211 protein-coding genes, 4 tRNA genes, 7 pseudogenes and 1 other annotated feature (2 of these 223 cut by a window edge) are annotated in these 224,608 nt (G+C 73.4%); of the genes and pseudogenes, 89 read left to right on the top strand and 133 right to left on the bottom strand.

The annotated features are described in order from the left end of the window. The 5 genes and pseudogenes from tnpA to RQM47_RS11175 form a co-directional block, all read left to right on the top strand. Nucleotides 1–227 (top strand): annotated as a pseudogene (tnpA, locus tag RQM47_RS11195) (IS200/IS605 family transposase) (it extends 198 nt beyond the left edge of the window). Between the two features lie 135 nt (nt 228–362). Then, the gene (locus RQM47_RS11190; RefSeq protein ID WP_311662913.1) at nt 363–902 is read left to right on the top strand and encodes a DUF488 domain-containing protein; all 540 of its coding nucleotides are present in this window, start codon (nt 363–365) and stop codon (nt 900–902) included. A 185-nt stretch (nt 903–1,087) separates the two neighbouring features. Then, complete coding sequence (locus RQM47_RS11185) at nt 1,088–2,275, top strand: IS256 family transposase (RefSeq protein ID WP_311662912.1); 1,188 nt, start codon at nt 1,088–1,090, stop codon at nt 2,273–2,275. Further along, nucleotides 2,272–2,859 (top strand): hypothetical protein, encoded by a 588-nt coding sequence (locus tag RQM47_RS11180; protein WP_314008981.1) that lies wholly within the window; start codon nt 2,272–2,274, stop codon nt 2,857–2,859. Before RQM47_RS11185 ends, RQM47_RS11180 begins: the two co-directional genes overlap by 4 nt. Nucleotides 2,860–2,907: 48 nt before the next feature. Further along, nucleotides 2,908–3,432, top strand: coding sequence for a hypothetical protein (locus tag RQM47_RS11175; RefSeq protein WP_311662910.1), 525 nt, complete (start codon nt 2,908–2,910; stop codon nt 3,430–3,432). 38 nt (nt 3,433–3,470) lie between these two features. Here RQM47_RS11175 and RQM47_RS11170 read toward each other — a convergent pair whose 3' ends face one another. Continuing rightward, nucleotides 3,471–4,115 carry a helix-turn-helix transcriptional regulator gene (locus RQM47_RS11170; protein ID WP_311662909.1) on the bottom strand — a complete coding sequence of 215 codons (645 nt, stop codon included), beginning with the start codon at nt 4,113–4,115 and terminating at the stop codon, nt 3,471–3,473. 62 nt (nt 4,116–4,177) lie between these two features. Here RQM47_RS11170 and RQM47_RS11165 point away from each other — a divergent pair, with 62 nt between their 5' ends. After that, nucleotides 4,178–4,912, top strand: a complete 735-nt coding sequence (locus RQM47_RS11165; protein ID WP_311662908.1) for a sulfite exporter TauE/SafE family protein — start codon at nt 4,178–4,180, stop codon at nt 4,910–4,912. Here the strand turns inward: RQM47_RS11165 and RQM47_RS11160 are convergent. The 12 genes and pseudogenes from RQM47_RS11160 to RQM47_RS11105 all read right to left on the bottom strand — a co-directional run. Further along, nucleotides 4,909–5,367, bottom strand: a complete 459-nt coding sequence (locus tag RQM47_RS11160; RefSeq protein ID WP_349256303.1) for a molybdenum cofactor biosynthesis protein MoaE — start codon at nt 5,365–5,367, stop codon at nt 4,909–4,911. The genes RQM47_RS11165 and RQM47_RS11160 overlap by 4 nt on opposite strands. A gap of 10 nt (nt 5,368–5,377) precedes the next feature. Next, nucleotides 5,378–5,617, bottom strand: a complete 240-nt coding sequence (locus tag RQM47_RS11155) for a MoaD/ThiS family protein (RefSeq protein ID WP_311662906.1) — start codon at nt 5,615–5,617, stop codon at nt 5,378–5,380. Between the two features lie 11 nt (nt 5,618–5,628). After that, complete coding sequence (gene mobB, locus RQM47_RS11150) at nt 5,629–6,738, bottom strand: molybdopterin-guanine dinucleotide biosynthesis protein B (RefSeq protein ID WP_311662905.1); 1,110 nt, start codon at nt 6,736–6,738, stop codon at nt 5,629–5,631. 4 nt (nt 6,739–6,742) lie between these two features. Further along, on the bottom strand, nt 6,743–7,693 hold the full coding sequence (moaA, locus tag RQM47_RS11145; RefSeq protein ID WP_311662904.1) for a GTP 3',8-cyclase MoaA: 951 nt from the start codon (nt 7,691–7,693) through the stop codon (nt 6,743–6,745). A 2-nt stretch (nt 7,694–7,695) separates the two neighbouring features. Next, nucleotides 7,696–8,874 (bottom strand): molybdopterin molybdotransferase MoeA, encoded by a 1,179-nt coding sequence (locus RQM47_RS11140; RefSeq protein WP_311662903.1) that lies wholly within the window; start codon nt 8,872–8,874, stop codon nt 7,696–7,698. Next, complete coding sequence (locus tag RQM47_RS11135) at nt 8,871–10,085, bottom strand: MFS transporter (protein WP_311662902.1); 1,215 nt, start codon at nt 10,083–10,085, stop codon at nt 8,871–8,873. Before RQM47_RS11135 ends, RQM47_RS11140 begins: the two co-directional genes overlap by 4 nt. Continuing rightward, nucleotides 10,082–10,357: a DUF6755 family protein gene (locus RQM47_RS11130; protein WP_311662901.1), complete on the bottom strand. Its 276-nt coding sequence runs from the start codon at nt 10,355–10,357 to the stop codon at nt 10,082–10,084. Before RQM47_RS11130 ends, RQM47_RS11135 begins: the two co-directional genes overlap by 4 nt. After that, nucleotides 10,354–10,962, bottom strand: coding sequence for a Rieske (2Fe-2S) protein (locus RQM47_RS11125; protein WP_311662900.1), 609 nt, complete (start codon nt 10,960–10,962; stop codon nt 10,354–10,356). Before RQM47_RS11125 ends, RQM47_RS11130 begins: the two co-directional genes overlap by 4 nt. Further along, on the bottom strand, nt 10,959–11,657 hold the full coding sequence (locus RQM47_RS11120) for a 4Fe-4S dicluster domain-containing protein (protein WP_311662899.1): 699 nt from the start codon (nt 11,655–11,657) through the stop codon (nt 10,959–10,961). Before RQM47_RS11120 ends, RQM47_RS11125 begins: the two co-directional genes overlap by 4 nt. 29 nt (nt 11,658–11,686) lie before the next feature. Beyond that, the gene (locus RQM47_RS11115; protein ID WP_311662898.1) at nt 11,687–13,963 is read right to left on the bottom strand and encodes a molybdopterin oxidoreductase family protein; all 2,277 of its coding nucleotides are present in this window, start codon (nt 13,961–13,963) and stop codon (nt 11,687–11,689) included. Nucleotides 13,964–13,976: 13 nt separating this feature from the next. Continuing rightward, nucleotides 13,977–15,170 carry a hypothetical protein gene (locus tag RQM47_RS11110; RefSeq protein WP_311662897.1) on the bottom strand — a complete coding sequence of 398 codons (1,194 nt, stop codon included), beginning with the start codon at nt 15,168–15,170 and terminating at the stop codon, nt 13,977–13,979. 343 nt (nt 15,171–15,513) lie between these two features. Continuing rightward, nucleotides 15,514–16,395 (bottom strand): annotated as a pseudogene (locus tag RQM47_RS11105) (transposase); the annotation flags it as partial. Nucleotides 16,396–16,410: 15 nt separating this feature from the next. On the opposite strand from RQM47_RS11105, the gene RQM47_RS11100 reads away from it, so the two are divergent. The 3 genes from RQM47_RS11100 to RQM47_RS11090 are packed head-to-tail and all read left to right on the top strand — an operon-like array spanning nt 16,411 to nt 16,992. Then, complete coding sequence (locus RQM47_RS11100; RefSeq protein WP_311662896.1) at nt 16,411–16,560, top strand: hypothetical protein; 150 nt, start codon at nt 16,411–16,413, stop codon at nt 16,558–16,560. Between the two features lie 45 nt (nt 16,561–16,605). Further along, the gene (locus RQM47_RS11095) at nt 16,606–16,743 is read left to right on the top strand and encodes a hypothetical protein (protein ID WP_311662895.1); all 138 of its coding nucleotides are present in this window, start codon (nt 16,606–16,608) and stop codon (nt 16,741–16,743) included. Between the two features lie 33 nt (nt 16,744–16,776). Next, on the top strand, nt 16,777–16,992 hold the full coding sequence (locus RQM47_RS11090) for a hypothetical protein (RefSeq protein WP_314008978.1): 216 nt from the start codon (nt 16,777–16,779) through the stop codon (nt 16,990–16,992). On the opposite strand, the gene RQM47_RS11085 is transcribed toward RQM47_RS11090, so the two are convergent. Then, entirely contained in the window at nt 16,993–18,621 is a 1,629-nt protein-coding gene (locus tag RQM47_RS11085; protein WP_311665192.1) for an ISL3 family transposase, read from the bottom strand. It abuts the gene before it with no gap. 119 nt (nt 18,622–18,740) lie between these two features. Here RQM47_RS11085 and RQM47_RS11080 point away from each other — a divergent pair, with 119 nt between their 5' ends. Further along, nucleotides 18,741–19,232 carry a hypothetical protein gene (locus RQM47_RS11080; protein ID WP_314008976.1) on the top strand — a complete coding sequence of 164 codons (492 nt, stop codon included), beginning with the start codon at nt 18,741–18,743 and terminating at the stop codon, nt 19,230–19,232. 132 nt (nt 19,233–19,364) lie between these two features. Here the strand turns inward: RQM47_RS11080 and RQM47_RS11075 are convergent, their stop codons facing one another. Then, entirely contained in the window at nt 19,365–20,174 is an 810-nt protein-coding gene (locus RQM47_RS11075; RefSeq protein WP_314008974.1) for a glucose 1-dehydrogenase, read from the bottom strand. 203 nt (nt 20,175–20,377) lie between these two features. On the opposite strand from RQM47_RS11075, the gene RQM47_RS11070 reads away from it, so the two are divergent. Both RQM47_RS11070 and RQM47_RS11065 read left to right on the top strand, forming a co-directional pair. Then, a complete protein-coding gene (locus tag RQM47_RS11070) occupies nt 20,378–20,776 on the top strand; it encodes a hypothetical protein (RefSeq protein ID WP_314008972.1) in 399 nt (132 codons plus the stop codon). A 25-nt stretch (nt 20,777–20,801) separates the two neighbouring features. After that, the gene (locus RQM47_RS11065; protein ID WP_311666070.1) at nt 20,802–21,533 is read left to right on the top strand and encodes a flavodoxin family protein; all 732 of its coding nucleotides are present in this window, start codon (nt 20,802–20,804) and stop codon (nt 21,531–21,533) included. A gap of 662 nt (nt 21,534–22,195) precedes the next feature. Here RQM47_RS11065 and RQM47_RS11060 read toward each other — a convergent pair. From RQM47_RS11060 to RQM47_RS11010, 11 genes are all read right to left on the bottom strand, one after another. Continuing rightward, complete coding sequence (locus RQM47_RS11060; RefSeq protein WP_311664725.1) at nt 22,196–22,648, bottom strand: DUF2147 domain-containing protein; 453 nt, start codon at nt 22,646–22,648, stop codon at nt 22,196–22,198. A 429-nt stretch (nt 22,649–23,077) separates the two neighbouring features. Then, complete coding sequence (locus tag RQM47_RS11055; protein WP_311664727.1) at nt 23,078–23,689, bottom strand: nucleotidyltransferase family protein; 612 nt, start codon at nt 23,687–23,689, stop codon at nt 23,078–23,080. Beyond that, nucleotides 23,686–24,195 carry a nucleoside-triphosphatase gene (locus tag RQM47_RS11050; protein WP_311664729.1) on the bottom strand — a complete coding sequence of 170 codons (510 nt, stop codon included), beginning with the start codon at nt 24,193–24,195 and terminating at the stop codon, nt 23,686–23,688. Before RQM47_RS11050 ends, RQM47_RS11055 begins: the two co-directional genes overlap by 4 nt. Beyond that, nucleotides 24,192–25,364, bottom strand: coding sequence for a hypothetical protein (locus RQM47_RS11045; RefSeq protein WP_311664731.1), 1,173 nt, complete (start codon nt 25,362–25,364; stop codon nt 24,192–24,194). The genes RQM47_RS11050 and RQM47_RS11045 overlap by 4 nt, the downstream gene beginning before the upstream one ends. Further along, nucleotides 25,361–26,593, bottom strand: a complete 1,233-nt coding sequence (locus tag RQM47_RS11040) for an XdhC family protein (protein ID WP_311664733.1) — start codon at nt 26,591–26,593, stop codon at nt 25,361–25,363. Before RQM47_RS11040 ends, RQM47_RS11045 begins: the two co-directional genes overlap by 4 nt. Further along, nucleotides 26,583–28,958, bottom strand: coding sequence for a xanthine dehydrogenase family protein molybdopterin-binding subunit (locus RQM47_RS11035; protein WP_311664735.1), 2,376 nt, complete (start codon nt 28,956–28,958; stop codon nt 26,583–26,585). Before RQM47_RS11035 ends, RQM47_RS11040 begins: the two co-directional genes overlap by 11 nt. Further along, the gene (locus RQM47_RS11030; protein WP_311664737.1) at nt 28,955–29,968 is read right to left on the bottom strand and encodes a xanthine dehydrogenase family protein subunit M; all 1,014 of its coding nucleotides are present in this window, start codon (nt 29,966–29,968) and stop codon (nt 28,955–28,957) included. The genes RQM47_RS11035 and RQM47_RS11030 overlap by 4 nt, the downstream gene beginning before the upstream one ends. Continuing rightward, complete coding sequence (locus RQM47_RS11025; RefSeq protein ID WP_311664738.1) at nt 29,965–30,516, bottom strand: (2Fe-2S)-binding protein; 552 nt, start codon at nt 30,514–30,516, stop codon at nt 29,965–29,967. The genes RQM47_RS11030 and RQM47_RS11025 overlap by 4 nt, the downstream gene beginning before the upstream one ends. A 433-nt stretch (nt 30,517–30,949) precedes the next feature. Continuing rightward, nucleotides 30,950–31,099: a hypothetical protein gene (locus RQM47_RS11020; protein ID WP_311664741.1), complete on the bottom strand. Its 150-nt coding sequence runs from the start codon at nt 31,097–31,099 to the stop codon at nt 30,950–30,952. A gap of 113 nt (nt 31,100–31,212) precedes the next feature. After that, the gene (locus tag RQM47_RS11015; RefSeq protein WP_311664743.1) at nt 31,213–32,622 is read right to left on the bottom strand and encodes an NAD(P)/FAD-dependent oxidoreductase; all 1,410 of its coding nucleotides are present in this window, start codon (nt 32,620–32,622) and stop codon (nt 31,213–31,215) included. Nucleotides 32,623–32,695: 73 nt separating this feature from the next. Beyond that, a complete protein-coding gene (locus RQM47_RS11010; RefSeq protein ID WP_314008969.1) occupies nt 32,696–33,127 on the bottom strand; it encodes a hypothetical protein in 432 nt (143 codons plus the stop codon). 166 nt (nt 33,128–33,293) lie between these two features. Here RQM47_RS11010 and RQM47_RS11005 point away from each other — a divergent pair. The 8 genes and pseudogenes from RQM47_RS11005 to RQM47_RS10970 all read left to right on the top strand — a co-directional run. After that, nucleotides 33,294–33,755, top strand: a pseudogene (locus RQM47_RS11005) (DUF5996 family protein); the annotation flags it as partial. 97 nt (nt 33,756–33,852) lie between these two features. Further along, nucleotides 33,853–34,794: a VOC family protein gene (locus RQM47_RS11000; RefSeq protein ID WP_311664749.1), complete on the top strand. Its 942-nt coding sequence runs from the start codon at nt 33,853–33,855 to the stop codon at nt 34,792–34,794. Nucleotides 34,795–34,978: 184 nt separating this feature from the next. Continuing rightward, complete coding sequence (locus RQM47_RS10995) at nt 34,979–35,947, top strand: ring-cleaving dioxygenase (RefSeq protein ID WP_311664751.1); 969 nt, start codon at nt 34,979–34,981, stop codon at nt 35,945–35,947. A gap of 71 nt (nt 35,948–36,018) precedes the next feature. Beyond that, nucleotides 36,019–37,485 carry an aldehyde dehydrogenase family protein gene (locus RQM47_RS10990; RefSeq protein ID WP_311664753.1) on the top strand — a complete coding sequence of 489 codons (1,467 nt, stop codon included), beginning with the start codon at nt 36,019–36,021 and terminating at the stop codon, nt 37,483–37,485. Next, entirely contained in the window at nt 37,478–38,125 is a 648-nt protein-coding gene (locus tag RQM47_RS10985) for an antibiotic biosynthesis monooxygenase (protein WP_311664755.1), read from the top strand. The genes RQM47_RS10990 and RQM47_RS10985 overlap by 8 nt, the downstream gene beginning before the upstream one ends. Before the next feature lie 76 nt (nt 38,126–38,201). Then, nucleotides 38,202–38,684, top strand: a complete 483-nt coding sequence (locus tag RQM47_RS10980; RefSeq protein ID WP_311664757.1) for a redoxin domain-containing protein — start codon at nt 38,202–38,204, stop codon at nt 38,682–38,684. Between the two features lie 243 nt (nt 38,685–38,927). Further along, on the top strand, nt 38,928–39,917 hold the full coding sequence (gene pta / locus RQM47_RS10975) for a phosphate acetyltransferase (protein WP_311664759.1): 990 nt from the start codon (nt 38,928–38,930) through the stop codon (nt 39,915–39,917). A 12-nt stretch (nt 39,918–39,929) separates the two neighbouring features. Then, nucleotides 39,930–40,775, top strand: coding sequence for a nitrilase-related carbon-nitrogen hydrolase (locus RQM47_RS10970; RefSeq protein WP_311664761.1), 846 nt, complete (start codon nt 39,930–39,932; stop codon nt 40,773–40,775). A 30-nt stretch (nt 40,776–40,805) separates the two neighbouring features. Here RQM47_RS10970 and RQM47_RS10965 read toward each other — a convergent pair whose 3' ends face one another. The 5 genes from RQM47_RS10965 to RQM47_RS10945 all read right to left on the bottom strand — a co-directional run bounded on the left by RQM47_RS10965 (nt 40,806) and on the right by RQM47_RS10945 (nt 44,859). Further along, nucleotides 40,806–41,294: an RES family NAD+ phosphorylase gene (locus RQM47_RS10965; RefSeq protein ID WP_311664762.1), complete on the bottom strand. Its 489-nt coding sequence runs from the start codon at nt 41,292–41,294 to the stop codon at nt 40,806–40,808. Continuing rightward, entirely contained in the window at nt 41,294–41,749 is a 456-nt protein-coding gene (locus RQM47_RS10960; protein WP_311664764.1) for an antitoxin Xre-like helix-turn-helix domain-containing protein, read from the bottom strand. The genes RQM47_RS10965 and RQM47_RS10960 overlap by 1 nt, the downstream gene beginning before the upstream one ends. A 180-nt stretch (nt 41,750–41,929) precedes the next feature. Continuing rightward, nucleotides 41,930–42,883, bottom strand: coding sequence for a phosphoribosylaminoimidazolesuccinocarboxamide synthase (locus RQM47_RS10955; RefSeq protein ID WP_311664766.1), 954 nt, complete (start codon nt 42,881–42,883; stop codon nt 41,930–41,932). Beyond that, a complete protein-coding gene (locus RQM47_RS10950; protein ID WP_311664768.1) occupies nt 42,883–43,920 on the bottom strand; it encodes a LacI family DNA-binding transcriptional regulator in 1,038 nt (345 codons plus the stop codon). The genes RQM47_RS10955 and RQM47_RS10950 overlap by 1 nt, the downstream gene beginning before the upstream one ends. 51 nt (nt 43,921–43,971) lie before the next feature. Then, complete coding sequence (locus RQM47_RS10945; protein WP_311664770.1) at nt 43,972–44,859, bottom strand: bifunctional hydroxymethylpyrimidine kinase/phosphomethylpyrimidine kinase; 888 nt, start codon at nt 44,857–44,859, stop codon at nt 43,972–43,974. Nucleotides 44,860–45,264: 405 nt separating this feature from the next. Here RQM47_RS10945 and RQM47_RS10940 point away from each other — a divergent pair, with 405 nt between their 5' ends. The 5 genes from RQM47_RS10940 (at nt 45,265) to miaA (ending at nt 50,255) form a co-directional block, all read left to right on the top strand. Beyond that, the gene (locus RQM47_RS10940) at nt 45,265–45,567 is read left to right on the top strand and encodes a hypothetical protein (protein WP_311664772.1); all 303 of its coding nucleotides are present in this window, start codon (nt 45,265–45,267) and stop codon (nt 45,565–45,567) included. A 128-nt stretch (nt 45,568–45,695) separates the two neighbouring features. Then, nucleotides 45,696–46,652 (top strand): tyrosine-type recombinase/integrase, encoded by a 957-nt coding sequence (locus tag RQM47_RS10935; RefSeq protein ID WP_311664774.1) that lies wholly within the window; start codon nt 45,696–45,698, stop codon nt 46,650–46,652. A gap of 6 nt (nt 46,653–46,658) precedes the next feature. Next, nucleotides 46,659–48,182: an NAD(P)/FAD-dependent oxidoreductase gene (locus RQM47_RS10930; protein ID WP_314008966.1), complete on the top strand. Its 1,524-nt coding sequence runs from the start codon at nt 46,659–46,661 to the stop codon at nt 48,180–48,182. A gap of 7 nt (nt 48,183–48,189) precedes the next feature. Further along, entirely contained in the window at nt 48,190–49,296 is a 1,107-nt protein-coding gene (gene moeB / locus RQM47_RS10925; RefSeq protein ID WP_314008964.1) for a molybdopterin-synthase adenylyltransferase MoeB, read from the top strand. Between the two features lie 26 nt (nt 49,297–49,322). Beyond that, complete coding sequence (miaA, locus tag RQM47_RS10920) at nt 49,323–50,255, top strand: tRNA (adenosine(37)-N6)-dimethylallyltransferase MiaA (RefSeq protein WP_314008962.1); 933 nt, start codon at nt 49,323–49,325, stop codon at nt 50,253–50,255. On the opposite strand, the gene RQM47_RS10915 is transcribed toward miaA, so the two are convergent. The 14 genes from RQM47_RS10915 to rpsO all read right to left on the bottom strand — a co-directional run bounded on the left by RQM47_RS10915 (nt 50,210) and on the right by rpsO (nt 66,770). Beyond that, nucleotides 50,210–52,042 carry a class I SAM-dependent methyltransferase gene (locus RQM47_RS10915; RefSeq protein ID WP_311664782.1) on the bottom strand — a complete coding sequence of 611 codons (1,833 nt, stop codon included), beginning with the start codon at nt 52,040–52,042 and terminating at the stop codon, nt 50,210–50,212. The two genes, miaA and RQM47_RS10915, sit on opposite strands and share 46 nt — an antisense overlap. Next, complete coding sequence (locus RQM47_RS10910; protein ID WP_314008960.1) at nt 52,039–52,428, bottom strand: ATP-binding protein; 390 nt, start codon at nt 52,426–52,428, stop codon at nt 52,039–52,041. The genes RQM47_RS10915 and RQM47_RS10910 overlap by 4 nt, the downstream gene beginning before the upstream one ends. Then, complete coding sequence (locus tag RQM47_RS10905; RefSeq protein ID WP_311664786.1) at nt 52,406–53,290, bottom strand: glycosyltransferase family 2 protein; 885 nt, start codon at nt 53,288–53,290, stop codon at nt 52,406–52,408. Before RQM47_RS10905 ends, RQM47_RS10910 begins: the two co-directional genes overlap by 23 nt. Beyond that, nucleotides 53,287–54,507, bottom strand: coding sequence for a glycosyltransferase family 4 protein (locus tag RQM47_RS10900; protein ID WP_314008958.1), 1,221 nt, complete (start codon nt 54,505–54,507; stop codon nt 53,287–53,289). The genes RQM47_RS10905 and RQM47_RS10900 overlap by 4 nt, the downstream gene beginning before the upstream one ends. A 162-nt stretch (nt 54,508–54,669) precedes the next feature. Then, entirely contained in the window at nt 54,670–55,857 is a 1,188-nt protein-coding gene (locus RQM47_RS10895; protein ID WP_314008956.1) for an aminopeptidase P family protein, read from the bottom strand. Then, nucleotides 55,854–57,320 (bottom strand): IMP dehydrogenase, encoded by a 1,467-nt coding sequence (guaB, locus tag RQM47_RS10890; RefSeq protein ID WP_311664792.1) that lies wholly within the window; start codon nt 57,318–57,320, stop codon nt 55,854–55,856. Before guaB ends, RQM47_RS10895 begins: the two co-directional genes overlap by 4 nt. A 108-nt stretch (nt 57,321–57,428) precedes the next feature. Then, nucleotides 57,429–58,298 carry a pseudouridine synthase gene (locus RQM47_RS10885; RefSeq protein WP_311664794.1) on the bottom strand — a complete coding sequence of 290 codons (870 nt, stop codon included), beginning with the start codon at nt 58,296–58,298 and terminating at the stop codon, nt 57,429–57,431. 6 nt (nt 58,299–58,304) lie between these two features. Continuing rightward, entirely contained in the window at nt 58,305–59,105 is an 801-nt protein-coding gene (scpB, locus tag RQM47_RS10880) for an SMC-Scp complex subunit ScpB (RefSeq protein WP_311664796.1), read from the bottom strand. A 42-nt stretch (nt 59,106–59,147) separates the two neighbouring features. Beyond that, entirely contained in the window at nt 59,148–59,957 is an 810-nt protein-coding gene (locus RQM47_RS10875; protein ID WP_311664798.1) for a segregation and condensation protein A, read from the bottom strand. Nucleotides 59,958–60,133: 176 nt separating this feature from the next. Then, the gene (locus RQM47_RS10870) at nt 60,134–61,165 is read right to left on the bottom strand and encodes an NADP-dependent oxidoreductase (protein ID WP_311664800.1); all 1,032 of its coding nucleotides are present in this window, start codon (nt 61,163–61,165) and stop codon (nt 60,134–60,136) included. Nucleotides 61,166–61,321: 156 nt separating this feature from the next. Beyond that, a complete protein-coding gene (locus RQM47_RS10865; RefSeq protein WP_311664802.1) occupies nt 61,322–62,182 on the bottom strand; it encodes a 3-hydroxyacyl-CoA dehydrogenase in 861 nt (286 codons plus the stop codon). A gap of 312 nt (nt 62,183–62,494) precedes the next feature. After that, on the bottom strand, nt 62,495–63,592 hold the full coding sequence (locus RQM47_RS10860; RefSeq protein WP_311666078.1) for an ISAs1 family transposase: 1,098 nt from the start codon (nt 63,590–63,592) through the stop codon (nt 62,495–62,497). A 392-nt stretch (nt 63,593–63,984) separates the two neighbouring features. After that, nucleotides 63,985–66,234 carry a polyribonucleotide nucleotidyltransferase gene (gene pnp / locus RQM47_RS10855; RefSeq protein ID WP_311665600.1) on the bottom strand — a complete coding sequence of 750 codons (2,250 nt, stop codon included), beginning with the start codon at nt 66,232–66,234 and terminating at the stop codon, nt 63,985–63,987. A 269-nt stretch (nt 66,235–66,503) separates the two neighbouring features. Next, nucleotides 66,504–66,770 carry a 30S ribosomal protein S15 gene (gene rpsO, locus RQM47_RS10850; protein WP_311665598.1) on the bottom strand — a complete coding sequence of 89 codons (267 nt, stop codon included), beginning with the start codon at nt 66,768–66,770 and terminating at the stop codon, nt 66,504–66,506. Between the two features lie 249 nt (nt 66,771–67,019). Here rpsO and RQM47_RS10845 point away from each other — a divergent pair, with 249 nt between their 5' ends. Beyond that, complete coding sequence (locus RQM47_RS10845) at nt 67,020–67,442, top strand: hypothetical protein (RefSeq protein WP_311665596.1); 423 nt, start codon at nt 67,020–67,022, stop codon at nt 67,440–67,442. A gap of 49 nt (nt 67,443–67,491) precedes the next feature. Here RQM47_RS10845 and RQM47_RS10840 read toward each other — a convergent pair whose 3' ends face one another. After that, the gene (locus RQM47_RS10840) at nt 67,492–68,301 is read right to left on the bottom strand and encodes a TatD family hydrolase (protein ID WP_311665594.1); all 810 of its coding nucleotides are present in this window, start codon (nt 68,299–68,301) and stop codon (nt 67,492–67,494) included. Between the two features lie 246 nt (nt 68,302–68,547). On the opposite strand from RQM47_RS10840, the gene RQM47_RS10835 reads away from it, so the two are divergent. The 4 genes from RQM47_RS10835 to RQM47_RS10820 all read left to right on the top strand — a co-directional run bounded on the left by RQM47_RS10835 (nt 68,548) and on the right by RQM47_RS10820 (nt 72,674). Then, nucleotides 68,548–69,441 (top strand): diacylglycerol/lipid kinase family protein, encoded by an 894-nt coding sequence (locus RQM47_RS10835; RefSeq protein ID WP_311665592.1) that lies wholly within the window; start codon nt 68,548–68,550, stop codon nt 69,439–69,441. A 116-nt stretch (nt 69,442–69,557) separates the two neighbouring features. After that, the gene (cls, locus tag RQM47_RS10830; RefSeq protein ID WP_311665590.1) at nt 69,558–71,024 is read left to right on the top strand and encodes a cardiolipin synthase; all 1,467 of its coding nucleotides are present in this window, start codon (nt 69,558–69,560) and stop codon (nt 71,022–71,024) included. Between the two features lie 186 nt (nt 71,025–71,210). Continuing rightward, on the top strand, nt 71,211–71,990 hold the full coding sequence (locus tag RQM47_RS10825) for a hypothetical protein (RefSeq protein ID WP_314008954.1): 780 nt from the start codon (nt 71,211–71,213) through the stop codon (nt 71,988–71,990). A gap of 69 nt (nt 71,991–72,059) precedes the next feature. Then, on the top strand, nt 72,060–72,674 hold the full coding sequence (locus RQM47_RS10820) for a TlpA disulfide reductase family protein (protein WP_314008952.1): 615 nt from the start codon (nt 72,060–72,062) through the stop codon (nt 72,672–72,674). On the opposite strand, the gene RQM47_RS10815 is transcribed toward RQM47_RS10820, so the two are convergent. From RQM47_RS10815 to msrA, 6 genes are all read right to left on the bottom strand, one after another. Next, a complete protein-coding gene (locus RQM47_RS10815) occupies nt 72,671–72,937 on the bottom strand; it encodes a DUF202 domain-containing protein (protein ID WP_311665584.1) in 267 nt (88 codons plus the stop codon). The two genes, RQM47_RS10820 and RQM47_RS10815, sit on opposite strands and share 4 nt — an antisense overlap. Then, a complete protein-coding gene (gene trxA, locus RQM47_RS10810) occupies nt 72,937–73,257 on the bottom strand; it encodes a thioredoxin (RefSeq protein WP_311665582.1) in 321 nt (106 codons plus the stop codon). Before trxA ends, RQM47_RS10815 begins: the two co-directional genes overlap by 1 nt. 9 nt (nt 73,258–73,266) lie before the next feature. Next, complete coding sequence (locus RQM47_RS10805) at nt 73,267–73,716, bottom strand: rhodanese-like domain-containing protein (RefSeq protein ID WP_314008949.1); 450 nt, start codon at nt 73,714–73,716, stop codon at nt 73,267–73,269. 3 nt (nt 73,717–73,719) lie between these two features. Further along, the gene (locus RQM47_RS10800; RefSeq protein ID WP_314008947.1) at nt 73,720–73,965 is read right to left on the bottom strand and encodes a YgaP-like transmembrane domain; all 246 of its coding nucleotides are present in this window, start codon (nt 73,963–73,965) and stop codon (nt 73,720–73,722) included. A gap of 287 nt (nt 73,966–74,252) precedes the next feature. Continuing rightward, nucleotides 74,253–74,324: transfer RNA gene (locus tag RQM47_RS10795), tRNA-Asn, on the bottom strand. Between the two features lie 235 nt (nt 74,325–74,559). Next, nucleotides 74,560–75,099 carry a peptide-methionine (S)-S-oxide reductase MsrA gene (gene msrA, locus RQM47_RS10790; RefSeq protein WP_311665576.1) on the bottom strand — a complete coding sequence of 180 codons (540 nt, stop codon included), beginning with the start codon at nt 75,097–75,099 and terminating at the stop codon, nt 74,560–74,562. A gap of 137 nt (nt 75,100–75,236) precedes the next feature. Between msrA and RQM47_RS10785 the strand changes: the two genes are divergently transcribed. Next, the gene (locus tag RQM47_RS10785) at nt 75,237–76,007 is read left to right on the top strand and encodes a type 1 glutamine amidotransferase (RefSeq protein ID WP_311665574.1); all 771 of its coding nucleotides are present in this window, start codon (nt 75,237–75,239) and stop codon (nt 76,005–76,007) included. Here RQM47_RS10785 and RQM47_RS10780 read toward each other — a convergent pair. The 17 genes from RQM47_RS10780 to RQM47_RS10700 form a co-directional block, all read right to left on the bottom strand. Beyond that, entirely contained in the window at nt 76,004–76,423 is a 420-nt protein-coding gene (locus RQM47_RS10780) for a hypothetical protein (RefSeq protein WP_311665572.1), read from the bottom strand. The two genes, RQM47_RS10785 and RQM47_RS10780, sit on opposite strands and share 4 nt — an antisense overlap. After that, a complete protein-coding gene (locus tag RQM47_RS10775; protein ID WP_311665571.1) occupies nt 76,420–77,469 on the bottom strand; it encodes a YheT family hydrolase in 1,050 nt (349 codons plus the stop codon). The genes RQM47_RS10780 and RQM47_RS10775 overlap by 4 nt, the downstream gene beginning before the upstream one ends. A 13-nt stretch (nt 77,470–77,482) precedes the next feature. Beyond that, complete coding sequence (locus tag RQM47_RS10770) at nt 77,483–78,217, bottom strand: hypothetical protein (RefSeq protein WP_311665569.1); 735 nt, start codon at nt 78,215–78,217, stop codon at nt 77,483–77,485. Nucleotides 78,218–78,508: 291 nt separating this feature from the next. Next, nucleotides 78,509–78,582 (bottom strand) — tRNA-Arg (locus tag RQM47_RS10765). A gap of 127 nt (nt 78,583–78,709) precedes the next feature. Further along, on the bottom strand, nt 78,710–79,531 hold the full coding sequence (gene thiD / locus RQM47_RS10760) for a bifunctional hydroxymethylpyrimidine kinase/phosphomethylpyrimidine kinase (RefSeq protein ID WP_311665567.1): 822 nt from the start codon (nt 79,529–79,531) through the stop codon (nt 78,710–78,712). Nucleotides 79,532–79,547: 16 nt separating this feature from the next. Then, entirely contained in the window at nt 79,548–80,024 is a 477-nt protein-coding gene (locus tag RQM47_RS10755) for a PTS sugar transporter subunit IIA (protein ID WP_311665565.1), read from the bottom strand. Between the two features lie 385 nt (nt 80,025–80,409). Continuing rightward, nucleotides 80,410–81,513 (bottom strand): RluA family pseudouridine synthase, encoded by a 1,104-nt coding sequence (locus tag RQM47_RS10750; protein WP_311665562.1) that lies wholly within the window; start codon nt 81,511–81,513, stop codon nt 80,410–80,412. Beyond that, nucleotides 81,510–82,667 (bottom strand): aminotransferase class V-fold PLP-dependent enzyme, encoded by a 1,158-nt coding sequence (locus RQM47_RS10745; RefSeq protein ID WP_311665559.1) that lies wholly within the window; start codon nt 82,665–82,667, stop codon nt 81,510–81,512. Before RQM47_RS10745 ends, RQM47_RS10750 begins: the two co-directional genes overlap by 4 nt. Nucleotides 82,668–83,185: 518 nt before the next feature. Beyond that, a complete protein-coding gene (locus tag RQM47_RS10740) occupies nt 83,186–84,310 on the bottom strand; it encodes an endonuclease/exonuclease/phosphatase family protein (RefSeq protein ID WP_314008945.1) in 1,125 nt (374 codons plus the stop codon). A 138-nt stretch (nt 84,311–84,448) separates the two neighbouring features. After that, the gene (gene dprA / locus RQM47_RS10735) at nt 84,449–85,609 is read right to left on the bottom strand and encodes a DNA-processing protein DprA (protein ID WP_314008943.1); all 1,161 of its coding nucleotides are present in this window, start codon (nt 85,607–85,609) and stop codon (nt 84,449–84,451) included. A 210-nt stretch (nt 85,610–85,819) separates the two neighbouring features. After that, a complete protein-coding gene (locus tag RQM47_RS10730) occupies nt 85,820–87,058 on the bottom strand; it encodes a patatin-like phospholipase family protein (protein ID WP_314008941.1) in 1,239 nt (412 codons plus the stop codon). Nucleotides 87,059–87,234: 176 nt separating this feature from the next. Then, nucleotides 87,235–87,945 (bottom strand): phasin family protein, encoded by a 711-nt coding sequence (locus RQM47_RS10725; RefSeq protein WP_314008939.1) that lies wholly within the window; start codon nt 87,943–87,945, stop codon nt 87,235–87,237. A 44-nt stretch (nt 87,946–87,989) separates the two neighbouring features. Next, nucleotides 87,990–88,439, bottom strand: coding sequence for a polyhydroxyalkanoate synthesis regulator DNA-binding domain-containing protein (locus RQM47_RS10720; RefSeq protein ID WP_314008937.1), 450 nt, complete (start codon nt 88,437–88,439; stop codon nt 87,990–87,992). A gap of 499 nt (nt 88,440–88,938) precedes the next feature. Further along, a complete protein-coding gene (locus tag RQM47_RS10715; protein ID WP_314008935.1) occupies nt 88,939–89,757 on the bottom strand; it encodes a phosphatidate cytidylyltransferase in 819 nt (272 codons plus the stop codon). Between the two features lie 7 nt (nt 89,758–89,764). Then, nucleotides 89,765–90,175 carry a putative signal transducing protein gene (locus RQM47_RS10710; RefSeq protein WP_311664360.1) on the bottom strand — a complete coding sequence of 137 codons (411 nt, stop codon included), beginning with the start codon at nt 90,173–90,175 and terminating at the stop codon, nt 89,765–89,767. After that, nucleotides 90,172–91,245, bottom strand: coding sequence for a CPBP family intramembrane glutamic endopeptidase (locus RQM47_RS10705; RefSeq protein WP_314008933.1), 1,074 nt, complete (start codon nt 91,243–91,245; stop codon nt 90,172–90,174). Before RQM47_RS10705 ends, RQM47_RS10710 begins: the two co-directional genes overlap by 4 nt. A gap of 225 nt (nt 91,246–91,470) precedes the next feature. Continuing rightward, entirely contained in the window at nt 91,471–92,826 is a 1,356-nt protein-coding gene (locus tag RQM47_RS10700) for a DUF512 domain-containing protein (protein ID WP_311664358.1), read from the bottom strand. Nucleotides 92,827–93,147: 321 nt separating this feature from the next. On the opposite strand from RQM47_RS10700, the gene RQM47_RS10695 reads away from it, so the two are divergent. The 4 genes from RQM47_RS10695 to RQM47_RS10680 all read left to right on the top strand — a co-directional run bounded on the left by RQM47_RS10695 (nt 93,148) and on the right by RQM47_RS10680 (nt 97,071). After that, a complete protein-coding gene (locus RQM47_RS10695) occupies nt 93,148–95,412 on the top strand; it encodes a glycosyltransferase (RefSeq protein ID WP_311664357.1) in 2,265 nt (754 codons plus the stop codon). 55 nt (nt 95,413–95,467) lie between these two features. Continuing rightward, nucleotides 95,468–96,586 carry a family 43 glycosylhydrolase gene (locus RQM47_RS10690; RefSeq protein ID WP_311664356.1) on the top strand — a complete coding sequence of 373 codons (1,119 nt, stop codon included), beginning with the start codon at nt 95,468–95,470 and terminating at the stop codon, nt 96,584–96,586. A gap of 144 nt (nt 96,587–96,730) precedes the next feature. Continuing rightward, nucleotides 96,731–96,916 (top strand): hypothetical protein, encoded by a 186-nt coding sequence (locus tag RQM47_RS10685; protein ID WP_311664355.1) that lies wholly within the window; start codon nt 96,731–96,733, stop codon nt 96,914–96,916. 81 nt (nt 96,917–96,997) lie between these two features. Next, nucleotides 96,998–97,071, top strand: a tRNA-Arg gene (locus tag RQM47_RS10680). A 181-nt stretch (nt 97,072–97,252) separates the two neighbouring features. On the opposite strand, the gene RQM47_RS10675 is transcribed toward RQM47_RS10680, so the two are convergent. The 5 genes from RQM47_RS10675 to RQM47_RS10655 form a co-directional block, all read right to left on the bottom strand. Continuing rightward, on the bottom strand, nt 97,253–97,792 hold the full coding sequence (locus RQM47_RS10675; protein WP_311664354.1) for an HdeD family acid-resistance protein: 540 nt from the start codon (nt 97,790–97,792) through the stop codon (nt 97,253–97,255). A 269-nt stretch (nt 97,793–98,061) separates the two neighbouring features. Further along, nucleotides 98,062–99,735 carry an NAD(P)/FAD-dependent oxidoreductase gene (locus tag RQM47_RS10670; protein WP_314008931.1) on the bottom strand — a complete coding sequence of 558 codons (1,674 nt, stop codon included), beginning with the start codon at nt 99,733–99,735 and terminating at the stop codon, nt 98,062–98,064. A 353-nt stretch (nt 99,736–100,088) separates the two neighbouring features. Next, nucleotides 100,089–100,382, bottom strand: coding sequence for a hypothetical protein (locus RQM47_RS10665; protein ID WP_314008929.1), 294 nt, complete (start codon nt 100,380–100,382; stop codon nt 100,089–100,091). Then, entirely contained in the window at nt 100,382–100,720 is a 339-nt protein-coding gene (locus RQM47_RS10660) for a hypothetical protein (protein WP_314008927.1), read from the bottom strand. Before RQM47_RS10660 ends, RQM47_RS10665 begins: the two co-directional genes overlap by 1 nt. A 66-nt stretch (nt 100,721–100,786) precedes the next feature. Continuing rightward, nucleotides 100,787–102,100, bottom strand: a complete 1,314-nt coding sequence (locus RQM47_RS10655) for an acyl-CoA dehydrogenase family protein (RefSeq protein WP_314008925.1) — start codon at nt 102,098–102,100, stop codon at nt 100,787–100,789. A gap of 94 nt (nt 102,101–102,194) precedes the next feature. Between RQM47_RS10655 and RQM47_RS10650 the strand changes: the two genes are divergently transcribed. After that, entirely contained in the window at nt 102,195–102,704 is a 510-nt protein-coding gene (locus RQM47_RS10650) for a hypothetical protein (protein ID WP_311664344.1), read from the top strand. A gap of 367 nt (nt 102,705–103,071) precedes the next feature. Here RQM47_RS10650 and RQM47_RS10645 read toward each other — a convergent pair whose 3' ends face one another. The 6 genes from RQM47_RS10645 to RQM47_RS10620 all read right to left on the bottom strand — a co-directional run bounded on the left by RQM47_RS10645 (nt 103,072) and on the right by RQM47_RS10620 (nt 111,629). After that, nucleotides 103,072–103,989, bottom strand: a complete 918-nt coding sequence (locus RQM47_RS10645) for a hypothetical protein (RefSeq protein WP_314008923.1) — start codon at nt 103,987–103,989, stop codon at nt 103,072–103,074. Nucleotides 103,990–104,027: 38 nt separating this feature from the next. Further along, a complete protein-coding gene (locus tag RQM47_RS10640; RefSeq protein WP_314008921.1) occupies nt 104,028–104,729 on the bottom strand; it encodes an HmuY family protein in 702 nt (233 codons plus the stop codon). An 18-nt stretch (nt 104,730–104,747) separates the two neighbouring features. Further along, nucleotides 104,748–107,060 (bottom strand): TonB-dependent receptor, encoded by a 2,313-nt coding sequence (locus RQM47_RS10635; protein WP_311664339.1) that lies wholly within the window; start codon nt 107,058–107,060, stop codon nt 104,748–104,750. 274 nt (nt 107,061–107,334) lie between these two features. Continuing rightward, a complete protein-coding gene (locus tag RQM47_RS10630) occupies nt 107,335–107,988 on the bottom strand; it encodes a hypothetical protein (RefSeq protein ID WP_311664337.1) in 654 nt (217 codons plus the stop codon). A gap of 125 nt (nt 107,989–108,113) precedes the next feature. Further along, nucleotides 108,114–109,274: a DNA double-strand break repair nuclease NurA gene (locus RQM47_RS10625; RefSeq protein WP_311664335.1), complete on the bottom strand. Its 1,161-nt coding sequence runs from the start codon at nt 109,272–109,274 to the stop codon at nt 108,114–108,116. A 291-nt stretch (nt 109,275–109,565) separates the two neighbouring features. Then, the gene (locus tag RQM47_RS10620) at nt 109,566–111,629 is read right to left on the bottom strand and encodes an acyl-CoA dehydrogenase family protein (RefSeq protein WP_311664333.1); all 2,064 of its coding nucleotides are present in this window, start codon (nt 111,627–111,629) and stop codon (nt 109,566–109,568) included. A 291-nt stretch (nt 111,630–111,920) separates the two neighbouring features. Between RQM47_RS10620 and pyrF the strand changes: the two genes are divergently transcribed. The 7 genes and pseudogenes from pyrF (at nt 111,921) to RQM47_RS10585 (ending at nt 116,860) form a co-directional block, all read left to right on the top strand. Then, complete coding sequence (gene pyrF / locus RQM47_RS10615) at nt 111,921–112,754, top strand: orotidine-5'-phosphate decarboxylase (protein WP_314008919.1); 834 nt, start codon at nt 111,921–111,923, stop codon at nt 112,752–112,754. Nucleotides 112,755–112,896: 142 nt separating this feature from the next. Beyond that, a pseudogene (yiaA, locus tag RQM47_RS17450) lies at nt 112,897–113,398 on the top strand (inner membrane protein YiaA). 382 nt (nt 113,399–113,780) lie between these two features. Continuing rightward, complete coding sequence (locus tag RQM47_RS10605) at nt 113,781–114,287, top strand: sigma-70 family RNA polymerase sigma factor (protein ID WP_311664329.1); 507 nt, start codon at nt 113,781–113,783, stop codon at nt 114,285–114,287. Then, nucleotides 114,284–115,126, top strand: a complete 843-nt coding sequence (locus RQM47_RS10600) for a zf-HC2 domain-containing protein (RefSeq protein WP_314008917.1) — start codon at nt 114,284–114,286, stop codon at nt 115,124–115,126. Before RQM47_RS10605 ends, RQM47_RS10600 begins: the two co-directional genes overlap by 4 nt. Nucleotides 115,127–115,133: 7 nt before the next feature. Next, nucleotides 115,134–115,706 carry a DUF4252 domain-containing protein gene (locus RQM47_RS10595; protein WP_314008915.1) on the top strand — a complete coding sequence of 191 codons (573 nt, stop codon included), beginning with the start codon at nt 115,134–115,136 and terminating at the stop codon, nt 115,704–115,706. Continuing rightward, the gene (locus RQM47_RS10590; protein WP_314008913.1) at nt 115,696–116,355 is read left to right on the top strand and encodes a hypothetical protein; all 660 of its coding nucleotides are present in this window, start codon (nt 115,696–115,698) and stop codon (nt 116,353–116,355) included. The genes RQM47_RS10595 and RQM47_RS10590 overlap by 11 nt, the downstream gene beginning before the upstream one ends. A gap of 28 nt (nt 116,356–116,383) precedes the next feature. After that, a complete protein-coding gene (locus tag RQM47_RS10585) occupies nt 116,384–116,860 on the top strand; it encodes a hypothetical protein (RefSeq protein ID WP_314008911.1) in 477 nt (158 codons plus the stop codon). Between the two features lie 153 nt (nt 116,861–117,013). Here the strand turns inward: RQM47_RS10585 and RQM47_RS10580 are convergent, their stop codons facing one another. The 3 genes from RQM47_RS10580 to RQM47_RS10570 all read right to left on the bottom strand — a co-directional run bounded on the left by RQM47_RS10580 (nt 117,014) and on the right by RQM47_RS10570 (nt 120,564). Beyond that, nucleotides 117,014–119,014 carry a dehydrogenase E1 component subunit alpha/beta gene (locus RQM47_RS10580; RefSeq protein ID WP_314008909.1) on the bottom strand — a complete coding sequence of 667 codons (2,001 nt, stop codon included), beginning with the start codon at nt 119,012–119,014 and terminating at the stop codon, nt 117,014–117,016. Nucleotides 119,015–119,297: 283 nt separating this feature from the next. Beyond that, nucleotides 119,298–119,993 (bottom strand): OmpA family protein, encoded by a 696-nt coding sequence (locus RQM47_RS10575; RefSeq protein WP_314008907.1) that lies wholly within the window; start codon nt 119,991–119,993, stop codon nt 119,298–119,300. 154 nt (nt 119,994–120,147) lie between these two features. Continuing rightward, on the bottom strand, nt 120,148–120,564 hold the full coding sequence (locus tag RQM47_RS10570; RefSeq protein WP_311664315.1) for a DUF4398 domain-containing protein: 417 nt from the start codon (nt 120,562–120,564) through the stop codon (nt 120,148–120,150). Nucleotides 120,565–120,740: 176 nt separating this feature from the next. On the opposite strand from RQM47_RS10570, the gene RQM47_RS10565 reads away from it, so the two are divergent. The 5 genes from RQM47_RS10565 (at nt 120,741) to RQM47_RS10545 (ending at nt 123,711) form a co-directional block, all read left to right on the top strand. Beyond that, nucleotides 120,741–121,094: a helix-turn-helix domain-containing protein gene (locus RQM47_RS10565; RefSeq protein ID WP_311666090.1), complete on the top strand. Its 354-nt coding sequence runs from the start codon at nt 120,741–120,743 to the stop codon at nt 121,092–121,094. Further along, entirely contained in the window at nt 121,091–121,687 is a 597-nt protein-coding gene (locus tag RQM47_RS10560) for a transposase (protein WP_311666088.1), read from the top strand. Before RQM47_RS10565 ends, RQM47_RS10560 begins: the two co-directional genes overlap by 4 nt. Nucleotides 121,688–121,865: 178 nt before the next feature. Next, a complete protein-coding gene (locus tag RQM47_RS10555) occupies nt 121,866–122,339 on the top strand; it encodes a DUF2243 domain-containing protein (protein WP_314008905.1) in 474 nt (157 codons plus the stop codon). Between the two features lie 2 nt (nt 122,340–122,341). Beyond that, nucleotides 122,342–123,169 carry a cytochrome c oxidase assembly protein gene (locus RQM47_RS10550; protein ID WP_311664311.1) on the top strand — a complete coding sequence of 276 codons (828 nt, stop codon included), beginning with the start codon at nt 122,342–122,344 and terminating at the stop codon, nt 123,167–123,169. Continuing rightward, on the top strand, nt 123,169–123,711 hold the full coding sequence (locus RQM47_RS10545; protein WP_311664309.1) for a hypothetical protein: 543 nt from the start codon (nt 123,169–123,171) through the stop codon (nt 123,709–123,711). Before RQM47_RS10550 ends, RQM47_RS10545 begins: the two co-directional genes overlap by 1 nt. Before the next feature lie 126 nt (nt 123,712–123,837). Here RQM47_RS10545 and RQM47_RS10540 read toward each other — a convergent pair whose 3' ends face one another. Next, complete coding sequence (locus tag RQM47_RS10540; RefSeq protein ID WP_314008903.1) at nt 123,838–125,325, bottom strand: sugar transferase; 1,488 nt, start codon at nt 125,323–125,325, stop codon at nt 123,838–123,840. Nucleotides 125,326–125,454: 129 nt separating this feature from the next. Between RQM47_RS10540 and RQM47_RS10535 the strand changes: the two genes are divergently transcribed. Together RQM47_RS10535 and RQM47_RS10530 are read left to right on the top strand one after the other, a co-directional pair. Next, nucleotides 125,455–127,197, top strand: coding sequence for a capsule assembly Wzi family protein (locus tag RQM47_RS10535; RefSeq protein WP_314008901.1), 1,743 nt, complete (start codon nt 125,455–125,457; stop codon nt 127,195–127,197). A 427-nt stretch (nt 127,198–127,624) separates the two neighbouring features. Further along, nucleotides 127,625–128,677 (top strand): DUF2156 domain-containing protein, encoded by a 1,053-nt coding sequence (locus RQM47_RS10530; protein ID WP_314008899.1) that lies wholly within the window; start codon nt 127,625–127,627, stop codon nt 128,675–128,677. Nucleotides 128,678–128,882: 205 nt separating this feature from the next. Here the strand turns inward: RQM47_RS10530 and RQM47_RS10525 are convergent, their stop codons facing one another. From RQM47_RS10525 to RQM47_RS10510, 4 genes are all read right to left on the bottom strand, one after another. After that, nucleotides 128,883–129,647 (bottom strand): hypothetical protein, encoded by a 765-nt coding sequence (locus RQM47_RS10525; protein WP_314008897.1) that lies wholly within the window; start codon nt 129,645–129,647, stop codon nt 128,883–128,885. A 100-nt stretch (nt 129,648–129,747) separates the two neighbouring features. Further along, nucleotides 129,748–130,836, bottom strand: coding sequence for a PorV/PorQ family protein (locus RQM47_RS10520; RefSeq protein ID WP_314008895.1), 1,089 nt, complete (start codon nt 130,834–130,836; stop codon nt 129,748–129,750). Between the two features lie 297 nt (nt 130,837–131,133). Beyond that, a complete protein-coding gene (locus tag RQM47_RS10515) occupies nt 131,134–131,712 on the bottom strand; it encodes a DinB family protein (protein ID WP_314008893.1) in 579 nt (192 codons plus the stop codon). 173 nt (nt 131,713–131,885) lie between these two features. Further along, on the bottom strand, nt 131,886–133,289 hold the full coding sequence (locus RQM47_RS10510; RefSeq protein WP_314008891.1) for a transcription antitermination factor NusB: 1,404 nt from the start codon (nt 133,287–133,289) through the stop codon (nt 131,886–131,888). Nucleotides 133,290–133,550: 261 nt separating this feature from the next. On the opposite strand from RQM47_RS10510, the gene RQM47_RS10505 reads away from it, so the two are divergent. Further along, nucleotides 133,551–134,438 carry a flagellin gene (locus RQM47_RS10505; protein WP_314008889.1) on the top strand — a complete coding sequence of 296 codons (888 nt, stop codon included), beginning with the start codon at nt 133,551–133,553 and terminating at the stop codon, nt 134,436–134,438. Between the two features lie 303 nt (nt 134,439–134,741). Next, the gene (locus RQM47_RS10500; protein WP_314008887.1) at nt 134,742–135,635 is read left to right on the top strand and encodes a flagellin; all 894 of its coding nucleotides are present in this window, start codon (nt 134,742–134,744) and stop codon (nt 135,633–135,635) included. A 136-nt stretch (nt 135,636–135,771) separates the two neighbouring features. Here the strand turns inward: RQM47_RS10500 and RQM47_RS10495 are convergent, their stop codons facing one another. The 4 genes from RQM47_RS10495 to RQM47_RS10480 form a co-directional block, all read right to left on the bottom strand. Further along, nucleotides 135,772–136,449 carry a nitroreductase family protein gene (locus RQM47_RS10495; RefSeq protein ID WP_314008885.1) on the bottom strand — a complete coding sequence of 226 codons (678 nt, stop codon included), beginning with the start codon at nt 136,447–136,449 and terminating at the stop codon, nt 135,772–135,774. After that, nucleotides 136,449–137,147 (bottom strand): SIMPL domain-containing protein, encoded by a 699-nt coding sequence (locus tag RQM47_RS10490; protein ID WP_314008883.1) that lies wholly within the window; start codon nt 137,145–137,147, stop codon nt 136,449–136,451. The genes RQM47_RS10495 and RQM47_RS10490 overlap by 1 nt, the downstream gene beginning before the upstream one ends. A 268-nt stretch (nt 137,148–137,415) precedes the next feature. Next, nucleotides 137,416–138,924, bottom strand: a complete 1,509-nt coding sequence (locus RQM47_RS10485) for an asparagine--tRNA ligase (RefSeq protein WP_314008881.1) — start codon at nt 138,922–138,924, stop codon at nt 137,416–137,418. Next, a complete protein-coding gene (locus tag RQM47_RS10480; RefSeq protein ID WP_311663829.1) occupies nt 138,921–139,043 on the bottom strand; it encodes a hypothetical protein in 123 nt (40 codons plus the stop codon). The genes RQM47_RS10485 and RQM47_RS10480 overlap by 4 nt, the downstream gene beginning before the upstream one ends. A 437-nt stretch (nt 139,044–139,480) precedes the next feature. Between RQM47_RS10480 and pckA the strand changes: the two genes are divergently transcribed. Both pckA and RQM47_RS10470 read left to right on the top strand, forming a co-directional pair. Continuing rightward, entirely contained in the window at nt 139,481–141,106 is a 1,626-nt protein-coding gene (pckA, locus tag RQM47_RS10475; protein ID WP_311663827.1) for a phosphoenolpyruvate carboxykinase (ATP), read from the top strand. Nucleotides 141,107–141,200: 94 nt separating this feature from the next. After that, entirely contained in the window at nt 141,201–141,584 is a 384-nt protein-coding gene (locus tag RQM47_RS10470) for a hypothetical protein (protein ID WP_311663825.1), read from the top strand. Here RQM47_RS10470 and RQM47_RS10465 read toward each other — a convergent pair. The 5 genes from RQM47_RS10465 to pdhA form a co-directional block, all read right to left on the bottom strand. Further along, nucleotides 141,581–142,885, bottom strand: a complete 1,305-nt coding sequence (locus tag RQM47_RS10465) for a DUF3667 domain-containing protein (protein ID WP_311663823.1) — start codon at nt 142,883–142,885, stop codon at nt 141,581–141,583. The two genes, RQM47_RS10470 and RQM47_RS10465, sit on opposite strands and share 4 nt — an antisense overlap. 52 nt (nt 142,886–142,937) lie before the next feature. Beyond that, complete coding sequence (locus RQM47_RS10460; protein WP_349256320.1) at nt 142,938–143,768, bottom strand: metallophosphoesterase; 831 nt, start codon at nt 143,766–143,768, stop codon at nt 142,938–142,940. Between the two features lie 185 nt (nt 143,769–143,953). Then, nucleotides 143,954–145,510, bottom strand: coding sequence for a pyruvate dehydrogenase complex dihydrolipoamide acetyltransferase (locus RQM47_RS10455; protein WP_311663821.1), 1,557 nt, complete (start codon nt 145,508–145,510; stop codon nt 143,954–143,956). Nucleotides 145,511–145,603: 93 nt separating this feature from the next. After that, on the bottom strand, nt 145,604–146,761 hold the full coding sequence (locus RQM47_RS10450; RefSeq protein WP_311663819.1) for a pyruvate dehydrogenase complex E1 component subunit beta: 1,158 nt from the start codon (nt 146,759–146,761) through the stop codon (nt 145,604–145,606). Further along, entirely contained in the window at nt 146,679–147,839 is a 1,161-nt protein-coding gene (pdhA, locus tag RQM47_RS10445) for a pyruvate dehydrogenase (acetyl-transferring) E1 component subunit alpha (protein WP_314008879.1), read from the bottom strand. Before pdhA ends, RQM47_RS10450 begins: the two co-directional genes overlap by 83 nt. 255 nt (nt 147,840–148,094) lie before the next feature. On the opposite strand from pdhA, the gene RQM47_RS10440 reads away from it, so the two are divergent. From RQM47_RS10440 to RQM47_RS10430, 3 genes are all read left to right on the top strand, one after another. Further along, nucleotides 148,095–148,889 carry a polyprenol monophosphomannose synthase gene (locus RQM47_RS10440; protein WP_314008877.1) on the top strand — a complete coding sequence of 265 codons (795 nt, stop codon included), beginning with the start codon at nt 148,095–148,097 and terminating at the stop codon, nt 148,887–148,889. 271 nt (nt 148,890–149,160) lie between these two features. Further along, a complete protein-coding gene (gene icd, locus RQM47_RS10435) occupies nt 149,161–150,417 on the top strand; it encodes an NADP-dependent isocitrate dehydrogenase (RefSeq protein WP_314008875.1) in 1,257 nt (418 codons plus the stop codon). Nucleotides 150,418–150,570: 153 nt separating this feature from the next. Beyond that, nucleotides 150,571–151,119, top strand: coding sequence for an outer membrane beta-barrel protein (locus RQM47_RS10430; protein WP_311663811.1), 549 nt, complete (start codon nt 150,571–150,573; stop codon nt 151,117–151,119). A gap of 37 nt (nt 151,120–151,156) precedes the next feature. On the opposite strand, the gene RQM47_RS10425 is transcribed toward RQM47_RS10430, so the two are convergent. Next, the gene (locus RQM47_RS10425; RefSeq protein WP_311663809.1) at nt 151,157–152,104 is read right to left on the bottom strand and encodes a DsbA family protein; all 948 of its coding nucleotides are present in this window, start codon (nt 152,102–152,104) and stop codon (nt 151,157–151,159) included. Between the two features lie 181 nt (nt 152,105–152,285). Here RQM47_RS10425 and RQM47_RS10420 point away from each other — a divergent pair, with 181 nt between their 5' ends. After that, the gene (locus RQM47_RS10420) at nt 152,286–153,884 is read left to right on the top strand and encodes a glycoside hydrolase family 10 protein (protein ID WP_314008873.1); all 1,599 of its coding nucleotides are present in this window, start codon (nt 152,286–152,288) and stop codon (nt 153,882–153,884) included. A 36-nt stretch (nt 153,885–153,920) separates the two neighbouring features. Here RQM47_RS10420 and RQM47_RS10415 read toward each other — a convergent pair whose 3' ends face one another. Next, nucleotides 153,921–155,060 carry a porin gene (locus RQM47_RS10415; RefSeq protein WP_314008871.1) on the bottom strand — a complete coding sequence of 380 codons (1,140 nt, stop codon included), beginning with the start codon at nt 155,058–155,060 and terminating at the stop codon, nt 153,921–153,923. A 164-nt stretch (nt 155,061–155,224) separates the two neighbouring features. Between RQM47_RS10415 and RQM47_RS10410 the strand changes: the two genes are divergently transcribed. After that, a complete protein-coding gene (locus tag RQM47_RS10410) occupies nt 155,225–157,306 on the top strand; it encodes a hypothetical protein (RefSeq protein ID WP_314008869.1) in 2,082 nt (693 codons plus the stop codon). Nucleotides 157,307–157,383: 77 nt separating this feature from the next. Here the strand turns inward: RQM47_RS10410 and RQM47_RS10405 are convergent, their stop codons facing one another. The 3 genes and pseudogenes from RQM47_RS10405 to RQM47_RS10395 form a co-directional block, all read right to left on the bottom strand. Beyond that, complete coding sequence (locus RQM47_RS10405; RefSeq protein ID WP_314008867.1) at nt 157,384–157,896, bottom strand: DUF5683 domain-containing protein; 513 nt, start codon at nt 157,894–157,896, stop codon at nt 157,384–157,386. Nucleotides 157,897–158,112: 216 nt separating this feature from the next. Beyond that, nucleotides 158,113–159,072 (bottom strand): ParB/RepB/Spo0J family partition protein, encoded by a 960-nt coding sequence (locus tag RQM47_RS10400; RefSeq protein WP_314008866.1) that lies wholly within the window; start codon nt 159,070–159,072, stop codon nt 158,113–158,115. Nucleotides 159,073–159,493: 421 nt separating this feature from the next. Continuing rightward, a pseudogene (locus RQM47_RS10395) lies at nt 159,494–160,268 on the bottom strand (ParA family protein); the annotation flags it as partial. Between the two features lie 216 nt (nt 160,269–160,484). On the opposite strand from RQM47_RS10395, the gene RQM47_RS10390 reads away from it, so the two are divergent. From RQM47_RS10390 to RQM47_RS10340, 11 genes are all read left to right on the top strand, one after another. Further along, entirely contained in the window at nt 160,485–160,679 is a 195-nt protein-coding gene (locus RQM47_RS10390) for a hypothetical protein (RefSeq protein ID WP_314008862.1), read from the top strand. A gap of 87 nt (nt 160,680–160,766) precedes the next feature. Continuing rightward, complete coding sequence (locus tag RQM47_RS10385; protein WP_314008861.1) at nt 160,767–160,988, top strand: DUF433 domain-containing protein; 222 nt, start codon at nt 160,767–160,769, stop codon at nt 160,986–160,988. Then, a complete protein-coding gene (locus tag RQM47_RS10380) occupies nt 160,981–161,175 on the top strand; it encodes a hypothetical protein (RefSeq protein WP_314008859.1) in 195 nt (64 codons plus the stop codon). The genes RQM47_RS10385 and RQM47_RS10380 overlap by 8 nt, the downstream gene beginning before the upstream one ends. Nucleotides 161,176–161,187: 12 nt before the next feature. Continuing rightward, entirely contained in the window at nt 161,188–161,340 is a 153-nt protein-coding gene (locus RQM47_RS10375) for a hypothetical protein (RefSeq protein WP_314008857.1), read from the top strand. 26 nt (nt 161,341–161,366) lie between these two features. After that, complete coding sequence (locus RQM47_RS10370) at nt 161,367–163,481, top strand: ATP-dependent helicase (RefSeq protein ID WP_314008856.1); 2,115 nt, start codon at nt 161,367–161,369, stop codon at nt 163,479–163,481. Between the two features lie 80 nt (nt 163,482–163,561). After that, nucleotides 163,562–163,927 (top strand): nucleotidyltransferase domain-containing protein, encoded by a 366-nt coding sequence (locus RQM47_RS10365; RefSeq protein WP_311663793.1) that lies wholly within the window; start codon nt 163,562–163,564, stop codon nt 163,925–163,927. Next, nucleotides 163,914–164,327 carry a HEPN domain-containing protein gene (locus RQM47_RS10360; RefSeq protein ID WP_314008854.1) on the top strand — a complete coding sequence of 138 codons (414 nt, stop codon included), beginning with the start codon at nt 163,914–163,916 and terminating at the stop codon, nt 164,325–164,327. Before RQM47_RS10365 ends, RQM47_RS10360 begins: the two co-directional genes overlap by 14 nt. 150 nt (nt 164,328–164,477) lie before the next feature. Continuing rightward, the gene (locus RQM47_RS10355) at nt 164,478–164,948 is read left to right on the top strand and encodes a GNAT family N-acetyltransferase (RefSeq protein ID WP_314008852.1); all 471 of its coding nucleotides are present in this window, start codon (nt 164,478–164,480) and stop codon (nt 164,946–164,948) included. A gap of 234 nt (nt 164,949–165,182) precedes the next feature. After that, nucleotides 165,183–166,406, top strand: coding sequence for an ABC transporter permease (locus RQM47_RS10350; protein ID WP_314008850.1), 1,224 nt, complete (start codon nt 165,183–165,185; stop codon nt 166,404–166,406). A gap of 145 nt (nt 166,407–166,551) precedes the next feature. Continuing rightward, on the top strand, nt 166,552–167,766 hold the full coding sequence (locus tag RQM47_RS10345; RefSeq protein WP_311663786.1) for an ABC transporter permease: 1,215 nt from the start codon (nt 166,552–166,554) through the stop codon (nt 167,764–167,766). 164 nt (nt 167,767–167,930) lie between these two features. Next, nucleotides 167,931–168,734 (top strand): DUF922 domain-containing protein, encoded by an 804-nt coding sequence (locus tag RQM47_RS10340; RefSeq protein ID WP_311663784.1) that lies wholly within the window; start codon nt 167,931–167,933, stop codon nt 168,732–168,734. A 78-nt stretch (nt 168,735–168,812) separates the two neighbouring features. On the opposite strand, the gene RQM47_RS10335 is transcribed toward RQM47_RS10340, so the two are convergent. The 4 genes from RQM47_RS10335 to RQM47_RS10320 all read right to left on the bottom strand — a co-directional run bounded on the left by RQM47_RS10335 (nt 168,813) and on the right by RQM47_RS10320 (nt 173,830). Further along, nucleotides 168,813–169,385: a hypothetical protein gene (locus RQM47_RS10335; protein WP_311663783.1), complete on the bottom strand. Its 573-nt coding sequence runs from the start codon at nt 169,383–169,385 to the stop codon at nt 168,813–168,815. A gap of 45 nt (nt 169,386–169,430) precedes the next feature. Next, the gene (locus RQM47_RS10330; RefSeq protein ID WP_311663782.1) at nt 169,431–169,661 is read right to left on the bottom strand and encodes a hypothetical protein; all 231 of its coding nucleotides are present in this window, start codon (nt 169,659–169,661) and stop codon (nt 169,431–169,433) included. Nucleotides 169,662–169,788: 127 nt separating this feature from the next. Continuing rightward, nucleotides 169,789–172,155 carry an acyl-CoA dehydrogenase gene (locus RQM47_RS10325; protein ID WP_311663781.1) on the bottom strand — a complete coding sequence of 789 codons (2,367 nt, stop codon included), beginning with the start codon at nt 172,153–172,155 and terminating at the stop codon, nt 169,789–169,791. A gap of 529 nt (nt 172,156–172,684) precedes the next feature. Continuing rightward, on the bottom strand, nt 172,685–173,830 hold the full coding sequence (locus RQM47_RS10320) for a M23 family metallopeptidase (protein ID WP_311663779.1): 1,146 nt from the start codon (nt 173,828–173,830) through the stop codon (nt 172,685–172,687). A gap of 153 nt (nt 173,831–173,983) precedes the next feature. Between RQM47_RS10320 and RQM47_RS10315 the strand changes: the two genes are divergently transcribed. Both RQM47_RS10315 and RQM47_RS10310 read left to right on the top strand, forming a co-directional pair. After that, on the top strand, nt 173,984–174,529 hold the full coding sequence (locus RQM47_RS10315) for a hypothetical protein (protein ID WP_311663778.1): 546 nt from the start codon (nt 173,984–173,986) through the stop codon (nt 174,527–174,529). 110 nt (nt 174,530–174,639) lie between these two features. Then, nucleotides 174,640–174,945: a hypothetical protein gene (locus RQM47_RS10310; protein ID WP_314008848.1), complete on the top strand. Its 306-nt coding sequence runs from the start codon at nt 174,640–174,642 to the stop codon at nt 174,943–174,945. Here the strand turns inward: RQM47_RS10310 and RQM47_RS10305 are convergent. The 3 genes from RQM47_RS10305 to RQM47_RS10295 form a co-directional block, all read right to left on the bottom strand. Continuing rightward, nucleotides 174,899–176,131 (bottom strand): glutathionylspermidine synthase family protein, encoded by a 1,233-nt coding sequence (locus RQM47_RS10305; protein WP_311663777.1) that lies wholly within the window; start codon nt 176,129–176,131, stop codon nt 174,899–174,901. The genes RQM47_RS10310 and RQM47_RS10305 overlap by 47 nt on opposite strands. Continuing rightward, nucleotides 176,128–176,787, bottom strand: coding sequence for a hypothetical protein (locus tag RQM47_RS10300; protein WP_311663776.1), 660 nt, complete (start codon nt 176,785–176,787; stop codon nt 176,128–176,130). The genes RQM47_RS10305 and RQM47_RS10300 overlap by 4 nt, the downstream gene beginning before the upstream one ends. A 135-nt stretch (nt 176,788–176,922) precedes the next feature. After that, entirely contained in the window at nt 176,923–178,992 is a 2,070-nt protein-coding gene (locus tag RQM47_RS10295; protein ID WP_311663774.1) for a S46 family peptidase, read from the bottom strand. Nucleotides 178,993–179,095: 103 nt separating this feature from the next. Here RQM47_RS10295 and RQM47_RS10290 point away from each other — a divergent pair. Continuing rightward, nucleotides 179,096–179,530, top strand: a pseudogene (locus tag RQM47_RS10290) (lysozyme); the annotation flags it as partial. Nucleotides 179,531–179,636: 106 nt separating this feature from the next. Here RQM47_RS10290 and RQM47_RS10285 read toward each other — a convergent pair. The 4 genes from RQM47_RS10285 to alaS form a co-directional block, all read right to left on the bottom strand. Further along, nucleotides 179,637–179,873, bottom strand: a complete 237-nt coding sequence (locus tag RQM47_RS10285; protein WP_311663772.1) for a toxin-antitoxin system HicB family antitoxin — start codon at nt 179,871–179,873, stop codon at nt 179,637–179,639. Beyond that, the gene (locus RQM47_RS10280) at nt 179,870–180,298 is read right to left on the bottom strand and encodes a putative toxin-antitoxin system toxin component, PIN family (RefSeq protein WP_314008846.1); all 429 of its coding nucleotides are present in this window, start codon (nt 180,296–180,298) and stop codon (nt 179,870–179,872) included. Before RQM47_RS10280 ends, RQM47_RS10285 begins: the two co-directional genes overlap by 4 nt. 88 nt (nt 180,299–180,386) lie before the next feature. Then, nucleotides 180,387–180,473 (bottom strand) — tRNA-Ser (locus RQM47_RS10275). Between the two features lie 198 nt (nt 180,474–180,671). Then, nucleotides 180,672–183,668, bottom strand: coding sequence for an alanine--tRNA ligase (gene alaS / locus RQM47_RS10270; RefSeq protein WP_314008844.1), 2,997 nt, complete (start codon nt 183,666–183,668; stop codon nt 180,672–180,674). A gap of 248 nt (nt 183,669–183,916) precedes the next feature. On the opposite strand from alaS, the gene RQM47_RS10265 reads away from it, so the two are divergent. Together RQM47_RS10265 and RQM47_RS10260 are read left to right on the top strand one after the other, a co-directional pair. Continuing rightward, nucleotides 183,917–184,426 (top strand): hypothetical protein, encoded by a 510-nt coding sequence (locus tag RQM47_RS10265; protein ID WP_314008842.1) that lies wholly within the window; start codon nt 183,917–183,919, stop codon nt 184,424–184,426. Between the two features lie 67 nt (nt 184,427–184,493). Further along, nucleotides 184,494–185,639 (top strand): mechanosensitive ion channel family protein, encoded by a 1,146-nt coding sequence (locus RQM47_RS10260; RefSeq protein ID WP_314008840.1) that lies wholly within the window; start codon nt 184,494–184,496, stop codon nt 185,637–185,639. A 367-nt stretch (nt 185,640–186,006) separates the two neighbouring features. Here RQM47_RS10260 and aroC read toward each other — a convergent pair whose 3' ends face one another. Further along, the gene (gene aroC / locus RQM47_RS10255) at nt 186,007–187,221 is read right to left on the bottom strand and encodes a chorismate synthase (RefSeq protein WP_314008838.1); all 1,215 of its coding nucleotides are present in this window, start codon (nt 187,219–187,221) and stop codon (nt 186,007–186,009) included. A 183-nt stretch (nt 187,222–187,404) separates the two neighbouring features. Here aroC and RQM47_RS10250 point away from each other — a divergent pair, with 183 nt between their 5' ends. From RQM47_RS10250 to RQM47_RS10230, 5 genes are all read left to right on the top strand, one after another. Beyond that, complete coding sequence (locus RQM47_RS10250) at nt 187,405–189,957, top strand: M14 family metallopeptidase (RefSeq protein WP_314008836.1); 2,553 nt, start codon at nt 187,405–187,407, stop codon at nt 189,955–189,957. A gap of 45 nt (nt 189,958–190,002) precedes the next feature. Further along, nucleotides 190,003–191,340, top strand: coding sequence for a TlpA disulfide reductase family protein (locus tag RQM47_RS10245; RefSeq protein ID WP_311663760.1), 1,338 nt, complete (start codon nt 190,003–190,005; stop codon nt 191,338–191,340). A gap of 11 nt (nt 191,341–191,351) precedes the next feature. Next, a complete protein-coding gene (locus tag RQM47_RS10240; RefSeq protein ID WP_311663758.1) occupies nt 191,352–191,870 on the top strand; it encodes a VOC family protein in 519 nt (172 codons plus the stop codon). A 52-nt stretch (nt 191,871–191,922) separates the two neighbouring features. Further along, nucleotides 191,923–192,825 carry an endonuclease/exonuclease/phosphatase family protein gene (locus tag RQM47_RS10235; RefSeq protein WP_311663756.1) on the top strand — a complete coding sequence of 301 codons (903 nt, stop codon included), beginning with the start codon at nt 191,923–191,925 and terminating at the stop codon, nt 192,823–192,825. Nucleotides 192,826–192,940: 115 nt separating this feature from the next. After that, nucleotides 192,941–193,261, top strand: coding sequence for a DUF2007 domain-containing protein (locus tag RQM47_RS10230; RefSeq protein ID WP_311663754.1), 321 nt, complete (start codon nt 192,941–192,943; stop codon nt 193,259–193,261). Here the strand turns inward: RQM47_RS10230 and RQM47_RS10225 are convergent. Further along, nucleotides 193,258–193,872, bottom strand: coding sequence for a GNAT family N-acetyltransferase (locus RQM47_RS10225; RefSeq protein ID WP_311663752.1), 615 nt, complete (start codon nt 193,870–193,872; stop codon nt 193,258–193,260). The genes RQM47_RS10230 and RQM47_RS10225 overlap by 4 nt on opposite strands. Before the next feature lie 120 nt (nt 193,873–193,992). On the opposite strand from RQM47_RS10225, the gene RQM47_RS10220 reads away from it, so the two are divergent. Next, nucleotides 193,993–196,080: a prolyl oligopeptidase family serine peptidase gene (locus RQM47_RS10220; protein WP_314008834.1), complete on the top strand. Its 2,088-nt coding sequence runs from the start codon at nt 193,993–193,995 to the stop codon at nt 196,078–196,080. 597 nt (nt 196,081–196,677) lie between these two features. Then, the gene (locus RQM47_RS10215; protein WP_311663748.1) at nt 196,678–198,972 is read left to right on the top strand and encodes a glutamine--tRNA ligase/YqeY domain fusion protein; all 2,295 of its coding nucleotides are present in this window, start codon (nt 196,678–196,680) and stop codon (nt 198,970–198,972) included. A 194-nt stretch (nt 198,973–199,166) separates the two neighbouring features. On the opposite strand, the gene RQM47_RS17445 is transcribed toward RQM47_RS10215, so the two are convergent. Continuing rightward, entirely contained in the window at nt 199,167–199,595 is a 429-nt protein-coding gene (locus tag RQM47_RS17445) for a DUF4411 family protein (RefSeq protein ID WP_409945975.1), read from the bottom strand. Between RQM47_RS17445 and RQM47_RS10210 the strand changes: the two genes are divergently transcribed. Together RQM47_RS10210 and RQM47_RS10205 are read left to right on the top strand one after the other, a co-directional pair. Then, a complete protein-coding gene (locus RQM47_RS10210; RefSeq protein ID WP_311666090.1) occupies nt 199,485–199,838 on the top strand; it encodes a helix-turn-helix domain-containing protein in 354 nt (117 codons plus the stop codon). The two genes, RQM47_RS17445 and RQM47_RS10210, sit on opposite strands and share 111 nt — an antisense overlap. Then, nucleotides 199,835–200,431, top strand: a complete 597-nt coding sequence (locus RQM47_RS10205) for a transposase (protein WP_311666088.1) — start codon at nt 199,835–199,837, stop codon at nt 200,429–200,431. Before RQM47_RS10210 ends, RQM47_RS10205 begins: the two co-directional genes overlap by 4 nt. Before the next feature lie 122 nt (nt 200,432–200,553). On the opposite strand, the gene RQM47_RS10200 is transcribed toward RQM47_RS10205, so the two are convergent. Further along, a protein-coding gene (locus RQM47_RS10200) for an IS3 family transposase (protein WP_409945781.1) occupies nt 200,554–201,785 on the bottom strand; the annotation gives its coding sequence in 2 pieces (ribosomal slippage) (nt 200,554–201,503 and nt 201,503–201,785; 1,233 coding nt in all). After that, nucleotides 201,391–201,507, bottom strand: a sequence feature (AL1L pseudoknot). Its footprint overlaps the gene before it by 117 nt. A gap of 364 nt (nt 201,786–202,149) precedes the next feature. Between RQM47_RS10200 and RQM47_RS10195 the strand changes: the two genes are divergently transcribed. Beyond that, entirely contained in the window at nt 202,150–202,491 is a 342-nt protein-coding gene (locus RQM47_RS10195) for a hypothetical protein (protein WP_311665997.1), read from the top strand. A 26-nt stretch (nt 202,492–202,517) separates the two neighbouring features. Here RQM47_RS10195 and gltX read toward each other — a convergent pair whose 3' ends face one another. The 3 genes from gltX to RQM47_RS10180 form a co-directional block, all read right to left on the bottom strand. Beyond that, the gene (gene gltX / locus RQM47_RS10190) at nt 202,518–203,987 is read right to left on the bottom strand and encodes a glutamate--tRNA ligase (protein WP_311665999.1); all 1,470 of its coding nucleotides are present in this window, start codon (nt 203,985–203,987) and stop codon (nt 202,518–202,520) included. A gap of 387 nt (nt 203,988–204,374) precedes the next feature. Next, on the bottom strand, nt 204,375–204,881 hold the full coding sequence (locus RQM47_RS10185; RefSeq protein WP_311666002.1) for an anti-sigma factor family protein: 507 nt from the start codon (nt 204,879–204,881) through the stop codon (nt 204,375–204,377). Next, nucleotides 204,878–205,474, bottom strand: coding sequence for an RNA polymerase sigma factor (locus tag RQM47_RS10180; protein ID WP_311666004.1), 597 nt, complete (start codon nt 205,472–205,474; stop codon nt 204,878–204,880). The genes RQM47_RS10185 and RQM47_RS10180 overlap by 4 nt, the downstream gene beginning before the upstream one ends. Before the next feature lie 598 nt (nt 205,475–206,072). Between RQM47_RS10180 and RQM47_RS10175 the strand changes: the two genes are divergently transcribed. The 3 genes from RQM47_RS10175 (at nt 206,073) to RQM47_RS10165 (ending at nt 210,000) form a co-directional block, all read left to right on the top strand. Beyond that, nucleotides 206,073–206,207 (top strand): hypothetical protein, encoded by a 135-nt coding sequence (locus RQM47_RS10175; protein ID WP_311664519.1) that lies wholly within the window; start codon nt 206,073–206,075, stop codon nt 206,205–206,207. A gap of 232 nt (nt 206,208–206,439) precedes the next feature. Further along, nucleotides 206,440–208,494 carry a peptidylprolyl isomerase gene (locus RQM47_RS10170; RefSeq protein ID WP_314008829.1) on the top strand — a complete coding sequence of 685 codons (2,055 nt, stop codon included), beginning with the start codon at nt 206,440–206,442 and terminating at the stop codon, nt 208,492–208,494. Between the two features lie 159 nt (nt 208,495–208,653). After that, a complete protein-coding gene (locus RQM47_RS10165; protein ID WP_314008826.1) occupies nt 208,654–210,000 on the top strand; it encodes a peptidylprolyl isomerase in 1,347 nt (448 codons plus the stop codon). A gap of 588 nt (nt 210,001–210,588) precedes the next feature. Here the strand turns inward: RQM47_RS10165 and RQM47_RS10160 are convergent. From RQM47_RS10160 to RQM47_RS10115, 10 genes and pseudogenes are all read right to left on the bottom strand, one after another. Then, nucleotides 210,589–213,495: pseudogene (locus tag RQM47_RS10160) on the bottom strand (AAA family ATPase); the annotation flags it as partial. Nucleotides 213,496–213,955: 460 nt separating this feature from the next. After that, nucleotides 213,956–214,537 carry a CvpA family protein gene (locus tag RQM47_RS10155; RefSeq protein WP_311664511.1) on the bottom strand — a complete coding sequence of 194 codons (582 nt, stop codon included), beginning with the start codon at nt 214,535–214,537 and terminating at the stop codon, nt 213,956–213,958. Nucleotides 214,538–214,540: 3 nt separating this feature from the next. Beyond that, nucleotides 214,541–214,984 (bottom strand): GatB/YqeY domain-containing protein, encoded by a 444-nt coding sequence (locus tag RQM47_RS10150; RefSeq protein WP_311664509.1) that lies wholly within the window; start codon nt 214,982–214,984, stop codon nt 214,541–214,543. 214 nt (nt 214,985–215,198) lie between these two features. Further along, on the bottom strand, nt 215,199–216,239 hold the full coding sequence (locus tag RQM47_RS10145; RefSeq protein WP_311664507.1) for a bifunctional phosphoglucose/phosphomannose isomerase: 1,041 nt from the start codon (nt 216,237–216,239) through the stop codon (nt 215,199–215,201). 62 nt (nt 216,240–216,301) lie between these two features. Then, nucleotides 216,302–218,266, bottom strand: coding sequence for a phosphoenolpyruvate--protein phosphotransferase (gene ptsP, locus RQM47_RS10140; RefSeq protein WP_311664505.1), 1,965 nt, complete (start codon nt 218,264–218,266; stop codon nt 216,302–216,304). Then, a complete protein-coding gene (locus tag RQM47_RS10135; RefSeq protein WP_311664503.1) occupies nt 218,263–218,532 on the bottom strand; it encodes an HPr family phosphocarrier protein in 270 nt (89 codons plus the stop codon). The genes ptsP and RQM47_RS10135 overlap by 4 nt, the downstream gene beginning before the upstream one ends. A 118-nt stretch (nt 218,533–218,650) precedes the next feature. Then, a complete protein-coding gene (locus RQM47_RS10130; protein ID WP_311664501.1) occupies nt 218,651–219,631 on the bottom strand; it encodes a polyprenyl synthetase family protein in 981 nt (326 codons plus the stop codon). A gap of 129 nt (nt 219,632–219,760) precedes the next feature. Then, nucleotides 219,761–220,411, bottom strand: a complete 651-nt coding sequence (locus RQM47_RS10125) for an adenylate kinase (RefSeq protein ID WP_311664499.1) — start codon at nt 220,409–220,411, stop codon at nt 219,761–219,763. 106 nt (nt 220,412–220,517) lie between these two features. Beyond that, nucleotides 220,518–221,165 carry a hypothetical protein gene (locus RQM47_RS10120; RefSeq protein WP_311664497.1) on the bottom strand — a complete coding sequence of 216 codons (648 nt, stop codon included), beginning with the start codon at nt 221,163–221,165 and terminating at the stop codon, nt 220,518–220,520. A 44-nt stretch (nt 221,166–221,209) separates the two neighbouring features. Continuing rightward, on the bottom strand, nt 221,210–221,908 hold the full coding sequence (locus RQM47_RS10115) for a phage holin family protein (RefSeq protein WP_311664495.1): 699 nt from the start codon (nt 221,906–221,908) through the stop codon (nt 221,210–221,212). A gap of 127 nt (nt 221,909–222,035) precedes the next feature. Between RQM47_RS10115 and RQM47_RS10110 the strand changes: the two genes are divergently transcribed. Beyond that, nucleotides 222,036–222,305 (top strand): NifU N-terminal domain-containing protein, encoded by a 270-nt coding sequence (locus RQM47_RS10110; RefSeq protein WP_311664493.1) that lies wholly within the window; start codon nt 222,036–222,038, stop codon nt 222,303–222,305. A 424-nt stretch (nt 222,306–222,729) separates the two neighbouring features. Here RQM47_RS10110 and RQM47_RS10105 read toward each other — a convergent pair whose 3' ends face one another. The 3 genes from RQM47_RS10105 to RQM47_RS10095 form a co-directional block, all read right to left on the bottom strand. Continuing rightward, nucleotides 222,730–223,914, bottom strand: coding sequence for a ribonuclease D (locus RQM47_RS10105; protein WP_311664491.1), 1,185 nt, complete (start codon nt 223,912–223,914; stop codon nt 222,730–222,732). Further along, a complete protein-coding gene (locus RQM47_RS10100; protein WP_311664489.1) occupies nt 223,911–224,513 on the bottom strand; it encodes a redoxin domain-containing protein in 603 nt (200 codons plus the stop codon). The genes RQM47_RS10105 and RQM47_RS10100 overlap by 4 nt, the downstream gene beginning before the upstream one ends. Nucleotides 224,514–224,581: 68 nt before the next feature. Further along, nucleotides 224,582–224,608 carry the 3' end of a TlpA disulfide reductase family protein gene (locus RQM47_RS10095; protein WP_311664487.1) on the bottom strand. Its footprint extends 540 nt past the window's final position, so only the last 27 of its 567 coding nucleotides appear in the window; the start codon falls outside the window, past its right edge; its stop codon occupies nt 224,582–224,584.

The raw sequence follows: 224,608 nt of genomic DNA, 5'->3' as shown, positions 1-224,608 counted from the left end.
TACCCGGCCAAGCTCTCGGTCAGCGACCTCGTCCGCAAGGTCAAGGGGCGGAGCGCTCGGAAGCTGGTCCGGGAGTACCCGAGCGTGCGGCGCCGGTACGGCGGCGGGTTCTGGGGGATCGGCTACGGGGCGTGGAGCACCGGACGGACGCGATGGTCGACGAGTACCTGGAGCATCACCGGCACAGCGAGGGTCCGAACGGGACGGAGAATTTCATTCTGGAGTGACGCGCTTCCAGCGTGCATCTTCCCGTCGGCTTCAGCCGAGGCCCCGGCTTTCAGCCGGAATCCAACCTATGGGCTTTCAGCCCATAGTGGTTCAGTCGCCATGCGTCCCGGCCTCTCCGCTGTTTCTCTCTCGGCATGACATCCGACCAACGCATTTGGACCGTCGGCCACTCGAACCGCGACCTGGAGGACTTCCTCGACCTCCTCGAAGGCGCCGGCATCGAGCGGATCGCCGACGTCCGCCGCTTTCCCGGCTCGCGCCGCCAGCCGCACTTCGGCGGGGACGCGCTGCGCGAGGCGCTGGACGGACGTGGGATCGCGTACGTGCACGTCCCCGCCCTGGGCGGCCGGCGAGGCAAACCGACCGAAGGCTCGCCCAACACGGGCTGGCGCGTCGCCTCGTTCGGCGCCTACGCCGACTACATGGCGGAGGACGCGTTTGAGAAAGGGCTGGCCGAACTGGAGGCCGCCGCCCTGGAGCGCCGCACGGCCATGATGTGCTCCGAGGCCGTCCCCTGGCGCTGCCACCGCCGTCTGGTCGCCGATGCGCTCCTGGTGCGGGGCTGGGAGGTCCTCGACGTGATGGCCCCGGGCCGCGTCTCGCCGCACGCGCTGACCAGCTTTGCCCGCGTCTGCGATGGCGCGCTGACGTACCCGCCGGAGGACGCCGGATGATTCAGTCGTCCGCGCCTCGTGTCCAGTCCGTTGGCCTCGCCCCCCCGCCGCCAACGGTCGCCAGCAAGACGCTGCGGTGGGCGTGGCACGTCGCCCTCGCCGTGTTGGCGGGCTCGACGGGTGTCCTGTTCCGTCTGGCGGCGGCGGTAGCGTAGCGAATCTTGTGGGTTCAGCCATCCCAACCGATGATGACCCCCGACGACCGGACCAACGAGGCCACCGCCTCCCTCGAAGACCGCGTCCGCGACGCCATCAAGGGTGTGCTCGAACAAGTCATGGAGGAGGAGATGACGGCCCAACTCCAGGCCAAGCACCGCGAGCGGACCGAGCGCCGGCGCGGCGAGCGCAACGGCCACTACGGCCGCGCGCTCACCACGACCGCCGGGCACATCGAGCAGATCCGCGTGCCCCGAGCCCGCGAGATGCCGTTCCTGACGGAGGTGTTCGAGCGGTACCGGCGGATGACGGGCTCGCTGGAGGAGGCCGTGCTGGAGATGTACCTCCAGGGCGTCTCGACGCGAAAGGTCGAGCAGATCACCGGGAAGCTCTCCGGCACACGGATCTCGAAGGACGCGGTCAGTAGGATCGTCGCCCGCTTCGGCGAGGTGTTCTCGGAGTGGCGGGGCCGCCAGCTCGACCGCGAGCGCTCGTACCCGTACGTCTACCTCGACGCGACCTACCTCAAAGCGCGCTGGGCCGGCGCCGTCCGTGACGTCGCGCTGCTGGTGGCCGTCGGCGTCAACGACCAGGGCTACCGGGAGGTGCTCGCCGTTGAGGCGGCGGCCGGCGAGCGGACCGAGACGTGGCGGGGGATGCTCCAGGGCCTCGTCGAGCGCGGACTGCGCGGCGTCAAGCTCGTGACCTCCGACGACCACGAGTCGATCAAGTCGGCCGTGAAGGTGGAACTGCCGGGCGCGGCGTGGCAACGGTGCGTGGTCCACTTCGAGCGCAACGTCCTCGCCCACGTGCCCCAGGCCGAGGCGGAAGCGGTCGCGGCAGACCTCAAAGTCGTCTTCAAAGCCGCGCGCCGGGAGACGGCTGAGTCGCTGGCGGCCAGCTTCGCCGAGCGCTACGGCGAGCTCTACCCCAAGGCGGTCGCGTCGCTGAGCCGCGGGCTCGACGAGGCCCTGACCTACACGGCGTTCCCGTCGTCGCACCACCGGCTCATCCGCACGACGAACGGCTTGGAACGCGTCTTCCGGGAGGTCAAGCGCCGGACGCGGGTCGTCGGCGTCTTCCCGAACGAGCAGAGCGCTGAGACGCTGGCGACGGCGGTGCTCCTACGGGTCTCCGAGGACTGGGCCGAGCGCAAGTATCTCGACATGGACCCACTGCACGCCCTTTTTCACGAACCCACAAGATTCGCTACTTGACCGCGGCGGCGACGGGCGACACGTTCGGCCTCGACCCGATGAACGTCCGCCACGCGCACTCGCACCTGCATGTACTTCGGGTGGGCCACGCCGGCGCTGTTCGCGCTCGTCGTCCGGCGGCTGCCCGCCTGGATGGGCGGGTGACGCCGCGCGCCGGTCCCGTCGGCGCTGCTACGTTCGCGCTGGCGCTCCTGGCGTACCCGGCCTTCCTGCTGTTCGGGTACGCTCCGGCCGAAGTCGGCGGCTCCCGGCTCCCGCTCGGAGTCATGGCAGCGGAGCTCAACGTGCTCGCGTGGTACGTGTTCGTCGCGTTCTACCGCCCCGCCCGTCGGGGTGCGCCGCCGTCGCCAGTCCTGCGGCTGTTCGACCTCGCGGTGTTCTTCCTCGTCCTGGCCACGCTCGGCGCGTGGGGGCTCCCGGTGCTCCAGGCGACCGGCGTGGGCGGGGCGGCGCTCAAGACGGCGCTGACGCACCTCTTCCTCGATGCCTTCTCGGAGGGGTGGTTCGTGTTCGGCGTGCTGGGACTCGCCGCCGCTGAAGCCGGGGGCACGGTCGGCAGGGCGGGGCGGAACGCTCTGGGATAGGGCGCGGCCGCGGCGGCGGCGCGCGTCCCGTTCACGTTCGCGCTCGGGATGCCCGCGTCCCTCGTGCCGCCGCTATTCGGCGCGCTCGCCCGCGTCGGCGGCGCGCTTGTGGGCGCCGGACTCGTCGTGGCGGCGCTCGCGCTGGCGCCGCGCGTGCGGGGACTGTGGCGCGTCGCGCTCGGACTCCTCGTGCTGAAAGCGCTCGGCCAGCTCGTCGTGGCCGTCGGAGTGGGGGCGGGGTGGGCCGCGGTGCCGGCGTTCCGGATCGTCTGCCTCCACCTCATGCTGCTCGGCTTCGTGACGCTTGGGCTCGTTGCCGCCGCCCGCGCGGTGTGGGGAGCTGAGGCCACGCGTGGACGCTGGGCGCTGGCGGCCGCCGTCGGCGTGCTGCTGGCGTCCTTGGTGTTGCTGACGCCGCTGTGGCCGTCGGCGTGGGGCGGGGCGTGGGTAGTCTGGGCCGTGGCGGGGTGCGCCGCCGGACCCGTCCTGGTCGCGGCCGGAATGGCCGCGCTCGGTGGCGCGGGCGGTGGCCGAGGCGCTGCTAGCTTGGACCTCCCTCGCCCCCGGTCCTGATGCGCGCCCTCATTTTCTCGCACGCAGATCTCGAAGCGCTACGCCTCAGGCGGCTCGGCGAACTCGTACGTACAGGCGGCGAACCCGTCCGGGATATACGTCACACGCTCGATGGGGTCGTCAAAGAGCCGCTCGTAGAAGGCGGCCTCGAGCCGGCACGGCAGCCGCGTCCGCTTGACGGCCTCGGGGAACGGGCAGTTGCACTCGCGGATCGTGACGCTCCCGTTCCGGCGGATCTCGGGCATGAACCCCTGCTCGCGCAGGACATCGCCGAGCGCCGCCAGCCGGCCGGCATCGTCGCCCGCGGGAACCTGACGGAGGCGGGCCTGGACGTCGCGGAGCCGCTCGTCCCAGTAGCGCTCGAAAAAGTCGCGCACCATGTCGTCTTCGCCGCGGTCCAGGAGGTAGTCGAGCAGGCGGCCCAAGAGGAGCCCGTCGCGCGAGGGGAACAGCGTCTCGGCGCTGGGGTCGAGCGCGTAGCGCAGCGACGGGCGTCCGCGCGGCTGGCGCTGCGTCGACCGGACGACGAGCCCGTCGCGCTCCAGCCCACCGAGGTGCTGGCGGAGCGTGGGCCGCGTCAAGCCCGTGGCCGCCTGGGCGTCGTCGAGCGAGACCTCGCCGCGACGCTTCATCAGGAGCAGCAGCTCGCCTTTCGTGCCGGCGGGGAAGTGGGGGACGGGCATATCGCGGGAAGGTACAGGTTCGGAGTCCTAGACTCCGAAACGGCCGCCCCCCGACGCTTCTGATGGAGCCCACCGCGTTCCTGGTGCTGGTCGGGCTCGTGTTCGTGGCCGCGACGCTCTACGCCTCCGTCGGACACGGTGGGGCGTCGGGGTACCTCGCGGCGATGGCGCTCGTCGGCGTGGCGCCCGAGGCCATGCGCCCGTCGGCGCTCGCGCTCAACGTGTTGGTAGCCGGCATCGGAACGGTCGCCTTCGTTCGAGCCGGGCGGTTCTCATGGGGCCGCCTGTGGCCGTTCGCGCTGCTCTCGGTCCCCGCCGCGTTCGTCGGCGGGACCGTCGAGCTGCCGCCGGGGCTGTACCGGCCGGTCGTCGGCGCGGTCTTGCTCTACTCGGCGTTCCGTCTCGCGCGCCCGTCGCCGCCGGCGGGAGACACGCGCCCGCTCCCGGTGCCCGTCGCGCTGGGGTGCGGCGCGGCGATCGGCCTGCTCTCCGGTCTGGTCGGCGTGGGCGGCGGCATCTTCCTGAGCCCGCTCCTGGTGCTCGCCCGGTGGGCGGACGTGCGGACGGCGTCGGGCATCGCGGCGGCGTTCATCCTGGTCAACTCGCTCGCGGGCCTGCTCGGGCAGGCGACGCAGGGCGCGACGCTGCCGACGTTTCTTCCGGTGTTAGCCGTCGCCGCCGTCGTCGGAGGCGCCATCGGAGCGTGGCTGGGAAGCCGTCGGCTCCCGGCGCGCGTCGTGCGCCGCACGCTGGCCATCGTGCTCGTCGTGGCAGGGCTGAAGATGATCCTGAGCTAGCGGGGCGGCCCCTCGCTCTCGTCCGGTGCGGGCGACGTCGGTCCGGGAGCGCCCGTCAGGCCGTCCACCCAGCCGGCGGCGCCGTCGGCGTAGTGTTCACGCTTCCAGATGGGGACGCGCGCTTTGACCTCGTCGATCACGTAGCGACACGCCTCGAAGGCCGGCCCGCGGTGCGCGGCCGAGACGCCGACCCAGACGGCGAGCTCGCCGATGGCGAGCCGCCCCGTGCGGTGGACGGCGCGGACGGCCTCGACGTCAAACCGCTCGGCAGCCTCGGCCAAGACGTTCTCGCCCTCCGAGACCGCCAGCACGGTGTAGGCCTCGTACTCGAGCGCGGTCACGGCCCGACCGCCGTTGTGGTCGCGGACCCAGCCCTCGAAGGCGACGAACGCGCCCGCGGCGTCGGCCGCGAGGGCTCGGCGAAGCTCGGCGGGGTCGATGGGTTCGGTGGCGATCTCAAACACGTCAGCCCCCCGACGACGGGGCCAGAAAGACGACGTGGTCCCCGTCGCTGAGCGGGAGGTCCCACGTCGTGATCCGGTCGTTCACGGCGACGCGGAGCGCGACCAGCGGGTGGGTCGTCTCCAGCCCCAACTCGGCGTAGAGGTCGCGCGGCGTGGCCGCCCCCGTCGTCACGGTCTCGTCGGAGCACCCGCGGGCCTGGCTGAAGGCGGCGAAGTGGAGGAGGTCGATGCGTTTCTTCATGGGTCAGTTCTTCATGGGTCAGTCAGGGCGGAGCGGGCGGCCTCGAAATCGGCTGGCGTGTTGGCGTTGTCGAGTGCGCGCGAGTCGTCCAGGTCGAGGAGGCAGGGGCGGGACTCGCGCAAGACGCGGCGCGGGCAGGCTATCCCGATGGAGGCCGCCTGCAAGAGCCGCTGGCGGGCGCGGGGCTCCCATACGGTGCAGAGCGGCTCGGGGAGCCCGTCGTGCGCGCTCCGGTAGGCCGTGGCGATGCGGAGCCGGTCGCGCCCGGTGGCGAGCGCCGCCAGCGTGGGCGCGTCGAGGAACGGGAGGTCGCACGCGGCTACGAGCCACGCCGCCCCGGGCTCGGCCTCCATGGCCGTTAGGATCCCGGCGGCCGGCCCCCACGACGGGAACTGGTCGGGGAGCGTGGGGAGGCCCAACGCTTCGGTTGTCTGACCGGGCCGGACCGACAGGAAAACGCGCTCGCACACGTCGCCCAGGAGCCGGGCCGTGCGCGCGGCCTGCGGCTCGCCCTGGTACTCGATGGCCCACTTCGGGCGGCCCATTCGCCGGCTCTGGCCGCCGACCAGGACGAGCCCGTAGAGCGGCGACTCAGCCCGCCCGCGAACGTGCCCTTCGACGAGGTCCGCGACGCCGTCCACGTCGTCGCGGTGGAGGAAGGGGACGCCGAGGCCGGGGGGCGCGCTGTCCGGCCCGACGACGGCGAGCACGTTCGAAAAAACGCCGTCGCGGTGCTCGCGTTCGGCGCGGCCGTCGGCGTCGAGGACGAGCAGCTTAGGGAGGTCGGACCGCTTGAAGCCCTCGGCGACCACGAAGTCGGCATCGATGAAGGCCGATGCCCGCTCGACGGCCGAGTACGGGAGCGTGCTGATTCGGGCGAAGTGGTGCGGGTCGTTGATCATCACGCCCGCCGCACCGGCCTCAGTCGCCCGGCGGGTGTCCTTGCCCGGCGTGTCGATGGCGAACCGGTGCACGTCGTGCTTCACGAACCCGACGCGGTAGCGGTCACGCCAGCGCTCCAAAAGCCGGCACGCGAGCGTCGTCTTGCCCGACCCCGAGTAGCCGCACAGGGCGACTTCGAAGGGGTGGAAGGTGAAGCGGGGACGCTGGCCGTGTCTCATGTTGTCACCCGCCGATCTCGTGCATGGGTTGGGCGATCTCTTCAATCCGGCCCGTCGGCTTCATCGCCATCACGTCGGTCAGGACGGCGGCGTAGTGCTCGGGCGGGACGCCCCGGAGGTCGCGCCCGTCCTCGGACATGAGGCACGCCCGGAGGTGGCCCCGGGCCGTGAGGCGGAGCCGGGAGCACGTCGCGCAGAACGGGCGGCTCTCCGACGCGATAAAGCCGACCTCGGCGCCGTCGTCGGTGCGAAACGAGAACGCCGTCGCGTCGGGCTCGGCGCCGACGGGGACGAGCGCGTGCCGCTGGCGGAGCCGGTCGATGATCTCGCCGGCCGAGACGAACAGGCGGTCGTGCTCCCCCCGCTGCGGCCCGATCTTCATGTATTCGAGAAAGCGGACGGGAATGCCGTGCCGGGCCGAGAACGCGAGGAAGTCCTCGACCTCGTCGTCGTTGGCGCCGCGGATCAGGACGCAGTTGACCTTGACGGGGAAGCCCGCCGCTTTCGCCTCCAACAGCGCGCCGACGACGCGGTCGAAGAACGGCGTTCGGGTGATGGCCTCGAACCGCTCGGCGCGCAGGCTGTCGAGGCTCACGTTGACGTGGCGGCAACCGACGGCGTCTAGAAGCGGGAGGTGTTCGGCCAAGCGGTGCCCGTTCGTCGTCAGGCCGTACTTCTGGAGCGGCAGCGCGCCGACGCCCTCGGCGATCTCCTGAAACTCGCGCCGCGAGAACGGCTCCCCGCCCGTGAGCCGGACCTGGGTGACGCCCTCGCCGACGAGCCCGGCGACCATCGCCACGAGCTCGTCGGGCGGCACGAGCGTGGCGCTGGGCTGGAACCGCACTGACAGCGGCATGCAGTACGTGCACCGGAAGTTGCACACGTCGGTCAGCTGCACGCGGAGCTTCCGGATGCGGCGGCCGTGGGGATCGGTGAGGACGGGGAGCAGCTCCATGCTTAGAGGGGGCTCCATGGAATGAAGGGGACGGAACCCGGCTCCTGTACGCCGGCCGCCACCTCGGCGATTCCATCGCTGGCGACGAGCGAGAGGACGTCGCCGGACCCGTTCGATGGGGCGGGGTGGGCGTCGAGCCCGTCGCGGCGGACGGGCACGAAGTGCGTAAAGTCGTTCTTTCGCCGCGGCAACGCAGTCAGCCGGAGCCGCGGGCGGGGCGGGGCGGGGCGGCCGGCGGCGGCGTCCAGGAACGGGACCACGTAGCGCACCAGCCCGACGAGCGCCGAGACCGGGTTGCCCGGGAGCCCGAACACGGGCGTCCCGTCCTCGGCGACGCCGAACCACAGCGGTTTGCCGGGCTTCTGGCGGACCTTGTGGAACACCTCGCGCACGCCGAGCGACGCCAGCACGCCGGGCACCAAGTCGAACCGGCCGGCCGAGACGCCGCCGGTGAGCACGAGCATGTCCGACGTGCGGAGCGCCCCCTCGAAGACGGTGCGGAGCCGCGCCTCGTCGTCGGGCGCGTGGGCAAGCGCGACGTCGGGGACGCCGTGGAGCGCGAGCGCGGCCCGGAGCGCCGGCCCGTTCGACTGGCGGATCTGGTGGGGGAGGGGCGTCTCGGCCACGGCGACGACCTCGTCGCCCGTCGTGACGACGGCGACGCGCGGCACGGCCGACACCCTGACCGTCGCCGCGCCGAGCGACGCGAGGGCTGTGACGTGGCCCGGTCCGATTCGGACGCCCGGCCCGAGCACGGGCTCGCCCGCGCGGCGGTCGTCGCCCCGCCCGTGGATGTTCTGGCCCGGCGTGACGGCGACGCCCTCTCGGAGCGAGGCCCAGCCGTCTTCCAAGACTAGGTCCTCGTAGCGGACGACGGTGTCGGCGCCCTCGGCGAGGGCCGCGCCCGTCATAATCTCGACGCAGTCGCCGGCCTCGGACAGCGTGTGGGGCGGCTCGCCCGCCGCCTGGGTGCTCGCGACGCGGAAGCGCCGCCGGTCCAGGTCCGCCGACGCCAGGGCGACGCCGTCCATCGTGACGCGGTCGAATGGAGGCACGTCGCGGTCGGCTACGACGGCCTCACGGAGTACGCGGCCCGCCGCCTCCGCCAGCGGTACGGCGATGGCGGGCAGCGCGCGAACGTGCTCGGACAAGAGGGCGTCCGCTTCGGCAACTGTGATCATGACGCGTCCGACAAGCGAACCTCGCGGAGCCGCCACGCGGCGTAGATGGCGCCGGCGAAGGCCACGTCCGATAGGAGCATGAGGCCGATGGCGTACGAACCCGTCGCCTGGAACACGAGTCCCATGATGATCGGCGGGAGGAAGCCGCCCAGCCCGCCGGCCGCGCCGACGAGCCCGGTGATGCTCCCGACCTGACTCGGCGGCGAGCGCCGTCCGACGAGCGCGAACACGGCCCCGTTGCCAGCGCCGAGCGCCGCCGCGATCGCCAGGAATCCGACCGTCGCCGTCACGATGCCGGGCTCGAACGCTGTCACGACGGCGCCCAGGCCGATCGTGATGAGTGAGACGAGCAGCACCGGCACGCCGCCGAACCGGTCCGACAGCGCCCCGCCGATGGGCCGCGTCACGGTGGCGAGCACGATGAACCCGGCCGCGCGCAAGGCCGCGTCTGCCACCTCCAACCCGTAGGCATCGACGAGGAAGGTGGGGAGGTAGGCGCCGAAGGCGACGAAGCCGCCGAACGTGACGGCGTAGAGGAACGCGAGGTCGCGGGCGACGGGAAGCTTGAACGCTTCGACGAAGCGCGCGGTCATAGACCCCGCCGAGGGCGTCCGTCCCGGCGCGTCGCGGCCGAGGAGGAAGAACACGGCGGCCGTCGCCGCCAGCGCCACGGCGACGACCCAGAACGCGGCGGGCCGGCCCATGCTCTCCGCAATCGAGGGCGAGAGAAAGCCCGAAACGGCCGTGCCCACGTTGCCCGCGCCGTAGATGCCGAGCGCCAGTCCACGCCGCGCGGGCGGCGTCCACGCGTTCACGAACGGGATGCCGACAGCGAACGAGGCGCCGCCGAGCCCGAGGAACAACCCACCCACCAGGAGCGACGAGTAGGCGTCCGCCACCGACAGGAACACGACCGGCAGGATGGTGAGCGCCGTCACGGCCGTGAACATCACGCGCCCGCCCAGGCGGTCGGTGAGCGCGCCGATAGGGATGCGCGCCAGCGACCCGATCAGCGCCGGGACGGCGACCAGCAGCGAGACCTGGAACGGTGTGAGCGACAAGAGCTCGCGGTAGGTCGGCGCGAGCGGCCCGAGCAGGTTCCAGGCCCAGAAGTTGACTGCCAGCGCGAGCGTCGCCAGCGCGAGGGCGAGCGTGGCGCCTGGCTGGCGGTCGTCCTCGGCGAGTGGAGCGGGGGAAGCGTCGGGCGTCATCCGTCGAGGCGGTAGAGGTACCACAGGAGGCCAGCGTTGAGGCCGAGGCAGACGAGGCTGGCGAGGGCGGCCGGCACGGCGACGCCGTGGTCGCCGCCCAGCATGGCGTTCATCGACGCCGTGAGCAGCCAGAGCTGGAGGATCACGATGAGGACCACGATGGCGAGGATGCCGTTGACGATCGTCATCCGCTGGGCGCGCGAGAACCGGGCGCCCTGGGCCGTCGTCCGGCCGGACGCGGTGTGTTCGGGGGGCGGGGTGGGGGTGCTCATGCTGCTCCCCCCTCGACGCCGGTCGCGTAGACGGTCCCGCCGCGCACCTCGACGGTGACGCGCGGGAGCGGGCGCCGGGGCGGCCCGGCCGTCGGGCGGCCGCTCTCGAGGTCGAACCACCCGTTGTGGCACGGGCAGTGGAGCGCGAGCCCGCCGCCGTCCGGCGAGACCGCGACGGCGCCGTGGCCCTCGCCCTTGGCGGCCGGAACGACCGGGCACATGAGGTGCGTGCAGGCCTGGTCGTAGGCCACGAACGAGGCCGCGCCCGTCCGCACCAAGAGGCGCGGCGTGCTGCCCTCGGGGTAGCGGAACGTCTTGCCCTCGCCGACCGCCAGCTCGTCGACGCGCGCGACGGCCACCCCGCCCACGCGCGGCACGCGCCTCCGGCCGATGCTCTTGGCCACGATGTAGCCCTGGCCGACGACGAACGCCACGCTCGTCAGCACGATGAACTTGACGAGGTCGCGGCGGCCGACGTACTCGTCCTGCGGCCAGTCGATGGGGAAGTCGCGGCGCCACTTGGGCTGGGCGTCGAGCGGCCGGCCGTCGGGCGCTTTCGTCCGGCGCTCCGGGTCGAGCGGCGTCTGGGGGGCGTGGGGAGTCATGCCTGGGCGGGGCGGTCGGAGAGGGGGGCGCTCGGGCGGGGTGGGCTGTCGTCGGCGAGCAGGTCGAGGTACATGTCGCCGCCGAACACGTCGTCGAGCAGGTCGTGGCTGACCGTCGGCTCGTGCATGGCGGCGGCCACGTCGACCCAGTCGATGCCGTCGGCGGGGACCATCAGGTTCACCTTCGTCGTGATCGTCTGGGCGCCGAACTGGAAGGTGTTGACGGGGCGGGCGTTCGGGCGGAGCCGGGCCATCTCCTCGCGCGTCCCGAAGGCGAGCGCCTGGCTGGGGCAGACCGAGGCGCACATGGGCTTGAGGCCGACCGAGGTCCGGTCGTAGCACATGTTGCACTTCATCATGAGCTGCGCCTCGGTGTCCATCTTGGGCACGCCGAAGGGGCAGGCCAGCACGCAGTTGTTGCACGCGATGCACCGCGGCTTGCGCGCCGAGTGGACCACGCCGTCCTCGGTCCGCTTGATGGCGTCGGCGGGGCAGACCTCGGCGCACGTCGGCGAGTCGCAGTGCATGCAGACCACGGGCGCCGTTTGGGTCGAGCGAGCGCGGTCGACGAAGTCGAGCTGGATCATCGACTGGCCCTTGTGGGTGTCGCACTCGGCGCACGCCTGGACGCACGCCTGGCACCCGATGCAGCGGGCGGGGTCGATAAAGAACTCCAGGGTCTCGGGGACGGGCACGGGTCGGCGGGGCTACGGGCGGGGCGGCGTTACTGCTGCGGCTGGAGCTTCTCCTCGTACTCGGGCGGGGCCTCGGCCCGCGTCACGCGGACGGCGCACACCTTGTACTCGGGGATCTTGGAGATCGGGTCCTGGGCCGAGATCGTGAGCTGGTTCGCGCTCTTCCGCCCCGCCCAGTGGTACGGGATGAAGACGGTGTCGGGCCGGATCGTCTTGACGACCTGGGCGCGGAGCGTGCAGTTGCCGCGGCGGCTCTCGGCCGTCGCCCAGTCGCCGTCGGCGATGCCGAGCTGGGCCGCGAGGTGCGGGTGCATCTCGATGCGGGGCTCGGGGTAGTGGTCAATGAGCGGGCCGATCCGCCGCGTCTGAGTGCCCGACAAGAACTGGCTCACCACGCGGCCCGTCGTCAGGATCACGGGGTACTCGTCGTCGACGTCCTCGGTCGGGCCGACGTACTCGGTCACGTTGAACCGGGCCTTCCCGTCGGGGAAGTAGAACGGGCCGGCCCCCTGGGCGATCGGGTTCCACGAGTCCGGTTCGAACAGGCGGACCGTCCCCTGCGGGCCGGGCTCGGGCACGCCCTCGGGCGTCTCGGACGGGCACGGCCAGAACACGCCGTAGTTGTCCTCGACGCGCTCCCAGGTGATCCCGGAGTAATCGTTGGTGTAGCCCTTCGACGCCACGCGCAGCTCCTCGAACATCTCGCGCGGGTTTGCGAACGTGAGACCCCTCTCGCGGCCGAGCGCCTTGGCGATGTCCTGAATGATCCGCCAGTCCTGGCGGGCGTCACCGGGTGGCTGGACGGCCGGGTTGATCTTGATGACGCGGCCCTCGAGTTGAGTCACCGTCCCCTCATCCTCCTCCTGGAGCGAGCCCGGCAGCACGACGTCGGCGTAGCGGGCCGTCTCGTTGAGGAAAAAGTCGATGGCGACGTAGAAGTCCAGCTTCTCCAGCGCCTCGCGGACGTAGTTGTTGTCGGGAAGCGAGACGACCGGGTTGAAGCAGACCGACAGGAGCCCCTTGATCTCGCCTCGGTGGATCTTCCGGATGATCTCGTACGCGTCGACGCCGGGCTGGGGGAGCTCGTCGGGCTCGATGCCCCAGACGCCCGCCACGTACTCGCGGTGCTCGGGGTTGCCCAGGTCGCGCCCGCCGGGGAGCTGGTCGCACTTCTGGCCGTGCTCGCGCCCGCCCTGCCCGTTGGCCTGGCCCGTGATCGTCCCGTAGCCGCAGTGCTCGCGCCCGATGCGCCCCGAGGCAAGCACGATGTTGATCGCGCTCATCACGTTCTGGACGCCGCGGCTGTGGTGCTCGATGCCGCGGGCGTGCATGAGGAAGCTCGTCGACGCCTGCCCCCACCACTCGGCCGCCTGGCGGATCGACTTTTCGGCGACGCCCGTGACCTCGGCCGTCCGCTGCGGCGTCCAGGCGTGGACCTCCTCGGCGACGGCGTCGAACCCGACCGTGTGCTGCTCGACAAACTCGTGGTCGATCCAGTCGTTCTCGATCATGAGGTGCAAGACCCCGTTGAAGAGCGCCGTGTCGCGGCCCGGCTTGACGGGCAGGAACAGGTCGCACGTCCGTGCGATGGGCGTGATGCGCGGGTCGGCCACGATCACCTTCGCCCCGTGCTCGCGGGCCTGCCAGACGTAATTCGTCGTGATCGGCGCGCACTCGGCTACGTTCGCCCCGCTGATCCAGACGACGTCGGCGCCTAGGATGTCGCTCCACGGGTTCGCCGCGCGGTCGACCCCGAACGACTTCTTGTTGCCGGCCGCCGCGCTCACCATGCAGAGCCGGCCGTTGTAGTCGATGTTCGACGTCTTGAGCGCCATGTGGGCGAACTTGCCCATGAGGTACGTCTTCTCCGTCGTCAGGCTCGCGCCGGACAGGATGCTAAAGGCGTCCTTACCGTGCTCGGCCTGGATCCGGTCGATCTCGGCGGCCACGCGCCCGATGGCTTCCTCGTAGGCCATCGCGGAGAACCCGCTCGGCGCGCTCGCGTCCCGCTTGTAGGCGTGGAGGAGCCGGTCGGGGTGGCTCTGCTGGAGGTAGCGCTTGATCCCCTTCGGGCACATCATGCCCTTGTTGAACGGGAAGTCGTACCACGGCTCGACTCCGACGACCGTGTCGTCCTTGACCTTGAGCTGCATCCCGCACTGCTGGCCGCAGAAGCAGCAGTGCGTCTTGACGTAGCGGTCGGGCTCAACGCCGGTGTCGACGCGCATGTCGCGAGCGTACTGGAGGTACGGGCCGAACTCGCGGATGGCGTCGAGGTCGAGGCTGGGCGTGGGGGTCGTGGGCATGGTGGGTCGGCCTCTAGGGGTGGAAGTTGGCGGCGTCCTCGGGACCCAGCGGCCCCTCGCCCGGGCCGGGGTTGGCGTAGACCGGCATCGGGAGCGGGCCGGCCGTCCGCGGCAGCGTCTCGCCGCCCCGCCGGCCCTGCCAGGCGAGCGCCTGGGCGGTCACGAACGAGGCGCGGCGGCACGGCGGGCAGATCCACTGATAGTGATCGACCTCGGCGCCGGCCGCGCCGTCACCCGAGGGGGCGATCTCGTAGCGGTAGCCAAGCTGGCGCTCGACCTCGATAAGGTCCTCAACGTGCATCCGCGACGAGAAGGCGTGCCCGCACCGGCGGCAGTGGGCCGGCTCGCCACCCCGCCCGGCGTCCTTGTAGAACCCGACGCCGAGCTGGGCCGGTCGCTGGAACACGTGGAAGAACTTCCCGAACGGAAGCCACAGGAAGGTCCCGATGACCGTGATGGCGTGCAGGATGGCGATAAAGCCGTACGCGTACCCGCTCATCCAGGTGTAGCTGGCCGTCAGCATCAGGCCCGTCACGCTGACCGCGAACAGCAGGACCAGCGGCATAAAGTCCTCGGCGTAGCGCTGGACCGCGGCCGCGCCTTCCTCGCGCATCCGCCGCCGCATTGCCAGCATCACGCCGGCGATGACCAGAAACGACGACCACACGAGCCCGTGGAACAGGAAGAAGCCGACGATCGAACCGTGCGGGAATCGGAACGCCGGGAAGCCGAACACGACGGCCTCGTAGAGCGCGAGGTCGCCGGGGACCGGCCGGAAGTAGAGCCACCCGAACACGAGCGGGAACGTGATCGCGACCGCGATCAAGCAGCCCCACATGATGAGCAGGTGCGTCACGCCCCGGAGCGTGCCGCGCTTGAAGATGAACCGGTTGGCGAGCACCTCCGACCCTACGCGCTTCGCCCCCACGCCCAGGTTGCGCCCCAAGCGGTTCGGCCGGAAAAAGGCCTGCCACCCGCGCCGCCAGTAGGCGCCCGTCGGCGGGCGCCGGAGCCACATCGCGTAGCGGTACGTCAGCCCGAAGGTGGCGAAGAGGACGGCGAACGTGTACCCGACGAGCGCGGCGTCGAAGTGCTCCAGGTTCCGGGAGCCGACCACGATGAGGACGGCGAGCACCGCCGTCACGCCGAGCGCCCACCCCGTCGCGCGGAGGGTGTCGGGAGAGACCGGGCGTCGAGCGAGAGCCATAGGTGGGGCGGGCGCCTTAGGAGGGGCGGGTGTGGGGGGCGCAGTATAAGCCGTTAAAGAAGGCAAACACCTTTTATTGAGCTACGGGGTCGGCTAAAGAGGCTGGTCGACCGTCGCGAGTCTTGGGGAGGAGGGGGCGGCTCTGATGGCGCTGGGGCTCCGCCTCCAAAGGGCGGCGGAGATCTCGGAAATGCCGGCGGGGGTTGTCGAGGAGGCCCTGGGGTGGACCCCGGTGACCCCGATGTCGCATGACCCGGGAGGCCTGTCACGTAGCCCCAAGTGGAGTGACCCCGGCTCGTTTCTTCCGCACTTTGAGACTGGTGGCGAATCCGGTTTCGACGCTTTAGGCCGTGCTCGGCGCCAAGCAGAGCTGCGCAAACGCTGACGGCCGCGTCTCCGCCTTCACCTCGCCGGCCAGCCACCGCAGCCGCCGCACCACGTTCATCGCCGTCACCGTCATCAGGTGCTGGAGGTGCGTCTTCGCCAGCCCGACGTACCGCGACCGCCGGAGCCCGTGCGACCGCGTCCCCTGCGCGATCGTCCCTTCCACGCCGGCCCGGCGGGCGTATTCGGCGGCGAACTCGGCCGTCCGCTCTCTCTGGCGACCCGCCTGGAGCGCCTCGTGCTCGGCGCGGTGCCGGACGGTCACCGTCCGGCGCGGTGGCAACGACCGCGTACACCGAACCGGACTGGGGCAGACGCCGCAGTCGGCCGCGGCGAACTTGATCTTGACGACCTCGTTCTTCCGGCGGTCGACGGCCGGCGTCCAGTTCGAGCTGGTCTTCCCCTCCGGGCACGTGGCCTGCTCGCGGTCCCAGTCGAAGTCGCGAGCGGCGAAGCCCGCTCCCTCCTTGAGCTGCCACTGGTTGTCTCCACGGGTCGGACCGATGAGGTCGATGCCGTAGCGCTCCCTGGCCTCGACCAGGAGCGGGGCGTTTACGAAGCCGGTGTCGGCGATGTGCATCGCGGGGAGGAGGTCACGCTCTTCGAGCGACGCGTGGATCGAGGACGTCACGGAGTCGTCGGAGGCCGAGGCCGCCGTGGTGGCCACGGCCGTGATGAGGTTGGGCCGCTCGTCGTCGCAGGTCTCGGTCAGGTGGACCTTGTAGCCCGTCCAGCGCGTCGTCCGCTTCTTCGCGTAGCGAGCGTCGGGGTCGTACGGCGAGCCGACAAAGAGGGCGGTCGGGGGTATCTCGCCGCTCTCGCGCCACCGGACGCGGACCCCGGCTTCAACGACTACATGCGGCACCTCCTGGAGCGGCTCCAGCGCTTCGCCGACGCCGCCAGCCCAGCCGAGCGCGACCGAGCCGTGATGGTCTTCGTCGCCAGCGCCCGCTACGAGTGGACGTTCTGGGATCAGGCGTGGACGCAGCAAACGTGGCCTGTGTAGGAGCCCGTCTAAACACCCCGTCTCGCACTTCCCCTTACCCCCACCATGAACGCAGCTGTTGTCGAATCGTTCGAACGTCCCCCCCAGTACCGCACCTTCGAGGAGCCGGTCGCTCAATCGGGCGAGGTTCTCGTCTCGGTGCGGGCGGCGACGCTAAGCTCGCTCGTGCGCGTACAGGCGTAGGGCACGCACTACTCGGCCGGGACGCCGCCGTTCGTGCCCAGCGTCGACGGTGTCGGCAGGCTGGACGACGGGCGGCGGGTGTACTTCGCTTTTCCCCAGCCGCCCGTCGGCGCGATGGCGGAACGGGTCGCAGTAAAGCGAACGTACCTCGCGACGGTGCCGGACAACCTTGATGACGTCGCGGCGGCGGCGCTCGCCAACCCCGGCTGGAGTGAACCCGCTTTGGTGGCTCTCCCGCACTTTGTGTGATCACGCCGAGCACAGGACGCGCTTGCGGAGCAGGTCGAAGCCGGCCCGGCCGTACATCTGGCGCTTGAGCATCTTCAGCCGGTTGATCTGACCCTCCGCCTGACCGCTGCTCCACGGCTCGTCCAGCGCGGCGCGGACGGCGGCGTAGTCCCGACGCAAGCCGTCCGAGAAGGTCGCCAGCGCGGAGATCCCGCTCGTGCGGCTCGCCTCCAGCCAGCCGTCGAGGTCGTCCGGCCGCTTCTCGCGCACCATCCGGTTGTACAAGCGCGCGAGATCGTGGAGACGTGCGACCTCCGTGTCCTGTCGGACGTGGGCGAGCACGGCCGTCTCCGATGCGTCGAGCGCTTCAGGGTCGCGGACGAGCAGCCAGGCCAGCTTCCGCGTCGACGGCAGACGTCCGCGGCGCGGTGCGCTCTCGACCGGCTCGCGGAGCCCCGTCAGGTACTTGCGGGGCGTTCGGGGGTGGGGCTCGGTCCGGCGGCCCTGCGCCCAGCGCGAGACCGGGCGCGATGACCTGGAGTAGCCGAGCGCTCCGATCTCGCGGTAGAGCACGAGCGCGCTCCGCTCGCCCTCCGCCCACCGCGCGTTGAGGTGCTCCTGATAGGGCGCCAGGACGCTCGGCGGCACCGAGTGGCGTCCGCGCTCAGGGAACGCGTCGGCGGCGAGGTACTTGGCTACGGTCTTGCGGTCGATCCGGAGCGCGTGGGCGATCTGGAGCGCGTTGAGGCCGTCCTCGGCGTGGAGCCGTCGGACCTCGACGTATCGGGCGTGGTGCCGGTCGCGACTGGCGGCCGACGCCGCCCGCTCGGCGGCCGTCCGTCGTCCAGGCTGGTACTCCGATGCCGGAAGGCTCTCTACTCCTGGAAGCGTCCTCAGCCGCCCGCGGACGCTCGTCAGGTGCCGGACGAGCACCTGGCGGAGATTGTGCAGCAGGTGCCACCGGTCCGCGACCTGGGCCGCGTCGGGCGCCCCCTCAGAGACCGCACGGGCGTACTCGGTCGAGCGGTCGCGTGCGACGACCTCGACGCCGGGGTGATCGCGGAGCCACGCCGAGACAGCCGTCGACGTCCGGTCTGGTAGCAAATCGACAGGACGGCGCGTCTCCAGGTCGATGAGGATCGTGCCCCACGAGCGGCCCTTGCGCCATGCCCAGTCGTCGAGGCCGAGCACGCGGGGCGTCTCGGCCTCGGGCACCGGGTGCCGGTGGAGGAGCCGGAGGACGGTGTCGGGGCTCGTCGGCATCCGCAGGTCACGGAGCAGCCGTGCGCCCGGCTCGGCCCCCGTCGCGAGTCCGGTGCGGACCTGCGACGCGGCCAGGCGGTCCGTCCGCCGGGCGTGGCGGGCGACGAGATCGGGGAACGGCTCGGCGAACGTCCGTCGCGGACAGGCCTCGCTCAGGCAGCGGAACCGTCGGACTCGGAGGCGCAGCCCGACGGCTCGGTCGCTGACGGGCAGGTCCGCCGGCGAGCGGGTGTAGAGGCCGTGGACGCGCCGCGAGCGGTGGCCGCACCCCGGGCAGACGGCGCTGCGGGCCTTGCTGCTCGCGTCGACGGTGAGGTCAGACGGGTCGGCCTGGACGGCGTCGAGGCGGCAGCCGGGGATGCGGAACGGGACGACGGAGGCGGCCATGCAGAGGCGGGCGGGTGAGCCTGCCCGAACGATCCCGTCGGAGCGCGACGCCGTCCGCGATCACACAAAGTGCGGGAGAGCCACCAAAGCCCAAAGCGGGTTCACTCCACGCGCGGCACTTGGGCGCGGGACGCATTGTCGCAACGAGCCGGAGCCCTGGGAGCGCCGACGAACTGCTCGCATCGGGCGCCGACTCGTTCGTCGCGACCGGCGATCAGGACGGACTCGCCGACCGGTTCCAGCGCGAGATCGAGGCGGGCGTGGACATCGTCCTGGACTATGTGTGGGGCGCATCGGCGGAGGCCTTCATGGAGGCGGCGACGGGGCACGGCTCCGGCCAAGCCGCGCGGCGGATCCGGTTCGTCAACATCGGATCGCTCGGGGGGGCTGAGATCACGCTGCCCGCGGCGGCGGTGCGGAGCAGCGGGCTCGAACTGATCGGGAGCGGCCTGGGCAGCGTGTCCCACGAGTCTCTCGTTCGCTCGGTCGCGGGCGTGCTGGAGGCGGCGGGTCCGGCCGGGCTCCAGGTCGAGGTGGACGCCGTGCCGCTGGCGGAGGTCGAGCGCGCGTGGGACTCGGGCACCGACGCGAGAACCGTCTTCACGATCTGAGCGGCCGCGCGATGGTGTCCAGCGGAGGGGCGTCCAGCTCTGTAGCACGGACGCCGTTCGTCACCGCCCGACGGGCGCCGCCAGCAGCCCGGTTCAGCAGCGGGGAAACTCGGGGAGCTAGAGTCCGCGCGCCTACTCGCCCGGCACGAACGTCTGGTTCGCTGCGATCGGGAACGGGTCACCAGCCGACCAGCCTCCGTCGATCACGAACTCAGAACCCGTCGAGTAACTCGCGTCTGTGGAGGCTACGAACAGGACGAGCCGGGTGACCTCCTCCGGTTGGGCCATCCGCGGCAATGCGAGCTTGAGGTCGAGTCCTGCGTCTTCTGCGGAGAGGCCGCCCAGGATCGGCGTCTCGATGTAGCCGGGGTGGACCGAGTTGACCCGGATGTTCTCGCGTCCCAACTCGAACGCAGCCGTCTTGGTGAGCCCACGTACAGCGAATTTGCTGGCTGAGTACGCGTTGGCAAGGGGCGTACCCTCAAGCCCGGCAAACGATGAGATGTTGACGATGGACCCGCCGCCGGCCTTCCGCATCGACGGCACGGCGGCTCGGATGCCGTAGAACACGCCGTCGAGGTTGACGGCCATCACCTTACGCCACTCCTCGGGGTCAGTATCGGCGACGGTCGTCGGCGGGCCTCCAATCCCCGCGTTGTTGATGAGAACGCCGACCGGCCCGAACGCCTCCTCGGCGGTCGCCACCGCCGCATCCCACTGGTCGGGCTCTGTGACGTCGAGCGAGACGTAGCGGACGCGGTCGCCGAGTTCTCCGGCGAGCGCCTGCCCCTCGTCCTCGAGAATGTCGGCGACGACGACGTTGGCGCCTTCGGCGTGGAAGCCGCGGGCGTGCTCAGCGCCCATTCCTCTGGCGCCGCCGGTGATGAGAACGGTGGTGTCGTTGAATCGCTGGCTTATGTCTACGGGGGGGGGTATCTGCACGCCGATACCACCCCGAGCCGCTACGGTTCTGTGCCGCTCGCCACCGCGCGGGTAGCCCCCTCAAGCATGGAGCGGATCGACCTAGACGGCGCACTCGGCGAGCGGCTCCCGCTCGCCGCCCTAACGCCTCTCGCCAACGGAGCCGTAGAAGGAACTGGCCTCTCCTAGCAGGGGTCAAGTGGGCCCGCACACCACGAAGCCCCATGGACAAGAGACAAGTCAAAAAAGTCGCTCGGCTCCTGCTCGGCGGCGGGCTCGTCTTCGCCGGTACGAGCCACCTCACGGTCTCGCGCAAAGAGTTTCGAGCGCAGGTCCCGAACTGGGTGCCGCTCCCGATAGACACGACGGTCGTCGCCTCCGGCATCGCTGAGATCGCTCTCGGGGGCGCGCTCATCGCGACCGGCGAACAACATAGGGCGACGGTGGGGAAGGTCGCGGCGGGGTTCTTCACGGCTGTCTTCCCCGGCAACGTCTCGCAGTTCGTGAACCGCCGGGACGCCTTCGGCTTGGACACGGACGCGAAACGGTTTACGCGGCTGTTCTTCCAGCCCGCCCTCGTCTACTGGGCACTCAAGAGCACAGAGAGCGAGAGATCCTCTTAGGATGATGATTCACCCAAACACCCTCATGTCCAGTCCTCCGCCCGCCGACTACGCCGACCTCCGCGCGCTCGTCGTCAACTGCACGCTCAAGCCGTCGCCCGCCCGCTCGCACACCGACCTCCTGCTCCAGGTCCCCATCGGCATCTGGGAAGACCAGGGCGTCACCGTCGAGGCTGTCCGCGCCGTCGACCTCGACCTCGCGCCGGGCGTTCAGCCCGACATGACCGAGCACGGGGCCGACCGCGACGACTGGCCGGCGCTCTACGACAAAGTCGAGGCCGCCGACATCTTGCTCGTCGGCACGCCGATCTGGCTCGGCGAACGGTCGTCGGTGGCCTCGCGGCTCATCGAGCGGCTCTACGCCATGAGCGGGATGCTCAACGAGAAAGGCCAGTACGTCTACTACGGCAAGGTCGCAGGGTGTGTCGTGACCGGCAACGAGGACGGGGTCAAGCACGTCGCGCAGGGCGTGCTCTACGGCTTGCAACACCTCGGCTACACCATCCCGCCCCAGACCGACGCCGGATGGATCGGCGAGATCGGGCCGGGACCGAGTTACGGCGACGAGCGCGACGACGGCTCGCGGGTCGGCCTCGACAACGACTTTACGCGCCGCAACACGACGTTCATGGCGTGGAACGTGCTCCACCTCGCGCGGCTGTTGAAGGACGCCGGCGGGGTCCCGGCCTACGGCAACCAGGAGCGCGCGTGGGCCGACGGGGCGCGCTTCGGCTACGAGACCCCGGAGGACCGCTGACGCCCACGGCCCGCGGGCTGGCGGCCTGGTTCGCCGCCGACCACGGGACACCGCTGGCCCCATCTCGTCCAGGCCCGCCGCGTGCTCTACAGACCTCCGGCTCCGGTTTCCTGGCGAGCCGGACCGGGTCCGTTTCCTTCTGAGAGGCTGTTTGGTACGGGAGGAGTCCCCCTCCCAGCTGCGCCGGCCTCACGGTTGTCCAGGAGGAGAACGTCCCTGCCGACATCGACGGCCGCCCCGCCCGGCGACCGCGGCTCGACGAGGCAGTCCGGCCGCGGTCCCAGCCCCGCGCACTCTGTGCCGTCCTCGACGCTTCGATGGGGCGGGGTGGGTGAGGCAGAGCGGACGAGACTTGAGAAACTGTTTGGTAGTGGTTCTCCTTCCTCTACCGGCAAAGGGCGGGGTGGGGGACGGACGTCGGAGCGGCCGCCTTCCCGACCTCCCCCCGCTGGGGAGAGGGGACTCGGAGCCGGGCACCAAACCGTCTCTGAGACGCACCGCTTTGACCGCCCCGCCCCGCCCCGCTGGACGCGCTTGGCACCGACCCCGGCGTCGGCTTGCCGTTCGCAGTAGGTCGAGGTCCGAGCTCTCGTTAGAATCCGTGTCGCCGCCCGGAGTCGGAAGGTCGCCGTCAGCTTGCACGCGGGCCGTGCCTGACACCTCTACTGCGCGCGCCGCCAGGTTTGCGTGCGACCGAGAGCGCGGACGCCGACGTACCCGCGGACGCGGAGCTCGTCGCGGCCGTCGAGCTTCAAGATGCCCTTGTACCGCTTGGCGTTCGTCGGGTCGGTGATGCGCCCGCCGGAGAACTCTCCGCCGTCCCACTCCATGCCCTCGATGAGCGGAACGGTGCGGAGATCTGCCCCCTCGAACTCCCCAATGCACTCGCCGCAGAGGTACTGGGGCTGCGGAGACTCCTCCGTCGGCAGGATGCGAACGATCCGCCCGCGGAGCACGCCGCTGGACTCGGTGAGACGGACGACGGACTGGGGCTCGTCGCCGTCGTACGTCGTCCAGTCGCCGAGGTAAGCGCGCGCTCCGGGGGGCAGCGACTGCGCCGAGACGGTTGGGGCGACGAGGAACGCTGCGAGGACGAGGAGGACTGTTCGGAGCATGAGACGAAGAGTGGTGGACGTCGACGCTAGCTACAAGCCGCGCGCCAGACGTTCCATCGGGCCGTAGAGATTCCCGAACCACGTCTTTCTACTCCGGCTGTCCTCCCATCTGGACGCCTTTGGTCACCACACGCCTCTCGGGCGACAAGTCCTCAAGCGGGAGTCGCGGTGGCGGCATCCGCTTTCAGGCAGTTTGCTCACATGCGATCGAGCACGTGTAGCGAACCGGGAAGGTCAGGTGAGACGAGGACTGAGCGTCGTCCCTACTCCTGGATCTTTGAGTTCGTGCGCCCTCCTCCGCCCCGCCCGAGCGGCCTCTACGACGTCCTCTCTCCCGCTGGCAGGAGACATCGCGCAGCGTCGGCGCAGCCAGGGGGCGGGGTGGCGCATCGACCGTGAGATCTGGTATTGGGGCTCCGGCGGTCGTCTCTACAGAGCCCGCACGCGCCGTCGGAGCGTGGCGAGTGCATGGGGCGTGTCGGCGTCCATCGTCACCCCCTCGTCGCCGGTGTCGACTCGGACGAGGCTCGCGGTGTGCTCGATCAGGACGGCGCGGGCGCCGTCGTCGCCGCGTAGGCGCAGGAGGTCGGGGACGAACGCCTTGGAGAACACGACCGGGTGGCCGGGCTGCCCTCGCCAGATCGGGCGCACGATGGCGGGCGCCGGGGACTGGCGCCAGACCTCGGCAAGCCGCACGAGCGTTGCGGTTTGGACGAGCGGCACGTCGCCAAGCAGGACCACTACTCCGTCGAGGTCCGGGTCGAGGTCGGCGACGGCGACGCGCATCGACGCGCCCATGCCGTCCCGCCAGCGCGCGTTGTGGACCGTTCGAACGCTCCGCGCCTGCGCGACGGCGCTGACGGCACTGCGGTCGTATCCGCCCACCACGACGGCGTCTGCGAACATCGCGTCGGTCGCGAGGTCGAGGACGTGGTCCAGGACGGGCCGGCCGGCGAGGTCCGCGAGCAGCTTGTTCTCACGCCCCATCCGCGACGAGCGGCCGGCGGCGAGCACGACGGCCCCCAGGCGGCGCGCGCTCACAGGGCGGTCTGGGCGGGGTGGAGCCTCGGTCCGCCTGGGAGCCGGTCCCCCAAGCGCACGACGTCCGCGTCACTCAGCCCGAGGTCGGCGACGGCGCGGTCCAGGAGCGTCTCGCGGACAACCAGGAGCAAGCGCGGGCTGCCTGGCTGGCGCGCGCGCGCGATGGCCGGCCCGACGGCGTCGGCCAGTCCTTCGCCCCGGAGCTCCAGCGGGCCGACCTCGTCGACTACGAGCCAACTCCCGGCGCTGTCGGCGCTGTCGACGCGGGCACGCGCCCAGGCGAACGTGGCGGCAGAGAACGCGAACCGGCCGACACGCACAACCTCGTCACCCGGCTCTGCTTCGAGCGGTCGCGTCTCGCCCGACGCTAGAGACAGCACGTGCCGTCGGCCGTTGATCACTGGTTGCAGCACGCCAGCGGCGCCCGGTATAGCACCGTTGGCGAAGACGCGGCGCAGGGCAGTGGTTTTGCCCGTCTGGATGGGGCCGGTGAGGACGACGATCATGGGGCATCGGGTCTCTCCCCGCGGCGCTCCCCGCTGGTGAGGGCGGCGGCCGAGACGAGAACCGCGAAGGCGAGCGGGCGTGCTCCGCCGCGGCCCCGCGTCTTGCGCCACGCGAGCCCCGCGATGGCGCGGAGCTCGGGGATCTGTTCGGCCGCGCGTGCCACGTCGGCGCCGCGCCGGGACCGACCAGCGAGCCGGTGGACGAGCCGAAGCGCGAGCGGCGCCACAACGGTCGTCCACAAGGCGAGCAGCACGGCCGCGCGCACGACGGCCACAGCCGCGTCGGCTGCGGGCCGTGCGCTCCCCTCGGTCAGCCCGAGCGCGGCGTAGGCGGCCAAAAGGAGGGCCGCCAGACCGAGGCGGCGGATCGGTGGCCGGGCGTACCACGGCCGCGGCGTGCGCGCCGCGCGTGCCGTCCGCTCATCGGAGCGGTCCCGCCCCGCCCGTGCGAGGGCCACCGCGCTGGGCCGCTGAGCGGCTCGGAACGCCCGCTTGGGGACGCGCGCCGCCAGCACGCCGACCACCCCGCCCACCACGAGGTGAACGCCGATGTAGACCGACACGAGCCACACGCTCCCCGACCCCGCCCCGCCCAGGTCGGCGCCTACGACCGCGCCGAGCTGACGGGTTGCCAGGTCCACGAGCGCGTCGACGGCGTCCCAGAAGGCGGCCCCGAACAGGATCGTCATCACCAAGACTCGCTGGACGGCCGACTCAGCGAGCGCGACGACGCCCAGCACGAGCGGCCCCAGCCGTCGGCCCAACGTCGGCAGGGCGAGCGTGGCAAGTCCACCCTGGAACGCGACTGCGAGGTACGCGCCGACGGGGCTGTGCGGGCTCGCCGCCGCTTTCACGCCGAGCACGACGGCCGTCGCCCCGAGCAGCGTCCGGCGCACGGAGCGGCCGTCACGCCGCGCCGCCTCGGCAATCAGCGCCAGCAGCACAACGGCGCTCGACCCGACCAGTAGGCCGGTCAGCGGCAGGCGCAGTGCGTGGAGCGCACCGCCGAGCCCGACCTCGACGAGCCCCCACAACGCCGTTAGCCGTGCGACAGCGTGTGATCCTCCGGCTCGGTGCCCGTCGGGCGTATCCGTACGGTGCGCCTCGTCGCTGGCCGTCATGGGCGCGAGCTCCGGCGGCGCGCCGTCGGCGAGGGAGGGGGGCGTCACAGGAGAGACGCTCGCGGCCGATCCGAGTTGGTGGTGAGCCGCGAGTCCGCCTCTGTCCGGATCTTGGACGTCCAGGTCTTGGAGTGGCTCAGGATCTCGGCGCACGTTGCGAGCGCAATCTCCTCGGGCGTCTCGGCGCCAATGTCGAGGCCGACGGGCGACGAGAGCCGGCCGGCCGTGAGCGTCACGCCCGCCTCGGCCAGGTCCGCGACCAGACGCGCTGTACGCTCCCGAGAGCCAAGGAGCCCGAGGTAGGGGACAGCAGCGGCGCTGAGCGCCCCGACCAAGGCCCGGTCGCGCTCGAAGTTGTGCGTCAGCACCACGACCGCCGTCCGGTCGTCCAGGTGCCCCGCGAGGTCGGACGGCTCTGGGACGGCTAGCGCACGGTCTGCCTCGGGGATCGCAGCGGCGACCTCGGGCGCAGAGCTCGCGCCGACGGCGACGGTCTCCCAGCCCAGCAGCGCCGCCTGCCGGACCAGGGCGCGGGCGTCGGGGCCTGTCCCGGCCACGGCAACGCAGACCGGCGGCCGGACGACCTCGATGCGAACCACGACCTCGCCCGCGTCGCTGGGTACCGCAACCGTCCGACTGGCGCCCGCCGCGAGCGCGCCGACGGCCTCAGCCATGAGCGCCGCACGCAGCGCGGAGTCTTGGACTGTGCCGTCGACGTCGCCGTCGGCGCGGGCGAACAGGTGGCGGCCGAGGTGTACCTCTGGCCCCCCGGTGACGAGCGCCAGCGCCCCGGTCCGGCGCGACCGGAGGGCGTGCGCGACGGCGTCGAGCGGTCCGGCGTGGCCCGGGCGAACGGGTTGGACGAGGACCGTGACAGTCCCGCCGCAGCCGATCCCGAACGCGGCGCGGTCGCCGTCACCCAGGCGCGACGTGAGCGCGACCGTGCGCGGCCGGCCCGTGCGGACGGCGTCGAGCGCGTGCCACGCGACCTCGCCCTCCAGGCAGCCGCCCGAGATCGAGCCCAGGGTTTGGGGCCGAGGGACCTGCGCCCAGGTGTGCAGCGCGTCCGTGACGGACGCGAAGTCGGTCACCGGGTCCGGCACCACGAGCAGGCGCGCACCCTCGCGGCGGAACGCCGAGCCCTCCACGCCGACGACCGACGCGACGGCGAACGGACGCCTGTCGGCCCGCAGCGCGGCGTAGTCGGCTAGGAGCGCGCGCAGGCTGTTCGGCGCCGAATGGCCGGCCGGCCCAGCGTCCAGGCCCTCAGACGGCATGGAGCACCTTGTCCAGCGTCGCCGGCAGGCTTAGGACGCGGACGCCCGTCGCGTGGGTGATGGCGTTGATAACGGCCGAGGACGTGCCGACGGTCGCGATCTCGCCCACACCGCGCGCGCCGAGCGGGTTGAGTTCGTAGTCCGGCTCGCCGACAAAGTGGGCCTCGATCTCGGGCGCGTCGCGGTTGGTGAGCGCGTGGTACTCGGCCAGCGTGTCGTTGGCGTAGCGGTGGAAGTTCGGGTCGAGGATCGCCTCCTCCATCAGCGCCATCCCGATGCCCATTACCACGCCGCCGATGGTCTGGGACGCCGCCGTGGTCGGGTTGATGACCTTGCCCACGTCGTTGACCGCCACCACCTTCTCGACGCGCGGCTCGCCCGTCCTCGCGTCCACGCGGACGCGCGCGAACACGCAGCCGTACGAGTGGAAAACGTAGTCCGACGGCATCAGCATCTGGAGCTTGTTCGGCCCCGACGCCGCCGTGGCCTCGACGGGCTCACCGTGCCGCCGGACGGCGTCCATCAGCGTCTCGCGCCCACCCGGCCCGATCAGCTCGCCGTGCTCCAGGCGAACGTCGTTCGCGCTGGCGCCCGCCAGCGGCGAGGCGTCGTCGTCGATGGCCAGTTCGATGACGGCCTGGACCGCGGCCTGGCACGCGGCCCTGACGGCGGGGCCGACCGAAGCCATCGTCATGGAGCCGCCGTGGACGGGCGCGTGCGGGAAGTCGGAGTCGCCGAGCGCGAACCGGACCTTGTCGAGTGGCAGGCCCAGCGTGTCGGCGGCCACCATCGTCATCGAGACGTAGGTGCCCGGCCCCATGTCGGAGGCGGCCGTGTGGACCTGGGCCGTCCCATCAGGCAAGAGCCGCGCCGACGCCGACGCCTTGATCCGGTTGGCCGGGTAGAACGTCGACGACACGCCCAGCCCGACCCAGTCGTCGCCGTCGCGCATCGAGCGCGGGGCGAGCGGGCGGTCGGCCCAGCCGATCTTCTCGGCGCCCAGGTCGTAGGCCTCGGCGAGGTGCTTGGACGAGAACGGCGTGCCCTGGACGTCGTGCGTCGCGTTGTTGCGGCGGCGTAGCTCCAGCGGGTCCATCCCCATCTCAGCGGCCAGCGCGTCCATCGTCACCTCCAGCGCGTGCGCGCCCGAGCACTCGCCCGGCGCCCGCATCGAGGTCGGCGTCTGGACGTTCAAGGGCACCAGCCTATAGGTCGTGCGCAGGTTGGGCGTGGCGTAGGCCATCCGCGTGGTGTTGAGCAGGTTCATCGTGTACTCCTCGTACACCGACGTCTCCTGCCAGCCCTCGTGGATCACGCTCTGCAAGCGCCCGTCGGCGTCGGCCCCCAGCCGGACGCGCTGGAGGTTGTGCGGCCGGTGGCCGACCGACGTGAACATCTCGGCCCGCGTCAGCACCAAGCGGACCGGCCGGTCTAGCTCGCGCGCCGCCATCGCCGTCAGGAACGTGTGCGGCCATGTCCGCAGGCCCGAGCCGAAGCCGCCGCCGGTAAACGGCGTAATCACCCGGACGCTCGACTCCCGAATGCCCAGCACGCTCTCGACGGCGTCCTTGGCCGTGTTGAGCGCGTCGACTTTAAGGTCAATCTCCTCCTGGCGGATGCCGAACGCGAGCGCCAGCTTGTGGCGCGCGTTGTCGACCCATTGGGTTTTGTCGTGGACTGTGAGCTTGTTGCCCTCCCACCACGCAATCGTCGCGTGCGGCTCGATGGGGTGGTTGACGAGGGTCTTGATCTCGATGTCCAGGTCGACGGTGTGCGCGGCGGCCTCGAACGCGGCGTCCGGATCGCCCACCGTCACGTCGGACGGGCGGCCCGTCATCGTGCTGTTCTCGGCCGGCTTCTTCGGCGCCGAGACGCGCGGCGTGTCCTGCTCCTCGTCCGCTTCGGGCCGCTGGCGGGCGGCGTGGAGATTGGTGTCGGCTGGCGCCTCGTCGACCGTGACGCGAACCAACGTCGCCGCGTGCTCCGCCTGCTCCAGCGTCTCCGCCACGACCACGGCCACGGTCTGGCCGCTGAAAAAGATCTGGTCGGTCTGGAGCGGACGCAGCGGATCGCCCACCTGGGGCTGCACCTGGGGCCGCATGACGGGCTCCTCGTACGGAAGCTCAGGCGCGTTGAGGTGCGTGAACACCCGGACGACGCCCGGCGCCGCCTCTGCCTGCTCCGTGTCGATGGACGCGATCCGGCCGCTGGCGGCCATCGTGGTCACCAAGACGCCGTGCGCCAGCTCCGGCCCGAAGTCTTTGGAGAACTCGGCGGCGTACGTCGCCTGTCCCGAGACCTTGAGCGGCCCGGTGACGCGGCGCGTGGCCTGGCCGATGATGGGAGTGGTCTGGGTCGTGGTCATCGGGCATCACCGGATGCGCGCTGCGCGCGTGCGAGCGCCTTGCCTAGGGCGACGGCGACGGTGCGCGGGGCGAGAGGAATCTTGAAGTCGTTGTGGCCGTAGCCGGTCGCGTCGGCGACGATGGCTTCGCCCGCTTGGCGGAACGCGTCGTCAGTGGCAGGGCCGCCGCGGAGCAGGTCCTCGGCGTCGAACGCGCGCCACGGCTTGTGCGCCACCCCGCCCAGCGCCAGCCGCACGTCCTCGACCTGGCCGTCGGCGCCAAGCGCCAGCCCAGCGGCGACGGAGACGAGCGCGAAGGCGTAGCTCTGGCGGTCGCGGACCTTGACGTAGACCGACTGGCGGCTCGCGTCGGACGGCGGCGGAAGCGTAACGGCCGTGATGATCTCGTCGGCCGCGAGCACCGTCTCGACGTCGGGCGTGTCGCCGGGCAAGAGGTGGAAGTCGACGAGGGGGACCTGGCGCTGGCCGCCCCGCCCCTCGATCTCGACCGTGGCGTCGAGCGCTGCCAACGCCACGCACATATCCGACGGGTGCGTGGCGATGCACGCGTCGCTCTCGCCCAGGATGGCGTGGATGCGGTTGAAACCGTCTTTGGCCGGGCAGCCCGAGCCGGGCTCGCGCTTGTTGCACGGGTAGCCGGGCTCGGTGAAATAGTAGCAGCGCGTCCGCTGGAGCAGGTTGCCGCCGGTCGTGGCCCGGTTGCGCAGCTGCTGCGAGGCGCCGGCGAGCGTCGCCTCCGACACCATCCGGTAGTCGCGGCGGACGCGGTCGTGCGCCGCCAGCGCTGTGTTCGACACCAGCGCGCCGATGCGCAACCCGCCGTCGTCCGTCTCGGCGATCTCCCCCAACGGCAGGTCCTGCACGTCGACGAGGTGGTCGGGCGTCTCGACGCCCTTCCGCATCAGGTCCACCAGGTTGGTGCCGCCGCCCAGCGGCGTCGCGCCGGGCTCGGCCAGCAGCGCGAGCGCGTCGGCGACGGAGGCGGGTTTGTGGTAGGTAAAGGGCGTCATGCGGAAGCGGGCGGGGTGGTCTGGGCCGCGTGGCGGAGCGCGGCGCGGATGCCGGGGTAGGCGCCGCAGCGGCAGATGTTGCCGCTCATGCGCTCGGACAGCTCCTCGTCGGACAAATGGGCGGCGGAGTCGGGCGACAGGTCCACGTCTACGACGCTCGGCTGGCCGGTGGCGGCCTCTGCCAGCAGCGCGACGCCGGAGACGATCTGGCCCGGCGTGCAGTAGCCGCATTGGAACCCGTCGTGCTCGATAAACGCGTCCTGCAGCGGGTGGAGGTGGCCGGGCATCCCGATGCCCTCCACCGTCGTCACCTCCTGGCCGTCGCAGGTCACCGCCAGCACCAGGCACGCGTTGACGCGCTCGCCGTCGAGGAGCACGGTGCAGGCGCCGCACGCGCCCTGGTTGCAGCCCTTTTTGGAGCCGTTGAGGTCGAGCCCCAAGCGCAACGTGTCGAGCAGGCTGGCGCGCGGGTCTACGGAGAGGTCTCGGGACTCGCCGTTGATGGTGATCGCAACGTCTACAAGAGGCGAGTCAGAGGGGGCAGGCATGGGCGTATGTACGAAAGGATGTGCGCGCCTGTCGGGCGTACGATGGCCGAGTGCGGCGCAGGCGCCGTAGGAGCACACTACTGAGACGTCCGAATGGATCGGCTCGCGGTCTGGAAGCTAGCCTAGGGGCTGACGCATAACCGAAGGGGTTTCCCGTAGGTGCGTGAGAGTGAGCACCTGCGACGGCTTGTACCAGGTCGCTGACTTTCTACCTCATGCTCCAACGCCTTCAGAGGAGTTCCCCTCCTAGACACCGCGAAGCGACGGCGCAGTCAGGAGGGGCCAGGGGTGGTGGATGGGCGGGGCGGGGCGGCTCGGGTGAGGCACAAACCTTCAGAGCTGGTGTTACGCCGACCAGAGCGAGCTGCAGTCCCAAGCCTCGGGGATCACGCGGAGGTTCGGGAGGTGGGGGACGTGCAGAGTGCGATCGTCATCAAGCGCGGGGCCGGCACGGCGCGCCAACCGTAGCGACGGAGCGGACGCTGGGGGTCTGGGCCGCGGCGAGCAGTACGGCCGCCCCGCCCATGAACCGCGCGGCGGCGAGGTCGGCCACGTTCGACGAGACGTGGGTGTCGAAGGTCACCGTTAGACTGGCCCAGCCTGGAAAAGTCGAACCGGAGCACGGCTAGGGCCGCGGTCGTTGTCGAAGCGAAGCGTGCGGGAGCGCATAGGATAGGGGGGAGGGTGGAGGGCCGGTTACGGTTGCGCTTCGGCGGGCGGTGCGTCGACGGCGCGCTGGAGGAGGCCCGCCACGCGCTCGCGGTTGAGCACCAATCGCGCCGAGCGGTCGTAGGTGAAGTAGTTGTAGACCCAGTTGACGTAGACGTTGGCCCGGTTTCGGAAGCCGATCAGCAGGGCCAGGTGGAGCCAGGCCCAGGCTTGCCACGCCACGTAGCCGGTCAGCTTGATCCCGCCGGGCACCTCAGCCACGGCGGCACCACGCCCGATGGTCGCCATGTTCCCTTTGTCGGTGTAGCGGAACGGCTTGGCGTCCGGCGCCTCGCCGCGCGCCTCGGCGGCCAGCCGCCGCGCCACGTACCGAGCCTGCTGCTGGGCGACCGGCGCGAGCTGGGGCAGCGGCTCTACGCCGGCCGCGACGTCGCCGACGGCGTAGACGCCCGTGTGACCGGGCACCGACAGGTCCGGCTCGACGGCGATCCGCCCGCCGCGGCCTTGCTCCACGCCCAGCGTCGCCGCCAGCCCAGCCGCCTGGACGCCCGCCGCCCACAGCACGGTCTGGGCCGGGACGCGCTCCCCGTCGATGATCGCCGCCGTCGCCTGCCCGCCCGCGCCCTCGACGCGCTCGACGGCGGCGCCCAGCCGGACCTCGACGCCGCGCTTGCGGATCTGGTCGAGCGCGTACTGACGGAGGTCGCGGTCGTAGACCGAGAGGACGCTGTCCCCGGCCTCGGCCAGGATCACGCGCGCGCGCGACAAGTCGAGCTCGGGGAAGTCCTGCTGGAGCACCATGTCGAACAGCTCCACGAGCGCCACCGACATCTCGACGCCCGTCGGCCCGCCGCCGACGAGGACGAACGTGAGCGCGCCGCGGTCGATCTCGTCCGGGTCGAGCGTGGCCCGCTCGAACCGGCGGATGGTGTGGCTCCGCAGCGCGACGGCGTCTTCCAAGTGTTTGAGGCCGAAGGCGAACTCCTCCACGCCGGGCACGCCGAACGACGCCGTCTCGGCGCCGGCCGCGATGACCAAGCGGTCGAACGGGATCGGCTCGCCCTGGGCCGTCTGGAGCTCACGCCGCTCCCAGTCCACGCCGGTCGCCCGGGCCATCCGGAACCGGGCATTCGCCTGGCCCTGGAGGACGCCGCGGACCGAGTGCGCGATCTCCTCGGGCTCCAGCGCCGCCGTCGCCACTTGGTACAGGAGCGGCTGGAAGAGGTGGTAGTTGTTGCGGTCGACGAGCGTGAGTTCGACGGGCTCGCCGTCGAGCTCCTGGGCCAGGCGGAGCCCGGCGAACCCGGCGCCGACGCAGACGACGCGCAACGGCCGTCCGCCGGGCGGTGGTGACGGGTGGCGGCGCCAGCGGCGCAGGGCGGCGGTGCCCAGGCCGAGGGCGCCGGCGGCGAGGAGAGCAGTCCGGGTGCGAGGCATACAGACGATGGGTTGGGGGAGGCGGAGGTGTATGTCGGGCGGCCGTCGGCGTTCAGCATCGCTCTGCTGGCTGTTAGGCTTCGGCCGCGAGCGCGCCGGCCGCGAGCGCGCCGGCCGCGAGCGTGACGAACACGGACCGGCGCGGACCCGCCGACAGCTGCCGCGTCTTGTGGCCGTGGCCGTCGACGTCCTCCACCAGCAGGACTTCGCCTGGCCCGAACCTCCGTACGTCAGGCGACCCGACCGGCTGGCCGTCGGCGTCGCGCTCGGTGCAGGCGATCTCAATCTCGCCGTCGAGCAGCAGGATCAGTTGACGGGCCGGGGCGGGGTGGTAATCCCAGTCGTAGTCGTCGTCGGTCTCGCGGAACTGGGCCGTCCCGGCGTCGGCGGCGTCGCTCATCCGGCCGATGACGCCCTGGTCGGTCAGGGGCACGTCGGCCGTGACGAACCGGGTGCCGCCGGCGGCGGTGGAGACGATGCGGGTGAGGCGGAAGACGTCGGGCATACGGAGGCAGAAAGAGGGGAGGGCAACATGGACGCCTTAGGTCGGCGCCGAGACCCGCTCTGCGACTAAACCGAACGGGCGAACACGATTTTGGGAGCATCGACCACGGCTGACAAGGCACCCGTGCCGTTCTTCCTGCATGATCACCGTCGCACATCCGCCCGACGACACGGAGCACGCGGCCTACGACGCCGACGCGGCGCAGCGCCACTGGCGCGTGCTCGTCCAGGCCCACCGCGTGTTCACCGACTTCCGCGCCCGCTTCCTGGGCAAGGTGAGCCCGGTCCACTTCTTCTGGGGCGCCTTCGACCTCGCCGTCACGCGGTTCTCCGGCCGCGAGGCGCCGACGCACCCCGGCGGCGTCCCCAACTGCGCCGACTGGGTGATGGAGGAGGCGTACTCGCGCGAGCTCTCGAGCGCCGGCTTCTGGGCGGGCGCGGGCCTGGGCGGGGCGGCGTACTTCCACGACGACCTGGGCGAGTTCGTGCTGCCGTACGAGGCGGTGCGGACGGCGGACGACCCGGAGGCGGTGCTCCTGGCGTTCCTGCAGAGCACGTACGAGGCCGCCGCCGACCTAGCAGACTGGGACCAGGCGGGGCTGGAGCGCGAGTCGGCCCCTCCGGCCTGACGGCCCGCGCGACCACGCGGCCCCTACGTCCCCACCCCGCCCGGCCTCTACTGCCCGTCCCCGCCCCGCCCCTACCGCTCACCCTCCGTTCTCTGCCATGTCCTTCCGCACGCCCGGCCTCCACCACGTCACCGCCACGACAGACGGCGACCAGGAGGACCTCGACTTTTTCGCCGGCACGCTCGGCCTCTCGCTCATCAAGCAGACCGTCAACTTCGACGACCACGACGTCTACCACTTCTACTACGCTGACGCCGCCGGCACGCCTGGCAGCGTCATGACGACGTTCCCCTACGGCCGCCGCGACGTGCGCCAGGGCCAGGACGGGGTTGGAATCACGAGCCTGGTGGCGTTCTCGGCACCGGTCGGATCGCAGACGTTTTGGGAGCAGCGGTTCGCCGAGCGTGGCGTCGCCACCGAGTCCGCCGAGGTGATGGGACGCCCGGCGCTTCGGATCAGTGACCCGTCCGGCCTGCCGCTGGCGGTCGCGTTCGGCGAGGACGACCGCGCCGGCGCGCCGGGCCTGGACGCCGAGGTGGCGCTCCGCGGCGTGCTGGGCGTGCAGCTCCGCGTCCGCCAGGCCGCGCCGGTCGCTGCGTTCCTGGCCGACAGCTTTGGGATGGAGGTGACGCAGACCGAGACGGGCCATCTCGCCCAGGCCGAGGGCGGCGGCCCGGGGCAGATGGTCGAGCTCGTCGAGGACGCCTCGGCGCCGGAGGCGAAGAACGGTCTGGGCACGGTCCACCACGTCGCCTTCCGAGCGCGGACGGACGCCGAGCGCGACGCGCTCCACGACCGCCTAGCGGCCGAGGGCGTGAAGGTGACGGAGACGAGGGACCGCTCCTACTTCCGGTCGATCTACTTCCGCGACCGCGAGCGGACCGGCGGCGTGCTGTTCGAGGTCGCCACGGACGGCCCCGGCTTCGACCTGGACGAGCCCGCCGGCGCACTCGGCCGCGAGCTCCGCCTGCCGCCGGGCGTGGACGACGAACAGGCGGTGCGCGAGGGCCTGCCCGACGTCGCCGTCCCGACCCCGTAGACACGACCGCACGCGCTCCCCGAATGCGGCTCGCCGTCCTGATGATCGTTCAGTTCGACTCGGAGCGCGACGCCACGACGCCCTGCCGGTTCGACTGACAGGGTCCTGCACACTCTCACCGTCGTCGACGCGTCCATCTGCAGGTCCAGAGGACGTAACCCACGTAACTCAGCCATACGAACCCATGGAACCCCACGCACACAAGCCTGCCACCCACGGCCTCCACCACGTCACCGTCATCGCCGGAGACGCTCAGGAAAACGTGGACTTCTACACCGGCACGATGGGGATGCGCCTGGTCAAGAAGAGCATCAACCAGGACGCCCCGGACGTCTACCACCTCTTCTACGCCGACGCCGTGGGCACGCCCGGCACCGACCTCACCTTCTTCCCCATCCCGACCGCCAGCCGCGCGAGCGCCGGCCCGGGCCAGGTCGTCGAGGTCCCGCTCGCCGTGCCCACCGGCAGCCTGGACTTCTGGCAGGAGCGGCTGGGCGAGCACGGCGTGACGACGGGCGAGGTCGAGACGCGGTTTGGCGAGCGGGCGCTCCCGTTCGAGGACCCGCACGGCTTGCGGCTGGCGCTCGTCGAGACCGACGACGAGCGCCCGTTCGTGCCGTGGGGGCAGAGCCCGGTTCCGGCCGAGCACCAGGTGCGCGGCCTGCACGCCGTGCGGATCTGGGAGCGTGGGACGGAGCCCACCGAGACGCTCCTGACGGCGGTGATGGGGATGGAGAAGGTCGGCGAGGACGGCGACTGGCACCGCTATGCGGCGCCGGGCGGCGGCTCGGGCACGTACGCCGACGTGAAGGTGGTCGCCGACGCCGCACCCGGGCGGGGTGGTGCCGGGGGCGTCCACCACGTCGCCTGGCGGATGCACGACGACGACCAGGAAGACGTGCTCCGGAGCTACATCGAGCGGGTCGGCCTGCGCCCGTCCCCGCCCATCAACCGCTTCTGGTTCCGGTCCGTCTACTTCCACGAGCCGGGCGGGGTGCTCTTCGAGCTCGCGACCGATGGCCCCGGCTTCGCTCGCGACGAGGACCCCGAGCACCTCGGCGAGACGCTCGTTCTTCCGCCGTGGCTGGAAGCGCAGCGGGAGCAGATCGAGGCCGGCCTTCCCGTCCTGGACACGCCCCACGTCGGCACCTGAGCCCGCGCCGTCTGACGTCCTGCTCCGTCGCGGCACTTCGACCCTACCTCCTTACCACAGCCTACGCTCTCATGTCATCCTCCGACACCCACGCTCGCCACTGGATCGGTGGCGAGTGGGTCGACTCCGAGACCCACACCGACAGCATCGACCCGGCCACCTACGACGTGATCGGCACGTACGCCGACGGCGGCGAAGCCGAGGCGCAAGCCTGCACCGCCGCCGCCAAGCGCGCCTTCACCGAGACCGACTGGTCCACCAACCGCCAACTCCGCGCTCAAGCGCTCAACGAGATGGCGGACCGCTTCGAGGCGGCTACCGACGAGCTCGTCGAGATCTTGTCGCTCGAGAACGGGAAGGTGAAGGACGAGGCGCGGTTCGAGGTCACCATGGCGCCGTCCAAGCTCCGCTTCTACGCGGCGCTGGCGCTCGCCGAGGGCGGCCGGGCCGTCCAGGTCGCGGCCGGCAAGTACACGACCGTCTACCGGGAGCCGATGGGCGTGGCCGGAGTGATCGCGCCGTGGAACTCGCCCATCATCCTGTTTATCCGCTCGCTCGCGCCTGCGCTCGCGGCCGGGACGACCGTCGCGGGCAAGCTGCCGGGCCAGACGGCGCAGACGAACGCAGCGATGTACCGCGTCTTCGCGAGCGTCGAGAGCCTACCGGCGGGCGTGCTCAACGTGTTCCACGAGTCCGGGCCGGACGGGTCGAAGGCGCTCGTCGCCTCGCCCGATGTGCCGACGATCAGCTTTACCGGGAGCACCGCCACGGGCGCGGCCATCCTCGAAGCGGGCGCCCCGATGATCAAGCGCTTCGGCCTGGAGCTCGGTGGGAAAACGCCCCACGTCGTCGCCGCCGACGCCGACCTTGACGGGGCGCTCCCGGTCATCGTGAAGTCGCTGACCACGTTCGCGGGCCAGTTCTGCATGACCGGGAGCCGGCTTCTCGTCGAGCGCCCCGTTTACGACGAGGTCCGCGACCGGCTCGGCGAGATGCTCGCGGCCGTCAAGGCCGGGCCGGCCGCCGATCCAGAGAGCGACATGGGACCGCTCATCGACCGGCCCAACGTCGACCGCGTCGACGAGATCGTCGAGAAGGCGATCGCCGAAGGCGCGACGGTGGTGACGCGCGGCGGACCGATCACGGAGGGGCCGCTCTCGAAGGGCGCCTTCTACCGGCCGACGCTCCTGGAGGTGGCCGATCCCAAAATGGACATCGTCCAGGAAGAGACGTTCGGGCCGGTCTTGACGATGCAGGCGTACGATTCGGAGGACGAGGCCATCGCGCTCGCCAACGACTCCATCTACGGGCTCGCGGCCGCCGTATGGTCGACGGACGTCGACCGCCCGCTCCGGCTCGCGCGGCGCATCGACGCCGGGACGGTCTGGATCAACAACTGGGCCGTCATCTACGACGAGAGCGCCGAGGGCGGCTACAAGCAGAGCGGGCTCGGCCGCCTCAACGGCGTGGCCGCGATGGAGGACTTTGTCGAGTACAAGACCGTCATCCAGGAGCTCTCTGTCGTGGAGCGTGCCTAGTCCGCCGCCCGCCCGCCTCGACGCCGAGGCGGGCGCGGTCGCGGAGGTCGGCCCCGCCGCCGTCGCCGTTGTGCAGCGCGTTCCCCGGTGGGAGCGCGAGCGCTACGAGTCGTGGCTCGCCACGTTCCACCGCGTCGTGGCCGACCGTCCCGGCTTCCAGTCGGTCGACGTGGTCCGTCACTCCGAAGGAGACGATATCCTGTACACCGTCCTCACGCGGTTCGACGGGTCCGCGGCGCGCGACGCGTGGCTCGCGTCGGACGCGCTCGCCGACCTCCGCCAGACGCTCGGCGAGATCGCCGGGGCGCACCGCGTGGTCCAGCAGGGGACGGGCCGCGAGCTGTGGTTCGACCTCGCCCCGCCGGGCGCACGCGCGCCGTTCTGGAAGCGGGCCGTGCTCAGCGCGGCCTGCGTCTACCCGCTCCTGCTGATCGCGAACGCGACCCTCGGCCGGCTCCTCGGCCGCTTTCCCGCCCCGCTGGCGCTGGCCGTGACGGTCGTCGTGCTCTCGTGCGTCCTCACCTATCCCGTGATGCCGCTCGCGACGCGCTGGGCGCGGCCGTGGCTGTACAACAGAGGGAAAGAGCCCACAGGAGGCGCCACAGAGAGAGGTCCGGCCTCGCCCCCCTCGGTGGAGTGAGCGGCCCACGGCCGCCCCGCCCCAGAACCCCGCCCCGCCCCATGCGTCCACCCCGCCCCTCACCACCCTTGCCCCCATGGCCCTGAAGACCGGCGACCGCGCCCCCGACATCCAGCTCTACGACGACGCCACCGAGCCGTTCTCGCTCCAAGACGCCCTCGCCGACGGCCCCGTCGTCGTCCTGTTTTTCCCCGGCGCCTTTACGAGCGTGTGCACGACCGAGCTCAACACGGTCGGCAACGACTACGACCGCTACCGCGACCTCGGCGCGACCGTCGTCGGGATCTCGACCGACTCGCCGTTCGCGCTCGCCGAGTTCAAGAACGTGAACGGGCTGCCGTTCCCGCTCCTCTCCGACCACGAGGGCACGGTCTCGGCGGCCTACGGGGCCAAGTACGACAACGACTTTACGCCGATGGGCCTCGACCGCATCTCGAAGCGGGCGGCCTTCGTCGTCGGCGAGGACGGCACGATCCGCTACGCCGAGGTGCTCGACAACGCGGGCAACCAGCCCGACTTCGACGCCGTCCTGGGCGCGCTCCAGGCGGACGCCGCCTAAGCTCCGCCCCGCCCAGCGGGGACGCGCTTTCTCCACCCCGCCCGCGGCGCTTGTGTCGGGCGGGGTGGAGGTAGGCCTCCCGAGCGGGGCGGTCACGTTCGAGGCCGCGACGCGTCTGCGGTGTCTCGCGTGCCGAGACCGCATGGCCCCACGACACGCACGTCGTTGCTCGGGCGGGGTGGAGCGCCGCTTTGCCCGCGATCACCTCATGGGCGTTTGTCCGTTATTGCAAAATCTAGTATCATGTTCTCTATCACCGACCTCCACGACCGCGCGCGCGCGCTGAACAAAAAGATCGCGCTCCCCGAGGGGACCGACCCGCGCACGATCCAGGCCGCGCTGTGGCTCGCCGAGCGCGGCGTGGTCCGCCCCGCCCTCGTTGGTCCCGAGGCCGAGGTCCGCGCTGAGGCCGAGCGGCAGGGGACCCCGCTGCCGCCGTCGATCTCGGTCGTGGACCCGGCGACGAGCCCGCGCGCCCAGGACTACGCGCAGGCCCTGTTCCAGAAGCGGAAGCACCGGGGGATGACGTACGAGCAGGCGCGCGAGGCCGTGCACGACGTGTTGTACTGGGGCGACCTCATGGTCGACGCCGGCGACGCCGACGGATGCGTAGCCGGCGCGGCGCACCCGTCGCCCGACGTGGTCCGCGCGGCGATCCACGTGCTGGGCGTGGCGGAGGGCTCGGCGCTCGTGTCGTCGTTCTTCCTCATGGTGCTCCCCGACGGCCGCCCGCTGACGTACGCCGACTGCGGCGTGAACCCGTACCCGTCGCCCGACGAGCTGGCCTCGATCGGCCTCGACGCGGCCCAGAACCACCGCTTCCTGACGGGCGAGGAGCCGCGCGTGGCCTTCCTGTCGTTCTCGACCAAGGGCTCGGCCGAGCACGACCTCGTCGACCGCGTGCGCCAGGCGACCGAGACGGCGCAGCAGAAGCGGCCGGACGCGGCCATCGACGGCGAGCTCCAGTTCGACGCCGCCTTCGACGCGGCGGTGGGGGAGCGGAAGGCGCCGGGAAGCGCCGTCGCCGGCCAGGCTAATGTGTTCGTGTTCCCCAGCCTCAACGCCGGCAACATCGGCTACAAGATCACGCAGCGCGTGGGCGGGGCGGAGGCGTTCGGGCCGGTCCTGCAGGGGCTCCGCCTCCCGGCCAACGACCTGTCGCGGGGGTCGGACTGGGAGGACATCGCGAACGTGGCGGCGATCACGGCGCTCCAGGCAGGCGCGCTCGATTAATCCGTTATTGCAGTGAAACTAGCTGTCATTCAGTTCGACGTCGAAAAGGGCGGGGTGGAGGCCAACCTCGCCCACGCCGAGTCGCTCCTGCACGAGCAGGGCGGGGCGGAGGCCGACCTCGTCGTGCTCCCCGAGCTGTTCGCGACCGGCTACTTTTTCGACTCCACGGAGCAGGCCCACGCGCTCGCCGAGCCGGTCCCCGACGGCCGGACGGTGCGCCGCCTCGAAGCGTGGGCGCGCGAGACCGGCGCCACGTTCGTTGCCGGCCTCGCCGAACGGGCGGGGAGCTCTCGCCGCCCCGCTCACTACAACAGCGCCGTCGTGGTGGCGCCGCGCGGCTGGCTGGGGACGTACCGCAAGACGCACCTCTACTACGAGGAGACGCAGCACTTCCGCCCCGGCGACACCGGCTTCCCCGTGTGGACCGTCGCGGATCGGGCGGGGCGGCCCTACCGGCTGGGCGTCATGGTCTGCTTCGACTGGTTCTTCCCGGAGTCCGCCCGAGCCCTCGCGGCGGGCGGGGCGGACGTGGTCGCGCACCCGTCGAACCTCGTCCTCCCGCACTGCCCGGAAGCCATGCCCATCCGCGCCCTCGAAAACGGCGTGTTCACGGCGACCGCCAACCGCACGGGGTCGGAGTCGAACGGCCGCGAGACGCTCACGTTTATCGGCCGCAGCCGGATCTGCTCGCCGCGCGCCGAGGTGCTCGCCGAGGCCCCGCGCGTGGGCGACGCCGTGCTCACGGCCGAGGTCGACCCGCACGACGCCCGCGACCGCCAGCTCAACGCGTACAACCACCGTGACGACGACCGCCGCCCCGCCCTCTACGCGTCCTACGCATCGAGCGGGGTGGGCTGAGTGGGGAGGCGCGTAGGTCCCGCCCCGCCCTCACGGCCGGCTCAGCCGCGGGTCGACCGGAAACGGCTCGGGGTCGCCGGCCCCGATCTGCCGGAAGTCGGGGTGCGTGGGGTTGAGGAGCACGTTCCACTCCCGCGGCACGACGACGGACGGAACGACGAGCGCGGCCGAGCGCTGCCCGTCGAACCACGCCGTCCCCAGCGCCTGCGTCGACGGCGGGTGCGGCCACGCCTGCCAGTCGGCGGGGAGGTCGTCGAGGTCGACGCGCTCCACCAAGCCGGCGGGGACGTCCAGGGGGACGGCGACGTAGGCCGCCCGGAGCAGCTCGGTCCGGTCGACGTGGACGAGCGTTTCGAGGAGCGCGAGCGAGGCCGACGAGGCCGCGTAGACGACGGGCCGCCCGCGCGCGTGCCACCGCCCCGCCCGCAGGGCCGAGCCGATGCCCGAGAGGGCGGAGCCGGCGTACTTCGCCTTCGTGAGCCGCCACGCGCGGAGGTCTCCGCTGGGACGTCGGGCCACTACGCGGCGGCCGTGAACTCGACCGCGTAGAGCGCGTCCTCGACCGCGCGGGCGCCGGGCGCCGTGTCGGCGTGGCGGAGCGGGGGTTCGCCGCCGAAGAGCGCGTGGGGCTCGGTCATCCACTCGGCCCCGGCCCGGTCGTCGCCGAGGGCGACCGCGGCCATCTCGGCGAGGCGCGCCGCGCGGAGCAGGCGGTCCGACTCGTCCGTCGCCAGCCGCCCCGCCGCCCGGCGACGTGCGAGCGTTCGGGGGGCGATCCCCAGCGCCTCGGCGAGCGCGGGCGCTGGGAGCGCGAGCGCCTCGCGGAGCGCGTCGAACGCGCGGGCGGGAAGGCCAGCGCGGACCGCGCGGGCTAGACGGACCGGCCCGTCGACTCCGTCGAGGCCGAGCAGGCGCGACCCGTCCAGGGCGTCGAAGGGGACGGTGTCGAGGTCGGGCGGGGCGGTCGTTCTCATGGGAGCGCGCGGGAGGCGAGCGGAAGGTACGTGCCACATGCCTCTTGGTTTCGGCACATGGCACGCGACCCTGAACACCACCGTTCTCGCTCCCCACCCCGCCCGTTCTGGTGCGGACGTGTCGTGGGGGCGGGGTGGCGCCCGGCTCGGTGGTCTATCTGCGTTGCTCTCGGCTCTGGATCACCCTGCGCCGGCCACCCCGCCCAGCGCGGCGCGGATGCGGCCTTCCGGGTCTGGGCTCAGGTCCGGTTCGAACGCCTGTCCCGTGACCGTCTCGTACAGCTCGACGTAGCGCGCGCTCACGTCGCGCACGAACTCCGGCGGGAGGTCGGGGAGCGTTTGCCCGTCGAGCCCGCGGAACCCGTGCTCCATCAGCCACTCGCGCACGAACTCTTTCGAGAGCTGCCGCTGCGGCCGCCCCGCCCGCAGCCGCTCCTCGTACGTGTCGGCGTAGTAGTAGCGCGACGAGTCCGGCGTGTGGACCTCGTCGATGAGGAGGAGCCGGCCATCGGGCGCCCGCCCGAACTCGTACTTCGTGTCGACCAGGATCAGCCCGCGCTCGGCCGCGATCTGGGTGCCCCGGTCGAAGACGGCAAAGGCGAGGTCGGCCGCGCGCCCCAGCGTGTCGGCGTCGACGAGTCCGCGCGCGACGATCTCGAGGCGCGAGACGTCTTCGTCGTGGCCCTGGACGGCCTTGGTCGCCGGCGTGAGGATCGGGCGGGGCAGGCGGTCGCCCTCGCGGAGCCCGTCGGGGAGCGGCTCGCCGCACAGCTCGCGGCCGCCTTCTCGGTAGACGCGCCACGCGTGGCCGGCGAGGTAGCCGCGGACGACGAACTCGACGGGGAGCGCGTCGCACCGGACGCCGACGGTCACGTTGGGGTCGGGCACCGCCAGGACGTGGTTGGGCGCGACGTCGGCCGTCCGCTCGAAAAAGTAGGCGGCCACGCTGTTCAGGACCTGACCCTTGAGCGGGATGGCCTGGCGGAGCACGTGGTCGAACGCCGAGATCCGGTCGGTCGTGACGAGCACGAGGCGCCCGTCGCCGGCGTCGTACGTGTCGCGGACCTTGCCCTCGTAGCGGGTCCCCAGGCCGAGGTCCGTCCGGGCGAGGGCGGGGGGGAGCGGGGCGGTCATCACGCGCGGGCGGGACCCGACGACCCGCGGGCGATGAGCCGGGCGGGGAGCTCGACCCCGACGCAGTCGTCTTGGCTCCCGTCGAGCCGCGAGAGGAGTTGCTCGGCCACACGGAGCCCGGCCCGCTGCATTTCCTGGCTGACGGTCGAGAGGTCGAGGTAGCGGCTCAGCTTGAGGTCGTCGTAGCCCACGATGGAGACGTCGCGGGGCACGCGGAGGCCGTTGTCGCGCGCCCACGCCCAGGCCCCGTATGCCTGCACGTCGGAGGCGGCGAAGATGGCCGTCGGCGGGGTGGGGCCGCCCATGAGCTTGGCCATCGCTTCGGCTCCGGCCTCCTCGGAATACCCCGCGTGTTTGGTCGTGTCGCCGGCAGCGACGAGGTCAGGGTCGTAGTCGATCCCGGCCGCCTCGAGCGCGCCCCGGTACCCGGCCAGCCGGGGGCGCGCGCTGTACCCCCACGCGTGGGCGGTGACGAGCGCGATCCGGCGGTGCCCGAGCTCGATCAGGTGCTCCGTCGCCGTCCGTGCGCCGGCCTCGTCGTCCCACCAGTACGCGTCGAACTCGTCGGACTGGCTGCCCAGGAGGACGACCGGCGCCTGCATCCCCCGAAGCTGCACCGCGAGCGCCTCGTCGACGGGGAGCGACACGAGCAAGAGCCCGTCGACGGCGCCCCGATGGAGGAACCGCTGGAGCGTCGCCCCCGGGTGGCCCGAGCCCAGGTTGCACAGGAGCAGGTCCATCTCGCGCTCGCGCATGGCGTCCTTGACGCCCTTCAGGATCTCGACGTAGAACGCCGATGTCGCCGACGGCAAAGCGACGGCGAGCGAGGTCACCGACTGCTGGGCGAGGGCTCGCGCCGTCCGCTGCGGTCGAAACTGGAGCTTCTGGATCGCCGCCTGGACCCGGTCGCGTGTGGCGTCGGAGACCTCGTTCGAGCCGTTGAGGACGCGGGAGACGGTCGAGATCGCCACCTTCGCTTCGCTGGCAACGTCGTAGATCGTGGGGCGCGTGCGGGGCGTGGGCGGGGTTCCGGCCATGAATCGGGGCGGGGTGGATCCCAAGAAGCGTTCGCGGGGGCGGGGTGGAAGCTAGGTCCGGTTTTCCGCGCCCGTGCTGGGAGCGGGCGACGCGTTCCCGCCGCTGGCCCACCAGGGGTTGATCCGTGACGTCCGCCCCGGCACGTCGAAGGGGTGACGCGCGGCTTCGGTCGAGGCACGCTTGGCGGCCTGCAGGGCTTCCTCGACGGGCGAGCCCTGGACCATTTCATTTAAGGCCGTTATTGCAAATATACTTGACATCCCATCCGCCGCCGATCCATCAATCAGAGAAGCCTCGTACAGCGCGAAGTCGTCGCCGTCGTAGTACAGGTCGAACGCGAGCGGGACGGGCGCGCCGTCTCCCCCCGGTGTCCCAGGGTCGTCGGCCGCGTCGTAGAACCGGTAGGGGAGAGACCCGCAGCGAATGACGACCCGCTGAGCGCCCCGGTTGTGCAGCCGCTGTGCGGCAACTTGAGCGTCGTCAAGCGACTCGATCTGGCCTCCCGTGACGAGTTCGGCGTCGGCCTTCGACACCGTTACGAGCGTAGCAACCCCGAGCCGGTCCGCGACGGCGTCGATGCCTCGTGCCGAAAGCACAGTCTCACCATTCGGTCCCGACGCGACGAGGTCCAGGACGGAGGGCACCCCTAGTGCGACGACAGCGTCACACACGGCCTCGACCGTTTTGGGTCCACCCAGGATTCCGACCTTAATCCCTTCGACGGCTCCCGTCGCTTGGAGATGTTCGAGCTGAGCCTGAACCGTGTCGACGGGAACGTCGGTGACGTCGGTAACCATACCGTCGGACGCAACGACGATGGAGGTACAGACGGGGAGCGGGGCGGCGCCGACCGCCCGCGCGGCCAGCACGTCGGCGGCGAGCCCGCGCTCAGAGACGGCGTAGAGGGCGCCGACGACGGCGAGAGGACGGAGATACATAAGGTGTGAGATGAGAAACGGTGCCGCTCGGGACGCCACCGCTCGTCGGGTTGGGGCGGCCTGCTGCCCATGTACTAAGCCACCCCGCCCAGCGGCGAGGGCGGGGTGGTGAGCGCCTGCAAGGTTGTGCCGGTATGCCATGACGCTGCATGACCTCTACGACTGTGCGGCTTGGAGGCGAGCATCTCCGGCAGGACCCAGCCGCCGCGGTAGGGTTCCACACGGGCGGGGCGCTGATGCCCTCGGAATAGTCCCGGCAGCGATTTGAGTCCGTTATTGGTGTATGGAATAACACCACCCACACGGTTCATCAAAGGCACTGAATATCCGCACGCCGCGCGTATAGCCGGCTGTATCTATGGCCGCCGGATCGACGAATCCGCCTGCCCATCTACCCCAACACCCATGAGAATCTACTTGACCTCTGCCTTTGCGGCAGCGCTCCTCATCGGAGCCCCTTTGACCTTCACCGGCTGCGAAACCGAGACTCAGCGCGAGGTAGAATCTGACGGCGACGTCGACTACGATACAGAGCTCGGCGTAGACGAGGCGGCCGTCGACGAGATCCAGACCGACGCCGAAGTCATCGGGAACGAGGTCGAGGAAGGCGCGCGCGAAGTGGGCGACAACATCGAGGACGCGGCCCAAGACGCCGGCGACGCGATCGACCGTAACGTGGACCTCGGCGAGAACGCAGAGAACCAGTAGCCGACAACAGGCTCGGCATCTGTCCGGGCGGGGTGGCCTGAGACCGCCCCGCCCGGACGTCGTTTTGCGGAGCGGGGCGGCTCATACGAGGCTATACTTACGATAACAGTCCTTATCGCACGCATACCATGAACCTCCCCGCCCACCCGTCAGGCGACCACCCCGCCCGCCCGCTCGGCGCCGCATTCTCGGAGCAGTCCGACCTCGTCCCGCTCTACCTGCTTCGGTTCGACCGCGACAACACGCGGCGGGCCTATGGGCTCGACCTGGAGCACTTCTTCGGGACCGGGACGGTCACGCTCCAGATGGCGCGCACCGTCTCGTTTACGCACGTGAACGAGTTCGTGGCACGCCTGGAAGCCGACGGACTCAGCCCAGCGACGATCCGCCGCCGGCTCGCAGCGGTCCGCGGCTTTTTCAGTTGGCTCGTGGCCCTTGGGCTCTTGTCGCTGAACCCGGCCGACCGCCAACTCGTGCGCCGGGTGACGCCGGACCGTCCCCAAGACCGGGTGCTGACGGTCCTGACAAAGGACGAATCCGTCCGCCTGCTGTCTGGGATCGACCTCGACACCGAGACGGGACCTCGGAACCACGCTCTGGTGTCCACGCTTCTGCACTGCGTCCTTCGCCGCTCAGAGGCGGCGGCAATGGACTTCGAGCACATCGTCCGCGCGAGACCGTACTGGGTGCTGCGTCTGCCCCGTGCCAAGGGCGGGGCGAACCAGACGGTCAAGATTCCCGAGCATGTTGTCGAGTCAATTGAATCACTCAAAGACACGTACGGGTATCGCTCGGGAGCAATCTGGAGATCCTTGAGCCGGAACCGCTCCCGCGGGCAGCGCCTCTCGACGACATCGGTTTACATGATCGTCAATCGAGCGGCAAAGGACGCAGGCATATCAGGAACGGTAGGCGCACATACTCTTCGCCACACAGGCTGCACGATGGCGATTGAGAACGGCGCGTCTATTCAGCAAGTCCAGATCCACGCCCGGCACAAGAACGTCGAGACGACCATGCGGTACGTTCACCAGCGTGACCGGCTCGCCAACAGCGCGGCCGACTTTATTGACCTGACCCCCTAGCGACGCGTGGACTACGACCTCATCGTCATCGGCGCCGGCCACAACGCGCTCATCTCGGCCGCCTACGTCGCCCAGGCCGGGTACCGCGTCGGCGTGTTCGAGCGGCGCGACGTGGTGGGCGGGGCGGTCTCGACTGTCGAGCACGTCCCGGGCTACCAGTTTGACCTGGGTGGGTCAGCCCACATCCTGATCCGCCTCACGCCGATCGTCGAGGAGCTCGGGCTCGAACGCTACGGGCTGGAGTACCTGGAGCTCGACCCGCTGTTTTTCGCCCCGTACCAAGATGGCGCCTCCGTCACGATCTACCGGGACGTGGACCAGACGGCCCAAGGGCTCGAGCGGCAGTTTCCCGGCGAGGGCGAGGCGTACAAGGCATTCGTGGACACCTGGGCGCCGTTCTCGCGCACGGTCAAGGACGTGTTTCTCTCCACGCCCAGCCCGTTCGAGTTGGGCAAGACGTTCGCCTTCGGGGACTCGGCCGCCATCGACTGGCAGAACGCCCTCGGCACGATTCTCCGGCCCTACGGCGAGGTCGTCGACCAGTTTTTTACCCACGAGAAGGTCAAAACGCCCCTCGTGTGGATGGCCGCGCAGAGCGGTCCGCCGCCGACCGAGCCCCTCAGCGCCCCCTTCCTCCTCTGGCACCCGCTCTACCACGAGAGCGGGGTGGCGCGCCCCCGCGGCGGTTCGGGCGGTCTCACGAAGGCCCTCCGCCAGCACATCGAGGCGCACGGCGGCGACGTGTTCACGAGCGCCCCCGTCGACCGGGTCGTCGTCTCGGGCGGGGCGGTCCAGGGCGTCGAAGTAAAGGGCGAGGTGTACACCGCGACCAGCGTCCTTTCGGGCACGCACATCCTGGAGACGCTCGACCGCCTGCTGCCCCGCGCAGACCGCCCCGCCCAGGCCGACCAGATGCGGGTGGGAAACGGGTTCGGAGCGATCCTCCGCCTGGCCCTCGACAAGCCGCTGGAGTACGCGGCGGCACCCGGACTCGAATCGAGAACCGGCCTCCAACTTGTCTGTGAAAACAGGCAGCAAATCAGCGACGCCTACGCCGACTACCTCAAGGGCCGCCCCGCCCAGGATCCGCCCATCGTCGGCATGAGCTTCTCGGCCGTCGACGACACGCTCGCCCCGCCGGGCGGGGAGGTCCTGTGGCTCTGGGCGCAGTACTTCCCGTACGAGCTCTCCGGCGGCCGATCCTGGGACGACATCGGCGACGAGGTGGCCGAGTCCATCCTCGACACGTTCGAGGTATACGCGCCGGGCACGAAGGCGTCCGTCGTGGGCAGCCTGTTCCAGCACCCCCTGTGGCTGGAGCGCGAGCTCGGCCTGTTCCGCGGTAACGTGATGCACCTCGAGATGAGCCTGGACCAGATGTTCACCCTCCGCCCCGCCCTCGGGATGAGCGAGTACAAGGGGCCGGTGGACGGCCTGTTCCTGACGGGCGCGAGCACGCACCCGGGCGGGGGAATCATGGGCGCCTCGGGACGGAACGCGGCGCGTGTCGTTCTCAAGCACCTGTCCTAACGGTCCTGTGGAGATCCAAACGTCTGCCCGCTACCACCGCCAGGTCCTCTTGCCAGAGGTCGGTCTGAAGGGGCAAGAGCGCCTCGGTGCCGCCTCGGTTCTGATTGTGGGCGCGGGCGGGTTGGGCACGCCGGCCGCCACCTACCTCGCTGCCGCCGGCGTAGGCCGGCTCGGCCTCATCGACTTCGACCGCGTCGACGAGACGAACCTCCACCGCCAGGTCCTCTACACACCCGAGGACGTCGGCGAGGCCAAGGTCGACGTGATCGCGCAGCGACTGACGGCTCAGAACCCCGAGGTCGAGGTCGTCCGCCACGCGTCCCGTCTCGACGCCAGCAACGCACTAGACCTCGTCGGCGCCTACGACCTCGTGCTCGACGGCACGGACACCTTCACCACGCGCTACCTCGTCAACGACGCGTCGGTCCTCACGGGGACGCCGAACGTGTTCGCCTCGATCAGCCGGTTTGACGGGCAGGCGTCGGTGTTCGGGGCGCCGGGCGGCCCCTGCTACCGCTGCTTGTTTCCCGCCCCGCCCCCAGCGGGTCTCGTCCCGAACTGCGCCGAGGGCGGGGTGCTCGGCGTCCTTCCAGGCCTCTTGGGGACGATTCAAGCGACCGAGGCGCTCAAGCTGTTGCTCGGCATCGGGGACCCGCTCGTCGGGCGCCTCCTCCTGGTCGACGCCCTGAATATGGTGTTCCGCGAGCTCCGCGTGGACCCGGACCCGGCCTGCCCCGTTTGCGGTGATCACCCGACACTCACTCACCTTACCCCGACCCAACCGATGGCGTCCGTTCCTGAGACCACCGTCCGTGACCTGAAAACCCGCATCGACGCGGGCGACCGCCCGTTCATCCTCGACGTCCGCGAGGCGGACGAGTACGAGGGCGCAAACATCGGCGGCGCGCTCATCCCCCTCGGCGAGCTCCCCGACCGCATCGACGAGATCCGCGAGCACCAGAACGAGGACGTCGTCGTGCACTGCCGCTCGGGCGGTCGCTCCGCCAAAGCCGTCGAGTACCTCCGCGCCAACGGCTTCCCGAACGCCGTCAACCTCAAGGGCGGCATCCACGCCTGGAGCGACGAGGTCGACCCGTCGCTGCCCAAGGTGTAACCCCGCGCCACCCCGCCCGCAGGAGCGTGGCTGATGTCCCCGCCCCGGTTCTCGTCCTGACCGGCCCGACGGCCGTCGGGAAGTCCACGCTCGCGCTCGACGTGGCGGAGCACGTAGGTGCCGAGATCGTGTCGGCCGACAGCCGGCAGATCTACCGTGGCCTCGACGTGGGGACAGCCTCGCCGACGGCGGTCGACGTGCAACGGGTAAGGCACCATCTGGTGGACGTCTTAGAACCTCCCGAGCCGTATTCGGCGGGACGGTTTTTGAGTTGGTGTGGACGAGCAATAACAGAAACACAGAGCCGAGGGGCGCCCGTCCTCGTCATCGGAGGCTCGACCCTGTATATCCACGCCGTCGTCCGAGGCATTGCCGACCTCCCGACTGTCAGTGAAGGGCTCGACCAGACCCTCCAAATCAAGGCCCGCACGCCCGAGGGGCGGGGCGGCCTCTACGACGAACTCCGCCGCGCCGACCCCGAGAGCGCGGCGACTCTGGACCCCACCAAGAGTCAGCGTCTCGTGCGCCTCGTGGGATTGCTCCGGGAGACCGGACGTGCCCCCTCAGCCTTGTGGCGAGAACAGGAGCGCCCACCCCTCCCGCACCGTCTCGTCGTCCTCGACCGCCCGCGGTCCGAGTTGTACGCGAGGATCGACGCGCGTGTCGACCGGATGCTGACCGACGGGCTCATCGAGGAGACCCAGCGCGTCCTCTCACACAACCCTAGCGCGCGAGCCCTTCTGGACGCGACGATCGGCTACCGAGAGGTCCTGGCCCTGCTCGACGGGACTATTGACCGGGACGAGGCGGTCCGCCTCATCAAGCGCAACTCGCGGCGCTACGCGAAGCGCCAGCTCACGTGGTTCCGGCGCTACGAGGAGGCCCAGTGGCTCGACGCCCGAACGGCCACCGTTCAGGACGTGCTAGACGCCGCCGCCCCGTGGCCGTCGAGCACGTAGAGCGCCTGGGGATGAAGCCCTGCGAACGTCCGGGTGCGGCGCACTGCGACCCCTTCCTCGCGGAGCACGGACCGCCATTCCGCATCCGATCGGATGTCCAGCGGCTCTTCGTCGATAGCTGCCCCCGAGCGGAGCCGGTTGGCGAGGCGGTCGGCCCGCTCCAACCACGCCTTCTGCCAGGGCGCCGTCCAGACGGTCTCCAGCACCAGGACCACCCCGCCCGTTACGCGGACCGCTTCGCGGAGCACGGCGGCCGGGTCCGCGCTGTGGTGGAGGACGAACACGACAACGGTGAGGTCGAACTGGCCTGACGCGTACGGGAGCGTCTGCCCATCGTAGAGGTCCACCCGGCGGGAGCCGCTCCCGAAGTGGACCACGTCGGCAGCCGTGACCGCGACGCCGAGGTCCGCCGCGAGCGCATCGCCGACGTAGCCCTCGCCGGCGCCAAGGTCGAGCACGCGGGCGCCCGGCCGGAGCACCGGGACGTACGGCCGAAGACGCCTCCACTTACCCCACGCACGATACCGCATCAGAGCCTCCAGACGATCAAAGGAGAAGAGAACGACCGCCCCGCCCCACCCCGCCCAGACAGCGGAGGTGTAGGCTGGGGGCCAGACGTAGACCAGGTAGGTAGCGGATGTAACTGCACTCAGCCACAGGTACGATTTTCTGGACAGCAATAACGGCAAAACAAACAAGCCTGGGAGCAGGTGCCACGGGTGCAGCGTGGTTGACGTGAGTGTGAACCCCATGACGAGGGCGGCGACTGCCCATCGGGTTCGCGTCACGCTGCGGTTTTGTGTCGCCACCACCCACCCCGCCCACACGACGCCAGCCACCCCCAGGAGGCGGGCGGCGACGAGGCCCGGCTCTGATGTGCTGTGATAAAGGGCTCCCTTGAGGAGGAGGTACGGGGCTGAGTAGAAGTCGAACGTGCCCATGTAGAGCCGGAGCGACTCGGTAGCGTGACGGGCGGCCTCAGCGCTCGTGTAGGGCAGCGCGAGCACCACCGCTACCGCCAGAGCGGAAACCGTCCCGCGCCACCCGACGCGCTGCACGACCACCGCACCGAGCGCGAACGGGTACAGTTTGACCCACCCCGCCGCCGCGACGGCCGCCCCAGCCAGGGCGGGGTGGCGCGCAACGTCCCACAGCAGCACGCCCAGCGCGCCGACGAGCAAACCCTCGGTGTGCCCCTGCCCCGCCACCTCGATGACCGCCAGCGGGTGCCACGCGTAGAGCGCCGCCGCCCGTGCCCCGACCACGCGGATCAAACACACCACGCCCACCATCTCCGCCGCGACGATGAGCGCCTTCAGCACCCACCACGACGCGCGCCACCCCGCCCCATACACGGCGCCCGCGGCCGCGAACACGGCCTGCGACAGCGGCGGGTACACCGAGAAGTAGTCGGGCGAGTTCATCCGCCGGTACGCCGCGTCCTCGTGGTGGTGCGCGAGGGCGGGGTCCGACGGGCGGAAGCGGTACGGCGAGGTCCCCTCCCCCACCTGCACCATGCCGTCCCACAAGTAGCGGTACCCGTCGTCGGAGAGCGCTGGGTTGAGGGGGAATACGGCTGCCCGTAATGCAAAAGATATTGCAATAACGGCAAAAGGTGACGGCCGCCACGTCCGCAGCGTCCACCCCGCCCACAGCACGCCGGCGAGTGCGCAGGCCACGAACGCCAGCCGCCACCCCGCCCCGGCCGACGGCGGCCGCGCCGTTACCAGCACGCCGAGCGACCACGCGGCGCCCCCCGCGAGCTGGAGCCACCGCTGCGCCGTCACGCCCGCCCCGACCGCACGAACCGGAGCACCACAGCGCCCTCGGCCACACGGACCTCGTTGGCGACCGTCTTCATGATGTAGAGGCCCCGGCCTCCCTCCGCGAGTTTGTCGGCGGGGAGGGCGGCCGCGTCCAAGAGCGACGGGTTGGGGCCGTCGCCCCCGTCGGTCACCTCCAGCGTCAGGGCCTCGGGGGCTGACGCGAAGCGCACGTGGATCCTCCCCCCCACTGGACCGTGCTCCACGGCGTTGCCCACCGCCTCGCTCACCGCGAGCACCGCCCGCGTCACGTCGGCGACCGGCCACCCCGCCCGTGCGGCCTCCGCCTCGACAAACTCCGCGGCGCGGGCGACGGCCTCGGCACGGTCAGGGAGTCGAATCTCGGGCACCGTGGAAACCGGCCAGGAGGGCGTGCCCGAGAAGGTAGCGCACCGCCCGGACCTGCACGGACTCGGGGAGCCGCCGGAGCGCGCGCCGGAGCACGAGCGGGGCGGGGCGGCGCGCGAGCGCGCGGAGCAGGCGGGAGTGCGCCGCCCCGCCCACGCCCGCGAGGTCGAGCGCACCGGGACACTGCGCCTCGAGGGCGGGGAGGGCCGCGCCGAACGACCGGGCGTTCGCAAGCGCCTCGGCCAGTCCGCCGACGCCGAACAGGTCGACCTCCAGGTCCGCCAGGCGGAGGCCGTCGGGGTGGCGAGCGGCGAGCGCGCAGGCCAGCGCGAAGTCCTCGCCGTAGGCTACACTCTCGTCGAACCCGCCGGCCGCGACGAGGGCAGGGCGGCGGACGGCGCACACGCAGGTGATCAAAAACCGCCACGGGACCGACCGCCCCGCCCGCTCCGGCGACGGGCCGCGCCGCGCGTGCGCGAGGTAGACCTGGTACGGGTCGCCTGCGTCGGTGAGGGCGGGGCGGACGCGCCCGACCGAGGCGGCACCGTCCGCGGCGGCGGCCAGGTGGCGCGCGGCGTCTGGGGGCGGGACCACGTCGGCGTCGAGGAAGACGAGCACGTCGCCCGTCGTCTCGCGCACGCCCCGGTTCCGGGCCGCGCCGCGGCCGGTGTTCCGCCCCTGACGGACGAGGCGGGCGCGAGGCTCCGCCGCGACCAGACGGTTGATCGTCGCGGCCGAGCCGTCCGTCGAGCCGTCGTCCACCCACACCCACTCCCCCACCCCGCCCAGCGCGAGCACGGCCGGGACCGTCCGGGCGAGCAGGTCGCCGCCGTTGTAGACCGGGACGACGACGGAGACGCTCATCGGCCGACCGCACCCCGGAGGATCGCCTCGAAGCGTTCGGTCGAGTCCGCCCACGAAAAGCGCGCGACGTCCTCGACACCAGCCCGCGCGATATCAACGCGGCGGGACGTGTGGCGCAGGAGGTCGGCCGCCTCGCGGGCCAGCCCGGCCGCGTCGCCGACGGGGACCTGCCGCATCGACCGCCCCGCCCGCAAAAACTCCGAGACGCCGCGGCTGTCGGTCGCCACGACGGCGCACCCGCACGCGGCCGCCTCCATCGGGACCAGCCCCCACCCCTCGACGCGCGACGTGTGGAGGCACACGGCGGCCCGGTTGTACAGCGCGCGGAGGGCGGGGCGGGGCGGGCGCACGTGGAGGTCGACCCACTCCGGCAGGCGGTGGCGGGGCGGGCGGGCGGAGACGACGTCGGCGCCGACGCCGGGCACGAGGTCGCGGAGCACGCCGAGCGCCTCGACCAGCACGTCCGGCCCCTTGACCGGCAGCCGGTGGTACAGGGCGACGACACGCGGCGCGCGCTCCGCGAGCGGGACGTCGAGCCCGATGTCGGCCGGGTCGACCGCGTTGGGGACGACGCCCACGACCGGCGCCCCGTGCGCGCGGACCTCGTCGGCGATCCACCCCGCCACGGCCACGTTCGAGAGCCCCAGATGCCACGTCGCCTCGGCGCGGGGGCTCAGGTGGCGCTCGTCGTGCTGGAGAAAGTAGAGGCCGACCGCCCCGCCCTCGGCGCGGGTCGTCTCCCCCGCCCCGCCCCACGTGCCGGGTTCTGGAGAAGACGGGGGACGGAGCGGGGCGACTTCGCTGGAAGCTGGGCGGGGCGGGGAGGCGACAGGCGGGGCGGGCCGGCGGGGCGGCGAGCGGGGCGGGGTGGTGAGGGCGGCGACCCAGGGGGCGGTTTGCCATCCCGTTGCAATAACGGCATCATGAGAGCGGACGTCGAGCGCGCCCGGCGACGCCGGCTCGACGGTCCGCACGCCGGCGGCCTCGTGGTAGGGCGCGTTGGCGACCCCGTGGAGCCGGTCGCGCGCCCAGACCGCCCCGCGCCGTGCGAGCCCGACCGCCCCGCCCGCGCTCCGCGGCGCGGCCACCGTCACCTCGTGCCCCCGCGCCGCGAGGCCGGCCGCGTGCCGGTACACGACGGCCGCCCCACCCATCGGGATGCGGACCGGCGCGGGGAGGACGAAGAGGAGGCGGAGGGGAGGTCTGGTCCTCGTCATGGGTCCTGTAGTCACTCGCTCAGGGTCGGAGCCCAACGACTTCTGGCTAGCGTCACGGGGCCTCCGCCGGGTTGGCTCTGGACGGTCGCGCCTTTCGTATCGCGTGCTCTCTCCTCAGGACACGAAACACGCCATACGAAATATGCAACGAGCGGCTTCCCCTCACACCACCAGCAAGTCTGTCGGGAGCGGCGTCAGGTTGTCCGCCCCGCCCTCGCGGAGCACGACGAGGTCCTCGATGCGGATGCCGAAGCGGTCCGGGAGGTAGACGCCCGGCTCGATCGTGACCGTCGCCCCGGCCGGCAGGCGGTGCTCGACCTGCTGCGACAGCCGCGGCCACTCGTGGACCTCGATCCCGACGCCGTGGCCCAGGCTGTGCGAGAACGCCTCGCCTAGCCCGTCCGCCTCGATCACGTCGCGGGCGACGGCGTCGAGCTCGCCGCCCGTCATGCCCGCCCGCGCCGCCGCGATCGCCGCGTGCTGCGCGCGCTCGACCGTCTCGTACGCCTCGCGCGCCGACGCGTGCGGCTCGCCGCCGACCGCGACCGTCCGCGTCAGGTCCGAGCAGTAGCCGTCGAGCACGCAGCCCATGTCGATCACCACGAGCTCGCCCGGCGAGATCGTCCGCGACGACGGCCGCGCGTGCGGGAGGGCGCCGCGCGGACCCGACGCCACGATGGGCTCGAACGACATGGCGCTCGCCCCGCGGCGCAGGTGCTGGTAGACGATCTCGGCCGCGATGTCGCGCTCGGCCACGCCCGGCCCCAGGAACGGGAGCACGGCGTCGAACACCTCGCACGTCAGCGCCTGCGCCCGCGCGACCGCCGCAATCGCCGCCTCGTCCTTGGCCGCGACCGCCTCGGAGAGCAGGTTCTTTACCGGCACGAACTCGACCGCGGGCAGTGCCTCCCGGTACGCGTCGAGCGCCGCGACCGTCAGGTGCTCGGCCTGCACGGCGACCCGCCCCGCCCCCTCCAAGAGACCGGCCTCAGCGACGTAGTCCACGAGCGGCCCCTCGGGCACGTGGACGTCGGCGCCCTCGACCTCGTCGTCCGCCTGCGCGCGGTAGCGGCCGTCCGTCACGAAGTGCGCCGCCTTGCCCGTGACCACGAGGAGCCCGTTCGAGCCCGTGAACCCGACGGCCCACCGGAGGTCCGGGGCGTGCGTGACGAGCGCGGCGTCGGCGCCCGCGGCGTCCGCCAGCGCGCGGACGAGGTCGAGCCGCCCCGCCCCCACAGACGGAGGCGCCGCCCCGCCCTCACGGTTTGCGCCTGCGGCGAGCGGGGTGGCGGGCGGTCCCAAATCGGGCGGGGCGGGCGGGGTGGCGAACGGGTCGGGCGGGGCGGTCACGAGCGCGTGGAGTAGTTGGGGGACTCGGACGTGATCGTTACGTCGTGCGGGTGGCTCTCGCGGAGCCCCGACGACGTGATGCGGACGAACTGCGCCCGCTCCTGGAGGTCGGCGACCGTCGGGCAGCCGCAGTAGCCCATGGCCGCGCGGAGCCCGCCGACCATCTGGTACGTCACCTCGCCCAGCGTGCCCTTGTACGGCACGCGGCCCTCGATGCCCTCGGGGACCAGCTTTTTGAGGTCGTCCTCGGCGTCCTGGAAGTAGCGGTCTTTGGACCCGGCCTGCATGGCGCCGAGCGAGCCCATCCCGCGGTAGTTCTTGTAGCGGCGGCCCTCGTAGAGGACCGTCTCGCCCGGGGCCTCCTCGACGCCCGCGAACAGGCCCCCGATCATGACCGTCGCGGCCCCGGCCGCGAGCGCCTTGGGGATGTCGCCGGTCTGCTTGACGCCGCCGTCGGCGATGATGGGGACGTCGTAGCGCTGGGCCGCCTCGGCGCACCGCAGCACGGCCGAGAACTGCGGCACGCCCACGCCCGCGACCACGCGCGTGGTGCAGATCGAGCCCGGCCCGATCCCCACCTTCACGGCGTCCGCGCCGGCCAGGATCAGGTCCTCGGTGCCCTCGGGCGTGGCCACGTTCCCGGCGACGACGTCGATCCCGTCGTGGTCCGACTTGACGCGCTCGACCATGCGGAGCACGCCCTCCGAATGCCCGTGGGCCGTGTCCACGACCACGAAGTCGACGCCGGCCTCGACGAGCGCCGCCACGCGGTCGTGCGTGTCCGGCGTCACGCCGACGGCGGCGCCGACGAGGAGGCGGCCGAACTCGTCCTTGGCCGCGTCGGGGTGCTTCTTCTTTTTCTGGATGTCCTTGAACGTGATGAGCCCGCGGAGCGTCCCGGCCTCGTCGGTCACGGGCAGCTTCTCGATCTTGTGCTCCTGGAGCGTCGCCTCGGCCTGCTCGAGCGTCGTGCCCTGGGGCGCCGTCACGAGGCCGTCGACCGTCATGACCGCGCTCAGCCGCACGTCGTTGTCGGGCTGGAACCGGAGGTCCCGGTTCGTCACGATGCCCACGAGCCGCCGCTCGTCGTCGACGACCGGGATGCCGCCGATGGAGTAGCGGGCCATCCGCTCGCGGGCGTCGCCGACTGTGTCGTCGGGCCGGAGGACGACGGGGTCCAGGATCATCCCGCTCTCCGACCGCTTCACGCGGCGCACCTCGCGGGCCTGGAGCTCGGCCGCCATGTTCTTGTGGAGCACGCCCACCCCGCCCTCGCGCGCGATCGCGATCGCGAAGCGGGACTCAGTGACGGTGTCCATCGCCGCCGACACGAGCGGCACGTTGAGCCGCAGGTTCCGCGTCAGCCGCGTCGACGTGTCGACCTCGCGCGGCATGACCTCGCTCCGGGCCGGGACCAGGAGGACGTCGTCGTAGGTGAGGCCCTCGAAGGCGATTTTTTGCATGGGGGAGGGATGTGGGACGGAGGGATAGAGGGATGAAGGCGGGGGGAGGGCGGGGTGGTGAGCGGAGCGGCTCTGCTCATCCCTCCATGTCCCGTCCCTCCTCATCCCTCACCCGAACACAACAGGCTTGAGCTTGACCGAACGGCGGAGGCGGCCGACCTCGTGCGGCTCCAGACGGCGCCACCGGCCGCGGCGGAGGCCGTCCAGGTCGAGGCCGGCGTAGCCGACCCGGTCGAGCGCCTCGACGCGGCGGCCGAGCGCCTCGACCATCCGGCGGACCTGGCGGTTGCGGCCCTCGTGGAGCTGCAGCCCAATCTCGGACCGCCCCGCCCCGCCCCGCCCGATGAAGGTGGCGTGGTCGGCGCGCGCCGGGCCGTCGTCGAGGTCGACGCCGCGGCGGAGCTTTTCCAAGTCGGCGTCGGAGATCGGCGCGTCGAGGCGGACGCGGTAGAGCTTGACGGCGCCGTAGCTGGGGTGCATGAGCCGGTGAGCCAGCTCGCCGTCGGTCGTGAGCAGCAGCGCCCCCGTCGTCTGCCGGTCGAGGCGGCCGACCGGGAACAGCGCCGACTGCTGGTCCTCGGGGAGCGAGACCAGGTCCATCACCGTCGGCCGGCCGCGGTCGTCGGTGACGGTCGTGATCGTGTCGGTCGGCTTGTTGAGCAGGACGTAGACGAGGTCCGACGGGCCGACGGGCCGGCCGTCGACGGCGACGCGGTCGCCCGGCGACACCTTGACGCCCATCTCGGTCACGACCGCCCCGCCCACGGTCACGCGGCCGGCCGCGATGACGGCGTCGGCCTCGCGGCGCGAGGCGACGCCGGCGCGCGCGAGGAACTTGTTGAGGCGGACCGGCCCCTCGGGCGCGGGCCGCTCGGCCGCCCCGCCCGGCGATCCCGCCTCGCCCGCGCGCTCCTTGCGGGCCGCCTGCCGTCGGCGGCGGACCGAGGCGTCGCCGCCCGTTCGCTTCTTGTCGCTCATCGTCGGTTACTCGTCGTCGGGGCCGCCCCGGGCGGGGCGGCCGCCGGGGGCGGGGTGGTGAGGGGCGGAGTGGGCATCGGGAAGATCGTCGGTCTCCGCCCCGCCCGTGCCGGGTCCGGCCGCATCGGGTCCGTTCTCCTCGGAGCCGCCCGCGTCGGGCTCGTCTCGCCCGGGCGCGCCGGACGCGGGCGGGGCGGTGAGCTCGGCGAGGAGCCGGGCGCGCTCGCGGTTGAACGCGGGGTCGCCCAGGATCTCGTTCACCTCGCGCGGCGTGGGGAGCGCGCCCAGCCCGTCGAGCCCGAACTGGTCGAGGAACGCGTTGGTGGTCGCGTAGAGGAGCGGGCGGCCGACGGAGTCCGAGCGCCCCGCGATCTCGACGAGGTCGCGCTCCAAGAGCTGCCGCAGCGCGTAGTCCGACGAGACGCCGCGGACGTGGTCGACCTCGGGCTTGGTGACGGGTTGTTTGTATGCAATAACGGCCAACGTTTCCAGCAGCGACCGGCTCAGCCGCCGCACGTCGCGGTCGGCGAACAGCGCGCGGACGAACGGGGCGACGGTCGAGACCGTCGCCAGCCGCAGCCCCCCGCCCCACCGCCGCACGCGGACAGCCCGGCCGCCCTCTCGGTACGCCGCGTTCAGGCGCTCGACGGCCGCCTCGACGTCCGCCCCGCTCGTCTCGGCCCCCGTCACCTCGTCGTACACGCGGGCCACGTCCTCGGGCCGCAGCGGCACGTCGGACGCGAACACCAGCGCCTCGACGGCCTGGTCGAACGTGTCGGCAGCGTAGCGGGGCGGGGCGGTCTCCACAGCAGGGTTCGGGGTTCGGGGCTCAGAGTTGGCTGCGCCGGCCTATGGCTCGGGGTCCGCGAGCACGGGCGGGGCGGCGTCGGCGGGCGTCTCCCCCACCCCGCCCCCGTCGGCGGGCGGGGCGGGCTCCAGGGCAAAGTCCTCGGGGCGCAGCCCGAACACGACGCGGATGGCCTGCCGCTGCGCGAGGTCCAGGACGGCCAGGAACGTCGTGATCACGAACGCCTTCGAGCGGCCGGCGACGAGCGACTGGAACGACGCCCCGCCCCGGCGGTTTGCGCCCCGCCCCGCCCGCCCGACGCGCTCCAGCACCCAGGCGCGCTGGACGTCGACGGCGAACGTCTCGCGCTCGACGTCGTGGGTCGGGGGCGGGGCGGCGGCGGCCCGGTCGAGCGCGGCGCCCAGCGCCTTGACCAGGTCGAACACGGTCGCGCGCACCGCGACCTCGGGCGGCGGGGCCAGCCGGTCGTGCTCGGCCGACGCCTCGCCGCGCGTGAACAGCCGGCGCCGGGCCTCGAACCGGCCCTCCAGGTGCCCCGCCGCCTCCTTGTAGCGGACGTATTCGAGCAGCCGGTCGACCAGCTCCTGCCGCGGGTCGATGGGCTCGCCGTCGTCGTCGAGCTCGGGGCGCGGGAGCAGCATCCGCGCCTTGATCTGGATGAGGAGCGCGGCCGTATACACGAAGTCGGCCGCCGCGTCCAGGTCCACGCGTTCGAGCGTGCGGACGGCCTCGAGGTACTCGTCGGCGATCCGCGCGACGGGGATGTCGTGGACGTCGAGCTCGTCGCGGCGGACGAAGAAGAGCAGCAGGTCGAGCGGCCCTTCGAAGTGGTCGAGCTGGACGCGGTACATGGGGCGACGGCTTTGCCCAAGCTACGGACGGCGCCGGGGCAATGCCGGCCGCCCCGCCCCGCCCGCGGCGGGCGGGGCGGCCCTAGAGGTCTCTGCGGGCGGGGCGGCTGACCGCCGCCGCACCCGCTCTCCGCCCCGCCCACGCCGCGCGTACAGGGCGGGGCGGCCCTCGCTGCTTACGAGGTCAGGTGGATGACGCGCTTCCCAAAGGCCTCGCCGTTCAAGAGGCCGACGAGGGCGGACGGCGCCTGCTCCAGCCCCTCGATCATCTCCTCGCGGTACTGGATCTCCCCCTCCTTCACCCAAGCCCCCACCTGGCGGGCAAATTCGGGGTAGAGGTGCCCAAAGTCGTCGAGGACGATGAACCCGCGCACCGTCATCCGCTTGCGGAGGATGACGCCCATCAGGTAGTTCATGCGGTCCGGCCCGTTGGGCAGCGACGTCCTGTTGTACTGCGAAATGAGGCCGCAGAGCGGGATGCGCGCGCGCGTGTTGAGGAGCGGCAGCACCGCGTCGAGCACGTCCCCGCCGACGTTTTCGAAGTAGATGTCGATGCCGTCCGGCACGGCCGCCGCCAACGCGTCGGGAAAGCCGTCGGCCTTGTAGTCGACGCAGGCGTCGAAGCCCAGCGTCTCGACGACGTGGGCGTTCTTTTCCGGGCCGCCCGCGATGCCGACGACGTGGAGCCCCAGGATCTTGCCGATCTGGCCGACCGTCGCGCCCACCGGGCCGCTGGCGCCGGCCACCACCAGGGTCTCGCCGGCTTGGGGCTGGCCGATCTGGGTGAGGCCGGCCCAGGCGGTCAGCCCAGGCATTCCCAACACACCCAACGCCCACGACGGGTTGTCGGGGCTCGTGCCCAGGTTGATGACGCCCCTGCCGTCGGAGAGCGCGTAGTCCTGCCAGCCGCCGTACGCCACGACCCAGTCGCCCTCAGCGAAGCCGTCGACGTCCGAACGGACGACCTGGGAGACCGTGCCGCCCACCATGACCTCGCCGATCTCGACCGGCTTGGCGTAGGAGGGCGCGTCGCTCATGCGGCCGCGCATGTAGGGGTCGAGGGAGAGGTACTCGTTGCGCAGCAGCATCTGCCCCTTCCCAGGGGCCGGAAGATCGCCGGTCTCGAGCCGGAGCGTATCGTCGTCGGGCTCGCCCTCGGGCCTCTCGGCCAGGACGAACCGGCGGTTCTGCGATGGGGATTGGGACATGAGAGGGTCGGGTTCAGCGTGTACGGTTTCGGGGCCGGGCGATACGTCGCAGCAACGGACCGGGAAGGTCCGCCAGCCGCCGGGGGCGGGGCGGGGCGGGGCGGGGCGGGGCGGGGCGGGCGCGCGGGCTTCGGGCGGTGAAGCCTGCGCCACGCGCTACTCGGAGTACGTGTAGAAGCCCTCGCCGCTGGCGACGCCCATCTTGCCCTTGTCGATGTACTCGGTCTTCAGCCACTCCGCGAGCTTCTGCTTCTCCGGTCCGCCGTGCCAGAAGATGTTGTACGGGGTCGTGAGGCCGATGATGTCGAAAATCTGGAACGGGCCGAGGGGAGCGCCCGTCGCGATCCGCCACGTCGTGTCCACGGCCTCGGGGTCGGCGTACCCGCCCGCCGCCAGCTCCGCGGCCGCGTCGAGGAAGGGGACGAGGAGCGAGTTGAGGACGTAGCCGGCTTTTTCCTTGTGCAGCTCGATCGGCACCATCCCGATGTCTTTGGCAAACTGAACGACCGCCTCGAACACGTCCGGGTCCGTGTCGGGCGTGCCCATCACCTCGGCCGTGTTGAAATCCCAAATGCGGTTGGCAAAGTGCAGCGCCAGAAACTGGCCCGGCCGGCCCGTCGAGTCCTTGATGTCGCTCGGGAGCAAGGTCGAGGAGTTGGTCGCGAAGATCGTCTCGTCTGGGGCCACCTCCGCCAGCTTCTGGTAGGTCTCCCGCTTGATGTCTAGAACCTCGGGCACGGCCTCGATGATGAGGTCCGCGTCCTTCACGGCGTCGGCGAGGTCCGAGCTCAGCGTGATCGCGTTGCGAGTCTCCTCGGCCTTGCCGTCTGCGGCGAGCGGGACCTCCTCGGCGTAGGTAGCGGCCAGCTTCTCGAGCCGATCACGTGCGCCGTCGAGCGCCTCGTCATCGATGTCGTACGCGGTCACGGTGAACCCGTGCAGCGCGGTCTGGAACGCGATCTGGGAGCCGAGCACTCCCGTTCCTAAAACGGTGACGTTGCGGATCGTGGGGGTCATGGTGATTCATGGGTTGGGGTGCTCCGGTGAAGCGCGGGCGGCCCTACAGGTTCCTCCGCGCTACAGCGCCGGCCGACGGCCGGGGCATGCCTGTCGCTGGGTTCAGGGTCGCCAGCCCACCCAGGACGCTCCGGCCTGTCCATGAGCAGGAAGAGGCCTGCGCCTCGTTCCGCCCCGCCCCCTCCTAGCCAGGAGCAGGACTCCTCCCGCCCCGCCCGGTTCGGACGCTGATACAGCATGAGACTGCTCGATCCTGCGCCAGGAACGTTCAGAGAGTTTGGTTGCAATAACAGAAGCTCCAGGGGCTACGCATCACTCTAGCCGGAGCACCGTCGCGAGGTAGTCGGCGTCCCAGGCGCATCGCATCCGCTTCGTCGGCGCGCCGCCCTCGGCCGTTGTCTCGGCGCGCAGCAGCGTCAGCGCCACCCGCCGCGCTACCGCCAGGTTCGCCGCTGCGTGATCGGTCCGTGTCCGGCTCGCGTCTTCGCCGAAGCTCACGTCGAGCGACCAGTGCAGCCCGTTCTCGACGCCCCAGTGCCCACGCACCGACCGCGCAAGCGTCTCGGCGTCGACCGCCAGGCTCGTCGCGAAGTAGCGCTGCTCGGTCGAGGTCTTGCCGCCCACCGTCCGCGTGGACTCCACCATCCCGACGCTCGTCAGTCCGGCCCAGAGCAGCCTCCGCAGCGCCTCGTCCGGCACAGCGGCCGACCAGTAGCGCCGCGTCTCGACGCGGCCGTGGCCACGCTCAGAGGTCTCGAAGGCGTCCACGTCTCCCGAGAGCGTCGCCTCCATCATCCAGCGCTCGGCTTGCTCGCGCAGCCCGGCCTGGTTGCCTTTGAGGCCGAACACGTAGTCCCCGCCGCCGTCGACGATCTGCTTCGCAATGTCGGTCTGGCACCCGGCCGCGTCGGTGGTGACGATGCAGCCCGAGAGGTCCAAGAGCGCCAGCAGGCGCGGGACGGCTGACACCTCGCCCTCGCCGTCGTCGGTGGTGACCTGTCCGAGTGCCGCGCCCGCCTCGGTGGCCCACGCCGAGACGACCGTCAGCATGGGCTCGCCCGCGTCGCGGGCGCGCCGGAGCCGCTTGCCGTCGACGGCGACGACCCGGCCGTCGGTCTTGCGGAAGGCCTCCTGCGCCCAGGCGGCAAACGAGCGCTCGAAGTGTCGGCGGTCGACGAGGGCGAAGACACGGCGGACGGTGTCGTGCGACGGGACGCCGTGGGTGAGCGGCAACCAGCGCCGGAGCCAGTCGAGGCGCGCCTTGCCGAAGGCCTCGATGGCGAGGAAGCTGTCGGCACCGGCCGTGATGGCGCAGAGCGCGAGGCCGAAGATGTCGGAGAGCGCGTGGCGCTTGCCGTGGTCTCGGCGCGGGTCGGGGATGAGGTCGAAGTGACCTCCAAGCAGAGCCATGAGCGGTGGAGCGGAGCGAAACCGGCTCCTACGCTACTCATGGTGATGCGTAGCCCCTGACAGAAGCTCGTGCTAACCCCGCTCGTAGCCTGCGGACTGGACGGGAATCCCGGCTGGGCCGCAGGGTCACCGACGTAGCGCCGAGCCGGGAGCAGGCTATCGGGCGGGGCGGCCCGTGCTGCACGAACCCGACGGTCTGCACGCCGAGCCGCGACGGCCGCGGAGCCACCCCGCCCCGCCCGCGAGAGCGCGCGGAGGCACGGCGGCGGTCCGCTGGGGGCGGGGCGGCGCCCTCCACCCCGCCCTCGCGCGGAGCGGCCACAACAAAGCGCCCGCCCCGACGAGCGGGGCGGGCGCGTGCCGGACGAGGCGGGGCCTCGGGGCGGGGTGGTCTAGTCGCGGCGGCGGCCTCGACCGCGGCCCCGGCCGCCTCCCCCACCACCGCCGTCGCCGTTCGACGAGCGGCGCTTGGCCATCTCCTCCTTCTCCTCTTCGGTGGGCTCCGGGAGGAACGGCTTACGGCTCACACGGAGCTTGCCGCCGTCGCGGATCTCGATCAGCTGGACGTCCAGCTTGTCGCCGACCTGCATCTCGTCGGCCGGGTCGTCCACGTAGCCGTGGGCGATCTCCGACACGTGGAGCATGGCCTCCTTGCCCGGCATGATCTCGAGGATCGCGCCGAACGGGAGCAGGTTCTTGACCGTGCCCGTGTACTTCTCGCCGACCTCAGGCTGCGTCACGATGCCGCGGATGATGTCGACGGCGCCGTGGGCCGAGTCCATGTTCGGGGCGGCGACGGTCACGTAGCCCTTCCCGTCGCGCTCGTCGATGTCGATCGAGGCGCCGGTGTCGGCCTGGATCCCCTTGATGATCTTGCCGCCCGGCCCGATGATGGCGCCGATGAACTCCTGGTCGATGACGACCTGGATGAGGCGCGGGGCGGTCGGCGAGATGTCCTCGCGGGGGTGCTCGATGGTCTTGGCCATCTCGGCCAGGATGTGCTGGCGGCCGGCCCGGGCCTGCTCCAGCGCCTCGCGCATGGTCGACATGGCGAGCCCGTCGATCTTGATGTCCATCTGGCACGCGGTGATGCCGTCCTCGGTGCCGCAGAGCTTGAAGTCCATGTCGCCGAGGTGGTCCTCGGTGCCCAGGATGTCGCTCAGGATGGCCACCTTGTCGCCCTCGGCGATGAGGCCCATCGCGATGCCGGCGACCGGCTTGTCGGTCGGGACGCCGGCGGCCATGAGCGCCATCGACCCGCCGCAGACGGAGGCCATCGACGACGACCCGTTGGACTCGAGCACGTCGGAGATGATGCGGACCGTGTACGGGAAGTCCTGCTCGGGCGGCATCACCTTGCGGAGCGCGCGCTCGGCGAGCATGCCGTGGCCGATCTCGCGGCGCGACGGCCCGCGGAGGAACTTGGTCTCGCCGACGGAGAACGGCGGGAAGTTGTAGTGGAGGTAGAACCGCTTGTCCTCCTGGTCGAACACCTGGTCGACGGCCTGCACGTCGCGGCCGGTCCCCAGCGTCACCATGACGAGCGCCTGCGTCTCGCCGCGCGTGAACACGGCCGAGCCGTGGACGCGGGGGAGGTAGTCGATCTCGGTCCAGATGTCGCGGATCTCGTCCGTCTTGCGGCCGTCGAGGCGGCGCCCGTCGTCGAGGATCATCTCGCGCATCACGCGGCTCTCGGCCGCCTTGAACGCCTCCTTGACGTCGGAGACCGAGTGGCCGTCGACCTCCTCCTTGGCGTCGTCGCCCTCGCCGAACATGTCGGTGACGAGCGCGTCGCGGATCTCGCGGATGCCGTCGTAGAAGCTGGCCTTGTCGTAGTCGTCCTTGCGGAGGTGCTTGTCGACGTCGCCCTTGATCTGCTTGTAGACCGAGTCCACGAGCGCCTCGTCGGCGGCGACCGTCTCGTACTCGAGCGGCTGGGGCGCCCCATCGCGCTCGTCGCGCTGCGAGACGAGCTCCTGGATGCCGGCGACGATGTCCTTGATGGCCTCGAACGCGAACTCCAGGGCCGACACCATGTCGTCCTCGGAGATCTCGTCCATCTCGCCCTCGACCATCGCGATCGCGTCGGACTTGCCGGCGACGATGAGGTCGATGTCCGAGCCCTGCCGCTCCTCGTGGGTCGGGAACAGCACGAAGTCGCCGTCGACGCGGCCGACGCGGACGTGGGCGGTCGGGCCGTCGAACGGGCTCCCAGAGAGCGAGAGCGCGGCCGACGAGCCGATGCCGGCGACGACGTCGGCGTCGATCTCCTCGTCGGCCGAGAGGACGTAGTTGAGGACCTGGACCTCGTTACGGAACCCGTCGGGGAAGAGCGGGCGGATGGTCCGGTCGATGAGCCGCGACGTCAGCGTCTCCTTGTCGGTCGGTCGGCCCTCGCGCTTGAAGAAGCCGCCGGGGAAGGCGCCCTTCGAGCTAAAGCGCTCGCGGTAGTCGACGGTGAGCGGGAAAAAGTGCTGGCCGGGCTTGGCGCTCGTCGCCGTGACGGCTGTCGAGAGCGTGACGGTGTCGCCGAGGCGGGCGACGACGGCGCCGTCCGCCTGCTTGGCGAGCTTGCCGGTCTCGAGCGTCAGCGTCTTGCCGCCGACCTCGATGGTCTGGGTGAATGCCTGGGGGGCTTCCATGGGGAGTGTGGGGTGCGGGCCGGTCTGGTTCAGGCCCTGGTTGGAACGCGGCGGCCCCCGCCCCGCCCGACGCCTCGGAAGGCGGGCCGGGAATCTGTTCTCGCGGGCGCCCCACCCCGCCCTCGCGGGGCGGCGCCGTGGGGCGCTCGAGAGAACGGACTGCCGGCGGGCAGAGCGGCCGGGTGCCGCTGGGGTTCGGCCTCCCACCCGCGGGCGGGGCGGCCGAAACGAAACACGGCGGCCCCCGCTGTGGGAGCCGCCGCATGGGGTTACCGACGCAGGCCGAGCTCGGCGATCAAGGAGCGGTACCGCTCGATGTCGCTGTTTCGGAGGTAGGCCAGGAGCCGGCGCCGCTTGCCGACGAGCTTGAGCAGGCCGAGACGGGACGCGTGGTCCTTCGTGTGCGTCCGGAGGTGCTCCGTCAGGTCGTTGATGCGGGCGGTGAAGAGGGCGATCTGGACCTCGGGCTTTCCGGTGTCCTGCGCGCTCGCGCCGTGCTTGGCGGCGATCTCTTGCTTTTGTTCTTTCGTGATCATTCGATCCTCTGCCGATCTGCGATACGGGAGAAGACCGCCCCCCCGGTCGATCGGGCGTGGGGAGGACAGTCGTGTGAGGGCGCGGTCTGCGCCGTGTCTTAAAAGTATCGCGGGCGGGGCGGGTCCAGCCTGCCCCGGGTCTTCACTCGGCCGCCCCGCTCCCGTCGCGGGCGGGGGCACAACGTGGGGCGGGCGCCGTTACATCGGCCGGCCGGCCCGCGGCTCTCCCTCCCCAGCCCCTCAGCAGCCATGATCCGCGAGCTCTCCCTGGCCGTCCTCCTGTCCTCCTGCGCTGGGTGCGCGGGGTTCTTCCCACCGCGGGAGGTGGCCGGGCCGCCCGCGCCCGTGCCGACGTGGGTGTACGGAGTGTGGACCAGCCTGCACATGTGGGGGTTCAACTCGTCGGTCGGCCCGAGAACCGAAGCCGAGCGGTTCGAGATCGACCGCGACGGCCGGTACCGGATCTATGAGGACGGCCACTTGGCCTTGGCAGGGACCTTCACCGGCGAAGGGGTCCCGGGGGACCCGGGCGCCGTCCGCCTCCGGTTCACGGGGAGGCGGCTGGAAACCCGTTTCGTCACCGTCAACTCCTTCGCCGAGTGGGAGCGGACCTACGTGGTCCGCTACGACCAGCCCGATTCGCTCTCGGCACTCGGCACTAAACTGAACTGACCCCGCCGCCGCGGGCGGGGTGGCCGAGCGCTGAGGGACCGCCCCGCCCTCAGGCGGGCGGGGCGGCGTCGGGGATCGAAAAAAGCGCCCGCGCCGTCGCCGTCGTCCGCTCGGCGACCTCCTCGACGGGCAGGCCGCGGACGTCGGCCAGGCGCTGCGCCACGAGGGCGGTGTAGGCCGGCTCGTTGCGGCCCCCGCGGTGCGGCGTCGGCGCGAGGTACGGGGCGTCGGTCTCCAGCACGATCCGGTCGAGCGGCACCTCGGCGACGGCCTCGGCCACGCCCGCGTTCTTGAACGTGAGCGTGCCGCCCAGGCCGACGTGGAACCCCAGGTCGAGGACCTCGGCGGCCAGCCACGCCGGCCCGCCGAAGCAGTGGAACACCCCGCCCAACGTCCCCTCACCCTCCGCTTGAACCTCCCTCACGATCTGCACGAGGTCGCGCGAGGCGTCGTCGGACCCCTTCCGGTCGCGGTTGTGGAGCACGAGTGGGAGCCCGTGGCGGACCGCGAGCCGAGCGTGCGCGCGAAGCGAGGCGCGCTGCGCCTGCTCGTGGTCGCGGCTCCAGTAGTAGTCCAGCCCCGACTCGCCGACGGCGAGCACGCGGCGGTCCGCGAGGGCCGCCCCGACGCGCGCGAGGGCGTCGGGGGCCGCGTCGGCCACATAGGTCGGGTGTACCGCCGCCATCGCCCAGACGCCGTCGTAGGCGTCGCACAGCGCGAGCGCATCTTCGATCGAGGCCACGTCGACGGCCGGCTGGATCACGACGCCGACGCCGGCGGCGTGGGCGCGCGCCACGACGGCGTCGCGGTCGGCGTCGAAGGCGTCGAGGTAGAGGTGGGCGTGGGTGTCGACGAGCACGGCGGGCGGGGCGGGGGGAAACGGCTTCGGCCTTCGGTGCCCGTCCGCGGGCGGGGCGGGCGCACGGGGCCGTACGTCCCGGAGGCGCCCGGGTGCCTCCGGGGCCGCTAGGCTCCCGCGGCGCACGGCGACCGCCACCCCGCCCCGCCCGCGGCTGCCGGACAGGCGGGGCGGCAGAGCGTACGTTTCGCGGAACGGCCCCGGGCCTCTGCGGGAGCCTCCCGCCCCACGCTCCCACCCCGCCCCATGCGCGTCGGCGTCTTGATTACCCCCGCGAGCGGGGCGGCTACGCGCCCGATGCCCGACGAGATCGCGGCGGCGTTCGAGCGGGCCGGCGCGCAGGCCACCGTGCGGACGGTCGGCGGCGAGGGCGACGACGCGCTCGCGGCCCACGTGCGCCGGGCCGCCGCGGAGTCGGACGTGGTCGTCGCCGCCGGCGGCGACGGGACGGTCCGCGCCGTGGCCGAGGCGCTGGCGGGCGGGGCGGTCCCGATGGGCGTGCTCCCGATGGGCACGTTCAACCACTTTGCCCGCGGCCTCGGCCTGCCGACCGAGCTCGCCGCCGCCGCCCAGACGATCCGGGAGGGCGTGGCGCGGCCGGTGTCGGCAGGCCGCGCGGGCGGGCGGCTGTTCCTGAACAACGCCGCGCTCGGGCTCGCGCCCGACGTCGTCGTGCAGCGGCGCGAGAGCCACGGGAGCCGGCTCGGCCGCGTGCTCGCCACGGTGCCGGTCGCGCTCGGCGCGCTGCTCCACATGGACCGGCTCCGCCTCGACGCCGACCTCGACGGGCGCCGCGCCTCGTTCGAGACGCCGTTCGTGTTCGCGACCCCAAACCGCTACGCCCCCAGCCTCTTCCAGTTCGGCGTCCTCGACCGCCGCACGGACGGGAGCCTCAACGTCTACGTCGCCACGCCGGACGGGCCGGTCGACGCGCTCCGCGTCGGGCGCCGCCTGCTCCGGGGGCGCCTCGACCGGCACCTCGACGCCTCGGTGGCCGAGCGCGTCGAGCTCGCCGCCGACGAGCCGCGCGTCCGCGTGCTCATGGACGGCGACGTGGTCCGCCTCCCGTCGCCCGTCGTCATCGAGGGCGTCCCGGACGCGGTCCGCGTCGTCGGCCCGGCGGCGCCCTCCGCAGGCTGACGCCCGACCGCCCCGCCCGGTATCCGCCCCGCCCCGCCCGACGGGCGACCGCCGGTCGCCCCTACGTTTCCCGCCCCGCCCACCAGACGGCCGCCTCTGCGCCGCTCCCGCCCCCGATGTTTGACGACCCGATGACGACCGCCGACATGATCGGGTGGGCGTTCGGCTTCCTGCTCCCCCTCGTCCAGGTGCTCGGCGTGCTGAGCGCCGTCGACGCCATCATGCACGCGCGGACGCCGCAGGGCTCGGCGGCCTGGGTCGTGGCGCTCGTGCTCCTGCCCCTCGTCACGCTCCCGCTCTACTGGGCGTTCGGGCGGTCACGGTTCGAGGGCTACGTCCGGGCCGTCCGCCAGTTCGACGACGAGGTGACGGCCCGGCTCGAGCGCGCCCAGCGCTCGCTCGAGCGCTGGGAGGTCCCGCCCGAGGCCGCCTGCGACGAGCGGACGGCGTCGGAGCTCCGCGGCTTCGCGAACCTGTCGCGGCTCCCGTTCCTCCGCGGGAACTCGCTGCGCCTGCTGGTCGACGGTAAAGACACGTTCGACGCCATCCTCGGCGCCATCGACGCGGCCGAGCACACGGTCGTCGCCCAGTTCTACATCGTCCACGACGACCGGCTCGGGCGCCGCTTCCAGCGGAGCCTGCTCGACGCCGCCGCCCGGGGCGTCCACGTGTTCTTCGTCTACGACGGCGTCGGCAGCCACAGCCTCCCGCGGCGCTACGTCCGCACGCTCCGCGAGGCCGGTGTCGAGGTCAACGAGTTCAGCGGCGAGCGCGGGTGGCTGGGCCGGTTCCGCATCAACTTCCGCAACCACCGCAAGATCGTCGTCGTGGACGGCCAGCGCGCGTTCGTGGGCGGCCTCAACGTGGGCGACGAGTACCTCGGCCTCGACCCCACGCTCAGCCCGTGGCGCGACACGCACCTGGCCGTCGAGGGGCCGGCGGCCCAGGCGCTCCAGCTCACGTTCGCGCGCGACTGGTACTACGGGCGGGGCGAGGTCCCCGAGCTCCCGTGGGAGCTGGCGGGGAGCGACCGCGACCAGAACGCCCTCGTCGTCGCGTCGGGGCCGGCCGACCGCGTCGAGACGGCCGGGCTCCTCTACGCGCAGGCCATCGCCGCGGCCGAGCACCGGGTGTGGATCGCGAGCCCGTACTTCGTCCCCGACGGCCTCGTACTCGGGGCGCTCCAGTCGGCGGCGCTGCGCGGCGTCGACGTCCGCGTGATCATGCCGCGCATGGTCGACTCGTGGATGTTCCGGTTCGTGCCCTACGCCTTCCTCCCCGACGTCGAGCACGTGGGCGTCAAGGTGTTCCTCTACGAGGACGGGTTCATGCACCAGAAGGTGATCCTGGTCGACGACGACTACGCGGCGGTGGGGACGGCCAACTTCGACAACCGCTCGTTCCGGCTCAACTTCGAGGTCACCTGCCTCGCCCACGACGCCGCGTTCTGCGCCGACGTCGAGGCCATGCTCGAGGCCGACCTCGCGCGGTCGACGCGGCTGACCGAGGAGGACCTGACGGCGCAGTCGTTCCCGTTCCGGCTGGCGGCGCGGTCGACGCGGCTGCTCGCGCCCGTCCTCTGAGGTACGAGGTACTGGGTACGCAACCTGAGAAGCCCGCGCCGGGACGCGCGGCGGTCGACCTGTTCAAAGGCTCCGTGCCGAACCGGGCGGGGTGGAACGGGCGGGGCGGAACGGGCGGGGCGAACCGAGCGGGGTGGAACGGGCGGGGCGGGCGCCCGGTACAGCCGAGCCCCACCGCCCCGCCCCATGCGCACTCTGGCCTTCTCCCTCGCCCTGTGCACGCTCGCGCTGGGGTGCCAGGACGCCCCCGACGACGCGGCGGTCGCCGACCGCCCCGCCCCGCTCGTGACCGAGCCGGTCCAGCCGCCAGAGGCCGCCGACCCGGAGACGCTGGGTGGCGACCTGCCGTCCTACGCCGCGCGGCTCCTCTCCGGCCCTTACGTCGAGGCCTCGTACTTCGCCCTCCCGCCCGGAGCATCGGTGGCGATGCAGAACGGGGAAAACTGGGTCATCTACGCCTACTCCGACGCGTCCGTCACCGTCGACGACGCGCCGACGGAGTGGGCCGCGGGCTCGGCCGCGTTCTACGACGCCCCGACGCGGATCACGAACGCGGGCGACGCCGACGCGCAGCTGCTCTTTTTCGAGCGGTGGGCCAACCCGCTCCCCGACCGCCGTGAGGACCCGGACGAGGACATTCGCTTCCCGTACGAGCTCACGCAGATCGACCGGATCGACAGCCCGGCCGTCGACGTGCTCGTGTCGAACGACGACGTCGGCGTCGCCCTGGTGACGCTGGCGCCGGGCGAGTCGCTCCCGCCCCACTCGGCGTTTAGCCGCGTGGTCGTGGCGCTCTCGGAGTTCGAGGAGGAGCGGTCGCAGGGCGACGAGTTCGGCGGCGACTCCCCGGACGTCCGCGTCCAGGGCGAGGCGGGCAGCGTGAGCTGGGAGACGGCCCGGAACTACGCCGTCGAGAACATCGGCACGGCGCCGTCCGAAACCCTCGTCGTCGCCTACTACGAGTAGCCGGGGGCGGGGCGGCCGCCCTTCTCGCTCCTGGAGCCGCGCCGCTGGGCGCCTCCCGCCGCATCCCCCATGCGCGACGCTCCTCCCGACCACCCCGCCCGTGCCGCCGGTTCCACCGACCGCCCCGCTCGGCGGCCGAGCGGGGCGGGGTGGCGCCGGGCGTGGGCGCTCCTCCAGTGGGCGGCCGTGCTCGTGCTCGCCGTCGTCCTCGTCCGCCGGCTCGTCCCCGACCTCGACCTCCCGGACCTCGGGGCGGCGCCGGACGTGACCTACGCCGCGCTGGGCGGGGGCACGCACGGGCCGGCCAACTACGCCGGCCAGGTCGTCGTGCTCAATGTGTGGGCCACGTGGTGCCCGCCGTGCGTCGTCGAGACGCCTGGGTTCGTCGACCTCCAGGCCGAGTTCGCGGGCGACGTCCAGTTTCTCGGGGTCTCGCAGGACGACGACCTCGCCGACGTCCGCGCCTTTGCCGAGCGGTACGGCGTGGACTACCCGCTCCTGGTCGGCCCGCCCGTCGCGGGATCGCCGCCGCCGGCCGCCGTGCTCCCGACCACGCTCGTCATCGACCGGGGCGGGCGCGTGCGGATGCGCCACGAGGGGCTGCTGCTCGAAGCCGCGCTCCGCCCCGCCCTCCGCGCGCTCGTCGCCGAGCGCCCACCGGCGCGCTCGGGCCGGGCGGGCTAGGCCGCCTGCTCGGCGTCGAGCCGGCGGCGCACGCGCGCAAAGCGCCACGCGCCCACGGCGACGACGAGTGGCGAGACGGCCAGGCTCGCCCACCCGACGACCTCGAAGCCCACGTCGTCGGTAAAGTGGACGAGCGCCGCGCCCGTCGCGACGAGCCCCAGTGCGGTGCGGAGGTAGGCCAGGAGCGTCCGCTCGTTGGCGAGGACCGTCCGGTCGAGCGCGAGCCGGTCGCGGAGCGGGAGCGGGTCGGGCGGGGCGGCCACTACGCGGGCGCCGGCAGGTGCTCGCTGAGCCACTGGCGCAGCGCCGGCTCCGGAAGGGCGCCCGTGAACTCGGCGACGACCGCCCCGCCCGAGAACATCTTCACGGCCGGGATCCCGCGGATGCCGAACCGCTGCGAGAGCTCGGGGTGCTTGTCCGTGTTGATCTTGACGAGCCGCCACCGGCCGGCGCTCTCGCGCGCCAGCCGCTCGATGGTCGGCCCGAGCACGCGGCACGGGCCGCACCACGGCGCCCAGAAGTCGACGAGAACGGGTTTTTCGTGGCTCTTGTCGAGCACGTCGGTCTGGAATCGGTCGGGCATGGCGGGTCGCTAGGGCGTGTAGGGTTCGGTGGAGAGGCCGGCCGCGGCGAGAGCGTCGAGCCCGCCCGCGTTCGCGAGGCGGGTGATGCCCAGCGCGGCGAGGCGGCGGGCGGCCCGCTCCGCGCGGGTCCCCGAGCGGCAGTAGACGAGCAGGGGCCTGTCGAGGTCGAGGGCGTCGAGGGCGCGGGCGTCGAAGTTTGGCGCCGTCACGTCGAGCACGAGCGCGCCCGCGAGCCGCCCCGACGCCGCCACCTCGGCCGGCGTGCGCACGTCGACGACGACGGCGTCGGGCATCTCGGCGAGGAACGCGGCGGCCTCCTCCGGCGAGAGGCGGGCGACGTCGACGCTGTCGGCGGGCGGGGCGGCGGCGACCGTGGAGCTCGGGCGGGGCGGCTCCAGCGCGCGGTCCTCCCCGCCCGGGGCCGCGAAAAGAAAGGCGCAGAGGAGAGCGTTGAGCATCGGTCAGCCCCCCGCGCGGAGTTCGGCGCGGGCCGCGGACCCATCGAGCGGGGCGTCGAGCGGCGGCCCCAGCACGCACACGTCGAAGGCGCCAGCGGCGAGCGGGACGAGGGCGAGCGCGGCTCGGGCCTTGCCGCCGGTCGTGCCCCGGCGGGCGTAGCCGGAGACGAGCAGGCCCAGCCCGGCGGCGACGCGGAGCGCACGGCCTGCGGGCGAGACCATGAAGGAGACGAACGAGGGGGCTTTCATCGGGCAGGTCTGTGGGAGAGGGTGTGGTACCCGCCCGGCCGGCCAGGGTGCCGCGGCCCCGCGCCTTCCTCCCGTTCTCCCTGGGCGGGGCGGCGGGTTCCAGGGCGGCCACCCCGCCCCGAGGCTGTTCGCGAGCGCCCCCCAAGCGTCGTCCCCGCGCAGGCGGAGCCCAGTCAAGAGGGCCGGCCACCCCGCCCGTGGCCAGTGCTCGGCGGGGCGGGGCGGGGCGGTTCAGACGGGCCGAACGCAAAAACGGCCCCTCTGCTCTGCAGAAGGGCCGCCGTGGGCTCCCCGGGTAGGATTTGAACCTACGACCCTGCGGTTAACAGCCGCATGCTCTACCACTGAGCTACCGAGGAGTGTCCGCCCCGCTCGGGGGCACACGGAAGGTAGGGCTCGGGCGGGGCGGGGCGCAAGGCTGGGGGCGCCCTCTTCACCGCCCGTTCGCAGGCTCCACCCCGCCCCACCGTCGAGCCGGCGCAGTCCGCCGCTAGAGCAACGCGCAGGGAGGTACAGGGTACTCGGTACGAGGTACGCGTGCGCCGAGGTCAAATCGGGCCGTACCTCGTACCCCGTACCCACCCGAAGGGTGCTCTAGGCCGGCACCGCCAGCTTGTCGAGGTAGCGCGACCGGAGCTTGGTCACCTTTGGCGCGATGACGGCCGCGCAGTACGGCTGGGCCGGGTTGCGCTCGAAGTAGTCCTGGTGGTAGTCCTCGGCCGGGTAGAACGAGTCGAGCGGGACGATCTCGGTCACGATCGGGTCGTCGAACGACGGGGCCACCTCGGCGGCCACGGCCTCGGCCGTCGCCTTCTGCTCCTCGGTCGTGTAGTAGACGCCCGAGCGGTACTGCGTGCCGCGGTCGGCGCCCTGGCGGTTCAGCGTCGTCGGGTCGTGGGTCGCGAAGAAGACGGCGAGCAGGTCGTGGAGCGAGACGACGTCGGGGTCGAACGTGACCTCGACGACCTCGTTGTGGCCCGTCCGGCCGGAGCAGACCTCGCGGTAGGTCGGGTTCTTGACGTGGCCGTTGGCGTAGCCGGAGACGACGCGCTCGACGCCGCGGAGCGGCTTCATGACGGCCTCGGTGCACCAGAAGCAGCCGCCGCCGAGGACGATGGAGTCGGTCTGTGCCATGGGATCTAGAGGGGGGAGTGTGCGGGGGAAACAATCGCCCTGTAGACGGCGGGCGGGGCGGCCGTCTTACGCCCGGGCACCCGCCCCGCCCCGGCGCCGTACGCGGGCTCCGCCCCGCCCTCTGGACCACCCCGCTCATGGCCCCCGACCTCGACCACGTCCGCGTCCGCCTGATCCAGGTCCGCGAGCGGCCCGCCGTGATCGCCGAGGAGCAGGCGAGCTTCCGCGAGCGGACGGGGCTCCGCGTGGACCAGCTCGCGGTCACCGACGCGCTCTCCGACGCCCTCTCCCCCGCCCTCCTCGACGACGTCGACGCGGTCATGATCGGGGGCGCCGGCGCCTACTCGGTCGTCGACACGTTCGGGTGGACGCAGAGCCTGGTCGACGTGTGCCGCGCGTGCGCCGACCGCGGCGTGCCGCTGTTCGGGTCGTGCTGGGGCCACCAGTTCGTCGCGCGCGCGTTCGGCGGCGAGGTGGTCCACGACCCGAGCCGGGCCGAGATGGGCACGCACGACGTGGCGCTGACGGCGGCGGGCGGGGCGGACCCGCTGTTCTCGACGCTGCCGGCCCGGTTCCCCACGCAGATGGGCCACCACGACCGCGTGAGCGCGCTGCCGCCCGGCGCCGTCGAGCTGGCGTCCAACGACCGCGCGCCGCACCAGGCGTTCCGCCTCGCCGACGCGCCCGTCTACGGGACCCAGTTCCACAGCGAGCTCGACGAGGCGACCGAGCGCGCGCGCCTCGTGACCTACCGGCCGTACTACCCCGAGATGGCCGACGACGACGTGTTCGCCGCCGTCCTCGACACGCTCCGCCCGTCGCCGGCGGCCGACGACCTCCTCCGCCGCTTTCTCCTGCTCTACGCCGTCGAGGGCGGGGCGGAGCGGCTCGCGGAGGCGGCCGGCTAGTCGCCGCAGGTGCCGGGGTACGCCTTCGCCCGGCTGACGGTCTGGTTAGCCGTGGCGGCGTCGACCTCGACGGTGTAGCGGTAGCAGTCGACCCTGAAGGCGACGTCTGGGACCGTCTCCGCGATCACCCCCCTCGCGCCGGCGGCCAACCCGCCCGGGACGACTCCGCCGGCGAGGCGGCTCGGCCCCTCCCCTTCTCCTTCCACCGTGAACGCGAGCGCCGCCACGGAAAAGCCGACGTCCCCCTCGTTGCGGACCGTCGCCGTGAGCGTCACCGCCCCGCCCGCGCTCTGGACGAGGTCGACCGTCTCGACGACGAGGTTGTCGGGGAGCACCTCGCCCTCGACCTCCTCGAACGAGTCGCAGGCGGTGAGGGAGACGAGGGCGCACAGGGCGAGGAGCGGGCGGAGGGTCATGCGCCGGGCGGGGTGGTGGAGCGGGGCGTCGGAAGGAGGGCCGCGTCGAGGAACTGCGAGGTCACCGTTTCGGACCAGAACTCGCCGCCCCGCTCGACAAACCCGACGTGGCCGCCGTGCTCGGGTGTGAGGAGCGTGAGCGACGGGTTCCGCGCGGCCTCGGCGCGGGGGTAGCACGCGGGCGAGAGGAACGGGTCGTCGAGGGCCTGCACGAGCAGCGTCGGCACGCGGATCGCGCCCAGGAGCGGGAGCGACGACGCCCGCGTCCAGTAGTCCTCGGCGCTGTCGAACCCGTGGAGCGGGGCGGTGACGTGGCCGTCGAACTCGCGGAACGACCGCATCCCGCGGATGGGGCCGGCGTCGGGGACGCCCTCATGGCGGGCGGCCTTGTCGGCCACCTTGTCGCCGAGCGAGCGGAGAAAGCGGGCCATGTAGACGCGCCGGCTCGGGCGCTCCATGACGGCCGACGCCGAGGCCAGGTCGACGGGCACGGAGATCCCGACGCCGCCCACGACGCGCCGGTCGACGTCGCCGCCCCGCTCGCCGAGCCACTTGAGCGTGACGTTGCCGCCCAGGCTGAACCCGACGACGGCGACGGCCCTCGCCCCGCCCCCGCGGTTTGCGCCCGCAGCCTGCCCGCCCCGCCCGCCTGAACCGCCGGGGGCGGGGCGGTCGAGGACGCGGCGGACGACGGCGTCGAGGTCGTCGGAGACGCCGCTGTGATAAGTCCGCGCGAGCCGGTTGGGCTCGCCGGAGCACCCGCGGAGGTTCCACGCGCAGACGGTCCACCCGCGCCGGGCGAGCGCCCGGGCCATGCCGCGGACGTAGGCCCGGTCGGTGCTGCCCTCGAGCCCGTGCGCGACGACGGCGACGCGGGCGCCGTCGGACGAGCCGGTCCAGTCGAGGTCGAGAAGGTCGCCGTCGGCCAGCTCCAGCCGCTCGCGGCGGTACGCCACGCGGACGCGGCGGAACAGCGTGGGCAGCACCGACTGGACGTGCCCGCTGCGGAGCGGGCGGGGCGGCCGGTACGGGGGGAGGTCGGTCACGGCGCGGGCGGAGTCAGTCTGAGCCGGGCGTCACCGGCGCCTCAACGCGCTCGACCCAGCACGGGCTGTCCCCCTCCCCCGTAGCTCGCTCCCGGCACTCGTCGAGCGCCCGGTTCGCGGCAGCCGCAGCGGACCCGTAGGACCACGACGCCCCCCAGAAGTAGCGGTGGTTCTCGCGGCGCCCGACGGCGAGGGCTCGCCACCCCGGGCGAGCGCGGAGCGCCTCGACGGCCTCGGCGTGGACGGAGGCGAAGTCGACGAGCACGAACGGCGGCGTCGCGCGGAGGGTGTCGGGGAGCGGGCGGCCTCTGGAGTCGGTCGCGAGGTAGACCATTCGGAAGTTGCCCCGCCCATTCGCCGCGACGAGCCGCTGGAGGAAGTCGGGGTTGAGGTGGATTTGGGCCACGGCGACCTCGGCCGCGGAGGCGTTGAGCGAGGGCATGGGCGGCGCCTCACAGTCGAGCGTGTCGACCGGAGTCCACGCGTCGCCGCCCGCCCATTGCTCAGCGACGCTCCCGCAGGGGGTGAATACGGTTCCGCCGCGCTGGACGGCCGTGACCCACAGTCCGGTCCCACCCGCGGCGGGGCCGACGACCGAGTACCCGCCCCGGCTCATGAGGAGGGTAAGAGGCGGGCCGTCGCGGGTGAGGACCGAGTCCGGGGGCAGCGGGGCACGGCCCGGGGCGCCGCCGTCCTGGGCGGCGACGGGCACGGCGAGGAGGGCGGCGGCGAGGACGAGAAGGCGCACGGCGGGCGGGGTGGCGGCCCAAGGACAACGAGGGAGGATCCGGACTGTTCGGGGCCGTCCCTGCTGAGGGGGCGCACCGGCGGCGCGTAGGACTCTCCTCAGAGTCGCCCCGGGTCCGTCGTGACTCCACATCTCGCTCCGCCCGCCGCGCGGGCCGCTCCACGAAACGACCCCATCAATGGTGCAGCGAGCAGCCGATGGGGCGGGGCGGACTGAACCCTGTACCCGGACCCACACAAACGCGGAGGCCCCCGCGTCGTTGTGACTCAGGGGCCTCCGCCTACTCTTTTGTACGCCGGGGAAGATTCGAACTCCCGACCTTCGCATCCGTAGTGCGACGCTCTATCCAGCTGAGCTACCGGCGCGTCTCGGCGGGCGTGGACCCGCGCGAGGACCCCAAGATAGGCCGTCAGCGGAGCGCGCCTCAAGTGAAGACGACGGGGAGCCCCGCCCCGCCCCGCCCGAGCGGCTCCACGGCCCCGCCTGCGCGCTTTAGGCCGGCGTGGGCGGGGCGGCCGGCTCGCGGTCCAGGAACCAGAAGTGCGACGTCGGCCCGTGGCCGCCGCCGAGGTCGAGCCCGTGGCGGATGGCACCCTGGAGGTAGCGCCGCGCGCGGCCGACGGCGTCTTCGAGGTCGTGGCCGCGCGCGAGCCCGGCCGCGATCGCGCTCGCGTAGGTGCAGCCCGTCCCGTGCGTGCTCGTCGTGTCGATGCGGTCCTCGCGGTAGAGCGTCTCGCCCCACTCGGTCAGCAGGAGGTCGACGGCGTCGGCCTCGCCGTCAAGGTGGCCGCCTTTGACGAGGACGGCGCGCGGCCCCATCGCCAGGATCGCGCGGGCGGCGCGGCGGGCGTCGTCCAGCGTCCGCACGCGGCCGCCGGCGAGCGCGGCGGCCTCGTGGGCGTTCGGGGTCACGAGGTCGGCGAGCGGGAGCATCTGGCGGCGGACGGCCTCGACGGCGTCGGCGTGGAGGAGCAGGTCGCCGTTCGTCGTCACCATGACCGGGTCGACCACGACCGGGCCGAGCCCCCAGCGGGCCACCCCGCCCGCGACCGCGTCGATGATGGCGGCCGAGGCCAGCATCCCCGTCTTGACCGCGCCGACGGGGAGGTCCGCCGCGACGGCGTCGATCTGGGCGGCCACGACGTCCGGCGGCACCTCGTGGACCGCCGTGACCTCGCGCGTGTTCTGGGCCGTGATCGCGGTTACGACGCTCATGCCGAACACGCCGTTGGCCTCGAACGCCTTGAGGTCGGCCTGGATGCCGGCGCCCCCGCCCGAGTCGGAGCCGGCGATCGTGAGGGCGGTGGGAGTCATGCGAGGGCGGGGTGGTTTACGAGGCGACGGCCTCGGCGTCGCGGAGCGCGGCGGCGGCCTCGGCGGGCGTGGCCGCCTCGCGGAGCCGGCGGCGGAGGTCCACGTCGGAGAGGAGGAGGCTGAGCCGGCTGAGGAGCCGGACGTGCCCGCCCCGCTCGGCCTCCGGGCCGGCCAGGAGCACGGCGATCTCGACCGGCTCGCCGTCGAACGAGGCGAAGTCGACGGGCCGGCCCAGCGTGGCGAGCGCGGCGACGGTCCCGGAGGTCGCTGCGCTCCGCGCGTGCGGGAGCGCGACGCCGTGCCCGACGCCGGTCGACATCATCGCCTCGCGGGCGAGCACGTCGGCCTCCAGGCGCTCGGCGTCGACGACGGCCCCGTCCGCGGCCACGGCGCGGACGAGCGCGCCGACCACCTCCTCCCTCGTCGCCACGTCGAGGCCGACGACGATGTGTTCGGGCGGGAGCAGGTCGGAGAGGGGCGGGGCGGTGGGCATGGGCAGACGGACCGCCCCGCCCCGCCCAACGTTCCCAGCGGGCCGCGGCCCGAAGATGCGCCACCCCGCCCGCAACGCGCACGAGCGGGGCGGGCACCGTAGGGGCGACCGGCGGTCGCCCGTCCGGGCACGGCGCGTAATGCTGGGCGGGGCGGGATCGGGCAGGGCGGTTCCATGCTGGACCGCCCCGCCCTCGTCACGACCACCCCTAGCCCCTCTTGGCTGCGCCGACGCTTCGCGGTGGCCAGGGGGGGACTGCCGTCGCCCCAGGTTGACGGCGGCCTCGCCGGTCACCACCCCGCCCAGGTGTGAACGGGCCGGGGCGGAACAAACTCGGCGCCACCCTGCCCGGCGTGTCCCATTTCCCCGCGAGCCGCAGGCGCGCCTACCCCTCCACGTCGCGGATGCGCTGGAGCACCCACGCCATGTCCTCCGGCAGCGGAGCCTCGAAGTCCAGGGACTCGCCCGTCGTCGGGTGCTCGAAGCCGAGCGTGTGCGCGTGGAGCGCCTGGCGCGGGCCGAGCCGCGCGAGGAGGTTGCCGACGAACGCCTTCCGCGAGCCGTCGCGGCGGCCGTAGACGACGGCGTCGCCGCCGTAGGTCGGGTCGCCGAAGACCGGGTGGCCGATGGACTGCGCGTGGACGCGGATCTGGTGCGTCCGGCCGGTCTCCAGGCGGAACCGGAGGAGCGCGAAGTGGCCCAGCGGCTCGACCGTCTCGTAGGCCGTCGCCGCCCACTTGCCCTCGCCCTCGGGACGCGTCGCGATCCGCTTGCGGTCGCGGGGGCTCCGGCCGAGCCAGCCTTCGACGCGGCCCTCGGGCGGGGCGGGCTCGCCCCACACCAGCGCGAGGTACCGGCGGCGGATCGTCCGGTCGGCGAACTGCTTGCCCAGGTGCGCCGCGGCCACGTCGGTCTTGGCGACCACCATGACGCCCGTCGTGTCCTTGTCGAGCCGGTGCACGAGGCCGGGCCGCACCGTCGGGTCGCCCTCGTAGCGTGGGCCGGCCGTGGCGACGGACAGGCCGACGTCGTCGTCGTCCGCGTCGTCGATCTCGTCGCCGCGCACCGGCCCCGCACCCACGTGCCAGAGGAGCGCGTTGATGAGCGTGCCCGAGCGGTGGCCGTAGGCCGGGTGCACGACCATGCCCGCCGGCTTGTTGACCACGAGGAGCGTGTCGTCCTCGTAGAGCACGTCGATCGGGATGTCCTCGGGGACGATCTCGATGGGCGGCGGGCGCATGACGCGGCACACGATCCGGTCGCCCGGCTGGACCGGCGTCGACACCTTCGTGACCGTCTTCCCGTTCACGTCGACGCGGCCGTCCTTGACCGCGCGCTGCACTTTGGAGCGCGTCGCGTTCGCCGTCTTGTCGGTCACGTACACGTCGAGGCGGACCGGCGCCTGCCCCGGCGGCACCTCCAGTTCGAGGACCGTCTCGACCTTGTCGGGCTCGTTGCTCGCCGCGCGCGCGGCCTCACGGTCGGTCACGATGCCCCCGCGGCGACGCGTCCGAACGAGGCCACGGCGTCGAGCGCCCGGTCGAGGTCGGCCTCGCGCGTGTGGGCGTGCGGCGCAAAGCGGACGAGCCGGTTTCGGAGCGACACGGCCACGCCCCGCTCGGCGAGGTGCGCGTGGAGACCCTCGGGGTCGGCGACCGCGACCGTCACGATGCCGGATGCACGGGCGGGGTGGTCGGTCCCGTAGCGCCGGGCGCCGAGGCGCGCGAGGCCGTCGGCCAGCCGCCCCGCCCCGGCGAGCACGGCGGCCTCGACGGCGTCGGCGCCCACGTCGAGGAACAGGCCGAGCGCGGCGTCGAGCGCGTAGAGCTGGGCCGTCGGCAGCGTCCCCGTGCGGAACCGCGTGGCGTCGTCGTGGAGGGCGAGGCCGGCGGCCTCCAGGTCGTCCCAGTCGATCGGCCCGTTGAGCCACCCGCGGGCGGGGCGGAGCCGGTCGAGCAGCGTGTCGGCCACGACGACGACGCCGGCCCCCTGCATCCCGCACAGCCACTTGTGCCCCCCGAACGCGACGAGGTCCGGCCGCACGGCTCCCACGTCGAGCCGGAGCGCGCCGACGCCCTGGATGGCGTCGACAGCGAAGAGCACGCCGCGCTCGCGGCACAGCGCGCCGAGGCCGTCCAGGTCGCACCGGAAGCCGGAGAGGAACTGGACCCACGAGACGGCCACGAGCCGCGTCTCGGGGCGGAGCACGGCCTCGACGTCCTCGACCGTGAACGTGCCCTCGCGGTGCGGCACGAGGTCGACGGCCACGCCGCGGTCTTCGAGCGCCCGCCACGGGAGGACGTTGGCCGGGAACTCGCAGGCCGGCACCACGACGCGGTCGCCCGGCCGCCAGTCGAGCCCGGACGCCAGCAGCCCCAGCCCGGCCGACGTGTTGGGCACGACCTCCACGTTGCGCACGCCGGCGCCGACGAGGGCGGCCGCGCGGCGCCGGGCGCGGTCGACGCGCTCCAGGTCAGTCGGGTAGTCGTTGGGCGAGCGGCTCGGGTCCCGCCCCGCCCGCGCGTCGAGGAACGCGACGGCCGCCTCGCGCGCCGGCCGGCTGAGGACGCCCGTCGCCGCGTGGTCCAGGTAGGCCACGTCGGCGGGGAGGTCGAACAGGTCGCGGTAGGCGTCGAGGGTCACAGGAAGGCGGAAGGCGGAAGGCGGAAGGCGGAAGGCGGAAGATGGCCGCCCCGCCCCGCCGGCGCCACCGGGCGGGGCGGAAGTCGGGAGAAAACGGGCCGCGGGCAGCCAAGGTGCCCCGCCCCGCCCGCGGTGGGGCGGCCATCGTAGCGGCGTTGCATGCAACGCCGTCAGGCCGCGGCGCACAGGTGGGGCGGGGCGGCACCGCCCAGGACCGCCCCGCCCGCGGCGCGTGGTTATTCCTACGGGTGTCACCTGCGGGCGGGGTGGCATCGGGCGGGGCGGTGCCTCGTCGTGCGGCGCTGCTCGCGTCGTCCACCACCCCTAGCCCCTCCTGGCCAGGAGGGGAACTGCCGCCGCCCCAGGTTGATGGCGGCCTCGCCGGTCACCACCCCGCCCATGTCTAAATGGGGCAGAGCGGAACAAAACAGGCACCGCCCCGCCCGCGCGCCTTTTCCCTTTTCCCTTTTCCCTTTTCCCTTTTCCCTTTTCCCTTTTCCCTTTTCCCTCAGGCGAGCCTACACGTCCGCCGCCTTGCGCTCCTCGGCTTCCTCCTCGGACTCCTCCTCCTTGAACGCGGCCGCGTCCTCGACCATCTCGGCCGCCTCCTCATCGTCGGCCGAGTCGGCGTCGGGGGCCTCCTGGAGCGGGCGCTTGGACTCGTCGAGGGCCAGCTCGATGGCGATCGGGAAGTGGTCGCTGCCCACGTCCCCCAGCCGCTTCAGGCCGACGAGCGCGAAGTCGTCCGAGTGGAACACGTGGTCGAGCGGGTAGCGGAGCCAGCGGTGCTGGGCGTGGAACGTGGCGAAGAGGCCGCGCCCGACGCGGGGGTCGAGGAGGTCGGCCTTTTTCTGGAACAGGCCCGTCGTGTAGCTCCAGGCCACGTCGTTGAGGTCGCCGGCGACGACGACCGGCTCGTCGAAGTCCACGATGTCGCGGGCGGCCAGGACCAGCTCGGCGTCGCGGAGCGTCGAGTCCTGGGCGATGTCGGGGCGGGGCGGCCGCGGGTGGAGGAACACGAACCGGACGCGGTCGCCGCCGGGGAGCCGCGCCAGGACCCACAGGCTCGGGACCTCGTCCTCGACCAGGTGGCGGACCTCGACGTCTTCGAGCTCGAGCCGCGAGTACAGGCACATCCCGTACGTGTCGTCCTGCGGCAGCTCGACGGCGTGGGGCAGCCGGTCCTTCAGGGCGCCCGCCGTCTCGGCCCACCACGCGTCCGTCTCGACGGCGACGACGAGGTCGGGGTCCTCGGCGCGGACGGTCTCGAGCCACCGCTCGCCGTCGCGGTTCTCCATGAGCACGTTAGAGATCACGAGCCGGAACGAGCGGCCCTCGGCGGCGCCGTCGGCGTCGAGCGTCTGGACGCCGGCGAGCCGCGTGTACGGGAGCATCCGCCACACCTCGTACGCCGTGGCGAGGGCCAAGAGCCCCATGATCGCCCACTCCACCCCGCCCGGCTCGGCGAACCCGACGTGGACGACCCCGAACAGGACGAGCACGACGACCGCGGCGGCGGCGATCTGGGCGCGCGGGAAGTCGAACATCCGCACCCACCAGTACGGCTTCCGCACGAACGGGAGCGCAACGGCGAGCACGAGCAGGACGGCGAGAACAGAGAGCGTGAGCTTGACGGCAGTCAACCAGGCGGGGGGACGACGGGGGGATGGGGCGCAAACCTACGCCGGGGCGCCCGTCTCCATACAAGAACCAGGCCACCGCCCCGCCCCCTCACCGCGCGGGCGGGGCGGGGCGGCCTCGGGCGCGGCGAGCCGCCCCGCTCACGCCCGGTAAAACTGCTTGCCGGCGAGCTGGCGGACGAGCCCGCGGAACTCGAGCTGGAGCAGGTACACGAGCGCCTGCGACGTGTCGACGCCGGACGCGCCGCAGACGGCGTCGAGCGGGCGGGGCTCGCCGTCGAGCACGTCGAGCAGGCGGCGCTCGACGGCCGTGAGGTCGGGCGGGGCGGGCGCGGGCGGTGCCGCGCCGGTCGGGGCGGCGGCCGGGGCCACGGCGTCGAGCGCGGCCAGGACGTCGGACGCGCCGAGGGCGAGGGCGGCCCACCCCTGCTGCACGAGCCGGTTCGTCCCCTCGTAGTCCGAGAACACGGGCGCCGGCGCGGCGAACACCTCGCGGTTTTGTTCAAGTGCAATAGCGGCCGTCAGGAGCGCCCCGCCCGTCGCGCGGGCCTCGGCGACGACCGTGGCCGCGCTCATGCCCGAGACGATCCGGTTGCGGCGCGGAAAGTGCGGGGCGTCCGGCTTCGCCCCCATCGGGAGCTCCGACACGACGGCGCCCGCGCCGCGCTCGACGACCTCGCGCACGACCGGCGCGTGCCGCGACGGGTAGATCCGGTCGACGCCCGAGCCCAGGACGGCGACGGTCCGGCCGCCGGCGGCCAGCGCCGCCCGGTGCGCGGCGACGTCGACGCCGTAGGCCAGCCCGCTCACGACGGTCGCCCCGCCCTCGACGAGCCCGCGCGCGAACGCCTCGGCCACGCGGAGCCCGTAGTCGCTCGCGCGCCGCGTGCCGACGACGGCCGCCGCCCGGTCGTCGGCCGCGTCGAACCGCCCGAGCACCCACAGGAACGGCGGCGGGTCGTAGATCTCGCGGAGGAGCGCCGGGTACTCGTCGTCGCCGAACGCGACGAGCCGCGCGCCGACGCGCTCGGCCCGCCGGAACTGGTCGTCGACCGCCCGCGCGTCGGCGCCCGCGCGGACGGCCTCGGCCGTCGCCCGCCCCACGCCGTCGACGCGGACGAGCCGGCCGGCCGGCGCCGCGAGCACGCGCTCGGCCGACCCGAAGTCGGCCACGAGCGCCCGCGCCCGCCCCGCGCCGACGCCGGGCACGAGCGAGAGCGCCACGAGCGCCCGCCGCTCGGCGTCGCTGGCCGGGACGGGCGGGGCGGCGGGCGGGGCGGGATCGAGAAAGAAGTCGGCCACGGCCCGAACCTACGGGCGGGGTGGTAGCTGGAAACAGGGCGGGTTGGCTCGTCTCGCCTGCTCGACCGCCCCGCCCGAAGCCGTGGGCGGGGCGGAACGTTTCAGCCGCCACCCCGCCCCCTGCTCTACCTGCTCCCCCAAGGCGCCCAGGCGGGGCGGCGACGTCCGCTGCTCTACCTGCCCTCCCCCGCTCTACCTGCTCTCCTCGGCCTACGCCGCCCGCGCGCGGAGCACCTCCTCCAGGTCCGCCAGCGCGTCGTGGAGGTCGCGCGTGGCGACCGTCGAGGGCAGCAGCGGGCGCCCGGCCGCCAGCCCCACGCTCTCCCACACGTCGAACTGCGACCGCGAGAGCACGTCGTCGCGGAGCGTGATCCCGTGGCGCTCGAAGACCGGGCCGACCTCGTCGGCCCGGTCGCGGAGTTGGGCCAGCGTCGAGGCGTAGGCGTGGGCCACGATCTCCTTGCGCGCGGCGAACGAGAACACGTTCGTAAAGAACATGGTGTAGTCGTCCTTGGGCGGCTCGAACAAGACGAGGTCGGCGCCGTCGTAGCGCCCGCGGTAGCTGGCCATGCCCGTCCCCATCCGGCTGTGGACGAGCGTGCGGAGCGTCTGGCTCATCACGCCCGGCATGCCGCGGTCGACGAGGCGGCCGCGGCGCATGGCGCCCGTCGCGACGGCGCGGGCGGTGTCGACGGGCACGATCGGGTTCACACACAGGACCAGCCCCGCCCCGCCCTCGAACGCGACCGACGCGTGGACCGTCTTATTGAGGACGCCGTCGACGTAGTGGCGCCCGCCGATCTCGACCGGCGGGTAGAGGCCGGGGAGCGCTGTCGAGGCCTGGACGGCCCGCGAGATCGGGACGTCGTCGCGGCCGGGCTCCCCAAACAGGACCGTCTCGCTCGAGTCCAGGTCGGTCGCCACGACGACGAGCCGGTTGCGGAGGCGGCGGAAGTCGTCGGTCCGCCCCTCGTGCTCGAACGTGGCGCGCAGGAAGGTCCGGAGCGGGGCGTTGTCGAACACGCCGACCGGGAGCGCCCGTCCCAGCCGGTCGACGAGCGTCGAGACCAGGCCACTCGAATCGCGCGGGTGCCGGAGCGCCGTGAACACGGCCTCGGCGACGAGCCCCGGCACGCGGAGCGCCCGCCGGGCGTACTCGCCGAGCGCGGGCGAGAGGAACAGGTCGGGGCGGAACGGGTGCTCGCCCGGCTCCTCGCCGACGACGGACCGGACGAGTTGGGCCGTCGTGATCCCGTTCGCGAGCGAGGCGCCGACGAACGCGCCCGACGAGACGCCGACCGTGATGGGGACGTCGTTGAGGTCGAGCCCGTCGAGGGCGTCGTCGAGGGCGCGGAGCACGCCGATCTCGTAGATGGCGCCCTCGGGGCCGCCGCCGGCCAGGGCGAGCCCGACCGTCCCGGTCGTCTGCTGGAAGTCGGCGATCTGCATAGCGGAAGCGCTTTCGGGGGGATCAGAGTGTACCGCCGGGCGGGGCGGGGCGGGCGGACGAGGGCGGGGTGGCCGAGCGCGCAGCGCGACCACGCGTTCCGGGCGGACGTGCAGAAACGAAGCCGGGCGGGCGCGGGAGTCCACGCCCGCCCGGTGCGGAGGACGTCCGGGGACGCCTACGCGCGCTGCTCCTGAACGCGGACGAGCGCGGCCTCGGCGTCGCCCCGCCCCTGGACCTTCTCGACGACGACCTCGCCGACGCGGATCTCGTACCAGCCGCCGCCGACGGCCTGCATCGAGGCGTCGGCCTGTACCGAGGGCGCGGCCGACGCCGCCGCCCGGGCCGCCGTCACGGGCGCAGCCGGCGTCACGGGCTCGGCCGACACCTGGCTCGTCTTGAGGCGCTCGATGTGGTCCGTCAGGCGCTCGACGCTCGCCGAGAGCTCCCCGACCTCGTCGCGCGTCGGGACGCCCAGCCGCTTCATGACGGTCGCCACCGTCTCCTGGAGCCGGTCCTCGGCCTTGTCGGCGGTGTCATCTGCTGCGTCCTTGGCCGAGGCGGCGCGGCCCTTGACGAGTCCCGTCGCCTTGCCGGCGCGGCCTTCGAGGTCGTCGCGGACGGCCTTCAGGCGGTCCACGCCGAGCGAGGGGAGGTCGACCTTCTCGCCCTTCTGGACGAGGTTCTTGAACAGCTTCGACCCCTCCTCCTCGGCCAGCGCGAGCGCGCCGAGGCCGGCGAGGAACACGTTCTGGACCGAGTCGCGGACGTCGCCGACCGTGTCGTTCACGTCCTTCTGCACCTTGCCCGCCGTGGACCTGGCGAGCGTGACGGCGTCGGTGGTGGTCTTTTTCAACTCCTTCTGGAGGTTCTGAGTCGTGGTAGCCATGGGGATGGGAGGTTGGTGGTCGGCGCCGGAGCGCGTCGGGTCAGCTAGTCGGTCTGCGATTCGTCGATCTCGTTGAGCGTCCGTTCGAGGCCCGCGAGGCGGGACCGGAGCCGGTCCATCTCGTCGCGGACCTCGGCGATGGGGCCGCCCGGGCGGATCCGGTCGACGGCGAGGCGGGCCAAGTCGTCGACGCCGCGGCGGGCCGTCGAGAGGCCGGCGCCCACGGCGCCCTCGCCGGCGCGGACGGCCCGCTCGCCGATCCGCACGAGGTCGTGGAGGAACGGCGTCGAGAGGAGCGAGCGGCCGTTGCGGCCCTCTTCCGAGATGATCTGCGTGAGCACGGCCGCCGTGACGTCGTCGCCCGTCTTGTTCTCGACGACCTGGACGTCCTGGCCCTCGCGGACGAACCCGGCGATCTCGTCGAGGCTGACGTACCGGCTCTCAGCCGTGTCGTAGAGCTTCCGGCTGCCGTAACGTTTGATGAGGCGGGGCATGGGGGCGGGGTGGTTCGGGCTTTTTGACGCATTGCGGCAAAGCAGGTTCCGCACCGCGTCGACTGCCCCGCCCGTAGAGGCTCGCTCACACGACGGCATGCCGCACTGCGTCGCCCCCACCCCGCCCCGTGTGGCGCGGGCGGGGCGGGGTGGCTTCTCCCCGGTCTGCCGCCCCGCCCGTCAAGCGGGTCGTAGGACGCGGGCGGGGTGGGACCTGGGAGTGACCGCCCCGCCCCGCTGCGTCGAGCTCTTGCTGGCGGGTTCATGCTCGCCTCGTCCACCACCCCGCCCCCCTCCTGGCTCCGCCGACCTGACGGTTGGCTGGCGCCGGCCTCCGGCTGTCCAGGAGGAGAACGTGCCGCCCGACCGCCCCGCCCGTCAGTACCCGCTGGCAGAGCACCCAGAGCACCAAAGCAGGCCGCAACAGGACGCGAGGGCAGACCCAGCGATCCGAGACGGTCCACCCAAGCCCGTACCTCGTACCCACCCGGAGGGCGCCCTACGTCAGCCCTTTCGTCAGGTCCAGGTACAGGACCACGAGCGGCATGGCCACGACGGCCGCGTCGATCCGGTCCAGGAGCCCGCCGTGGCCGGGCAGCCACGTAGCCGAGTCCTTGACGTCGACCGACCGCTTAAAGTGGCTCTCGACGAGGTCCCCAAACGGGCTCGCGACGCCGCACGCGAAGGCGATGGCCGCCACATCGGCCCACGTCAGGACCGCGTCGAGCACGGCCAGCTTGAAGCCGGCGACGACGACGAGCGCGCCGACCGCCCCGCCCACGGCGCCCTCCCACGTTTTCTTGGGCGAGACGCGCGGGAACAGCGGGTGCCGCCCGAATGCGCGGCCCGCGAAGTAGGCGAACGTGTCGGTGCCCCAGATGCCGAAGAGCGCGGCCGTCGTGAGCCAGAAGGCGTCGTGGCCTACGAGCCAGGGCGGGTCGGCAAGGCGGAGGGCGACGAACGAGCCGACGAAGGCCGCGGGGTACGCCACGCCGAAAAGCGTGGCCGAGGCGTCGAGGAGCGGCGTGGCCTTCCGCCGGTACAGGACGCCGAGGAGCACGACGAGGCCGCCGAGCACGAGGAGGTTCAGGCTCCCCGGGATCACGGCGCGCATCGACGTGAGCAGCCCGAGCCCGAGCCCGAGCGGGACGAACGGGTCGGCGCCGGCCTTGCGCAGGAGGCCGTAGACCTCGACCTGCGCCGCGACCGCCACCGCGCCCATGACGGCGGCGAACACCCACCCCCCGAGCCACACCGCGCCGATGGCGAGGGCCGCCGCGACGATAGCCGTGAGGGTCCGCTGAGTGAGGTTCGACACGAGGCGCCTACGCCTCGTCGTCGTCGGGGACGTCCAGGCTGATCTCCTCGATCCCCGAGTCCAGGCGGGCCTCGGCCGACGGGTCGTGGGCGTCGGGGGCCATGACGTCGGCGCTCATGGCGGCCGCCTCGAGCTCCTCGTCCGAGAGCGGGGCTTGGTTGACGATGTCCCGGGCTGCCCGCTCGTCGCCGGGCCGGACCATCACGTGGACCGGGGCCATGTCGCCCACGTTGAGGTTGAAGCTGTGGTCGCGCTGCGTGAGGACCACGGCCGCGACGCCGGCCTCGTCCAGCCGGTCGCGGACGAGGTCGGCCTCGAAGTCGGTCGAGCACTCGTAGACCGAGATCCACCCCTCGTAGGTCCGCGACTGGCGGTCTTCGGGGTCGTTGTGCTGGGGGGGGCCGGACGGCTCTTTCATGTCGCGGGGCGGTGGGGCGGGGCGGTGACCGGCTCGGCGTCGTCGCGGTCGCCGACGACCGCGTGCCGGCGGCGGAGGAGGGCCTGCACGACGGCGTACGTCAGGACGAGGCCGCCGATCCCAAGGTACCACGGGAACGTGGCCGCCTCGATCTCGGCCATGTCGACGTCGCCCCGGTGCTTGGCGATGGCGGCGACGGTCACCGCGAGCCCGTTGTTCAGGAGGTGGACCGCGACCCCGGCCCACAGGCTGCCCGTCGCCCAGACCACGAACCCCATGTAGATCCCGAGCATGGACAGCGGGACCACCTGGCTCAGCCGGAGGTGGTAGGCCCCGAACAGGACGCCGACCACGACGATCGACGCCACCGCCCCGCCCCGGCGCTCGACCTGGCGCTGGAGGTAGCCCCGGAACAGGAGCTCCTCGCAGATGGCCGGCGTGAGCGCGAGGGCCACGAACAGGAAGGCCGTCGAGAGGTCGCTGCCCAGGAGCGCGCCTTCGAGAAGCTCGACCTGCGACTGCTCGAACTGGCGCAGCCACTCGGGCTGCGGGAGCGACTCGTTGAGCTGGCCCGCCCACAGGACGGCCGGGTAGAGCGTGGCCCACCCGAGCGCGGCGAGCGCGAGCCCGGGGCCGTCCGGGCGCCGGACGCGGAGGTACTCCCAGGCGTCGGGCGAGTGGAGCCGGGCGACGGCGACGGCCAGCAGCCCGAACCCGACGGCCTGCCCGACCGTGTTGGCCGTCAGCAGGAGCCGCCCGTTCTCGAGCACGCCCTCCATGAGCGCCCCGACGTCCGCCCCGCCCCCCGACCGCGCCACGTCGATCCCGATGCCGATCGCGATCACGAGCGGGCTCACGACGAGCTGGAACAGGAGGAACGCCAGCACGAACACGAGCGCCGCCGCCCAGAGCGGCGTGAACCCGTTCCGCTCCATCCACCCAGTCAGGCGGACCGGCCGTGCCCACGGCCACGCGTCGCGGAACGCGGGGACGGCCTCGGCGGGCGGGGCGGACCCCAGGGGGGCAGGCCCCTGCGGGGCGGGGCGGTCGGCGACGGGCGGGTCGGTCATCGGGCGGGGCGGCAGAGCGGGGCGGCCTCAACGTCGGGCCGCCGGCGGGGATTCGCGGGGGTATCGGCGGGCGCCGCGCCGGTCTTGCACCGGGGCCGTCCCGCCCCGCGACGCCACCCCGCCCGGGCTGCGCCGCAGTCTTGGGTAGGGACACCATGCATGGTGTCCGTACGGGTAGGCAGGCCGCCCCGCCCTCCTCCACCCCGCCCTCGCGGGCGGGGCGGTCTACGCCGGCACCGCGTCCGCGAGGCGGTCCACGAGCGCGGCCCAGTCGCCGTCGAACACGGCCACCTCCACCCCGCCCAAGGCCGCGCTGAGGTCGTCCGGCGTCATCTGGCCGGGGCGGTTGTCGAGGAAGAGGCCCTCGAAGTTCACGCTGTCCGGCGGGAGCACGACGAGGTCGCCGAGCTCGCCCCGCTCGGCGAGCGGCCGGAGCGCGGCGGCGAAGCTCTTGAAGTTGAGGAGGCCCGAGACCGTCACCGAGTCGCCGAAGAGGAGGTTCTCGCAGGCCACGACGCGCACGTCCAGGCCGCCGACACCTTCCAGGGCGGGGCGGACGCGCTCGTCCAGGAACGGCGCCGTGAGCGCGCCCGAGGCGAACGTCACGCGGCGCGGGGCGGGGAGGGCCTCGGGGAAGTCCTCGGCCTGGAAGGCCAACTCGTTCAGGAAGTCGCGGCTCATCCCGACGCCGTTCTCCATGAGCGGGTAGCCGTCGTAGTCGTCCTCGTCGGGGAAGTCCTGGCCGGCGAGCAGGTAGACCTCGTCGGAGAGGTAGACGAAGCCGCGCCCGATCGTCTCGCGGAACGTCCGCTGCCAGCGCTCGACGAGGCGCACGAGCTGGCGGGCCTCGGCCGGCGACACGAGGCGGAGGTCGGCCTGCTCGCGCCGGTGCCGCGTGAGCCCGACGGGCACCACGCTCACGGAGTACAGCCGCTCGTGGAGGTCGTAGAGGTCGAGAATCGTCTCGACCAGGCGGCCGGCGTCGTTGAACCCGGGGACGAGCACGATCTGGGCGTGGAGCTCGATGTCATGGTCGGCCAGGTAGCGGAGCTTCTCGCCCAGCCGGTCGCGGAGCGTCCGGTGCCCCATCATCCGCGCGCGGACGTCGTCGTCGGTGCAGTGGACGGAGACGTAGAGGGGCGAGAGCCGCTGCTCGACGATCCGTTCGAGGTCGCGCTCGCGGAGGTTGGTGACGGTGATGTAGTTCCCGTAGAGGAACGACATGCGGAAGTCGCCGTCGCGGAAGTAGAGCGTGTCGCGCAGCCCCGTCGGGTTCTGGTCGACGAAGCAGAAGACGCAGTCGTCGCCGCAGGTCTTGACGCGGAACTCCTCGAGCGTCACGCCGAGCGGCTCGTCGGGGCCTTTCTCGACCACGTCCTCGCGGAGGTCGCCGCCGACGCGGACCTTAACGGCCAGCCGCTCCTCGGACGCCTTGAACCTCAGGTCGAGCTCGTCGGCGACGGCCTCGCCGTTGACGGCGAGGATCTGGTCGCCGGGCGCCCACCCCAGCGTGTGGGCGAGCGACCCGGAGTCGACGGCGGTGATGCGGACGGGCACGGGCGGGGCGGCAGTGAACGGCAAACAACGGGCGGGGAGGCGGATAGGCTGCCCGGGCCGCGTGAAGGGTTCGGGCGTTTCCGCCCCGCCCGGGCCGCTGCCGGGCCTCCCGCCCCGCCCAGAGGCACGGGCGGGGCCGCTCAGACGAGCCCCGAGCCCGCGGGCAGGGCGCACCGGATGAACTCGCTCGCGGGCGGGGCGGACCTTCTGCGTCGGCAACCCCTCCGCGTTCCGCGGGGTACATGGGGTGCCTGAACCCGAGGGTTTCGGGCCGCTTGAGCTCCCGAGCCGGCCCCCGAACACGGCGTAGCTGCCCCGCCCTCCCACCACCGCCCCACACCCGGTATGCACGCGACGATCCTCTCGACCTACCCGCCCCGCGCCTGCGGGCTCGCGACGTTCGCCCGCGACCTTCGAGACGGGCTCGTCCACGCCGGCGTGACGTCCGACGTCGTCTCGGTCGTGCGCGCGCCGGCCGGCGACGGCCAGCGCCCCGAGGTGACGCTCGAGGTCGACCAGCCGACACGGGCCGACTACACCGCCGCCGGGCGGCGCGTCGCGGGCGGGGCGGCCGACGTCGTGAGCGTCCAGCACGAGTTCGGGATCTTTGGGGGGGCAGAAGGCCGCTACGTCCTCGACTTTATCGACGCCTGCGACCGGCCGGTCGTGACCACGCTCCACACGGTCCTCCCCGACCCGCCCGGCCACTACCGGCGGGCGCTCGGGGCCGTCGTCGCGCGCTCGACGCGCGTCGTGGTCATGACCGAGACGGCGCGGGACCTGCTCGAGTCCGTCTACGGCGTGCCCGTCTCGAAGGTCGCCGTCGTCCCCCACGGGGCGCCGGCCGCCCCGGCCGTCCCACCGCCGGGGCTGCGCGAGGAGTTGGGGCTGGAGGGCCGAACGGTCCTGCTGACGTTCGGGCTGCTCGGGCCGTCGAAGGGGATCGAGTTCGCGATCGCGTCGCTCGAACGGGCCGTCGCCGCGCAGCCCGACCTGCTCTACGTCGTGCTGGGCTCGACGCACCCCGAGATCGTCGAGCGCGAGGGCGAGGCGTACCGCGAGCGGCTCCAGGCCGAGGTCGCCGCGCGCGGGCTGGACGACCACGTCCGGTTCGTCGACCGCTACGTCGACAAGGACGAGCTGTGGGGATGGCTCTGCGCCGCCGACGTCTACGTCACGCCCTACCCGGGCATGGACCAGATCTGCTCGGGGACGCTGTCCTACGCGCTCGCCGCCGGGCTCCCCGTCGTGTCCACGCCGTACCTCCACGCCCGCGAAGTGCTCGCGGGCGGGGCGGGCGCGCTCGTGCCCTACGGCGACACCGACGCCTTCGGCGAGGCCCTCGCGCGCTACGCGGCCGACCCCGAGGCCCGCGCCGAGGCCGCCGCCCGCGCCCGCGCCTTTGGCGAGACGACGACGTGGCCGGCTACAGGCGCCGCCTACCGCGAGGTGTTCGAGGCCGCCGTGCGCGCCCACCCCGCCCCGCCCGCGGCCTTCGACGTCCACCCCGGCGCGCTCCCGGCGGCGCTGGGCTACCTCGACCGGATCACCGACGACGTCGGCCCGATCCAGCACGCCACGTTCGGCGTCCCCGACCGGACGCACGGGTACTGCACCGACGACGCCGGCCGCGCGCTCGTGGCCGCCTACGACGCCGCCCGCCGCCTCGACCCCAAGCGCGAGGAGCGCGCGACAGCCCTCGCCGTGGCTCGGACGTGCCTCAGCTTCGTCCAGCACGCCCAGCGGCCGGACGGGACGTTCCACAACTTCATGGACTACGGCCGCCGCTTCCTCGACGACGGGGGCGGGGAGGACACGACGGGCCGGGCGCTCTGGGGGCTGGGCGCGACGGCGGCCTGGGCGCCCGACGAGCCCTCGCGGCTCCTGGCCCGGTCGCTCCTTGAGCGGTCGCTGGGCGTCGACCTCACGCACACGCGGGCCGTCGCGTACGCCGCGTGCGGGCTCGACCTCGCGCTGGGCCAGTTTCCCGACGCGGACGCGCTCCGCGACGCGCTCCGCACGCACGCGACCCGGCTCGTCGAGCAGTTCGAGCGGTCGGTCACGCCGCGCTGGCGGTGGTTCTGCGACGAGCTCACGTACGCCAACGCGCTCGTCCCCCACGCGCTGCTCCGCGCTGCGAACCGGCTGGAGGGCGAGCCCGCCGCCGAGCGGTTCCGGGACGTGGCCCTCGACGCCGGCGAGTTCGTGCTCGCCAACACGGTCTGCGACGGGCAGTTCGACGCGGTCGGCAACCGGGGCTGGCTCCGCAAGGGCGGCGGCCACGCCGTGTTCGACCAGCAGCCCATCGACGCGGGCTACGCCGCGCGGTGCTGGGCGGCCGACGCGGCGCTCACCGGCGACGACCGCTACGCGGAGGCGGCGCGGCTGGCCGTGGCGTGGTTCTACGGTCGCAACCGGGTCGGGCAGCCCCTATTCGACGTCCGCACGGGGGCCTGCTACGACGGGTTCTCGGAGCAGGGCGTGAACCTGAACCAGGGGGCCGAGTCGGCGCTGGCGTGCATCTTCGCCCACCTCGCCGCGGAAGATCTCGCCGGCGGCGGGGCGGCCGCCAGCGCCCAGGCGGCCGCAGACGAGGCCCGGGAGGGATAGGCACCGTATTTGGGGGCGGGGCGGGTATCTTCCCTCTACCCCGCCCCCCGGAGCCATGCACGCCACGCCCCCCCCCACGGTCGGCCCCGCCCGGTCCATCGAGGCCCCGCCGCCGGTCGCCGTCGAGCGCCTGCACGGAGGGCGCCCCTTTCTCGCGCCCGTCCAGGACAACCCCTGGGAGTCCGGCGTGGTCCTCAACCCGGCCGGCCAACTCGTCGAGGCCGACCGGCTGGAGGCGCTGCTCCCGGCGTGGGGCCTCACCGACGCCCAGGCCGACCGGCTCCGCGAGGCGGGCGGGGCGTGCGTGCTCTTGTACCGGGCGCAGGGCGAGGTCCAGGAGCACATTCGGATGGCGCCGTCGTACCTCGGCCGCGCCATCCTCACCCCGACGCTCGACCTCGTCCACCGCAGCGACCGCCCCGCCCTCAGCCCCGACGCCCCGTTCCACAACCTGGGACTCGAAGACGCCCGGTGCACGCGCGTCGGCGACACGTACTACCTGTACTACACGGGCTACACCGACCCCACGCCAGGCGACGACTTCGACCGGCACGTCGACATCTGCCTCGCGACGTCGGCCGACCTCGTGACGTGGGAGCTCCACGGACCGACCGCGGGCGACCTCAACCGGATCAACAACAAGAACGCGGCGCTCCTGCCCGAGCCGGTCGACGGGAACTACGTCCTGCTCCACCGGCCGATGGAGGGCGAGGACGCGATGGCCGTCCACTGGGCGACCGCCCCGGACCCCGCTGGGCCGTGGACGAGCAAGGGACTCCTGTTCCGGTCGTACCGCTACAAGGAGTTTGCGCAGTCGTGGGTCGGGGCGGGCGGGCCGCCGCTGTCGCTCGGCGGCGAGCGGTTCCTCATGGTCTACCACCAGGGCCACTACGCGCCCGACGGCTCGCGCGAGTACGACCTCTCGGCGGCGCTCCTGGACTTTTCCCACGACGACCCGGTCCGCGCTCGGATCGAGCCGCTCATGCGCCCCTCGGGTGCCTTCGAGACCGAGGGCGACGACGAACTCGGCGTCGACAACGTGCTCTTCGCCTGCGCCAACCATCGCTGGGGCGACCGGCTGGTGATCCCGTACGCGGGCGCCGACAGCCGCATCTTCGGGGCCACGCTCCCCTTCGACGAGCTCGTCGCCGCGCTCGAAGCCGAGGCCGCGTAGGGGCGGGGCGGCAGCGTGCGGGCGGGGCGGTTCGGGAATCGCCCGAGGCCGCGCCGGGACCCCCACCCCGCCCCCGGCGTACAAGGAGCCCTCTGATTTCGAGCGGGCGGTGGCGCCCGCCCCTGCCCTACGATGAACGCTCCGATGACCCCCGAACACTTCCAGCTCTTTTCCGACCGTAAGCTCCAAGAAGCCGTCGACCGCCCCGTCGCGCCGTCCGACGACCGCGACGCCGAGACCCGCGACCGGGCGCTCGTACGCATGGCCCGGTACGAAATCCGCCGCCGGCGGTGCGAAGTGCCCGTCGCCGACCGCTACGCTTCGGTATAGGGCGGGGCGGCCGGTTCACGCGCTCTTGCGGAGGACCGGGTTGCCCCACCCCGCCCCGGCCGTATCTTGGGACCACCCCACGCGCCCGTAGCTCAGCTGGATAGAGCGTTGGTTTCCGGTACCAAAGGCCAGAGGTTCGAATCCTCTCGGGCGTACACCGATCGATAGAAAGCCCTCGTCCCCAGCGGGACGGGGGCTTTTGTCGTTCGGTGGAACGGGTAAGCGGGGGCCACCTTCGGCACGGCCACCCCGCCCCCGTCTCCACAAGACTCGGCCGCCCCGCCCAACGCTGGGGCGGGGCGGGGCGGTTTTGAGAGCAGGGCGGGGTGGCGCGCCCTACAGGCTCCGCAGGCGGAACGCGAGCACGACGAGGGCGACGCCCGTCACCAGCGCGTACGCTCCGATCAGCCAGGCGAGGCTGAGCAGTCCGGCCCCGGGCCACACCAGGAGGGCGACGCCAAAGAGGACCGAGAGCACGCCGGCCAGCCCGAGCAGCCACTCGCCCTCGATCGCCTTGCGGAACTGGACCGCGGCCAGGACCTCGGAGATGCCGGTGAGGATGGCCCAGCCGGCGATAAACCAGAGCAGCACGAGCGCCGTCACGCCCGGCCAGAAGAAGGTGAGCACGCCGAAGACGATGCCGAGCACGCCGGTGATGAGCCACAGCCACCACCGCTCCACCCGGTCACGGTAACGGACGGCCCCGATCACGGCGACGACGCCGTCTACGAGGGCGTAGGCCCCGAAGAGCAGGACCAGCACACCGAGGGTGAGCACCGGCCAAGCGAGCGCCATGAAGCCGAAGAGGACGGCGACGATGCCGCGGAGCAGCGGCACCCACCAGTGGTCGGAGATGGTTCCGATGAGAGAGGCCAAGGGTCCAGGAGGCTAGACAGAGGAGACAGGCGCGGAGCCCACGCCAGTCACCCGTTACCTCTGGAAGAGCCGGGAGTTCTAACGGCACGGGTCTCCGCGGCCGCAGCCCTTCCGTTCCAGGGCGGGGTGGGACAGCACGAAGAGCCCTCCGGCCGCGCCCTACCTGTTGGATCTGGCCGCCCCGCCCACCCCGCCCTCGCTCCTGCCGCCGGGCGGGGCGGAGCCTGTGGAACGGGATGGCGGCGCTCGGGCGGGGTGGCGCCCCGCCCCTACTCGTCCGAGGACGACAGGAGCGACCAGAGGGCGGCCCCGGTGGCACCCGTTGCCGCCGCGCCCAGGGCGACCTCCTTCCACGGCACGCCGCTCGTGAGCCGCTCGGCCACGAGCCACCCCGACGTCGCGTTGTTGCCCGGGCCGGGCCACGTCGCCGCGCCGCACAGGTAGAGGTCCTCGACCGGCATCTCGTAGCGGCTCCAGCCGGGGAACGGGCGGAACAGGAAGTTCTGCCGGAAGTGGGCGCTGCCGCCAATCGAGTCGCCGCCGACGAGGTTCGCGTTGTGGCGCTCCAGGTCCATCGGGCTCATGGCGTGCTGGCCCACGATGCGCCCGCGGACCCCCGGAGCGAACCGCTCCAGCTTGTCCAGGACGCGCTCGGTAAACGGCCCGGTGGCGCCGTCCCAGTCGGTCGCGTCGATCTCGTCCGCGGCGTCGCCCTGGATCGTGCCGGGGACGGAGCGGACCTGGACCCAGAGCACGTGCGTGCCGTCGGGCGCGCGCGTCGGGTCGACGGCCGTCGTCTGGCCGACGATGAGGAGCGGGCTGTCGGGGAGGAGCCCGGCCAGGCTCTGCTGGTAGGTCCGCGCGAGGTCGTCGACCGTCGGCGCCACGTGGACGTAGGCGAAGCCGGCGAGGTCGTCGCCGGCGGCCCACGGCGCGGGGCCGTCGAGGGTCAGGTGGAGCATGAACGTGCCCGGCCCGTGCTGGTAGCCCTCGACCTTGTGCTGGAACGGCTCGGGCATCTCGACGCCGTCGAGCAAGCCGCCGAAGACGGCCTGAGGCATGAGGTTCGCGATGACGGCCTTCTCGGCCTGGATCCGCTCGCCGCCCTCGATCTCGACGCCCGTCGCCCGGCCGTCGTCGGTCAGGATGCGCGTCACGCGGGCGCCGGTGCGGACTGTCCCCCCGTTCTCCTCGATCATGGCGCAGAGCGCCTGCGGGATCTTCGACGCCCCGCCCTCGGCGACCACCATGCCGCCGGCGATGTTCGAGAACGTCTCCATGAGCGGGAAGACCGCCCCGCCCGAGACGTCCGGCCCGAAGTCCATGTGCATGCCCCAGGTCGCGAGGAGCGCCTGCGCCTTCTCGGTCTCGAAGTAGCTCGCGCCCAGCTCACGCGTCGAGCCGAGGAGCATCCGGGCCAGCTCCAGCGTCCGCTCCACGCCGACCGAGGCGACGCCCTTGGCGACCGCCGCGGCGGCCCCGGCCGAAGGGAGCGCGTAGTTGTAGAGCGGGAGGAACGCGGTCTGGAAGTCCTGGAAGCGCTCGTTGAGCCGCCGGAGGCCCTCGGCGTCGGCGGCCGAGTGCTGCGCCAGCAGGTCGGCTGTCCGGTCGAGGTCGGCGACCACGCGGAGCGCCGTGCCGTCTTCGAACACGTTGCAGAACGGGGTGTCGGAGTGGGCAAAGCGGAGCCCGTGGCGCTCGAAGTCGTCCTCCCACGCCTGGTACGGCGGCGACTGCTTAAAGAGGTTCTGGTTGGTCGAGTACAGGTCGTGGACGACGCCGGGGACCGTGGCCTCGCCCGAGCGGATGCACCCGCCGGGCGTGTCCTCGGCCTCGAGCACGACGACGGACCACCCCGACTTCGCAAGGGCCGCCGCGGCGACGAGCCCGTTGTGGCCGGAGCCGATAACGACGGCGTCGACGGTGGTGGGGGAAGCGGACATGGGCACGCGCGGGCGGGGTGGAGAAAGGGTTGGATGGACCGCGGAGGCTCGGCTTGCCCCTCAGCGGGACCCGGAGCAGCCGGCGACGGCGCTCCTGAGACTCGCGCGGGCTGCCCGTGGGTCCTCCGATCTGCCCCTCAGGCAGACCGCCCCGCCCCGCCCTCCACCTAATACCGAATCCGGGTAGACTGTCACAGCTCGCGCCCAGCCCGCTCCCCCCGCCCGAGCGCCCCTTGCGTCGCTCTGCTCCCAGGCCGGGAAGCGGGGGGAGCCGTCTGGCACGGATCAACCGGACTTGTTATAACTCCCAGCCTGCGGGACCACCCCGCCCCCGTTCAGGCGAGGGCACGCTCTCAGCCGTCGGGCGGGGCGGGGCGGTCCGAGGTCCGCCGCGAGGCGCGGCCGCCGCGCGTCCGCCGGACCATCGCCTCGTAGGCCTGCTGGCTGAGCCACGCCTCGCCGTCGGTGTAGGCGGGGCGAACGTAGTAGGTGCCGGCCCGGTGGATGGGCGTCCCGAACGCGACGCACCGCGCGCCCTCGGGCGGGGCGTCGGGCGTGCGCGCACGGCGCCAGCGGACGCGCCGCCACGGCCGCTCGGCCAGGGCCGCCCAAAAGGCGTCGTTGTGCTCGGGGCGGACCGACGGCACTACTCGCGCGCGCGGCGCCGAGCGGCGGGGACGTCGTTGGCGTCGTCCAGGTCCGTGTCGAACACGTTGGCGAGCGTGGCCGGGTCGAGCCGCCCCGCCCGCGCGGGCTCGTCGTCGGTGGCGATGGCCTCCAGCGTCTCGATGCGGCGGACGAGCGGGGCGGTGGCCTCTTCGACCGACGCCTCGATCATCGCGCGCAACTCGCTCGCGCGGAGCTCGGTGCCCTCCCCGCCCCGCCCGGCGGCGTTGGCGGCCTTGACCTTGGCGATGCCCGCGAACACGGCCCAGGGCAGACCGATAAACACGGCGAAGATGGCGAACAGTCCGGTGATGTCCATCGGGGCGGGGTGGGTGCGAGCGGGCTACGGGCGGGGCGGCGGGGCAGTTACGCCACCCCGCCCCGCTCAGGAAAAGGCGTTGATCCCGGTCGCCTCCAGCCCGAGGACCAGCGTGTGGACCTCGTCGGTCCCCTCGTAGGTCACGACCGATTCGAGGTTGGCCATGTGCCGCATGACGGGGTAGATGCCGAGCACGCCGTTGCCGCCCAGGAGCTGCCGGCTCTGCCGCGCCACGCTCAGCGCCATGCGGACGTTGTCGCGCTTGGCGAGCGAGACGTGGGCGGGGCGCATCGTGCCCTCGTCCTTCATCCGCCCCAGCCGCCACGCTACGAGCTGCGCCTTGGTGATGCCGGCGAGCATATCGGCGATGTGGTTCTGGACGAGCTGGAAGCCGGCCACCGGTCGCCCGAACTGCTCGCGCGAGGTCGTGTGCTGGAGGGCCGCGTCGTAGCACGCCATCGCCGCGCCGAGCACGCCCCACGCGATCCCGTAGCGGGCCTGCGTGAGGCACGAGAGCGGCCCCTTCAGCCCCTTCACGTTCGGGAGCATGGCGCTCGCCGGCACGCGGACCTCGTCGAGCACGACCTCGGACGTGACGGCGGCCCGGAGCGACCACTTGTCCATGATCCGCGGCGTCGAGACGCCGTCGAGGTCGGTCTCGATGAGAAAGCCGCGGACGTCGCCGTCGTCGTCCTTGGCCCAGACGAGGGCCACGTCGGCAATCGACGCGTTCGTGCTCCACCGCTTGTGGCCGGTGATTACGTAGTCGTCGCCGTCGCGGCGGGCGCGCGTGGTCATCGAGCCCGGGTCCGATCCCACGTCGGGCTCGGTCAGCGCGAAGCAGCCGACGGCCTCGGCGGTCGCGAGCCGCGGCAGCCAGCGCCGCTTCTGCTCCTCGCTCCCGTACGTGTAGATCGGGTACATGACGAGCGAGCCCATGACGGAGCAGAACGAGCGGAGCCCGCTGTCGGCCCGCTCCACCTCCTGCATGGCGAGCCCGTAGGCGACCGACGACGCGCCGAGCCCGCCGTACTCGGCCGGGATCGTCGGCCCGATGGCGCCCAGCCGTGCGAGCCCGCGCGCGACGTCGAGCGGGAACGTGAGCGCCTGCGCGTGCTGCTCGATGACGGGCTGGACCTCGGCCGAGACGTACTCCCGGAGCCGGTCCCTCAGCGCCTTCTCGTCGTCCGTCAGCAGGTCGTCGACGCGGTAGAAGTCGAGGCCGTCGAACGACGCCGGGTCGTAGTCGCCGTTCGTGACGCCGTAGGGGATCGTCCCCAGGGGCAGGAACGCGTCGGGGTCGCCGGCCTGGTCGCGCACGTGCGGGGCGCCGTCGCCGGCAGAAGGGGCGAGGGCGGGGCGGTCGGTGGGGTCGGCCATCGGGGGCGGGGTGGGTACTTTGAGGGCGCCGGGTGCAGTCTGCGGGATACGCGCGCAGAGCGCCCCGGTGCCCGACCCGATCGTCCCCCCACCCATGTTGTCTCCGTCCGCGTGGCGCCGCCTCGGCGTCCTCCTCGTGCTCTTCGCCGCCGGTCCGGCGCTCGCCCAGGCCGCCCCGCCCCGCATCGGCGTCGGGTTCGACGTGTCGGCCGCGCTCTTCGGCGGCGACCTCAGCCCGGACGGCCCGGCCCTCGGCGTCCGCGGGCGCGTCGCGCTGCCGGTCAACGCCGACGTCTCGGTGGCGGCGAGCCTGGGCGCCTCGGCCCACCTCTTCGAGGGGACGCGCGACGCCCGGTACGTCCTCAACCCGCAGGCCTCGCTCATCGTGACGCTGCCCGGCGGCGGGACGGCCCGGTACGTCCTGGGCGGGTTCGGCGGGTTCATCCCGTTCGACGGCGGCGGCGGGCCGACCGTCCACGGCGGCATCGGGTGGGCCGTCCCGCTGAACGCGACGTCGCTCTACGTCGAGGCCAACCCGTCGCTCATCCTCGGCGAGGACGCGACGGCCCTGCTCCTGACCGTCCGGGGCGGGGTGATCTTCTAGGGCGCAGGGCGTCCTGCCCGGCAGCGCCCACCCCGCCCGGAGCGCTGGGGGCGGGGTGGTGCCCGGAGACGCGGCGGGCAGCGTCGGCCCGCCCCGCCCGTGGCGTGGGCGGGGCGATTCAGGGACTGTTTGGTAGAGGTTCTCCCTCCCCCACCGGGGGAGGGCCGGACCCAAAGGGCGGGGTGGGGGATGGGCGTCGGAGCGGCCGTCGAGGGCGGGGCGGTCACCCTGGGTCCCCCTCGCCCTTTGGGTCTCCCGGCCTCCCCCCGCTGGGGGGAGGAGGCTTGACGTGGGCTACCAAACCGTCTCTCAGCAGGCCGCCCCGCACCGCCCCGCCCGACGCGGCGGCGTGGGCGTGGGCGGGGCGTTACGGCGCGGGGGCCTCCCAGCCGGCGCGGGCGACGACGGTCCGGTACTCGCGCTCGACCCAGTCGGCGACGGCCGGGTGCGGGAGGATGCCCGCCTCGGCGGCCCGGTAGTCGAGCCCGTCGAGGACGGCCGCGTAGGGGCCGAAGCCGGAGAGCCGGAACGGGACCACGAGGACCGTCCGCCCGGCCTCGGTCTCGGCCGCGACGAACGCGCGGATGGCCCGCTCGGCCGCCGCCCGCGGCTCGGGCCAGTCCTCGCGGAGCGTCTCGACGCGGACCGCGTGGTAGCCCGCCTCGCGGAGCCCGCCCGTCAGGCGCTCCATGGCCGCGACCCAGCGGGCGTTCTCGACGTCGTCGCCGGTCCCGTGCGCGAGCACGAGGACCGACTCGGCCGCCGGGTTCTCGCTCACGGACGCCGCGCGCGCGGCGAGCACCTCGGCCACCTCGTCGGCCTGCATGAGGCCGTCGGGCGAGAGCGCGAGGGCCAGCCCGTGCTCGACGGGCGCGGGCGGGCCGTGCTCGCCGTGGGCGCCGCCGTGGCTGCCGCCGTGGCCGCCCGACGGGCCGTGCAGCACGAACTGGTCCGGCGCGTCGGGCCGGAGACCGAGGAAGTACTCGGTCTGGTGGAGGAACGAGCGGCCGTCGAGGAACAGCCGGACCACGGCCGCGCGCCCGGCGCCCCGGCCCTCGAGCTCGGCCACGCCCGCGCCGAGCGAGGCCGGGTCGGCCATGCCGAACGCGACGGCGACGGGGTACCGCTCGCGGAGCGGGGCGAGGGCGTCTTCGACCGAGGCGTTCCAGGCGGGGTCGCCGCCGTGGGCCATCACGAGGAGGCCGGGCGCGTCGGCGTCCTGGGCCGGCGCCGGCGGCGCGAGGGCCACGAGGACGACGGCGAGAAGGGCGGGAAAGCGGAGCATGGGGCGGGGTGGAATGAGAGGAGCGGGGCGGGGCGGGGCTAGAGCGCCGCCGTCGCGTCGAAGTCGCGCGAGCCGTCGGGCTGGACGACGTACTCGAACGTGTAGTAGCGGCTCTCCCCGCCCGGCTCGGACGGGTTGCCGCGGTAGTAGCTGAGGACGCGGAGCTTGGCGTAGTCGCCCTCGCTGGTCTGGAGCACGAGCGTCCGGCCCGGGACCGGCGTGACGACGCCGTCGGCGTAGGTGTACCACCCGTTGCCGGACCCCGTGCAGACGACGTACGGCGTCCCCGGGAACGAGCCGCCCGGCGTCTGGACGGCCGGGCACGCGTTCTCGCCGTCGACGAGGTAGCCCTCGGCCGGCGCCTCGACCAGCCCGGCGAACGGAGTCGCCTCGAGGAGTCGGCCGCGGACCGAGCCCGGGCCGCTGGTGCCGCCGTTCAGGATGACCGTCGTGCCCTTGAGCCCGATGTCCCAGGCCGTCCCCGTCGAGTCGGCCGCGCGCACGGCCGGGTCGTCCTCCGACGACGACAGGACGACCTCGCCGGTGTCGAGGTCGTAGAGCGTGAACTGGTCGTTCGCGACCGGCGCGCCTGTGTTCGGGTCACGGCCCGAGGTCGGGTCGGCCTCGACGTCGGCCGCGGTCTGGACGTTCAGCGGGACCGGCACGGGCTCGGGATCGGCGGAGTCGCAGGCGGCGAGCGCGAGGGCGCCGGAGAGGGCGAGGAGGGCGGGGCGGGTCATGGGGCGGGGTGGTGGAGGCTAAAAGAGGAGGCCGAGCGACGCGAACAACGTCCGCCCCGGCATGGAGGGGACGAGCGTGCTCCGCGTCACGTCGAGCAGGTTGTCGGCGCCGACCTGGACCTCGAGCCGGCCGACCGGGAGCGGGACGCGGTGCGTGAGTGTGAGGTCGACGACGGCGTAGCCGGACACGAACTCGTCGTCGCGGTTGGCGAGGCCGTTGCCGTCGAGGTCGCGGTAGCCGTAGCGGCTCCGCCAGCGGGCGCGGAGCGAGGCCACGGAGCGGCCGCGGATGGCCGTCGCACGGGCCGTCACGGCGTGCGGCGAGCGCCCGAAGAGGCCGCCGTAGTCGGCCAGCGAGAGTTGCACGTCGCGGCCGTCCGTGCCGCGGCCGAACACGGTCCCAGCCGCCAGCCGGTCGACGACCGCGTGGTCGCGGGCCTGGAGAAACTGGTAGCTCGCGGCGACCTCCACCCCGCCCCGCCGCGCCGTCACCTCGGCGTTCAGTCCGCGCGTGTAGATCCGGTCGAGGTTGAAGTAGCCGAACACCTGCTGCCCGTTCGTCTTCTGCGCCACCGGCTGCGTCTCGATCAGGTCGGCGACCTCGTTCCAGAACCCGCCGACCTCGACGGTCAGCCCCGGCGCGAGGTCGGCGGCGAGCCCGGCGTTGACGGCCACGGAGTTTTCGGCCTCCAGGACCCCCAGCGCGGCCGGGTCGAGAAACCGCTGCGCGACCTGCCCCTCGGCCTCCAGCCGGCCGAGCCCCTCGGCCAGCCGCGTGGCCCCGAACACGCTGTAGCCGGCGGCCGCGTTCGTGAACGCGAGGTAGAGCTGGCGGAAGGCCGGGGCCTTGAACCCGCTCCCCACGCTGGCCCGGAGCCGGAGCCCGGCCGCCGGGCGCACGAGGACCGACGCCTTGGGCGTGAGCCGGGCCGCGTAGTCGGAGTGGGCGTCGAACCGGGCGCTCACGGCGACGGCGAGCCGGCGCGACGGCGACCACTCGTGCTGCGCAAAGGCGTACCCCTGCCGCGCGCTCGGCGCCACCCCGCCCGCGCCGTAGCGGTCGCCGGCCAGCCGCTCGGTGGTCGCGCCGGCTCCGACGACCGAGATGTGGCGGCCGCTCCAGGCCGCGTCGAGCTGAGCCTCGGCCTTGGCGTAGCGCTGGTCGAAGTCGTCGGTGTAAGCGAGCGCACCGTCGGACTGCCGGCGGTGCCGGGTCTCGGCTTGGTAGCGCGCGCCGTAGAGCGTCGTCGTGAGCCGGAGCCCGCCGCCGAGCGGGGCGGTCCACTCGGGGTGGACGCTCCAGTCGACGCGGCGGCCGGCGTCGTCGTAGCCGACCTCCGCCCCGCCCTCGTCGAGCGCGAACGCGCCAGCCTGGTCCTGGGCCGCGACGCGCGCGCCGAGGCTCAGCCGCCCCGCCCCCAGCCGCGCCTCAGCGCGGACGTCGCCGGTCCAGTCGGTAAACGACGGGGTCGTCGGGCCGAACGCCTCGGGCGTGAGGTCGTAGCCGTCCGAGCCGAACCGGTCGGCGAGGACGCGGACGGCCCACCGCTCGCGGCCGACGGCGGCCTCGGCCGTCAGGTCGGACTCGCCATAAGACCCCGCCCGGAGCCGGGCGCTGCCCGCCTCGGTGCCCGCCGCGGGCAGCGCTGTGACCAGGTTGACCACGCCCGCCAGCGCTTCCGACCCGTAGAGCGACGACGACGGCCCCTCGACCACCTCGACGCGCTCGACCCCGGCGACCGCCAGCCGGTCCACGTCGAGGGTCCCGGCCGTCCGCCCGATGACCGGCTCGCCGTCGAGCAGGACGAGCGTGTAGTCGGCGTCGAAGCCCTGGACCTGGACGCCGCCGCCGTGGTCGTCGAACACGAACAGCCCGGGCACGTCCTCGAGCACGTCGCCCAGCCGGACGGCCCCGCGCTGGCGCATGGCCTCGGCGGTGACGACGGTCGTGGGTACGGCGACGTCCTCGACGTCGCGGGCCGTGCGCGTCGCCGTGACCACGACGGGGCCGGTCTCGACGGCCGCCTCCGACAACTCCACGTCGGCCCAGACGCGCCCGCCGACGGGGACCTCGACCTCGACCTCGGCCGGGGCGTAGCCGACCGCCGAGACGCGGAGCCGGGCCGCCCCGCCCGGGACGTCGGCGATGAGGAACCGGCCGTCGGTGCCGGCCGCCGCCCCGCGCCCGCCGACCCGGACCGTGGCCCCGGCGACGGGCTGCCCCGTCGCGGACGACGTCACCGCGCCCGCGACGGCCCCGCGGCCTTGGGACCGGGCAGCCGTCGCGGAGGCGACGACGAGGACGAGGGCGACGAGGCGGAGGGGACGCATGGGGTCGGACCGGGGCGCGGTGCCGAGGCTTCTATCTAGACTCTGTCCAAACCTAGACTGAGTCCAGACAAGCTGCCACTCCGACCTCCCCCTGCGCCCCGTCTTCACGCTCCGGCCCTCGCACAACCGCCCCGCCCTCATCTGGGGGCGGGGCGGCCTGGGGCGGGGTGGTCGTAAGCCCGGACACGGCAAGCCGTGTCCCTACGGGCGCCGTCGGTGGGCGGGGCGGAACCAGACGGGCACCCCCTCGCCCGCGCGTTCCCCATCCCCCGCCCTACTCCACGCGGCGGAGGATCGACTGGAGCCGCTCGTGGTCGTCGTCCATGAGCCGGGCGAGCGCGCGGCCGGCGGCGACGAGCACGGCCTCGCCGTCCGGCCCCTCGCCGTGGCTCTTGTAGAGCCCGCGGAGCGCGGCCGCGATCAAGTCGTCGGCGGGGACGGCCGGGTCGGGGCTCCGCGCCAGCGTCCGCAGCACGTCGAACGGGGCCGCGATCGCGGCGACGGCCTCGGGCGCGCACGGGCGCACGCGGTCGTGGAGGGCCGCGGGGCGGGGCGGGAGCGTCTGGCGGACGTGCGGGCGCCCTTCACGCTGGCTCTGCCCGTCCCAGTACGCCAGCACCTGCGCGCGGACCGTCGTGCGGATAAGCTCCAACAGCTGCGGCATCTCGCGGCGGAGCCGGTCGCGGTCGTAGTCAGCGCCCAGCGCGACCGCCTGGCGGCCGGGTTCGACGGAGCCGGTCTCGGCGTGGCTCACGAGCCCGTAGAGGACCGCCCCGCCCCGCCCGTCGATGCCCTCGGTCTCGACCTCGATCCACGACCCAAAGGCGGGCACCTCGGCGTCGGGGTAGACCTCGGCCAGGATCTCGCGCGTGCTCGACGCGATGACTTCGGCGACGGGCGGGGCGGGGGATGCGGGGGAACTGGGCAATGGGAAAAAGGAGAGGGCAGAGGGAGAACAGGCGGGGCGATGAGTGGCGGAGCGGCCGGGGGCAGGGCGGCGGCTTTCTGCCCGTTCCCCTCCCCCCTTTCCCCATCCCCGCGAGCGAAGCGAGCCTACACCCGCGGCGCCCGCTTCGAGGCCGCCTTGCCGGAGTACGTCGGGACCACCCCGCCCGCGCGGCGGGCCTGGCGGGCGAGGATGCGGTAAAACACCTCCTTCTCTTGCATCCGCACGACGGCGCGCTCGTGGGCCTCCTGGAGGATGATGGGGTAGCCCCCGCCCTTTTCGCACTGGTCGAGGACGACGGCGTGCGCGAGGTCGAGCCACTCGGGGTTCTGCGCCACCCACTCCGGCATCTCGACGCGGCCCACCTCGCCGCAGCCGCGGACGTAGAACGCGACGATCCGGTGAGCGCCGTAGCGCTTGAGGACGCCTGAGCGGGAGAGGAACACGGCGCTCCGCTCGCCCTCGGCGAGCCACGCCTCGAACAGGTGGCGGTCCAGCAGGCCGCGGATCGACTCCGGCCCCTCGGCCCAGTCGTCCTCGCCCAGGTGCAGCCGGAGGAGGTTGACGACCTCGGCGTTGCCCGGGCGCGAGACGTACGACATGACCGGGATGCCGGCCTCGCGGAAGCGGTCGAGCTCGGCCACGTAGCGGTCGATGAGGCGGTCCTCCAGGCGCCGGTTCTTCATGCCGCGGAGCATCCAGCGGATGAGCGTGCCGTCGGCGACGGCAAGAACGGGCCGCCCGCTCCGGCGCTCGGCCTCGGCCGTCTCGAACAGCCACGTGAGCTCGAGCTCGTCGCGGAGCGCCGACACGACCTCGGTCGTGAGGTCGATGGGCGAGGCGTCCGCGTCGTCGTCCTGGGCGAGGTCGGCCAGGTCCTGCTGGCGGTAGCGGAGCGTGGGCTCGGCGGCGATGAGCGGCGGGTCGAGCGTGCCGTAGTGGAACGCCACGCGGCCCACGTTGAGGAGGTAGCACGCCGGCTCGACGTGGCGGTCGGGGAAGATCTGCGACCCGTCCGTCGCCACGACGGTCACGGTGGCGGGGCGGGGCGGGCAGCCGTCGCGGGCGTCGGGCCGCGCCTGCGGGAGCGCCCGGAGCGGTCCGCCGGAGAGGGCCTGCGCGCGCTCGACGAGCGCCTCCCACGCCGGCGCGCAGTCGGCCAGCGCCACGCGGGCGCGGTCGAGGCGGCCGGCGTGCGCGCGGTCCTCGCCCCGCCGGTAGACGGCGAAGTCCTCGATCTGGCCGGCGAGCCGCGTAAAGTCGACCACGGGGGAAAGTGGGAAAGGGAAAGGGGAAAGGAAGCCCAGGCAGGAGCTCTGTGGGACCGCCCCGCCCCCGCGCGCCGTCGGCGCGGCCGCCCCGCCCGTTGTGTCCGTCGGCAAGGTAGGACGTGGGCGGGCGGGGCGGGGCGGCCCCGGCCACCCCACCCTGAGGATCCAGCTCCTGCCATACCGTCCCGCGGCCTCCGTCCGACTGCGGAGCGCCCATAAACACGCCCGCCCCGCCCGCGCAGTGGCGGGCGGGGCGGGGCGGTCGAACTCAGCGTCCGGGCGGGGCGGCTAGGCCTTGGCCTTGGCCTTTTTCTTGGCCGTCTTCGCCGGCGACGCCTCCTGGACGGCGCCGTCGCCCGCCGCCTCGCCGTCGGGGCGGGGCGTGTACGGGGCGCCGTCCTCGGGGAACTGCTTGATGTACGCCTCCTGGACCTCGTGGCCCGTGCCGGCGGCGACCGGCGAGGTCTCGTGGATGTAGAACTCGTCGTTCGGGAGCGTGTCGACCCAGGTCAGCGCGGCCTCGGCGGCGCGGAGCATGGAGTCGTCCGAGTTCTCCGTCAGCGCGCGGACGTTGGCCTTGATCCGCTCGTGGGCCATGTGCATAAAGTGGAGGCCGGCGAGCTTGTCGCGGTCCCACTCCGGCCCGCTCGCGCCGTCGGCCAACTGCTGGTCGAGCTTGGCGAGCACGCACGACCACGCGAACATGAGCGTCGCGTTGTCGGCGAACCGGGCCTGCGTGACCTGGGCGGTCACGATCTGCTCCTCCATCCGCTTCGAGGCCAGCTTGAACTCGCGCGTGTGCGTCTGGACGTGGGCCGCGAGCCGGTCGGCGAACGACCTAAGCGACGGGTGGACGCGCGTGAGCTCGGGCTTGGCCACCTTCTTGCCGAGGAAGATCTCGGCGGCGAGCGGCGTGCCGGCCCGGACCGTCTGCGGCTTGAAGGCGCCGGCGAGGATGCGCTGGAGGTTCTCCGTCGTCGTCTCCTCGTCCGACCACTCGACCTGGTTGAGCACGCCCAGCATGTGCTCGGCGAGCTGCTTGCCGCCGTAGGCGAAGATGAACTGCTGCATGACCTCGTTCGAGCCCTCCACGATCCGGTGGATCCGGTTGTCGCGCCACAGGCGCTCGAACTCGTTCTCGGTCACGTAGCCCTCCCCGCCCATGATCTGCATGGCCGAGTCGATCACGTTCCAGCCCTCCTCGGAGCAGAAGTACTTGCAGGCGGCCGTCTCGACCATGATGTCCGGGTCGTGGCGGTCGAGCATCCCGCAGACCTCGTAGAGCATGGCGTCCATCGCGTAGCACAGCGCGTGCATCTCAGCGACCCGCTTCTGGACGAGCTCGAAGTCGGCCAGCGGGCGCTGGAACTGGTACCGCGTCTGGACCCACTTCGTCGACTGCTCGGCGGCCTGCTTGGCGGCGCCGGTGACGCCGGCCGAGAGCGTGCAGCGGCCGTAGTTCAGGCACGTCAGCGCGACTTTCAGGCCCTGGCCCTCGCGGTGCAGCAGGTTCTCCTTCGGGACCTTCACGTCCTCGAACCGGATGCGCGCCTGCCACGTCCCGCGGATGCCGGCCTTCGAGCGGTTCTTCTGGAAGAACGTCACGCCGTCCATGTCCGGCGTCACGATGAGCGCCGAGACGCCCTTTTTGACCTTGCCCGTCTTGGGGTCCTTGACGTCCTGCGTGGTCATAACCGTAAGGAGCCCGGAGAGGGCGCCCGACGTGATCCACTTTTTCTCGCCGTTGAGGACGAAGACCTGCTCCTCCTCATTCCACTCGCAGTGCGTCTCCTGGCCGGCGGCGTCGGAGCCCACCTGGGGCTCGGAGAGGCAGAAGCCGGAGAGCTTCTCGCGGGCCACCATCGGGAGGAAGCGGTCCTTCTGGTCGTCGGTCCCGAACAGCATGAGCGCCTTGCACCCGATCGACTGGTGGGCCGAGACCATGACGGCCGTCGAGCCGCACCGCCGGCCGATGGCTTCGAGGACGCGGTTGTACGACGCCACGCCGAGCCCGAGCCCGCCGTACGGCTCCGGGACCGTCATGCCCATGACGCCCATCTCGAACAGCCGGTCGACGACCCACTCGGGGATGACCTGGTCCTGGTCGATCTGGATCCGCGGGTGCTCGGTGTCGAGGTACGCTTCGAGCTCGTCGAGGAGCTTGTCGGTCTTGGCCTTTTCCTCGGGCGAGACCTCGGGGTACGGGAACACGAGTTCCTCGCGGATGCGGCCCCAGAACAGGTTCTTGATGAACCCCATGTCCTCGGGCTCGGGACCGAACATGGTCTCGACCTCGCGGATCATCTTCTGGTCTCGGGCGGAGACGCCCTTCATCGTGGAGAGGTCGGCCATAGCGGTTGCGCGTGTGCTCGTGTTAGGGGAATGGAAGCGCTTCTGAGACGACCGGAGGTGCTCCCTGGGTCCCGCCGTCGGTTGAAGCCTGAGGCAAGGCCAGAAGGCAGAAGGCAGAAGGCAGAAGGCAGAAGGCAGAAGGCAGAAGGCAGAAGGCAGAAGGCAAGATGCCCACCCCGCCCACCCGGCGCGAGGGCGGGGCGGCAGGAAGTCGATGGAATGTGGCTTGACCCGCCCCGCCCCCGCCCGCATTCTCCGCTCTCTCCGCTCTCTCCGCTCTCTCCGCTCTCCATGCCCTCACCCCACCCCGCCCCATTCGCCGACCGCCTAGCGGCAGCCGTCGCTGAGGTCGGTTCCCCGCTGTGCGTCGGGCTCGACCCCGACCCCGAGCGCCTCCCCGCCCCGTTCGCCGTGGGCGGGGCGGAGGGCGCCGCCGCGTTCTGCGAGGCCGTCGTCGGGGCGACGGCGCCGCACGCGGCGGCGTTCAAGCCCAACCTGGCCTTTTTCGAGGCGTACGGGCCGGACGGGTGGGACGCCCTCGCCGCCGTCTGCGCCGCCGTCCGCCGGGCGGGGCGGCTCCTGGTCCTCGACGGCAAGCGCGGCGACATCGGCAACACGGGCCGGCGCTACGCGGACGCCCTCTACGACGGGCTCGGGGCCGACGCGACCACCGTCGCGCCGTACATGGGGGCCGACAGCGTCGCCCCGTTCCTGGAGCACCCGGGCCGCTGCGCGTTCGTCCTCGTCGCCACCTCGAACCCGGGCGGGGCCGACCTCCAGGCGCTCGACGTGGGCGGCGAGCCGCTCTACCGGCGCGTCGCCCGGCTGGCCGTCGAGGCCGTGCCCGACGAAGACGCTTCCCGTCGGGGCGGGGCGGCCGGGTTCGTCGTCGGCGCGACTCGCCCGGCCCTCCTGGCCGGGCTCCGCGACGAGCACCCCGGCGTCCCGTTCCTGGTGCCGGGCGTGGGCGCCCAGGGAGGGGCGGCGGCCGAGGTGCTCGACGCGAACGCCGGCGGGCCGATCCTGGTGAACAGCAGCCGAGCCATCCTCTACGCCTCACCCGGGGCCGACTTTGCCGAGGCGGCGGCGGACGCCGCGGCGGACCTCGCGGGGCGACTGCGGTAAGTGACCGGGCGGGGCGGCCCGCGTGGAGCCGCCGAGGCTTTTCCCGCCCCGCCCGGCGGGGTGGCGCGGCATAGTCCGTTTGCATTAGGGCTAAACGCGTTACGCGCTGTAGCCTACGGGTCTCCTCCCACCCCGCCCCGACATGAACACGACGACCGCCCGCCCCACGCCCGCCTTCATCGCCGCGTCCTGGACGGCCCTCCTGGTCGGCGCCGTCGCCTTTATGGTCGGGCTGTGGAACGCCGCGATGCTCCTGAACGAGAAGGGGTACTACCTGACGGTGCTGCTGTTCGGTCTGTTCGCGGCCGTCTCGCTCCAGAAGTCGGTCCGCGAACGGCTGGAGGGGATCTCGGTGACGGCCCTCTACTTCGGCCTGTGCTGGGGGGGCGGTCGCGATCGCCATCACGCTGCTCTTTGTCGGGCTGTTCAACGCCGACCTGGCGCTGAGCGAGAAGGGGTTTTATGGCATGTCGTTCCTGCTCGTCCTGTTCGGCGCCGTGGCCGTGCAGAAGAACGTCCGCGACCTCGCCCTTTTCGACGCGGGCCACCCCGCCCTCGACGACCTGGACGTCGGCCGCCCCGCCCCCAGTTCAGACGGCGAGGCCGTTCTCGAGGGCGAGGCGTTCCGGGGCGGCTCGTTCTAGAGCGGTGGGTACGGGGGTACTCGGTACGGGGTACGTGCGCGCCGAGGTCAGATCGGGCCATACCCCGCACCCATCCGCAGAGTGCTTTGAGGGCGGGGCGGCTCAGATGCTCCTGGGCAGGGGCGGGCGGGGCGGGGGCGCTACGCCGCGCCGTTGGCGAATGCGTTGAGGCCGCCGCCCCGCTCCTGTGAGCACGGGTGGACCGGGAACCGAGCGCCGTCTCGAATCGGGTCCGGGCTCGCGGCCCCGGCTGAGGGCTGAGGGGCCAGAGCGGGCGGGGCGGGGTGGGGTGGGCAGAGGTGGTGGGGGAGCGGGCGCGCGATTGGGGGCCTGTAACCTTTGAGAAGCGACCCCCGTCGTTCGTCCGTCACGCCCCCACACCATGACCGCCGACGGCCTCGTCCGTGCCCACGCCGACCTCGCGTACCGCGTCGCGCTGCGCGTGACCGGGTGCCCGGCGGACGCGGCCGACGCCGCGCAGGACGCCCTCGTGAACGTCTGGCACCACATCGAGACCGTCGAGCCCGACCGGCGCCGCGCCTGGGTGGCGCGCGTGGCGCGGAACGCCGCGCTCGACCTCGTCCGCCGGCGGCGCGTGCGGCCGCAGCCCGGGCTCGCCGAGCCCGTCTCCGAACCCGCGAGCGCCGCCCCGCTCCCCGACGACGACGCCCACGCGGCCGACCTCCGCGCCGGGATCGAGCGGGCGCTCGGAACGCTCGACGAGCCGTACCGCTCGCTCCTCGTGCTCCGCGACGTCGAGGGGCTGGCCTACGCCGAGGTCGCCGACGCGCTCGACCTCCCGCTGAACACGATGAAAGTGTACCTGCTCCGCGCGCGCCGGCGGTTCCAGGCCGCCCTCACCGCCGCCTCGCCCGACCTCGTCCCATGACCGCGCCCTGCACCCGACTCGACGAGTTCCTCGACGGCCGGCTCGCGCCGGACGAGGAGGCCGCATTCGAGCGCCACCTCGCTGACTGCGCCGCGTGCGAGGCCGCGCTCGACGCCGCGCTCGCCGCCCCGCCCCCGTCGGTCAGCGCCGACCTCGCCGTCCTCGCTGACGCGACGTGCCCGCCCGACGTGGTCGCCGCTGCGCTCGCGGCGGCGCACCGGACGTCCGCCCCGCCGGCCGCCACTCGGGCGGGGCGGAGCGCCGCGCGCCCGGCGCCGGACCGCCCCGCCCGGCGTGCGCGGGCGGGGCGGCGGTGGGCGCCCGTCGCGCTCGTGGCCCTGGGCGCGCTCGCCGTTGCCGTCGTCTTGTGGCCGGGCGGGGCGGGCGTCGAGCCGGCGCCGCGCGTGGCCGAGCGCGTGGCGCCGGCCCCGGTCGCTCCCACCCCGCCCCTGGGCGCCTCGCCCGACACCGCCCCGCCCGGAGGCACGACGCCTGAAGCCGCCCCGCCCGAAACCACCACGTCCGACACCGCCCCGCCCACCGTCGCGGACGCCGCTCCGGGCGGGGTGGAGCCGCGGGCCAACGACGCAGCCGCGCCGAGCGCTCCGCCCGACAACGGCCTGCCCCGCCCGAGCGGGGCGGCCGCCCCGCCCCCGGACGCCCTGGACCTCGCCGACGCCCCCGAGCCGACGGCGGCCGAGGTCGAGGCCGCCGCCCAGGACCTCCAGCTCGCGCTCGCGCTCGTCGCCCGCGCGCAGCGCCAGGCCGACCGCGCCGTCCGCGACGAGGCCGGCGCCCTCCGCGCCCTCGACACCGCCCTCCCCCACCTCGCCCCGTAATGACGCTATGAGACGCCTCCTCCTCGCCCTCGCCCTGGCCGCCCCGCTCGGCGCCACGGCCCAGCCCGTCGACGTCGCCGCGCTCGACGCCTTGTTCGAGGCCCCGCCCACGGTCGAGGTCAACCTCCGCGGGTCGCTCCTCCGGCTCGCGTCCGAGGCCGCGCGCGCCGAGGAGCCCGAGGCCGCCCTCATGCTCGACGGCCTCCGCGCCGTGACCGTCCGCGTCTACACGCTCGGCGCCACGCGCGACCTCGCCGTGCGGCGCCTGGCCGACGTCGGCCAGCGGTTCGAGGCCGACGGGTGGTGGACGTTCGTCCGCGTCCGCTCGCAGCCGGGCGACACTGAAAACGACGGCGACGTCTGGATCTACGTCCGCGACGCCGGCGACGCCTTCGACGGGATGGCCGTCATGGCCGTCGACAACGAGGACGACAACGCCGTGTTCGTCCTCATCGACGGGACCATCGACCCGGCCCAGGTGGGCGCCCTCACGCGCCGCTTCGCTGACGTCGACGTGGACGACGAGGCGGACCAGGCCGACCGCGACGGGGACTCCAGCCGCGACGACGATGACCAGTAGAGCCCTCCCCGCCCTCGCGGCGCTCGTCCTCCTCGCCCCGCTCACCGGGTGCGTCTCGTTCGAGATGAACCGGCTGAGCCGCGACCTCCGGCACGACGTCGAGGCCCAAACCGACGCCGAGGTCGGCGACGGGTTCGCGGTCGGATTCGGCCGGCTCACGATGGGGACCACCCGGTTCGTTGGGCGGCTCGCCGCCCCAAGCTCCACGCGAGAGGCCCGCCAGATCATCGGCCATGTCAAGGCCGTCAAGGTCGGCCACTACCGCCTCCGCGGCGCGTTCGACGGCCGGGCGATGTCCACGCCCCGCGCCCTCCGCCGCTACCGGGAGGACGGATGGAGCCCGTTCGTCGTCGCCCGCGACAGCGCCGCGGCCGCGTGGGTGTTCCTCCGGGAGCGCCCCGACGGCCGTCTTACCGACCTCCTCGCCGTCGTGATGGGCGAGGGGAACCTCGTGCTGACGAAGGTGAGCGGCAACCTCAACGGGCTCGTCCTCGACGCCGTCGCGCTGGGCGCCGCCGGCGGGCGGGGCGGGCTCCTCGACGACGCGCTCGACCGGGCCGGCGTCGGGCCACGCGCCGCGCGCGACTCGGTCTCGGGAGCCGCCCCGCCCGCTCCTCAGGCACTCCCCGCCACGGCCGGAGGCGGGTAGGCGGGGCGGGGCGGCGTAGGTTCGGGCCATGCCCGTCCGCCCCGCCCTCGCCGTCCTCCTGCTCCTCGCCGCCGGCTGCGCCCGCGGCCCGGTCGAGACGGCCGGCGCGCTCGAACCGGGCGACGAGACGCTCGCGACGGGCGAGCTGGTCGACGCCCACGAGGTCGACGTCGAGCCCGGCCAGTGGGTCCGCGTCCAGGTCGAGGCCGAGGGCTTCGCGCCCTACCTCATCCTCCACAGCCCGGACGGCGTGCAGACCGACGTGCCCGGCGGCGCGCGCGCGGCCGCGACGGCGTTCGTGGCGCCGGTCGCGGGGCGGTGGGAGGTGCTCGTGACGTCGGCGGCGCCGGGCGGGGCGGGGCCGTACCGGCTGGTCGTCGAGGTGGCCGACGCGCCGCCCGACCTCGACCGCCTCCCGCCGGGCCACCCCGCCCTCCCAGGCGGCCCGCTGCCGCCGGGGCACCCGGAGCTGGGGCCGGAGGAGGAGCCGACGTGGACGGCGTAGCGGGCGGGGCAGCCGGCGGGTCGCGGATCGAGGACCGAGAGTCGAAAGGGCGGGGCGGCCGAAAAGACCGCCACCCCGCCCGTTCCTCGGCCTCACGGGCTGGAGTCGGCAGGGGCCGCTGCGTCGGGGCCGCCCTCGGCGCGGGCGGGGCGGTCAGAACGCGAGCGCCCGGTCGACCGCCCCGCCCAGGCGCGCGCGCGCCGAGTAGACGTCGGACTCGAGCGCTTTCGAAAACGGGACCGGCAGGTCGGCCGCGCCGACGCGCACGGGCGGGGCGTCGAGGTACGAGAACGCGGCCTCGGCGACCTCGGCGGCCACCTCAGCGCCGAACCCGCCGGTCCGCGTCGCCTCGTGGAGCACGAGGAGCCGGCCCGTCTTCTCGACCGACGCCAGGACGGCCTCGCGGTCCCAGGGGACGAGCGTCCGCAGGTCAATCACCTCCAGGTCCGCCTCGTGCGTCTCGGCGAGGTCCAGCGCCCACTGCACGCCGACGCCCCACGTCACGACCGTCAGGTCCCGCCCCGCCCGCGCGAGGCGCGCTTCGCCGATCGGCGTCGCGTAGTCGCCCGTCGGCACGTCGCCCCGGAGCGCGCGGTAGAGCCTCTTGTGCTCGAAGACGAGGACCGGATTGGGGTCCGCGATGGCCGCCCGGATGAGGCCCTTGGCGTCGGCGGGCGTGGCGGGCACGACCACCTTGAGGCCGGGGACGTGGCAGAACCACGCCTCGGGGCTCTGACTGTGGAACGGGCCGGCCCCGATGCCGCCCCCGAACGGGAGCCGGACGGTGACTGGGACCGGCGCGCCCCAGCGGTAGTGCGTCGTGGCGAGGTTGTTGACGATCTGGTTGAACCCGCACGTCACGAAGTCGGCGTACTGCATCTCGACGACCGGGCGGAACCCGTCGAGCGCGAGCCCGAGCGCGCACCCGAGCGCCCCGCTCTCGATGATCGGCGTGTTGCGGACGCGCTCCGGCCCGTAGCGGTCGAGGAACCCAACGGTCGTCTTGAACACGCCGCCGTAGCCGGCCACGTCCTGGCCCATCAGCAGCGTCGCGTCGTCGGCGTCGAAGGCGTTGCGCAGGCCGTCGGAGAACGCGTCGATAAACCGCTTCTCCTCCACCCCGCCCTGGCCGTTGGAGGGCGGGGCGGGCGGGGCGGGGCGGTCCGCGGGCGGGGCGAACAGGTCGGCGGCCTCGCCCTCGGGCGTGCCCTCGACGGGCGGCTGCTGTAGCGCCCACTCGGCGACCTCCTCGACCTCGGCATCGACCTCGCGGTCGACGGCGTCGAGGGCGGCCTCGGCCACGCCGCGCTCGACGAGGCGGGCGCGGAAGGCGGCCACGGGGTCGCGCGCCTCCCACTCGGCGATGAGGTCGTCGGGGACGTACGCCGTGCCGCTGGCCTCCTCGTGGCCGCGGACGCGGAACGTCTTCATTTCGAGGAGGGTCGGCCCCCGCCCTGCCCGCGCACGCTCAACGGCTTTCTTTGTTGATGCAATAACGGCATATAAGTCGTTCCCGTCGACGACCACGCCCGGCATCCCGTAGCCGGCCGCCGCGTCGGCGAGGTCGTCGACGGGGACCGCGTCGGCGGTCGGCGTCGAGAGCCCGTACCCGTTGTTCTCGACCACGAACACGACCGGGAGCGACCACACGGCCGCCAGGCTCAGCGCCTCGTGGAAGTCGCCCTCGCGGGTCGCCCCCTCGCCCGTGAACGCGACGGCGACGGCGTCCTCGCCCTTCAGCTGCGCGGCCAGCCCGAGCCCGTCGGCGACCGGGAGCATGGCGGCCAGGTGCGAGATCATGCCCACGATCCGGTGCTCGAGCGTGCCAAAGTGGAAGGTCCGGTCGCGGCCGTTCGTGAACCCGCCCTCGCGCCCCATCATCTGGCAGAAGAGCGGGCGGAGCGGGACGCCGCGCGTGGTCCACACGCCCAGGTTCCGGTGCATGGGGAGCAGCCAGTCGCGGTCGTCCAGCGCCCACGCGCACCCGACGGCGATGGCCTCCTGGCCGTAGCCCGAGAACCACTTCGAGATCCGGTTCTGGCGGATCAGCCGGAGCATCTTGTCCTCGACCGCGCGGGGCAGGCGGAGCGCCCGGTACAGGTCGAGGTTGGCGTCCGAGACGGGCGGAGCGGCGACGTGGGGGGCGGTGTCCATGCGGGCGGGGCGGCCGGGCGGGGTGGCGAAGCTACCGACCGCCCCGCCCCGGCACGTGGGGTACGGGCGGGGCGGACGACGGGACCCGCGAGCCCGTTCGCTCTCACGACCAGAACCTCTACGACCAGAACGGCGCCGGGCACGGGCTCTTCGCCGGCCTCCTCGGCGAGGCGAGCGGGTGCGTCGGGGGCTCTCTGCCCCGCCGGTTTGGCCAAAGCCCCACCCCCTGCGTCCGAGCGGGGCGGCCCGGGGTCAGGACGCCGCCCCGCCCGGGCATAGCCCGTCAGCGCGTGGGGAGCGCGTCGAGGCGGTCGGCGACGGTGATCTCGATCCGGCGGTTCTGGCGCTGGCCTTCGGCCGTGTCGTTGGGGGCCACGGGGTATGCCTGCCCATACCCCGCCGCCACAACGCGGGAGGGGTCGATGCCGGCCTCGATGAGCTGGGCCTTGACGGCCGCGGCACGGCGGACCGAGAGGTCGAGGTTCTGCTTCTCGTTGCCCGTACTGTCGGTGAACCCCTCGACGAGGACGACGCGGTGGGGGTGAGACAGGAGATAAGACGCCACGCGGGCGACCGCCTCGCGGGGGGCCGGGCGGAGGTCCGTCTGCGCCGTTTGGAAGGCGTCCGTGATGAGGAGGCGGCGCCCCCCCTCGGCGTCGGCGCCGGAGACGCTGCGCTCGGCGTCGTCGAGCGTGGCCTGGAGCGCTGCCACGCGCACGCGTCGCCGCGTGAGGTACGCCTGGTGCACCGCCTCGTCGAGGTCCCCGGCCTCGAGCGCGGCGGCGGCGGCGCCGAGGTCATAGCGGGCCGCGAGCGCGGCCGAACGGTCGGCGCGGTCGACGGCCCGGCGGGCCTCCGACACGGCGGCCTCAGCCTCGGCACGGCTGGCGGTGTAGACAACGGCGGAGGAACTACAGCCGGCGACACCAACTGCGAGCACCGCCGCCAAGAAGAGAGCCGGAGACGTCAATCGACGCATGAGGAACAGGCGGAAGGAAGGAAATGCGAAGGGGGCGCTACGGCCGCCGCCCCGCCCCATTTGGGGTCGGCTGCGGCGAGGGTCGGTCGGCGGGGGCTGAGTAGCAGTGCCCCGCCCTTAGCGGGCGGAGCGGGGCCAAGGGGCGGCCTCTGCCCTAGTTCGCGAGGGCGGTATCGACCTCGGCGCGGAGCGCGCGGACTTCGTCGTAGAGCGCGCGCGCTCGGCGCGCGCGGGCGGCGAGCACGGTGAGCTCAGCGAGTTGGCCGTCGACGAACGCCTCGCGGGCGAAGCGGCTCGCCCCGACAGCGTCACCACCTGCGAGCGCCTGCTCTGCCTCGTCCAGACGTGTCGTCGCTGCCCGGAGCTCGACCGCGGCCTCGGCCTCAGCCCCGACCGCCCGAGCGTCGGCGATAGCCTCGCGGGCGCGGGCGAGCTCCGGCTCAGCGTTGACGGCCGGCGGCGGGGCAGGGCGGGACGTGGCGCACCCAGCCCCGACAGTGAGTGCTCCGATCAGGAGTCCTTGCCAAGCGAGGCGGTTCCAGAGGGCGGCGGAGGGCGAAGCAACAGGCATGCGTCGAGGGAAACGAGGGGGCACAACGGTGCCCTACCCAGCGGGGTCCGCGTGCCAGTTTACGGAGCGGGGCGGGGTTTCGAGCGTGACAAATGTGTGGGAGCGAACGTCACGAATGAGCGTCACCGTGCAAGCGTACAGCGAAGCCATCCCGGGTTGACAGGGTAGCTTCGGCCATGCCCGCCCCGCTCTCCGTCGACCTCCGTCGCCGCGTCCTCGACGCCGCCCGCTCGGCCACTGCCCCCGTCGTCGCCGCCCGCTTCGGCGTCTCCGTCTCGACCGTCCACCGGCTCCGCCACCTCGACCGCATTCAGGGGTCCGTCGAGCCTCGGCCCCACGGCGGTGGCCATACCCCGCTCGTGACCGACGACGACCGCCCGCTCTTCGACGGGTACCTCGCCGAGAACCCTTCGATGCCGCACGCGACCATCGCCCGCCGGTTCGAGGCCGACACCGGACGCGCCATCAGCCGCCAGACCGTCCAGCGGATGCTGGGTCTGTGGCGGGTCACCCGAAAAAAAAGTCCATGATCGCCTCCCAGCGCTTCCGCCCGGATGTGGTCGCCAAGCGCGAGGCGTTCTTGGCGGAGGTCGCGGCGATCCCAGCCGAGCGGTTGGTTTTCGTCGACGAGTCGGGGATTCAGATCGGCGCGCGGTCGGCGTACGGGTTCGCGCCCATCGGCACGCGGTGCGTCGAGGTCGCCCCTTTCCGGGTCGGCAAGCGGGTCAACCTCATCGGGTGGATGGCCGCGACGTGCGGGTCGGTGCGGGCACACGAGGGGTCCGTCAAGGCCCCCCACTTCGAGGCGTTCGTGGCCGAGAGCCTGGTGCCGTGCTTGGAGGAGGGCGACGTAGTGATCTGGGACAACGCCCGGATCCACAGCCCGGCTGCAATCGCACTCGTTGAGGCCGTCGGTGCCCGCGTGCTCCCGCAGCCGCCGTACAGCCCGGATCTCAACGCGATCGAGCCGATGTGGTCGAAGGTGAAGGCGATCGTCAAGCAGAAGCTGGCCGACGCCCGGGACGCGCTGCTCGACGCGCTCGACGAAGCCGTTTCCGCGGTCACACCATCGGACGCCTCCGGGTGGATCGCGCACTGCGGCTACGCCTTCCTACCCGACTGAGCTACGCTGTAGTCGCCAGGAACTCGACCGGATTCCTCCAGGGAGCCGCGTACGAGCCGCCTCACCCGAACTGAGGCCATTCCCTCCCCGAGCTCTTCGCCTTAGCCCGCGGGGAGATGCGGCCCCGTCCGGACCTCGGCGGGCAGAACAGGGTTGGCCCCTCTCCCCCGCCCCGCCCATGCCCGACGCTCCCCGCCCCGCGGCTCCGCCCCGTCCCGACGCCCGCCGGTCGCTCGGCGTGGCGGCCCTGCTCGGCGTCGGGCTGATGGCGGCCGTCGACGAGGTGGTGTTCCACCAGATCCTCCGCTGGCACCACTTTTTCGACCTCTCCACGCCGGCCATCGGGATCATCTCGGACGGGCTGCTCCACGCCTTCGAGCTCGTGGCCTTCGTCTCCGGCGCGTTCCTCGCCGCCGACCTCCTCCGCCGCGGGGCGTGGGCGGGGCGGTGGGCGTGGGCCGGCGGCTTCCTCGGCGCCGGCGGATTCCAGCTCTTCGACGGGATCGTGGACCACAAGGTGCTCCGCATCCACCAGGTCCGCTACGGCGTCGAGCTCCTGCCGTACGACGTGGCGTGGAACGCGGTCGGGCTCGCGCTCCTGGCCGTGGGCGCGGCGCTCGCGGTCCGCGCGCGGCGAGCCAGGCCGGCGTAGCCGTGGACCACGCGCCTTCTCCCGCCCCGCTCCTAGCGCTCGCGGCCGTGCTCATGGCCTACCTCGCCGCCGCGCGCGCGCAGCGACGGGCGGGGCGGCGCTGGGCCGGCGGGCGGACGGCGGCGTTCGCGGGCGGGGTGGCGCTCCTGGCCCTCGCCGCCGCCCCGCCCCTGGCGGCGTGGGCGCACGGCGACTTGAGAGGCCACATGGTCCAGCACGTCTTGGTCGGGATGCTCGCCCCGCTCGGGCTCGTGCTCGGCGCGCCGGTGGCGCTCGCGCTGCGCACGCTGCCCGTCCCGGCCGCCCGCCGCGTGACGCGATTTTTGAGGGGCAGGGTGGTGCGCGTCGTGTCGCACCCGGCGACGGCGGCGGTCCTGAACGTGGGCGGGATGGCCGTGCTGTACCTCACCCCGCTCTACGCGGCCACGCTGCACGCGCCGGCGCTCCACGCGTTGGTCCACCTGCACGTTCTGGCGGCCGGCGTGCTGTTTACGTGGGCCGTCCTCGCCGGGCCGGACCCGGCGCCCCACCCCGCCCCGCTCGCGACCCGGCTCGGCGTGCTGACGCTGGCGATCGCGGCGCACGCCGTCCTGGGCAAGCTGATGTACGGGTACGGGTGGCCGTGCGGCGTGGCGGGCGCGGCGGAGGTGCAAGCGGCGGCGCAGGTCATGTACTACGGCGGCGACCTGGCGGAGGGGCTCCTGCTCGTGGCCCTCTTTGCGCGCTGGTACCGGGCGGGGCGGACGGCCGGGGGCGGGGCGGCCGCCGGGGGCGGGGTGGCGGCCCGGGCGAGGCGCGCGCCTCAGGACTTGAGACGCGTCCGAGGCTGATGCTCCCACCCCGCCACTCCGCCCTGCTGGGCCTCGTCGCGCTGCTCGTCGGCGGGTGCGCGGCCCTCCGCCCCGCTCCCCACGTGGACCGGCCTAGCAGCCTCGTCGGATGCTACCGGCTCGACGCTCCGGAGGCGGCGGGCTACCCCTCGTGGTTCCGCGGGACGCCTGGAGCGGTGGAACTGACGGCCATCCCCGTCGCCGGTCGGGACTCGACGGGGCAGTCCGTGCCGTCGCCGTACCGTGCTGCATACGGCCGCACGGACGTACGCGACTGGCCCCGCGACGACGACCCGTTTCAGGCGTGGCGTCCGACGGAGGCCGGCGACTCGCTCCTCATCGCGCTCGGTCCTGCTCGGTTCGCCTTCGGCGGCGTCTACGTCGTGGCTCGGCCTGAGCGGGGCGGTCTCGTCGGCCGGCTCATCGCGTATACCGATGCGTCGGCGACGGGTGAGTACCAGAAGTCCGTTCCGCTCCAGGCACCGCGCGTGCCGTGCCCCGCGTACCGGACCAGGAGCTCCGAGCCGGGAGGCCGTCGCTAGACCTAGGCCGGGCTCCACCCCGCCTCAGGCGCGTCTCGCAACGGGCGGGGTGGAGAAAGCGGCTCCCCAAAGCTCCAGAGATCGCAAGCCGCTCCGACCTCCTCGCCCCACCCGTGGGCGGGGCGGTCAGTGCCCGCGCCCCAGGAGCGCCGTCCGCACGGTCTGGAACAGGATCGTCGCGTCCATCTGGAGGCTCATGTTCTCGATGTAGAACAGGTCGTACTTCAGCTTCTGGCGGACGTCCTCGATGTCGGCGTCGCGGCGCCACTTGACCTGCGCGAGGCCGGTCAGCCCGGGGTGGACGCGGTGGCGGCGGCTGTAGAGCGGGACCTGCTCGGCCAGCTGGCGCACGAAGTACGGCCGCTCCGGGCGCGGACCGACGAGGCTCATCTGCCCCACGAGCACGTTCCACAGCTGGGGCGCCTCGTCCAGCCGGAACCGCCGGAGCCACCGGCCGACCGGCGTCACGCGGGCGTCGCCCCGCCCCGCCCACACCGGGCCGGTCTCGCGCTCGGCGCCGTCGACCATCGTGCGGAACTTGAGCATCGTGAACGGCCGCCCGTCGCGCCCGACCCGCTCCTGGCGGTAGATGGCCCCGCCCGGCGACGTCAGGCGGACGAGCGCGCCGAGGGCCAGCCACAGCGGGAGCCCGGCCACGAGCGCCACGGCGCTCGCGACCACGTCGACGATCCGCTTGGTCCGGCGCTCCCACACCGGGATGGGCTCCGGGAGCACCTCGATGAGCGGGATCCCGTACGTGTGTTCCGTCCGCGCCATGCCGCCGATCGCGGCGTAGAAGTCGGGGACCAGCTTGAGCGTGACCGGGCGCCCGTCGCACACGCGGAGCACGGCGTCGAGCGTCGCATGGTCGTCGCTGCCCAGCGCGATGAGCACGTCGCGCACGCCCAGGCAGTCGATGAGGCGCGGGAGCTCGGCGACGCCGGCCTCGGGGGCGCCGGCGGCCGTGACTTCGACGGCCCCGGCCGGGAGCACGTCGCCGCCCGGGGACGGCCTCTCGACCACCCCGCCCCCGTCGTCGCCCGCGGGCCTCGGGACGTCGCCGGCGAAGGCCGACTCTTTCGCCGCGGGCTTGAGGCGGATGGCGCCGACGACCTCGATGCCGGCCGCCGGGTAACTCGCGAGGTCGTGGTAGAGCGTCTCCACCCGGTCCGACCACCCGACCACGACGGCCCGGTGGCGGCCGTAGCCGCGGACGACCAGCGCGCGTTGGAGGCCCCGGATCGCGAGCCGCTCGGCGCCGACGAGCGCGAACATCGCCCCGCCGTAGACGGCCATCGCCTGCCGCAGCGCGTCGGGCGCGACGCGGTCCAGGGCGTACCCGAACAGGAGCACGAGCGTCCCGAACACGACCACCTTCAGGAGCGCGACGAGCTCGTCGAGCCGGCCGCCGGCGTAGCGCTCGCCGTAGAGCCCCGAGAACGAGAACAGGACGAGCCACCCCGCCACGAGGAGCACGACGCCGAGCGCAGCCGACCCGCCGGGCTCCGGGACCCAGTCCCACGCCGCCGGCCCGCGCAGCACCACGGCGGCGGCGAGCGTGGTAGCGAGGGTGTCCCCCAGGAGGAGGGCGAGCAGTTCGACTCGACGAGACACAGAAGCGCGTCGGGAGAGGGCGCGTAGCGGAACGGTCTCAGTCGGTGCGGGTCGAGCGAGGGGTCAAAAGTAGGACCCCGCCCCAGGGGGCGCAAGGCACGCCGGAGCCACCCGTAGCTTGGGCCGCCCATGCCCCGCCCCGCCCTCCTGGCCCTCGTCGCCGGCCTGGCGGCCCTCGCCGCCGCCCCGCCCGCCCGCGCCCAGGCCGAGGTCGTCCCCGCCGAGCACCCGGTCTACGCCTTCCTCGCCGACCAGCGCGTGGCGGGGCGGCTCCCCGAGTTCGACGCCGAGATCCTCCCGACCGGGCGGCGGACGGTCCGGGCGCACCTCGACAGCCTCGCCGTGCGCGACAGCCTCGCGCGGCTGCCGCCCGATGCGTGGGCGGGGCGGGGAGGGGCGGGGCGGAGCGAGGCCGATGGGGCGGGGCGGCTCGGGGCCGCCGAGCAGTTCTGGCTGGGCGAGTTCCGCCGCGAGTTTTTCGAGCCGCTCGACCGCGTCCACAGCTACCTCGGCGACGGCCGCGCCGGCGTCCTGGACGCGGACGCCGAGCGGACCTTGTTCTATCACCGCTCGGACGACTGGCGCGCCGTCGTGGTCGGCGAGGGGGCCGCGCAGGTCCGGGCCGCCCGAGGCGTCGGCGGCGAGGACCGGAGCGCGGGCGGGTTGGCCCGGGCCGTCCGCCTCACGGTGGCTGGCGGGTGGCGGGGCTGGCTCGGGCTGTACTCGAGCACGCTGGCCGGCACCCAGACGTCGGGCGACGCGGCCGTGCTGCGGAGCGACCCCGCGCTCGCCCCGCTCTACTACGTCTCGCGCGACCCCGACAACATGTTCGGCCCGTTCGACCAGACCTCGGCCTCGCTCCGCGTGCGGACCGGCCCGTTCTCGGCCGAGATCGCCCACGAGCGGCTCCGCGTCGGGGCGTCCGCCGACGCCCCGCTCGTGCTCAGCGCCAACGCCGACTACCTCCCGTTCGTCCGGCTGGGACTCCACACGCGCGTGCTCGACCTCCAGGCCGTCCACGCCGCGCTCAGCTCGCGCTCGGTCCAGGTCGCCGGGCCGGACGGCGACAACGGGATCGTGAGCCCCGAGCGCTACCTCGCGCTCCACCGGCTCCGCGTGCGGCCGACGCGGTGGCTGGACCTGGCCTTTACTGAGATGGTGGTCTACGGGCTCCGCGGCCCCGAGATCGCCTACCTCAACCCGCTCTTCCCGATCAAGGCCGCCGAGCACGCGCTCTACGACCGCGACAACTCGCTGTTCGCGCTCGAAGCGACGGTCCGCCCCGCCCGCGGCGTCGAGCTCTACGGCACGTGGTTCGTCGACGACCTCGCGACGGCCGAGCTGGGCGACGGCCGGTTCTCGAACAAGTGGGCCATGAACGCGGGCGGGTCGGTCACGCTCCCGGTCTCGGGGTGGACCGCGTTCGGGGAGTACACCCGCGTCGAGCCGCACACCTACACGCACCGCTTCCAGGAGGACGGGTTTTTCTACAACGCGTACACGCACAACGCCTTCGGCCTGGGCCACCCTATCGGCCCGAACGCTGACCAGTGGCTGGCGGGCGTCCAGGCGTGGCTGCCGGCCCGCGTGCGCGCCCGGGCCGTCGCCCGCTACCGCCGCCGCGGCGAGAACTACACCGATGAGACTGGCGCGTTCGTGAACGTGGGCGGCGACGTCGAGGTGGGCACCGCTCCGCCCGACGGCCTCAAGGCGTTCCTCTCGGGCGACCGCTTCGAGGGCTGGGGCCTCCAGGGGCAACTGGTGGTCGAGCCCCTGAACGACGTCGAGATCCGCCTCTTCGGCGACCTCCAGCGGTGGGACCGCGCGCCCGACGAGGCGTTCGTCCGCGCCGAGCTGGCGGTCCGGCTGTAGGGTACGGGGTACGGGGTACGGGGTACGGGAAGATGCCGGGCGGGGCGGGGCGGCGCCACCGGGCGGGGCGACATCTCGTAGCGGCGTTGCATGCAACGCCGTTGGGCCGCCGCCCACGGGCGGGGCGGCATCGGGCGGGGTGGCGCGCGGGCGGGGTGGCGCTGGGCGACCGCCCCGCCCGCGTCACAACCACCCCTATCCCCTCCTGACCAGGAGGGGGACTGCCGCCGCCCTCGGCCGGCGTTTGTGCCTGACGTGGCCGCCCCGCCCCACGGCACCCACCCGCGGGCGGGGCGGCCGGAACATTTCGCGGCGCCCGCCCCATCCCCCATCCCCCATCCCCCATCCCCCATCCCCCATCCCCCATCCCCCATCCCCCATCCCCCATCCCCCATCCCCCATCCCCCATCCCCCATCCCCCATCCCCGTGACCTCCGACCGCGCCCTCGTCGACCGCTACGGGCGGAGCCCGTCCGTCGAGCAGGTCCTGAACCCGGGCCTCGCCCGGTGGCGGCAGGACGACGCGCTCGTGGCCTACGTCCGCGCGCGGCGAGCGCCCTGGGGCGGGGCGACGTGGGTGGCCGCCGGCGAGCCCGTGTGCCCGCCGGGCGACGTGGCGGAAGTCGCCGCGGCGTTCGAGGCCGACGCCGAGCGGGGCGGGGCGGACGTGTGCTGGTTCGGCGTCGAGCGCCCGTTCCTCGACGCCCTCGGCGCGTCCGGTCCGCACGGGTCGCTCGTCGTCGGGGCCGAGCCCGTGTGGGACCCGGCAGAGTGGGCGGCCACCTACGACGCCACGCGCTCGGTCCGCGCCCAGGTCAACCGGGCGCGGAACAAGGGCGTTGAGGCCGCCCTGTGGGACGGCGGCCCCGCCCCGCTCCAGGCGGTCCTGGACGAGTGGCTGGCCCGACGCGGCCTGCCCACGCTCGGGTTCATGACCGACCCGCTCGTGCTGGGCCACCTCGGCGCGCGGCGCGTGCTGGCGGCCGAGCGGGGCGGCGACGTCGTCGGCTACCTGCTCCTCGCGCCGGTGCCGGCCCGCGACGGCCGGTTCGTCGAGTGGGTGATCCAGGGCGACCGCGCACCGAACGGGACGGGCGCGCTCCTCATCGACCGGGCGTTCCGGCTCGCGGCCGAGGAGGGCGCCGCGTTCGTGACGCTCGGGCTGGTCCCACTCTCGACGCACGCCCCGCTCTCGGACCCCGCCCCGCCCCCGCTCATCCGGGCCGGCCTGGCGTGGATGCGCGCGCACGCCCAGCGGTTCTACAACTTCGGAGGCCTCGAACGCTTCAAGGCCAAGTTCCGCCCCGGCGCCTGGGAGCCCGTCTACCTCGCGACCTCAGCGCCGCGCGTGACGCCCGCGACGCTCTACGCCGTCGCCGACGCGTTCTCGCGGGGGCGCGGCCCGGTCCGCCTCGCCGCCCAGGCCCTCGCGGACGCCGTCGCGGACGAGGTGCAGACGGCGACACGGCGCCTGGGGTGAGGGAAGAGGCGAGGAGGAGAAGAGGCAGGGAGGAGAAGAGGGCTGGCCGCCCCGCCCCCAGGTCCGCCTGCGCGGTGCCACCGACCGTCTCGCCGTCCCCGGTACAGCTGTCCGCCCGCGGGCGGGGCGGTGCAGGCGCGCCAACCGCCCCGCCCGCCCCTCTGCTTATCCCTCCATCCCCCATCCCCCATCCCCCATCCCTCCCTCAGTTCGCGCGGAAGCGGAAGGTGACCGTGTTGCTCTGGTTCACCTGCGGCACGCCGGCCGGGAGCGGCTCGGCGCGGCAGCGGTTGATGACGCCCTGGACCAGCCGGTCGAGGTCCGAGTTGCGGGGCGGGAGCGGCTGGTTGGCCACGTAGCTCCCGCTCGGCGAGTACGTGACCCGGTAGCGGACCTCGCCGACGATGCCGTCGAACGGCGGCGTGGGGCAGGTGTCGGCGCGGTTGCCGCGGTTGAACCCGACCTCGGTCGCGGCGTCGCCGCCGGAGCCGCGCTGCGCGCCGTCGTCGGTGCCGGCCGTCGAGGCGTCGCCCTCGGAGCGGCCGCCGCCGCGCGTGGGGCGCGTGTTCGTCGGGGCCGTCGGCCGGGGCTCCGGGCGCGTGGCGCTGGACGGCGGGTTGGGCGGGGCGGGGCGGGCCTCGGGCGTCGGGGCCGGCCGCGGCAGCGGGTTGTCGCGCGGCGGCGTCGGCGTCCGCCGGGGGACGCGCGCGGGCGTGGCGGCGGGCGGGGCGGGCCGCTCGGGCTCGGGCTGCTCGGCGGCCTCGCTCGGCGCCGCGCTCGGCGCCGACTGCGGCGGCCCCTCGACGACCGGGAGCGTCGGCGCCACGCCGAACTCGATCTCGGTCAGCTGGGGCGGGTAGTCCTCGTCCAGCGTCTCGGACGGCGTCGCCGCCACGAGCACGAGGAACACCAGGAGCACGGCGTGGACGCCCAGGCTGAGGGCGATCCCTTCGCGGTCGTCGCGGGACACGGGCGGACCCAGAGGGCGGGGCGGTGGGGGGAGACGGAGGATAACGCCGGGCGCCGCCCCGCCCGACGGGTCGCGCGCGAGGCGGGCGGGGCGGGGTGGTCTACCGCCCGCGGGGCTCGCCGAAGCGGTAGGCGACGGACACGCGGTGCGACTGGCCGAGCTCGCCGGTGAGCCCGCCGAAGTCGCCGAACCCGTAGTCGACCGAGAGCGCGCCGAGGCGGACGCCAGCGCCGACCGACGGCGTCACCTGCGTCCCATAGTCTTCGTTCGTCGTCAGGTCCGAGAGCCCGGCGCGGAAGGCGAGCACGTCGCGGTAGACGACCTCCCCGCCCACGCGCGGGTGGTACGACACGTCGCCCGTGTTGAGCGCGTTGGCGGCGAAGCCGTCGAACGCCACGTCGAGGTCGGCCGCGAGCGTGAGCGCGACGTCGGCGCCCAGCGAGCGCGCGGAGGCCGCGCCGAGGCGGAGGACCGGGCGGACGCGGGTGTCGAGCCCGAGCGGCCGCTCGTCGCCTTCGAGCTGCTCGAACAGGGCCTCGTCGATCGACCACACCTGGTTCATCGTCGTCGCGTCCTGGACCGCGATCCCGAGCGCCACGCCTCCCAGGTCCAGCTGCGCGCCGACGTCGAGCGAGTAGCCCCAGGCGCTCGCAAAGTCCCCGATCCCCCGCTGGACCACCTTGGCCGAGGCGCCGACCGAGAGGGCGTCCGAAACGCGGCGGGCGTACGACAGGAAGAGCGCGTGGTCCGCCGCCGAGAAGTACGTGATGTAGTCGGCGGCGTCCGGGCGCGGGAGGCCGGTCGCCGGGTCGAGCGCGTCGAGCGTGTTGGCGATGTCGTCGACGGCCGAGCGCACGAGCGTGACGGCGACCGTCGAGCGGTCGGAGAGCGGAACGGCGACGGCCGCGTAATCGAACGAGACGGCGCCGTCGAACCGCTCGGCGTGCATGTAGGCCCCCTCCGTCTGGCGGAGCCCGTCGAGCCCCGCCGGGTTCCAGTAACCGGCCGTCACGTCGCCCACGTGCGCCACGACCGCCCCGCCCATGCCCAGCGCGCGCGCGCCGACGCCCGTCGCCAGGAACTCGGCCCCGTACCGGACGCCGGGCTCGTCGGGCGCGGCCGGCTCGGCGTCTTGGGCCGCCGCGGGCGCGGCGAACAGGAGCAGGGCGAGCCAGAAGCGCGTCGGCATCACGGGCGGGGCGGGGGGAACCCAGAGGGCGAGAACGTACCGAGGCGCAGAGGCGGGCGGGGTGGCGAGCCCGCAAGGTCGGGCACGCCCGGGTCCATCGCAAGGCGCGTGCCGTCGCCCTGCCGGAGCGCCGCCGCCCCGCCCCTGACGCGCGGGCGGGGCCTGGACGGCTCGCCGCGTCCGGGGCGGGCGGATCCAACGGGCGGGGCGGTCCTGAACGGCGCCGCCCCGCCCGTGGCCGCCCCGCCCGTGGCGTGGTGCGCCTCCAGGCGAATGCGGACACCGCACGGGGCGTCCCTACGAGTCCGCCCCGCCCCCGGCGCTGGGAGGGCGTTCGACCGCCCGCTCGGCCTGCCCGACGTGGCGGAGCGCGTGGAGCCCCATCGCCTCCAGGAACGCGCCGGCCGGCAGCTTCAGGAGGGGGACGAACGGCGACCGCACGCGGACCCGCCCCAGATCGACGCCTTCCGCGCGTTCGCAGAGGGCGAGCCAGCGGGCGGCGTCGGCGTCGAACTGGGCGACGGCGCGCGCGCGGTCCACGTCCGAGCGGAGGCCCGCCGGGCGGGGCGGCCGCATGCCTCCGAACGTCGGGACCGACCGGCTCCCCGGGCGGACGGCCTCGACGAACCGCCGTGCCACCCAGCCCCACCGGAACGGCCCCTCGCCGCGCGGCGCCCCCGCTCCAAGCGCCGCCTCCAGCGCCGGCAGGTACGCCGCGGCCGTCCGGTTCAGGTGGACCACGCACTCGCCCGCCGACCACGCTTTTGCGGATGGCTTCCGGTTGAACGCGTCGTCGCCCACCCCGCCCGCGAGCGCGTGGAGGCGCCGGCGGGACTCGGAGAACGCGTCGGCGTAGGACTGGAGCTGCGGGCTCATGGCGCGGGCGGGGCGGACGACCCGGGGCGGGACGCAGGGAGGTACAGGGTACTCGGTACGAGGTACCCGCGCGCCGAGGTCAAACCGGGCCGTACCTCGTACCCGGTACCCCGTACCCATCCGAAGGGTGCTCAGGGCGGGGCGGTTCAGGATAAGACGCGCCCGCCCCGCCCCTACCTCGCCCGGCGGAGGCGCGCCGCGAACGCCCCGTCCGTCCCGTGGACGTGCGGGAGCGCCCGGTACACGCCGCCGTCGCGCATGGGCTCGGGCACGAGGTCGCCCACGGGCTCCAGCGAGAAATTGGCGTGGCGCGCGAGGAAGGCGCCGACGCGGTCGTCGTTCTCCTCGGCCTCGACCGAGCACGTCGAGTAGACGAGGAGCCCGCCGGGGCGGACGGCGCGCGCGGCGGCGTCGAGCAGGCGGTCCTGGAGCGCGGCCAGCTCCCTGAGGTCCTCGGGCGAGCGGTTCCACCGGAGGTCGGCCCGCTTGGCGAGCACGCCGGTGCCGGAGCACGGCGCGTCGAGGAGCACGCGGTCGAACGGGCGGGGCGGCGCCCACGCCGTCAGGTCGGCCACGACCGTCTCGACGAGGTCGGCCACGCCCTGCGCGCGCGCGGCCTCGGCGACGAGCGCCGTCTTCGCCTCGCTCACGTCGAGCGCCACGAGCCGCCCCGCCCCGCCCGAGGTCTCCCCGCCCGCGGCCATCCGCTGCGCCGCATAAACCGCCTTACCGCCCGGCGCCGCGGCGCCGTCGAGGACGGCCTCGCCCGGCTGCGGGTCCAGCACGCGGACGACCAGCCCGGCCGCCTCGTCCTGGACCGCGCACGCGCCCTCAGCCAAGAGGCCCGCCCGCAGGACGGGTTGCAGGCGCCCGACCGTTACGAAGTCGTCGAGCCACCGCGACCGTTCGGGCTCGGCGCCCAGGTCGGTCAGGCGCTCCGCGAGCGCGTCCACCCCGCCCGGGCCATCGGGTTGCGGCCCATCGGGTTGCGGCTGGCCCGTGGCGCGAAGCGCGAAGCGGGGCGGCTCGTTGTTCGAGGCCAGAAACCGAGCGGTCGCCTCCTCGCCCCACGCCGCGAGCCACCGGCGGACCATCCACGTCGGGTGCGAGTGGCGGACGGCGAGGTCGTCGGCGAGGTCGCCCGTAGCCGGCTCGGGGAGCGCCCCGTCGCGGAGCGCCCGCGCGAGCGCGCGGAGCACGGCGTTGGCGAGCCCGCCGGCCCCGCGGTGGAGGAGCGCCCGCGCCGTCTCGACCGCCTCGTTGACGGCCGCGTGCGGGGCGGTCCCCCGGACGACGAGGTCGTAGGCGCCCACGCGGAGCGTCTGGAGCAACTCGAGGTCGAGCGCGCCCAGCCCGCCCCGCACGTAGTGCCCGAGCAGGAAGTCGAGCCACCGCTTCTGCCGCGTGACGCCGGCCACGTAGTCCGACGCCGCCCGCGCCGTCTCGGCGTCGACCCGCCCCGCCCCGCGGCGGGCGGCGCCGAGGCGGGCCACGAACGCGCCGTCGGCCTCGACGCGGAGCAGGCGCTCGACGGCGAGCACGCGGGCGGACACGGGCGGGGCGGGCGTCTCGGACATGGACGGAAGCTACCGGGCGCGGCGGCCGGGCTCGGCGCCGCCCCGCCCCGTTCACCGAGTCCTCGTCGGGTCCCGGCCGCCACGCCGGACGCGGGGGCGGGGTGGAGCGGCGAGCGGACGGGCGGGGCGGCCTCTCTGGGACCCACGCCCCGGTTCGGCCCCCGCCGACTTTTTTCGACCGCCGGCTTAAGCCACCGCAGGCCGTCCGATAACGGGGGCAGGAGCAACACCGCCCTCCCTCCCTCACAGTCCCCCCTACCCATGAGCATCGGAGACCTCAGCCGCATCAACACGAACGTCCAGTCCATGAAGGCGCTGGGCCAGCTGAACAAGACCAACAGCGAGCTCGGCATCCGCCAGCTCCGGCTCGCCACCGGCAGCCGCCTCAACCGCGCCGAGGACGACTCGGCCGGCTACTCGATCGCCAACAAGCTCAAGGCCAAGACCCGCGGCCAGGCCCAGGCGCTCTCGAACATCGGCGACGCCAAGGGCATGCTGACCGTCGGCGAAGGCGCCCTCAACTCGACGATGGACATCCTCCAGACGATGAAGGAGAAGGCGATCCAGGCCTCCAACGACACGATGGGTGACGAGGAGCGCACAGCGATCAAGGGCCAGATTGATGCCCTCACGGCGGAGATCGGCGACACCCTCGCTGGCGCCGAGTTCAACGGCAAGTCCCTCTTCGGCGGCACCGACGCGCTCAGCGACGGCACGAGCACGGGCGCGAGCCTCTCGTTCCAGGTCGGCGCCAGCTCCAGCGATACGTTCGGCGTCGAGATCGGCGCCCTCAGCACGACGGCGCTCGGAACAGACGCGGCAGGTACCGCCGACCTCGACCTGACCGGCATTACTGTCACGGACTCGACCACTGCCGGCACCGCCATCGACACGATCGACCAGGCGATCAAGAACGTCAACAAGGCTGTCTCCGGGCTCGGCGACTCGCAGGCCCGGCTCTCGATCAAGCAGGACAACCTCGACACGTCGATGACGAACTACGAGGCGGCCCGCTCGCGGATCGAGGACACGGACTTCGCCAAGGAGCAGATGGAGATCGTCAAGCTCCAGATCCTCCAGCAGACCGGGATCGGCTCGCTGGCGCAGGCCAACTCCGGCCCGCAGTCGGTGCTCTCGCTGATCGGCTAAGGCCCCCGGCCCCGCCGCCCCGCCCCGCGGGATCCGCCGCCGCCCCCCACCGGGGCGGCGGCGCTCGTTTGGGGCCGCCCTGCCCCGGCGGCTCGGCACCCCGCAGCTCCACTCCGCCCCCGGCCGCGCAGGTTCGGGCGGGGCGGGGCAGCGAGTGGAGCGGGCGGGGCGGTCTCTCTGGGACCCGCGCCCCGGTTCGGCCCCCGCCGACTTTTTTCGACCGCCGGCTTAAGCCACCGCAGGCCGTCCGATAACGGGGGCAGGAGCAACACCGCCCTCCCTCCCTCACAGTCCCCCCTACCCATGAGCATCGGAGACCTCAGCCGCATCAACACGAACGTCCAGTCCATGAAGGCGCTGGGCCAGCTGAACAAGACCAACAGCGAGCTCGGCATCCGCCAGCTCCGGCTCGCCACCGGCAGCCGCCTCAACCGCGCCGAGGACGACTCGGCCGGCTACTCGATCGCCAACAAGCTCAAGGCCAAGACCCGCGGCCAGGCCCAGGCGCTCTCGAACATCGGCGACGCCAAGGGCATGCTGACCGTCGGCGAAGGCGCCCTCAACTCGACGATGGACATCCTTCAGACGATGAAGGAGAAGGCCGTGCAGGCCGCCAACGACACGATGGGTAGCGAGGAGCGCACAGCGATCAAGAACCAGCTCGACGCCCTCACGGCGGAGATCGGCGACACCCTCGCTGGCGCCGAGTTCAACGGCACGAAGATCTTCGGCGGAGCCAAAGACGGCGCGGGCAGTCCGACAAACGCGGGCGACCTGGCCCTCAACTTCCAGGTCGGCGCCAGTGCGGCCGACACCTTCGGCGTGGACATCGGGGCCGCGAACGTCGCCACGCTCGGGATCGGCACCGACGACTTTGCCGGCACCGTGGCTGGCACGCTCACCGTTGACACGGCTGCCAATGCACAGGCGTCCATCACCACCATCGACACGGCGATCGAGGCGGTCAACAGTTCCGTCTCCGGGCTCGGCGACTCGCAGGCTCGGCTCTCGATCAAGCAGGACAACCTCGACACGTCGATGACCAACTACGAGGCGGCCCGCTCGCGGATCGAGGACACGGACTTCGCCAAGGAGCAGATGGAGATCGTCAAGCTCCAGATCCTCCAGCAGACCGGGATCGGCTCGCTGGCGCAGGCCAACTCCGGCCCGCAGTCGGTGCTCTCGCTGATCGGCTAAGGCCCCCGGCCCCGCCGCCCCGCCCCGCGGGATCCGCCGCCGCCCCCCACCGGGGCGGCGGCGCTCGTTTGGGGCCGCCCCGCCCCCGCGGCTCCACCCCGCCCGGCAAAGCGAGCGCGGGCGGGGCGGGGCGGTGTCAGCGCCAGACGGCGACCTCGTCCAGCCCCTTCCGCTCCAGGTCCGGGACCGTCGCGCCGGGCGCGGGGTAGCCGACCGGGAAGAGGACGAAGGGCGCCTCGTGGGCGGGGCGGTCCAGGAGCTCGCCCAGGAACCGCATGGGCGCCGGCGTGTGCGTGAGCGTGGCGAGCCCCATGTGGTGGAGGGCCGCGACGAAGAGGCCGGCGGCGATGCCGCAGCTTTCCTGCACGTAGTAGTGCTTTCGGCGGCCGCCCGCCCCGCCCTCGCCGCCCCGCCCCGCCGGGCTCCAGCGCTGGGCGAACAGGACGACGAGCCACGGAGCCGTCTCCAAAAACGGCTTCTGCCAGTCGGTCCCGAGCGGGGCGAGCGCGTCGAGCCAGTCGTCCGGCGCGCGGTCGGCGTAGAAGGCACGCTCCTCGGCCTCGGCCGCCTCGCGGATCCGGCGCTTCGTGCCCGGGTCCTGGACGGCCACGAACGTCCACGGCTGCTGGTGCGCCCCGCTCGGCGCCGTCGCCGCGGTCTGGATGGCGCGCTCGACGAGCGCGCGGGGGACCGGCCGGTCCGAAAAGTCGCGGACCGACCGGCGCCGGGCCATCTCGTGGTAGAACGCGTCGGCCCGCGCCGCGCTCTCCGCGGGCGTGACGGGCTCGAAATTGAGGGGAACGCGGCCGGCCACTACCGCGCGACCAGCCGGTACCGCACGACCACGCCGGCCCGGACCTGGCTCGACCCGGTCGAGTAGGCGCCGGGCTCCGCCTCAACGCGGACGGCCGCGACAGCGACGTCCATCATCGCTCCGCCCCGGTACGGCGGGACCATGCCGACGCCCTGCTCCTGGATCGACACGACCTCGCCGAGCGAGGCGCCGGCCGCCGTCGCCAGCCGCTCGGCCTTGGCGCGCGCCTGGGCCACGGCCTCGTCGAACGCCCGGTCGCGGTACCGCCCGGGCTCGCTCAGCGTGTAGCCGATGCCGTCGAGCCGGTTCGCCCCGCTCTCGACCACCGACGCGACGAGGTCGGGGATGGCGGCGAGGCTGTCGGTCGTGACCGAGACGACGCGCGTGGCCTGGTAGCCGTCGGGGCCGTTCGGACCGTAGTTCTGGCCCAGCTGGAGCGCGTCGATCTGGATCTGGCGGTCGGCGATCCCGAACGACCGCACGCGCGCGAGCACGCGCGCCACGTCGTCCTCGTGCTGGCGGAGCGCCTCGGCCGCCGTCGGCGCCTCAGTCACGACGCCGAGCCGGACCACGGCCCGGTCGGGCGGGGCGGAGACGAGGCCCTCGCCGGAGACGGTGATCGCGCCCTCGTCGAGCGCCGGCTGCGCCGACGCCGCGGCGGCGGCCAGAAGGAGGGCGGGGAGGAGGAGCCGGAGCATGGGCGGGGCGGGTGTGGGAGAGGCCGGAACGCGCGGGCGGGGCGGTTCCGGGTGCAGCGGGCAGCGGGCAGCGGGCAGCGGGCAGCGGGCAGAATGCACCACCCCGCCCTCGGCGCGGGCGGGGCGGCGGTCGTAGCGGCGTTGCATGCAACGCCGTCGGGCCGCGGCGCACGGGCGGGGCGGGGTGGCCGCCGTAGGGGCGACCGGCGGTCGCCCGTGCCTACCCCGCCCGCGCCACCCCGCCCCGCGCCGCGGGCGGGGCCGTCCGCTACGGGTGGAGCCGCCCGAGCAGGCGCGGAAACGGCGCCGTCTCGCGGACGTGCCCCAGCCCGCACACCCACGCCACGGTCCGCTCCAGGCCCAGGCCGAAGCCGGCGTGGGGGACCGAGCCGTAGCGCCTCAGGTCGAAGTACCAGTCGAACGCCGACTCGGGCAGCCCGTGCGCCGCCACCTGCTCGCGCAGGAACGCCAGGTCCGTAGCCCGCTCGCCGCCGCCGACGATCTCGCCGTAGCCCTCGGGCGCGAGCACGTCCATGCCCAGCGCGAGGCGGTCGTCCTCGGGGTCACGCTTCATGTAGAACGCCTTGACGGCCGCCGGGTAGCGGTGGACGATGACGGGCGTCGAGAAGTGGCGCGTGAGCACGGTCTCGTCCGACCCGCCGAGGTCGGCGCCCCACTCGAAGTCGCGGGCGCTCGCTTTCCACTGCGGGAGGTTGCGGAGGGCCTCCTCGATCTCGTCCAGGCGGACGTTGATCTCGATCTCGCGGGCGTCGATCCGCCGCTTCTCGCCCTTTTTGGCCTGCCCGTAGGCCGCGCGGTTCTCGTCGCGCTCGGCCTCCAGTCCGCCCCGCTCCTCTTCGAGCGCCGCGATCTCGGCGTCGAGCATCGCCTGCGTCTCTTCGCTCGTGAGCAGGTCGACGGCCTCGGTGTAGGTCAGGCGCGGGAACGGCGTCTGCGTGGCCCGGCGGAGGGCGTCGACGTCGCGGCCCAGGATGTCCAGCTCGGGTTTGCAATCTGCAATAACGGCTTCGGCGATGGCAACAAGCAGCTCCTCGGCGACCTCCATGTTCATGTCGAGGTCGTAGAACGCCATCTCGGGCTCGATCATCCAGAACTCCGTGAGGTGCCGCCGGGTCTTGGACTTTTCGGCCCGGAACGTCGGCCCGAACGTGTAGATCTTGCCGTGCGCCATCGCCATCGCCTCGCCGTGGAGCTGGCCCGACTGCGTGAGGTAGGCCGGCTCGTCGAAGTAGTCGAGCTCGAACAGCGTCGACGTACCCTCGACGGCGTTCCCGGTCAAGATCGGCGCGTCCATCTGGACGTAGCCCTCGCCCTGGAAGTAGCCGTGGATGGCCGTGATGATCCGGTTGCGGACGCGCATGGCCCCCCACTGCCGCTGCGAGCGCATCCACAGGTGCCGGCGGTCCATGAGGAACTCGACGCCGTGCTCCTTCGGCGTGATCGGGTACGGCTCGGCGAGCGCCAGCACCTCGACGGACGCGGCCTGCACCTCTACGCCGCCCGTCTGCCGCTCGTCAGCGCGGACCTCGCCCACGACGCGGAACGCGGACTCCTGCGTGAGCGCCTCGGCCGCCTCCCACGAGCCCGCGTCGACGTCGCCCTCGCGGACGACGACCTGCACCACCCCGCTCCCGTCGCGGAGCTCGAGGAACCGGAGCCCCTTCGACCCGCGCCCGTTGTAGAGCCACCCGTTGACGGTGACGGTCTCGCCGACGTGGGCGGGGAGGGCGGCGACGCGCGTGAACGGCTCGGTCATCGGGGGGGCTCGGGCGGGGTGGGGAGCCGGAAAGCTACGGGCGGGGCGGAACGCAGACGGCGGGCGATCACCGCCCCGCCCTCGGCGCAGGCGGGGCGGCCGCCGTAGCGGCGTTGCATGCAACGCCGTCGGGCCGCAGCGCCCGGGCGGTGTCGTAGGGGCGACCGCCGGTCGCCCGTGGGCGGGGCGGGCACGGCGGGCAACTACGTCGGGCGGGGCGGCGCCTTTCTCTGACCGCCCCGCCCACCCGACAACCACCCCTAGCCCCTCCTGGCTGCGCCGACGCTGCGCGGTGGCCAGGAGGGGGACTGCCGCCGCCTCCATTCGACGGCGGCTTCGCCTGTCACCGCCCCGCCCAGGTCTACACGGGGCGGGGCGGAACAAAACGAGCGCCACCCCGCCCGCGTGCCCCTTTTCCCTTTCCCGCCACCGTCGAAGATGCGGTGCGTTGGCGGCCGCGCAGGAATCCCGCCCCACCCCGCCCGAGTAGGTACCGCTCGCCCGTCTCCTGATCCACCGCCGGCCGCCTGGAAGCGCTTCCCGGCCGCCCCGCCGCATGAACGCCCCTGAACCCGTCCTCTCGCACCTGACCGACCTCGGCCTCGACCGCACGCAGACGGTCTACTACAACCTCCCCCCCGCCCGGCTCGTCGAGCTCTCGGTCCGGCGCGGCGAGGGCCGGATGGCCGCCGGAGGCCCGCTCGCCACGCGGACCGACCCGCACACGGGGCGCTCGCCGAACGACCGCTTCGTCGTGCGCGAGCCGTCGAGCGAGGACGACGTGGCCTGGGGGAACACGAACAAGCCGGTCTCCGAGGAGACGTTCGACGACCTCCACGAAGCTATGGGCCGCTACGCGACCGGCCGCGACATCTTCGTCCGCGACTGCTACGCCGGCGCCGACCCGCGCTACCAGGTCAAGGTCCGCGTGATCACCGAGAAGGCGTGGCACTCGATGTTCGCCTACAACATGTTCCTCCGGCCCGCCACCGACGAGGAGCTCCTGGACTTCGAGCCCGACTACACGGTCCTCGACCTGTGCGACTTCAAGGCGACGGAGAAGAACATGGGCGAGCTCAACTCGTCGACGTTCGTGCTCCTGCACCTCGGGCGCAAGCTCGTCCTCATCGGGGGGACCAACTACGCCGGCGAGATCAAGAAGTCCATCTTCTCGGCGCTCAACTACGTGCTCCCGCAGCAGGGCGTGCTCCCCATGCACTGCTCGGCGAATGAGGCCGAGGGCGGCGGCAACACGGCCATCTTTTTCGGGCTCTCGGGGACGGGCAAGACGACGCTCTCGGCCGACGCCAGCCGCGTCCTGATCGGCGACGACGAGCACGGGTGGAGCGACGAGGGCGTGTTCAACTTCGAGGGCGGCTGCTACGCCAAGGCCATCCGCCTGAGCCCCGAGGGCGAGCCCGAGATCTTTGCCACGACCCATGAGTTCGGGACGCTCGCCGAGAACGTGGTCCTCAACGAGGACCGCTCGATCGACTTCGACGACGCGACGATCACCGAGAACACGCGGCTGAGCTACCCGATCTACCAGATCCCGAACGCCAGCGACGACGGGATGGGCGGAGTGCCGGAGACCGTCGTATTCCTGACCGCCGACGCCTTCGGCGTGCTCCCGCCGATCTCCAAGCTGACGCCGGAGCAGGCGCAGTACCACTTCCTCAGCGGCTACACCGCCAAGGTGGCCGGCACGGAACGCGGCGTGACCGAGCCCAAGGCCACGTTCTCGGCCTGCTTTGGCGAGCCGTTCATGGTGCTCCCGCCGTCGCGCTACGCCGAGATGCTGGGCGAGCGGATCGAGTCGTCGGGCGCCCGCGTGTTCCTCGTCAACACGGGCTGGACCGGCGGGCCGTACGGGACCGGCGAGCGGATGAAGCTGGCCTGGACGCGCCGGATGGTCAACGCCGCGCTCGCGGGCGAGCTCGACGACGTCGAGACCGACACGGAGCCGGTCTTCGGCCTCCAGGTGCCGACTCAGATCGAGGCCGTCCCGTCGGAGGTCCTGCAGCCGCGCCAGACCTGGGACGACGCGGCGGCCTACGACGCGAAGGCCGAGCAGCTGGCCGGCATGTTCGCCGACAACTTCGAGAAGTACGCGGCCAACGTGTCCGAGGCGGTCCGCCAGGCCGGTCCGGCCAAGCAGCTCGACTCGGTCGCCAACGCCTAGTCTGACCACCCCGCCCGAGCGCTTCTGCCGCCCCGCCCCGCTCGTCGTGGGCGGGGCGGCGTCGTTACGGCCCTCCGCCCCGCCCCGCGCGGTCTTGGACGCGAACGTGTTCGTCGGCGCCGGCTTCCGCCCGGCGAGCGCGTCGGGGCGCTTGGTGGCCGCGGCGCGGGCGGGGCGGCTCGTCACCGTGTGGAACGCGGCCACACGCGCCGAGGCCGAGTGTGTCGTCGGCCAGATCCCCCCGCTCGCAGCGTTCGACTGGACCGGCGTGTTCCGCGACGCTGGGCGCTGGGGCGGGGCGGTCGATCTCGCCCCATGGGCGCACCTCGCCGGGCGGCTCGATCAGACCCTGGCCGCCCTCGCGCTAGCCGCCTCCGCCCCGCTCGTGACGGCCGACGGCCCGCTCCACGACGGCGCGGGCGAGGGCGGGGTGGTCGCGCTCCGCCCCGCCCCGGCGGCGGCGGCGTTCGGGCTCTAGCCCAGCGCGCCGGCGAGGAGGATCGCGCCAATAAGACCAGCGACCAAGACGAAGAAGTAGGCACAACCGAGGACGAAAGACTTTAGGATCGTCCTGATCCAGCCCTGCCCGTACACCCGCTTTTGGGCAACGACGAAGTAGACAGGGATTGAAGCCCAAAGGGCAGCGCCTAGGACGGCTACTCCAGCGCTCCTGGTAGGCACCGCTAGCAGAGCAAGAAATGAGAACACGACGAACGCAAAAGCGTGCGTGTGGAGCCCGAAGACGAGGTGCTCCGAGTAGTACCACCCGCGCCGGACGTAGAGGAGCTTCAGGAGGAGCGCGAACACGGGCAGGATGAGGAACAGGACCGTCGGGACCTTGCCGACAGCCTCGCGGAAGAAGGCCACGCCAGCGTCGGCCGACTCCTCCCCCGTCTTGGCCTCGCTGATCCGCCGGAGCGACTCGGAGCGGACCATCCAGTCCGGCAGGCCGATATTCGCGTTGGCCTCCGGGTAGATCTGCGCCCGCGCCGCTTTCACGTCCGCGAGGCGGACCGTGCTGTCGGGCGGGAGCGTGCGGAGCAAGGCGGCCTCCAGCTCCAGTCCCGCCGTCCGCTGCCTCGCGTCGTTCCGCGCGTCGTCGGCGTCGGCGGCGGCGTCCGCGAGGTCGTCGAAGACGTCGTCGTACGTCGAATCCGCGGCCCGGCGGGCGAGGGCGGGGCGGAGCGAGTCGGCGGCCACGCCGTCCAGGACCACCCCGCCAGGGACGGCCGCCCGGGTCAGGCTGTCGAGGCGGGCCCGGAGCGAGTCGGCCGCGCGCTCGGCCCGCGCGATGCGGGCCGGCTCGTCCGCGATCTGCGCCTCGACGTCCGCGAGGTAGGCCGCGACGACGACAGTCGAGTCGAGGTCCACCCCGCCCTCGTCGAACATGGTGTCGCGGACGCGGCCGACCGGGTCGAGGAGCGCGAGGAGCACGAAGAAGACGAGCGTGGCCGAGAGGTAAACCCGGAGCGGGCGGAGATACCGCTGCCGCCGCCCCGCCAGGAACTCGGCCGTGAGTTTGCCTGGCTTGAACAGGAGCACGCCGAGCGTGGCCCAGACGCGACCGTCGAGCCCGAAAAACTCCGTGAACGACTGGGCGACGAAGCGGTGGACCGGCAGGCGGAGGGGCTCGTTGCGCTGGCCGCACTCGCTGCAATAACGCCCCGCGAGCGGCGTGCCGCAGTTCGCGCACGCCCCGTCCCCTGAGGGCGGGGCGGTCGTCGGCTCGGGGAGCCGCGCACGGCGGGGAGGAGCGGCGGGGGCGTCGGGGTCGGGCACGAGCGGGCCGTGGGCGGGGTGGCCACCAACCTACGGGGCCGCCCCGCCCACGTTACGCGCCGGACCGGGCGGGGCGGCGGTCGCGGTCAAACGTCGACTCGCGCGCGGCCTCGAACCGCCCCGCCCCCGCGTCGAACCGGCGCTCCTGGACCACGAAGCGCTCGGGCTCGACCGTGATCCAGTTGTAGAAGTTGACGTCGCGGTCGACGCCCCGCCCGCGGCTCGACGTGGCCGTGCCGGCGCTCGCGATGACGACGCGGTGGCCCCCGCCGGCGGCCGTCGCGGGCGAGAGCTCGACTGGGGCCACGTGGCTCGTGTGGAGGTGGCCGCACAGGACGAGGTCGACGCGCGCACGCTGGGCGGCCCCGATCGCCCGGCTCGCCCCGCGCGAGACCTCGTCGCTGTCGAGCCCTTCCAGGACCAGGAGGTGGTGGTGGAGCACGAGCACGCGGAACGCATCCAGCGGCTGGCGCGAAAAGAACGTCTCCATCTCCGCCACGTGCTCTGGCCGGATGCGCCCGCCCTTGATGGTCCACCCGTGGGCCGAGTTGAGGCCGAACGCGGCGAGGCCGGGCTCCGCGAACGACGGCGTCACGTCGGGGCTGACCAGTTGGCGGAAGCGCTTGGACGAGCGCCACAGCCGGGCAAACGGGTTGTGCCACCACGCGCGGACGTCGTGGTTGCCAGGCACCACCAGCACCGGCGCGTCGAAACGGTCCAGCATCGCCCGCGCCGCCACAAACTCCCGCGTCCGCGCCCGCTGCGTCAGGTCGCCCGAGACGACGACGAGGTCGAGTCCGGCCCCGTTCACCTCGTCTACGAGCGCGTCGACGATGCGCGGGTGCGAGATCCGCCCAAAGTGAACGTCGGACAGATGAGCCAGGCGGATCGGTTCAGGGTTCGGAGGTTGGCTGCGCCGGCCTGTCGGCTCAGGGTTTAAGGTCGAAGAGCGCTCTTCCGCCTTCTCTTTGTGGGGCGGGGTGGCGCCCGTCTCCCCCACCCCGCCCCGCTCGCGCGGCGGCGGGGCGGCATCCGAATCCTGAACCCCGGACCCTGAACCCCGCTCGCTCACAGCAGCATCAGGCGCGGCTCCTCCAGCAGGTCCTTGACGTCGCCCAGGAAGGCGGCGCCCGTGGCCCCGTCGACGACGCGGTGGTCGCACGAGAGCGTGAGCGTCATGAGCTGGCCCGGGACGACCGCCCCGCCCTCGACGACGGGCACGTCGCGGATGGTGCCGATCGCGAGGATGCAGGCGTTGGGCGGGTTGATGATGGCCGTGAACTCGGAGATCCCGAACATGCCCAGGTTCGACGTCGTGAACGTCGAGCCGGCGTATTCGGAGGGGTCGAGCTTTCCGTCGCGGGCGCGGCCGGCGAGGTCGCGCGTCTCGGCCGCGATCTGAGCCAGCCCCTTCGCGTCCGCGTTGCGGACGACGGGCGTGATGAGGCCCTCGGGCATGGCGACCGCGACGGCGACGTGGGCCGCCTCGTGCTGGCGGATCACGCCCTCGTCTTCGAGGTAGCTCGCGTTGACCATCGGGTGCCGGCGGAGCGCGACGGCGCACGCCTTCGTGATGAGGTCGTTCACGCTCACCTTGCCCATGTCGCGCTCGGCGGCGACCGCGTTGAGGTCCTTGCGGAACGCCATCGCCCCGCCCATGGCCACGTCGACCGTGAGGTAGAAGTGGGGGGCCGTGAACTTGCTCTGGGCGAGGCGCCGGGCGATCGTCTTCCGCATCTGCGTGATGCGGAGGTCGGCCCCGCCAGTCTCCACCCCGCCCGTTTGCGGTCCGCCGGCTTGTGGCCCGCCCTGCGCCGCGGGCGGGGTGGCGGGCTGCGCAGCCGGACGGTTCGCGGGCACCTCGACGGGTTGCGCCGAGCGGGCTGCGGGTTGGGCCGCCCCGCCCTCGCGGGCCGCCTCCACGTCGCGCTTGACGACGCGGCCGTCCGGGCCGGAGCCGGCGATCTGGGCCAGGTCGAGCCCGGCCTCGTCGGCCATCCGCCGCGCCAGCGGCGACGCCTTGACGCGGCCGCCGTCTTGCGCCGCCCCGCCCTGGGCGGCCGACGTCGTGGGCTGGCTGGCGCCGACCTGCGGTTCGGCGGCGTCGGGCCGGTGGCCGTAGCCTTCGGCCGTGGTCCCGGCCGCGCCGGCGTCCGCCCCGCCCTGTCGGCTCTGCGCCGCGGGCGGGGTGGTGGTCCCGTCGCCGCCGAGCGGCTGCGCGCTCGGGGCCGGGGCGTCGATGGCGTCGGCCGTGGCCGTCTTGCCTTCGAGGCCGGCCGGGGCCGGCTCGTTCTCCTGCTGCGCGGGCGGGGCGGCCTCGACGTCGGCCGCGCTCCCGGCGGACCCGTCGCCGCCGTACTCGGCGACCACGTCGTCGACCGACTCGCCTTCCTTGCCGAGCACGGCGATGAGCGCGCCGATGGGGACGCTGTCGCCCTCGCCGACGACCCGCTTGAGGAGCACGCCGTCGTCGTAGACCTCGAGGTCCATCGTCGCTTTGTCGGTCTCGACCTGGGCGATCACGTCGCCGGCCGACACGGATGCGCCCTCGTCGGCGAGCCACGACACGAGGACGCCCTCCTCCATCGTGTCGCTCATCTTGGGCATTTCAACTGCAATCGCCATGACAAAAAGGGATTGAGGGATAAGGGATCGAGGGATACGGCGGGCACGGGCGGGGCGGCATCCCTCTATGCCTCCATCCTCCATCCCTCTTTGTTACACGTACAGCGCGCGCTTGGCGGCCTGGATCGTCTCGTCGACCGACGGCATCCAGGCCTCGATCAGGTTCTTGGCGTAGGGGGCCGGCACGTCCTTCGCCGTCACGCGCTCGATGGGCGCGTCGAGGTGGTCGAAGCACTGCTGCTGGATGCGGAACGCGACCTCAGACGCCACGCCGCCGAACGGCTGGCTCTCGTCCACGATGACGAGCCGGTTCGTCTTCTTCACCGACTCGACGACAGCGTCCGTGTCGAACGGGCGGAGCGTGCGGGGGTCGATGACGGTCGCCTCGTAGCCCTGCTTGGCGAGCTCCTCGGCGGCCTCCATCGCGAGCCAGTAGCTCTTGGAGTGGGCCACGATCGTGAGGTCGTCGCCCTCGCGCGCGATGCGGGCCTTGCCGATCGGGAGCAGGTAGTCCTTCTCGTCCGAGACCTCGCCCTTGAGGCCGAACATGAGCTCGGACTCCAGGAACAGGACGGGGTCGTCGTCGCGGATGGCCGCCTTCAGCAGGCCCTTGGCGTCGTCCGGGTTGGACGGCGCGACGACCTTGAGGCCGGGGACGTTGGTGTAGAAGGCCTCGACGGAGTTCGAGTGCGTGGCCCCGAGTTGCCCCGCCGCGCCGTTCCCGCCGCGCATGACGATGGGGACCTTGGCCTGCCCGCCCGACATGTAGCGGACCTTGGCGGCGTTCGAGACGATCTGGTCGAAGGCCACGAACGTGAAGTTCCACGTCATGAACTCGATGATCGGCCGCAGCCCCAGCATGGCCGCCCCGATGCCGAGCCCGGTGAATCCGGACTCCGAGATCGGCGTGTCGACGACGCGCTTCGGCCCGAACTGGTCGAGCATCCCCTGCGACACCTTGTAGGCGCCGTCGTACTCGGCGACCTCCTCACCCATGAGGAACACGCTCTCGTCGCGTTCCATCTCCTCCGTCATCGCGTCGCGGAGGGCTTCTCTAAACTGCAACTCGGCCATAGCTGGGAGCTTCGACACGCAACACGCAACACGTTGTCTGCGCGTGGCTGCTGCGTGTTTCGTATTGCGTGTTGGTTCGGGGCGGGGTGGACCGCTAGACGATGAAGGGGTAGTCCTCCTGGGCGTAGACGTCCTCGTACATGGTCGAGACGTCGGGGAGCGGCGACTGCTCGGCAAAGTCGACGGCGGCCATGACCTCGGCCTTGACGTCCTCGTCGACCTCGTCGAGGCGCTCGACGGGGAAGAGCTCGTGCTCCAGGATGTAGGCCTTGACGCGGAGGATGGGGTCCTCGCCCTTTTTGCCTTCGAGCTCCTCCTTCGTCCGGTACTTCTGCGGGTCCGACATCGAGTGGCCGCGGTAGCGGTAGGTCTGGACCTCGACGAAGTACGGCTTCGTCTGGCCGTCGGTCTCGCCGCGGGCGTCGTCGGCGATCTCCTGGAAGGCGCCGTAGACCTCGAACAGGTCCATCCCGTCGATCACGGCCGTCTTCATGCCGTACGGGTAGCCCTGCTTGTAGAGGTTGGCGTCGCCGCGGGCGCGGGCGACCGACGTGCCCATCGCGTACTCGTTGTTCTCGACGATGAGCAGGACGGGCACGTCGTAGAGCGAGGCCAGGTTGGCCGCCTCGTGGAACGCGCCCTGGTTGATGGCGCCGTCGCCGAAGAACGCGAGCGCCACCCCGCCCGTCTCGCGGTACTTCAGCGCGAACCCCATGCCGACGCCGACGGGGATCTGGCCGCCGACGATGCCGTGGCCGCCGTAGAAGTGCTTCTCGACGTCGAAAAAGTGCATCGACCCACCCTTGCCGCGGCTGCACCCGTCGATCTTCCCGAACAGCTCGGCCATGCCGGCGTCGGACGACATGCCGCGGGCGAGCGCGAGGCCGTGGTCGCGGTAGGCCGTGATGATGGGGTCGTCGTCGCGGAGCGCGCGGACGGCGCCGGTCGAGACGGCCTCCTGACCGATGTAGAGGTGGAGGAAGCCGGCGATCTTCTGGCGCCCGTACATCTGCGCCGCCCGCTCCTCGAAGCGGCGCTGGAGCAGCATGTTCCGGTACATCTCGAGCACGTCGTCGGCGCTCAGGCCCAGCGACTCGTGCGTGCGGCCGCTCCCCCGGTACACGCGGACGTCCGGCGTGTCGGGCGTGAACGCCCCGTTGGTCGCGGGCGACGCGGCCTTCTTCTTGGGAGCGGCCTTCTTGGCTGCGCCGTCCCCTTTGGGGGTCTTCGTCGAGGTCTTCGTCGTGCCGGCCATGGGGGCGGGGTGGTCAGAAGGGGCGTCCCACGGGGGACTCGGGAAGGGGGCTCCGGGGGCGGGGCGGAACCGGTGACTGCGCGCCGGAGATCCGCCCCGCCCTGGGAGTCCGCCCAAGCTACCGCCGCAGGGCGGGGCGGGGTGGCCCCGCGGAGCGGTCTCCGCCGTCTCTCAACGGCGGCTCCGCCCCGCCCCGCGTTCAGCGGCGCCCGCTCGGGCCGTATCCTGCGCCGCCCCGCCCCCGCCGTCCGCGTCGTGCCCGCCCCGTTCCTCACGCCCCCCGACCCGGACCGGGGCCTCAGCGCCGTCGTCGTGGTCCCGACGTTCAACGAGGCCGGGACGATCGGGGCGCTCGTCGAGCGGGTGCTCACGCTCGACGGCGCGTTCTCGGTGCTCGTCGTCGACGACGGGTCGCCGGACGGGACGGCCGACGTCGTCGCCGCGATCCAGCGCGACCACCCCGCCCGCGTCGGGCTCCTCCGGCGGCCGGGGAAGTCGGGCCTGGGGACGGCCTACCTCGACGGGTTCCGCGTCGCGCTCGACGCCGGCTTCCGCTACGTGTGCGAGATGGACGCCGACTTCTCGCACAACCCGGACGACCTCACGCGCCTCGTCGCCGCGTGCCTCCCGCCTTCGGAGGCCGGGGGCGGACCGCAAACCGGCGGGGCGGACGTGGCCGTCGGGAGCCGCTACGTCGACGGGCTCCGCGTGCTCAACTGGCCGCTCGGGCGCCTCGTGCTGAGCTACGGGGCCGGCGTCTACACGCGGGCCATCACGCGGCTCCCGCTCCAGGACGTGACCGCCGGGTTCAAGTGCTTCCGCCGCGAGGTGCTCGAGGCCATCGACTTCCGGCGCGTCCGCTCGAACGGGTACTCGTTCCAGATCGAGATGAACTACCGGGCCTGGCGCGAGGGCTTCCGCCTCGTCGAGGTGCCCATCGTGTTCACGGAGCGGAGCGAGGGCGAGAGCAAGATGACGAAGGAGATCGTCCGCGAGGCGGCGCGGAAGGTGTGGGAGCTGAGGCTCCGCGACCTGGCGGGGCGGCTCTGACGGGGTACTCGGTACGGGGTACTCGGTACGGGGTACTCGGTACGGGGTACTCGGTACGGGGTACTCGGTACGGGGTACTCGGTACGGGCGGGGCGGGCGACGGCGGCCGGCAGAGGGCGACCACCCCGCCCGAGACCTGGGCGGGGCGGTGAGCCTGGGCTGAGCGGGGTCTCTACCCCGCACCCTGTACCTCGTACCTCGCCCCCGCCGGATCTCGACACCGCCGCCGGCCGTCCACCCCGCCCGTATCACCCTCCCCCACCCCGCCCCGATGGCCACGTACGACCACCTCCAGCCCCCGACCTCCGGCGAGACGATCACCCAGACCGCCGGCGGCCTCCGCGTGCCCGACCGCCCCGTCATCCCGTACATCGAGGGCGACGGGATCGGGCCGGACATCTGGGCCGCCGCCTCGCGCGTGTTCGACGCGGCCGTGGCGAGCGCCTACGGCGACGACCGCGAGATCGTGTGGTTCGAAGTCCTGGCCGGCGAGAAGGCCCACGACCAGACGGGCGAGTGGCTGCCCGAGGACACGCTGAAGGCCATGAGCGAGTACCTCGTATCGATCAAGGGGCCGCTCACGACGCCCGTCGGCGGCGGCATCCGGTCGCTCAACGTGGCGCTCCGGCAGAAGCTCGACCTCTACGCCTGCGTCCGCCCCGTGCAGTACTTCGCAGGCGTGCCGTCGCCGGTGAAGGAGCCCGAGAAGGTGGACATGGTCATCTTCCGCGAGAACACCGAGGACATCTACGCCGGCATCGAGTTCGAGGACGGGTCCGACGACGCCGAGCGGTTCAAGGCGCTCCTGAAGGAGAACTTCCCCGACCGCTTCCAGAACGTCCGCTTCCCGGACACGGCCGGGTTCGGGATCAAGCCGGTGTCGAAGGAGGGGACCGAGCGGCTCGTCCGCGCCGCGTTCGACTACGCCGTCGCCGAGGGCCGCGACTCGGTCACGCTCGTCCACAAGGGGAACATCATGAAGTTCACCGAGGGCGCCTTCCGCGACTGGGGCTACGAGCTGGCCGACCGCGAGTACGGGGCCGAAAAGCTCGACGGCGGCCCGTGGCGCCAGTTCACGAAGGACGGCGTGACGGTGACGGTCAAGGACGTGATCGCCGACGCCTTCCTCCAGCAGATCCTCACGCGGCCCGACGAGTACGGCGTGATCGCGACGCTCAACCTCAACGGCGACTACGTCTCGGACGCGCTCGCGGCCGAGGTCGGCGGCATCGGCATCGCGCCCGGCGCCAACATCAACTACAACACGGGCGTCGCGCTCTTCGAGGCCACGCACGGGACGGCGCCGAAGTACGCCGGCCAGGACAAGGTGAACCCGTCGAGCGTCATCCTCTCCGGCGAGATGATGTTCCGCTACATGGGCTGGACCGAGGCGGCCGACGCCATCCTGCGCGCGATGGAGGCGACGATCCAGTCGAAGCGGGTGACGTACGACTTCCACCGCCAGATGACGGGCGCCACGAAGCTCAAGACGAGCGAGTTCGCCGACGCGCTGATCGAGAACCTGTAAAGCCTCCGCCCCGCCCGCATGGGCGGGGTGGCCCGCTCCCCGACCGCCCCGCCCCGCTCGCCGGGGGCGGGGCGGTTTTTTTCCTGCGCCCGTGACCAAACAGGGCATGGCGCCGGCTGACTCCGTATCGCCGCCTTCCACCCCGCCCCCGCGATGACCCGAGTCCTCCTCCTCGCCGCCCTCTTCGCGGGCGCCCCCGCCGCCGCTCAAACCGTCGTCTCCGTCCAGGCGGGCGGGGCGGCCTTCGACCTGTCCGGCACCGGGAGCGCGTTCGTGGCCGACGTCCGCGCCCACCGGCCGATCACGCGCGTGCTCGCCGTCGAGGGCGGTGTCGGGTTCTCGCGGACCGCCCAGCAGTTCGGCGACGTGAGCTACCTGCTCCCCAACGTCGAGTTTCAGGCCGGCCTCCCGCTGGGCACGCGGTTCCGGCCGTTCGTCGGGCTCGGGTTCGGCGCGTTCGTCCCGCTGAGCGACCCGGGGCCGTTCCAGATCACGTACCCCGGCGGGTCCACGACCTCAGGGGACTTCGACCCCGAGTTCGACGGCGCCATCGTGCTGTCGCTGGGGCTCGACGCCGCCGTCACCGACCGCGTCCTCGTCCGCACGTCCGGCCGCCTGCGCGGGACCGCGAGCTTGGGCGGGCCGGACGTTTTCGGCGGCACGTTCGCCGAGATCACGGCCGGGCTGGGCTACCGCTTCTAGCGGCCCGCCCCGCCCACATCGGGCGGGGCGGTCGCGCTCAGGCGTCGTCGCGCGCCGCGTCGACGGCCTGGAGGAAGTCGGCGAGCGGGCGGGCGCCCGAAATCAGGGTGCCGTTGACGAAGTAGGCCGGCGTGCCGGTCACGCCGAGCTGCTCGGCCGCCGCGACGGACTGGTCGACGGTCGCCGCCGCCGCCTGGTGGGCCGGCGAGGACGCGTCGGTCGCGCACGCCCGCCACGACGGGTCCGCCCCGCCCGCGGCGGCGACGGCCGCGATCCGGTCGAGGACGTTGGCCGTCGTCACCGCGTCCTGGTTCTCGAACAGGTCGTCGCGGACGGCCCAGTAGACGTCGGGCTGGTCGGCCAGGCACTCCGACGCGATGGCCGCGGGCCGCGCCCAGTCGTGGAACCCGAGCGGGAACGGGAGCGAGACCACGCGGACGTCGTCCGGGCGTTCGTCCAGGACCTCCTCGACGGTCGCCGCGCCGCGGGCGCAGTACGGGCACTGGAGGTCGGTAAACTCGATGACTGTCACCGGCGCGCTCGCGGCCCCGAGGGCGGGGCGGCCGGCGACGAGCGGGGCGAGCAGCGACCGGCGGAGGCTGTCGGCCTGCGCCTCGGCCGCCGCGAGGTCGGCGCGGACCGACGCGAGGGCGGCCTCGTCGCGGCCCACGTCGAGGGGCGGGCCGGCGAGCAGGAACAAGCGCGCGCCGTCGTCGGACAGGAGGACCGGGACGGTCTGCCGGCCGTCGACGGTCAGCGTGCCGAGGCGGACGCCGTCCGCCCCGCTCGCGGCGAGCGGGCCGAGGTCGAGGGGCAGGGTGGCGAGCTCGGGGATCTCGACGCGGAGGTTGTCGAGCACGCGGGCTTCTTCTTCTTGCGTCAGCTCCTCGCCCACGTCGCCCTCGGCGGGCGTTTGGGCGGGGGCGTCGGTCGGCGCGCAGCCGGCGGCGGTGAGGAGGACGGCGGCGAACAGCGGGAGGCGCACGGGCGGGCGGGGCGGCGGGGGCGGGGCGAAGCGGACCGAACGAACGTACCGCCAGAACCATGCCCGCCCCGCCCGAACCGGACGTCCGAACAGATGAACCCGCGGCGACGGAGCGGGCGGGGAGGCCGGCGGGGGCGCCCCGTTCGGGCGTAGTCTCACGGCCCCTCCCTCCGTTCCCGCCGTGACGCTCCGCCCCGCCCCGCTCGTCCTCGCGCTCGCCGTCGCCGTCGCCGCGTGCGGGGCGCCGCCGCTCACGCCGCCGACGCCGCCGGCCGCGCCCGCCCCGCCCGTCGCCGAGCGACCGCCCGAAGCGCCCTCGCCGCCGGCCGCCCCGCCCGAGGCGCCCGCCCGGCCGAGCGGGGTGGTGGTCGACGCGGCCGCGCTGCCCGGGCCGGCCCGCGAGTTCCGAGCGGCCTGGATCGCGACCGTTGCCAACATCGACTGGCCGAGCCGGTCCGGGCTCTCGACGGCGCAGCAGCAGGCCGAGCTCCGGTCGCTCCTCGACCGGGCCGTGGAGGTCGGGCTCAACGCCGTCGTGTTCCAGGTCCGCCCCTTCGCCGACGCCTTGTACTTCTCGCCTTACGAGCCGTGGTCCGAGGTCCTCACCGGGCGGCAGGGGCAGGCTCCGAGCCCGTGGTACGACCCGCTCCAGTTCGCGGTCGACGAGGCCCACGCGCGCGGGCTCGAGCTCCACGCCTGGTTCAACCCGTACCGCGCGAGCCACCCGACGCAGCGCGGACCCCGCGACGGCCAGCACGTCTCGGTCCTCCGCCCCGACCTCGTCCGCACCTACGGCGACTACACATGGCTCGACCCCGGCGAGCCCGAGGCGACGGACCACTCGATGCGGACGATCCTCGACGTGGTCCAGCGCTACGATGTCGACGGCGTCCACCTGGACGACTACTTCTACCCGTACCCGGTCGAGAAGCGGGGCCGGCGCGTGTCGTTCCCCGACGATGCCAGCTATGCCCGCGCCGTCGCCGCCGGCGAGACGCTGGGCCGCGACGACTGGCGGCGCCAGAACGTCGACCGCTTTGTCGAGCGGCTCTACCGCGAGGTGAAGGCCGAGAAGCCCCACGTGAAGGTGGGCATCAGCCCGTTCGGGATCTGGCGGCCCGGCCACCCCGCCGGCGTCCGCGGGTTCGACCAGTACGCCGAGATCTACGCCGACGCCCGGCGGTGGATGCGCGAGGGCTGGCTGGACTACCTCGCGCCGCAGCTCTACTGGTCCATCGAGAGCCGGGGCCAGCCGTTCCCCGCGCTCCTCGACTGGTGGGGCCAGCAGAACGACCGGGGCCGCCACCTCTGGCCCGGCCTCTACGACAGCCGGACGCTCCCGGACGTGGGCGGCTACGAGCCCGAGCAGATCGTCCGCCAGGTCCGCCTCGTCCGCGACGACGCCGAGGCGACCGGCACCGTCCACTTCTCGATGAAGGCGCTCCTCGACCGCTACAGCTCCCTGGGCCGCGACCTGGGGACGGGGCCGTACGCCGAGCCCGCGCTCGTCCCGGCCTCGCCGTGGCTGGGCGCCACCCCGCCCGCCCCGCCCGCCGTCCGTATCGAGGGGCAGCGGGCCGTGTGGGCGCAGGAGGGCAGCGAGCCCGTGTGGCAGTGGGTCGTCCGCACGCGGACGCGGGGCGCGTGGTCGTGGCGCGTCGTCGGGGGCGGGGTGCAGTCGATGGCGCTCCCGGCCGGCGCCGAGGCCGTCGCCGTCTCGGCCGTGAGCCGCGTGGGCGTCGAGAGCCCGGCGCGGCGCGTCGACGTGGCCCGCCCCTAAAAACCGCCGCCCCGCCCATGCGTGGGCGGGGCGGCCTCAGAACGCGATCTGGACCTGCCCGCGGAACGCGACGAGCGTGTCGTCGCCGTCGAGCGGGGCCTCCCCGCCCTCCGCCCCGCCCCGGAGGAACACGTCGAGGTTGAGGGCCAGCCGCGTGTTCTGAGCCGCGTACAGGTTGAGCCCGGGCGTGAGCAGGACGCCGTCGTAGCGGCCCACCGGCCCCTCGGCGTCCGAGGCGCTCGCGCGGAACAGGGGTTCGACGGCCACGAGCACGCCGCCCGTCCGCTCGGCCAGGCCCTCGACGCGGTAGGCGAGCCAGCCTTGGGCACCGATGAACGCGTGGTCGCGGAACGGGTCGAGCGTGCCCGTCACGACCTCGGCGAGCGCGTGGAAGCCGGGCCGGCCGTAGTCGCCGACCTCGACGTCGAGCGCCACCCCGCCCCCGCGCCGCGTGTCGCCGGACGGGTCGTCGCCGAGCGCGCTGCCGTCGGGGTCGAGCCGGGGCGGGTCGTCGCGGGCGAACGCCCGGCTGGTCGCAGCCAGCCCGACCTTGACGCCGGCGACCGGCTGGACCTGAACGCGCGCCGCAAACTGGCGGATGTCGGCGTCGCCGCCCTCCTCGCCGGCCGCGCCGCGGAAGTAGCCGGCCGCGTAGACGACGGGGCCGACCTCGCCGAGCACCTGGACGCCGACCGAGCGGCCGGCGTAGGCGAGCGCCTCCAGCGTCCGGTACAGCTCGGCCGCCTCGGCGCCCCGGAACCGGGCGCCCCGCTCGATGGGCGTGAGCGCCGCCGCCGTCGTCGCGTCGATGATCCCGAACGGCCGCCCGCCCTTGCCGACGAGCACGCCCACGGCCGGGTCGAACTCGAACAGCGCGTACGCCTCGTTCAGCTCGGCCGACCCGCCCACGGCCGCGTTCGCCAGCTCGGCCTGGATGCGCCCGCTGACGAGCGGGCTCACGCGCGCGTTCGCCGACAGGCGCACGCGGCGGAGCGAGAGGTCGGTCGCGTCGGCGCCGTCCTGGCCCGACGTGTTGAGCTGGGTCTGCACGAGCCCGCCGAACGTGACCCGGTCGTCCTGCTCCCCCAGGTTCGGGTCCTCGGCCACCTCCTGGGCGCGGGCGGGGTGGGCGCAGGCCGCGACGGCGAGCACGGCGAGGGCGAGGCGAAGGGTCATGGGCGGGGCGGCGAGAGCGGTCCCGGCAACGCCGACCGCCCCGCCCGGTTCGCCGCCCCGCCCTGACCCGAGCCGCGTGCGTGGGCGGGGCGGCGTGTGACCCCGGGGCGGCCGAGGCCGGCTGTCGTACCATCGGACGCCCCCACCCGACCGCCCCGCCCTCGATGGCCGAGATCGTCACCGACGCCCCCCCGACCGCCTCCGACGCCGCGCCCACGTCGCGCTCGCCCTGGCGGTGGGTGCCCTCGCTGTACTTTGCCGAGGGGCTCCCGTACATGGCCGTCATGGCTCTGGCGGTCATCCTGTACAAGCGGATGGGGATGTCGAACACCGACATCGCGCTCTACACGAGCTGGCTCTACCTGCCGTGGGTGATCAAGCCGTTCTGGAGCCCGCTCGTCGACGTGCTGAAGACGAAGCGGTGGTGGATCGTGGTGATGCAGGTGCTGATCGGCGGGGGACTCGCCGGCGTCGCGCTCACGCTGCCCACCGACGCGTGGGTGCAGGGCTCGCTCGCGTTCTTCTGGCTGCTCGCGTTCTCGTCGGCCACGCACGACATCGCCGCCGACGGGTTCTACCTGCTGGCCCTCGACGAGCACGACCAGGCGTGGTACGTGGGCATTCGGAGCACGTTCTACCGGGCCGCCATCTTCGCCGTCTCCGGCGCCGTCCCGTTCCTGGCCGGCGCGCTCGAGAGCTCGACCGGACTGGGCGCCGTCGACGTCGAGGTCCGGGCCGTCGAGGTGGCCGCCCCGCTCGCGCCCGGGGCGCTCCCGCTCGGGGCCACGGAGCGGACGGCCGCCGCGGGCGCCGCGCGCGGCGACCTGGCCCTCACGGCCTCGGCCCCGGTCCTCTCCCTGGGAATCGCGCCGCGCGACACGGCCGAGGTCGGCGCCGTCCTCCGCCGCGCCCGCTCGGCGAACGCCGCGGCCGGGTTCTACGCCGCCGAGGGCGGGGCGGCCGCGGGTGGGGCGGCCGACGACGCCGGGCCGTCGTGGTGGACGCGCCGCGTGTCGGACCCGCTCGGCCGGGCCATCGCCGGGCTCTTCGGCGACGACGCCCCGCCGCCCAGCGCCACGGCCGGCGACCTCGCCGTCGTCGCGCTCCGCCTGTCCGGGCCGCCGCCGCCGGGCGAGGAGGTGGCCGTCAACCTGGGGCTCGCGGGCGGCGACGAGAGCCTCCACCTCGTCGAGGGCGGCGAGCGGTTCACGTTCACGGCCGCCAACTGGGACCGCCCGTTCCTCGCCGTCGTCCAGGCCGACCCCAAGCTCGACGGGCCGACCGCGGCCACGTTCCGGGCTACGAGCGGCAACATCCCGTTCGCCTGGTCGATCTCGTTCTTCGTGCTCGCGGGCGTATTCCTGGCGCTCATGGCGTGGCACGCCGCGGCCCTCCCCCGCCCCGCCCAGGACGTCCCGGCGGCCGAGGGCTCGGGCGGGGCGGAGGGCATCGCGCAGTACCTCGCGTTCCTCGCCCTGTTCGTCCCGACGCTCGTCGTGCTCCTCGTGCCGATGACAGTCGCTGGGATCGTCGCGCCGCGCTGGAACGGGCCGTGGGGACGCCTGTTCCGGTCGCTCCCGTTCTCGGGGAGCCCGTTCGCCGAGACCATCGTGTCGTTCTTCGAGAAGCCCGAGATCGGGGTCGCCGTCGCGTTCGTCCTCCTCTACCGCTTTGCCGAGGGCCAGGTGGTCAAGCTGGTCACGCCGTTCCTGCTGGACTCGGCCGAGGCCGGCGGGCTCGCGCTCACGACGGGCGAGGTGGGGCTGGTCTACGGGACGGTCGGGGTCGCCGCGCTCACGGTCGGGGGCATCCTGGGCGGCATCGTGGCCGCGCGCGACGGGCTGGGCCGGTGGCTCTGGCCGATGGTCCTCGCCATCAACCTCCCGAACGCGGTCTACCTCGCGCTCGCGGTCGTCCGGCCGGAGAGCCTGTGGGTCGTGAGCGGGGCGGTCGCCGTCGAGCAGTTCGGGTACGGGTTCGGGTTCGCGGCCTTCCTCCTCGTCCTCATCTGGATCTCCGAGGGCGAGCACAAAACGGCCCACTACGCGATCGGGACCGGGCTCATGGCGCTCGGGATGATGCTGCCGGGGCTGATCTCGGGCTGGCTGGAGGACCTCGTGGGCTACCAGAGCTTTTTCGTGTGGGTCCTCATCGCCACGATCCCCAGCTTCCTCGTCGTCGCGCGCATCAAGGTGGACCCAACGTTCGGGAAGAAGGAGGCGGAGGACGCCGGCGGGGCGGCCTGACCACCCCGCCCTCGCAACGGGCGGGGCGGGAATGCCGCCGCCGCCGCCCCGCCCGCTGCCCAGCCGCCCCGCCCCCGCTACAGCCGCACGCGGAGGGCGAGGCCGCCCCGCTCGGGCGCGAGCCGCACCGAGAGGTCCTCGCTCACGTCGAAGCCGGCCAGCTGCGCCGCCACGTAGGCGTCGAGCGCCTGGACCGCGTACGCCACGCCGACGACGAGGACGGCGATGTCGCGCTGCCCCCGCGCTCGGTTGCGAATGGGCTTCACGCTCGCGAACGTGGGCTCGTTCAGCGCCTCCCACTCGCCGCGCGTCGACTCCACCGCTTCGGGGGTGCAAGCTGCTCCCAGGTCGGTCCGGTCCTCGGGTTCGAACTGGACGCACCCGGCGTAGAACGCCGCGCGATCGTACCGGAGGTACTGCCGCTGCCGCGAGACGGCGTACACCACGGCGCCCGCGACGGCTGCCGCCGCGAACGGCGCCTTCAGCGGCTGGCCCGCGTACACCTGCCCCCACCCCGGCACGGCGACCGCCCGGAGGACCGCCCCACGCGGGGACGGCAGCGAGTCGGCGGCGACCGAGTCGGCGGACATCGGGGGCGGGGCGGCGACCGGGGGCGGGGCCACCACCTGCGCCTCCACCCCGCCCGCGGCAGCAAAGAGAGCCAGGGCGACGAGGCCGCACGCCACCCCGCCCCGCCGGGCGGGGCGGTGCCCCAAGGTCCTCTGCCAGTTCCTCGTTCCCATGTCCCCGTTCCCCGACGCACGCGGCCCGCTGGTCTGTCTCCGCAGAACGGGCCGCCGCGCCGGCTAGTCCCCGAGCAGGCGGTCGACCACGCGCTCCAGGTCGTCGACCGAGTAGTACGCGATCTCGATCGTCCCGCCGTCGTCGCGGTGGCGGATGCGGACCTGCGACGCGACGCGGTCGCGGAGCTTCGCCTCCATTGCCTCGACCTGGAGCCGGTCGCGGTCGGGGAGCCCGGCGGCCGGAGTCGACGGCGCGGGCGGGGCGGCGTCTTCCGGCGCGGCGCCCTCGCGGAGCGCCCGCGCCCGGCGCTCGACCTCGCGGACCGAGAGGCCCTCGTCGAGCGTCGCGCGGTGGAGCGACAGGAGCGCCTCGGCGTCCTCGACGCCCACGAGCGAGCGGGCGTGGCCCGACGAGAGCGCCCCCTCGCGGAGCGAGGCCTGCACGCGCGGCGGCAGCCGGAGCAGGCGGAGCGCGTTGGCGACCGTCGGCCGGCTCTTGCCCACCTTCTCGGCCACCTGCTCCTGCGTCAGCCCCACCTCCTCCATCAGCCGCTGGTAGCCCAGGGCCACCTCGACCGGGTTGAGGTCCTCGCGCTGGACGTTCTCGACGATCGCCATCTCGAGCATCTCCTCCGTGTCCGCCTCGCGGACGTAGCACGGCACGCGCGTGAGCCCGGCGCGGCGGCTCGCGCGGAGCCGGCGCTCGCCCGAGATCAGCTCGTAGCGGCCGTCGCCGAGCGCGCGGACCGTGAGTGGCTGGATGATGCCGAGTTGGCGGACCGAGGCGGCGAGCTCGTCGAGGGCGTCCTCGTCGAAGTCCTTCCGCGGCTGGTACGGGTTGGGCCGGATGGCCTCGACCTCCAGGTCGGCGACGCGGCCGGCGAGCCGGCGGCGCTCCTCGAAGTTGTAGAGGCGCGTGCCCGCCCCGCCCGTTTGCGGCCCGCCCTCGTCGCCGTCCGGCGACGGGTGCTGCGGGAGGAGGGCGCTGAGGCCCTTGCCGAGGGCGGCTTTCTTGGTGGCCATGCGTTCGGGGGTCGGTAAATCAGTCGGTCGGTGGATCCGTGGGTCGGGGGCCGAGCGGAGCCGGATCGGGCAGGAGCGCCCGCCGACTCACCGCCCCCGCCGACTCACTGGCCCGGGCGGCCGGGCGTCGCGCGCGAGGCGAGGACAACGCGGCCGGGCTCGCCGGACCCGTCGCCGCGCCCGGCCGCGCTCGGCGAGGCGGACGCGCTCGGCGACGGCACGCTCGGGGGCGGGGCGGACGGCGGCGGAGCGGAGGGCGGCGGCACCGGCCGGGACGCCGCCCCGCCCGCGCTCGGGGCGGGGCGGCCGGTGTTCGAGGGCTCGGATGCAGGGCGGGGCGGGGCGGGGCGCGAGTCGGGCTCGGCCACGACGGGCGGCGCATCGAGCGGGTCGCCGTCCGACGCCTCGCCGGCCGCCTCGTCTTCGAGGTAGCGCTGGTTGTTGCGGATGACCTCGCCCGCGAGCGCCATGTAGTTTTTGGACCCCGACGAGACCGCGTCGTACAGGAGCACCGGCTTCCCGAAGCTGGGCGCCTCCGACACGCGGACGTTCCGCTGCACGACGGCCTCGAACACGCGGTCGCCGAAGTACCGGCGGACCTCGGCGGCCACCTGGTTCGAGAGCCGCAGCCGCCCGTCGAACATGGTCAGCAGCACGCCCTCGATTTCAAGGTCCGGGTTCAGGTGCTGCCGGACGATCTTGATCGTGTTCAGGAGCTGGCCCAGGCCTTCGAGCGCGAAGTACTCGGTCTGGACCGGGATGAGGACTGAGTCGGCGGCGGTCAGCGCGTTGAGCGTGAGGAGCCCGAGCGACGGCGGGCAGTCGATGACGATAAAGTCGTACGTCCGCCGGGCGCGCTGGAGCGCCTTTTTCAAGACCCGCTCGCGCTCGAACAGGTCGATCATCTCGATCTCCGCCCCGACCAGGTTGATGTGGCTGGGGACCACGTCGAGGAACGGCATCTCCGTATGGAGCGTGGCGTCCTCGACGGCCACGCTCCCGGTGAGCACGTCGTAGACGGACGACGGCGCCGTCCGGCTCTCGATGCCCAGCGACGACGTCCCGTTGGCCTGGGGGTCCGTGTCGAGCAGGAGCGTGGGGTGCTCGGAGGCGGCCAGCGAGGCGGCCAGGTTCACGGCCGTCGTGGTCTTCCCGACCCCGCCTTTCTGATTCGCGACCGCGATGACCTTGCCCATGACGGGGGGGGGCGCTGTGGGGGGAGACGGCCCGCGCCGAGTGCCCTGAGGGGCGCGGGGGAGACGGCCCGAATATAGGCCGCCCCGCCCCCCGTCGCCACCGCTCCGGGACCGCCCCGCCCGGGCGGGGCGGGGCGGAAACCGCCGAGCGGACTCACCGAGCGGACCCAAAGGGCGAGGCGGCCGGTAGCCCCCTCCCACTCTCCAGCTCCGCCCATGCCGCTCGCCGACACCGCCCGCCGCTCGCACCAGGACCTCCTGGATTTCCAGTCGTCGCTCCGCGACCGCGTCCACGAGACCGACGACGACCAGCTCGCGGCCGTCCTCGAAACGGCCGCCGAGGCGCTCGGCGGGCTCGCCGAAGCGTTCGCCGACTTCAACGAGGGCGACGAGGCGGCGTGGGACCGCTGAGCCGCCCCGCCCTCACCGGCCGTCCGCTCGCGGATCGAGCGGGGCGGGGCGGCGTACGTTTCAGGCTCTCCCCCGCCCCGCCCGGCCATGAACCGAGAAGACGTCTACCACTCCGACCCCGAGATCATGAGCGGGGCGGTCGTGTTCGTCGGCACGCGCGTGCCCGTCCACACGCTCGTCGACCACCTGATCTCCGGGATCTCGCTCGACGAGTTCCTGGAAGACTTCCCGACGGTGAGCCGGGAGCAGGCCGTCGCCTTCCTCGCCCTTTCCGAAGCGTCCCTCGTTGGCCAAACCGCTGGTGCCTGAGTCGACCCGCGTCCTCCTGGACGAGGGCGTGCCGGCGAGGCTGCGGCTGGCGTTCTCCGGCGGGTTCGCCGTCGGGACGGTCCAGTTCCGAGGGTGGGCGGGGCGGCGCAACGGCGACCTGCTCCGCGCGGCCTCGGCGTCGTTCGACGCGCTCGTTACGGTGGACAAGCAGATGCGGCACCAGTAGAACGTCGGCGCGGTGGACATCGCTGTCGTCGCGCTCGACGCGAGGGGGACCGCACTCTCGGATCTGCTCCCGCTGATGCCCGAGGTGGAGGTCACGCTCCGCGTCCTCCGTGCCGGGCAGGTCGCCATCGTGTCCGCCCCGCCCGCCGGTTCGCCCGGCGCGTAGACTCTCCGCACCACCCCGCCCCGCCCGTGGCCCGCCGTTTTGTCCTCCAGCCCCGGGCGCCCGCCCCGCCCGCGGCCCTCCAGATCGACTACGCCGAGGCGCTCGACCCGCAGCAGCACGCCGCGGCGACGGCGCCGGGCGGGGCGACGCTCATCGTGGCCGGCGCCGGGACCGGCAAGACGCGGACGCTCACGTACCGCGTGGCCTACCTCGTCGAGACGGGCGTGAAGCCGGAGCAGATCGCGCTCCTCACGTTTACGCGCCGGGCCGCCCGCGAGATGATCGAGCGCGCCGGCGCGCTCCTCGACGGCCGCTGCGAGCGAGTGCGCGGCGGCACGTTCCACGCCTTCTGCCTGGAGACGCTGCGCGTGCACGCCGAGGCCATCGGCTACCCGCGCCGGTTCGGGGTCCTCGATGCCGCCGACGCCGCCGACGTGGTCGACCTCGCGCGGACGCGGTTGGGGCTCCACACGCTCCCCACGCGGTTCCCCAAAAAGCGGACGCTCCTCGCCATGTTCTCGGCGGCCACGAACCGCGGGCTCGCGCTCGACGACGTGCTCACCGAAGACTACCCGCAGTACGCGGGCCACCTCGACCTGCTCCTCGACCTCCAGCGGGCCTACGCCGAGACCAAGCGCCAGACGGGCGTGGTCGACTACGACGACCTCCTCGCCCTCACGCTCCGGCTGCTCACCGAGAGCGACGACGCGCGCCGCGCGGTCGCGGGGCGGTGCCGGCACGTGCTCGTCGACGAGTACCAGGACGTGAACGCGCTCCAGGCCGACCTCGTGGAGCAGCTCCAGTCCGCCCACGGCAACCTGACGGCCGTCGGCGACGACGCGCAGTCGATCTACGGCTTCCGCGGGGCCGACGTGGGCCACATCCTCGACTTCGGCAAGCGCTACAACGGGGCGCGCGTGCTGAAGCTGGAGCACAACTACCGCTCGACGCAGCCCATCCTGGACCTCGCCAACCACGTCCTGGCGGGCGCCCGCGAGAAGTACGACAAGCGCCTGTTTACCGACCGCGAGGGCGGCGACCGCCCCGCCCTCGTCCAGGCGCCGGACGACGACTGGGAAAGCCGGTTCGTGGCGCAGGTGGTGCTCGACAAGCGCGAGGGCGGGGTGGGGCTCCACCGGCAGGCCGTCCTGTTCCGGTCGGGGTGGTGCTCGTACGCGCTCGAGGCGGAGCTCACGCGGCGCGGCGTCCCCTTCGTGAAGGTCGGCGGGCTGAAGCTGGCCGAGGCCGCCCACGTCAAGGACGTCGTGGCCCACCTCCGCGTCGCCGAGAATCCGGCCGACGCGGTCGCCTGGAACCGGGTGCTGCGCTTGGTAGAGGGCGTCGGCCCGCAGACGGCGGCGCGGCTCCTCGACTGGATCGCGGCGGCGGCGGACGCGGGCGGACCGCAAACCGGCGAGGCGGCCGTCCACGCGCTCCGCTCGGCGGACGAGGTCGTCCCGTCGCCGGCCGTCGCGCGGGCCGTGGGCCGGCTTGTCGAGGCGCTGACGCCGCTCCGCGACGGGTCCGCGCCCCGCCCTGGCGGCGACGCGCTCGCGCCCGAGGCCCAGGTCGAGCGCGTGCTCGCGTACTACCGCCCGGTCTTCGAGCGCGTCTACGCCGACGACTGGCCCCGGCGCGAGGCGGACCTGGACGCCGTCGCCGCGCTCGCCGCGCAGCACCGCTCGCGGACGGCGCTGCTGGAGTCGCTCGCGCTCGACCCGCTCGACTGGTCGCAGGAGGCGGCCGAGGGCGCGCTGAAGGACGAGGCGCCGCTCGTGCTCTCGACGATCCACTCGGCGAAGGGGCTCGAGTTCGACACCGTCTTCCTGCTCCACGCGCTCGACGGCGTGCTCCCGTCGCAGTACGCCGTCCGCGACCAGGACGGCGAGGACGAGGAGCGGCGGCTGCTCTACGTGGCGCTCACGCGCGCCGAGACCGAGCTGTACTGCTCGTACCCGCTCGCGCAGTACCGGCGCGGCACGGGCCAGTTTCTGACTGAGCCCAGCCGGTTCCTGTCGGGCGTGCCCGAGGCGCTCCTCGAACCGTGGTCGCTCGTCGAGGACGCCGCCCCGCCCGAGGCGGCCGACGCGCCGGCGCTCCCCGAGTCTCCCCCGCCCGCGCTGCCGGGGCGGGGCGGCTGAGCGGAGCATGCGGGCGGGGCGGCCCGTACCATGTGGCGAGTTCGCACCTTGCGTCCGCCCGTTGGGTCCGCCCCGCCCCCATGTCCACGCACGCCGACCCTGCCGAGGACCCGCTCGTCCGCCCGCTCGTCGCGCAGATCGTGGCCGAGTTCGACCCGCTCCGCGTGGTCCTGTTCGGGAGCCGCGCGGCGGGGACCGCCCGGCCCGACAGCGACGTCGACCTCCTGGTGGTGATGCCTGACGGGACGCCGCGCCGGCGGGCGATGGTCGAGATCGGGGCGCGCCTCCCGCGTCCGGGCGTGGGCATTGACCTGCTCGTGACCACGCCCGCCGTTCTCGCCCAGCACGGCGACAACCCGGGGCTCGTCTACCGCGAGATCCTGCGGACGGGCCGCACGCTCTACGACGCGAAAGCTGCCCCTCTTCTCGCTCGTGCCGTCCTCTAGCCATTCCGACTCCTCGGACCCGAGGTCGTGGCTGGGCTACGCCCACGCCGACCTCCTGTTGGCGGAGTCCGCCCCGCCCTCGGGCGTCTACCTCGAGCTCCTGTGCTTTCATGCACAGCAGGCCGCCGAGAAGGCGCTGAAGGCCGTCCTCCTCGCACGGACCGGAGCCCCTCCGCCGCAGACGCACGATGTGATCCTGCTGATCGACCTCGCCGAGCGAGCCGGCGCCGGCGCCTCCCCTCTGTCGGCCGAGGCCGCCCAGGCGCTCACGCAGTACGCCGTCCTCACGCGCTACCCCGCCGACCTCGGCGCCGTTGACGAGGCCGAGTGGCAGGCCGCCGTCGCCGACGCCCGCGCCGTCGTGGAGTGGGCGGCCGAGCAGGTGGCCGGCCAGCCGTAGCCCCACCCCGCCCGCGCTGCCGGGGCGGGGCGGCGAGGACGGACCGCCCCGCCCGCCGCCGGGAGCGGGGCGGACCCGGCAGGCGGCCCTTGACCGCGGGCGGGGCGGCCCGTACCGTACCCCGCCGGCCGCGTCCTCCCCGGGTCCGCCATGCAGCTCGACCGCGCTCCCGACCTCGTCCCCAACGGCCCGCCCGGGCTGCGCGTCGAGCGCGTCGGGATGGACCGCTTCGACGAGGTCCGCGACCTCAACGAGGCTGTTTTCGGCGAGGGCCGCGTGATCTACCGGCTCGACCGGACCGACCTCACGTTCCTCCTCGCGTCGGTCGGCGACCGGGCCGTGGGCTACAAGGTGGGCTACGCCGAGACGGCCACCACCTTCTACAGCGCCAAGGGCGGCGTCCTCGACCGCTGGCGCCGCACGGGCGTCGCGCGGGCGCTCCTCGTGCGCATGGAGGACGAGGCGCGCGGCATGGGCTACGCCCGGTTCGCCTACGACACGTTCCCCAACAAGCACCCCGGCATGACAGTCCTCGGGCTGGCCGCCGGCTACACGGTCGCCGCCGCTGGCTACAACGCGGCCTACCGCGACGTCCGCCTCCGCTTCGAGCGGGACCTGTAGGGTTCAGGGTTTAAGGGGTTCGGGGTTGACAGGTTCGGGGTTAGCGCCCGCGGGGCGGGGCGGGGTGGCGTGCGGTCGAGACGGGATCGCCACCCCGCCCCATTCCAATGCGGAGAGACCCGAACGGAACAACCCTGAACGGACAACCCCCGAACCCTGAACCCCACCCGCAACCCCGCCCCGCCCCGCCCGTAGGTCGCCCCGACCGGCCGCTCCCACCCCGCCCCGCCCGCTGTGCCCGCACTCCCCACCGAGGTCGCCGAGGGCGTCCGCATCGCCGCCTCGGCGCTCTGGGAGCGGAAGACGCGGGCGCTCCTGACCACGCTCGGGATCGTCATCGGCATCGTGTCCGTGACGTCCATGTTCACGGTCATCAACGGGGTCGAGGGCGCGTTCAACCGGAGCCTCTCGCTCTTCGGCGACGACGCCCTCTTCGTCGACCGGACCCCGTGGATCATCCAGGGCGACTGGTGGCAGTACCGGAACCGGCCGCCCATCGACGAGGACGTCGCCGACGTGATCCGCGCGCGCGCCGAGGGCGTGGCGGCCGTGGCCCCGGTCGCGGGCGGGGTCACCGACATCCAGCGCGGGCAGGACCGCGTTAACGGGGTGTTCTTCGAGGCGTCGACGGCCGAGTTCCCCGACACGGGCGGCGTCGACCTCGCGGCCGGCCGGTTCTACACCGACGCCGAGAGCCGGGCGGGGCGGGCCGTCGTCGTGCTCGGCGCCGACGTGGTCGAGGACCTGTTCCCGTCCGAGGACCCCATCGGGAAGGAGGTCCGCATGGGGGGCCGCACGTTCACGGTCGTCGGGACGCTGGCGCCGCGGCCGTCGTTTTTCGGTCAGTCGACGGACTCCTACGCCATCCTCCCGCTCCCCACGTACCGCCGCGTGTTCGACCGCAACCCCGGCCTCTCGGTCAAGGTCCGCGCGGCCGACGGCGTGAGCGTCGACGAGGTCCAGGACGCGCTCGTCGGCGTCGTGCGCCAGGCGCGCGGGCTCGACGCGCTCGAAGACGACGACTTCTCGATCAACCGCCAGGACGTGCTCCGCGACTTCGTGCAGGCCATCCGAATCGCCACCTACGGCGTCGGCATCTTCCTCACGGCGCTCTCGCTGCTCGTCGGCATGATCGGCGTGACCAACATCATGTTCGTGAGCGTCAAGGAGCGGACGCGCGAGATCGGCGTGCGCAAGGCGCTCGGGGCCACGCGGCGGTCGGTCCTCATCCAGTTCCTCGTCGAGGCCGTCCTCGTGTGCCTCGTGGGCGGGGTGATTGGCGTCGCGATCGCGGCGCTCGTGGCGTTCGGGATCAACCAGGTGTTTACGGCCCAGCTCTCGGCCGGCACGGTCGCGCTCGCGTTCGGGCTCTGCGTCGTCGTCGGGCTCGTGGCCGGCGTCGTCCCGGCGTGGCAGGCCGCGCGGTCCCGCCCCATCGAGGCCCTCCGCTACGAGTGATGGGTGACGAGTTATGAGTGACGGGCGAGTGGCCTCCCCAGCGCCCCCCCCGTCGCGGGCGGCGAGCAAGAGCTTCCCGCCTCGCCCGCATCCGCATTGGCTCGTCACCCTTTACCCGTAACTCGTCACCCACCCCGCCCCGCCCGTGTCGTTCGCCGAGACCCTCCGCCTCGCCCTCCAGGCCCTCCGCGCGAACAAGCTGCGGAGCGCGCTCACGCTCGTCGGCATGGCCATCGGCGTGTTCTCGGTGATCGCGTCGGTCACGGCCGTCGGCGTCTTGGACGGCACGTTCAAGGACAACCTCGTCGGGCTGGGCACCAACACGATCACCGTCGAGCGGGAGTGGGACCCGATGACGGGCCAGATGAAAGGTCAGCCGCTCCCGTACGCGCAGGCCGAGCGCCTGGACGACCTCCTCACGCTCGCGGCGTCGGTCAGCCCGAAGCTGTGGCAGGGCGGGGCGACGGTCCGCGCCGGCGGCGAGTCGACGGAGCCCAGCGTGGGCCTCATGGGGACGACCGGAGACTACCTCGAGAACAACGGGAAGTCGCTGGCCCGGGGCCGCTTCCTCACCGACGACGACGTCCGCTCGGCCCGATCGGTGGCCGTCTTGGGCGCGACGCTCGTCGGGACCCTGTTCGAGGGCGTCGAGGCCGTGGGCAAGGAGGTCCGCATCGACGGCCGGCGGTACACGGTCGTCGGCGTGGCGGGCGAGGAGGCCGAGGGGCTCGGCGGCGGCAGCGCGAACAACCGGGTCTACGTCCCGATCACGCGGTTGATCGCGGCCTACGGGCTCGACGAGGCCGACGTCGACATCGACGTCCGCGCGCGGAGCGCCGAGGCGGTCCCCGGGCTCCGGGCCGAGACGATTGGGCAGATGCGGGCCATCCGCCGGCTCCCGCCCGAGGCCGAGAACGACTTTGAGGTGACGTCGAACGAGGCGACCGCCGAGACCTTCGACGGGTTCGCCTCGGCGCTGACCGCGGGCGGCGTAGGCATCGGGCTTATCGCGCTCCTGGCCGCCGGCGTGGGCGTGATGAACATCATGCTCGTCAGCGTGACGGAGCGGACGCGCGAGATCGGCGTGCGGAAGTCGCTCGGCGCTACGCGCCGCGACATCGGCCGGCAGTTCCTGGTCGAGGCCGTCGTCCTGTGCCAGATCGGCGGGCTGACCGGCGTGGCGCTGGGCGTGCTCGGCGGGAACGTGGCGGCGGCCGTCCTGGACTCGTCGCCGGCGTTCCCGTGGGCGTGGGCGCTCGGCGCGCTCGCCGGCGTCACGGCCGTGGCCCTCGCCTTCGGCGTCTACCCGGCGACCAAGGCGGCCCGGCTGCACCCCATCGAGGCGCTCCGCCAGGAGTAGCGCCGCGGGCGGGGCGGGGCCGTCAGGAAATAGGAAAGGGGAACTAGGAATGGGCAGAGCGGGGGTGGAGGCGGAGCGCTGTGCCCTGCCGCCCCGCCCCAACCGGGCCGCCCCGCCCTCTGCCACCCCGCCAATGAACGGCACTCGTAGAGACACGACTCGTCGTGTCTAGGGCGGGCGGACCCCGAGGGCGGGGTGGTTCTGGACGCCACCGCCCGGGGCCGCCCCGCCCGGTCCGCCGACAGCGGGCGGGGTGGGAACCGGGGCGTTCCGCTCCGGCGCGGAGCACGAGGCGCGGGGCGAGCGGCCGATACCTCCGCGAACGCGCCGCCCCGCCCCTGCGCCCGCTCGCCCTCGTCGCCGCCCTCGCCCTCGTCGCCTACGCGGGCCGCCCCGCCCCGCCCGCTGCGGGGTCGGGCGGGGCGGAGACGCCGCGCGAGCCCCCGGCGCCGCCCACGCTGCGGACCCGCCTGGACGTCCGCCCCTACGCCGTCCGCGGGCGGTCCGTCGCCGAGGTCCACCGCTCGATGCGGGCCGGCGGGCCGACCGACCACGGCACGACCTACTTCGGGATGACGGCGTCCGACGTCGTCGTCCGCTTCCGGGCCGTCGCGGGCGGGGCGGGGTGCCGCCTGGAGGCCGTCGAGGTCGACCTCGACCTCACGATGACGCTCCCCGACTGGGACCCCGGCGGCCCCGTCGACTACGCGCTCCGCCGCGACTGGGCGCGGTTCACAGCCGCGCTGCGGCGCCACGAGGACGGCCACCGCGACCGGGCCGTCGCCGGCGCCGAGGCGCTCGCCGACGCGTTCGCCAGCGTCCACGCCCCGACGTGCCCCGAGGCCGACGCTGAGGGCCGACGCCGCGTCCGCGAGGCCTACGACCGGACGGCCGCCGAGCAGGAGCGCTACGACCGGGAGACCGACCACGGGCGGACCGAGGGGGCCGCGTGGCCGCTCGATCAGTAACCGCCCCGCCCGGTGGCGGGGCGGGGCGGCCGACCGGGGATCCCAAGACGCCTCCACCTCGACCACGGTCGGCGCCCCTCAGCCTCCCTCCCGCAGAAGCTCGCCGTCCGCGAACGAGTCGAACGGCTCGATGACGACGGTGCCGTCGACCGCCCCGTCCGCGGGCTGGGCCGGCTCGACGGTCGGGTTGCTGGGGTACGACGCGCCGTCGAACGGCAGGAGCGCGCGGCCGCCCTCCGCCCCGCCCCCGCCGACGGCGAGGTCGCGCCACCCGTTCGTCTCCGTCTGCGCCGCGATCACGGGCGGGCGGCTGACGGAGACGCCCGCGACGCGCCAGAGGCCGCCGCCGCCCGGCGTGAACACGAGCGTGTTGCAGCCGCCCGACCCGCAGACGAGGGGGCCGACGACGTGCGCGACGGCCTCGGGCTGGCCGTCGCCGTCGAGGTCGACCTCGCCCCAGAAGTAGCGGACCTCGCCGCTGTCGGGTCCGTAGATCCCGAGCAGTGCCTCCCTCAGCGCGGCGTTCAGGTTCGGCTCCGCCGGCGCCTCCTCCACCCCGCCCGCCGTGGTCGGACCGGGCGGGGCGGGACCGGGGGCGTCGGACGGCGCGCAGCCGGCGGCGAGCATGAGGAGACAGAGCGGCAGGCGCATCGGTCAGAAGAAGATGGCCGGGGCACCGCCGCCCCGCCCGGGCACCTACACCTCCCGCAGAAACCGCTCGGCGTGCTCGACCACGTCTTTTTGCCGGTCCTCGTGGAGCACGAGCGTCTCCTCGCGGAACGCGACCTCAAAGGCGCCCTCGAACGGGACCGCCCGGTGGCGCTCGTACGTCATCCGGTCGCCTTCCAGGACCAGCGTCCCGCGGTCGTCGCGGAACGGGGTGCGGACGGCGTAGACGGTCCCGGATTCCAGGTCAGTGATGCGCATGAGCAGGCCCCGGGGGCGGGGCGGAAAACGTGGGCGGGGTGGCGGACCACCCCGCCCTTTGGGTCCGTCCGTTGGGTCCGCGCTCGGGCTTCGCCTTCCGGGTCCGCCCGTGGCGAGGGGGGGGCGGCTACGGGTCGAGCGGCATCCGCCCCGCCCCGATCTCCGAGCCCAGGAGCTCGTCCGGGATGCCGAAGGCGTCGACGAGCTCGACGGCGACGGGGCGGAGCCGGCCGAGCAGCGCGTTGACCTGGGTGCGGATGGCCTTCGAGACCGGCCCGTCGAACAGGTTCTGCTCGAGGAACCAGCCCCGGTCGCGCTCGACGTGTTCGAGCGCGTAGAGCGCGCACGTGAGGCGGAGCGTGTTCTGGAGCTGCGCGTCCTCCACGCGCTCGACGGCGTCCTGGAACGCCTCCAGGACCAGGCGCTCGGCGTTCGCGCGGGCCAGCGTGAGCAGGTGGTCCTGGACCTCGACGAAGGCGTCGAACGAGTCGTCGCCGCGGTCGATCCGCCCCTTGAGGCGGGCCGCCACCTGAACCAAGAGCGTCCGCTCGCGGCGCTCGAAGAGCGTCCGGTGCCACGCCGGGTCCAGGAGGTGCGCCTCGTCCGTGTTCCGGCGCGCGAGCGGGTTGACCTCGCCGAGCCGCACGTCGGCCTGCTCGCGGAGGTAGCGGAGCATGCCCCACGCGTTGAGGTCCTCGAACTCCTGGCGGTACCCGCCGAGGAGCCCCTTGGCGACCTGGAGCTGGAGGACCGTGTTGTCGCCCTCGAACGTGGTGAAGATGTCGGAGTCCGCCTTGCGGTGGGCGATCCGGGCCGACCACCGGAAGCCCTCGCCGCCGCACGCCTCGCGGGCCTCCTGGAGCGCGCGCGTGGCGTGCCACGAGGCCATCGACTTGAGCGCCGCCGCCCGCCCCTCGACCTCGCGCGTGTCGGCGTCGGCGTCGAGCGCCGCGAAGTCCTCGGCGAGCGCGTGGAGCGCGAAGTTCAGCCCGTAGCTCGTGGCCACGAGCGGGAGCAGGCGGCGCTGGTGGCTGAGGTAGTCCAGCACGACGACCTCCGGCCCGCCGGCCGGCCCGAACTGGCGCCGCCGCGCCCCGTAGCGGACGGCGACCGTGAGCCCGGCCTTGGCCGCGCTGTTGGCCGCCGCCCCGACCGCGATGCGCCCGCCGACGAGCGTCCCCAGCATGACGAAAAACCGCTTGCCGGCGCTCGGGATCGGGCTCGAATACACGCCCTCCGGGCTGACCGACGCGTAGCGCCCGAGGAGCGCCGTCCGCGGCACGCGGACGTCCGAGAACCACACGCGGCCGTTGTCGACGCCGTTGAGCCCCATCTTGTGGCCCGAGTCCTCGATGCGGATGCCGGGCATGACCGCCCCGCCCTCGTCGCGGAGCGGGACGAGGAAGCCGTGGACGCCGTGGCCCTCGCCGTCGATGACGAGTTGGGCGAAGACGGTCGCCATGCGGCCGTCGCGGGCCGCGTTCCCGATCCACTCTTTGTGGTCGTGGTCGGTCGGTGTGTCGATGACCCACTCGTCCGCCTCGCGGTCGAACGTAGCCGTCGTCTGGAGGTCGCGGACGTTCGAGCCGTGGCCGCGCTCGGACATGGCGAACGCGCCGAGCAACTCGCCCCGCCCGATCGCCGGGAGCAGCTCGCGCCGCTGCTCCTCGTTCCCGAGCTGCTGGACCGACCCGCCCCACAGCCCGAACTGGACGCCGAACTTGACGACGAGGCTGAGGTCGTGGGTGGCGAGCGTCTCGAAGGCGGCGATAAAGCGGCTGATGTCGCCCGTGCCGCCGGCCCACTCGGGGTAGGCGAGGGAGCCGATGCCCTCCTCGCCCAGCCGCTGGACCCACTGGAGGATGAGCGTACGGTAGGCGTCGTTCGAGATCCCCGGCTCGGGGTAGGCGAAAAACGGGTCGGAGAGGAGGTCGCGGATGCGGTCGCGCGTCTCGGCGTGCGGCGCGTCGAGGAGCGACTGGAGCGCGCCCACGCTGAACGCCGGCCGCGCCGCGCGGCGCTCCTCCTCGGGCGGGGCGGGCGCTTCGAGCAGGTCGCGCACGACCTCCTCGCCGACGACGCCGATCTCGGCCTCCAACTCTTCGAGCGCGCGCCGCGCCTCGGCCGGGATGCCCGCGCCATCGCCCTGCCCGGCGAGCCCGGCCAGCGCCTCGCCCAACCCGGCGAGGTCGGCGCCCTCGGCGCTCGGCAGCCGGCGCGCCGCCTGCCGCATCGTGCGGACCCACCCGAAGTAGGTCGAGGCGTCGGGCGGGGCGGACGGGTCCAGCCACGCCGCGATCTGGGCGCGGTCGCGCTCGCTCAGCCAGTCCATCGCGGCGATCCGGTCGCGGACGACGCCGATCTCGGCCGGCGTCAGCATCCCGTCGGCCCAGGCGACATAGAGGAACGGGAGGACCGGGGCGACGCCGCCGGGGAGGTCGGCGAGGGGCTCGCGGTCGGTCGAGGAGTCGAGCGGGGCGGTCGTGTCGGGCATGGAGACAGAGGAGGCGTGCGGTCCCTACCCGGGCGGGGCGGGCAAAGATGCCGGGCCGCGAAGTTTCACGGCGTTCTGAAACGACGCCCAGGGTTCGCCGGGGGCAGCAGGCAGCAGATGCGCCACCCCGCCCGAAACGCGCATGGGCGGGGCGGGCACCGTAGGGGCGACCGGCGGTCGCCCGTCCGGGCGGGGCGGCGTCGGGCGGCATCGGGCGGGGCGGTGCCAGGCCGAACCGCCCCGTCCTCGTCACAACCACCCCTAGCCCCTCCTGGCCAGGAGGGGGACTGCCGGCGCCTTCAGTCGACGGCGGCTTCGCTTGTCACCGCCCCGCCCAGGTGTGAACGGGGCGGGGCGGAACAAAACGGGCACCACCGGCCGGCGCGCTCCCTTTTCCCTTTTCCCTTTTCCCTTTTCCCTTTTCCCTTTTCCCTTTTCCCTTTTCCCTTTTCCCTTTTCCCTTTTCCCTTTTCCCTTTTCCCTTTTCCCTTTTCCCTTTTCCCTTTTCCCTTTTCCCTTTTCCCACCCCTCACCACGCCGGCGCCCCCTCGGCCGTCGTCGCCAGGAGCGCGAAGTAGCTGTACCCGCGCCGAGCCGGCTCGTAGGACACGCCGCGGCGGTAGAGCATCCGGTTCGTGCTCCGGTCGCCCAGCCAGATCCGCAGGCTCACGCCCTCGACCGTCGGGCGCGGGACTGACTCGTCGGCCACCTCGACGCGGATGGGGACGCCCTCCTGCGTGAACGCGACGCGCCACGCGGCGACCGAGTCGGGCGGGGTGGCGGCGGCGTCCGGGCCGAGCCACGGGTAGCGGCTCAGGAGGTCGAGCGGCGCCCCACCCGGGAGGTCCACGACGTAGCCCTCCTCCAAGCCGCGGACGTACTCGGGGAACGTGAGGTCGGGGTCCCGCGCGAGCGCCTCGTACAGCTCGGCCGGCGGCACGCCCGCCAGGTTGGTCCCGAAAAAGAGGCCCTGCAGGTTGGTGGTCCCGATGTACTGGTCGAACCAGCGGTCGAAGTGGCGGTTGAGCAGGAGCGCGATCTCGAGGTGGACGTGCGAGCGGCTCCGCCCGAGCCCGCGCCCTGTGAACCCCATCTTCCCCAGCGTCCCGCCCCGCCCGACCGCGTCGCCGACGGCCACGTAGGGCTCGGCGAGGTGGGCGTAGAGGCTGTAGACCGGGCTCCCGCTCCAGGTGTGCTCGACGACCACGTAGTTCCCGTAGCTCGACCCCGCCGTGTTGACGTGGACCACGCGCCCGGCGTCGATCGCGCGCACGGTGTCGACGGCGTTGCCCTCGGCGTCGCGCCCTGTCGGCCGGATATCGAGGCCCTCGTGGACGCGCCGAAACGTCTTGAACCCGAACACGGTGGGCACGGGGTCGCGGACGAACCCGTACTGGCCGCCCTCCCACTTCGCCGGCCGCAGGCTGTCGATCGTCACGCTCACGCCCATGTAGAAGTCCTCGGGGCGGCCGTCGAGGAGCGCCCGGTTCGACGTGGGCAGGGCGAGGTCGAGCCCCCCCGCCCCGCCCGCGTCGGCGCCCGCCTCGTCGGCCCCCGCCCCGCTCAGCGCTGTCCGGTGGGCGGGGCGGTCGGCCGCCTCCCGCGGCGCGCGGTCGCTCTGGCACGCGGCGAGCGCGAGGAGCAGGACGAGCAGGGCGGCGGGGCGGACGGGCATGAGCGCGGAGCAGGGAGCGGCTCCAACCTGCCCCGCCCCGCTCGCCGTTCCGCGGGGCGGGGCGGGGCGCCCCTCGGGACCGAGCCATTCGTGTGGAATTCGGCGGACCAGCGCACGCCGGCCGCCGTTGTCCGCTCCCCCACCGCCCCGCCTGTGTCCCGCGCTACGATCCTCGCCTCGGCCGCCCTGCTGCTCGCTGTGTTCGCCGTGTTCACGGCGATGTTCACCGTGTTCGCCCCGAACACGCAGACGCCGGCGCAGCGGGCCGAGGACTACGTGCGGAACACGGCGTTCGAGGAGGGCGACCTCCTCCGCCACATGATCCTGTTTCAGCGCTACCTCGAAAAGGCCGCGCTCGCCGCCGACGCCGGCAACCCGGAGCTCGCCGCGTTCTACGCGCAGAAGATCGAGGAGAACGCGCACCTCGTGGTCGAGAGCGGGTTCGTGATCGACGGCCAGGACGTGAGCGCGATCGCCGCCGAGGTAGCGCTCCCGCGCGCGGCCGACCTCGTCCGCGTCGCCGAGCAGGGCGGCGACGTCCGCCCCGCCCTCGCGCGCGTGGCCGTCGGGTGCAACGCGTGCCACATCCGCTCGGGCTACCCGCTCATCCGCGTCGACGTGCCGGACGGGCGGGGCGGCCTGTACCCGTCGCAGGACTTCGCCCCGCTCTCGGTGCGGGGGGCGGGAGCGAGCAGGTAGAGCGGGAGAGCGGGAGAGCGGGAGAGCGGGAGAGCGGGAGAGCGGGAGAGCGGGAGAGCGGGAGAGCGGGAGAGCGGGAGAGCGGGAGAGCGGGAGAGCGGGAGAGCAAGGTGCCCACCCCGCCCCGCTCACGCCACCGGGCGGGGCGGGATCGCCGCGGAACTTTTCGGCCGCCGCCCCGCCCGCTGCTCTACCTGCTCTACCTGCTCTACCTGCTCTACCTGCTCTACCTGCTCTACCTGCTCTACCTGCTCTACCTGCTCTACCTGCTCTACCTGCTCTACCTGCTCTACCTGCTCTACCTGCTCTACCTGCTCTACCTGCTCTACCTGCTCTACCTGCTCTACCTGCTCTACCTGCTCTACCTGCTCACTCCTCCACCACGTGCCCCACGAACGGGCTCTCGTTCCCGATGACCTCCCCGCCCTTGCGGAACCCGATGGCGCACGGCTCGAACGCCCACACGAGGCCTGTCTGGTAGAGGTCGACGTTCGCGTCGTGCGGGAGGTCGGCCCAGGCTTGGAAGACGGTCGGGTAGACGTCGTAGTCGCCCGGCGTGCGCAGCGTCTCGTTGCCCAGCGCGTCGTAGAGCGTGACGTTGGCGCCCTCGCGACCGAACGCCACCTTCTCCACGAAGCGGCCCGTCTCGATGGGCGTGTAGTGAGCGGGGAGGAGCAGCGGGTGCCCCTCGAACCGCTCCCACAGCACCTTCAGGAGCCGCTTCGACTGGAGGAGCAGCGCGTAGGGCGGGTTGGCGACGACCACGTGGCGGTCCAGGATGAGCCCGGCCAGCGTCTCGAAAATCTCGGGCTCGTCCTCGACGAACGACTCCCAGGGCACCAGCTTGACCACGAAGTCGTGGCGCGTCCACCCCGCCCCCTCCTCGAACGTGAACACGCCCTCGCCCGGCGCGAAGTGGACCTCGTGGACCGGGCGGGCGGTGACCGAAAACCCGGCCTCCTCGGCGGCGGCGGCGAGCACGGCCAGGTTCGCGGCGTCCTCGCGGAGCCCGTCCACGTCGGTCGCCAGGAGCGACGCGCGGCCGTCGTAGACGAGGTCCGGGTTGCGCCCCTTGAGCCGGCCGAACTGCTCGACGAGGTGCTCGTAGAGCGCGTTGTACTGGACGGCCTCGGGGTCGGCGCGCGAGACCTGCGCCCACTGGAGCAGCGAGCTCTCGGGGAGGAGCGTGGCCGTGTCGGCGTTGAACTCGATGAGCTTGATGGGCACGCCGCCCACCCCGCCGGCGAGGTCGAACCGGCCCCAGACGTGCCACTGCCGCTCGTCCTCCCACGTCTGGCGGACGAGGTCGTGCATGACGTCGGGGAGCCCCATCTCGCCCAGGCGGTCGGCCTCGACGACGTGGTCGGCCGCCTGGACGATCATGTCGTAGAGCTCGGCACCGGCGAGGTAGAGCGCCTCGGCCTCGGCCTCGGTCACGACGACCACGTCGTCGGTGAGGTAGTCGGCCGCGCCCTCGTCGTAGAGCCACGACCACCCCGCCGCGTCGAGGGCCTCGGCGGGCAGCGTCCCCACGCGCCGCAGGCGGATGGGCGGGGCGGGCGCCTCGGGCGGGGCGGCCCTGTTCGTCTCGGTCGTGCTCATCCGCCGAACCCGCGACCGCCCCGCCCCGAGCGGCCGAAGGCGCCCGAGCGCGAGCGCGTCGGCGCCGTCTGACGGACGGCCTGGGCCTGCCGGAAGGCCGTCGTCCGCTGCGGGGTCGCGAGCGTGCCCCGCGCCCGGGCCGACTGCACGGCGGGCCGGGCCTGCCGATTCACGCGGTCGAACGTGGTCCGGTTGGCGTAGGCCCGCGGCGGCGGGTTGTACGCGACGCCGCCGTACCGCGCCGGCGACCACGCGTTCATCAGCAGCGAGAACATGAGCACGTTGCCCAGGCTGAACCCGCCGCCCTGCGGCCGCACCTGCTCCTGCGGCGGCGGCTCGGCGGGGAGCTTCGCCGCGAACGCGTCGGGGTCCGCGATCCGCTCGACGCGGCCGTCGGTGTAGATGACGGTCGCCCCGCCCGCGGCGCCCTCAACGACCTTCTCGTCGGCGATGAGGAACGAGCCGTCCTCCTGCTGCTGGACCACGACCTCGACGCCGGTGATGGGGACGGCCTGCTCGGCTGGTGGCGGCGGGGGCGGGGCGGCCGGCTGGCACCCGACGAGCGGGGCGGCGGCGCCGGTCGTGAGCGCGAGGCCGGTCGTGAGGTAGAGGCCGCCCCGGACTTCGGAGGCGCGGCGCAGGAACGAGCGGGACATGGTGGGGGGAGGGATGGAGGGATGCGGGATCGAGGGATGAGGGAATGCGAGGGCGGGGCGGGGTGGCGGATCTGGAGCGGGCGGAGCGGCCCGCTCTCTGCTCATCCCTCTATGCCTCTCCCCTCCCTCTATCCCTCATTGTCGGAGCGTGCCGCTGCGGATCTCGGCGAGCAGGCCGTCGAGGTCGTAGACGTTCGCCAGCGCCTCCTGCACGAGCCGCGTGTCGACCATCACGTTCCGGCCGCGCTCGGGGGCGTAGAGGTAGTCGCGGACCAGGCCCTCGATCGTCCGGTCGAAGTTGAGCCCGACGAGCTCGCCGTCGCGGTTGACGGTCGGCGAGCCCGAGTTGCCGCCGATCGTGTCGGACGTGGACGTAAAGTTGACGGGCGTGGACAGGTCCAAATTGCCCTGCGCCTCCAGCCAGTTCTCGGGGAGCGCCCAGTCGCAGCGCGCCACGTCGCGGCCGCTCGTGCAGAAGCTGTGGTAGCGGTCGTACATCCCGAACAGCGTGGTCAGGGGCGGGGCAATCGTTCCGTTGTACGGGTAGCCCGTGACGACGCCGTCGGTAAAGCGGAGCGAGAACGTGGCGTCGGGCGGGACCGCCCCGCCGTACGTCACGTAGCGCGCGCGGCCGAGGCGCCGCGCGAGGTCGCCCTCGCGGGCCGAGAAGCCGGCCGACGCCGAGCGGAACGCGGCGAGGTCGGGCGCCACGGCGCGGACGAGCACGACCGCAGGGTCGTCGTCGGCCACCCCGCCCGCGGCCGAGGCGGCGGCCGACGTGCTCAGGAGCCGGTCAGCGACGGCCTCGGCGCTCGCGCCCTGGAGCGGGGTGGGGAGCGCCTCGCCGCGCGCTTGGTAGTAGCCGCGGAGGGCGTCGACCTCGGCTTCGAGGTAGGCGCGTTCGAGGCGGGCGGGGCGGTCCTCGACGGCGGCGGCCTCGGCGTTCCCCTCGGCGGCGGCCTGGGCGCGCTGCAACAGGGCCGAGCCGTAGGTCCGGCTGTAGAGGTAGGGGAACGCGCGGTAGGCGGCGGCGAGGTCGCGCTTCTCCTCCTGGAGCCGCGTCTGCTCGTCGATGATCGCGGCGGCCTCGGGGCTGGCCTCGCGGAAGTCGCGCTCGGCGGCGGCGCGGCGAGCGATGATGTACGGGTCGCTCAGGCCGCGGAGCCGGCCGCCGAACGCCTTCTGCGCGTTGGAGAGCTCGAAGATCTGGCTGCGGACCTGGTCAGGCTCGGGCGCCTCGCCGCTGTCGAGGTAGGCCTGGAGCGCGGCGGCGCGGCTGTCGACAAAGTCCAGCGTGGTCGCGAGCTGGACGTCGCGGAGGAACTCGAGCTGGGCGACGGTCAGCCCGCGGGCGGTCGAGCCGGGGTTGCCGATCACGAACACGACCGAGCCGGCCTCGACGCCCTCCTGCGAGAGCGGGAAAAACTCGGGCGACTCCAGCGGCTGCCCGTCGTCTCCGTAGATGCGGAAAAAGGCGAAGTCGGCCGCGTAGCGCGGGTAGGTGAAGTTGTCGTAGTCGCCGCCGAAAAAGCCCAGCGCCTGCTCGGGCGCCATCACCAGCCGCACGTCGCGGTAGCGGCGGAAGGTGTACGCCGAGTAGCGGCCGCCGTCGTAGAGCGCGACGACCTGGACCACGTAGTCGTCGGCGTCCTCGTCGGGCGCCGTGACGCCGTAGTCGGCCAGGAGCCGGGCCGTCACGGCGGCCTCAGCCTCGGCGAACGCCGCCTCGCGCTCGGCGTCGGTCTGCGCCGCGTCGACGGGCGCCGACATCTCGGCGGTCACGTCCTCGATGGCGACGAGCTGGTCCATGTAGAGGTCGGGCACGCGGCGCTCCTGCCCCAGCTCCGTCGCGGCGAAGCCGGCGTCGAGCAGCCCCTCCCCGCCCTCGTCCACGGCGACGACCGACGACTGGGCGCAGTGGTGGTTCGTGAGCACGAGCCCGTGCGGCGACACGAACGAGGCCGAGCACCCGGGCATGCGGAGCGACGCGAGCCGCGCGCGGCGGTACCACGCCTCGTCGGGGCGGAAGCCGTAGGTCTCGGCGAGGTACTCGGTCGGCGGGTCCTCGAAGAGCCACATCTTGCCGCCGTCGAGCGGCTGCGCGCGGACGGTGTCGGGGTCGAACGTCGGGGCCTGCGCGGGCGCGGGCGGGGCGGCCACGGTCCAGGCAAAAAGAAGGGCGGCGAGGGTCGCAAGCGGGCGCATCGGGCGGGGCGGGACGGTGGAGCGGGCGGGTCGAACCGTCCGGGGCGGGGCGGGGTTCGACCCGGGCGCGCTCCTAACGGGCCAGCCACCCCGCCCGTGTCCCATGCCGACCTCCCCGCCCTGCGTTTCCGACGCCGGCCTCGCGCTCATCGAGCAGTTCGAGGGCTTCGTCCCCGACTGGGCGCCGGACCCCGTCGGCGTGCCCACGATCGGGTATGGGTGGACCGGCCCGCTGCCGGCTGGCTTCTCCCCGCCCCTGTCGCGCGACGAGGCGCGGGCGCTCCTCCGCCAGACGGTCGAGGTCTACGCCGACGCCGTCCGCGCGGCCGTGACCGTCCCGCTCACGCAGGGCCAGTTCGACGCGCTCGTGAGCTTCACGTACAACCTCGGCGTGGGCGCCTTCCGGCGCTCGACGCTCCTCCGCCGCATCAACGCGGGCGACGCGGACGCGGCCGAGGAGTTCGACCGCTGGACCTTCGCGGGCGGACGGCGGCTGCGGGGGCTCGTGCGCCGCCGCGCCGCGGAGCGGGCTCTGTTCGAGGCGTCCGCCCCGCCCCCGCTGGCCCACGCGGGCGGGGCGGGGCGGCCTCAGCGGGCGGGGTGGCTCCGGCGGGTGCTCCGGCTCGGGCGCTGAGCGGGGCGGTCTAGAGGCGGTCCCGCTCGTCGGGCGCCACGTCGGGGACGGCCCGCAGCGCGGCGTCATACCGCTCCCGGCTGCCCTGGCGGGCGCGGTCGGCGAGGTAGTCTTCGGCCATGAGCGCCGACGCCTTCTCGGCGACCGCCGAGGCTACAAACTGCTCCACGGTCACGCCCTCCTGCTCCGCCAGGTCGGCAAGGTAGACGTGGAGCGAACGGGGCAGGACGACGCGGACTGCGTTCATAGTGAGTCACCGATTTCGGCGAGGAAGGCTCCAGGGGGAACGGCTCGGAGCCCGAACCGATCTACGCCCGCGAAGTCCCGAAGGTTGTGCGTGACCACGACATCGGCCCCCGCCGTCACCGCGAGTTCCAAGACCATATCATCGCTAGGGTCGCGCAGCGTGGGCCGCCACAGGAAGTAAACCCGGTGGTGATGAGCTACGGCACAGTGGAAGTCGAGAATGGCTTCCACCGCGGAGGCCGGGACGAACCGCCCCGCCACCTCCCGCATCAGGACCTCCTCGTACTCGAGGACGAGAGGGACCGAGAGGTGGAGGTCGAACGCTCCGTCCCCCACGAGGTCGAGGAGCCGGAACGAAGCCCCACGCCGAGAGCGGAGGCCCGAGACGAGGACGTTCGTGTCGAGGACGACGTGTGGCCGGATCACTTGCCTACGATACGCCGCCCCGCCCGGACGACGCGCGGGGCGGCCCAACGAAAAGCGGCCCCGGCTCGCAGTGAGCCGGGGCCGCCAGCGGAGGGGGTGGGATTCGAACCCACGGTAGACGTAAGCCTACAACGGTTTTCGAGACCGTCCCATTCGACCACTCTGGCACCCCTCCAGCGCCAAAAGTACGGACCGCCCCGCCCCGCCTGCTGGTGAAGACTCCCGGAACGCGGGCGGACCAAGCGACGGACCCAAAGGGCGGGGCGGGTGAACGGCCGCCACCCCGCCCCCACCCCGTTCGGCAAGCGCGGGCGGGGCGGCACGCCCCGGCACCACCCCGCCCCACCCCGCTCGGCTGGCGGGGGCGGGGCGGCTAGCCGAGCAGCGCGCGGACCTCCTCGGCCGCCGCCCCGAGCGCGTCGTCGAGGCCCGCCGGGTTTTTGCCGCCGGCCGTCGCGAGCGTCGGGCGCCCGCCGCCGCCGCCGCCGACGCGCTTGGCGAGCGCGCCGACCAGCTTCCCGGCCTGCACGCCGCGCTGGACGAGGTCGTCCGTGACCGACGCTGCGAGCACCGCCTTGCCGTCCGCGGCCGAGCCGAAGACGGCCACCCCGCCCGAGCCCAGCCGCTCGCGGGCCGTCTCGGCGAGCCCGCGCAGCGCGTCCATGTCGGCCCCGTCGACGCGGCCGGTCGCCACGCGGACGCCGTCGACGTCGGCGGCGTCGGCGAGGTACTGGCCGAGCCCGGCGGCGGCCTGCTCCTGACGGAGCCCGGCGACCGTGGCTTCGAGCGCCTTCAGGTCGTGCTGGAGCCCCTCGACGGCGAGCCCCAGCCCGTCGGGGATCTGCTTGAACCGGGCGCGCGCGTCGTCCAATTCGTCCAGCTCGCCACGGAGCCACGCGAGCGCGGCCTCGCCGGCGACGGCCTCGACGCGGCGCACGCCCGACGCCACGCTCCCCTCGCTCACGATCTGGAACAGCCCCACCTCGCCCGTCGACGCCACGTGCGTCCCGCCGCACAGCTCGAGCGAGACGTCGGGGTCGAACGTGATCACGCGGACGTGCTCGCCGTACTTCTCGCCGAACAAAGCCGTCGCGCCGCGCGCCTTGGCCTCGGCAATGGGCACGTCGCGCTCCTCGCCCTTGGGGACGTTCCGCAGGACGAGCTCGTTGACGCGGTCGGTCACGCGGCGGCGCTCGTCGTCGGTCAGGCGCTCGAAGTGCGAGAAGTCGAACCGGAGCCGGTCGGGCGCGACCAGCGAGCCCTTTTGCTGGACGTGGTCGCCCAGCGTCTCGCGGAGCGCGGCGTGCAGGAGGTGCGTCGCCGTGTGGTGGCGCGTGATGCGGCGGCGGCGGTCGGCGTCGACCGCCCCGCCCACGTCGGCGTCGGGCTGGGCGGGGAGGCGGTCGACGACGTGGATGATGGTGCCCTCGGCGTCCTTGACCGTGTCGAGGACCGCGATCTCCTCCCCGCCCACGCGGAGCGTGCCGGTGTCGCCGACCTGGCCGCCGGACTCGGCGTAGAACGGCGTCCGGTCGAGGACGAGCTCGTGGCGGTCGCCCTCCGCCCCGCCCACGGTCCGCGTCTTGAGGATGCGGGCGCCGTCGACGGAGAGCGCGTCGTAGCCGAGGAACGCGATGGGCCGCCCGTCGTGGGTGTGGGCGTCGGCCGTCGGGTCCCAGGTGTCGATCTGGCCCTGGTCCTTGGTCGAGAAGCCGGCGGCGGCGCGGGCGCGCTCGCGCTGCTCGGCCATGAGCTCGTCGAAGCGGGCCTCGTCGACGGTCAGCCCGCGCTCGCGCGCCATGACGGCGGTGAGGTCGGACGGGAAGCCGTAGGTGTCGTGGAGGAGGAACGCGACCTCGCCGGGCACTACCTCATCAATGAGCACCTTATCGACAAAATCAGAGAAGGCCACAGCAGGCTCAGAATCACCGTACGCCATCGCTACCAGCCGTCCGGTTTTTCCAGGCCAGTAGTCCATCGACTGACCGTAGTCCGGCAGCATCTCCGCCCCCACCGAATTAAGGAGCGTGTTTACAAACATCAATCCAGCTGATCGACGATCCGAAGACGCTGCATTTCGGAGGACGGCGTCCCTCTCCTCTAGGCCCGCCAACTCGAACACGCCCTCGATGAGTTCAATCCCACCCTCCAACGTCCGCAGGAACGCTTCCTCCTCGGCCGTCACGATCCGCCCGATGGCCTCCTGCTGCTCCACGAGTTCTGGGAACGCCCCGCCCATGCTCTCCGCGAGGGCGGGGAGGAGCGACGCCAAAAACGGCTCGCGGAGCCCGAGCCCCTGGTACCCGTAGCGGACGGCCCGCCGCAGGATGCGCCGGATGACGTAGCCCCGCCCCGTGTTGCTCGGCTGCGCCCCGTCGGCGACCGCAAAGGCCAGCGTGCGGACGTGGTCGACGATCACGCGCATGGCGATCCGCTGCCGCCGCTCGTCGGCGTCGGCCTCGTCGAGCCGGTCGTAGGCCGGGAGCCCCGCCCGGTCGGAGAGCGCGGCGAGGAGCCCGGCGAACAGGTCCGTGTCGTAGTTCGAGCGCTTCCCCTGGAGCACGGCGCAGATCCTCTCGAACCCCATGCCCGTGTCCACGTGCTTCGCCGCGAGCGGCTGGAGCCGGATCGGCGTCGCGGCCTGGGCCGCGGGATCGGCGTCGGCGTCGGGCGGGGCGGGCGTGCCGTCGCTGGCGTGGACCGCGTTGTACTCCATGAAGACCAGGTTCCAGATCTCCATCACGCGCGGGTCGTCCTGGTTGACGAGGTCCTGGCCCGGGACGACGGCCCGCTCGTGGTCGTCGCGGAGGTCGACGTGGATCTCGGAGCACGGGCCGCAGGGGCCGGTCTCGCCCATCATCCAGAAGTTGTCCGCCGAGCCCTGGAACAGGACGTGGGCGGGGCGGACCGACGTCTCGGACGCCCACAGGTCGGCGGCCTCCTGGTCCGGCGCCAGCCCCAGCGCCTCGTCGCCCTCGTGGACGGTCACGTAGAGCCGGTCCGGGTCGAGCCCCCACTCGTCGACGAGGAGCTCCCACGCCCAGCGGATCGCCTCTTTTTTGAAGTAGTCCCCGAAGCTCCAGTTGCCGAGCATCTCGAAGAACGTGTGGTGGTACGTGTCCAGCCCCACCTCGTCGAGGTCGTTGTGCTTGCCCGACACGCGGAGGCACTTTTGCGTGTCGACGGCGCGCGAGTAGGGCCGGGAGCCCGTGCCCAGGAACACGTCCTTGAACGGGTTCATGCCGGCGTTCACGAACAGGAGCGTCGGGTCGTCCTGCGGCACGAGCGGGGCGGACGGCACGACCTCGTGGCCGCGGGCGGCGAAAAAGTCCAGGAACGACTGGCGGATCTCGGCGGAGGTGCGGGGCATGGCGGGCGCGGGGCGGGGTGACGCGCGGCGAACCTACGCGGCCGGCCGCCCCGCCCGTGGGGATTTGGGGAGGAACGCGCGGGGCGGGGTGGCGCTGGCCTCGGCCCGCCCCGCCCCACCTCGGGGGCCGTCCATTTGCCCTCGAAAAGCCGATGGAGCGGGCGCGGGGTGGGATACCTTCGGCCGCCGCGCGGACCCCGCCCCGCCCGGCGGAGCCGCCAGCGCTCCGGCCCTCTACACGCCCCCCCATGCCCCGCCTCCCCGCTACCGCCCTCGCCGTCCTCCTCGCCGCCCTGTCCGGGTGCTTCTCGCTCGGGGAGAGGCTCACCGTCGACGACGTGTCGAGGACGTACACGCTCACCGACCTCTCCTTCCGGCCCTACGGCTCGGCCCTGGACGCGGTCAACCTGCTCGAGCGGGTCGACGCGTCGGCGACCGACCTCGAGCTGTTCGCCAACGAGCAGGTCTCGCTCCGCTACGAGCTCCGGGGCGAGAACGACCGGCTCCGGATCGGGGGCACCTACTCGCTCAAAGGCGACCGCGTCCGCTTGCGGTTCGACCGCGACGCCCGCAAGGTGCTCGACGGCCTCCTCCTCCCGCGGTCGATCGAGCTCACAGGGCAGAACGGGGGCGCCACGCTGGTCGGCCAGATCGACCGGGAGGAGGTGGACGTCTCCAAGTTTTCCGACGACTACGAGGGGATCGAGGAGGTGGACGGCGTCCTGTACGTCCGCCTCGTCGAGCGCCGGGGCCGGTAGGCCCGCCGGGCGGGGCGGAGCGCCGGAGCTTGCGTAGTCTCCGCCGCCCCCACCCCGCCCCGCCCGCATGTCCCCGCTGCAAGTCCCCGACACGCTGGCCGCCGCCGACACCCTCTTCGAGGGGGCCGTCGCCGTCGACTCCGTCATCACCGCGGCCGACCTCGCGCCGACGGACACGGCTGCGGTGACGGCGGCCGACGCCACGGGCGAGGCCGTAGGCCAGGTCCAGGAGATGATCAACGGGGTCGTCGAGGCGCTGCCCCGCGTCGCCGTCGCGCTCGTCGTGTTCGCGCTGATCTGGCTGCTCGCCAGCGGCGTCCGCCGGCTGATCCACCGGGCGACGCCGGGGCCGCGGAACTCGAACATCGGGATCGTGCTCGGGCGGCTGGCCTACGCCGTGCTCCTCGTGATCGGGGTGCTCGTCGGGCTCGTCATCGTCTTCCCCACGTTCACGTTCGGGAGCCTCATCGGCGCGCTCGGCATCGGCGGCGTCGCGCTGGGGTTCGCGTTCCAGGACATCTTCCAGAACCTGCTGGCCGGCATCCTCCTCCTGCTCCGCGAGCCGTTCCGCCAGGGCGACGAGATCACGTCGGGCGAGTACACCGGCGTCGTCGAGGCCATCGAGACGCGGGCCACGTTCATCTCGACGTACGACGGACGCCGCGTGATCATCCCGAACTCCCAGATCTACTCCGACCCCGTCCAGGTGATTACGGCCTACGACATGCTGCGGAGCGAGTACGACGTCGGCATCGGCTACGGCGACGACATCGAGGAAGCCAAGCGGATCGCGCTCGCGGCCGTCCAGGGCGTCGAGGGCGTCCTCGCGGACCCCGGCCCGGACGTGCTCACGTGGGACCTCGCGGGCTCGTCGGTGAACCTCCGTGTGCGGTGGTGGAGCCAGCCCAAGCGGAGCAGCGTCGTGGTCATCCGCGACCGGGTGCTGGTGCAGGTGAGCCGGGCGCTGCTCGCGGCCGGCATCGACCTCCCGTTCCCGACCCAGCAGATCCTGTTCCACGACCAGACCGAGGAGACGGACGGCGACCGCACGCGGCAGCGCGAGGGGTGGCCCGCCCCGAAGGGCGGCTCGGCCCCGGACCCGGCCCGCATCGGGCTGGCGATCGCGGCGGCCGGCGGCGACGGCGTGGACGACGACCGCTCCGCCCCGGACGGGGCGGGCGGGGCGGACGACACGCCGCCGGCTGTGGCCTAGCGCCCTCCGGGGTACGAGCGGTAGGTACGGGGTACCGGGTACGGCCCGGGGCGGGGTGGCGCCGCGTGTGGGCGGGGTGGAGACCGCCCCGCCCACGACGGGCGGACCGGGCGGGGTGGAGACCGCCCCGCCCCGGACGGCGTGACGCAGAGGGCAGGGCAGGGCGAGGCGCCGCGCGTGGGCGGGGTGGCACAGCGCGGGCAGGGTCGGGCCGCCCACGGCGGTCGGATCGGGCGGGGCGGATTGGGCGGGGCGGGCTGGTAGGGACACCACGCGTGGTGTCCGCATGGGGACGGGCCGCCATCCGTCCCGGACACGGCGAGCCCCTACGCAAACCCGGTCGGGCGGGGCGGCCTGCGCGCGCCCGTCACAGGCCGCGCGCGCGGTCGGCCTCGACGCGCTCGCGCAGCGCCTCGAACGTGTCGCCGCCGTAGCGCTCGACGAGGGCGACGGCGATCTCCCACGCGACGACGGCCTCGGCGACCGTGCTCGCGGCCGGCACGCTCGTCACGTCGCTCCGCTCGTACCGCGTCGGCTGGGCCTCGCCCGTCTCCAGGTCGGCGGTCCCGAGCGGCTTGATGAGCGTCGGGATCGGCTTCATGGTCCCGCGCACGACGATGGGCATCCCGTTCGAGACGCCGCCCTCCACCCCGCCCGCGTGGTTCGTCTCGCGCGACCAGCGGTCGCCGTCGCGCGTGATCGGGTCGTGGACCTCGGAGCCGGGGCGCCGCCCCGCCCGCCACCCGTCGCCGACCTCGACGGCCTTTTGGGCCTGGATGGAGAGGACGGCCCCGGCGAGCCGGCCGCCCAGCCGGCGGTCGCCCTGGGCGTAGCTCCCCAGCCCGACCGGGACGCCGGTGGCGACGACCTCGTAGACGCCACCCAGCGTGTCGCCGGCCTTCTTGGTCGCCTTGACGTGCTCGACGGCGGCGTCGGAGAGGTCGGCGTCGAGCATCCGCACGGGCGACGTGTCGGCCTCGGCGTAGAGCGCGCGGGCGCCGCCGTCGGCGAGGAGCGCATCGCGGCGCTCGGCCCACGCCTCCGGGTCGTCCGACCCCACCCCGCCCAGGCGGACGACGTGGCTGCCGACCTCGACGCCGAGCGCGCGGAGCATCTGCCGCGCGACGGAGCAGCACGCGACGCGCATAGCCGTCTCGCGCGCCGACGACCGATCGATGACGGGGCGGACGTCCGGCCCGCGCGGCGGCCGGTCGAACCCGTACTTCTGGGCGCCCGCGAGGTCAGCGTGGCCGGGGCGCGGCAGCGTGACCGGCTCGACGCCCTCGCCCGTGCCCCCGACGGCCATCGTCTCGGGCCACCCCGCCCGGTCCTTCTCGTAGGCCGCGTTCGGGAGCAGGAGCGCGACCGGGCTCCCCATCGTGTGCGAAAAGCGGACGCCGCCGAGGACCTGGACCTGGTCCTGCTCGACCTTCGCGCGCCCACCCCGCCCGAACCCGAGCCACCGCCGCGCGAGGTGCTCGTCGATGTCGCCGGGCGTGAGCGGGACGCCGGCCGGCATCCCCTCGACGATGCCGACGAGCGACGGGCCGTGCGACTCGCCGGCGGTGAGGTAGCGGAGCATGGGGTACGGGGTACGGGGTACGGGGTACGGTAAGATGCGGGCGGGGCGGGGCGGGCGCCGGGGAAACGGCGGGAAGCACGGGCGGGGCGGGACAGCGCGGGCGGGGCGGTCCCGGGCTGGGGTTAGGTTCGACGGCCGCCCCGCCCGCCACCCGCTCCGTCCGCCCTCTGAACCGCCCCGCCCATGCGCCTCGCTAGCCTGCTCGCCGTCCTCGTCCTGTCTGTCGCCGCGGCGCAACCGCAGGTCGCCGCCGCGCAACCGGCCGTCCCGCTCGCCATCGACTACGCCGTCGAGGGGACGGCCTCGTACGACCCGGCCGTGCCGACGCCCGGCGAGGTGCTGGGCTTCACGATCGGCGAGCGGCACACGCGGCCCGAGGAGGTCGTCCGCTACGTCGAGGCCGTCGCGGCGGCGTCGCCGCGCGTCGAGGTCGGGTTCCACGGCGAGACCTACGAGGGGCGGCGGCTGGTCCACGCCGTCGTGTCGTCGCCGGCGAACCTGGCGCGGATCGGCGAGATCCAGGCCCAGAACGTCCGGCTGAGCGAGGCGCCCGGGTCCGTCTCCGACGCCGAGCTCGCGCGGATGCCGGCCGTCGTCTACCAGGGCTACTCGGTCCACGGCGACGAGGCGACGGGCACCGAGGCCGCGCTCGTCTACCTCTACCACCTCGCCGCCGGGCAGGGCGGGGTGGCGGAGCTGCTGGACGACGCCGTCGTGCTCATCGACCCGATGCTGAACCCGGACGGCCGCGACCGCTTCGTCGACTGGGCGAACGGGAACCGGGGCGGCGTCGCCGTCGCCGACGACCAGGACCGCGAGCACAACCAGCCGTGGCCGCGCGGGCGGACGAACCACTACCTGTTCGACCTCAACCGCGACTGGCTCCCGACGGAGCTCGCGGAGAGCCGCGGGCGCATGGCGTGGTGGCACACGTGGCGCCCGCAGGTCTCGACCGACCACCACGAGATGGGCGGGGAGGCCACGTTCTTTTTCCAGCCCGGCATCCCGTCGCGCAACAACCCGAACACGCCCCAGACCACGCTCGACCTCACGGCCGACATCGCCGACTACCACGCGGCCGAGCTCGACCGGATCGGGTCGCTGTACTACTCGCGCGAGAGCTTCGACGACTTCTACTACGGCAAGGGCTCGACGTACCCCGACGTGAACGGGGCCGTGGGCATCCTGTTCGAGCAGGCGTCGAGCCGGGCGCTCGAAGTGGAGACGGAGCAGAACGGGCTCTTGACCTACGCCTTCGGCGTCCGCAACCAGCTCGCCACGTCGGTCTCGACGCTCCGGGCGGCGGTCGCCCTCCGCGAGCGGCTGCTCCGCAACGCGCGCGACTTCTACCGTGACGGGCTGGACGACGGCGCCTACGTGATCGCGCTCGACCGGCGCCGGACGCGGGCGCAGGCGCTCGCGCAGGCGCTCCAGCGGAGCCGCGTCCGCGTCTACCGCTCGGCCCGCGAGGTCGAGGTGGCGGGGCGGCGCGTGCCGGCCGGCGAGGCGCTTGTGGTCCCGCTCGACCAGCCGCAGGGCCGGCTCGTGCGCGCGGCCATGGAGCGGACGCTGGAGTACGGCGACAGCCTGTTCTACGACGTCTCGACGTGGACCTTCCCGCTCGCCTACGGCGCCGACGTGGCCGAGGTGGACCGGGCCGGCGGCCTCGCGGGCGAGCCGGTCGAGGTTGCTTTCGACGGCGGCCGCCTGGTGGGCGGGGCGGCGCGCACGGCGTACCTCGTCCGGTGGGACCGCTACTTCGCGCCGCGCACGCTCCGCCGGCTCCAGGACGCGGGCGTCCGCGTGCGCCTCGCGACGAGCCCGTTCTCGGCGGCCGCGGGCGGGGTGGCGCGCGACTTCGAGGCCGGCACGCTCGTGGTCCCGGTCCAGAACGCCGGCGCGCCGGCCGACTCGGTCCACGCCATCGTGCGGCGGGCGGTCGCCGAGGACCACGTCGAGGCGTTCGCGCTCGCGAGCGGCTACACGCCGACGGGCAACGACCTGGGCAGCCGCGAGTGGCCCGTGCTCCGCCCCGCCCGCGTGGCGCTCCTGGCCGGGCCGGGCGCGAGCCCGTACGGGGCCGGCGAGGCGTGGCACCTCTTGAGCGAGCGGTTCGGGCAGCGCGTGTCGCTGCTGGAGCCCGAGGACGTCGGCCGCGCCGACCTCGACCGCTACACGGTCCTCGTGATGGCCGACGGCTCCTACGCCCCCATCGACTCGGCGGCGACGGCGCGCGTGGAGGCGTGGGTCCGCGACGGCGGCACGCTCGTCGCGACCGAGGGCGGGGCGCGGTGGGCGGCCCGCGCCGGGCTCCTGGGCGCCGAGCCCCGCCCCGCCCCGCCCGATTCGACGGACTACCTCTACGCCGACCGCGACGCGGCGCGCGGGGCGCAGGCCGTCGGCGGCTCCATCTTCGACGTAGCCCTCGACCCGACGCACCCGCTGGCCTACGGCTACGGCGACCGCGTGGCCGTCTTCAAGGGCGACGCGGCCCTCTTCGAGCCCGGCGAGGGCGGGGCGGGCGTGGACGTCGGCGTGTTTACGGACGAGCCGGTCCTGAGCGGCTACATCTCTGGCCGCAACCTGGAGCGCCTGCCGGGCGCGGCGGCCCTCAAGGCGCGGCGCGTCGGGCGGGGCGGCGTCGCGCTCCTGGACTTCGATCCGGCCTTCCGCGCGTTCTGGCGGGGCACGGACGGGCTCCTCCTCAACGCGGTCTACCTGGGCGGGGCGTTCTGAGGGCGGGGCGGCCCTACGTTGCAAGGAGTTCAGCCCCGTATCGACATGACCGTCGCGCTCGCCGCCCTCCTCCTCGCCGCCCCGCCCGATTCGTCGCTCGGGTTGCGGAACCTCCACCAGCAGATGCTCGCCGTCGAGGTGTGGCAGGCGCTCGACGCAGCGGGCGAGACGCCCGAGGACCCGGTGCAGTTCGTGCAGCTTCTGGCAGACCGTTGGGACGAGCAGATGGCTGAGCAGCCTGCGGCCTACCGGCGGTGGGGCACGTACCCGTCGATGTGGGCCGTCCTCGAGATGTACGGGCAGGACACGACGACCGCCAGCCAGTGCCGGGTGTGGGAGCGGTTCGCCGTGCCGGCCTTCGCCGGCGATGCGGACGACCTCGCCGCCTCCTCGCCCTCGCTCGACCGAGCGGCACTCTTCTTCCGGCCCAACCTCGACTGGGCGTACAACGCGAGCTTGAGGGGGTGCGTCCTCTCCGCTGACGCCTGGGAGCGACTCGTACGCGCGCTCCGGCTCTACGTCGAGGCCGCAGACGCCTACCTCGCGAGCGACTTGGCAGACGGCGACCCCGACTCCGGCCCTGACGAGGCCTACGTCGCTGGCCTCCGGGCGACGGCCACACGCTACCTCGACGAGGCGCAGGTCGAGCAGGCGCTTCGGGACGGGGACCTCGCCGACGCGCTCGTGGGGCTCGTGACTTGGGTCGGAGTTGGCCGGACGCCCTACGGCGCTGACGCCCTCGGCCGCCGCCTCGCGCTTGCCTATGTCGGACGAGGCGAGACCGGCCAGGCGCTTGCCATCTACGACCTGCTCGGGCGCGCGCTCTCCGATGAGATCCTCCCCACCGAACGCCTCGCCGCGTGGTACGTCGAGGGCGGGGCGGAGCCCGACCGGATTGACCGCGTCCGCCCCGCCACGTCGACTCTCCTCGTCCCGTCGAGCGAAACGGCCGACCTCTCCGGGACGTTTGATCGCGTCGGGGCCGCGGGATCGCTCGACCTCGCGTCGGTCCGGGGCGGGTTGGTCCTGCTCGATTTCTGGTCCATCGGCTGCGGCCCGTGCATCGAGGAGATCCCAACGCTCAACCGACTCGACGAGACGTACGGGGACCGGCTCACCATCGTCAGCGTCAACAACGACGTCGTTTATGACACCCCGCTCGACGCCGTCCGCGAGACGATCGGGCAGTACGGGCTGGAGACGACGGTCGTGACGGACACGGAGGACGGCGTGCTCACGGAGCGGTTCGACGTGGTGGGGTGGCCGCTGTACCTCCTCGTCGACCCATCGAGTCGCGTGCTGGTCGAGTCGCGGGAAGGCCGCCGAAACCTCTCGCTGAGCGAGGTCGAGGCGTACGTTCGGGCGCTCCCCGTCCGACCGTAGCCACCCCGCCCATGCGCCTCCGCCCCGCCCTCCTCCTCGCCGCCCTCGCCGTCGGCGGGTGCCAGTCGGCCGCCGAGGTCCAAGACGCCGCCCCGCCCCCGGCGGCCGAGCGCGCGGGCGGGGCGGTCTCGGCCGCCGACGTGTCATTCGCCGTCGGGTTCGACCACACGGCGCTCCACGTGGCCGACCTCGGGCGGAGCGTGGCGTTCTACGAGCGGCTGTTCGGGCTGGAGGAGATCGCCGCGCCCGGCGACCCGGCCGTCATCCGGTGGCTGTCGCTGGGCGGCACCGACCAGCTCCACCTGATCCACTACGGCGAGGGCTTCGTCGAGCCCACGCGGGCCGTCCACTTCGCGCTCCGCGTGTCGGACCTGGACGCGCTCATCGCCCGCGTGCAGGCGCTCGACGTGCCGTACTCGGACTGGCCCGGCGTGGCCGGCGCCGTCAGCACGCGGGGCGACGGCGTCCGCCAGATCTACGTCCAGGACCCCGACGGCTACTGGATCGAGGTCAACGACGTGGCGGGCTGAGGGCGGGGCGGGCGTACGTTGGCGGCCCACCACCCCGCCCTCCGGGCTCGCCGTGACCGTCCGCCGCCCCGCCCTCGTCCTCGCCGCCCTCGCCGGCCTCCTCGCCCTCGGCGCCTGCGGAACGGCCCGACCAGACCGACCTCAGGACGGCGCGGCCACCGACGCCGCCGTGCGCGTCATGAGCTTCAACCTGCGGCTCCACCTCGCGTCCGACAGCGCTAACGCGTGGCCGCACCGCCGCGACGCCGCGGCCGCCATCGTGGGCGGGGCGGACCTCGCCGGCGTGCAGGAGGCGACGCCCGCCATGCTCGACGACCTCGACGCGCGCCTCCCCGGCTTCGCCCGGATCGGCGTCGGCCGCGAGGCGGACGGCGGCGGCGAGCAGAGCGCGCTCCTCTACCGCGCCGACCGCTTCGAGGTGCTGGACTCGGGCACGTTCTGGCTCTCGCCCACGCCCGACGTCCCGGGCAGCGTGGGCTGGGACGCCGCGCTCCCACGCATCGCGACCTGGGCGCGGCTCCGCGACCGGCGGGGCGGGGCGGCGCTCGTCGCCGTGAACACGCACTTCGATCACGTCGGCGAGACCGCCCGGCGCGAGAGCGCGCGCCTGCTCGTGGAGCGCGCCCGCGCGCTCGCGGGCGACGGCCCGCTCGTGGTCACCGGCGACGTGAACGCGGCCGACACCTCGGCCGTCTACCGCACGCTCACGGCCGACTTCCGCGACGCCCGCCTCGTGTCGGAGGCGCCGGCGACGGGACCGACCGCGACGTGGACCGACTTTGGCCGCGCGACGGACGACCGGCGGATCGACTTCGTCTTCGTCAGCGGCCCCGTCCGCGTGCTCCGCGCGGCGACCGACGACCGGACGATCGGCGACGTCGCGGGGACGGACAGCCGGCGTCTCCCCTCGGACCACACCCCGGTGACGGCGACGCTCGTCCTGGACGCGCCGTAAGAGCGCCGCGGGTCCTCCACCCCGCCCCGCGAGTTGCGGGCGGGGCGGGCGCAAGGCCTGGGCGGACCCGGCGGGCGGGGCGGCCGTACACCGACGCCATCCCGCCCCCGCCACCATGACCCGCGTCTACAGCACCCCGAACGCCCCGGTCGCCCACCTCGTCCGCCACGCGCTGGAGGCCGAGGGCATCGGCGCCGAGGTCCGCGGCGAGACGCGGGCGGCGTTCGTGGGCGAGATCCCGCCCATCGAGGCGTGGGTCGAGGTCTGGGTCCCGGACGACGAGGCGCTCGCCTCGGCTGAGACCGTCCGCAGCTTCGTCGACGAGGGGCCGGACGCGAAGCCGTGGACGTGTGGGTGCGGCGAGACCGTCGAGGGCCAGTTCGGCGTGTGCTGGTCGTGCGGGGAGCCGGCGCCGGGGCCGATCGAGGCGGCCTAGCCCGCCCCGCCCGCGTCCGCCCCGCCCGCGAGGTCGGCGGCGAGGAGGCCGAGGACGACGCTGTCCTTCCACGTCCCGAACGTGAACCACCGCTCGCGGAGGACGCCCTCGCGGCGGAACCCGAGCCGCTCCAGGAGCCGGAGCGACGCCGCGTTCTCGGGGTCCACGTCGGCCTCGACGCGGTGCAGGTCCATCGCGCCGACCGCGAACCGGAGCGCCGTGCGGACGGCGTCGGTCGCCAGGCCGCGCCCGGCGTAGGCGGGGTGGAGGATGAACCCGACCTCGGCGCGGCGGTGCTCGCGGTCCCAGTCCACGAGCGTGACCGTCCCCACGAGCCGGTCGTCGGGCGGCTCGGTGACGGCCCACTGGAACAGCCGCCGCTCGCGCCACCCCGCCCCGATGCCGTCGACGTAGGCGCGCGCGGCGTCGAGGTCGGCGAGCGGCCCGTGGCTCCAGTAGCGGAGGTGGCCGGCGTCGCCGAACACGGCGAGCACGTCGGCGGCGTCGGCCGGCCGCGGCGCCCGCAGGCGGACGCGGTCGCCGTCGAGCGGGGGGAGCCCGTCCGCGAACGGATCGGGGCCGGGGGGCGGGGCGGGGCCGCGGCCTCTCATGGGCGGGGTGGGCGGAGGGCCGGCGAACCTACCGCCGGTAGCCGCTCCGCCCGGAGCACGCGGCGCGCGGCGCGAGCGGGGCGGCAGAGTATCCTGTGCCCCCACCCCGCCCCGTCCGCCATGCTCCGCCCCGCCGCCGCCCTCGGACTCGCCCTGCTCGCCCTGCCCGTGACCGCCCAAGACGCCGCCCCGCCCCGCCCGGATAGCGACCCGTTCCTCTGGCTCGAAGACGTCGAGGGCGACTCGGCGCTCGCCTGGGTCGAGGCCCGCAACGCCGAGACGCTCGACCACTACCGGGCCGGCCCGGACTACGGCCCGATCTACGACCGGACCCTCGAACTCCTCACGGCCACCGACCGCGTGCCCTTCCCGTCAATCCGCGGCGACTGGCTGTACAACTTCTGGACCGACGACGACAACCCGCGCGGCCTGTGGCGGCGGACGTCGTGGGACGACTACCTGGGCGGCGACCCCACGTGGGAGACGCTCCTCGACGTCGACGCCCTGGGCGAGGCCGAGGGCGTGAACTGGGCCTACAAGGGAGCGTCGTGCCTCGAGCCCGAGGGCCGGCGCTGCCTCGTCCGCCTGTCGCGGGGCGGGGCGGACGCGGTCGAGACGCGCGAGTTCGACGTCGAGGACAAGGCGTTCGTGAACGGCGGCTTTCTTCTTCCCGAGGCCAAGGGCGCGACGGCCTGGATCGACGAGGACGAGGTGCTCGTCGCGACCGACTTCGGCGACGGCTCGATGACGACGTCGGGCTACCCGCGCGTCGTCAAGCGGTGGCGGCGGGGGACGCCGCTGGCCAGCGCCGAGACGGTCTACGAGGGCGAGCCGGACGACGTCGGCGTGTGGGCCGCGTCGTTCCGGCGGGGCGGCGAGACGGTCCCGGTCGTCGTCCGCCGGCCCAGCTTTTTCGAGGGCGAGACCTACGTCCTCCGCGACGGGAGCCCCGTCCTCCTGGACCTCCCGGCCGACGCCGACGCCGGATTCGTGGCCGACCGGCTGACCGTCTACCTCCGCTCCGAGTGGGAGATCGGGGGCCAGACGTACCCGCAGGGCGCGCTGCTCGGGATCGGCTACGAGGACTTCCTCGCGGGCGACCGGGACTTCGAGGTCGTCTTCGCGCCGTCGGAGCGGCAGACGGTCGAGGGCACGGCGACGACCGAGAACTACGTGCTCGTCTCGCTCCTCGACAACGTGTCCGGCGAGCTCCGCCGGTTCCGGTGGGACGGCGAGCGGTGGGACGGCGACCGGGTCGAGGCGCCGCCGCTGGGGAGCGTCGACGTGGTGAGCGCGAGCGACGACGACGACCGCTTCTTTTTCGCCTACAGCTCGTTCCTCCAGCCGACGACGCTCTACCTCGCCCAGCCCGACGGCTCGGCCGAGTCGGTCCGCTCCCTCCCCGCCCGGTTCGACGCCTCGGGGCTCGTGGTGGAGCAGCACGAGGCCACGTCGGACGACGGCACGCGCGTCCCCTACTTCCTGGTCGCCAAGGAGGGCGCCGACCTCGACGGCCAGAGCCCAACGCTGCTCTACGGCTACGGCGGGTTCGAGGTCGCCCTCACGCCGTCGTACAACGAGGTCACGGGCGCGGCGTGGCTGGAGCGGGGCGGCGTCTACGCGCTCGCCAACATCCGGGGCGGCGGCGAGTTCGGGCCGGCGTGGCACCGGGCGGCCCAGCGCGAGAACCGCCAGCGGGCGTTCGACGACTTCGTCGCCGTCGCCGAGGACCTCGTCGCGCGCGGCGTGACGTCGCCCGAGCACCTCGGCATCATGGGCGGCTCGAACGGGGGCCTCCTCGTCGGCGCGGCGATGACGCAGCGGCCCGACCTGTTCGGGGCCGTCGTCGTCGGCGTCCCGCTCCTCGACATGCGGCGGTACCACAAGCTGTTGGCCGGCGCGAGCTGGATGGCCGAGTACGGCGACCCCGACGACCCGGACGACTGGGCCTTTATCCGCGAATACAGCCCGTACCAGAACGTCGACGCGGACGCCGACTACCCGGTCCCGCTCTTCACCACGACGACGCGGGACGACCGCGTGCACCCGGGCCACGCGCGGAAGATGGCGGCGCTCATGGAGTCGCTGGGGCACCCGGTCCGCTACTTCGAGAACACCGAGGGCGGCCACGGGTCGGGCGTGACGCCGGAGCAGCGGGCGACGACGACGGCGGTGACCTACGGGTACCTCTGGGACCGGCTCCGGTAGCCGCCCCGGCGCGGGGGCGGGCGGGGTGGCCGCCCCGCCCCCACGTGGCCCGCACGAGGGCGGGGCGGTCGAGCGGGCAGCCCCGCCCGAGCGCACCCCCCGTCCGCCCGCCCACCGCTTCGCTCAAGAGCGCTCGGACTGCCCCCCTCTTCAAGGGCAGGGCTGTTAAGTTCTGTAGTTCAGCACCAAACAAGCCCTAAAATAGACGTCATCCCCGCGCAGGCGGGGATCCAGGAGGGGCGAGCGGCGCCCTCAGGACGTCCCGGCGACGACTCGGGGGCCGCGTCGAGATCCTTCGCTACGCTCAGGATGACAAAGGAGGAGAGGCTGTGTCAGAACGTACCGGCCCTGCTTGTTCAAGGGGGACAGCTTTTCGACCTGGGAGCGCAGCGACCGGCCGAAAAGCAGGGGGTGCCGAGGCGTACGGGAGCGGCTCGACGCCTCCCAGCGCCAGAGCGGGGCGGCCCGGCTCTGCCCGCCCCGCATCCCCCCCGCCCCGCCCGATTCCGCCCGGTCTCCACCCCGCCCCGGCGTGGCGCTCGGGCGGGGCGGCGTTATCGTGGCGGCCCCCGACCGCCCCGCCCCCGCCGTCCGCCCGTGGAGACCGAGCCCCGCCCGTCCAACTTCCTCCGCGACATCGTCGCCGCCGACGTCGCCGCCGGGCGTCACGGCGGGCGCGTGGTCACGCGGTTCCCGCCCGAGCCCAACGGGTACCCGCACCTGGGGCACGCCCAGTCGATCTGCCTCAACTTCGGGCTCGCCGCCGAGTTCGGCGGGGCCACCAACCTCCGCTACGACGACACGAACCCCGAGGGCGAGAGCCTGGAGTTCGCGCGCGCTCTCGAAGACGCCGTGCGGTGGCTGGGCTTCGAGCCCGCCGAGGTCCGCTTCGCGTCCGACTACTTCGAGCAGCTCTACGCCTGGGCCGTCGAGCTCGTCGACAAGGGACTGGCCTACGTCGACGGCCAGACGGACGACGAGATCCGGGCGGGGCGGGGGACCGTCACCGAGCCCGGGACGCCGTCGCCGGACCGCGACCGGCCCGCCGCCGAGAGCCTGCGCCTGCTCGACGAGATGCGCCGCGGCGAACACCCGGACGGCGCCTACGTGCTCCGCGCGCGGATCGACACGGAGCACGGGCCGATGGCGCACCCGAACATGAAGCTCCGCGACCCGATCATGTACCGGGTCCGCCGGAACGCCGGCCACTACCGGCGCGGCGACGACTGGCACGTCTACCCGCTCTACGACTGGGCGCACGGCCAGGGCGACGCCATCGAGGGCGTCACGCACTCGGTCTGCACGCTGGAGTTCGACGTCAACCGGCCGCTCTACGACTGGTACCTCGACGCCATCGGGATCGCGGAGCCGAGGAACCACCAGTACGAGTTCGCCCGGTTCAACCTGGACTACACCGTCACCAGCAAGCGCAAGCTCCGCGCGCTCGTCGAGGGCGGGGCGGTCTCGGGCTGGGACGACCCGCGGATGCCGACGATCGCGGGCCAGCGGCGGCGCGGCGTGCGCCCGCAGGCCATCCGGTCGTTTTTCGACGGGTTGGGCGTGACGAAGGTGAACGGGAGCGTCCAGTACCCGCAGTACGAGTACGCCGTCCGCGACGACCTGAACGGCGTGGCCCGGCGCGTGATGGCGGTGACCGACCCGGTCCCGCTGACGGTCGAGAACCTGGACGCGGCGGTCACGGTCGAGGCCCCCTACTGGCCCCACGACGTCACCCCGCCCGAGGGCGCGCCCCTCACGCGGGCGCTCACGCTCGGGCCGGACCTCTACGTCGAGCGCGACGACGTCTCCGTCGACCCGCCGAAGGGGTGGCGCCGGCTGGCGCCCGGCGCCGAGGTCCGCCTCCGCCACGGCTACGTCGTCCGCGTGACGGACATCGAGACCGACGACGCGGGCGGGGTAGTCGCCGTGCGGGCGACGGCCGACCTCGACACGCTCGACGCCGAGCCCGAAGGCCGCCGCGTGGCCGGCGTGGTCCACTGGGCGAATGCGGCCGACGCCCGCCCCGCCACCTTCCGCCTCTACGACCGGCTGTTCACGGTCCCCCAGCCCGGCGAGGACTTTCTGGACGAGCTCAACCCGGACTCGCTCGTCGAGCGGGGCGGCTACGTCGAGCCCAGCGTCGCCGACGACGCGCCCGACACGCGGTACCAGTTCGAGCGCCTGGGCTACTTCTGGCGGGACCCCGTCGACTCGGCGCCCGACGCGCTCGTGTTCGACCGGATCGTGGCGCTCCGCGACAGCTGGGGCAAGAAGGCGGCCCCCGCCCCGCCCCGCCCGGAGAAGGCGGCCGCCCCGGCACGGGACGCCGGCCCGCGCGACCCAGCGAGCGCGCTGACTGACGAGGAGCGCGGGCGCTACGACGTGCTCGTCGGGCGGGGCGTAGGCGAGGAGGAGGCGGCGGTCTTGGCCGCCGACGCCGACCTGCTCGCTCTGTTCGAGGAGACAGTCGCCGAGCACGACGCGCCGCGCGAGGCCGGCGCCGTGCTCGTCCACGACCTGCGGCGCGCGCTGGGCGAGGCGCCCGTCGCCACGGCCCGGGCGACGGGCGTGTCGCTGGCCGCCGTCCTCCGCATGGTCGAGGCCGGGGCGCTCACGCGCAACGCGGCCGCCGAGGCCGTCGCCGCGCTCGCCGCCGAGGGCGGGGCGGCCGAGGACGTCGTCGCGGCCCGCGGGCTGGCGGCCATCCACGACGCCGAGGCGCTGGCGCCGGCCGTCGACGCGGCCCTCGATGAGAACCCGGACGAGGTCGCGCGTTACCAAGCCGGCGAGACGAAGCTGTTCGGCTTTTTCGTGGGCCAAGCCATGCGCCGCGCGGGCAAGGGGGCGAACCCGCAGAAGGTGCAGACGCTGCTCCGCGAACGGCTGGCGTAGCCGCCCCGCCCACGGAGCGCCCGCTTATACGGCGGGCGGGGCGAGGCCTAACAGTGGGCGGCTCAGCCGCAATGGGCAGCGACCGCGAACGGTCGGAATGGCAACGTAGACGCCGAGGCCCGGACGAAGCAAGGGCGCTGGAGCCCATTGCCGGCCTGCAGCCGCAGGTTGTGCAGCTTGGCCACAAGGCTGGCTTACGAGGTAAACTGGCAACCCAAAGAGCGAAGCATATCGAACGTGTCCGTGTACGGGATGTCAAACTCATCACAGACATTCGGAATGGGTACCCGCTTTCTTATGTTGTGAATAAATTTTTCCTCCGTAATTATGGTGCAGCTGTTGGCATGAGCGTATGCGGCGAGCCAGCCGTCCGCAACAGAGGCGAACTCGGCTTTAGCAGCGTCGGAGAACTGCTTGTTTGCCTGAACCCAAGCGATCATCTGTGCATACAAGTTGGCGACCGGCTGATTTTTACAGCGAAGCCATCCCGGGTTGACAGGGTAGCTTCGGCCATGCCCGCCCCGCTCTCCGTCGACCTCCGTCGCCGCGTCCTCGACGCCGCCCGCTCGGCCACTGCCCCCGTCGTCGCCGCCCGCTTCGGCGTCTCCGTCTCGACCGTCCACCGGCTCCGCCACCTCGACCGCATTCAGGGGTCCGTCGAGCCTCGGCCCCACGGCGGTGGCCATACCCCGCTCGTGACCGACGACGACCGCCCGCTCTTCGACGGGTACCTCGCCGAGAACCCTTCGATGCCGCACGCGACCATCGCCCGCCGGTTCGAGGCCGACACCGGACGCGCCATCAGCCGCCAGACCGTCCAGCGGATGCTGGGTCTGTGGCGGGTCACCCGAAAAAAAAGTCCATGATCGCCTCCCAGCGCTTCCGCCCGGATGTGGTCGCCAAGCGCGAGGCGTTCTTGGCGGAGGTCGCGGCGATCCCAGCCGAGCGGTTGGTTTTCGTCGACGAGTCGGGGATTCAGATCGGCGCGCGGTCGGCGTACGGGTTCGCGCCCATCGGCACGCGGTGCGTCGAGGTCGCCCCTTTCCGGGTCGGCAAGCGGGTCAACCTCATCGGGTGGATGGCCGCGACGTGCGGGTCGGTGCGGGCACACGAGGGGTCCGTCAAGGCCCCCCACTTCGAGGCGTTCGTGGCCGAGAGCCTGGTGCCGTGCTTGGAGGAGGGCGACGTAGTGATCTGGGACAACGCCCGGATCCACAGCCCGGCTGCAATCGCACTCGTTGAGGCCGTCGGTGCCCGCGTGCTCCCGCAGCCGCCGTACAGCCCGGATCTCAACGCGATCGAGCCGATGTGGTCGAAGGTGAAGGCGATCGTCAAGCAGAAGCTGGCCGACGCCCGGGACGCGCTGCTCGACGCGCTCGACGAAGCCGTTTCCGCGGTCACACCATCGGACGCCTCCGGGTGGATCGCGCACTGCGGCTACGCCTTCCTACCCGACTGAGCTACGCTGTAAAGCGGTCAAAATTGATTCGGCGACAGACTCAGGTGGATCATCCGGCGTGGCGCTCCCGACGAACGGAAGTGGCTCCATCCTGAATCAACCCGGGTTTGCCGGAGACCGGATTACGTGAGTGCCGCCTCGGTGACCTGAGTCTCCAAGCGGCGGTAGAAAGCGTCTTCGTACTCGGCTGGCGGAAGGTAGCCGAGAGGCTCGAGCAGGCGCCGCTCGTTGAACCACCACACCCATTCCAGCGTGGCGAGTTCGACGTCTTCGAGGCCGCGCCACGGCCCGTTGCGGTGGATCTCCTCGGTCTTGAACAAGCCGATCACCGTCTCAGCCAGGGCGTTGTCGTAGGAATCTCCCTTGCTTCCGACCGACGGCTCGATGCCCGCCTCGGAGAGCCGCTCGGTGTAGCGAATGGACAGGTATTGAACGCCCCTATCGCTATGGTGAACGAGGGGATCGTCGCCGACCGAGCGCTCGCAGATGGCCTGCTCCAGCGCGTCGAGCGCCAAGTCGCTCCGCAGCGAGTTCGACACGCGCCAGCCGACGATGCGCCGCGAGAACACGTCGATCACGAAGGCGACATAGACGAAGCCGCGCCAGGTGGCGACGTAGGTCAGGTCCGACACCCAGAGCTGGTTGGGGCGCTCGGCGGTGAAGTCGCGCTCCACCAAATCGAGCGGGCGCTCGGCCAGATCCGCCGGTACGGTCGTGCGGACACGGCGGCCCCGCGTGACGCCGCGCAGACCCATTGTGCGCATCAGCCGGGCGACGGTGCAGCGGGCGACCACGAAGCCTTCGCGTTTCAACTGCTTCCAGACCTTCTTTGCGCCGTAGACCGAGCGGTTCTCGTCCCACACGCGCTGGATCTCAGCACGCAGGGCCTCGTCGCTCTGTGACCGCGCCGAGCGCAGGGCCGGATCGGACTGGCGGGCTTTGGCGGCGTAGTAGGTCGACGGAGCGATCGGCAGAACCTTGCAGATCGGCTCGACTCCGTAGGCCTCGCGGTGGTCGTCGATGAACGTGATCATCGTCTCGGTCGGCGGTCGAGCTCCGCCTGTGCGAAATACGCGGACGCCTTGCGGAGGATCTCGTTGGCGCGGCGCAGCTCGCGGTTCTCGCGCTCCAACTCCTTCAGCCGCGCTCGGTCGTCGGTGGAGGGGCCGGCGCGACGGCCGTGGTCGCGCTCAGCCTGGCGAACCCAGTTGCGGAGCGTCTCGGCGGTGCAGCCGATCTTCTCGGCCACCGAGCGGATGGCGGCCCACTGCGAGGGGTGGTCGTGCTCGTGGTCGAAGACGAGGCGGACGGCGCGCTGCCGGACCTCGGGGGAATAGCGGGTGGACTTGCTCATGGCTCCAAGTTGTCAAGGATGGGAGCCTCCGGCAAACCCGGGTTGATTCACACAGTAGAACAGAAGACCGTTTAGCTGCACGGGCTAGAGGCACAGCGGTAGCGAGAGCGAGAGCATAGGGTCCCGCCATATCCGGAGCGCACGCGGCTGACGCCCAATGTGGGCCTGCAGCAACAAGTTCTACCGTTTTCTGAGCACGAGGCCGGCGGGGCACAGCAAGAACGGGCTGGGGCGGGGTGGCGCTCGATGACTTCCCGAGCGTGAGCTGCGAGCAGGCCGAGGCGTTCCTGGTCATCGCCCTCAATGACGCGCTCAGCCAGACGCCGCAGGTCGCCGAAGAAGCGACAGACCTCGCCTGATGCGGGTGCTCCTCGACCGAACCGCCGCAGGCGACGGCGCAGCCAACGTCCCGCGCAAGCTGAAGTACCGGCTCGCCCCGGAGCACGACGTGTCAACCGTTCCAGAGAACGGGTGGTCCGGGCTCCTCAACGGTGCCCTCCTCCGCGCGGCGGCCGACGGATTCGACGCTTTCGTCCCGCTTGACCGCAGGATCGAATACCAGCAGGAGGTCTCCGACCTCCCGCTTCGGGTCGTCGTCGTGCGGGCGGTCAGCAACAAGTACGAAGACCTGCTCCCGCTCGTGCCGTCGATCCACGCGGCGCTGGAGACGTCGCAGCCAGGCGGGATCGCCCGCGTGGCCGGCTAGCTGCCGCCCCGCCCGCGGGATTCGCCCTACCCGAGCACCTCCGCCGCGCGCCGCAGCCGGCGGACCGTCGCCTCGCGCCCGACAACGACCAGCGTCTCGAACATCCCCGCCCCGGCCGTCACGCCCGTCACCGCGAGGCGGGCGGGGTGGACGACCCGGCCGAACCCGACGCCCTCGTCCTCGGCGAGCTGACGCATGGCGGCCTCGGTGCTCTCCTCGGTGAACGCGTCCTCGGCCTCCAGGCGGTCGGCGTAGAGCGCGACGAGGCGCGCGCTGTCGTCCTTCCAGCGCTTTTTGACGCCGGCGGGGTCGTACGTCTCCGGGTCGTGGCCGAGGAGGTAGCCCGCGTCCGCGAGGTCGGCCGCCTTCGCGATCCGCTCGCGGAGGAGCGCGGCGGCGGCCACGAGCGCCCCCTCCCCCACCCCGCCCTCGCCCCAGCGTGCGTCGACGGCGGGGCGGGCGCGTCGGGCGATCTCCGCGGGGCCGAGCGCGCGGAGGTGCTGGCCGTTGAACCACTCGAGCTTGTCGAGCGAGAACTGCGCTCCGCTCCGCCCGATGCGGTCGACCGAGAACGCCTCGGCCAGTTCGTCCAGCGAGAACAGCTCGCGGTCGTCGCCCGGGTTCCACCCCAGCAGGGCCAGGAAGTTGACGACGGCCTCGGGCTCGTAGCCCGCCTCGCGGTACTCGCGCACGGAGACGGGAATCCCGAGCCGCCCCGCCGAGCGCTTCGAGAGCTTGCCGCCGTTGGGCGAGAGGATGAGCGGGAGGTGCGCCATCCGCGGCGGCTCCCACCCGAGCGCCCGGTACAGCAGCACGTGCTTGGGCACCGACGACAGCCACTCCTCGCCGCGGATGACGTCGGTGATCCCCATCGCGTGGTCGTCGACGACGTTCGCGAGGTGGTACGTGGGCATCCCGTCGCTCTTGACGAGCACCTGGTCGTCGACGTCCGACGTGTCGAACGAGACGTCGCCGCGGACCTCGTCGCGGAAGGCGACCGTCTCGCCCGCCGGCACCTTCAGGCGGACCACGTGCGGCTCGCCGGCCTCGACCCGGCGCCGCGCCTCCTCCTCGCCCCGCGCGACCGCGTTGTCCAGGTCGCCGCGCGTCGTCGCGTCGTAGGCCGCCCCGCCCTCGCGGAGCGCCTCCAGCGCCTCCGGCGTGTCGAAGGCGACGTAGGCGTCGCCCTGGTCGAGCAGCCGCCGCGCTGCCTCGTCGTACCGCGCGCGCCGCTCGCTCTGGCGGTACGGGCCGACCGCCCCGCCCTGCGTCGGCCCCTCGTCGGTCGTGAGCCCGGCCCAGGCGAGGCCGTCGAGGATGTCCTGCTCGGCGTCGGCGTCGAACCGCGAGCGGTCGGTGTCCTCGATGCGGAGCACGAACGCGCCGCCCGTCTGCCGGGCGAGCAAATAGTTGTAGAGCGCCGTGCGCAGGCCGCCGATGTGGAGGAGGCCGGTGGGCGAGGGCGCGAAACGGACGCGGACCGGGGCGTCGGGCATGGGCAGAGCGCGCGGACGGCGCGCGGGGCGGGGTGGCCGCCGAACCTACGCGGCCCGCCCACGCCAACGTGTGAAACGGGGAGGGGAACCAGTAGCGATCGCACGCTCAGCAAGCCTGTCATCCTGAACGAACGTGAAGGATCTCGACGCAGACTGTCCAGGCCGTCAGTGCCGGTCCCGACGACTCGGGACTCGCTGCCGAGACCCTCGGCCAGACGCCGTCCCTACGGGGTCGCTCCGCTCAGGATGACAAGCTCGATGTCTTATCTCAGAACGTACCAGCCCTGCCGCCTGCGCGGGGATGACTGCGGATTGGAGTCTGCATTTAGTAGCCCCATCCAGAACGCAGCAGCCCTGCCGGGGCGGGGCAGCGCCACCCTGCCCCCGCTACCCGCCCGCGCCCAGGTCCACCCCGCCCGCGCGCGGCGCCTCGACGCGCACGCCGGGGTCGAGGAGGTAGAGCGGGCCGTCGTCGAGGAACGTCTCGACTACGCGGTCCTCGGGCGGGGCGGGCGTCGGCCCCGGCGCGAGCGCGTTCCCGACGACGACGGCGACGGCCGCGACCGCGAGCGCCAAGCCGACCGAGACGCGGCGGCGCAGGGCCGTCCCCACCGGCGACCGCTCGGCGCGGCGGTCGGGCGCGCGCCGCCCCGCCCGCCGCGAGCGGTCGAGCCGCGCGAACACGGCGGCGTCGACGGCCGGCGGCACCGGCAGCGGCTCCTGGCGGACCGCCAGGCGGAACGCGAAGAGCGCGTCGAACTGCGCGCGGCAGTCGGCGCAGGCGGCGAGGTGGGCGAACAGGGCGGGCTGGCGGGCGGCCTCCAGCTCGCCGTCGACGTACTCGTTCAGGAGCACCTCGGCGTCGGCGCTGGCGCAGGGCGGGGCGGCGGTCATCGGGCGGGCGGGGCGGCGGGCACGGGCTCGGCCGCGGGCGTGGCGGGCTCGGGGTGGAGGAGCGGGCGGAGCGCCTCGCCGATCTTGCGGCGGGCCTTGAACAGCCGGCTCTTGACCGACGACACCGTCGTCCGCGTGACGGCGGCGATCTCGTCGTACGACAGGTTCTGGTACTCGCGGAGCACGACGACCTCGCGGTACGACGGCGAGAGCCCGGCGAGCGTCCGGTCGACGAGCGCGGCCTGCTCACTCTTGAGGAGGTTGGCGAACGGCGTCGGCCCGGGCGAGGGCGGCTCGGGCGCGTCGGCGACGAACCCGACCTCGCGGCCCCGCTTGCGGAGCACGTTGAGGCACTGGTTCCGAGCGATCGTGAACACCCACGCCTTGAACGACGTCGAGGACAGGAGCCGCTCGCGGTGCTCGTAGGCCCGCGCGAACGTCTCCTGGAGCATGTCCTCGGCGGCCGTCCGGTCGAGGAGCATCTTGGCGCAGTAGCCGTAGACCGGCCCCTTGTAGCGGTCGTAGAGGGCGACGAACGCGAACTCGTCGCCGGTGCGGAACGCGTCGATCAGGGCCGGGTCGTCGGGGGGCATGGGCGGGGCGGCGGGGCGTTTGTGTCTCCAAGACACACGGGGGAACGGGGCGTTGCTCGCGGCTCGCACTTTTCTCGCCGCCCCGCCCTCGGCGTCTCCGGGCGGGGTAGAGCAGCGTTCAGCGAAACCGCCCCGCCCGAGCCTGCCGGCGTCGGCGGGCGCTGCGAGTGATGGCCTGCTGCGAGTCGCATCGGCGCTCCTCCTGGGTCGGGGCGGCGAGCCGGGGCGGGGCGGCGGAAGCACCCGGGGTAGCGACACGGGGAGCCGCCCGGCTACGCCAAGCCCCGCCGTCCCGCGCAGCGGGCACAACGGACCGCCCCGCCCCCGTTTTCGCAGCCGCTTGGGCGGGGCAGCGTGACGAAGCTAGACAGAGCCGCCCCGCCCAAACGATCTGGCACGAGTTTTGGCAGCGGTCCCGGCGTCGGTTGCCGCCTATGTTTTAGGCTTTCATTTACTCCTAAAGGGGAGTACTAGTTGACCACCCGCCGCCGCGCCCTCGACCGAAGGGCCTGCTGGCGCTTGGACCTCCTCCGGGCCATGTGCTACCCAGCCTCGTCCGTCGCCCCGACCGTCACAACAACCTCAATTGGCCCCGCCCATGCTCGTCCTCGCCGCCCTCCTCGCCGCCGCCGCCGGTGGCGCGACGGCCACCGCTGTCCTCGTCACCCTCTGCCGCCTCGCCGGCCCCGACCCCATCGCCGAGCCCGAGCCCGAGGACGCCGCCTTCGCCTGACACGCCCCCGCTCCCGTGTTGTCCCTCGCTCTCCGCCGGACGTACTCTAGAGCATCGTCCCACCATGCCCGCGTGGCGCTCGCCCGGATCGCCACGTCTCAATCCTCAGCCACCCCGGAAGGTGGCTGCTAAGGTGCAGATTCGCGCAGGATCGCCAATCTATTCTACCCTGCCACTAGCTTCGGTTGGCCCCCATGAGGTCCCGCGCCGTTCCCCCACCCCGCCCCCGGGTATGACCGCCAGCCGCCCCGCTCTGACCCCGTCGTCCCTGACCGGGATCGCCGCCCTCGCCCTGGTCGCCGTCGCCGCCGGGTGCTCCGGGAGCCGCCCCGCCCCGGACGCCGACCGCCCCGGCGGCGACCGCCCCGCCCTCGCCGCCGACGGCACGCCCGTCGTGGCGACGTGGACCGCCGACACGCTCTCGCTCGCCGAGCTCGACACGCTCTACGCCGACGCCGGCGAGGCCGTCGGCGACTCGGGACAGACGCCCACCGAGCGCCGCCGCGACTTTCTCGACCGCTACGTCGACTTCCGGCTCAAGGTGCTCGCGGCGCGGGAGGCCGGCTACGACCGCGACTCGGCCTACGTCGCCGAGGTGGCCGACTACCGCGACCAGCTGGCTGGCCCGTACTTCACCGACCGCCGCGTGCTCGACGCCGTCGTCCGCGACCTGTACGACAAGCAGGCCGAGGAGGTCGAGGTAAGCCACATCCTGCTCCCCCTCGACCGGACGGCCTCGGCCGCCGACTCGGCCGCCGCGTTCGCGCGGGCCGCGGCGCTCCGCGACTCCATCGAGGCCGGGCTGATCCCGTTCGCCGCCGCCGCCACCCGCTACTCCGTCGACCCGTCGGTGCGGCAAAACCGGGGCGCGCTCGGCTACCTCACCGGTGGCCGCACGATCCTCCCGTTCGAGGACGTCGCCTACGACACGCCGGTGGGCCAGATCGGCGGGCCGGTGCGGACGCCGTTCGGGGTCCACCTCGTGCGCGTGACCGACCGCCAGGCGCGCCGGCCCGACATCGCCGCCCGGCACATCCTGATCTCGCCCGATAGCCTCGTCTCGCCCGACTCCGCCCGCGCCCTCGTCGCCTCGCTCCGCGAGCGCGTCCTGGCCGGAGAGGACTTTGCCGCGCTCGCCCGCGAGTACTCCGACGACACCGGCTCGGGCGGGCGGGGCGGCGACCTGGGCACGTTCGGGCGCGGGCGGATGGTGGCCCCGTTCGAGCAGGCCGCGTTCGGGCTCCAGGCCGTCGGCGACGTGTCGGAGCCGGTCGAGACCCAGTTCGGGTGGCACCTGATCCAGCTTACCGAGCTCCCCGAGCGGCCGACTTACGACGAGGCCTACGACGAGCTCCGCGGGCTCGCCGAGCGGCTCCCGCGGACGGCCATCAAGCGCCGCGAGTTGGGCCGCGAGTTTTTCCGCGAGAACGGCGGCACGTACGACGAGACCGTGCTCCGCGAGGCCATCGCGGCGCTCCCGGCCGACTCGCTCGTCGAGGCCATCCGCGAGGGTGGCTTCCCGCCGGCCCAGGCCGAGCGCGTGTTCGCCACGCTCGCCGACTCGACGTACCGCGTGGGCCGGCTCGCGCCCGTCTACAGGTCGGTCCGGTTCGGGGAGGCGCCGGAGCGCGAGATGCTCGACGTAGCCCGGCTGTGGCTCGACGACCGGGCCGTCGACCAGGCCGTGGCCGAGCTCGAGCGGCGCGACCCCGAGTTCGCCCGCGTCCTCCGCAGCTACGCCGACGGCGTCCTCCTTTTCCGTGTCGCCGAAGACAGCGTGTGGACGCCGGCCCGCGACGACGAGGCCGGGCTCCGAGCAGTGTTCGACGCCCGACCCGGCCAGTTCCGGTTCCCCGAGCGGCGCCGGGTCCTCGCGCTCCGCGCGCCGCAGGACTCGCTCCTCCGCGCGGCCGGCGCACTCGTCGACGCCGGCACGGCGCCGGCCGAGGCCGCGGCCCAGGTGGGCGGCGTCCGCGTCGACACCGTGTTCGTGGCCGACTCGACGGGCTCGTCCCTCGACGCCGCGCTCGGCCTCGCCGTCGGCGGGCGGACCGGCGTGGTCGGCGAGCAGCGGACGCGGGCGGTCTACGTGCTCGACGGGATCGAGCCGCCCCGCCCCAAGACGTTCGACGAGGCCCGCGCCGACCTCGTGGGCCGCTACCAGGACGAGGTCGAGGACGCCTGGGAGGCCCGTCTCCGGGCGCGCTACGACGCCCGCACCTACCCCGACCGCGTCGCCGCCCCGCCCTCGGGCGGGGCGGGGCCATCCGGCGCGGACCGGCAATAAAGGGCGGGGCGGACCGTGTCTCTGCCTGCTCCCTGACGCCGCCCCGCCCCCGCAGTGCCCCTGCATGAGGGCCGCGCCGCACCGACCTCCACGCCGTCCAGACGGCCCCGCGCGCGGCACGAGCCCCCCGTTCGACGACCGCCCCGCCCCCACCCCGCCATGCGCTCTCTCGCCCTCGCCGTCCTCGTCGCCCTCCCGGCGCTCGCCGCCGCCGCGCAGCCCGTGCCCCCCGGCACGCGGCTCGACGGGATCGCCGCCGTCGTCGGCGACCAGGTCGTCCTGTACTCCGAGGTCGACGCGCTCGCCCCGCAGCTCGCGCAGGGCGAGCCGGTCACGGACGACCTGTGGAGCCGGGCGCTCGACCGGCTCGTCGGCCAGCGCGTCGTGATCTCCGAGGCCCGCCAGGACACGACGATCTCGGTCACCGAGGCGCGCGTGACGCGGGCGGCCCAGGAGCAGGTGGCCCGGCTCGCGCAGCAGGCGGGCGGGGAGGCCCAGCTCGAAGCCGCCTACGGCCGGACGCTGGGCGAGATCGAGACGTCGCTCCGCGACGACGTCCGCGACGAGATCCTGCTCCAGACGCTCCAGCAGCGGCGGATGCAGGGCGTGACCGTCACGCCGGGCGAGGTCCAGTCGTGGTTCTCCCAGATCCCGCAGGCCGACCGGCCCGAGGTCCCCGAGCTCGTCCGCGTGGCCCACATCGTCCAGGTCCCGGCCCCCGACGAGACGGCCAAGGCCGAGCGGCGGGCGCTCCTCCAGTCCCTCCGCGACTCGGTCGTGTCCGACCAGGCGACGATCGAGGAGCTCGCCAACCGCTACTCGACGGACCCCGGCAACACGGGCCGCGACGGGACCAAAAACGGCGGGCTCTACACCGACCTCCGCCTGAGCGAAGTCGAGGCCCGGTTCCGCGCGGCGACGGCGGCGCTCGACCCCGGCGAGTACTCGCAGGTCATCGAGACGCCGTTCGGGTACCACCTTATCCGGCTCAACGAGCTCGAGGGTGACCGCGTCTCGTTCAACCACATCCTGCTCGACATCCCGTCGGGCGCGCGCGAGGCCGAGCAGGCGCGCGAGACGCTCCGCGTGCTCCGCGACTCCGTCCTCGCCGGCGTCCCCTTCGAGGGCGTCGCGCGGCGGAACTCCGAGGACCCGTACAGCGCCCAGCGCGGCGGGTTCGTGTCGGACCCGGAGTCGGGCCAGCGCGACCTCAACGTGGACGGGCTCGGGGCGCAGTGGAAGGCGACGATCGACTCGCTCGACGTCGGCGAGATCAGCGAGCCCGCGCCGGTCAAGCTCCTCGACCAGACCGACGCCTACCACGTCGTCCTGCTCCAAAAGCGGACGCCGGCCCACACGCTCTCGGTCGCCGACGACTACGCGCTGCTGAGCCAGTACGCGCTCCAGGACAAGCGGCTGCGTGCACAGCAGGAGTGGGTCGACGACCTCCGCCGCAGGGTCTACGTCGACGTCCGCGCCCCGCGCTACGAGCCGGCCGGCGGCTAGCGACGCGTCGCAAGGAGTCTGACGGGCTCGGCTCGGGCGGGGCGGTCCGGGAGGAGTCCCCCTCCTGGTCAGGAGGGGACAGGGGTGGTTGTCGAGCCGAGCACCAACCCGTCAGACAAGCTGTGGAGAAGCACTAGCGGCGGGATGCTGCTCCCGCCCCGCCCCGCGAGAACGGCCGTCCGCCACCGGACGGGGCGGTCGTGGCCGAGGGCGGGGCGGCCGACTCTCTCCCGCCCCGCCGCCGGGCCGCAGAGCCTGTGGAGAGCGCAGCTGACGCGCGGCCACTGCTGACGAACCCCGGAGGCCCGTGCTACGAGGCTCCCTCGCAGTGCCAGCGCAGCCGGGATGAGGGGCGCTCCGGGCGGGGCAGCCCAGGCCCCCGCCCCCACCACCCCGCCCGACGGAGCCGCCGGGGCAGGGCGGCGCGGCGCGGGCGGGGCGGCACTACACGCCCACCACGTCGAACGTCGAGCCCGTCACCGGCTCCTTGCGCACCTCGATGCGGACCGGGAACGCCGCCTTGATCTCGTCCAGGTGCGTGATGACGAGGATCGTGTCGAAGTCGTCCTGGATCTCGCGGATGGCGCCGATCAGGCTCTGCAGGCCCTCGGCGTCCTGCGTCCCGAACCCCTCGTCGATGACGAGCGTGCGGATCTGCGTGCCGGCCCGCTCAGCGAGCATCTGGCTGAGCGCGATGCGGAGCGCGAAGTTGACCCGGAAGGCTTCGCCGCCCGAGAACGTCTCGTACGACCGGGCGACGGACTGGCTGTCGGTGATCTTGATGTCGAGGGTCTCCTTGGTGCCCCCGCCGGTCTTTTTGTCCTTGAGCGTTTCGAGGGCCACGCGTGTGCGCCCGCCGCTGAGGCGCTCGAGCAGGTCGTTGGCCCGCGCCTCGATCTCCGGCAGCGTCTCCTCGATGATGAGCGACGGGATGCCGTGCTTGCCGAAGGCGCGCTTGAGGTGGCCGTAGAGCGCCCGCTCTTTCTTCGCCTCGCGGAGCTCCTTCCGTGTCGCCGTCAGGCGCTCGCGGTCGCGGGCGGCCCGGTCGAGCCGCTCGCTCAGCGCACCGCGCCGCGTGCGGGCGTCGGCCAGGCGGCGGGCGGCGTGCTCGCGGCGGGCGGCCGCCCCGCCCCGCTCGGCCTCGGCCGCGGCGCGGTCGGCGAGGCGCGCAGCGAGCGCCTCCAGGGCGGACCGCTTGGCGTCGGCCTCGGCGCCGATCGAGCGGCGCTCGTCGGCGAGCGCGGCCGAGCGCTCGGCCCACTCGGCGCGGCGGCGGCGGGCTTCGAGGAGCGCCGAGAGCCGGCGCGGCGCCTCGGCCAGGCGGTCCAGGTCACGGCCGACCGACTCGTGCAGGGCGGCGTCGTAGCCCAACGCGGCGGCCTGCGCCTCCAGCGCCTCCACCTTCTGACGCGTGGGCCGCGTGTGGGCGCCGGCGTCCAGCCGCTCGCGGAGCACGGCCAGCTCCTTTTCTTTGGCCGCGAGGTCCGCCTGCGTCTGGCGGAGGTGGGCCGCCGTCTGGTCGAGGTCGCGGAGCTCGGCCGCCCAGTGGTCCGCGAGCGCGGCGTCGCGGCGGACGGCGTCGTAGCGGGCCTCGTCGAACGGGCTCGCGTCGAGCACGTCGGCGTGCGTCGCGCGCTCGGCGCGGAGCTCGGCCCCGAACGCCTCGCCCTCGATCACGCCGCCCAGGTGGACCGCCTCGGCGCGGAGCTCGACGAGCCGGGCCTCGCCCGCGGCCCGGCGCTCGGCCTGGTCCGCCGCCGCGGCGCGCGCGCGCGCCGCCGTCTCGCCCGCCTCGACGGCCGCCTTGAGCTGGCCGAAGTCGGCGCGGAGCGCATCGCGGGCCTCGGCCGCCGCCGTCCGCCCCGCCCGCGCCTCGGCCGCCTGCGCGTCGAGCGCGGCGATCTCGCGGTCGTAGTCGGCCGCCACGTCGGCGCGGTGCGCGTCCGTGAGCGGGGTCCCGCACGTCGGGCACGCCTCGTCTTGGGACGTCGCGATCCGCTCGCGCCGGGCCGCGAGCGTCGCCCGGTTCGCGGCCAGCGTCTCCAGCCGCGCCTCCAGCGTCTGGACCGTCGCCGAGAGCTCGACGCCCCGCTCGCGCGTCGCCTCCAGCTTGGCACGCGCCGCCCCGCCCTCGGCGACCGACGCGTCGAGCGCCGCGAGGTCGGGCGGGGCGGCCCCGTTGAGGTCGGCCTTGAGCCGCTTCCCCTCGGTCACGATCGCCGCGTGCTGGCCCACGAGCGCGCCGCGGTCGGCCGCGAGCTGCTTGTCGATCGCGTCGATCCGCCGCCGCGCCGCGTCGCGCGTCTGGCGGACCGCCTCCAGCGCCTTCGCCTCCTCGACCGCCGCCCGCGCCGTAGCGAGCGCGGCCTCGGCGCGCGGCCGCCCCGCCAGCTTCCGCTCGTCCTCGCGGACCCCGTGCGCCAGCGTCTGAAGCCCGGCCTCGCCGCGCGTGATCTCGGCTTCGAGGGCCGCCGTTTGCTTTTGGAGGTCGAGCCGGAGCGCGTGGAGCTGCGACTCGATGCCGCGGTAGAGCCCGGCCTTCTCGTCGAGCGCCGTCCGCTGGGTGCGGAGCACTTCGTAGCGGGCGTGGTCCGCCTCAATCGTCTCGGCTTGAGCGATGAGGGCGTCGGCCTCGGCCGTTTTGCGGTCGAGGTCAGCCCGCTCCGCGTCCACCTTGGCCGTCCGGCTGTCGAGGTCCGCGAGCGCGGCGCGGAGGGCATCGGCCTCGCGAGCGGCGGCGTCGAGGGCGGCCAAGCGCTCGGCCACCTTCGCCTCGGCGGCGGCGGCGGCGGCGTGCTCGGCCTCGACCTCGCCGATGTGCGCGTCGAGCGCGTCGCGGTCCGCCGTCCACTCGGCCTCGTGTTCGAGGGCTGCGACGAGCCGCTCGGCCTCGGTCTCGAGCGCCGCGCACTGCTCGCGGAGGCTGCTCCACCGCCGCCCCGCCCGCTGCGCCATGCGGTCGTAGCGGTCGAGCGCGAGGATCTTGGCGAGGATCTCCTTCCGCTCGCTCGGCTTCTTCTTGGTGAACTCGTCGGACCGCCCCTGGAGCAGGAACGTCGAGTTGATGAACGTCTCGTAGTCGATCCCGATGCGCTCGTCGATCTGCGCCTGCGTCTCCTTGACGGACCCGCCGGTGAGCGCCTGCCAGCCGTCGCCGTCGCGGACTTGCAGTTCGAGCCCGGGCTTCGACGTCTTCCCGCTCTTCGACTGCGCGTAGCTGCGGACGACGCGGTACTCCGCCCCGCCCGCGCGGAACGAGAAGTCGACCTCCATCGAGCGCGCGCCGACGCGGAGCAGCTCCTCGTCGGGCTTGCGGAGGTCGGCCGACTTGCGGGCCTCGCCCCAGAGCGCCCACGTCATGGCGTCGAGCAGCGCGCTCTTGCCCTGCCCGTTCCCGCCCGAGAGGCAGGCCACGTGGAGCCCCTCGAAGTCGAGCGCCGGGGCGCTCTCGCCGTAGGAGAGGAAGTTGCGGAGCTGGAGCCGTGTCGGGACCATTTTTTGGGTTGCAATAACAGGCGTGAATCTACGCCCGCGAGGTGCCCGCCCCGTGTCAGCGGCGAGCGGAAGATCCCCACCCCGCCCGCCGCGCGCGAGGGCGGGGCGGCCGCCGTAGGGGCGACCGGTGGTCGCCCTTGCGGGCGGGGCGGCGGTCGTAGCGGCGTTGCATGCAACGCCGTCAGGTGCGGCGAATGGGCGGGGCGGACACCGGGCGGGGCGGTGCTGGTCGGAACCGCCTCGCCCGCCCGACAACCACCCCGCCCTTTGGGTCCTAGCCCCTCTTGGCTGCGCCGACGCTGCGCGGTGTCCAGGAGGGGAACGGCCGCCGCTCGGGTCGCCCTCCTGCCCCACCCCGCCCGGACAGTCTGCCGCGGGCGGGGCGGCCCGTCCGAACGCCCTCCCCCACCCCGCCCTCTGCCCGTTCCCAGTTCCTATTTCCCAGTTCCCACTCCCCCCCCTACTCCAGCCGTTCCTCGCCCGTCACCGCCTCGGGCTCCCCCTCGTGCCACGTGTTGAACTTGTCGACCAGCGCGGCCTGGAGCCCCGGCGTCACGGCGCGGACGGCGCCCCAGACCTCGGGCGCCAACGCCTCGACCGGCCCGTAAAGCACGGACGCCTCCCGCGTCTCGGCGCTCACGATGACCGGGCCGCCGCCGGGGATCGGCGCGTAGCCCGTCGCCAGCAGCAGGACGCTGAGTCCGAACGCGGCGCGGAGCCCGCCGACCGCCCCGCCCGCGAGCCGGTCGACGCCGCCCAGGCGGACGGCCTCGGCCGCCTTGCGGAGCACGTGCGCCGCCACGGTCAGCGCGACGACGACGGCGGCGACGACGGCCACGAACCCGAGCACCGGCGCCAGCCGCTCGCTCACACCCAGCCCTGCCGCGACGCCGGCGCCGACCGGCTCCATGAGCGCGGTCGCCGCGATGAACGCGAACACCCAGCCGACCGTCCCGACGACCTGCGCGAGCGCGCCCGTCCGCAGCCCGCGCCACACGCCGACGGCGAGGACGAGCCCGAGGATCAGGTCGAGGCGGCCCACGCGCTAGGCGCCGAGCAGCTCGCGGACGACGGCCTGCACGCGCGAGCCCTCGGCCCGCCCGCGGAGGTCGCTCATGGCCTCGCCCATCACGCGGCCCATGTCCTTCATCGTCGTCGCCCCGGTCCGCTGCACGATGGCCTGGACGGCCGCGTAGATGTCCTCGTCGGTCGCCTGGGCGGGGAGGTACTGCTCGATGTAGCCAAGCTCTTCGGCCTCGCGCTCGGCGAGGTCGTCGCGGCCGGCGTCGGTGAACTGCGCGTACGAGTCGCGCCGCTGCTTGGCCTGCTTCGCCACGATCTGGACGAGGTCGTCGGCCGAGGCCGGACCCGTGCCGGCCTTTTCGCGCTCGATGATGGCGGCCTGGATCGAGCGGATCGCGCTCATCCGCACGATCTCCTTGGCGCGCATGGCGTCTTTGAGGTCGCGGGCAAGCTGTTCCTTGAGCATGGTGGGGGGTGTGGAGTGGAGAAAGGTACGGGCGGGGCGGGGGCCGGCGGGGTACGGGGTACGGGGTACGGGGTACGGGGTACGGGGTACGGGGTACGGGGTACGGGAAGATGACGGCCGCCCCGCCCGCCGGCGCGAGGGCGGGGTGGTGAGACGCCATGGAGTTTTCCGCCCCGCCCTCACGTACCCTGTACCGAGTACCCCGTACCCGACTCTACGCCAGCGTCTTCTTGAGCTGCTGGATCGTCTCGACCGGCGTCGGGTCGACGTTCTTGCGGAGCGCGAGCCAGAGGCTGGCCCAGTCGCCGTACTGGACGAGCGAGAGCATCCGGCTGAGCCGCGAGTCGCCGTCGGTCTCGACCTCGTGCCACCCGCCGACGGAGCCCTCGACGAGCCGACGCGTGGCGTCGAACCGCTTCTGGATCTGGGCGTGGTCGTCGCGGTCGCGGAGCACGACGACCTGCATGGTCGAGAGGACATCCTCGGGACCCGACTCGAACCCCATGATCTCGTTGTGGTCGAGCTCGGGGAAGACGTTCCCGACCGCCGGGTGCTTTGCGTTCTCGTTGATCTGCGTCTGCCACCGCATGCCGACCGCCTCCAGCAGCCCGACGCCGCGGTAGACGACCGGGAGCGCGCCGACGAACGCGGCCGAGAGGTCACGCGGCGCGTTGCCGTCCTCATCCTGGTCGTACCGCCCCGCCCGGTCGCGCGCGGCCGCGAGCGCGTCGTCCACGACGCCGTCCGGGAGGTCCGTCAGCTTCATCGATCGTGCGAGGCGGAGCAGGACGCCCAGCGAGTAGCCCAGGGCCGCGCGCGGCTGGAGGCCGCCCGGGATCGTGACGGTCCGGTCTGCGTCGGCCCGCTCCGACAGCGTGCCGCCCGACGTGACGGCGACGATCTGGGCGCCCCGCTCCGTCGCCTCGCCGAAGGCGCTCAGCGTCTCCTCGGTCCCGCCCGAGTAGCTCGACGCGACGACGAGCGTCTTCTCGCTCACCCACCCGGGCAGCGTGTACCCGCGGTTGACGACGAACGGGAGCGGCGACGACGGCTCGACGAGCGTGCGAACGAGGTCGCCGCCGATGGCCGACCCGCCCATCCCGCACACGACGACGCCGTTCAGCGACGACGCGTCGAGGTCGAACGACTCGACCGCCCCGCCCCGCTCCCACCCCTCCTGGAGGTGGTCGGGGTGCGCGCGGACGGCGGCGCGCATGTCGTCGGGGTCGGGGGCGGTGGCTGCGATCTGGGGCATGAGAGAGGAGAGAGAGTGGAAGAGAAGAAAGGAGGTCGGGCGGGGCGGGGCGGCAGCTGCCCCTACGCCTCGCCCCCTTTACCCAGCCGGTCCGCCACGCGGTCCGCGAGCGAGCCGCGGGCGGGGCGGGCGTCGTCGAGGCCGAGCAGCGCGGCGAGGTCTTGGTTGTGGCAGGCGAGGAAGTAGTCGAGCAGGCGGCCGACCGAGGCCGCGTCGGGCTGGCGGAGCGCCCGGCGCGCGAGGTCCTGCGCCTCGTCGAGCGTGAACGCGCGGAGCACGCGCTTGACGAGCGAGAGGTAGGCCGGCGACGCGCTCAGCGACGTGACGCCGAGCCCCACGAGGAGCGGCGTCACGCGCGGGTCCGCCGCGACCTCGCCGCACACGGACACCGGGATGCCCGCCCCGCCCGCCGCCTCGACCGTCTGGCGCACGAGGCCCAGCACGGCGGGGTGGAGCTCGTGGTAGAGCCCGGCCACGAGGTCGTTCCCGCGGTCGACGGCCAGCGCGAACTGCGTGAGGTCGTTGGTGCCGACCGAGAAAAAGTCGACGTGGCGCGCGAACGTCGCGGCGAGCAGCGCCACCGATGGGACCTCGACCATGATCCCGAGCGGGAGGTCGGGCCGGTGGGCCACGCCCTCGGCCGCGAGCGCGTCGCACGTCTCCTGGTACACCCGCCGAAACTGGCGGACCTCCTCCAGCCCCGACACCATCGGGAGCAGGACGCGGGGCGGGGCGGCGTCGGGCGCCTCGACGGCGGCGCGGAGGAGCGCGCGGAGCTGCGGGCGCAGGAGGTCCGGCTTGTCGAGCAGGATGCGGAGGCCGCGCCACCCGAGCGCCGGGTTCGCCTCGCGCCGCGACATGGGGAGCACCTTGTCGCCGCCCAGGTCCAGCAGCCGGAACGTGACGGCGTGCGGCGCCGCGGCCACGACGGCGTCGCGGTAGACCCGGTGCTGCTGGGCCTCGTCGAGCGCACGGCCCTGCGTGAGGAACAGCATCTCCGTGCGGAACAGGCCGATGCCCTCGGCGCCGTACTCGTGGAGGAGCGGGAATTCCTCCCGGAACTCGACGTTCGCCTGGAGCGCGACCGCGTGGCCGTCGCGCGTCTCTGACGGCGCGGCCGCGACCTCGGCGCGGTCCTCGGAGAGCCGCGCGAACCGCTCGGCCTTGGCCTCGGCCGCCGCCCGCGTCTCGCCCGTGGGCCGCACCGTCACGGTCCCCGAGAACCCGTCGACGACGACCGTGTCGCCGGCCTCGACGCGGCCGGCCAGCCCGTGCAGGCTGACGACGGCGGGGACGCCCAGCGCCCGGGCCATGATCGCCACGTGCGATGTCGGCCCGCCAAAGTCCATCACGACGGCGAGCACGCCGTGGCGGCTAAACAAGAGCACGTCGGCGGCCGAGAGCCGCTCGGCGACCACGACCCGGTCGCGGTCGATCCGGGACACGGCCCGGCCCTGCTGGAGGTTGCGGAGCACGCGGTCCTGCACGTCCAGGAAGTCGGCGGCCCGCTCGCGGAGCGCGGCGCTGGGGCTGGACTCGAGCCGCCGCCGGAGCGCCTCCATCACCGACTGCACGGCCCACCCCGCCCCCTGCCGCCCGTCGCGGATGCGCTCGGCGACGGCGTCGTAAAACTGGGGGTCGCGGAGGATCAGGGCCTGGGCGTCGAAGATGCCGGCCGAGCCCGCGCCCAGCTTCTGGCGGGCCACGAGGCCGACCTTTTTCAGCTCCCGCTCGCTCCGCGCGACGGCCCGCTCGAAGCGGCCCAGCTCCGCCTCCACGGCGTCGGCGTCGAGGTGCTCGGGCTCGGCCTGGTAGCCGCCGCCGGCGTAGAGGTACGCCTCGCCGACGGTCACGCCCGGCGCCACGCCGATGCCCTCGACGCGGAGCTCGTCCCGCCCCGCCCCGTTCGGCGAGATCGGGCCTCCAGCGGCGTCCGCCGCCCCGCTCGGGCGGGGCGGGGCGGGCGTCGTCTCGCTGAGCGGCGGCCCGCCGGTCGGCAGCCCGTCGGGCGGGGCGGCGCCGGTCACAGGGCCTCGCCGAAGCCGCGCTCGAACAGGTCCGCTAGGGCGTCGGCCGCGGCGTCCTCGTCGGGGCCGTCGAACAGGAGCTCCAGCGTGGCCCCCTGCTCAGCGGCCAGCGTCATCACGCCGATGATGCTCTTCCCGTTGATCTCGTAGCCGTCCTTCTTGATAAAGAACTCGGACGAGAACCGCGACGCCTCGCGGACGATCATCGACGCCGGCCGCGTGTGGACGCCGGCCCGGTTCCTGACGGTGACCTCGCGAGTGAGCATGGGGACGGGGGTGGCGCGGGCGGGGCGGCGAAGATACGGGGCGCGCAGCGGTACCCCGGAGGGCGGTGCGGGGTTCAGGACCGCCCCGCCCTCGCCGCCGAAGCGTGGGGCGGGGCGGCTAGGCAGCCCGCGTCGCCAGGCCGACGGCGAGCGCCCGGAGCGCGTCGGCCGCCGGGCCGTCGGGGAGCACGTCGAGCGCCGCCCCGCCCCGCGCCGAGTAGTCGGCCACGGCGCGGGCGGCGTCGTCGAGCACGCCCAGTCGGGACATCCGGTCGCGGGCCTCGGGGACGGACGCGGCGGGGAGGCCGCCGTCGAGCGCGCGCGCGAGCCACGCCCGCTCGTCGCCCTCGGCGCGCTCGACGGCGCGGAGCGCGAGGTAGGCCTTTTTGCCTTCGACGAGGTCGCCCCCGATCGTCTTGCCCCAGCCGTCGCCCTCGGCCGTGAGGTCGAGGAGGTCGTCCTGGATCTGGAACGCGCGCCCGAGGAGCCGCCCCGCCCGGCGGAGCTCGGCCACGGCGTGCGCGTCCGCCCCGCCCACGAGGCCGCCGAGTTCGAGCGAGAGCTCCAGGAGCGCGCCCGTTTTGCGGTCGATCATGTCGAGGTAGTCGTCGACCGTCACGTCGGCGCGCGTCTCGAAGGCGAGGTCGAGCGTCTGGCCCTCGCAGAGCGCGGCGACCATGCGCGAGAACGACGCCAGCAGGCGGGCCACATCGGCGCCCTCGGTCTGGCCGAGGAGCTGGTACGAGAGCCCCATCATCAGGTCGCCCGCGAGGACCGCCGTCGGCACGTCCCACCGCTCGTGGACCGTCGGCCGCCCACGCCGGGTCGCCGCGTGGTCCATGATGTCGTCGTGGACGAGCGTGAAGTTGTGGAACGTCTCGACGGCGAGCGCCGCCGGCAGCGCCCGCGCGCGCGCCTCCGCCCCGCCCCACGCCTCGGCGGCGAGGACGACGAGGGCGGGGCGGACCCGCTTGCCGCCGCCGCCCAGCACGTAGCGGACCGGGTCGTACAGGCCGGCCGGCTGGGCGGGGAGGTCGAGCGCGCCGAGCGCGTCGTCGACCGTCTCCGCGATGTCGGCGAACGCCATCGTCTGGGTCACGGGTGACGGGTAATGGGTGATGAGCAGGAACGCATTCGACGGCGTCGTAAACGAGCGAGGCGTGGGAGGTGGGCGGGGCGGTCCGAGCCCGGGACTCCCGTCACTCATCGCCCGTCACTCTTCACTCATTCAGATGCCGCTCAGCCCGCGGTCCTCGGCGATGGCCTCGCCGACCCGCTCCTGAACCTCGTCCAGCGGACCCGTCCCATCGACCTCGAAAAAGCGGACGTGCGCGCGGAGCACGGCCTCGACCGGGGCCGTCTCGTCGTCGTACACGCCGAGCCGGTGGCGGACGGCGTCGGGCTGGTCGTCGGGCCGGTGGACGAGCCGCTCGGCCGGCACGTCGGCCGGGGGCGGGTTGAAGTCGAGGTGGTAGATGGACCCGGTCTCGGGGTCCGTCCGTCGCCGCGAGAGGCGGCCGACGAGGTCCTCGTGCGGCACGCGCAGGCTGATGACCGCGTCAAGCGGGGCGTCGTGCTCGGCGAGGTGGGCGAGCAGCCACCGGGCCTGCTCGACGGTCCGCGGGAACCCATCGAGCACGAACCGCTCGTAGCCCAGGGCCTCCAGCTTCTCGGCGACGACCGCGTTCGTCACGTCGTCGGGCACCAGCTGCCCCGCCTTAAGAAGACCGTCGACCTGCTCGCCGAGCGCCGTTTGGTCGTGGATCGCCTCGCGGAAGAGGTCGCCAGTCGAGACGTGGGTAAAGTCGTGATGGGCGGCGAGGCGCTTGGCCTGCGTGCCCTTGCCGGCGCCGGGCGGGCCGAAAAACGCGAGTCGCATCAGGAGGGAGAGGTGGGGATAGGAAGATAGAGGGGCGGAGCGCTGCCATCCCCGCCCCGCCCGCGCGAGACGGGCGGGGCGGTCGGCGGGCGGGGCGGCCCGAGCGCTAGGCGTCGTCGGCCGCGTCGGCGACGGCCGAGAACGTCTCCTCGTGGCCCGTCAGCCGCTGCGTGAGCAGGTCGAGCGCCGTCTTGGCCACGAAGCCGGCCGCCGCCTGGACGATGACCGTGCCCACGCCGCTCTCCGCGCTGGCCGCGCGCCGGGAGCGGGCCGCCTTCGGGGCGGGGTACACGGCGGGGACCGACCGGAGCACGGTCTGGAGCGCCCGGTCGGTGTCCTTGCCGCGACCGGCGACGAGCCGCGCGGCCGCGTCGAGGACGGCGTCGAGGCGGGCGCGCTCGAACGCGGCGCCGGCGTCGAAGCGGGCCTTCCGCTTGGACCGCTTGCGGAGCCCGCGGAGGAACCCGACGAGGACCGCCACCCCGCCCGCGGCGAGCGCGAGCGTCTCGGCGTGGTCGCGGACGGCCTGCGGGAGCGGCTGCCCGTCGACGGTGACGTCCGAGACGGTCGTCACCTCGTGCTTGAGCGCCTCCAGGTGGTACTCGATGTCCCGCTTCCGGGCGTCGAGGCGGGCGCGGATCTCGGCCGCCGGGAGCGGCCGCGTGTCGTGGTCGGGGTCGATCCGCTCGGGGACGCGGACGGGCGGGCTGGGGAGGGCGCCGGCGGGCGGCGTGGAGTCGGGGATCTCGGGCATGGGTCGGGGGGAGAGGGGCGGGCGGGGCGGCGCGGGACGGTCCGCTAGACGGCGGCGGCGCGGGCCTTGTCGGCCTCGGCCTCCTGGACCGACCGCACGGTCGGCGCGCCGGGGTTGATCTGGTCGCTCTCGGTGATCTTGGAGACGCGGGCGCGGGCCTCGATGGCCTGGTCCTCGTCCAGCTTCCGCTTCCCGATCCACGCCAGCACGCCGACGACGACGAACAGGAGCAGCGCCGTCACGAGCATGCCCAGCCACACGGACTCGAAGAGGGCGGCGAGCCCCCACGCGAGGGCGCCGAGCAGGAAGCCCAGCCCGTAGAGGGCCAGGACGCCGGCGGCAGCCAGGTACCCGATCGCGATCCCCTTCCGCTTGAGGCTCGCCTTGAGCTTGTCGATCGCCTCGCGGACCTCGGCCTTGGCCAGGTCGATGCGGAGCTCGACCCACTCCTTGAGGTCGGTCGAGAGCGACGAGACGTGGTCGCCGATCCGGGCCAGCTTGCCCTGGTGCGGCGGGAGCTGCCGGGACTCCGGCACCACGTCCGCCCCGCCCCCGGGGGGCACACCCCGGGGGGCGCCCCCGAGCGACGGCGGCGGCACGCGGGGCGGGGCCATCCCGGGCGGAGCGACAGCGGGCGGGGCCACTCCGGGCGGGGCCACCCGAGGCGGCTCGACGGCGGGCGGGGCGGGGTGGGACGTCGGCTCGACGGGGGCGGGGTCGTCGGGGAGGCGCGAGGCGGCCATACGGAGAGGGGAGGTGCGCACGGAGGGGGCAGGGCCTACACCGGAGGCGCCGCCCAGGTTGCCGGAACCGGGCGACGGCCGCTCGGGTCCCTCCGCCCCGCTCTCTGACCCTCCCCTCTCTGCACCCGTGACGATCCAGACCCGCCCGACCCCGAACCCGAACAGCCTCAAGTTCGAGGTCGAGGGCGCCCCCGTCATCGACGCCGGCCTGCTCGCGTTCCACTCGCTCCGCGAGGCCGCCGCGCACCCGCTGGCCGCCGAGCTGTTCGCGCTCCGCGGCGTCGAGTCGATCATGATGGTCCCCGACTTCGTGACGATCACGAAGCACCCGGCCGCCGACTGGGACCTGCTGGCCGAGGGCGTCGAGCGCGTGCTGACCGAGCACCTGGCCGCGTAGGCCGCCCCGCCTCCCGCGGGCGGGGTGGCAAGCGGGCGGGGTGGCGCCCCCGCCCCGCCCCAATCCTGCGCGGGAGGCCCGAACTCGTCCGCCCCGCCGGCCCGCACCGACCGGGTCCCGGCCCGCGTCCCGGCCGCGGACGACGTTCTCGACCGCCCCGCCCCAGCACCCCCCGCTCCCCGGCGATCGCTCTGCTCCCAGGCTGGGGAGCTGTCTCCCTTGTTCAAAGGGGACAGTCCGAGCGCCCTTGAGCGCAGCGATGGGCGGGCGGACGGGGGGTGCCCCGGGCGGGGCGGCCAGATCAGGCGAGGCCGCGGATTGTGGGCGGGGCGGGCGTCGGCTCTCGCCCGCCCGGATACCAAAGCCGCCCGCCGTGCCACCGCCCCGCCCGCGGTGGGCGGGGCGGCTCACCGCGAGCGGCCCGCTACCGGCCCGCCGCGGGCGGGGTGGCGACGGGCCAGCCGTCCGGCCCCTCCAGGCCGACGGCGAGATCGCCGCGGAGGAGGGCCTCCAGGTCGCGGCCGACGAAGTCGTAGCGCCACCCGGGGAAGGCGTCGGCCACGGCGTCCGGCCCGGCCTCGACGAGGTCGGCCAGCTGGGACTTGGTGGCGACGAGCACGGAGTCGACGCCCTCGCGCTCGCACCGCCCCGCCAGGAACCCCTGGGCGACGAGCAGGCGGGCGGCGCGGCGCTGGTCCTCCGGCCCCGGGCGGCCGCGCCGCGCGACGTGCTCGGGCTCGGCGTCGACGCCGGCCTCGACGGCGGCGAGCAGGCCGTCACCGTAGCGGCCGATCTGGCGGTCGGTGAGCTTGAGGCGGCGGAGGTCGTCGCCTGACTGCGGCCCGCGCTCGGCGACGGCGACGAGCGCCTCGTCGGGGAGCACCATCCGGCGCGTCCGGTCGAGCGCGCGGGCCTCGCGCTCGCGCCACGCGGCGACGGCGCGGAGCACGGCGCGCTGGCGGCCCGACATCCGCCCGAGCCCCCGCCCCTTGACGCGGTCGACGGCGTCGTCGGGGTCGGCCTCGTCGTAGAGCGCGGGGTCGTCGTACCGCTCCATCTCGGACGCCACCCACCCCGCCCGATCCCGGGCCTCGGCCTCGTCCAGGATCTTCCGGCGGGCGTCGAGGAGGTAGCGGACATCGGCGGCGGCGTAGCCCAGTTGGCTGTCGGTCAGCGGCCGGCGGAGCCAGTCCGACCGCGTCTCGCCTTTCTCCAGCCGCACGCCGACCGCCCACTCGACGAGGTCCTGGAGTGAGAGCGTGGCCGAGAGCCCGACGAGCCCGGCCGCCCGCTGCGTGTCGAACGCGTTGACGGGCTGCGAGCGGGTCGCGCGGGCGAGGATCTGGAGGTCCTGAGCCGCGTCGTGGAGCACCTTCTGCACGCCGGCGTCTTCGAGGAGCGCGCCGAGCGCGGCGAGGTCGGGGATGGCCGTCGTGTCGAGGAGCGCGATGTCCTCGCCGCCCAGGCCAACCTGCACGAGCCCGAGGCCGGCGTAGTAGGTCCGCTCCCAGACGAACTCGGTGTCGAGCGCGACGGCTTCGAGGTCGCGGGCGCGTGCGACGACGTCTTCCAGGCCGGAGGTGCTGTCGATCAGGGGGACGTCACTCACGAGCGCCCCTTGATCGTGCACCCGAACGCCTGCGTGCGCATGACCTCGACGGGGAGGCCGGCGATGCTCTGGTCGAGGGCCTGGCGGAGGTACGGCGTGCGGACGCGGTCGGCGTCGACCGGGCTGTCGTCGATGGCGCCCTCGTAGACGAGCGTGCGGTCGGGTCCGTAGAAGAAGACGTGGGGCGTGCTCCGCGCGCCGAACGCGGCCGCCAGCGAGCCGTCGACGTCGTCGACGTAGGGCGCCGCGAGGCCGGCCGAGGCCGGGCGCCGCCGCGGCGCGGGCGCGGCCGTGGGGACGGCGGCCGGCCCCTCGGACGTCACGAGCACGAAGCCAACCCCGGCCGGCCCGTAGCTCGCGACGAGATCGGACAGGCGCGGGGCGTAGCGGTCGTCCCAGGGGCAGGCCGTGCTCCAGAACACGACGACGAGCCCCTCGGGGCCGGCAGCCGAGCCGAACGACAGGCTCGACCCGTCGGCGGCGCGCAGCGTGCGGTCCGTGAGCGGGAGCGGCGTGGGGTCGGCCGTCTGGGCGCTCGCAGCGCCGGCGGCGAGGGAGAGCCCGACGAGAGCCGCTAGAACGGCGGAGAATCGAGTCACAAGGAGATCGGTAGAGGGTCGGTAGGCCACAGTGGGCGGGGCGGGCGGGGCGGCTCCGTCTCCTTCGCTCAGGAGTCGGACGGCGTTCCGCCGGC

The sequence above is a fragment of the Rubrivirga sp. S365 genome, assembly GCF_032248475.1.
Lineage (GTDB): Bacteria > Bacteroidota > Rhodothermia > Rhodothermales > Rubricoccaceae > Rubrivirga > Rubrivirga litoralis.
Note: the sequence above shows the minus strand (reverse complement) of the source record. Positions and strands in the feature narration are given on the sequence as shown.

Excerpts from the sequence above, each read along its gene's own strand:
- RQM47_RS11190 (WP_311662913.1), top strand. The coding sequence starts at position 363 with ATGACATCCGACCAACGCATTTGGACCGTCGGCCACTCGAACCGCGAC.
- RQM47_RS11185 (WP_311662912.1), top strand. The coding sequence starts at position 1,088 with ATGATGACCCCCGACGACCGGACCAACGAGGCCACCGCCTCCCTCGAA.
- RQM47_RS11175 (WP_311662910.1), top strand. The coding sequence starts at position 2,908 with ATGCCCGCGTCCCTCGTGCCGCCGCTATTCGGCGCGCTCGCCCGCGTC.
- RQM47_RS11170 (WP_311662909.1), bottom strand. The coding sequence starts at position 4,115 with ATGCCCGTCCCCCACTTCCCCGCCGGCACGAAAGGCGAGCTGCTGCTC.
- RQM47_RS11165 (WP_311662908.1), top strand. The coding sequence starts at position 4,178 with ATGGAGCCCACCGCGTTCCTGGTGCTGGTCGGGCTCGTGTTCGTGGCC.
- RQM47_RS11155 (WP_311662906.1), bottom strand. The coding sequence starts at position 5,617 with ATGAAGAAACGCATCGACCTCCTCCACTTCGCCGCCTTCAGCCAGGCC.
- mobB (WP_311662905.1), bottom strand. The coding sequence starts at position 6,738 with ATGAGACACGGCCAGCGTCCCCGCTTCACCTTCCACCCCTTCGAAGTC.
- moaA (WP_311662904.1), bottom strand. The coding sequence starts at position 7,693 with ATGGAGCTGCTCCCCGTCCTCACCGATCCCCACGGCCGCCGCATCCGG.
- RQM47_RS11140 (WP_311662903.1), bottom strand. The coding sequence starts at position 8,874 with ATGATCACAGTTGCCGAAGCGGACGCCCTCTTGTCCGAGCACGTTCGC.
- RQM47_RS11135 (WP_311662902.1), bottom strand. The coding sequence starts at position 10,085 with ATGACGCCCGACGCTTCCCCCGCTCCACTCGCCGAGGACGACCGCCAG.
- RQM47_RS11130 (WP_311662901.1), bottom strand. The coding sequence starts at position 10,357 with ATGAGCACCCCCACCCCGCCCCCCGAACACACCGCGTCCGGCCGGACG.
- RQM47_RS11125 (WP_311662900.1), bottom strand. The coding sequence starts at position 10,962 with ATGACTCCCCACGCCCCCCAGACGCCGCTCGACCCGGAGCGCCGGACG.
- RQM47_RS11115 (WP_311662898.1), bottom strand. The coding sequence starts at position 13,963 with ATGCCCACGACCCCCACGCCCAGCCTCGACCTCGACGCCATCCGCGAG.
- RQM47_RS11110 (WP_311662897.1), bottom strand. The coding sequence starts at position 15,170 with ATGGCTCTCGCTCGACGCCCGGTCTCTCCCGACACCCTCCGCGCGACG.
- RQM47_RS11100 (WP_311662896.1), top strand. The coding sequence starts at position 16,411 with ATGCGGCACCTCCTGGAGCGGCTCCAGCGCTTCGCCGACGCCGCCAGC.
- RQM47_RS11095 (WP_311662895.1), top strand. The coding sequence starts at position 16,606 with ATGAACGCAGCTGTTGTCGAATCGTTCGAACGTCCCCCCCAGTACCGC.
- RQM47_RS11085 (WP_311665192.1), bottom strand. The coding sequence starts at position 18,621 with ATGGCCGCCTCCGTCGTCCCGTTCCGCATCCCCGGCTGCCGCCTCGAC.
- RQM47_RS11070 (WP_314008972.1), top strand. The coding sequence starts at position 20,378 with ATGGACAAGAGACAAGTCAAAAAAGTCGCTCGGCTCCTGCTCGGCGGC.
- RQM47_RS11065 (WP_311666070.1), top strand. The coding sequence starts at position 20,802 with ATGTCCAGTCCTCCGCCCGCCGACTACGCCGACCTCCGCGCGCTCGTC.
- RQM47_RS11060 (WP_311664725.1), bottom strand. The coding sequence starts at position 22,648 with ATGCTCCGAACAGTCCTCCTCGTCCTCGCAGCGTTCCTCGTCGCCCCA.
- RQM47_RS11050 (WP_311664729.1), bottom strand. The coding sequence starts at position 24,195 with ATGATCGTCGTCCTCACCGGCCCCATCCAGACGGGCAAAACCACTGCC.
- RQM47_RS11040 (WP_311664733.1), bottom strand. The coding sequence starts at position 26,593 with ATGCCGTCTGAGGGCCTGGACGCTGGGCCGGCCGGCCATTCGGCGCCG.
- RQM47_RS11035 (WP_311664735.1), bottom strand. The coding sequence starts at position 28,958 with ATGACCACGACCCAGACCACTCCCATCATCGGCCAGGCCACGCGCCGC.
- RQM47_RS11030 (WP_311664737.1), bottom strand. The coding sequence starts at position 29,968 with ATGACGCCCTTTACCTACCACAAACCCGCCTCCGTCGCCGACGCGCTC.
- RQM47_RS11025 (WP_311664738.1), bottom strand. The coding sequence starts at position 30,516 with ATGCCTGCCCCCTCTGACTCGCCTCTTGTAGACGTTGCGATCACCATC.
- RQM47_RS11015 (WP_311664743.1), bottom strand. The coding sequence starts at position 32,622 with ATGCCTCGCACCCGGACTGCTCTCCTCGCCGCCGGCGCCCTCGGCCTG.
- RQM47_RS11010 (WP_314008969.1), bottom strand. The coding sequence starts at position 33,127 with ATGCCCGACGTCTTCCGCCTCACCCGCATCGTCTCCACCGCCGCCGGC.
- RQM47_RS11000 (WP_311664749.1), top strand. The coding sequence starts at position 33,853 with ATGTCCTTCCGCACGCCCGGCCTCCACCACGTCACCGCCACGACAGAC.
- RQM47_RS10995 (WP_311664751.1), top strand. The coding sequence starts at position 34,979 with ATGGAACCCCACGCACACAAGCCTGCCACCCACGGCCTCCACCACGTC.
- RQM47_RS10990 (WP_311664753.1), top strand. The coding sequence starts at position 36,019 with ATGTCATCCTCCGACACCCACGCTCGCCACTGGATCGGTGGCGAGTGG.
- RQM47_RS10980 (WP_311664757.1), top strand. The coding sequence starts at position 38,202 with ATGGCCCTGAAGACCGGCGACCGCGCCCCCGACATCCAGCTCTACGAC.
- pta (WP_311664759.1), top strand. The coding sequence starts at position 38,928 with ATGTTCTCTATCACCGACCTCCACGACCGCGCGCGCGCGCTGAACAAA.
- RQM47_RS10960 (WP_311664764.1), bottom strand. The coding sequence starts at position 41,749 with ATGAGAACGACCGCCCCGCCCGACCTCGACACCGTCCCCTTCGACGCC.
- RQM47_RS10955 (WP_311664766.1), bottom strand. The coding sequence starts at position 42,883 with ATGACCGCCCCGCTCCCCCCCGCCCTCGCCCGGACGGACCTCGGCCTG.
- RQM47_RS10950 (WP_311664768.1), bottom strand. The coding sequence starts at position 43,920 with ATGGCCGGAACCCCGCCCACGCCCCGCACGCGCCCCACGATCTACGAC.
- RQM47_RS10945 (WP_311664770.1), bottom strand. The coding sequence starts at position 44,859 with ATGTATCTCCGTCCTCTCGCCGTCGTCGGCGCCCTCTACGCCGTCTCT.
- RQM47_RS10940 (WP_311664772.1), top strand. The coding sequence starts at position 45,265 with ATGAGAATCTACTTGACCTCTGCCTTTGCGGCAGCGCTCCTCATCGGA.
- RQM47_RS10935 (WP_311664774.1), top strand. The coding sequence starts at position 45,696 with ATGAACCTCCCCGCCCACCCGTCAGGCGACCACCCCGCCCGCCCGCTC.
- RQM47_RS10905 (WP_311664786.1), bottom strand. The coding sequence starts at position 53,290 with ATGAGCGTCTCCGTCGTCGTCCCGGTCTACAACGGCGGCGACCTGCTC.
- RQM47_RS10900 (WP_314008958.1), bottom strand. The coding sequence starts at position 54,507 with ATGACGAGGACCAGACCTCCCCTCCGCCTCCTCTTCGTCCTCCCCGCG.
- guaB (WP_311664792.1), bottom strand. The coding sequence starts at position 57,320 with ATGCAAAAAATCGCCTTCGAGGGCCTCACCTACGACGACGTCCTCCTG.
- RQM47_RS10885 (WP_311664794.1), bottom strand. The coding sequence starts at position 58,298 with ATGAGCGACAAGAAGCGAACGGGCGGCGACGCCTCGGTCCGCCGCCGA.
- RQM47_RS10875 (WP_311664798.1), bottom strand. The coding sequence starts at position 59,957 with ATGTACCGCGTCCAGCTCGACCACTTCGAAGGGCCGCTCGACCTGCTG.
- RQM47_RS10870 (WP_311664800.1), bottom strand. The coding sequence starts at position 61,165 with ATGTCCCAATCCCCATCGCAGAACCGCCGGTTCGTCCTGGCCGAGAGG.
- RQM47_RS10865 (WP_311664802.1), bottom strand. The coding sequence starts at position 62,182 with ATGACCCCCACGATCCGCAACGTCACCGTTTTAGGAACGGGAGTGCTC.
- RQM47_RS10860 (WP_311666078.1), bottom strand. The coding sequence starts at position 63,592 with ATGGCTCTGCTTGGAGGTCACTTCGACCTCATCCCCGACCCGCGCCGA.
- pnp (WP_311665600.1), bottom strand. The coding sequence starts at position 66,234 with ATGGAAGCCCCCCAGGCATTCACCCAGACCATCGAGGTCGGCGGCAAG.
- rpsO (WP_311665598.1), bottom strand. The coding sequence starts at position 66,770 with ATGATCACGAAAGAACAAAAGCAAGAGATCGCCGCCAAGCACGGCGCG.
- RQM47_RS10845 (WP_311665596.1), top strand. The coding sequence starts at position 67,020 with ATGATCCGCGAGCTCTCCCTGGCCGTCCTCCTGTCCTCCTGCGCTGGG.
- RQM47_RS10835 (WP_311665592.1), top strand. The coding sequence starts at position 68,548 with ATGCGCGTCGGCGTCTTGATTACCCCCGCGAGCGGGGCGGCTACGCGC.
- cls (WP_311665590.1), top strand. The coding sequence starts at position 69,558 with ATGTTTGACGACCCGATGACGACCGCCGACATGATCGGGTGGGCGTTC.
- RQM47_RS10825 (WP_314008954.1), top strand. The coding sequence starts at position 71,211 with ATGCGCACTCTGGCCTTCTCCCTCGCCCTGTGCACGCTCGCGCTGGGG.
- RQM47_RS10820 (WP_314008952.1), top strand. The coding sequence starts at position 72,060 with ATGCGCGACGCTCCTCCCGACCACCCCGCCCGTGCCGCCGGTTCCACC.
- trxA (WP_311665582.1), bottom strand. The coding sequence starts at position 73,257 with ATGCCCGACCGATTCCAGACCGACGTGCTCGACAAGAGCCACGAAAAA.
- RQM47_RS10805 (WP_314008949.1), bottom strand. The coding sequence starts at position 73,716 with ATGCTCAACGCTCTCCTCTGCGCCTTTCTTTTCGCGGCCCCGGGCGGG.
- RQM47_RS10800 (WP_314008947.1), bottom strand. The coding sequence starts at position 73,965 with ATGAAAGCCCCCTCGTTCGTCTCCTTCATGGTCTCGCCCGCAGGCCGT.
- msrA (WP_311665576.1), bottom strand. The coding sequence starts at position 75,099 with ATGGCACAGACCGACTCCATCGTCCTCGGCGGCGGCTGCTTCTGGTGC.
- RQM47_RS10785 (WP_311665574.1), top strand. The coding sequence starts at position 75,237 with ATGGCCCCCGACCTCGACCACGTCCGCGTCCGCCTGATCCAGGTCCGC.
- RQM47_RS10780 (WP_311665572.1), bottom strand. The coding sequence starts at position 76,423 with ATGACCCTCCGCCCGCTCCTCGCCCTGTGCGCCCTCGTCTCCCTCACC.
- thiD (WP_311665567.1), bottom strand. The coding sequence starts at position 79,531 with ATGACTCCCACCGCCCTCACGATCGCCGGCTCCGACTCGGGCGGGGGC.
- RQM47_RS10755 (WP_311665565.1), bottom strand. The coding sequence starts at position 80,024 with ATGCCCACCGCCCCGCCCCTCTCCGACCTGCTCCCGCCCGAACACATC.
- RQM47_RS10730 (WP_314008941.1), bottom strand. The coding sequence starts at position 87,058 with ATGCAGATCGCCGACTTCCAGCAGACGACCGGGACGGTCGGGCTCGCC.
- RQM47_RS10725 (WP_314008939.1), bottom strand. The coding sequence starts at position 87,945 with ATGGCTACCACGACTCAGAACCTCCAGAAGGAGTTGAAAAAGACCACC.
- RQM47_RS10720 (WP_314008937.1), bottom strand. The coding sequence starts at position 88,439 with ATGCCCCGCCTCATCAAACGTTACGGCAGCCGGAAGCTCTACGACACG.
- RQM47_RS10710 (WP_311664360.1), bottom strand. The coding sequence starts at position 90,175 with ATGAAAGAGCCGTCCGGCCCCCCCCAGCACAACGACCCCGAAGACCGC.
- RQM47_RS10705 (WP_314008933.1), bottom strand. The coding sequence starts at position 91,245 with ATGACCGACCCGCCCGTCGCCGACCGCCCCGCCCCGCAGGGGCCTGCC.
- RQM47_RS10695 (WP_311664357.1), top strand. The coding sequence starts at position 93,148 with ATGCACGCGACGATCCTCTCGACCTACCCGCCCCGCGCCTGCGGGCTC.
- RQM47_RS10690 (WP_311664356.1), top strand. The coding sequence starts at position 95,468 with ATGCACGCCACGCCCCCCCCCACGGTCGGCCCCGCCCGGTCCATCGAG.
- RQM47_RS10685 (WP_311664355.1), top strand. The coding sequence starts at position 96,731 with ATGACCCCCGAACACTTCCAGCTCTTTTCCGACCGTAAGCTCCAAGAA.
- RQM47_RS10670 (WP_314008931.1), bottom strand. The coding sequence starts at position 99,735 with ATGTCCGCTTCCCCCACCACCGTCGACGCCGTCGTTATCGGCTCCGGC.
- RQM47_RS10660 (WP_314008927.1), bottom strand. The coding sequence starts at position 100,720 with ATGGACATCACCGGACTGTTCGCCATCTTCGCCGTGTTTATCGGTCTG.
- RQM47_RS10655 (WP_314008925.1), bottom strand. The coding sequence starts at position 102,100 with ATGGCCGACCCCACCGACCGCCCCGCCCTCGCCCCTTCTGCCGGCGAC.
- RQM47_RS10650 (WP_311664344.1), top strand. The coding sequence starts at position 102,195 with ATGTTGTCTCCGTCCGCGTGGCGCCGCCTCGGCGTCCTCCTCGTGCTC.
- RQM47_RS10645 (WP_314008923.1), bottom strand. The coding sequence starts at position 103,989 with ATGCTCCGCTTTCCCGCCCTTCTCGCCGTCGTCCTCGTGGCCCTCGCG.
- RQM47_RS10640 (WP_314008921.1), bottom strand. The coding sequence starts at position 104,729 with ATGACCCGCCCCGCCCTCCTCGCCCTCTCCGGCGCCCTCGCGCTCGCC.
- RQM47_RS10635 (WP_311664339.1), bottom strand. The coding sequence starts at position 107,060 with ATGCGTCCCCTCCGCCTCGTCGCCCTCGTCCTCGTCGTCGCCTCCGCG.
- RQM47_RS10620 (WP_311664333.1), bottom strand. The coding sequence starts at position 111,629 with ATGGCCGACCTCTCCACGATGAAGGGCGTCTCCGCCCGAGACCAGAAG.
- pyrF (WP_314008919.1), top strand. The coding sequence starts at position 111,921 with ATGCCCTCACCCCACCCCGCCCCATTCGCCGACCGCCTAGCGGCAGCC.
- RQM47_RS10605 (WP_311664329.1), top strand. The coding sequence starts at position 113,781 with ATGACCGCCGACGGCCTCGTCCGTGCCCACGCCGACCTCGCGTACCGC.
- RQM47_RS10600 (WP_314008917.1), top strand. The coding sequence starts at position 114,284 with ATGACCGCGCCCTGCACCCGACTCGACGAGTTCCTCGACGGCCGGCTC.
- RQM47_RS10595 (WP_314008915.1), top strand. The coding sequence starts at position 115,134 with ATGAGACGCCTCCTCCTCGCCCTCGCCCTGGCCGCCCCGCTCGGCGCC.
- RQM47_RS10590 (WP_314008913.1), top strand. The coding sequence starts at position 115,696 with ATGACCAGTAGAGCCCTCCCCGCCCTCGCGGCGCTCGTCCTCCTCGCC.
- RQM47_RS10585 (WP_314008911.1), top strand. The coding sequence starts at position 116,384 with ATGCCCGTCCGCCCCGCCCTCGCCGTCCTCCTGCTCCTCGCCGCCGGC.
- RQM47_RS10580 (WP_314008909.1), bottom strand. The coding sequence starts at position 119,014 with ATGGACACCGCCCCCCACGTCGCCGCTCCGCCCGTCTCGGACGCCAAC.
- RQM47_RS10575 (WP_314008907.1), bottom strand. The coding sequence starts at position 119,993 with ATGCGTCGATTGACGTCTCCGGCTCTCTTCTTGGCGGCGGTGCTCGCA.
- RQM47_RS10570 (WP_311664315.1), bottom strand. The coding sequence starts at position 120,564 with ATGCCTGTTGCTTCGCCCTCCGCCGCCCTCTGGAACCGCCTCGCTTGG.
- RQM47_RS10565 (WP_311666090.1), top strand. The coding sequence starts at position 120,741 with ATGCCCGCCCCGCTCTCCGTCGACCTCCGTCGCCGCGTCCTCGACGCC.
- RQM47_RS10560 (WP_311666088.1), top strand. The coding sequence starts at position 121,091 with ATGATCGCCTCCCAGCGCTTCCGCCCGGATGTGGTCGCCAAGCGCGAG.
- RQM47_RS10555 (WP_314008905.1), top strand. The coding sequence starts at position 121,866 with ATGCCCGACGCTCCCCGCCCCGCGGCTCCGCCCCGTCCCGACGCCCGC.
- RQM47_RS10545 (WP_311664309.1), top strand. The coding sequence starts at position 123,169 with ATGCTCCCACCCCGCCACTCCGCCCTGCTGGGCCTCGTCGCGCTGCTC.
- RQM47_RS10535 (WP_314008901.1), top strand. The coding sequence starts at position 125,455 with ATGCCCCGCCCCGCCCTCCTGGCCCTCGTCGCCGGCCTGGCGGCCCTC.
- RQM47_RS10520 (WP_314008895.1), bottom strand. The coding sequence starts at position 130,836 with ATGCCGACGCGCTTCTGGCTCGCCCTGCTCCTGTTCGCCGCGCCCGCG.
- RQM47_RS10515 (WP_314008893.1), bottom strand. The coding sequence starts at position 131,712 with ATGAGCCCGCAGCTCCAGTCCTACGCCGACGCGTTCTCCGAGTCCCGC.
- RQM47_RS10510 (WP_314008891.1), bottom strand. The coding sequence starts at position 133,289 with ATGTCCGAGACGCCCGCCCCGCCCGTGTCCGCCCGCGTGCTCGCCGTC.
- RQM47_RS10505 (WP_314008889.1), top strand. The coding sequence starts at position 133,551 with ATGAGCATCGGAGACCTCAGCCGCATCAACACGAACGTCCAGTCCATG.
- RQM47_RS10500 (WP_314008887.1), top strand. The coding sequence starts at position 134,742 with ATGAGCATCGGAGACCTCAGCCGCATCAACACGAACGTCCAGTCCATG.
- RQM47_RS10490 (WP_314008883.1), bottom strand. The coding sequence starts at position 137,147 with ATGCTCCGGCTCCTCCTCCCCGCCCTCCTTCTGGCCGCCGCCGCGGCG.
- RQM47_RS10485 (WP_314008881.1), bottom strand. The coding sequence starts at position 138,924 with ATGACCGAGCCGTTCACGCGCGTCGCCGCCCTCCCCGCCCACGTCGGC.
- RQM47_RS10480 (WP_311663829.1), bottom strand. The coding sequence starts at position 139,043 with ATGCAACGCCGCTACGGCGGCCGCCCCGCCTGCGCCGAGGGCGGGGCG.
- pckA (WP_311663827.1), top strand. The coding sequence starts at position 139,481 with ATGAACGCCCCTGAACCCGTCCTCTCGCACCTGACCGACCTCGGCCTC.
- RQM47_RS10455 (WP_311663821.1), bottom strand. The coding sequence starts at position 145,510 with ATGGCGATTGCAGTTGAAATGCCCAAGATGAGCGACACGATGGAGGAG.
- pdhA (WP_314008879.1), bottom strand. The coding sequence starts at position 147,839 with ATGGCCGGCACGACGAAGACCTCGACGAAGACCCCCAAAGGGGACGGC.
- icd (WP_314008875.1), top strand. The coding sequence starts at position 149,161 with ATGGCCACGTACGACCACCTCCAGCCCCCGACCTCCGGCGAGACGATC.
- RQM47_RS10430 (WP_311663811.1), top strand. The coding sequence starts at position 150,571 with ATGACCCGAGTCCTCCTCCTCGCCGCCCTCTTCGCGGGCGCCCCCGCC.
- RQM47_RS10415 (WP_314008871.1), bottom strand. The coding sequence starts at position 155,060 with ATGACCCTTCGCCTCGCCCTCGCCGTGCTCGCCGTCGCGGCCTGCGCC.
- RQM47_RS10410 (WP_314008869.1), top strand. The coding sequence starts at position 155,225 with ATGGCCGAGATCGTCACCGACGCCCCCCCGACCGCCTCCGACGCCGCG.
- RQM47_RS10405 (WP_314008867.1), bottom strand. The coding sequence starts at position 157,896 with ATGTCCGCCGACTCGGTCGCCGCCGACTCGCTGCCGTCCCCGCGTGGG.
- RQM47_RS10400 (WP_314008866.1), bottom strand. The coding sequence starts at position 159,072 with ATGGCCACCAAGAAAGCCGCCCTCGGCAAGGGCCTCAGCGCCCTCCTC.
- RQM47_RS10390 (WP_314008862.1), top strand. The coding sequence starts at position 160,485 with ATGCCGCTCGCCGACACCGCCCGCCGCTCGCACCAGGACCTCCTGGAT.
- RQM47_RS10385 (WP_314008861.1), top strand. The coding sequence starts at position 160,767 with ATGAACCGAGAAGACGTCTACCACTCCGACCCCGAGATCATGAGCGGG.
- RQM47_RS10365 (WP_311663793.1), top strand. The coding sequence starts at position 163,562 with ATGTCCACGCACGCCGACCCTGCCGAGGACCCGCTCGTCCGCCCGCTC.
- RQM47_RS10355 (WP_314008852.1), top strand. The coding sequence starts at position 164,478 with ATGCAGCTCGACCGCGCTCCCGACCTCGTCCCCAACGGCCCGCCCGGG.
- RQM47_RS10335 (WP_311663783.1), bottom strand. The coding sequence starts at position 169,385 with ATGCGCCTGCCGCTCTGTCTCCTCATGCTCGCCGCCGGCTGCGCGCCG.
- RQM47_RS10330 (WP_311663782.1), bottom strand. The coding sequence starts at position 169,661 with ATGCGCATCACTGACCTGGAATCCGGGACCGTCTACGCCGTCCGCACC.
- RQM47_RS10325 (WP_311663781.1), bottom strand. The coding sequence starts at position 172,155 with ATGCCCGACACGACCGCCCCGCTCGACTCCTCGACCGACCGCGAGCCC.
- RQM47_RS10320 (WP_311663779.1), bottom strand. The coding sequence starts at position 173,830 with ATGCCCGTCCGCCCCGCCGCCCTGCTCGTCCTGCTCCTCGCGCTCGCC.
- RQM47_RS10305 (WP_311663777.1), bottom strand. The coding sequence starts at position 176,131 with ATGAGCACGACCGAGACGAACAGGGCCGCCCCGCCCGAGGCGCCCGCC.
- RQM47_RS10300 (WP_311663776.1), bottom strand. The coding sequence starts at position 176,787 with ATGTCCCGCTCGTTCCTGCGCCGCGCCTCCGAAGTCCGGGGCGGCCTC.
- RQM47_RS10295 (WP_311663774.1), bottom strand. The coding sequence starts at position 178,992 with ATGCGCCCGCTTGCGACCCTCGCCGCCCTTCTTTTTGCCTGGACCGTG.
- RQM47_RS10285 (WP_311663772.1), bottom strand. The coding sequence starts at position 179,873 with ATGAACGCAGTCCGCGTCGTCCTGCCCCGTTCGCTCCACGTCTACCTT.
- alaS (WP_314008844.1), bottom strand. The coding sequence starts at position 183,668 with ATGCCCCGCACCTCCGCCGAGATCCGCCAGTCGTTCCTGGACTTTTTC.
- RQM47_RS10265 (WP_314008842.1), top strand. The coding sequence starts at position 183,917 with ATGCCCCGCCTCCCCGCTACCGCCCTCGCCGTCCTCCTCGCCGCCCTG.
- RQM47_RS10260 (WP_314008840.1), top strand. The coding sequence starts at position 184,494 with ATGTCCCCGCTGCAAGTCCCCGACACGCTGGCCGCCGCCGACACCCTC.
- aroC (WP_314008838.1), bottom strand. The coding sequence starts at position 187,221 with ATGCTCCGCTACCTCACCGCCGGCGAGTCGCACGGCCCGTCGCTCGTC.
- RQM47_RS10250 (WP_314008836.1), top strand. The coding sequence starts at position 187,405 with ATGCGCCTCGCTAGCCTGCTCGCCGTCCTCGTCCTGTCTGTCGCCGCG.
- RQM47_RS10245 (WP_311663760.1), top strand. The coding sequence starts at position 190,003 with ATGACCGTCGCGCTCGCCGCCCTCCTCCTCGCCGCCCCGCCCGATTCG.
- RQM47_RS10240 (WP_311663758.1), top strand. The coding sequence starts at position 191,352 with ATGCGCCTCCGCCCCGCCCTCCTCCTCGCCGCCCTCGCCGTCGGCGGG.
- RQM47_RS10230 (WP_311663754.1), top strand. The coding sequence starts at position 192,941 with ATGACCCGCGTCTACAGCACCCCGAACGCCCCGGTCGCCCACCTCGTC.
- RQM47_RS10225 (WP_311663752.1), bottom strand. The coding sequence starts at position 193,872 with ATGAGAGGCCGCGGCCCCGCCCCGCCCCCCGGCCCCGATCCGTTCGCG.
- RQM47_RS10220 (WP_314008834.1), top strand. The coding sequence starts at position 193,993 with ATGCTCCGCCCCGCCGCCGCCCTCGGACTCGCCCTGCTCGCCCTGCCC.
- RQM47_RS10210 (WP_311666090.1), top strand. The coding sequence starts at position 199,485 with ATGCCCGCCCCGCTCTCCGTCGACCTCCGTCGCCGCGTCCTCGACGCC.
- RQM47_RS10205 (WP_311666088.1), top strand. The coding sequence starts at position 199,835 with ATGATCGCCTCCCAGCGCTTCCGCCCGGATGTGGTCGCCAAGCGCGAG.
- gltX (WP_311665999.1), bottom strand. The coding sequence starts at position 203,987 with ATGCCCGACGCCCCGGTCCGCGTCCGTTTCGCGCCCTCGCCCACCGGC.
- RQM47_RS10185 (WP_311666002.1), bottom strand. The coding sequence starts at position 204,881 with ATGACCGCCGCCCCGCCCTGCGCCAGCGCCGACGCCGAGGTGCTCCTG.
- RQM47_RS10180 (WP_311666004.1), bottom strand. The coding sequence starts at position 205,474 with ATGCCCCCCGACGACCCGGCCCTGATCGACGCGTTCCGCACCGGCGAC.
- RQM47_RS10175 (WP_311664519.1), top strand. The coding sequence starts at position 206,073 with ATGCTCGTCCTCGCCGCCCTCCTCGCCGCCGCCGCCGGTGGCGCGACG.
- RQM47_RS10170 (WP_314008829.1), top strand. The coding sequence starts at position 206,440 with ATGACCGCCAGCCGCCCCGCTCTGACCCCGTCGTCCCTGACCGGGATC.
- RQM47_RS10165 (WP_314008826.1), top strand. The coding sequence starts at position 208,654 with ATGCGCTCTCTCGCCCTCGCCGTCCTCGTCGCCCTCCCGGCGCTCGCC.
- RQM47_RS10150 (WP_311664509.1), bottom strand. The coding sequence starts at position 214,984 with ATGCTCAAGGAACAGCTTGCCCGCGACCTCAAAGACGCCATGCGCGCC.
- RQM47_RS10145 (WP_311664507.1), bottom strand. The coding sequence starts at position 216,239 with ATGCCCCAGATCGCAGCCACCGCCCCCGACCCCGACGACATGCGCGCC.
- RQM47_RS10135 (WP_311664503.1), bottom strand. The coding sequence starts at position 218,532 with ATGCTCACTCGCGAGGTCACCGTCAGGAACCGGGCCGGCGTCCACACG.
- RQM47_RS10125 (WP_311664499.1), bottom strand. The coding sequence starts at position 220,411 with ATGCGACTCGCGTTTTTCGGCCCGCCCGGCGCCGGCAAGGGCACGCAG.
- RQM47_RS10120 (WP_311664497.1), bottom strand. The coding sequence starts at position 221,165 with ATGCCCGAGATCCCCGACTCCACGCCGCCCGCCGGCGCCCTCCCCAGC.
- RQM47_RS10115 (WP_311664495.1), bottom strand. The coding sequence starts at position 221,908 with ATGGCCGCCTCGCGCCTCCCCGACGACCCCGCCCCCGTCGAGCCGACG.